Source organism: Streptomyces sp. NBC_01549, from assembly GCF_026339955.1.
GTDB lineage: Bacteria > Actinomycetota > Actinomycetes > Streptomycetales > Streptomycetaceae > Streptomyces.
Genome location: NZ_JAPEPW010000002.1, coordinates 1,599,580 through 1,822,410, shown reverse-complemented (window position 1 = coordinate 1,822,410; position 222,831 = coordinate 1,599,580). Strand labels below are relative to the sequence as shown.

Annotated in this window: 251 protein-coding genes, 2 tRNA genes and 5 pseudogenes; 172 read left to right on the top strand and 86 right to left on the bottom strand. The window is 69.5% G+C overall.

Annotated elements, in window-relative coordinates; genetic code table 11:
• Window positions 1-133: 133 nt before the first annotated feature.
• From OG819_RS43400 to tkt, 7 genes are all read right to left on the bottom strand, one after another.
• Window positions 134-739 carry a histidine phosphatase family protein gene (locus OG819_RS43400; RefSeq protein ID WP_266654854.1) on the bottom strand — a complete coding sequence of 202 codons (606 nt, stop codon included), beginning with the start codon at window positions 737-739 and terminating at the stop codon, window positions 134-136.
• A gap of 5 nt (window positions 740-744) precedes the next feature.
• Window positions 745-1,773: a phosphogluconate dehydrogenase (NAD(+)-dependent, decarboxylating) gene (gene gnd, locus OG819_RS43395; protein WP_266655560.1), complete on the bottom strand. Its 1,029-nt coding sequence runs from the start codon at window positions 1,771-1,773 to the stop codon at window positions 745-747.
• 29 nt (window positions 1,774-1,802) lie between these two features.
• Window positions 1,803-3,452, bottom strand: a complete 1,650-nt coding sequence (gene pgi / locus OG819_RS43390) for a glucose-6-phosphate isomerase (RefSeq protein WP_266654852.1) — start codon at window positions 3,450-3,452, stop codon at window positions 1,803-1,805.
• Complete coding sequence (opcA, locus tag OG819_RS43385) at window positions 3,445-4,380, bottom strand: glucose-6-phosphate dehydrogenase assembly protein OpcA (protein WP_266631231.1); 936 nt, start codon at window positions 4,378-4,380, stop codon at window positions 3,445-3,447. The genes pgi and opcA overlap by 8 nt, the downstream gene beginning before the upstream one ends.
• A complete protein-coding gene (gene zwf, locus OG819_RS43380) occupies window positions 4,377-5,939 on the bottom strand; it encodes a glucose-6-phosphate dehydrogenase (protein ID WP_266634878.1) in 1,563 nt (520 codons plus the stop codon). Before zwf ends, opcA begins: the two co-directional genes overlap by 4 nt.
• A 182-nt stretch (window positions 5,940-6,121) precedes the next feature.
• Complete coding sequence (gene tal / locus OG819_RS43375) at window positions 6,122-7,267, bottom strand: transaldolase (protein ID WP_266631238.1); 1,146 nt, start codon at window positions 7,265-7,267, stop codon at window positions 6,122-6,124.
• 19 nt (window positions 7,268-7,286) lie between these two features.
• On the bottom strand, window positions 7,287-9,362 hold the full coding sequence (gene tkt / locus OG819_RS43370) for a transketolase (RefSeq protein ID WP_266654850.1): 2,076 nt from the start codon (window positions 9,360-9,362) through the stop codon (window positions 7,287-7,289).
• 146 nt (window positions 9,363-9,508) lie between these two features.
• Between tkt and OG819_RS43365 the strand changes: the two genes are divergently transcribed.
• The gene (locus tag OG819_RS43365) at window positions 9,509-10,420 is read left to right on the top strand and encodes an AraC family transcriptional regulator (RefSeq protein ID WP_266654848.1); all 912 of its coding nucleotides are present in this window, start codon (window positions 9,509-9,511) and stop codon (window positions 10,418-10,420) included.
• Between the two features lie 96 nt (window positions 10,421-10,516).
• Here the strand turns inward: OG819_RS43365 and OG819_RS43360 are convergent, their stop codons facing one another.
• From OG819_RS43360 to OG819_RS43335, 6 genes are all read right to left on the bottom strand, one after another.
• The gene (locus tag OG819_RS43360; protein ID WP_266654846.1) at window positions 10,517-11,902 is read right to left on the bottom strand and encodes a glycoside hydrolase family 16 protein; all 1,386 of its coding nucleotides are present in this window, start codon (window positions 11,900-11,902) and stop codon (window positions 10,517-10,519) included.
• 345 nt (window positions 11,903-12,247) lie between these two features.
• Window positions 12,248-13,495 (bottom strand): Ig-like domain-containing protein, encoded by a 1,248-nt coding sequence (locus tag OG819_RS43355; RefSeq protein ID WP_266655558.1) that lies wholly within the window; start codon window positions 13,493-13,495, stop codon window positions 12,248-12,250.
• 66 nt (window positions 13,496-13,561) lie between these two features.
• Window positions 13,562-14,818, bottom strand: coding sequence for a transposase (locus OG819_RS43350; RefSeq protein WP_323139426.1), 1,257 nt, complete (start codon window positions 14,816-14,818; stop codon window positions 13,562-13,564).
• Between the two features lie 104 nt (window positions 14,819-14,922).
• The gene (locus OG819_RS43345; RefSeq protein WP_266654844.1) at window positions 14,923-15,102 is read right to left on the bottom strand and encodes a hypothetical protein; all 180 of its coding nucleotides are present in this window, start codon (window positions 15,100-15,102) and stop codon (window positions 14,923-14,925) included.
• A gap of 405 nt (window positions 15,103-15,507) precedes the next feature.
• Entirely contained in the window at window positions 15,508-16,308 is an 801-nt protein-coding gene (locus OG819_RS43340; RefSeq protein WP_266654842.1) for an IclR family transcriptional regulator, read from the bottom strand.
• Window positions 16,305-16,733: a MarR family winged helix-turn-helix transcriptional regulator gene (locus OG819_RS43335; protein ID WP_266631250.1), complete on the bottom strand. Its 429-nt coding sequence runs from the start codon at window positions 16,731-16,733 to the stop codon at window positions 16,305-16,307. The genes OG819_RS43340 and OG819_RS43335 overlap by 4 nt, the downstream gene beginning before the upstream one ends.
• Window positions 16,734-17,024: 291 nt before the next feature.
• Between OG819_RS43335 and OG819_RS43330 the strand changes: the two genes are divergently transcribed.
• From OG819_RS43330 to OG819_RS43315, 4 genes are read left to right on the top strand one after another with little or no spacing between them, the layout of a single operon-like run.
• The gene (locus OG819_RS43330; RefSeq protein WP_323139425.1) at window positions 17,025-17,942 is read left to right on the top strand and encodes an SDR family oxidoreductase; all 918 of its coding nucleotides are present in this window, start codon (window positions 17,025-17,027) and stop codon (window positions 17,940-17,942) included.
• The gene (locus OG819_RS43325; RefSeq protein ID WP_266631252.1) at window positions 17,942-18,814 is read left to right on the top strand and encodes an amidohydrolase family protein; all 873 of its coding nucleotides are present in this window, start codon (window positions 17,942-17,944) and stop codon (window positions 18,812-18,814) included. Before OG819_RS43330 ends, OG819_RS43325 begins: the two co-directional genes overlap by 1 nt.
• Before the next feature lie 10 nt (window positions 18,815-18,824).
• Window positions 18,825-20,333, top strand: a complete 1,509-nt coding sequence (menE, locus tag OG819_RS43320) for an o-succinylbenzoate--CoA ligase (RefSeq protein ID WP_266654840.1) — start codon at window positions 18,825-18,827, stop codon at window positions 20,331-20,333.
• Between the two features lie 14 nt (window positions 20,334-20,347).
• On the top strand, window positions 20,348-20,803 hold the full coding sequence (locus tag OG819_RS43315) for a MaoC family dehydratase (protein WP_266654838.1): 456 nt from the start codon (window positions 20,348-20,350) through the stop codon (window positions 20,801-20,803).
• Between the two features lie 32 nt (window positions 20,804-20,835).
• Here the strand turns inward: OG819_RS43315 and OG819_RS43310 are convergent, their stop codons facing one another.
• The 7 genes from OG819_RS43310 to OG819_RS43280 form a co-directional block, all read right to left on the bottom strand.
• Complete coding sequence (locus OG819_RS43310) at window positions 20,836-22,539, bottom strand: histidinol-phosphatase (protein ID WP_266654836.1); 1,704 nt, start codon at window positions 22,537-22,539, stop codon at window positions 20,836-20,838.
• A gap of 58 nt (window positions 22,540-22,597) precedes the next feature.
• Complete coding sequence (locus OG819_RS43305; RefSeq protein WP_266654834.1) at window positions 22,598-24,442, bottom strand: LamG-like jellyroll fold domain-containing protein; 1,845 nt, start codon at window positions 24,440-24,442, stop codon at window positions 22,598-22,600.
• 99 nt (window positions 24,443-24,541) lie between these two features.
• Window positions 24,542-27,499 (bottom strand): glycoside hydrolase family 2 TIM barrel-domain containing protein, encoded by a 2,958-nt coding sequence (locus OG819_RS43300; protein ID WP_266654831.1) that lies wholly within the window; start codon window positions 27,497-27,499, stop codon window positions 24,542-24,544.
• Entirely contained in the window at window positions 27,499-28,383 is an 885-nt protein-coding gene (locus OG819_RS43295; protein ID WP_266631262.1) for a carbohydrate ABC transporter permease, read from the bottom strand. Before OG819_RS43295 ends, OG819_RS43300 begins: the two co-directional genes overlap by 1 nt.
• Before the next feature lie 11 nt (window positions 28,384-28,394).
• Entirely contained in the window at window positions 28,395-29,357 is a 963-nt protein-coding gene (locus OG819_RS43290; RefSeq protein ID WP_266631264.1) for a carbohydrate ABC transporter permease, read from the bottom strand.
• Window positions 29,357-30,643 (bottom strand): ABC transporter substrate-binding protein, encoded by a 1,287-nt coding sequence (locus OG819_RS43285; protein WP_266427912.1) that lies wholly within the window; start codon window positions 30,641-30,643, stop codon window positions 29,357-29,359. Before OG819_RS43285 ends, OG819_RS43290 begins: the two co-directional genes overlap by 1 nt.
• 103 nt (window positions 30,644-30,746) lie before the next feature.
• Entirely contained in the window at window positions 30,747-31,784 is a 1,038-nt protein-coding gene (locus OG819_RS43280; RefSeq protein WP_266631266.1) for a carbohydrate kinase family protein, read from the bottom strand.
• Window positions 31,785-31,910: 126 nt separating this feature from the next.
• Between OG819_RS43280 and OG819_RS43275 the strand changes: the two genes are divergently transcribed.
• The 4 genes from OG819_RS43275 to OG819_RS43260 all read left to right on the top strand — a co-directional run bounded on the left by OG819_RS43275 (window position 31,911) and on the right by OG819_RS43260 (window position 38,131).
• Window positions 31,911-32,678 carry a DeoR/GlpR family DNA-binding transcription regulator gene (locus OG819_RS43275; RefSeq protein WP_266431815.1) on the top strand — a complete coding sequence of 256 codons (768 nt, stop codon included), beginning with the start codon at window positions 31,911-31,913 and terminating at the stop codon, window positions 32,676-32,678.
• The gene (locus OG819_RS43270) at window positions 32,675-34,012 is read left to right on the top strand and encodes a 6-phospho-beta-glucosidase (RefSeq protein ID WP_266631268.1); all 1,338 of its coding nucleotides are present in this window, start codon (window positions 32,675-32,677) and stop codon (window positions 34,010-34,012) included. Before OG819_RS43275 ends, OG819_RS43270 begins: the two co-directional genes overlap by 4 nt.
• A gap of 35 nt (window positions 34,013-34,047) precedes the next feature.
• A complete protein-coding gene (locus OG819_RS43265; protein ID WP_266654829.1) occupies window positions 34,048-37,095 on the top strand; it encodes a glycoside hydrolase family 38 C-terminal domain-containing protein in 3,048 nt (1,015 codons plus the stop codon).
• A 151-nt stretch (window positions 37,096-37,246) separates the two neighbouring features.
• Entirely contained in the window at window positions 37,247-38,131 is an 885-nt protein-coding gene (locus OG819_RS43260) for a sulfotransferase (protein ID WP_266654827.1), read from the top strand.
• Between the two features lie 28 nt (window positions 38,132-38,159).
• On the opposite strand, the gene OG819_RS43255 is transcribed toward OG819_RS43260, so the two are convergent.
• Window positions 38,160-39,860, bottom strand: coding sequence for a carbohydrate binding domain-containing protein (locus OG819_RS43255; protein ID WP_266654825.1), 1,701 nt, complete (start codon window positions 39,858-39,860; stop codon window positions 38,160-38,162).
• A 177-nt stretch (window positions 39,861-40,037) separates the two neighbouring features.
• Entirely contained in the window at window positions 40,038-41,192 is a 1,155-nt protein-coding gene (locus OG819_RS43250) for an ATP-grasp domain-containing protein (protein ID WP_266654823.1), read from the bottom strand.
• 288 nt (window positions 41,193-41,480) lie between these two features.
• Between OG819_RS43250 and OG819_RS43245 the strand changes: the two genes are divergently transcribed.
• Both OG819_RS43245 and OG819_RS43240 read left to right on the top strand, forming a co-directional pair.
• Entirely contained in the window at window positions 41,481-42,389 is a 909-nt protein-coding gene (locus OG819_RS43245) for a metallophosphoesterase (RefSeq protein WP_266631278.1), read from the top strand.
• Window positions 42,337-43,032 (top strand): 4'-phosphopantetheinyl transferase, encoded by a 696-nt coding sequence (locus tag OG819_RS43240; protein ID WP_266631280.1) that lies wholly within the window; start codon window positions 42,337-42,339, stop codon window positions 43,030-43,032. The genes OG819_RS43245 and OG819_RS43240 overlap by 53 nt, the downstream gene beginning before the upstream one ends.
• Here the strand turns inward: OG819_RS43240 and OG819_RS43235 are convergent.
• Complete coding sequence (locus OG819_RS43235; protein WP_266631282.1) at window positions 43,029-43,271, bottom strand: hypothetical protein; 243 nt, start codon at window positions 43,269-43,271, stop codon at window positions 43,029-43,031. The genes OG819_RS43240 and OG819_RS43235 overlap by 4 nt on opposite strands.
• A 216-nt stretch (window positions 43,272-43,487) precedes the next feature.
• On the opposite strand from OG819_RS43235, the gene OG819_RS43230 reads away from it, so the two are divergent.
• Complete coding sequence (locus tag OG819_RS43230) at window positions 43,488-44,531, top strand: alpha/beta fold hydrolase (RefSeq protein WP_266654821.1); 1,044 nt, start codon at window positions 43,488-43,490, stop codon at window positions 44,529-44,531.
• Window positions 44,532-44,594: 63 nt separating this feature from the next.
• Here the strand turns inward: OG819_RS43230 and OG819_RS43225 are convergent, their stop codons facing one another.
• From OG819_RS43225 to OG819_RS43210, 4 genes are read right to left on the bottom strand one after another with little or no spacing between them, the layout of a single operon-like run.
• The gene (locus tag OG819_RS43225; RefSeq protein WP_266654819.1) at window positions 44,595-46,043 is read right to left on the bottom strand and encodes an FAD-dependent monooxygenase; all 1,449 of its coding nucleotides are present in this window, start codon (window positions 46,041-46,043) and stop codon (window positions 44,595-44,597) included.
• Window positions 46,027-47,235, bottom strand: coding sequence for an MAB_1171c family putative transporter (locus OG819_RS43220; protein ID WP_266654817.1), 1,209 nt, complete (start codon window positions 47,233-47,235; stop codon window positions 46,027-46,029). Before OG819_RS43220 ends, OG819_RS43225 begins: the two co-directional genes overlap by 17 nt.
• Window positions 47,236-47,250: 15 nt before the next feature.
• Window positions 47,251-47,781 carry a toxin-antitoxin system, toxin component gene (locus OG819_RS43215; RefSeq protein ID WP_266634882.1) on the bottom strand — a complete coding sequence of 177 codons (531 nt, stop codon included), beginning with the start codon at window positions 47,779-47,781 and terminating at the stop codon, window positions 47,251-47,253.
• Window positions 47,782-47,813: 32 nt separating this feature from the next.
• Complete coding sequence (locus tag OG819_RS43210) at window positions 47,814-48,470, bottom strand: helix-turn-helix transcriptional regulator (protein ID WP_266427874.1); 657 nt, start codon at window positions 48,468-48,470, stop codon at window positions 47,814-47,816.
• Window positions 48,471-48,719: 249 nt separating this feature from the next.
• Here OG819_RS43210 and OG819_RS43205 point away from each other — a divergent pair, with 249 nt between their 5' ends.
• Window positions 48,720-49,367 (top strand): hypothetical protein, encoded by a 648-nt coding sequence (locus tag OG819_RS43205; RefSeq protein WP_266631289.1) that lies wholly within the window; start codon window positions 48,720-48,722, stop codon window positions 49,365-49,367.
• A 31-nt stretch (window positions 49,368-49,398) separates the two neighbouring features.
• Here the strand turns inward: OG819_RS43205 and OG819_RS43200 are convergent, their stop codons facing one another.
• Window positions 49,399-50,178: a cache domain-containing protein gene (locus tag OG819_RS43200; protein WP_266654815.1), complete on the bottom strand. Its 780-nt coding sequence runs from the start codon at window positions 50,176-50,178 to the stop codon at window positions 49,399-49,401.
• Complete coding sequence (locus OG819_RS43195) at window positions 50,135-50,962, bottom strand: GntR family transcriptional regulator (RefSeq protein ID WP_266654813.1); 828 nt, start codon at window positions 50,960-50,962, stop codon at window positions 50,135-50,137. The genes OG819_RS43200 and OG819_RS43195 overlap by 44 nt, the downstream gene beginning before the upstream one ends.
• Before the next feature lie 33 nt (window positions 50,963-50,995).
• On the opposite strand from OG819_RS43195, the pseudogene OG819_RS43190 reads away from it, so the two are divergent.
• The 9 genes and pseudogenes from OG819_RS43190 to OG819_RS43155 form a co-directional block, all read left to right on the top strand.
• Window positions 50,996-51,247: pseudogene (locus tag OG819_RS43190) on the top strand (ABC transporter permease); the annotation flags it as partial.
• Window positions 51,248-51,257: 10 nt separating this feature from the next.
• Window positions 51,258-52,073, top strand: coding sequence for an ABC transporter permease (locus OG819_RS43185; RefSeq protein WP_266631301.1), 816 nt, complete (start codon window positions 51,258-51,260; stop codon window positions 52,071-52,073).
• 85 nt (window positions 52,074-52,158) lie between these two features.
• A pseudogene (locus tag OG819_RS58815) lies at window positions 52,159-52,890 on the top strand (NAD(P)/FAD-dependent oxidoreductase); the annotation flags it as partial.
• Window positions 52,891-52,896: 6 nt separating this feature from the next.
• On the top strand, window positions 52,897-53,589 hold the full coding sequence (locus OG819_RS58810) for a GntR family transcriptional regulator (protein ID WP_323139442.1): 693 nt from the start codon (window positions 52,897-52,899) through the stop codon (window positions 53,587-53,589).
• 63 nt (window positions 53,590-53,652) lie between these two features.
• Entirely contained in the window at window positions 53,653-54,651 is a 999-nt protein-coding gene (locus OG819_RS43175) for a LacI family DNA-binding transcriptional regulator (RefSeq protein WP_266654811.1), read from the top strand.
• A 158-nt stretch (window positions 54,652-54,809) separates the two neighbouring features.
• Window positions 54,810-56,159 (top strand): sugar ABC transporter substrate-binding protein, encoded by a 1,350-nt coding sequence (locus tag OG819_RS43170; protein WP_266654809.1) that lies wholly within the window; start codon window positions 54,810-54,812, stop codon window positions 56,157-56,159.
• 8 nt (window positions 56,160-56,167) lie between these two features.
• Window positions 56,168-57,139, top strand: a complete 972-nt coding sequence (locus OG819_RS43165) for a carbohydrate ABC transporter permease (RefSeq protein ID WP_266631310.1) — start codon at window positions 56,168-56,170, stop codon at window positions 57,137-57,139.
• Window positions 57,136-58,017: a carbohydrate ABC transporter permease gene (locus tag OG819_RS43160; protein WP_266631312.1), complete on the top strand. Its 882-nt coding sequence runs from the start codon at window positions 57,136-57,138 to the stop codon at window positions 58,015-58,017. The genes OG819_RS43165 and OG819_RS43160 overlap by 4 nt, the downstream gene beginning before the upstream one ends.
• A gap of 30 nt (window positions 58,018-58,047) precedes the next feature.
• Window positions 58,048-59,640, top strand: coding sequence for a glycoside hydrolase family 13 protein (locus tag OG819_RS43155; RefSeq protein WP_266654807.1), 1,593 nt, complete (start codon window positions 58,048-58,050; stop codon window positions 59,638-59,640).
• A gap of 53 nt (window positions 59,641-59,693) precedes the next feature.
• Here OG819_RS43155 and OG819_RS43150 read toward each other — a convergent pair whose 3' ends face one another.
• The 7 genes from OG819_RS43150 to OG819_RS43120 all read right to left on the bottom strand — a co-directional run bounded on the left by OG819_RS43150 (window position 59,694) and on the right by OG819_RS43120 (window position 65,405).
• Complete coding sequence (locus OG819_RS43150; protein ID WP_266654805.1) at window positions 59,694-60,506, bottom strand: ABC transporter ATP-binding protein; 813 nt, start codon at window positions 60,504-60,506, stop codon at window positions 59,694-59,696.
• A gap of 20 nt (window positions 60,507-60,526) precedes the next feature.
• Complete coding sequence (locus tag OG819_RS43145) at window positions 60,527-61,306, bottom strand: ABC transporter permease subunit (protein ID WP_266654803.1); 780 nt, start codon at window positions 61,304-61,306, stop codon at window positions 60,527-60,529.
• Complete coding sequence (locus OG819_RS43140; RefSeq protein ID WP_266631320.1) at window positions 61,303-62,076, bottom strand: ABC transporter permease; 774 nt, start codon at window positions 62,074-62,076, stop codon at window positions 61,303-61,305. The genes OG819_RS43145 and OG819_RS43140 overlap by 4 nt, the downstream gene beginning before the upstream one ends.
• Entirely contained in the window at window positions 62,073-63,044 is a 972-nt protein-coding gene (locus tag OG819_RS43135; RefSeq protein ID WP_266631322.1) for an ABC transporter substrate-binding protein, read from the bottom strand. The genes OG819_RS43140 and OG819_RS43135 overlap by 4 nt, the downstream gene beginning before the upstream one ends.
• A gap of 155 nt (window positions 63,045-63,199) precedes the next feature.
• Window positions 63,200-64,135, bottom strand: coding sequence for a PDR/VanB family oxidoreductase (locus OG819_RS43130; RefSeq protein WP_266631323.1), 936 nt, complete (start codon window positions 64,133-64,135; stop codon window positions 63,200-63,202).
• Window positions 64,132-64,344, bottom strand: a complete 213-nt coding sequence (locus OG819_RS43125; protein ID WP_266631324.1) for a hypothetical protein — start codon at window positions 64,342-64,344, stop codon at window positions 64,132-64,134. Before OG819_RS43125 ends, OG819_RS43130 begins: the two co-directional genes overlap by 4 nt.
• A complete protein-coding gene (locus OG819_RS43120) occupies window positions 64,341-65,405 on the bottom strand; it encodes an aromatic ring-hydroxylating dioxygenase subunit alpha (RefSeq protein ID WP_266631325.1) in 1,065 nt (354 codons plus the stop codon). The genes OG819_RS43125 and OG819_RS43120 overlap by 4 nt, the downstream gene beginning before the upstream one ends.
• Window positions 65,406-66,139: 734 nt before the next feature.
• Between OG819_RS43120 and OG819_RS43115 the strand changes: the two are divergent.
• Window positions 66,140-66,850, top strand: a pseudogene (locus OG819_RS43115) (ROK family protein); the annotation flags it as partial.
• 997 nt (window positions 66,851-67,847) lie between these two features.
• Window positions 67,848-70,670, top strand: a complete 2,823-nt coding sequence (locus OG819_RS43110) for a trehalase family glycosidase (RefSeq protein ID WP_266654801.1) — start codon at window positions 67,848-67,850, stop codon at window positions 70,668-70,670.
• A gap of 55 nt (window positions 70,671-70,725) precedes the next feature.
• On the opposite strand, the gene OG819_RS43105 is transcribed toward OG819_RS43110, so the two are convergent.
• Window positions 70,726-71,061 (bottom strand): hypothetical protein, encoded by a 336-nt coding sequence (locus OG819_RS43105; RefSeq protein WP_266654799.1) that lies wholly within the window; start codon window positions 71,059-71,061, stop codon window positions 70,726-70,728.
• A gap of 200 nt (window positions 71,062-71,261) precedes the next feature.
• On the opposite strand from OG819_RS43105, the gene OG819_RS43100 reads away from it, so the two are divergent.
• On the top strand, window positions 71,262-71,900 hold the full coding sequence (locus OG819_RS43100; RefSeq protein ID WP_266655546.1) for a UTRA domain-containing protein: 639 nt from the start codon (window positions 71,262-71,264) through the stop codon (window positions 71,898-71,900).
• A gap of 110 nt (window positions 71,901-72,010) precedes the next feature.
• On the opposite strand, the gene OG819_RS43095 is transcribed toward OG819_RS43100, so the two are convergent.
• On the bottom strand, window positions 72,011-72,793 hold the full coding sequence (locus OG819_RS43095; protein ID WP_266655544.1) for an SDR family oxidoreductase: 783 nt from the start codon (window positions 72,791-72,793) through the stop codon (window positions 72,011-72,013).
• Window positions 72,794-72,908: 115 nt separating this feature from the next.
• Window positions 72,909-73,343: pseudogene (locus OG819_RS43090) on the bottom strand (helix-turn-helix domain-containing protein); the annotation flags it as partial.
• Between the two features lie 498 nt (window positions 73,344-73,841).
• Here OG819_RS43090 and OG819_RS43085 point away from each other — a divergent pair.
• From OG819_RS43085 to OG819_RS43055, 7 genes and pseudogenes are all read left to right on the top strand, one after another.
• Window positions 73,842-74,652: pseudogene (locus tag OG819_RS43085) on the top strand (helix-turn-helix transcriptional regulator).
• 302 nt (window positions 74,653-74,954) lie between these two features.
• The gene (locus OG819_RS43080; RefSeq protein ID WP_266631330.1) at window positions 74,955-75,959 is read left to right on the top strand and encodes a LacI family DNA-binding transcriptional regulator; all 1,005 of its coding nucleotides are present in this window, start codon (window positions 74,955-74,957) and stop codon (window positions 75,957-75,959) included.
• 301 nt (window positions 75,960-76,260) lie between these two features.
• Window positions 76,261-77,595 carry an extracellular solute-binding protein gene (locus tag OG819_RS43075; protein ID WP_266654797.1) on the top strand — a complete coding sequence of 445 codons (1,335 nt, stop codon included), beginning with the start codon at window positions 76,261-76,263 and terminating at the stop codon, window positions 77,593-77,595.
• 7 nt (window positions 77,596-77,602) lie between these two features.
• Window positions 77,603-78,559 (top strand): carbohydrate ABC transporter permease, encoded by a 957-nt coding sequence (locus OG819_RS43070; protein WP_266654795.1) that lies wholly within the window; start codon window positions 77,603-77,605, stop codon window positions 78,557-78,559.
• Complete coding sequence (locus OG819_RS43065; RefSeq protein ID WP_266588253.1) at window positions 78,556-79,413, top strand: carbohydrate ABC transporter permease; 858 nt, start codon at window positions 78,556-78,558, stop codon at window positions 79,411-79,413. The genes OG819_RS43070 and OG819_RS43065 overlap by 4 nt, the downstream gene beginning before the upstream one ends.
• A 35-nt stretch (window positions 79,414-79,448) precedes the next feature.
• Window positions 79,449-82,178 carry a glycoside hydrolase family 38 C-terminal domain-containing protein gene (locus OG819_RS43060; RefSeq protein WP_266631337.1) on the top strand — a complete coding sequence of 910 codons (2,730 nt, stop codon included), beginning with the start codon at window positions 79,449-79,451 and terminating at the stop codon, window positions 82,176-82,178.
• A gap of 24 nt (window positions 82,179-82,202) precedes the next feature.
• The gene (locus OG819_RS43055) at window positions 82,203-85,229 is read left to right on the top strand and encodes a glycoside hydrolase family 2 TIM barrel-domain containing protein (RefSeq protein WP_266654793.1); all 3,027 of its coding nucleotides are present in this window, start codon (window positions 82,203-82,205) and stop codon (window positions 85,227-85,229) included.
• A gap of 56 nt (window positions 85,230-85,285) precedes the next feature.
• On the opposite strand, the gene OG819_RS43050 is transcribed toward OG819_RS43055, so the two are convergent.
• Both OG819_RS43050 and OG819_RS43045 read right to left on the bottom strand, forming a co-directional pair.
• Window positions 85,286-85,870 carry a right-handed parallel beta-helix repeat-containing protein gene (locus tag OG819_RS43050; RefSeq protein ID WP_266654791.1) on the bottom strand — a complete coding sequence of 195 codons (585 nt, stop codon included), beginning with the start codon at window positions 85,868-85,870 and terminating at the stop codon, window positions 85,286-85,288.
• Window positions 85,867-86,097 carry a hypothetical protein gene (locus OG819_RS43045; RefSeq protein WP_266654789.1) on the bottom strand — a complete coding sequence of 77 codons (231 nt, stop codon included), beginning with the start codon at window positions 86,095-86,097 and terminating at the stop codon, window positions 85,867-85,869. The genes OG819_RS43050 and OG819_RS43045 overlap by 4 nt, the downstream gene beginning before the upstream one ends.
• Before the next feature lie 491 nt (window positions 86,098-86,588).
• On the opposite strand from OG819_RS43045, the gene OG819_RS43040 reads away from it, so the two are divergent.
• Window positions 86,589-88,640: a phosphocholine-specific phospholipase C gene (locus OG819_RS43040; protein WP_266654787.1), complete on the top strand. Its 2,052-nt coding sequence runs from the start codon at window positions 86,589-86,591 to the stop codon at window positions 88,638-88,640.
• A 52-nt stretch (window positions 88,641-88,692) separates the two neighbouring features.
• On the top strand, window positions 88,693-89,538 hold the full coding sequence (locus tag OG819_RS43035; RefSeq protein ID WP_266654785.1) for a phospholipid scramblase-related protein: 846 nt from the start codon (window positions 88,693-88,695) through the stop codon (window positions 89,536-89,538).
• A gap of 137 nt (window positions 89,539-89,675) precedes the next feature.
• Here OG819_RS43035 and OG819_RS43030 read toward each other — a convergent pair whose 3' ends face one another.
• Together OG819_RS43030 and OG819_RS43025 are read right to left on the bottom strand one after the other, a co-directional pair.
• Window positions 89,676-90,641: a DMT family transporter gene (locus OG819_RS43030; protein WP_266654783.1), complete on the bottom strand. Its 966-nt coding sequence runs from the start codon at window positions 90,639-90,641 to the stop codon at window positions 89,676-89,678.
• The gene (locus tag OG819_RS43025) at window positions 90,638-91,528 is read right to left on the bottom strand and encodes a phosphatase PAP2 family protein (protein WP_266654781.1); all 891 of its coding nucleotides are present in this window, start codon (window positions 91,526-91,528) and stop codon (window positions 90,638-90,640) included. Before OG819_RS43025 ends, OG819_RS43030 begins: the two co-directional genes overlap by 4 nt.
• 274 nt (window positions 91,529-91,802) lie before the next feature.
• On the opposite strand from OG819_RS43025, the gene OG819_RS43020 reads away from it, so the two are divergent.
• The gene (locus tag OG819_RS43020) at window positions 91,803-92,417 is read left to right on the top strand and encodes a TetR/AcrR family transcriptional regulator (protein ID WP_266654779.1); all 615 of its coding nucleotides are present in this window, start codon (window positions 91,803-91,805) and stop codon (window positions 92,415-92,417) included.
• Between the two features lie 284 nt (window positions 92,418-92,701).
• On the opposite strand, the gene OG819_RS43015 is transcribed toward OG819_RS43020, so the two are convergent.
• Both OG819_RS43015 and OG819_RS43010 read right to left on the bottom strand, forming a co-directional pair.
• Window positions 92,702-94,078 carry an integrase gene (locus OG819_RS43015; RefSeq protein ID WP_266654777.1) on the bottom strand — a complete coding sequence of 459 codons (1,377 nt, stop codon included), beginning with the start codon at window positions 94,076-94,078 and terminating at the stop codon, window positions 92,702-92,704.
• Between the two features lie 437 nt (window positions 94,079-94,515).
• On the bottom strand, window positions 94,516-94,932 hold the full coding sequence (locus OG819_RS43010) for a hypothetical protein (RefSeq protein WP_266654775.1): 417 nt from the start codon (window positions 94,930-94,932) through the stop codon (window positions 94,516-94,518).
• A gap of 198 nt (window positions 94,933-95,130) precedes the next feature.
• On the opposite strand from OG819_RS43010, the gene OG819_RS43005 reads away from it, so the two are divergent.
• From OG819_RS43005 to OG819_RS42895, 23 genes are all read left to right on the top strand, one after another.
• Entirely contained in the window at window positions 95,131-95,382 is a 252-nt protein-coding gene (locus OG819_RS43005) for a helix-turn-helix transcriptional regulator (RefSeq protein WP_266654773.1), read from the top strand.
• 1 nt (window position 95,383) lies between these two features.
• Window positions 95,384-95,731, top strand: a complete 348-nt coding sequence (locus OG819_RS43000; protein ID WP_266654771.1) for a hypothetical protein — start codon at window positions 95,384-95,386, stop codon at window positions 95,729-95,731.
• Window positions 95,732-95,838: 107 nt separating this feature from the next.
• Complete coding sequence (locus OG819_RS42995) at window positions 95,839-96,198, top strand: hypothetical protein (RefSeq protein ID WP_266654769.1); 360 nt, start codon at window positions 95,839-95,841, stop codon at window positions 96,196-96,198.
• Window positions 96,195-96,782, top strand: a complete 588-nt coding sequence (locus tag OG819_RS42990; protein ID WP_266654767.1) for a hypothetical protein — start codon at window positions 96,195-96,197, stop codon at window positions 96,780-96,782. The genes OG819_RS42995 and OG819_RS42990 overlap by 4 nt, the downstream gene beginning before the upstream one ends.
• Complete coding sequence (locus OG819_RS42985; protein WP_266654765.1) at window positions 96,779-97,042, top strand: hypothetical protein; 264 nt, start codon at window positions 96,779-96,781, stop codon at window positions 97,040-97,042. The genes OG819_RS42990 and OG819_RS42985 overlap by 4 nt, the downstream gene beginning before the upstream one ends.
• Window positions 97,039-97,293: a hypothetical protein gene (locus tag OG819_RS42980; RefSeq protein ID WP_266654763.1), complete on the top strand. Its 255-nt coding sequence runs from the start codon at window positions 97,039-97,041 to the stop codon at window positions 97,291-97,293. The genes OG819_RS42985 and OG819_RS42980 overlap by 4 nt, the downstream gene beginning before the upstream one ends.
• Window positions 97,290-97,511, top strand: a complete 222-nt coding sequence (locus OG819_RS42975; RefSeq protein WP_266654762.1) for a hypothetical protein — start codon at window positions 97,290-97,292, stop codon at window positions 97,509-97,511. Before OG819_RS42980 ends, OG819_RS42975 begins: the two co-directional genes overlap by 4 nt.
• Window positions 97,508-97,750: a phiSA1p31-related protein gene (locus OG819_RS42970; protein WP_266654760.1), complete on the top strand. Its 243-nt coding sequence runs from the start codon at window positions 97,508-97,510 to the stop codon at window positions 97,748-97,750. Before OG819_RS42975 ends, OG819_RS42970 begins: the two co-directional genes overlap by 4 nt.
• Entirely contained in the window at window positions 97,750-97,989 is a 240-nt protein-coding gene (locus OG819_RS42965; RefSeq protein WP_266654758.1) for a hypothetical protein, read from the top strand. Before OG819_RS42970 ends, OG819_RS42965 begins: the two co-directional genes overlap by 1 nt.
• The gene (locus tag OG819_RS42960) at window positions 97,986-98,171 is read left to right on the top strand and encodes a hypothetical protein (protein ID WP_266654756.1); all 186 of its coding nucleotides are present in this window, start codon (window positions 97,986-97,988) and stop codon (window positions 98,169-98,171) included. The genes OG819_RS42965 and OG819_RS42960 overlap by 4 nt, the downstream gene beginning before the upstream one ends.
• Window positions 98,168-98,524, top strand: a complete 357-nt coding sequence (locus OG819_RS42955) for a hypothetical protein (protein ID WP_266654754.1) — start codon at window positions 98,168-98,170, stop codon at window positions 98,522-98,524. The genes OG819_RS42960 and OG819_RS42955 overlap by 4 nt, the downstream gene beginning before the upstream one ends.
• Entirely contained in the window at window positions 98,521-99,033 is a 513-nt protein-coding gene (locus OG819_RS42950) for a hypothetical protein (RefSeq protein ID WP_266654752.1), read from the top strand. The genes OG819_RS42955 and OG819_RS42950 overlap by 4 nt, the downstream gene beginning before the upstream one ends.
• 246 nt (window positions 99,034-99,279) lie before the next feature.
• Window positions 99,280-99,774, top strand: a complete 495-nt coding sequence (locus OG819_RS42945; RefSeq protein ID WP_266654747.1) for a hypothetical protein — start codon at window positions 99,280-99,282, stop codon at window positions 99,772-99,774.
• A gap of 70 nt (window positions 99,775-99,844) precedes the next feature.
• Window positions 99,845-100,594 carry a methyltransferase gene (locus OG819_RS42940; protein ID WP_266654745.1) on the top strand — a complete coding sequence of 250 codons (750 nt, stop codon included), beginning with the start codon at window positions 99,845-99,847 and terminating at the stop codon, window positions 100,592-100,594.
• On the top strand, window positions 100,591-100,767 hold the full coding sequence (locus OG819_RS42935; protein ID WP_266654743.1) for a hypothetical protein: 177 nt from the start codon (window positions 100,591-100,593) through the stop codon (window positions 100,765-100,767). Before OG819_RS42940 ends, OG819_RS42935 begins: the two co-directional genes overlap by 4 nt.
• Window positions 100,768-101,586: 819 nt before the next feature.
• On the top strand, window positions 101,587-101,841 hold the full coding sequence (locus OG819_RS42930; protein WP_266654741.1) for a hypothetical protein: 255 nt from the start codon (window positions 101,587-101,589) through the stop codon (window positions 101,839-101,841).
• Window positions 101,838-102,818: a lambda-exonuclease family protein gene (locus OG819_RS42925; protein ID WP_266654740.1), complete on the top strand. Its 981-nt coding sequence runs from the start codon at window positions 101,838-101,840 to the stop codon at window positions 102,816-102,818. Before OG819_RS42930 ends, OG819_RS42925 begins: the two co-directional genes overlap by 4 nt.
• Window positions 102,815-103,618: a recombinase RecT gene (locus OG819_RS42920; RefSeq protein ID WP_266654734.1), complete on the top strand. Its 804-nt coding sequence runs from the start codon at window positions 102,815-102,817 to the stop codon at window positions 103,616-103,618. Before OG819_RS42925 ends, OG819_RS42920 begins: the two co-directional genes overlap by 4 nt.
• A gap of 61 nt (window positions 103,619-103,679) precedes the next feature.
• A complete protein-coding gene (locus OG819_RS42915; protein WP_266654732.1) occupies window positions 103,680-104,291 on the top strand; it encodes a hypothetical protein in 612 nt (203 codons plus the stop codon).
• Window positions 104,288-104,695 (top strand): hypothetical protein, encoded by a 408-nt coding sequence (locus OG819_RS42910; protein ID WP_266654730.1) that lies wholly within the window; start codon window positions 104,288-104,290, stop codon window positions 104,693-104,695. The genes OG819_RS42915 and OG819_RS42910 overlap by 4 nt, the downstream gene beginning before the upstream one ends.
• Window positions 104,696-104,792: 97 nt before the next feature.
• Window positions 104,793-105,026 carry a hypothetical protein gene (locus OG819_RS42905; RefSeq protein ID WP_266654728.1) on the top strand — a complete coding sequence of 78 codons (234 nt, stop codon included), beginning with the start codon at window positions 104,793-104,795 and terminating at the stop codon, window positions 105,024-105,026.
• On the top strand, window positions 105,023-105,910 hold the full coding sequence (locus OG819_RS42900) for a hypothetical protein (protein WP_266654726.1): 888 nt from the start codon (window positions 105,023-105,025) through the stop codon (window positions 105,908-105,910). The genes OG819_RS42905 and OG819_RS42900 overlap by 4 nt, the downstream gene beginning before the upstream one ends.
• Window positions 105,910-107,808: a DNA cytosine methyltransferase gene (locus OG819_RS42895; protein ID WP_266654724.1), complete on the top strand. Its 1,899-nt coding sequence runs from the start codon at window positions 105,910-105,912 to the stop codon at window positions 107,806-107,808. The genes OG819_RS42900 and OG819_RS42895 overlap by 1 nt, the downstream gene beginning before the upstream one ends.
• Before the next feature lie 59 nt (window positions 107,809-107,867).
• On the opposite strand, the gene OG819_RS42890 is transcribed toward OG819_RS42895, so the two are convergent.
• Window positions 107,868-108,083 (bottom strand): type II toxin-antitoxin system prevent-host-death family antitoxin, encoded by a 216-nt coding sequence (locus OG819_RS42890; protein ID WP_266654722.1) that lies wholly within the window; start codon window positions 108,081-108,083, stop codon window positions 107,868-107,870.
• Window positions 108,084-108,241: 158 nt separating this feature from the next.
• Between OG819_RS42890 and OG819_RS42885 the strand changes: the two genes are divergently transcribed.
• The 21 genes from OG819_RS42885 to OG819_RS42790 all read left to right on the top strand — a co-directional run bounded on the left by OG819_RS42885 (window position 108,242) and on the right by OG819_RS42790 (window position 120,557).
• Window positions 108,242-109,573, top strand: coding sequence for an HNH endonuclease (locus tag OG819_RS42885; protein WP_266654720.1), 1,332 nt, complete (start codon window positions 108,242-108,244; stop codon window positions 109,571-109,573).
• Complete coding sequence (locus tag OG819_RS42880) at window positions 109,573-110,655, top strand: hypothetical protein (protein ID WP_266654718.1); 1,083 nt, start codon at window positions 109,573-109,575, stop codon at window positions 110,653-110,655. Before OG819_RS42885 ends, OG819_RS42880 begins: the two co-directional genes overlap by 1 nt.
• The gene (locus tag OG819_RS42875) at window positions 110,652-111,407 is read left to right on the top strand and encodes a hypothetical protein (RefSeq protein ID WP_266654716.1); all 756 of its coding nucleotides are present in this window, start codon (window positions 110,652-110,654) and stop codon (window positions 111,405-111,407) included. Before OG819_RS42880 ends, OG819_RS42875 begins: the two co-directional genes overlap by 4 nt.
• The gene (locus tag OG819_RS42870; protein ID WP_266654714.1) at window positions 111,404-111,733 is read left to right on the top strand and encodes a hypothetical protein; all 330 of its coding nucleotides are present in this window, start codon (window positions 111,404-111,406) and stop codon (window positions 111,731-111,733) included. Before OG819_RS42875 ends, OG819_RS42870 begins: the two co-directional genes overlap by 4 nt.
• Window positions 111,730-112,035 carry a hypothetical protein gene (locus OG819_RS42865; protein WP_266654712.1) on the top strand — a complete coding sequence of 102 codons (306 nt, stop codon included), beginning with the start codon at window positions 111,730-111,732 and terminating at the stop codon, window positions 112,033-112,035. The genes OG819_RS42870 and OG819_RS42865 overlap by 4 nt, the downstream gene beginning before the upstream one ends.
• The gene (locus OG819_RS59230) at window positions 112,032-112,265 is read left to right on the top strand and encodes a DUF6011 domain-containing protein (RefSeq protein WP_353963261.1); all 234 of its coding nucleotides are present in this window, start codon (window positions 112,032-112,034) and stop codon (window positions 112,263-112,265) included. Before OG819_RS42865 ends, OG819_RS59230 begins: the two co-directional genes overlap by 4 nt.
• Entirely contained in the window at window positions 112,265-112,711 is a 447-nt protein-coding gene (locus tag OG819_RS42860) for a hypothetical protein (protein WP_266654710.1), read from the top strand. The genes OG819_RS59230 and OG819_RS42860 overlap by 1 nt, the downstream gene beginning before the upstream one ends.
• Window positions 112,708-112,974 carry a helix-turn-helix domain-containing protein gene (locus tag OG819_RS42855; protein ID WP_266654708.1) on the top strand — a complete coding sequence of 89 codons (267 nt, stop codon included), beginning with the start codon at window positions 112,708-112,710 and terminating at the stop codon, window positions 112,972-112,974. The genes OG819_RS42860 and OG819_RS42855 overlap by 4 nt, the downstream gene beginning before the upstream one ends.
• 39 nt (window positions 112,975-113,013) lie before the next feature.
• A complete protein-coding gene (locus OG819_RS42850; RefSeq protein WP_266654706.1) occupies window positions 113,014-114,015 on the top strand; it encodes a phage Gp37/Gp68 family protein in 1,002 nt (333 codons plus the stop codon).
• A 95-nt stretch (window positions 114,016-114,110) separates the two neighbouring features.
• Entirely contained in the window at window positions 114,111-114,971 is an 861-nt protein-coding gene (locus OG819_RS42845) for a hypothetical protein (protein ID WP_266654705.1), read from the top strand.
• A gap of 77 nt (window positions 114,972-115,048) precedes the next feature.
• A complete protein-coding gene (locus tag OG819_RS42840; RefSeq protein WP_266654703.1) occupies window positions 115,049-115,777 on the top strand; it encodes a hypothetical protein in 729 nt (242 codons plus the stop codon).
• A 1-nt stretch (window position 115,778) separates the two neighbouring features.
• Window positions 115,779-116,123, top strand: a complete 345-nt coding sequence (locus OG819_RS42835) for a hypothetical protein (RefSeq protein ID WP_266654701.1) — start codon at window positions 115,779-115,781, stop codon at window positions 116,121-116,123.
• Window positions 116,120-116,362 (top strand): hypothetical protein, encoded by a 243-nt coding sequence (locus tag OG819_RS42830; RefSeq protein ID WP_266654699.1) that lies wholly within the window; start codon window positions 116,120-116,122, stop codon window positions 116,360-116,362. Before OG819_RS42835 ends, OG819_RS42830 begins: the two co-directional genes overlap by 4 nt.
• Window positions 116,363-116,420: 58 nt before the next feature.
• A complete protein-coding gene (locus OG819_RS42825; protein WP_266654697.1) occupies window positions 116,421-116,837 on the top strand; it encodes a hypothetical protein in 417 nt (138 codons plus the stop codon).
• Complete coding sequence (locus tag OG819_RS42820) at window positions 116,834-117,034, top strand: hypothetical protein (protein WP_266654695.1); 201 nt, start codon at window positions 116,834-116,836, stop codon at window positions 117,032-117,034. The genes OG819_RS42825 and OG819_RS42820 overlap by 4 nt, the downstream gene beginning before the upstream one ends.
• On the top strand, window positions 117,031-117,396 hold the full coding sequence (locus tag OG819_RS42815; protein ID WP_266654693.1) for a helix-turn-helix transcriptional regulator: 366 nt from the start codon (window positions 117,031-117,033) through the stop codon (window positions 117,394-117,396). Before OG819_RS42820 ends, OG819_RS42815 begins: the two co-directional genes overlap by 4 nt.
• 128 nt (window positions 117,397-117,524) lie before the next feature.
• Window positions 117,525-117,752, top strand: coding sequence for a hypothetical protein (locus tag OG819_RS42810; RefSeq protein WP_266654691.1), 228 nt, complete (start codon window positions 117,525-117,527; stop codon window positions 117,750-117,752).
• Window positions 117,745-118,347 (top strand): hypothetical protein, encoded by a 603-nt coding sequence (locus tag OG819_RS42805; protein WP_266654689.1) that lies wholly within the window; start codon window positions 117,745-117,747, stop codon window positions 118,345-118,347. Before OG819_RS42810 ends, OG819_RS42805 begins: the two co-directional genes overlap by 8 nt.
• Window positions 118,344-118,610 (top strand): hypothetical protein, encoded by a 267-nt coding sequence (locus OG819_RS42800; protein ID WP_266654687.1) that lies wholly within the window; start codon window positions 118,344-118,346, stop codon window positions 118,608-118,610. The genes OG819_RS42805 and OG819_RS42800 overlap by 4 nt, the downstream gene beginning before the upstream one ends.
• Window positions 118,607-119,644 (top strand): hypothetical protein, encoded by a 1,038-nt coding sequence (locus tag OG819_RS42795; protein WP_266654685.1) that lies wholly within the window; start codon window positions 118,607-118,609, stop codon window positions 119,642-119,644. Before OG819_RS42800 ends, OG819_RS42795 begins: the two co-directional genes overlap by 4 nt.
• 100 nt (window positions 119,645-119,744) lie before the next feature.
• Complete coding sequence (locus OG819_RS42790; protein WP_266654683.1) at window positions 119,745-120,557, top strand: hypothetical protein; 813 nt, start codon at window positions 119,745-119,747, stop codon at window positions 120,555-120,557.
• A 52-nt stretch (window positions 120,558-120,609) separates the two neighbouring features.
• Here the strand turns inward: OG819_RS42790 and OG819_RS42785 are convergent, their stop codons facing one another.
• From OG819_RS42785 to OG819_RS42765, 5 genes are all read right to left on the bottom strand, one after another.
• Window positions 120,610-120,768, bottom strand: a complete 159-nt coding sequence (locus tag OG819_RS42785; RefSeq protein ID WP_266654681.1) for a hypothetical protein — start codon at window positions 120,766-120,768, stop codon at window positions 120,610-120,612.
• A 77-nt stretch (window positions 120,769-120,845) separates the two neighbouring features.
• Window positions 120,846-121,082 (bottom strand): hypothetical protein, encoded by a 237-nt coding sequence (locus tag OG819_RS42780; RefSeq protein ID WP_266654679.1) that lies wholly within the window; start codon window positions 121,080-121,082, stop codon window positions 120,846-120,848.
• A gap of 260 nt (window positions 121,083-121,342) precedes the next feature.
• Window positions 121,343-121,753, bottom strand: a complete 411-nt coding sequence (locus tag OG819_RS42775; RefSeq protein ID WP_266654677.1) for an NUDIX hydrolase — start codon at window positions 121,751-121,753, stop codon at window positions 121,343-121,345.
• A complete protein-coding gene (locus tag OG819_RS42770) occupies window positions 121,750-122,394 on the bottom strand; it encodes an NUDIX domain-containing protein (protein WP_266654675.1) in 645 nt (214 codons plus the stop codon). Before OG819_RS42770 ends, OG819_RS42775 begins: the two co-directional genes overlap by 4 nt.
• 72 nt (window positions 122,395-122,466) lie before the next feature.
• Entirely contained in the window at window positions 122,467-122,799 is a 333-nt protein-coding gene (locus OG819_RS42765) for a hypothetical protein (RefSeq protein ID WP_266654673.1), read from the bottom strand.
• Window positions 122,800-123,032: 233 nt separating this feature from the next.
• Between OG819_RS42765 and OG819_RS42760 the strand changes: the two genes are divergently transcribed.
• The 17 genes from OG819_RS42760 (at window position 123,033) to OG819_RS42680 (ending at window position 132,043) form a co-directional block, all read left to right on the top strand.
• Window positions 123,033-123,377, top strand: a complete 345-nt coding sequence (locus OG819_RS42760; protein WP_266654671.1) for a hypothetical protein — start codon at window positions 123,033-123,035, stop codon at window positions 123,375-123,377.
• Window positions 123,374-123,601 carry a hypothetical protein gene (locus tag OG819_RS42755; RefSeq protein WP_266654669.1) on the top strand — a complete coding sequence of 76 codons (228 nt, stop codon included), beginning with the start codon at window positions 123,374-123,376 and terminating at the stop codon, window positions 123,599-123,601. The genes OG819_RS42760 and OG819_RS42755 overlap by 4 nt, the downstream gene beginning before the upstream one ends.
• Window positions 123,601-123,771, top strand: a complete 171-nt coding sequence (locus OG819_RS42750; protein ID WP_266654667.1) for a hypothetical protein — start codon at window positions 123,601-123,603, stop codon at window positions 123,769-123,771. Before OG819_RS42755 ends, OG819_RS42750 begins: the two co-directional genes overlap by 1 nt.
• Before the next feature lie 189 nt (window positions 123,772-123,960).
• Window positions 123,961-124,245: a hypothetical protein gene (locus OG819_RS42745; protein ID WP_266654665.1), complete on the top strand. Its 285-nt coding sequence runs from the start codon at window positions 123,961-123,963 to the stop codon at window positions 124,243-124,245.
• Between the two features lie 141 nt (window positions 124,246-124,386).
• A complete protein-coding gene (locus tag OG819_RS42740) occupies window positions 124,387-124,575 on the top strand; it encodes a hypothetical protein (protein WP_266654663.1) in 189 nt (62 codons plus the stop codon).
• A gap of 42 nt (window positions 124,576-124,617) precedes the next feature.
• Window positions 124,618-124,824: a hypothetical protein gene (locus OG819_RS42735; RefSeq protein ID WP_266654661.1), complete on the top strand. Its 207-nt coding sequence runs from the start codon at window positions 124,618-124,620 to the stop codon at window positions 124,822-124,824.
• A 193-nt stretch (window positions 124,825-125,017) separates the two neighbouring features.
• A complete protein-coding gene (locus OG819_RS42730) occupies window positions 125,018-125,191 on the top strand; it encodes a hypothetical protein (RefSeq protein WP_266654659.1) in 174 nt (57 codons plus the stop codon).
• Window positions 125,192-125,246: 55 nt separating this feature from the next.
• A complete protein-coding gene (locus OG819_RS42725; protein WP_266654657.1) occupies window positions 125,247-126,644 on the top strand; it encodes a hypothetical protein in 1,398 nt (465 codons plus the stop codon).
• A 23-nt stretch (window positions 126,645-126,667) separates the two neighbouring features.
• A complete protein-coding gene (locus OG819_RS42720; RefSeq protein ID WP_266654655.1) occupies window positions 126,668-127,258 on the top strand; it encodes a hypothetical protein in 591 nt (196 codons plus the stop codon).
• 64 nt (window positions 127,259-127,322) lie between these two features.
• Window positions 127,323-129,578 (top strand): hypothetical protein, encoded by a 2,256-nt coding sequence (locus OG819_RS42715; protein ID WP_266654653.1) that lies wholly within the window; start codon window positions 127,323-127,325, stop codon window positions 129,576-129,578.
• Between the two features lie 221 nt (window positions 129,579-129,799).
• Window positions 129,800-129,985, top strand: coding sequence for a hypothetical protein (locus tag OG819_RS42710; RefSeq protein WP_266654651.1), 186 nt, complete (start codon window positions 129,800-129,802; stop codon window positions 129,983-129,985).
• 32 nt (window positions 129,986-130,017) lie between these two features.
• Window positions 130,018-130,419, top strand: a complete 402-nt coding sequence (locus tag OG819_RS42705; protein ID WP_266654649.1) for a hypothetical protein — start codon at window positions 130,018-130,020, stop codon at window positions 130,417-130,419.
• Between the two features lie 21 nt (window positions 130,420-130,440).
• The gene (locus tag OG819_RS42700; protein ID WP_266654647.1) at window positions 130,441-130,632 is read left to right on the top strand and encodes a hypothetical protein; all 192 of its coding nucleotides are present in this window, start codon (window positions 130,441-130,443) and stop codon (window positions 130,630-130,632) included.
• Window positions 130,633-130,721: 89 nt separating this feature from the next.
• The gene (locus tag OG819_RS42695; RefSeq protein WP_266654645.1) at window positions 130,722-131,231 is read left to right on the top strand and encodes a hypothetical protein; all 510 of its coding nucleotides are present in this window, start codon (window positions 130,722-130,724) and stop codon (window positions 131,229-131,231) included.
• A 15-nt stretch (window positions 131,232-131,246) separates the two neighbouring features.
• Window positions 131,247-131,549, top strand: coding sequence for a hypothetical protein (locus tag OG819_RS42690; RefSeq protein WP_266654643.1), 303 nt, complete (start codon window positions 131,247-131,249; stop codon window positions 131,547-131,549).
• Between the two features lie 2 nt (window positions 131,550-131,551).
• Window positions 131,552-131,785 carry a hypothetical protein gene (locus OG819_RS42685; protein ID WP_266654641.1) on the top strand — a complete coding sequence of 78 codons (234 nt, stop codon included), beginning with the start codon at window positions 131,552-131,554 and terminating at the stop codon, window positions 131,783-131,785.
• A gap of 78 nt (window positions 131,786-131,863) precedes the next feature.
• Window positions 131,864-132,043, top strand: a complete 180-nt coding sequence (locus OG819_RS42680; RefSeq protein WP_266654639.1) for a hypothetical protein — start codon at window positions 131,864-131,866, stop codon at window positions 132,041-132,043.
• A 1-nt stretch (window position 132,044) separates the two neighbouring features.
• Here the strand turns inward: OG819_RS42680 and OG819_RS42675 are convergent, their stop codons facing one another.
• A complete protein-coding gene (locus tag OG819_RS42675) occupies window positions 132,045-132,251 on the bottom strand; it encodes a hypothetical protein (protein ID WP_266654637.1) in 207 nt (68 codons plus the stop codon).
• Between the two features lie 54 nt (window positions 132,252-132,305).
• Complete coding sequence (locus OG819_RS42670) at window positions 132,306-132,554, bottom strand: MarR family transcriptional regulator (RefSeq protein ID WP_266654635.1); 249 nt, start codon at window positions 132,552-132,554, stop codon at window positions 132,306-132,308.
• A gap of 158 nt (window positions 132,555-132,712) precedes the next feature.
• Between OG819_RS42670 and OG819_RS42665 the strand changes: the two genes are divergently transcribed.
• The 10 genes from OG819_RS42665 (at window position 132,713) to OG819_RS42620 (ending at window position 137,821) form a co-directional block, all read left to right on the top strand.
• Window positions 132,713-133,348: a hypothetical protein gene (locus OG819_RS42665; RefSeq protein WP_266654633.1), complete on the top strand. Its 636-nt coding sequence runs from the start codon at window positions 132,713-132,715 to the stop codon at window positions 133,346-133,348.
• Window positions 133,349-133,427: 79 nt separating this feature from the next.
• A complete protein-coding gene (locus OG819_RS42660) occupies window positions 133,428-133,622 on the top strand; it encodes a hypothetical protein (protein ID WP_266654631.1) in 195 nt (64 codons plus the stop codon).
• A 75-nt stretch (window positions 133,623-133,697) separates the two neighbouring features.
• A complete protein-coding gene (locus OG819_RS42655) occupies window positions 133,698-133,949 on the top strand; it encodes a hypothetical protein (RefSeq protein WP_266654629.1) in 252 nt (83 codons plus the stop codon).
• Window positions 133,946-134,353, top strand: a complete 408-nt coding sequence (locus OG819_RS42650) for a hypothetical protein (protein ID WP_266654628.1) — start codon at window positions 133,946-133,948, stop codon at window positions 134,351-134,353. Before OG819_RS42655 ends, OG819_RS42650 begins: the two co-directional genes overlap by 4 nt.
• A gap of 41 nt (window positions 134,354-134,394) precedes the next feature.
• Window positions 134,395-134,751, top strand: coding sequence for a hypothetical protein (locus OG819_RS42645; RefSeq protein WP_266654626.1), 357 nt, complete (start codon window positions 134,395-134,397; stop codon window positions 134,749-134,751).
• A 105-nt stretch (window positions 134,752-134,856) separates the two neighbouring features.
• Entirely contained in the window at window positions 134,857-135,333 is a 477-nt protein-coding gene (locus OG819_RS42640) for a hypothetical protein (protein ID WP_266654624.1), read from the top strand.
• Window positions 135,334-135,474: 141 nt separating this feature from the next.
• Complete coding sequence (locus tag OG819_RS42635; RefSeq protein WP_266654622.1) at window positions 135,475-136,185, top strand: hypothetical protein; 711 nt, start codon at window positions 135,475-135,477, stop codon at window positions 136,183-136,185.
• A gap of 24 nt (window positions 136,186-136,209) precedes the next feature.
• A complete protein-coding gene (locus OG819_RS42630) occupies window positions 136,210-136,590 on the top strand; it encodes a hypothetical protein (RefSeq protein WP_266654620.1) in 381 nt (126 codons plus the stop codon).
• Window positions 136,591-136,774: 184 nt separating this feature from the next.
• Complete coding sequence (locus OG819_RS42625) at window positions 136,775-137,455, top strand: GIY-YIG nuclease family protein (RefSeq protein ID WP_266654618.1); 681 nt, start codon at window positions 136,775-136,777, stop codon at window positions 137,453-137,455.
• Window positions 137,456-137,581: 126 nt separating this feature from the next.
• Window positions 137,582-137,821: a DNA-binding protein gene (locus OG819_RS42620; RefSeq protein WP_266654616.1), complete on the top strand. Its 240-nt coding sequence runs from the start codon at window positions 137,582-137,584 to the stop codon at window positions 137,819-137,821.
• A gap of 146 nt (window positions 137,822-137,967) precedes the next feature.
• Here OG819_RS42620 and OG819_RS42615 read toward each other — a convergent pair whose 3' ends face one another.
• Window positions 137,968-138,333, bottom strand: a complete 366-nt coding sequence (locus OG819_RS42615) for a hypothetical protein (RefSeq protein ID WP_266654614.1) — start codon at window positions 138,331-138,333, stop codon at window positions 137,968-137,970.
• A gap of 32 nt (window positions 138,334-138,365) precedes the next feature.
• On the opposite strand from OG819_RS42615, the gene OG819_RS42610 reads away from it, so the two are divergent.
• From OG819_RS42610 to OG819_RS42600, 3 genes are read left to right on the top strand one after another with little or no spacing between them, the layout of a single operon-like run.
• Window positions 138,366-139,187: a glycoside hydrolase family 16 protein gene (locus OG819_RS42610; RefSeq protein ID WP_266654612.1), complete on the top strand. Its 822-nt coding sequence runs from the start codon at window positions 138,366-138,368 to the stop codon at window positions 139,185-139,187.
• A 25-nt stretch (window positions 139,188-139,212) separates the two neighbouring features.
• The gene (locus OG819_RS42605) at window positions 139,213-139,851 is read left to right on the top strand and encodes a hypothetical protein (protein WP_266654610.1); all 639 of its coding nucleotides are present in this window, start codon (window positions 139,213-139,215) and stop codon (window positions 139,849-139,851) included.
• Window positions 139,848-140,387, top strand: coding sequence for a hypothetical protein (locus tag OG819_RS42600; protein ID WP_266654608.1), 540 nt, complete (start codon window positions 139,848-139,850; stop codon window positions 140,385-140,387). Before OG819_RS42605 ends, OG819_RS42600 begins: the two co-directional genes overlap by 4 nt.
• Before the next feature lie 150 nt (window positions 140,388-140,537).
• On the opposite strand, the gene OG819_RS42595 is transcribed toward OG819_RS42600, so the two are convergent.
• The gene (locus OG819_RS42595; RefSeq protein WP_266654606.1) at window positions 140,538-141,032 is read right to left on the bottom strand and encodes a hypothetical protein; all 495 of its coding nucleotides are present in this window, start codon (window positions 141,030-141,032) and stop codon (window positions 140,538-140,540) included.
• Between the two features lie 84 nt (window positions 141,033-141,116).
• Between OG819_RS42595 and OG819_RS42590 the strand changes: the two genes are divergently transcribed.
• The 37 genes from OG819_RS42590 to OG819_RS42410 all read left to right on the top strand — a co-directional run bounded on the left by OG819_RS42590 (window position 141,117) and on the right by OG819_RS42410 (window position 174,348).
• Complete coding sequence (locus OG819_RS42590; protein ID WP_266654604.1) at window positions 141,117-144,065, top strand: right-handed parallel beta-helix repeat-containing protein; 2,949 nt, start codon at window positions 141,117-141,119, stop codon at window positions 144,063-144,065.
• 121 nt (window positions 144,066-144,186) lie between these two features.
• Entirely contained in the window at window positions 144,187-144,372 is a 186-nt protein-coding gene (locus OG819_RS42585; RefSeq protein WP_266654602.1) for a hypothetical protein, read from the top strand.
• 499 nt (window positions 144,373-144,871) lie between these two features.
• Window positions 144,872-145,396, top strand: coding sequence for an HNH endonuclease (locus tag OG819_RS42580; protein ID WP_266654601.1), 525 nt, complete (start codon window positions 144,872-144,874; stop codon window positions 145,394-145,396).
• 200 nt (window positions 145,397-145,596) lie between these two features.
• Window positions 145,597-146,052: a hypothetical protein gene (locus OG819_RS42575; protein WP_266654599.1), complete on the top strand. Its 456-nt coding sequence runs from the start codon at window positions 145,597-145,599 to the stop codon at window positions 146,050-146,052.
• Complete coding sequence (locus tag OG819_RS42570; protein WP_266654597.1) at window positions 146,033-147,652, top strand: terminase; 1,620 nt, start codon at window positions 146,033-146,035, stop codon at window positions 147,650-147,652. The genes OG819_RS42575 and OG819_RS42570 overlap by 20 nt, the downstream gene beginning before the upstream one ends.
• 16 nt (window positions 147,653-147,668) lie before the next feature.
• Window positions 147,669-149,051, top strand: coding sequence for a phage portal protein (locus OG819_RS42565; protein ID WP_266654595.1), 1,383 nt, complete (start codon window positions 147,669-147,671; stop codon window positions 149,049-149,051).
• 1 nt (window position 149,052) lies between these two features.
• Window positions 149,053-150,090 carry a hypothetical protein gene (locus OG819_RS42560; RefSeq protein ID WP_266654593.1) on the top strand — a complete coding sequence of 346 codons (1,038 nt, stop codon included), beginning with the start codon at window positions 149,053-149,055 and terminating at the stop codon, window positions 150,088-150,090.
• A 90-nt stretch (window positions 150,091-150,180) separates the two neighbouring features.
• Complete coding sequence (locus tag OG819_RS42555; RefSeq protein ID WP_266654591.1) at window positions 150,181-150,915, top strand: hypothetical protein; 735 nt, start codon at window positions 150,181-150,183, stop codon at window positions 150,913-150,915.
• Between the two features lies 1 nt (window position 150,916).
• On the top strand, window positions 150,917-151,114 hold the full coding sequence (locus OG819_RS42550; protein WP_266654589.1) for a ribosomal-processing cysteine protease Prp: 198 nt from the start codon (window positions 150,917-150,919) through the stop codon (window positions 151,112-151,114).
• Complete coding sequence (locus tag OG819_RS42545; RefSeq protein ID WP_266654587.1) at window positions 151,111-152,448, top strand: hypothetical protein; 1,338 nt, start codon at window positions 151,111-151,113, stop codon at window positions 152,446-152,448. Before OG819_RS42550 ends, OG819_RS42545 begins: the two co-directional genes overlap by 4 nt.
• Window positions 152,449-152,519: 71 nt before the next feature.
• Window positions 152,520-152,894 carry a hypothetical protein gene (locus tag OG819_RS42540; protein ID WP_266654585.1) on the top strand — a complete coding sequence of 125 codons (375 nt, stop codon included), beginning with the start codon at window positions 152,520-152,522 and terminating at the stop codon, window positions 152,892-152,894.
• Between the two features lie 11 nt (window positions 152,895-152,905).
• Entirely contained in the window at window positions 152,906-153,535 is a 630-nt protein-coding gene (locus OG819_RS42535; protein ID WP_266654583.1) for a hypothetical protein, read from the top strand.
• The gene (locus OG819_RS42530) at window positions 153,535-153,942 is read left to right on the top strand and encodes a DUF6093 family protein (RefSeq protein ID WP_266654581.1); all 408 of its coding nucleotides are present in this window, start codon (window positions 153,535-153,537) and stop codon (window positions 153,940-153,942) included. Before OG819_RS42535 ends, OG819_RS42530 begins: the two co-directional genes overlap by 1 nt.
• A gap of 13 nt (window positions 153,943-153,955) precedes the next feature.
• Window positions 153,956-154,366, top strand: coding sequence for a hypothetical protein (locus OG819_RS42525; RefSeq protein WP_266654579.1), 411 nt, complete (start codon window positions 153,956-153,958; stop codon window positions 154,364-154,366).
• Between the two features lie 10 nt (window positions 154,367-154,376).
• Entirely contained in the window at window positions 154,377-154,709 is a 333-nt protein-coding gene (locus tag OG819_RS42520; RefSeq protein WP_266654577.1) for a hypothetical protein, read from the top strand.
• 68 nt (window positions 154,710-154,777) lie between these two features.
• Complete coding sequence (locus OG819_RS42515) at window positions 154,778-155,257, top strand: hypothetical protein (protein ID WP_266654572.1); 480 nt, start codon at window positions 154,778-154,780, stop codon at window positions 155,255-155,257.
• Complete coding sequence (locus tag OG819_RS42510; RefSeq protein ID WP_266654570.1) at window positions 155,257-155,733, top strand: hypothetical protein; 477 nt, start codon at window positions 155,257-155,259, stop codon at window positions 155,731-155,733. Before OG819_RS42515 ends, OG819_RS42510 begins: the two co-directional genes overlap by 1 nt.
• A gap of 143 nt (window positions 155,734-155,876) precedes the next feature.
• Entirely contained in the window at window positions 155,877-156,086 is a 210-nt protein-coding gene (locus tag OG819_RS42505) for a hypothetical protein (RefSeq protein WP_266654568.1), read from the top strand.
• On the top strand, window positions 156,086-156,463 hold the full coding sequence (locus tag OG819_RS42500; protein WP_266654566.1) for a hypothetical protein: 378 nt from the start codon (window positions 156,086-156,088) through the stop codon (window positions 156,461-156,463). The genes OG819_RS42505 and OG819_RS42500 overlap by 1 nt, the downstream gene beginning before the upstream one ends.
• A gap of 24 nt (window positions 156,464-156,487) precedes the next feature.
• Window positions 156,488-157,090: a hypothetical protein gene (locus OG819_RS42495; RefSeq protein WP_266654564.1), complete on the top strand. Its 603-nt coding sequence runs from the start codon at window positions 156,488-156,490 to the stop codon at window positions 157,088-157,090.
• 39 nt (window positions 157,091-157,129) lie between these two features.
• Window positions 157,130-162,406 (top strand): phage tail tape measure protein, encoded by a 5,277-nt coding sequence (locus OG819_RS42490; RefSeq protein ID WP_266654562.1) that lies wholly within the window; start codon window positions 157,130-157,132, stop codon window positions 162,404-162,406.
• A 15-nt stretch (window positions 162,407-162,421) separates the two neighbouring features.
• A complete protein-coding gene (locus OG819_RS42485) occupies window positions 162,422-163,294 on the top strand; it encodes a phage tail domain-containing protein (RefSeq protein ID WP_266654560.1) in 873 nt (290 codons plus the stop codon).
• 10 nt (window positions 163,295-163,304) lie between these two features.
• A complete protein-coding gene (locus OG819_RS42480) occupies window positions 163,305-164,333 on the top strand; it encodes a hypothetical protein (RefSeq protein ID WP_266654558.1) in 1,029 nt (342 codons plus the stop codon).
• Window positions 164,333-165,418 carry a hypothetical protein gene (locus OG819_RS42475; RefSeq protein ID WP_266654556.1) on the top strand — a complete coding sequence of 362 codons (1,086 nt, stop codon included), beginning with the start codon at window positions 164,333-164,335 and terminating at the stop codon, window positions 165,416-165,418. The genes OG819_RS42480 and OG819_RS42475 overlap by 1 nt, the downstream gene beginning before the upstream one ends.
• Entirely contained in the window at window positions 165,419-166,156 is a 738-nt protein-coding gene (locus OG819_RS42470; protein WP_266654554.1) for a hypothetical protein, read from the top strand.
• Window positions 166,153-166,362, top strand: coding sequence for a hypothetical protein (locus tag OG819_RS42465; protein ID WP_266654552.1), 210 nt, complete (start codon window positions 166,153-166,155; stop codon window positions 166,360-166,362). Before OG819_RS42470 ends, OG819_RS42465 begins: the two co-directional genes overlap by 4 nt.
• Before the next feature lie 64 nt (window positions 166,363-166,426).
• A complete protein-coding gene (locus OG819_RS42460) occupies window positions 166,427-167,365 on the top strand; it encodes a hypothetical protein (RefSeq protein ID WP_266654550.1) in 939 nt (312 codons plus the stop codon).
• Between the two features lie 2 nt (window positions 167,366-167,367).
• Window positions 167,368-167,622, top strand: a complete 255-nt coding sequence (locus OG819_RS42455; protein WP_266654548.1) for a hypothetical protein — start codon at window positions 167,368-167,370, stop codon at window positions 167,620-167,622.
• Window positions 167,623-167,624: 2 nt separating this feature from the next.
• Window positions 167,625-168,512: an endolysin gene (locus OG819_RS42450; RefSeq protein WP_266654547.1), complete on the top strand. Its 888-nt coding sequence runs from the start codon at window positions 167,625-167,627 to the stop codon at window positions 168,510-168,512.
• Entirely contained in the window at window positions 168,509-169,063 is a 555-nt protein-coding gene (locus tag OG819_RS42445) for a 3'-5' exoribonuclease (protein WP_266654545.1), read from the top strand. The genes OG819_RS42450 and OG819_RS42445 overlap by 4 nt, the downstream gene beginning before the upstream one ends.
• Entirely contained in the window at window positions 169,060-169,443 is a 384-nt protein-coding gene (locus tag OG819_RS42440; protein ID WP_266654543.1) for a hypothetical protein, read from the top strand. Before OG819_RS42445 ends, OG819_RS42440 begins: the two co-directional genes overlap by 4 nt.
• 12 nt (window positions 169,444-169,455) lie before the next feature.
• Window positions 169,456-169,803, top strand: a complete 348-nt coding sequence (locus OG819_RS42435; RefSeq protein ID WP_266654541.1) for a hypothetical protein — start codon at window positions 169,456-169,458, stop codon at window positions 169,801-169,803.
• Complete coding sequence (locus OG819_RS42430) at window positions 169,800-170,450, top strand: collagen-like protein (protein ID WP_266654539.1); 651 nt, start codon at window positions 169,800-169,802, stop codon at window positions 170,448-170,450. Before OG819_RS42435 ends, OG819_RS42430 begins: the two co-directional genes overlap by 4 nt.
• Window positions 170,451-170,550: 100 nt before the next feature.
• A complete protein-coding gene (locus OG819_RS42425) occupies window positions 170,551-170,868 on the top strand; it encodes a hypothetical protein (protein ID WP_266654537.1) in 318 nt (105 codons plus the stop codon).
• A 399-nt stretch (window positions 170,869-171,267) separates the two neighbouring features.
• Window positions 171,268-172,896, top strand: a complete 1,629-nt coding sequence (locus OG819_RS42420; protein WP_266654535.1) for a TROVE domain-containing protein — start codon at window positions 171,268-171,270, stop codon at window positions 172,894-172,896.
• Window positions 172,897-173,149: 253 nt separating this feature from the next.
• Window positions 173,150-173,395, top strand: a complete 246-nt coding sequence (locus OG819_RS42415; protein WP_266654533.1) for a hypothetical protein — start codon at window positions 173,150-173,152, stop codon at window positions 173,393-173,395.
• The gene (locus OG819_RS42410) at window positions 173,392-174,348 is read left to right on the top strand and encodes a 3'-5' exonuclease (RefSeq protein WP_266654531.1); all 957 of its coding nucleotides are present in this window, start codon (window positions 173,392-173,394) and stop codon (window positions 174,346-174,348) included. The genes OG819_RS42415 and OG819_RS42410 overlap by 4 nt, the downstream gene beginning before the upstream one ends.
• A 62-nt stretch (window positions 174,349-174,410) precedes the next feature.
• Here the strand turns inward: OG819_RS42410 and OG819_RS42405 are convergent, their stop codons facing one another.
• Entirely contained in the window at window positions 174,411-174,698 is a 288-nt protein-coding gene (locus OG819_RS42405) for a helix-turn-helix domain-containing protein (RefSeq protein ID WP_266654529.1), read from the bottom strand.
• A 332-nt stretch (window positions 174,699-175,030) separates the two neighbouring features.
• Here OG819_RS42405 and OG819_RS42400 point away from each other — a divergent pair, with 332 nt between their 5' ends.
• The 4 genes from OG819_RS42400 to OG819_RS42385 all read left to right on the top strand — a co-directional run bounded on the left by OG819_RS42400 (window position 175,031) and on the right by OG819_RS42385 (window position 177,178).
• Entirely contained in the window at window positions 175,031-175,414 is a 384-nt protein-coding gene (locus tag OG819_RS42400; protein ID WP_266654527.1) for a hypothetical protein, read from the top strand.
• A gap of 11 nt (window positions 175,415-175,425) precedes the next feature.
• Complete coding sequence (locus OG819_RS42395) at window positions 175,426-175,698, top strand: hypothetical protein (protein ID WP_266654525.1); 273 nt, start codon at window positions 175,426-175,428, stop codon at window positions 175,696-175,698.
• A 79-nt stretch (window positions 175,699-175,777) separates the two neighbouring features.
• On the top strand, window positions 175,778-176,797 hold the full coding sequence (locus tag OG819_RS42390; protein ID WP_266654524.1) for a tyrosine-type recombinase/integrase: 1,020 nt from the start codon (window positions 175,778-175,780) through the stop codon (window positions 176,795-176,797).
• A gap of 45 nt (window positions 176,798-176,842) precedes the next feature.
• Complete coding sequence (locus OG819_RS42385) at window positions 176,843-177,178, top strand: hypothetical protein (protein ID WP_266654522.1); 336 nt, start codon at window positions 176,843-176,845, stop codon at window positions 177,176-177,178.
• Here the strand turns inward: OG819_RS42385 and OG819_RS42380 are convergent.
• From OG819_RS42380 to OG819_RS42370, 3 genes are all read right to left on the bottom strand, one after another.
• On the bottom strand, window positions 177,167-177,352 hold the full coding sequence (locus OG819_RS42380; RefSeq protein WP_266654520.1) for a hypothetical protein: 186 nt from the start codon (window positions 177,350-177,352) through the stop codon (window positions 177,167-177,169). The two genes, OG819_RS42385 and OG819_RS42380, sit on opposite strands and share 12 nt — an antisense overlap.
• Before the next feature lie 346 nt (window positions 177,353-177,698).
• Window positions 177,699-178,181, bottom strand: a complete 483-nt coding sequence (locus OG819_RS42375) for a DUF3761 domain-containing protein (protein WP_266654518.1) — start codon at window positions 178,179-178,181, stop codon at window positions 177,699-177,701.
• Window positions 178,182-178,774: 593 nt separating this feature from the next.
• The gene (locus tag OG819_RS42370; protein ID WP_266654516.1) at window positions 178,775-178,903 is read right to left on the bottom strand and encodes a hypothetical protein; all 129 of its coding nucleotides are present in this window, start codon (window positions 178,901-178,903) and stop codon (window positions 178,775-178,777) included.
• Here OG819_RS42370 and OG819_RS42365 point away from each other — a divergent pair.
• On the top strand, window positions 178,902-179,825 hold the full coding sequence (locus OG819_RS42365; RefSeq protein WP_266654511.1) for a helix-turn-helix domain-containing protein: 924 nt from the start codon (window positions 178,902-178,904) through the stop codon (window positions 179,823-179,825). The genes OG819_RS42370 and OG819_RS42365 overlap by 2 nt on opposite strands.
• Before the next feature lie 241 nt (window positions 179,826-180,066).
• Here OG819_RS42365 and OG819_RS42360 read toward each other — a convergent pair whose 3' ends face one another.
• Entirely contained in the window at window positions 180,067-180,375 is a 309-nt protein-coding gene (locus OG819_RS42360) for a hypothetical protein (RefSeq protein WP_266655542.1), read from the bottom strand.
• A 147-nt stretch (window positions 180,376-180,522) separates the two neighbouring features.
• Here OG819_RS42360 and OG819_RS42355 point away from each other — a divergent pair, with 147 nt between their 5' ends.
• The gene (locus tag OG819_RS42355) at window positions 180,523-181,428 is read left to right on the top strand and encodes a Ku protein (RefSeq protein WP_266654508.1); all 906 of its coding nucleotides are present in this window, start codon (window positions 180,523-180,525) and stop codon (window positions 181,426-181,428) included.
• Between the two features lie 2 nt (window positions 181,429-181,430).
• Here the strand turns inward: OG819_RS42355 and OG819_RS42350 are convergent, their stop codons facing one another.
• Window positions 181,431-181,766 carry a DUF6233 domain-containing protein gene (locus OG819_RS42350; protein WP_266654506.1) on the bottom strand — a complete coding sequence of 112 codons (336 nt, stop codon included), beginning with the start codon at window positions 181,764-181,766 and terminating at the stop codon, window positions 181,431-181,433.
• Window positions 181,767-181,811: 45 nt separating this feature from the next.
• Here OG819_RS42350 and OG819_RS42345 point away from each other — a divergent pair, with 45 nt between their 5' ends.
• Both OG819_RS42345 and OG819_RS42340 read left to right on the top strand, forming a co-directional pair.
• A complete protein-coding gene (locus OG819_RS42345; RefSeq protein ID WP_266654504.1) occupies window positions 181,812-182,036 on the top strand; it encodes a hypothetical protein in 225 nt (74 codons plus the stop codon).
• Entirely contained in the window at window positions 182,033-182,248 is a 216-nt protein-coding gene (locus OG819_RS42340) for a hypothetical protein (protein ID WP_266654502.1), read from the top strand. Before OG819_RS42345 ends, OG819_RS42340 begins: the two co-directional genes overlap by 4 nt.
• Window positions 182,249-182,394: 146 nt before the next feature.
• On the opposite strand, the gene OG819_RS42335 is transcribed toward OG819_RS42340, so the two are convergent.
• Genes OG819_RS42335 through OG819_RS42325 form a run of 3 tightly spaced genes read right to left on the bottom strand, consistent with a single transcriptional unit; the run spans window position 182,395 to window position 183,131 of the window.
• Window positions 182,395-182,595: a hypothetical protein gene (locus OG819_RS42335; RefSeq protein ID WP_266654500.1), complete on the bottom strand. Its 201-nt coding sequence runs from the start codon at window positions 182,593-182,595 to the stop codon at window positions 182,395-182,397.
• A gap of 9 nt (window positions 182,596-182,604) precedes the next feature.
• Window positions 182,605-182,799, bottom strand: a complete 195-nt coding sequence (locus tag OG819_RS42330; RefSeq protein ID WP_266654498.1) for a hypothetical protein — start codon at window positions 182,797-182,799, stop codon at window positions 182,605-182,607.
• A 53-nt stretch (window positions 182,800-182,852) separates the two neighbouring features.
• Window positions 182,853-183,131: a sigma-70 family RNA polymerase sigma factor gene (locus OG819_RS42325; protein ID WP_266654496.1), complete on the bottom strand. Its 279-nt coding sequence runs from the start codon at window positions 183,129-183,131 to the stop codon at window positions 182,853-182,855.
• Between the two features lie 115 nt (window positions 183,132-183,246).
• Here OG819_RS42325 and OG819_RS42320 point away from each other — a divergent pair, with 115 nt between their 5' ends.
• The 3 genes from OG819_RS42320 (at window position 183,247) to OG819_RS42310 (ending at window position 184,437) form a co-directional block, all read left to right on the top strand.
• The gene (locus tag OG819_RS42320; RefSeq protein WP_266654494.1) at window positions 183,247-183,513 is read left to right on the top strand and encodes a hypothetical protein; all 267 of its coding nucleotides are present in this window, start codon (window positions 183,247-183,249) and stop codon (window positions 183,511-183,513) included.
• Between the two features lie 94 nt (window positions 183,514-183,607).
• Window positions 183,608-184,036, top strand: coding sequence for a hypothetical protein (locus OG819_RS42315; protein ID WP_266654492.1), 429 nt, complete (start codon window positions 183,608-183,610; stop codon window positions 184,034-184,036).
• 5 nt (window positions 184,037-184,041) lie between these two features.
• Window positions 184,042-184,437, top strand: a complete 396-nt coding sequence (locus tag OG819_RS42310) for a hypothetical protein (protein WP_266654490.1) — start codon at window positions 184,042-184,044, stop codon at window positions 184,435-184,437.
• A gap of 94 nt (window positions 184,438-184,531) precedes the next feature.
• Here the strand turns inward: OG819_RS42310 and OG819_RS42305 are convergent, their stop codons facing one another.
• Window positions 184,532-184,780 (bottom strand): winged helix-turn-helix domain-containing protein, encoded by a 249-nt coding sequence (locus OG819_RS42305; protein WP_266654488.1) that lies wholly within the window; start codon window positions 184,778-184,780, stop codon window positions 184,532-184,534.
• 154 nt (window positions 184,781-184,934) lie between these two features.
• On the opposite strand from OG819_RS42305, the gene OG819_RS42300 reads away from it, so the two are divergent.
• Window positions 184,935-185,174, top strand: coding sequence for a hypothetical protein (locus OG819_RS42300; RefSeq protein ID WP_266654486.1), 240 nt, complete (start codon window positions 184,935-184,937; stop codon window positions 185,172-185,174).
• Window positions 185,175-185,364: 190 nt separating this feature from the next.
• On the opposite strand, the gene OG819_RS42295 is transcribed toward OG819_RS42300, so the two are convergent.
• The 4 genes from OG819_RS42295 to OG819_RS42280 all read right to left on the bottom strand — a co-directional run bounded on the left by OG819_RS42295 (window position 185,365) and on the right by OG819_RS42280 (window position 189,774).
• Complete coding sequence (locus OG819_RS42295) at window positions 185,365-185,571, bottom strand: helix-turn-helix transcriptional regulator (RefSeq protein ID WP_266654484.1); 207 nt, start codon at window positions 185,569-185,571, stop codon at window positions 185,365-185,367.
• Between the two features lie 619 nt (window positions 185,572-186,190).
• On the bottom strand, window positions 186,191-187,237 hold the full coding sequence (locus tag OG819_RS42290; protein ID WP_266654482.1) for a DUF2510 domain-containing protein: 1,047 nt from the start codon (window positions 187,235-187,237) through the stop codon (window positions 186,191-186,193).
• An 88-nt stretch (window positions 187,238-187,325) separates the two neighbouring features.
• Window positions 187,326-188,480, bottom strand: coding sequence for an anhydro-N-acetylmuramic acid kinase (locus OG819_RS42285; RefSeq protein WP_266654480.1), 1,155 nt, complete (start codon window positions 188,478-188,480; stop codon window positions 187,326-187,328).
• A gap of 4 nt (window positions 188,481-188,484) precedes the next feature.
• Entirely contained in the window at window positions 188,485-189,774 is a 1,290-nt protein-coding gene (locus OG819_RS42280; RefSeq protein ID WP_266654478.1) for an MFS transporter, read from the bottom strand.
• Between the two features lie 221 nt (window positions 189,775-189,995).
• On the opposite strand from OG819_RS42280, the gene OG819_RS42275 reads away from it, so the two are divergent.
• Entirely contained in the window at window positions 189,996-192,680 is a 2,685-nt protein-coding gene (locus OG819_RS42275) for an AAA family ATPase (protein WP_266654476.1), read from the top strand.
• Between the two features lie 48 nt (window positions 192,681-192,728).
• Here OG819_RS42275 and pcaD read toward each other — a convergent pair whose 3' ends face one another.
• Genes pcaD through OG819_RS42240 form a run of 7 tightly spaced genes read right to left on the bottom strand, consistent with a single transcriptional unit; the run spans window position 192,729 to window position 199,150 of the window.
• Window positions 192,729-193,865: a 3-oxoadipate enol-lactonase gene (pcaD, locus tag OG819_RS42270; RefSeq protein ID WP_266654474.1), complete on the bottom strand. Its 1,137-nt coding sequence runs from the start codon at window positions 193,863-193,865 to the stop codon at window positions 192,729-192,731.
• On the bottom strand, window positions 193,862-195,205 hold the full coding sequence (pcaB, locus tag OG819_RS42265; RefSeq protein WP_266654472.1) for a 3-carboxy-cis,cis-muconate cycloisomerase: 1,344 nt from the start codon (window positions 195,203-195,205) through the stop codon (window positions 193,862-193,864). Before pcaB ends, pcaD begins: the two co-directional genes overlap by 4 nt.
• On the bottom strand, window positions 195,202-195,765 hold the full coding sequence (pcaG, locus tag OG819_RS42260; RefSeq protein WP_266631365.1) for a protocatechuate 3,4-dioxygenase subunit alpha: 564 nt from the start codon (window positions 195,763-195,765) through the stop codon (window positions 195,202-195,204). The genes pcaB and pcaG overlap by 4 nt, the downstream gene beginning before the upstream one ends.
• Window positions 195,762-196,538 carry a protocatechuate 3,4-dioxygenase subunit beta gene (gene pcaH / locus OG819_RS42255; RefSeq protein WP_266588281.1) on the bottom strand — a complete coding sequence of 259 codons (777 nt, stop codon included), beginning with the start codon at window positions 196,536-196,538 and terminating at the stop codon, window positions 195,762-195,764. Before pcaH ends, pcaG begins: the two co-directional genes overlap by 4 nt.
• 10 nt (window positions 196,539-196,548) lie before the next feature.
• Entirely contained in the window at window positions 196,549-197,751 is a 1,203-nt protein-coding gene (locus OG819_RS42250) for a thiolase family protein (protein ID WP_266654470.1), read from the bottom strand.
• Window positions 197,748-198,395 carry a CoA transferase subunit B gene (locus tag OG819_RS42245; RefSeq protein ID WP_266631371.1) on the bottom strand — a complete coding sequence of 216 codons (648 nt, stop codon included), beginning with the start codon at window positions 198,393-198,395 and terminating at the stop codon, window positions 197,748-197,750. Before OG819_RS42245 ends, OG819_RS42250 begins: the two co-directional genes overlap by 4 nt.
• On the bottom strand, window positions 198,395-199,150 hold the full coding sequence (locus tag OG819_RS42240; RefSeq protein ID WP_266654468.1) for a CoA transferase subunit A: 756 nt from the start codon (window positions 199,148-199,150) through the stop codon (window positions 198,395-198,397). Before OG819_RS42240 ends, OG819_RS42245 begins: the two co-directional genes overlap by 1 nt.
• Window positions 199,151-199,371: 221 nt before the next feature.
• Between OG819_RS42240 and OG819_RS42235 the strand changes: the two genes are divergently transcribed.
• The 4 genes from OG819_RS42235 to OG819_RS42220 all read left to right on the top strand — a co-directional run bounded on the left by OG819_RS42235 (window position 199,372) and on the right by OG819_RS42220 (window position 204,091).
• Window positions 199,372-199,875, top strand: coding sequence for a MarR family winged helix-turn-helix transcriptional regulator (locus OG819_RS42235; RefSeq protein ID WP_266631375.1), 504 nt, complete (start codon window positions 199,372-199,374; stop codon window positions 199,873-199,875).
• Between the two features lie 89 nt (window positions 199,876-199,964).
• Complete coding sequence (locus tag OG819_RS42230; RefSeq protein WP_266654466.1) at window positions 199,965-201,452, top strand: hypothetical protein; 1,488 nt, start codon at window positions 199,965-199,967, stop codon at window positions 201,450-201,452.
• Window positions 201,453-201,587: 135 nt separating this feature from the next.
• Window positions 201,588-202,850 carry an AAA family ATPase gene (locus tag OG819_RS42225; protein WP_266631378.1) on the top strand — a complete coding sequence of 421 codons (1,263 nt, stop codon included), beginning with the start codon at window positions 201,588-201,590 and terminating at the stop codon, window positions 202,848-202,850.
• Window positions 202,847-204,091, top strand: coding sequence for a VWA-like domain-containing protein (locus OG819_RS42220; protein ID WP_266654464.1), 1,245 nt, complete (start codon window positions 202,847-202,849; stop codon window positions 204,089-204,091). Before OG819_RS42225 ends, OG819_RS42220 begins: the two co-directional genes overlap by 4 nt.
• A gap of 97 nt (window positions 204,092-204,188) precedes the next feature.
• On the opposite strand, the gene OG819_RS42215 is transcribed toward OG819_RS42220, so the two are convergent.
• Together OG819_RS42215 and OG819_RS42210 are read right to left on the bottom strand one after the other, a co-directional pair.
• Window positions 204,189-205,181, bottom strand: coding sequence for a DUF3048 domain-containing protein (locus OG819_RS42215; protein ID WP_266631960.1), 993 nt, complete (start codon window positions 205,179-205,181; stop codon window positions 204,189-204,191).
• A 166-nt stretch (window positions 205,182-205,347) separates the two neighbouring features.
• Window positions 205,348-206,418, bottom strand: coding sequence for an ATP-dependent DNA ligase (locus OG819_RS42210; protein WP_266654459.1), 1,071 nt, complete (start codon window positions 206,416-206,418; stop codon window positions 205,348-205,350).
• 74 nt (window positions 206,419-206,492) lie between these two features.
• On the opposite strand from OG819_RS42210, the gene ligD reads away from it, so the two are divergent.
• Entirely contained in the window at window positions 206,493-207,509 is a 1,017-nt protein-coding gene (gene ligD, locus OG819_RS42205; RefSeq protein ID WP_266631964.1) for a non-homologous end-joining DNA ligase, read from the top strand.
• Window positions 207,510-207,584: 75 nt separating this feature from the next.
• Here ligD and OG819_RS42200 read toward each other — a convergent pair whose 3' ends face one another.
• Together OG819_RS42200 and OG819_RS42195 are read right to left on the bottom strand one after the other, a co-directional pair.
• On the bottom strand, window positions 207,585-209,681 hold the full coding sequence (locus OG819_RS42200; RefSeq protein ID WP_266654457.1) for a HEAT repeat domain-containing protein: 2,097 nt from the start codon (window positions 209,679-209,681) through the stop codon (window positions 207,585-207,587).
• A gap of 95 nt (window positions 209,682-209,776) precedes the next feature.
• Window positions 209,777-210,667: a hypothetical protein gene (locus tag OG819_RS42195; protein WP_266631968.1), complete on the bottom strand. Its 891-nt coding sequence runs from the start codon at window positions 210,665-210,667 to the stop codon at window positions 209,777-209,779.
• 150 nt (window positions 210,668-210,817) lie between these two features.
• On the opposite strand from OG819_RS42195, the gene OG819_RS42190 reads away from it, so the two are divergent.
• Window positions 210,818-211,855 carry a LacI family DNA-binding transcriptional regulator gene (locus tag OG819_RS42190; protein ID WP_266631970.1) on the top strand — a complete coding sequence of 346 codons (1,038 nt, stop codon included), beginning with the start codon at window positions 210,818-210,820 and terminating at the stop codon, window positions 211,853-211,855.
• A 55-nt stretch (window positions 211,856-211,910) separates the two neighbouring features.
• Here the strand turns inward: OG819_RS42190 and OG819_RS42185 are convergent, their stop codons facing one another.
• Together OG819_RS42185 and OG819_RS42180 are read right to left on the bottom strand one after the other, a co-directional pair.
• Entirely contained in the window at window positions 211,911-212,564 is a 654-nt protein-coding gene (locus tag OG819_RS42185) for a TetR/AcrR family transcriptional regulator (RefSeq protein WP_266631972.1), read from the bottom strand.
• 218 nt (window positions 212,565-212,782) lie between these two features.
• Window positions 212,783-213,574 (bottom strand): VOC family protein, encoded by a 792-nt coding sequence (locus OG819_RS42180; protein ID WP_266631974.1) that lies wholly within the window; start codon window positions 213,572-213,574, stop codon window positions 212,783-212,785.
• A gap of 233 nt (window positions 213,575-213,807) precedes the next feature.
• Here OG819_RS42180 and OG819_RS42175 point away from each other — a divergent pair, with 233 nt between their 5' ends.
• The 5 genes from OG819_RS42175 (at window position 213,808) to OG819_RS42155 (ending at window position 216,607) form a co-directional block, all read left to right on the top strand.
• Complete coding sequence (locus OG819_RS42175; RefSeq protein WP_266634938.1) at window positions 213,808-214,056, top strand: WhiB family transcriptional regulator; 249 nt, start codon at window positions 213,808-213,810, stop codon at window positions 214,054-214,056.
• Between the two features lie 171 nt (window positions 214,057-214,227).
• A tRNA-Ala gene (locus OG819_RS42170) sits at window positions 214,228-214,299 on the top strand.
• 31 nt (window positions 214,300-214,330) lie between these two features.
• Window positions 214,331-214,402: transfer RNA gene (locus OG819_RS42165), tRNA-Glu, on the top strand.
• Window positions 214,403-214,430: 28 nt separating this feature from the next.
• A complete protein-coding gene (locus tag OG819_RS42160; RefSeq protein WP_266631977.1) occupies window positions 214,431-215,765 on the top strand; it encodes an SDR family NAD(P)-dependent oxidoreductase in 1,335 nt (444 codons plus the stop codon).
• Complete coding sequence (locus OG819_RS42155) at window positions 215,759-216,607, top strand: hypothetical protein (protein ID WP_266654455.1); 849 nt, start codon at window positions 215,759-215,761, stop codon at window positions 216,605-216,607. Before OG819_RS42160 ends, OG819_RS42155 begins: the two co-directional genes overlap by 7 nt.
• Here OG819_RS42155 and OG819_RS42150 read toward each other — a convergent pair.
• From OG819_RS42150 to OG819_RS42140, 3 genes are all read right to left on the bottom strand, one after another.
• Window positions 216,519-217,496 (bottom strand): acyl-ACP desaturase, encoded by a 978-nt coding sequence (locus OG819_RS42150; RefSeq protein ID WP_266654453.1) that lies wholly within the window; start codon window positions 217,494-217,496, stop codon window positions 216,519-216,521. The two genes, OG819_RS42155 and OG819_RS42150, sit on opposite strands and share 89 nt — an antisense overlap.
• A 176-nt stretch (window positions 217,497-217,672) precedes the next feature.
• Complete coding sequence (gene ddaH, locus OG819_RS42145) at window positions 217,673-218,449, bottom strand: dimethylargininase (RefSeq protein WP_266631981.1); 777 nt, start codon at window positions 218,447-218,449, stop codon at window positions 217,673-217,675.
• Window positions 218,450-218,603: 154 nt separating this feature from the next.
• Window positions 218,604-220,238 carry an ABC-F family ATP-binding cassette domain-containing protein gene (locus OG819_RS42140; RefSeq protein WP_266654451.1) on the bottom strand — a complete coding sequence of 545 codons (1,635 nt, stop codon included), beginning with the start codon at window positions 220,236-220,238 and terminating at the stop codon, window positions 218,604-218,606.
• A 345-nt stretch (window positions 220,239-220,583) separates the two neighbouring features.
• On the opposite strand from OG819_RS42140, the gene OG819_RS42135 reads away from it, so the two are divergent.
• On the top strand, window positions 220,584-221,264 hold the full coding sequence (locus OG819_RS42135; RefSeq protein WP_266654449.1) for a GPP34 family phosphoprotein: 681 nt from the start codon (window positions 220,584-220,586) through the stop codon (window positions 221,262-221,264).
• A gap of 123 nt (window positions 221,265-221,387) precedes the next feature.
• A complete protein-coding gene (locus OG819_RS42130; RefSeq protein ID WP_266654447.1) occupies window positions 221,388-222,245 on the top strand; it encodes an isocitrate lyase/phosphoenolpyruvate mutase family protein in 858 nt (285 codons plus the stop codon).
• Window positions 222,246-222,260: 15 nt separating this feature from the next.
• Here the strand turns inward: OG819_RS42130 and OG819_RS42125 are convergent, their stop codons facing one another.
• Complete coding sequence (locus tag OG819_RS42125) at window positions 222,261-222,677, bottom strand: SsgA family sporulation/cell division regulator (RefSeq protein ID WP_266631989.1); 417 nt, start codon at window positions 222,675-222,677, stop codon at window positions 222,261-222,263.
• Window positions 222,678-222,831: the final 154 nt, after the last annotated feature.

Here is a 222,831-nt window from a genome sequence, read left to right as displayed (position 1 = left end):
GGACCGGTGGGGAACCGACGCGGACTCCTTGATGCGGTCCCACAGGGCCATGAGAACTCCATACGTTGGGAGAGGCCCGGTCCGCCCCGGAGGGCGGACCATGACCTCTTCGATTTCTACAGCAATGTAGAAACTAGCGAACCGCCGCGGAAGTTCCGGTGGTGTTCCACTCGGCGATCACAGGATGCCCGTGCTCGGTGGACAACCGGCTGACGGTGCCCGTCGCGAGCTGGAACAGTCGCCCGTCCGCGGGGGACAGCCCGAGCCGACGGGCCGTCAGCACGCGCAGGAAGTGGCCGTGTGCCACGAGGATCACGTCGCCGTCGGCGAGCGCCGGCCCGACGCGGGACAGCACACGGTCGGCGCGCTCCGCCACCTCCGCCGGTGACTCGCCGGGACGGCCGTCGGGGCCGGGCGGCACGCCGTCGTTCCACAGGAACCAGTCGGGCCGGGTGCGGTGTATCTCGACGGTCGTGATGCCTTCGTACGCGCCGTAGTCCCACTCGTGCAGATCGGGGTCGGCCACGGCCCCGTACACGCCCGCGAGTTCTGCCGTGCGTACCGCGCGGCCGAGCGGGCTGGTCAGGGCCAGGGCGAAGGTCCGGCCGGCGAGCAGCGGTGCGAGGGACTTGGCCTGTTCCTCGCCGCGCTGGGTGAGGGGCAGGTCGGTCCAGCTGGTGTGCTGGCCCGACACGCTCCACTCGGTCTCACCGTGACGGACCAACAGGAGGTCGCCCATGGTCGTTACTTCGCCGACTCGACGGCGTGGCCGCCGAACTGGTTGCGCAGCGCCGCGATCATCTTCATCTGCGGGGAGTCGTCCTGACGGGAGGCGAACCGCGCGAAGAGGGAGGCGGTGATGGCGGGCAGCGGGACGGCGTTGTCGATGGCGGCCTCGACGGTCCAGCGGCCCTCGCCGGAGTCGTCCGCGTAGCCGCGCAGCTTCTCCAGGTGCTCGTCGTCGTCCAGCGCGTTGACGGCGAGGTCGAGCAGCCAGGAGCGGATGACGGTGCCTTCCTGCCAGGAGCGGAAGACCTCACGCACGTCGGTGACGGAGTGGACCTTCTCCAGGAGCTCCCAGCCCTCGGCGTAGGCCTGCATCATGGCGTACTCGATGCCGTTGTGGACCATCTTGGAGAAGTGGCCCGCGCCGACCTTGCCGGCGTGCACGAAGCCGGCGTCGCCCTCGGGCTTGAGGGCGTCGAAGATGGGCTGCACCTTCGCGATGTGCTCGGCGTCGCCGCCGACCATCAGCGCGTAGCCGTTCTTGAGGCCCCAGACGCCGCCGGAGACGCCCGCGTCGACGAAGCCGATGCCCTTGGCGGCCAGTTCCTCCGCGTGCTTCTCGTCGTCCGTCCAGCGGGAGTTGCCGCCGTCGACGACGGTGTCACCCGGCTCCAGCAGGTCGCCGAGCTCGTCGATGACCGACTGGGTCGGGGCGCCGGCGGGGACCATCACCCACACCACGCGCGGGCCTTCGAGCGCGCTCACGAGTTCGGTGAGGCTGCTCACGTCCGAGACCTCGGGGTTACGGTCGTAGCCGACGACCGTGTGGCCCGCGCGGCGGATCCGCTCGCGCATGTTGCCGCCCATCTTGCCGAGGCCGATGAGTCCGAGCTGCATGTTGTTCACTTCGCGGTGCTCCAGAGTGTGATGTAGATTACGTGCCTCAACATGCGAGAACTTGGCATGTTGCCGGGCAGGTTTCGACCCGGCTGGCGTTGATCGTGTAAGACCTGACGGAACGGTGTTCCGCTGGGCTGTGTGAGCCAGGAATCAACCCTGTTCGCAAGGGTGAGGATTCAATTCTTTCGGAGAGTGCGGTACGCGGCCACGAGGGCGGCGGTGGAGGGGTCGAGGCCCCTCACGTCGGCGCCCTCGGTCAGCGCTGGTTCCACCCGCTTGGCTAGGACCTTGCCCAGCTCGACTCCCCACTGGTCGAAGGAGTCGATGTTCCAGATCGCGCCCTGGACGAACACCTTGTGCTCGTAGAGGGCGATGAGCTGGCCGAGGACCGACGGCGTCAGCTCGCTCGCGAGGATCGTGGTCGTCGGGTGGTTGCCCTTGAACGTCTTGTGCGCCACCAGTTCCTCGGGCACGCCCTCGGCGCGCACCTCGTCCGGCGTCTTGCCGAAGGCGAGGGCCTGGGTCTGTGCGAAGAAGTTCGCCATCAACAGGTCGTGCTGGGCTGCGAGTTCGGGCTCCAGCTCGTCGACCGGGTTGGCGAAGCCGATGAAGTCGGCCGGGATCAGCTTCGTACCCTGGTGGATGAGCTGGTAGTACGCGTGCTGCCCGTTGGTGCCGGGCGTGCCCCACACCACCGGACCGGTCTGCCACTCCACCGGCTCGCCGTCGCGGTCCACCGACTTGCCGTTGGACTCCATGTCCAGCTGCTGCAGGTAGGCGGTGAACTTGGACAGATAGTGCGAGTACGGCAGCACGGCGTGCGACTGGGCGTCGAAGAAGTTGCCGTACCAGATGCCCAACAGGCCTAGCAGCAAAGGAGCGTTGGCCTCGGCAGGAGCCGTACGGAAGTGCTCGTCGACGATCCTGAACCCGTCGAGCAGCTCACGGAAGCGGTCCGGGCCGATCGCGATCATCAACGACAGGCCGATCGCCGAGTCGAAGGAGTAGCGTCCGCCGACCCAGTCCCAGAACCCGAACATGTTGGCCGTGTCGATACCGAAGTCCGCCACCTTGTCGGCGTTCGTCGACAGCGCCACGAAGTGCTTGGCGACGGCCTTCTCGTCGCCGTCGAACCTGTCCAGCAGCCAAGTCCGAGCCGAGGTGGCGTTGGTGATGGTCTCGATGGTGGTGAACGTCTTGGAGGCGACGATGAACAGCGTCTCGGCCGGGTCGAGGTCGCGGACGGCCTCGTGCAGATCGGCGCCGTCCACGTTCGACACGAACCGCACGGTCAGCGAACGGTCCGTGAAGGCGCGCAGCGCCTCGTAGGCCATCGCCGGACCGAGGTCGGAGCCGCCGATACCGATGTTGACGACATTGCGGAGAGGACGACCCGTGTGACCGGTCCACTCGCCGGCGCGGACCCGCTCGGCGAAGTCGGCCATCTTGTCGAGCACGGTGTGCACGCCGGGGACGACGTTCTCGCCGTCGACCTCGATCACGGCGTTCCGCGGGGCCCGCAGCGCGGTGTGCAGCACGGCCCGGTCCTCGGTGGCGTTGATCCTCTCGCCGCGGAACATCGCGTCCCGCAGCCCGAACACATCGGTGGCGGTGGCCAGTTCCTGGAGGAGGGCGAGGGTCTCGTCCGTGATCAGGTGCTTGGAGTAGTCGATCCGCAGATCGCCGACCCGTACGACATAGCGCTCCGCGCGGGCGGGATCGGCGGCGAACAGCTCACGCAGCCGCGGGTGGAGCAGACCGTCCGCGCGGTGGTCCTCCAGGGCCACCCACTCCGGACGCCGCGTGAGCTTGGGGGAGTCAGACATGACGGGGGGTCTCCTTGGTGGCCTCGCCCCGCAGGGCGACGGCGTACATCTCGTCCGCGTCGAGGCGGCGGAGCTCCTCGGCGATCAGCTCGGAAGTGCTGCGCACCTTCAGGGCGAGGGTGCGGGAGGGCTGCCCGGGCAGCGACAGCGTGGCCAGCGGGCCCTCGGGCCGGTCGATCACGATCTCGCCGTTCTCCGTGCCGAGCCGTACCGCGGTCACCACCGGGCCGGCGGTGACGACCCGCTCGACCGGGACTTCGAGCCGGGCGCCCAGCCAGCGGGCGAGCAGCTCGGCGCTCGGGTTGTCGGCCTCGCTCTCGACGGCGGCCGAGATCACCTTCGTACGGGCCTGGTCGAGTGCGGCGGCCAGCATGGAGCGCCACGGTGTCAGCCGGGTCCACGCCAGGTCGGTGTCGCCGGGCGCGTACGAGTTGACGCGGGCCTCCAGGGCCGTGAGCGGCGCCTCGACGGCGTACATGTCGGTGATCCTGCGCTGCGCGAGGGCGCCCAGCGGGTCCTTGGCGGGTACGTCGGGGGCGTTCACCGGCCACCAGACCACGACGGGCGCGTCCGGCAGCAGCAGCGGCAGGACCACGGAGTCGGCGTGGTCGGTCACCTCTCCGTAGGTCCGCAGCACGATGGTCTCACCGGCGCCGGAGTCGGTGCCCACCCGGACCTCGGCGTCGAGGCGCGAGGTGGTGCGGTCGCGCGGGGTGCGGGCGTGCCGCTTGATGACGACCAGGGTGCGCGAGGGGTGCTCGCGCGAGGCCTCCTCGGCGGCCTTGATCGAGTCGTACGCGTTCTCTTCGTCGGTGACGATGACCATCGTCAGGACCATGCCCACGGCGGGGGTGCCGATGGCACGGCGCCCCTGCACGAGCGCCTTGTTGATCTTGCTTGCCGTGGTGTCGGTCAGGTCGATCTTCATGGCCTGCGCCAGCTCCGTCCGTCTCGTGCGAGCATCTCGTCGGCTTCCTTCGGACCCCAGCTGCCCGAGGGGTACTGCGCGGGCTTGCCGTGGGTCTCCCAGAACTCCTCGATCGGGTCGAGGATCTTCCAGGACTCTTCCACCTCCTGGTGACGGGGGAAGAGATTGGCGTCGCCGAGCAGGACATCCAGGATCAGGCGTTCGTACGCCTCCGGGCTGGACTCGGTGAACGACTCGCCGTAGGCGAAGTCCATCGTGACGTCCCGGATCTCCATCGACGTACCCGGGACCTTCGATCCGAAGCGCACCGTCATGCCCTCGTCGGGCTGGACGCGGATGACGATCGCGTTCTGGCCGAGCTCCTCGGTGGCGGTCGAGTCGAACGGGGAGTGCGGGGCGCGCTGGAAGACCACCGCGATCTCCGTCACCCGCCGGCCCAGGCGCTTGCCGGTGCGCAGATAGAAGGGGACGCCCGCCCAGCGACGGTTGTCGACCTCCAGCTTGACGGCCGCGTAGGTGTCGGTCGTCGAGTGGGGGTCGATGCCCTCCTCCTGCAGATAGCCGGGCACCTTCTCGCCGCCCTGCCAGCTCGCCGCGTACTGGCCGCGGACGGTGTGCTCGCCCAGGCTCTCCGGCAGCTTCACCGACTTGAGGACCTTGAGCTTCTCGGTCAGCAGCGACTCGGCGTCGAAGGCGATCGGCTCCTCCATGGCGGTCAGCGCCATCAGCTGGAGCAGGTGGTTCTGGATGACGTCACGGGCCGAGCCGATGCCGTCGTAGTAGCCGGCCCGGCCGCCGATGCCGATGTCCTCGGCCATGGTGATCTGCACGTGGTCGACGTACGACCGGTTCCAGATCGGCTCGTACATCTGGTTGGCGAAGCGGAGCGCCAGGATGTTCTGGACGGTCTCCTTGCCGAGGTAGTGGTCGATGCGGAAGACCTGCTCCGGGTCGAACACGTCGTGCACCAGCGCGTTCAGCTCGCGCGCGCTCTCCAGGTCGTGGCCGAACGGCTTCTCGATGACCGCGCGCCGCCAGGAACCCTCCGGCGGGCTCGCGAGCCCGTGCTTCTTGAGCTGCCGGACGACCTTCGGGAAGAATTTCGGCGGTACGGAGAGGTAGAAGGCGTAGTTGCCGCTGGTGCCGCGGGCCGCGTCGAGCTCCTCGATGGCCGAGCGCAGCTGCTTGAACGCCGTGTCGTCGTCGAAGGTGCCCGGGACGAACCGCATGCCCTCGGCGAGCTGCTGCCAGACCTCCTCCCGGAACTCCGTCCGCGCGTGGTCACGGACCGAGTCGTGCACGATCTGGGCGAAGTCCTCGTCCTCCCAGTCGCGGCGGGCGAATCCGACGAGCGAGAAGCCCGGCGGCAGCAGACCACGGTTGGCGAGGTCGTAGACGGCCGGCATCAGCTTCTTGCGGGACAGGTCGCCGGTGACACCGAAGATGACGAGTCCTGAGGGACCCGCGATCAGGGGGAGGCGGCGGTCACGGCGGTCACGGAGCGGGTTGTCCCATTCCGTCACCGGAACGGGTCCGTCGCCCTTGGCCTCCGCCTTCACACCGACCGGTTCCACGGTCGTGTCACCAGGTCCCTCCGGCGCGGCGGCCGCATCCTGCGGGATACCGTCGGGAAGCGATTCACTGGAGTCCACCTCACGAGCACGCTCCGGCTGACTCGTCGGACCTGCTTTTTCGGCCGGGGGTCCGGGGGTTGCCCCCCGGGAAGGCACAGTACGCTTGGTCATTCCCCTTCAACTCCCTTGCCGCTCAGCGAGGTCGCGACCGCGTCGAGCAGGTCGCCCCAGGCCGCCTCGAACTTCGAGACACCCTCGTCCTCCAACAGGCCGACCACCTCGTCGTAGGAGATTCCGAGCTTCTCCACGGCGGCCAGGTCGGCGCGCGCCTGGGCGTAGCCGCCGGTCACCGCGTCGCCGTGGATGTCACCGTGGTCGGCGGTGGCGTTGAGCGTCGCCTCCGGCATGGTGTTGACCGTGCCCGGCGCGACCAGCTCGTCGACGTACAGCGTGTCCTTGTACGAGGGGTCCTTGACGCCCGTCGAGGCCCACAGGGGGCGCTGCTTGTTGGCGCCGGCCGGAGCGAGCGCGGTCCAGCGGCCGGAGGCGAACACCTCTTCGTACGCCTCGTAGGCGAGTCGCGCGTTGGCGAGCGCCGCCCTGCCCTTGAGGGCGAGGGCCTCGTCGGTGCCGACCTTCGTCAGCCGCTTGTCGATCTCGCTGTCGACGCGGGAGACGAAGAAGGAGGCGACGGAGTGGACGGTGGCGAGGTCGATGCCCGCCGCCTTGGCCTTCTCCAGGCCCGCCAGGTAGGCGTCCATCACCTCGCGGTAGCGCTCCAGGGAGAAGATCAGCGTGACGTTGACGCTGATGCCGAGGCCGATGACCTCGGTGATCGCCGGGAGGCCGGCCTTCGTCGCCGGGATCTTGATCATCACGTTCGGGCGGTCGACGAGCCAGGCGAGCTGCTTGGCCTCGGCGATGGTCGCGGTGGTGTTGTGGGCGAGGCGCGGGTCGACCTCGATGGAGACCCGGCCGTCACGGCCGGCGGTCGCGTCGTACACCGGGCGCAGGATGTCGGCCGCGGCGCGGACGTCGGCCGTGGTCATCATCCGGACGGCCTCGTCGACCGTCACGCCGCGCTCGGCCAGGTCGGCGAGCTGCTCCTCGTACCCCTCACCGGAGCCGATGGCGGCCTGGAAGATGGAGGGGTTGGTGGTGACGCCCACCACGTGCCTGGTCTCGACGAGTTCGGCGAGGTTGCCGGAGGCGATGCGCTTGCGGGAGAGGTCGTCCAGCCAGATGGAGACGCCTTCGTCGGAGAGGCGCTTGAGGGTTACCGCGGTCGCGGTTGCTTCGGTCACAGTGATCATCTTCTTTCGTGCGATCGGATCAACCGCGGGCGGCGGCGAGGGATTCCCGCGCGGCGGCGGCGACGTTCTCGGCGGTGAAACCGAATTCGGCGAACAGGGTGTTGGCGTCGGCGGAAGCGCCGAAGTGCTCGAGCGAAACGATGCGTCCCGCGTCACCGACGTACCGGTACCAGGTCAGGCCGATGCCCGCCTCGACCGCCACGCGGGCCTTCACGGACGGCGGAAGGACACTCGCCCGGTACTCCGGGGACTGCTCCTCGAACCACTCCACGGACGGCATCGACACGACCCGGGTGCCGATCCCCTCGGCCTCCAGCAGTTCGCGCGCCTCGACGGCGAGGTGCACCTCGGAGCCGGTGGCGATCAGGACCAGGTCGGGCGTCCCGGTGGAGGCGTCACGCAGGACGTAACCACCCTTGACAGCCTCGGAGTTGGCCTCGTAGGTGGGCACGCCCTGGCGGGTCAGGGCCAGGCCGTGGGGGGCGGGGTTGGTGGCGTGCCGCTTGAGGATCTCGGCCCAGGCGATCGCGGTCTCGTTGGCGTCGGCCGGGCGGACGATGTTCAGGCCGGGGATGGCGCGCAGCGAGGCGAGGTGTTCGACCGGCTGGTGGGTGGGGCCGTCCTCGCCCAGGCCGATGGAGTCGTGGGTCCAGACGTAGGTGACGGGCAGTTGCATCAGCGCCGACAGACGCACGGCGTTGCGCATGTAGTCGGAGAAGACCAGGAAGGTGCCGCCGTAGATACGGGTGTTGCCGTGCAGCGCGATGCCGTTCATCTCCGCGGCCATGGAGTGCTCGCGGATGCCGAAGTGGACGGTACGGCCGTACGGGTCGGCCTCCGGCAGAGGGTTGCCCTTCGGCAGGAAGGAGGACGTCTTGTCGATGGTGGTGTTGTTCGAGCCGGCCAGGTCGGCGGAGCCGCCCCACAGCTCGGGGATGACCGAGCCGAGCGCCTGCAGGACCTTGCCGGAGGCGGCGCGGGTCGCGACGGACGTGCCCGCCTCGAACGCCGGCAGCTTCTCCTCCCAGCCCTCGGGAAGCTGGCCGGCGACGATCCGGTCGAACAGCGTGGCCCGTTCGGGCTGCGCCGTGCGCCACTCGGCGATCCGCTTGTCCCAGGCGGCGTGCGCCTCGGCACCCCGGTCCAGGGCCGCACGGGCGTGGGCGAGGACCTCGCCCGCGACCTCGAAGGTCTGCTCCGGGTCGAAGCCCAGGATCCGCTTGGTGGCGGCGACCTCGTCCGCGCCGAGCGCGGAGCCGTGCGAGGCCTCGGTGTTCCGGGCGTTCGGCGCGGGCCAGGCGATGATCGTGCGCATCGCGATGATCGAGGGCCGTTCGGTCTCGGCCTGAGCCGCCTTCAGCGCCGTGTACAGCGCGCGGACGTCGATGTCGCCGTCGGCCGAGGGCTCGATGCGCTGCACGTGCCAGCCGTAGGCCTCGTAGCGCTTCAGCACGTCCTCGGAGAAGGCGGTGGCGGTGTCGCCCTCGATGGAGATGTGGTTGTCGTCGTAGACGAAGACCAGGTTGCCCAGCTTCTGGTGGCCCGCGAGCGAGGAGGCCTCGGCGGAGATGCCCTCCTCCAGGTCGCCGTCCGAGACGATGCCCCAGATGGTGTGGTCGAAGGGCGACTCGCCGTCCGGCGCCTCGGGGTCGAACAGACCGCGCTCGTAGCGGGCGGCCATCGCCATGCCCACCGCGTTCGCGACACCCTGCCCGAGCGGACCGGTCGTGGTCTCCACGCCCGCGGTGTGCCCGTACTCGGGGTGACCCGGCGTCTTCGAACCGTGCGTGCGGAACGCCTTCAGGTCGTCCAGTCCGAGCTCGTAGCCGGAGAGGAAGAGCTGGGTGTACAGGGTCAGCGAGGTGTGACCGGGGGAGAGGACGAACCGGTCGCGGCCGGTCCACTCCGGGTCGGCGGGGTCGTGTCGCATCACCTTCTGAAAGATCGTGTACGCCGCCGGGGCCAGGCTCATCGCGGTGCCCGGGTGGCCGTTTCCGACCTTCTGCACGGCGTCAGCAGCCAGGATGCGAGCGGTGTCGACGGCTCGGCGGTCGAGTTCGGTCCATTCGAAGCCGTCGGGGCTCTGCGTACTCATCTTCAAGAAGTCCTCACTGGATCTGGAATCGCTGGTGGAACGCCTTCAAACCTAAAAGTCTGACTTTTGCCGGGGAAGGTGCCCGTGTGTCAGCCTTCGGTGAAAGTGGGACACGGAGTGCTGGAGCGAGCCGACGCGAGAGGGACATGACAGACAGAACCACCCAAGGCGGTGTCCAGGGCGAAGACGGCACCCAGGACGGGATCAGGACCTTCCCCTTCCCGGTCGATCTGAGCCTGTCCGGCGTCGGTATGCAGGTCGGCGAGATGGGGACCGGGCGCGTCTGGCACGCGGACGCCCCGCTGGAACGGGTGCACCGCATCGACTTCCACATCGTGATGCTCTTTCACGAGGGCCCGGTGAGACACATGATCGACTTCGCCGAGTACGACGTGTCCGCCGGCGACATCCTGTGGATCCGCCCCGGCCAGGTGCACCGCTTCTCCCGCACCGACCGCTACCGCGGCACCGTCCTGATCATGCAGCCCGGCTTCCTCCCCCGGACCACCGTCGAGGCGACCGGTCTCTACCGCTACGACCAGCCCCCGCTGCTGCGCCCAGACGCCGCCCAGCTGGCCGCCCTGGAGCACTCGCTCGCCCAGCTGGAACGCGAGTACGTCGACACCACCACGCTGCCGCTCAGCCTGCACACCTCGGTGCTGCGGCACTCCCTCACCGCGTTCCTGCTGCGCCTCGCCCATCTCGCGGCCAGCTCGGCCGAGGCGGCCCGCGAGCAGACCGACACCACGTTCACGCGCTTCCGGGACGCGGTCGAGAAGGACTTCGCCACCAACCACAGCGTCAGCGCCTACGCCGACGCGCTCGGTTACTCCCGCCGCACCCTGGTGCGCGCGGTGCGCGCGGCCACCGGTGAGACCCCCAAGGGTTTCATCGACAAGCGGGTGGTCCTGGAGGCCAAGCGGCTGCTGGCCCACACGGAGATGCCCATCGGCCGCATCGGCGTCGCCGTGGGCTTCCCGGACTCGGCGAACTTCTCCAAGTTCTTCCACCAGCACACGGGGACGAGCCCGGTGGTGTTCCGGGCGGAGCTGCGCTGAGTCGGTGCCCAAGAAAAGGGTCCGTACCGAAGAAAAGGGGCGGGCCCGCGGGCCCGCCCCTTCACTCCTCGTACCGCTCGCCGAGGAACCTCCTCGTCAGTGGCCGAAGTCGAACCAGTTGACGTTCACGAAGTCGGCCGGCTGGCCGCTGGTGAAGGTCAGATAGACGTCATGGGTGCCGGTGACGCCGCTGATGTTGGCCGGGACCGTCCGCCAGCTCTGCCAGCCGCCGGTGTTGCCCACCGCGAAACTGCCGATGGGCGTGCTCGTACGGTTGTCGAGGCGCACCTCGACCAGGCCGCTGACGCCGCTCGCCGCACCGCTCGCCACGCGCCCGATGAACTGCGTGGCCGCCGTGGAGCCGAAATTGACGCCCTTGTACAGCGCCCAGTCCCCGTTGGCCAGTGAGCCGATGTCCTGGCCGCCGCCGGTGTCCGTGGTGGCCTCGGTGCTGGTGCCCGACTGGCTGTCGTACGACTCGGCCTGGATGGCGCTGTAGGCGTCACGGTTGCCGGTCGGAGGGGGCGTGGTACCGCTCCCACTGGCCTGCAGCACCTGGACGTAGTCCACGACCAGCGGGTGGCCGGGCTCGGTGCCGCTGTCCGGACCGCCGCCGAACGCGTCGGGGAAACCGCCGCCCATCGCCACGTTCAGGATGACGAAGTAGCCGTGGTTGGTGGCGTTCGCCCAGGTGGTCGCGTCGACCTGGTTCGCCTTGACCGTGTGGAAGTTGACGCCGTCGAGGTAGAAGCGGATCTCCTCGGGGCTCGTGGAGCGGTCCCACTCCATGGCGTAGGTGTGGAAGCCGGCCTGACAGGTGGTGCCGGCGCACGGGGTGTTGCCGCCGATACCGCTGGTCTCGTTGCACGGGCCGCCCGGGTTGGTGCCGCAGTGCATGGTGGCCCACTCGGTGTTGAGGCCCTGGACGTTCTCCATGATGTCCAGCTCGCCGACGCTCGGCCAGTTCTGGTAGTTGCCGCGGTAGGGCGCGCCCAGCGTCCAAAAGGCGGGCCAGTAGCCCTTGGCGGCAGCGCCGGTCACGTTCGGCATCTGCAGCCGCGCCTCGACGCGGAGTTTGCCGCCCGCGGGCGGCTGGAAGTCGGTGCGGGTGGTCTCGATACGGCCCGAGGTCCAGTTGCCGGAGGCGTCCCGGCGCGGGGTGATCAAAAGGTTGCCGTTGCCGTCGAGCGCCACGTTGTTGGTGCTGGAGGTCATCGTCTCGACCTCGCCGGTGCCCCAGTTGGCGGCGCCGCCCGGATAGCTGGTGCCCGTGTCGTACTGCCAGTTGGAGGTGTTGACGCCGGAGCCGGCCGCCCCGGTGAAGTCGTCGACGAAGACCTGGGACCAGCCGGCCGGGGCAGTGGGCGCGGACGCGTTCGCGGGGAGGACCGCGGCCACGGCCAGGGACAGCGTGCCGACGGCGGCCAGGATGACGCGCCGCAGGGGGCCACGTCTGACAGGTGTGCCGGAGGGTTCACTCATGAATGCCTCTTCGGTACGGAGTGGGGGTGCGCGGGTGCTGCTGAGAGCGCTCTCAAGCAAGGTGCGCGGCCAATGTGCTCTCTGCTACTCCGACCGTCAAGAGGTAAAGCCGAGAAACTCCTTTCCCTGTACGGGAGTTCAGGCATTGAAGCTGGGACGGCCGAGGCTGCGCCGACAGGGCCTAAGGGCTGTCCCGTAATCCCCGGTGGATCAGCGCGCGGCGTCAGATGCGGTGCATCGCAAGGCGGAGGGTCGTCCTCATACCGGGCGTATTCGGGCGATCCGGCAACGCGGCGAGGTGCCGTAGCTGTCGTCGTGCGCCCGCCGGGGATTACGGGACAGCCCTTAGAGGGCGCTCCCCGCCTTCCAGTCCGCCCAGGACAGGTTCCAGCCGTTGAGGCCGTTGGACGCCTCGACGGTCTTCTCGCCCGAGTTCTTGACGACGACGACATCGCCGAGCATCGAGGCGGCGTAGAACTTGTAGCCCGGTACGGAGCTGTCGTTCGCTCCCTTGGCGTCGTGCAGACCGACGCAGCCGTGGCTGGTGTTGGTGGAGCCGAAGACCGAGGTCGAGGCCCAGTAGTTGCCGTGGATGAAGGTGCCGGAGGTGGTCAGGCGCTGGGCGTGCGGGACGTCCGAGATGTCGTACTCGTCGCCGAGCCCGACGGTCGAGGACTCCATCCGGGTCTGCTTGAAGCGCTCGCTGATCACCATGATCCCGGACCAGGTGGTGTGGTCGGCGTCGCCGCCGCTCACCGGGTAGGAGGCGAGGGTGGAGCCGTCGCGCTCGACGGTCATGGTCTTCTTCGCCAGGTCGACCGTGCTGATCTGACGGCGGCCGATGTGGAAGGTGACGTCCTTGGACTGGGTGCCGTAGACGCCGGTCGTGCCCTCGACGTCCTTCAGGCGCAGGCTCAGCGTGATCTTCGTGCCCGCGGCCCAGTACTCCTCGGGCCGGAAGTCGAGCCGTGTGTCGCTGAACCAGTGGCCGACCACCTCGACCGAGGGCTCCGCCGTCACTGTGATCGCCTTTTCCACGGCGGCCCGGTCCTTCACGGCCTCGGTGAAGTTGATGGAGACGGGCATACCGACACCGGAGGTCGAATTCGCCTCGGGCGTGAAATAGCCCACGAACGTGTCCGAGGGCTGCTTCGTGACGAAGCTCGCGCTCTGCGCGGCGGCGCCCTTGGGCGTGGCCGTGACCGTGTATTTGGTGCCCGAGTAAGGGTTTTTCGTGGACGTCCATTTCGTACGGGCGTCATTGAAGGATCCCGCCAGGGTGGAGCCGTCGTTTCCGCTGACCTCGACGCTCGCGAGCGTGCCGTCGCTGACGGTGACCTCGACCGGGCTCGTGAAACCGGCCTTCTTCGTGCCGTCGGCCGGGGTGACGGTCACGGTCGGAGTCTTGACCTCGGCTTTTGTGCTCGCGCCCGCCTTCGCGTCCGTTCCCTCCGAGGCGTCCGCGGAGCCGCTGCAGCCTGTCAGTACAGCTGCCGGCACAGTACCGAGCACGGCCAGGACCCCACGACGCGACATTCGCCCAGGCCGTCTGTCGGCCCGCTCGGACCGGTTCGATATCTCAGAGACGCCCAGAGCATGCCTTCCTGTGTTGACCACCAGTGCGATCGCATGGTGCGCCTCTTTCCTGGGGTGATTCTGTCAACTACCTGTCAAGAAGTGACGGGCTTGCGCAACGGACATCGCTGGCTGTGATGCTACGTTCGCGTCCAGTCCCACGGAGGCGTGATCGCCAGTTGGGACAGGGGCCGTTGACTCGACCCCGCGTCGCCACAACTCCCACGCACGGGCGCGGATGTTGCGGGAGCCATTCCGATCTGCATGATCAACGAATCCGCAGGACCGGCACACGAAGCGGGCCTGTGAGACCCGGTTCGCCTTGGCTGCGTGCCCGCACTCGGCGCAGGTGCGGGACGTGTACGCCGGATCGACGTACACCACTGGCACCCCGGCTTTGCGAGCTTTGTACGCGATGAACGTCCCCAGCTGGGCGAAGGCCCAGCTGCAGTGGGTGGCCCGTTGGGGCTTGCGAAGCCGTACCCGCTCGCGGATGCCTGTGAGGTCTTCCAGGGCAATACCGCGACCGGTGCGTTCTGCCTCAGCCACCACGTGTTTCGCGATCTTGTGGTTGATGTCTTTCGCACGCCGTGCCTCCTTGTGCCGCCGCTTCTTCAGGCGTCGCTTGGAGGACGGGGTGCTCTTCTTCTGTAGTTTGGCCCGCAAGCCGCGTTCGCGCAGACGGGTGCGATTGAGTTCGCGTCCGGCCATGATCTCGCCGTCGCTGGTGGTGGCGATGTTCACAATGCCCAGGTCAATACCAAGAAAGTCCACCGGGGTGGTGTTCAGCTCGGCCTCGGGCACCTCGCAGGTGGCGTTGAGGAACCATGTGCCATCCCGGTACAGCAGATCCGACTCACCGCGACGGTGCAGCGCCAAGTGGGCAAGTTGCTCCGGCGAGGCGGTGAAGGACACGTTCTTGACCCGACCAGCCACGGTCCAGATGGATACCATTCGGTCGGGGATCTGCCATGACAGGCAGCGGTCGTCGAACGGCTGGGCCGCGCCCAACCGGAAGACGATCGGTTTGCCCGTCGCCTTCTCGTGCCGCTTCGAGCCGGGCCTGCCCAGGTTCCCGGCCTTCAGGTTCGCCCGAAGCGTGGCATACGCGTCCGCAACCTTCCGCAGCACATGCAGGGCGGGCTGTGCCGAGAGGCCGCGAGCCCGCAGGTCGGCATATGCGAAACCCTGCAGGGCCCTGCGGGAGGCCACCTCGCGCGTGAACGCTTGCTCCGACAGCCAGTTCGCTGCCTCATTGCAGACAGCAAGGGTTGCCTCAAGTGCCGCTGCCTGCACGGGCGTCGGCTCCAGCTTGACCTGCACCACCAGCTTCACGATCACCGAACGTACACACCTGCACGAGACGCCACCGCAGGTTCGAGATCGATCACTGGATCGGGTGACGGATCGATCGTGCGTCGCAAGTTCTCCAACCAGTCTGAAATTCAGGCCGGTTGGGTCATCGACACTCCGGACTCGACCAGGTCCTGAAGGCTCGGGCCGGAGCCGAGGACGCCTTCGGGCGCGCGGTCGCCCTCGACCCTGGCTTCGCGCCGGGGTACGCGGTGGCGGGCTGTGACGGGTTCGATGCCTAGGCGTCCAGGCCGGGCCGCGGTGCCGTCCACCGCGCGCACTTCTCCTGGCACAAGGCGCTGGACGACCCCGTCGCCGTACGAAAACGGTGGTCCGCGCAGCTCGTCCCGGGCGGGTGACCGGGGTGCGGGCCCCGGTCGACTCGGGGGCGCTGCAGCGGCGGGCCAGGCTGAGCACCAGCCGGAGCGGGAAGGTGCCCGCGGCGGACGCCATCGACACTGTCGCGCGAGGTCGTGGAGCGGCCCGCGGGCGCCGATCCCGTACAGCGCGAGGTCGTCGAGGAGTCGCTGCTGTAAGGCCCGGTGGCGGCAGGCTTGTGTGACGTGGCCAGGCGACTCCTGGACGCGCGCCTCGACAGCGCAGCGACGCCACGGGACCGACGGCTGCTGGCGGCGCTTTCCAGCTGACGGGTCCGGCTCGCGCGAGGCCCGGCTCGATCATCTGTCCATACGGGCCCGCCGCGGAGGATGGTCGGTGTCCAACTCGGCGCGTGCCTCCGGCTGCCAGCCGAGTGCCCGGGAGATTCCCCGCGCCGCCAGCCGTACCGCCGGAATCAACGCCGGTACCTGGGCATCGTGTTCGGGGACCACGACGGAGATCGCGGCTGCCACCGTGCCGACCGCGCCGCGCACCGGAGCGGCGACCGACAGGGCGTCGTCGGTGACCTGACGGCTGCTCACCGCGACGCCGGTGCGCCGGACTTCGGCGAGTGCGCGGCGCAGGCGGGCCCCGTCGGTGATGGTGTGCGGGGTGAATGCGGCCAGCGGCCTCGAACAGTAGGCCTCTTGGAACGCCGGGTCACCGTGGGCCAGCAGTGCGAGGCCCACGCCCGTCGCGTGCAGCGGCCAGCGGGCGCCCACCTGGATGCGTACGCCGACCGCGGAGCGTCCGGAGATCCACTCGATGTAGACGACCTCGGAGCCGTCGCGGACCGCCATCTGCACGTTCTCGTGCGTGGCCTCGTAGAGGTCTTCCAGGTACGGCAGCGCGATCTGACGGAGAGCGAGGCCGCGGGGTGCGAGGGCCGCGACCTCCCACAGGCGCAGGCCCACGTGGTAGACGCCGTCGGCATCCCGCTCCAGCGCGCCCCAGTCGGTGAGGGCGCCCACCAGCCGGTGCGCGGTGGTGAGGGACAGTCCGGCCCGGCGGCTGATTCCCGTCAGGGAGAGTGCCGGGTGCTCGTGGTCGAAGGAGGCGAGCACCGCGAGCAGACGGTCGGGCGCGGACAGTGTGGTCATGAGTTCAGTTCGGCTTCCGCGACCCGTTGCAGGAGCGTGTGCAGGACGGCCCGCTCGGCGGGGTCGAGCGGCTGGAGGAGGTCGTTCGTGACGCGCAGGCCCGCCTCGTCCGTGTCGCGCAAAAACGCCCGGCCGGCCTCCGTGAGGACCACGATCCGGCTGCGCCGGTCGTCCGGCGACGGGCGGCGCTCGGCGAAACCGAGTTTCTCCAGGTCGTCGACGAGTCCGACGATCGCGCTCGGGTCGTAGCCGAGCCGCGAGCTCAACTCCCGCTGGAGCGCGCCCTCGGAGGTGGCCAGGAAGCGCAGCAGCGCGTAGTGGCGCAACCGCAGCCCCGACTCCTCGAGGAAGGTGTTGAACAGTTGCCCGGAGCGAAGGCCCAGCCGGTACAGCAGATAGCCGGTGTCCGCGTGCAGTCCGCGCATCCACGGCTCCTGGGCGTCGATGGGGGCGGGACCGGTGGCCGGGCTGGTGGCGTGCTGCTGGCCTGCGATGACGGGCTCCCTGGGCCGGGCCCCGGGCGGGGCGGTTCTTTCGTGCCGGGCACGTGATGCCGTACCGCGTACAGCATCACGTCGTACTCCGCACAGCATGCCGCACGGACGAGACGGCAACAACTATTGACGTCAACAATTATTGTCCTTAGCTTCGATCCCGTAGCCGCAGCCCGGCGTCGCAAGCCGCGCTCTGGACCCTCAGCGTCGAAGGGACCTCTCGTGCCCAGCATCGATCTCACCGGCAAGGTGGCCGTCGTCACCGGCAGCGGCCGTGGCCTCGGCCTGGCCTACGCACGCGCCCTCGCGGCCGTCGGTGCCCGCGTGGTCGTCAACGACGTCGACGAGGCGGTGGCGGAGCAGGCCGTGAAGTCCATCACCGGGGCGGGCGGCAAGGCCGTGGCCGAGGTGGTCCCGGTCGGTACCACCGAGGCGGCCGACCGGCTCGTCGCCCGCGCGGTTCAGGAGTTCGGGCGGCTCGACATCCTGGTCACCAACGCGGGCATCCTGCGCGACAAGGTGCTGTGGAAGATGACCGACGAGGACTTCGACGCGGTGATCACCACCCATCTGAAGGGCACCTTCACCTGCGCCCGCGCCGCCGCCGTGCGCATGCGCGAGCAGGGCGAGGGCGGCAGCCTGATCCTGGTCGGCTCGCCGGCCGGACAGCGCGGCAACTTCGGCCAGACGAACTACGCCGCAGCGAAGGCCGGCATCGCCGCCATGGCCCGTACCTGGTCGATGGAGCTGGGCCGCGCGGGCATCACCGTCAACGCGATCGTGCCGGTCGCCGCCACCGCGATGACCGAGACCATCCCCGCCTTCGCCCCCTACGTCGAGGCCATGAGGAACGGCGAGCCGCTGCCCGACTTCCTGCGCAAGGGCGAGGGCTTCGGCTCCCCCGAGGACTGCGCCGCCCTCGTCCCGTTTCTCGCCTCCGACGCCGCCCGCGGGGTCACCGGCCAGGCCATCGGCATCGGCGGTGACAAGGTGACGCTCTGGTCGCACCCGCAGGAGATCAGGGCGGCGTACGCGGACGGCGGCTGGACCCCCGACACCCTGGCCGACGCCTGGGCCACGTCGGTCGGCGCCGAGCCGCAGACCGTCGGGATCCCCGCGCCGAAGCTCCCGGAGGCGTGATGGACCTGAACGAACTCGTCGCGATCGACGTCCACACCCACGCGGAGGTGTCCTCGCAGGGCCAGGCCTCGCTCGACGACGATCTGCACGCGGCCTCCAGCGCCTACTTCAAGGTCGAGGGCAAGCGGAAACCCACCCTGGAGGAGACAGCCGCGTACTACCGCGAGCGCAGGATGGCCGCTGTGATCTTCACGGTGGACGCCGAATCCGCCACCGGAACAGCGCCCGTCCCGAACGAGGAGGTCGCCGAGGCCGCCGCCGCCCACCCCGACGTGCTGATCCCCTTCGCCTCCATCGACCCCTTCCGCGGCAGAGCCGGCGTGAAGCGGGCCCGGCGGCTGGTCGAGGAGTACGGGGTGAAGGGCTTCAAGTTCCACCCCAGCATCCAGGGCTTCTTCCCCAACGACAGGTCGGTGGCGTACGAGCTGTACGAGGTGATCGAGGAGACCGGCACCATCGCCCTCTTCCACACCGGGCAGACGGGGATCGGGGCCGGGGTTCCGGGCGGCGGCGGTATCCGCCTGAAGTACTCCAACCCCCTGCACGTCGACGACGTCGCCGCCGACTTCCCGCACCTCAAGATCATCCTGGCGCACCCCTCCTTCCCCTGGCAGGACGAGGCGCTGGCCGTCGCCACCCACAAACCGGGTGTGCACATCGACCTGTCCGGCTGGTCACCCAAGTACTTCCCGCCCCAGCTCGTCCAGTACGCCAACACGCTGCTCAAGGACAAGGTGCTCTTCGGCTCCGACTACCCCGTGCTCACCCCCGACCGCTGGCTCGCCGACTTCGACAAGCTGACGATCAAGGACGAGGTCAAGCCGAAGATCCTCAAGGAGAACGCCGCCCGTCTGCTCGGGCTGACACCGTAAGGGGCCACAGATGCGCAACGAGGGACTGGGGTCGTGGCCCGCACGCCGGGCCCGCAAGACCCCGCACCGCACCGCCCTGATCCACCGCGACACCAGCGTCAGCTACGCCGAGCTGTACTCCCGCACCACCCGCCTCGCCCACGCGCTGCGCGCGCTCGGCCTGCGCCGTGGCGACCGCATCGCCTACCTCGGCCCCAACCATCCCTCCTACCTCGAAACCCTCTTCGCGGCGGGCACGCTCGGCGCGGTCTTCGTGCCGCTCAACCCCCGTCTCGCCGGACCCGAGATCGCCTACCAGCTCAGCGACTCGGGCGCCAAGGCCCTCGTGTACGCACCGTCGACGGCCGGGCTCGTGGCGGGGCTGCCGGGCAACGCGCACGTCCGGACGTTCGTCGAAGTCGGCTCCTGGTACGAGGAGTTGATCGACGGGGCCGCCCAGGAGCCGATCGACCAGCCCGTCACCGCCGACGACATGTGCATCATCATGTACACCTCGGGCACGACGGGCCGGCCCAAGGGCGCGGTGCTCACCCACGCCAACGTGACCTGGAACGCGGTCAACGTCCTCGTCGACCACGACCTGACCGCCGACGAACGCGCCCTGGTCTCGGCCCCGTTGTTCCACACGGCCGGGCTGAACATGCTGACCCTGCCGGTGCTGCTCAAGGGCGGCACCTGCGTCTTGGTCGAATCCTTCGACGCGGCGGCCACCCTCGACCTGATCGAACGGCACCGGATCACCTTCATGTTCGGGGTGCCGACCATGTTCGACCAGGTGGCCCGCCATGCCCGGTGGGCCGGCGCCGACCTGTCCTCGCTGCGCATCCTCACCTGCGGCGGCTCACCCGTACCGACCCCGCTCATCGCCGCCTATCAACAGCGCGGGCTCACCTTCCTCCAGGGCTACGGCATGACCGAGGCGTCGCCCGGCACCCTCTTCCTGGACGCGGAGCACGCGGTCGGCAAGGCGGGCTCGGCGGGCGTGCCGCACTTCTTCAGCGATGTACGGGTCGTACGCCCCGACCTCACGCCGGTCGACGTCGGGGAGAGGGGCGAGGTGATCGTCCGCGGGCCGCACGTCATGCCCGGGTACTGGGGGCTGCCCGACGAGACGGCCGCCGTGTTCGCCGACGGCTGGTTCCGCAGCGGGGACGCCGCCCGGGTCGACGAGGACGGCTATGTCTTCATCGTCGACCGCATCAAGGACGTGATCATCTCGGGCGGCGAGAACATCTATCCCGCCGAGATCGAGGACCTGCTCCTCGGCCACCCCGGCATCGTCGAGTGCGCCGTCATCGGCGTCGCCGACGACAAGTGGGGCGAGGTGCCGCGCGCGGTCGTCGTCCCCCGGGAGGGCGTCGAGCTCGACCCCGACGAGGTCCTCGCCTCGCTCGCCGGACGCCTCGCCAAGTACAAGATCCCGAAGTCGGTGGTCGTCGTGGACGAACTCCCGCGCACCGCCTCCGGAAAGCTCCTCAAGGCCCGTGTCCGTACGCGGTACGGCACCACCCACTCGTGAGCAGGGAAGTACGCATGAGCATCACCGTGAACGGTCTCGACGAACTGAAGAAGCTCGCCGGCGGCGACCTCGGCACCAGCGAGTGGATCGAGGTCACCCAGGAGCGGATCAACACCTTCGCCGACGCCACCGGCGACCACCAGTGGATCCACGTCGACCCTCAGAAGGCGGCCGAAGGCCCCTTCGGCGCGCCCGTCGCGCACGGCTATCTGACCCTCTCCCTCTTCATCCCGCTCTTCACCGAGCTGCTGGAGGTCGAGGGCGTGTCGACGAAGGTCAACTACGGTCTGAACAAGGTGCGTTTCCCGGCCCCGGTGAAGGTCGGCTCGCGCATCCGGCTGGTCGCGCGGCTCGCCTCGGTCGAGGACGTGCCGGGCGGGGTGCAGATCGCCGTCGACGGGACGGTGGAGATCGACGGCGGCGGGAAGCCCGCCGCCGTCCTCCAGAGCCTGTCGCGCTTCTACGCCTGACGGTTCATGCCGGACAGACCTTCCGCCGGCCCTTACCGGCCGCCCACCACATCGACGAACACGGGGTTCGCGTAGAACCACGTGTCGACCCACGGGTCACCGTTTCCGGGCACGTGCGGAATCGGGCCGTGCGGGTCGATCGAGGCACCCAGGTAGCCCGTGCCGTTGCGGTTGCCGTCGCTGCCGCGCAGCCGGACGTAGAAGGACTCGTCACCGGCGACCAGCGGGATGCGCAGGGTGTACGTGCCCTTGCGGCCGCTCACGTCCACCGTGCGGACGACCTTGGTGTCGGGCGCGCGCCAGTCGTCGCGGTCGGCGGCAGATCCGCGCACCGCGCCACGGATCACGTCGACGTGCGCCAACTCCGGCAGGATTCCGTGGGGGTTGGCGCGCGAGGCGGTCGTCACGGTGACCGACAGGGTGAGCTTCTCGCCCTTGCGGACGCGGATCCGGCCGCCCATGGTGACACCCGGGCCGTGGTCGCAGTCCCGCTTCACGCGGACGTCGAGCCCGTCGAGCAGATGTCCGTGGTCGAGCCAGACGCGGCCTGCCCGCAGGCCCGCCATCACGGCGCGGTAGCCGATGGGGGCACCTCCCACACTGTTTAGGTAGTGGGGGAGGGTCACGCCCACATGGGTGCGGCTGAACTGGCCGGGCCAGAAGTCGCCGCCCGGCTGCTGGGAGTCGGTGTTCACCGGGTCGGGGATGTGCCCGGTGTTGTCGAAGTTCTGCCCGGGTGCCCAGTCGCCGTTCTTCCAGGTGTCGAAGACGACGCGGTGCACATCGGAGTTGGTGGTGATGGTGAACAGCCTGCCCTCGGCGAGCATCGCGTCCCACATGCCGCCGACGGTCGCCGTCATCCAGTCGAAGCCGCCGTACAGGACGTACGCGTTCTCCGGGTACCCGGCGAAGGAGTTCTCGGACGGCTTGTTGGTGTACTCGCCGCGCTGCTGGCCCGAGCCGACCCAGCCGGGGATGCCGCCGCCCTGGGCGCCGGGCGCGCCCTCCATGCCGATCACGATCTCGGGCGCCGCGTCCCGCCAGTTGCGCATCTCGTGGGGGGAGTCGATGCCCAGGCGCGTGGGGTGGTTGGCGAGGACGAGCACGTCGTCGACGTAACCGGTGCGGCGCTGCTCCGCGAGCCACTTGATGGCCTTCACCGCGTGGGCCTCGTTGCGGGCCGTGTCGGGGCTGGTCGGGGAGCCCGCCGTGTAGCCCAACAGCTTGCCGTCGTAGGCGAGTTCGAACTTCGTGAGCAGATCCACCTCGTGGCGGCCGGGCGCCGCGAAGACCGTGGCGTGCTCGGCGCCCGGGATGTACCACTCCAGACCCTGGAAGATCAGCTGGCGCGGGTTCTCGGCGCGCGCCTTCAGGATCTCCTGGTGCTCCAGCTGGGCGCCGTAGTTCGCGTGCCCGAAGTTGGAGTGCTCGTTGAAGACCATCCAGTCCAGGCCGTACTTGGCGCTCGCCTGGGCCAGTTGGGAGAACGTGTACTTCGCGTCGTGGCTGTACACGGAGTGGATGTGGTGGTCGCCGACGAGATAGGCGAGGCGCGGGTCGTCGCCGCCGAGGCGCCGGGAGTCGGCCGTCGCGGGCGTGGCGAGGGAGCCCACCGCGAAGGCCGCCCCGAACAGACCGGCACTGCGCAGCAGCCCACGCCGTGACACGCCCTGCGGGTCCAGCGCGGCGGGGGAGACGGACGGATCGGCCCAGTCGGGCAGTTGCTGCTCGGACATGCGGAAGTTCTCCCTCGGGGAGTCGGAAGGTCTGGGGGTCACCGGTGGCCGGGACGGCTCAGTGGTTCATGAACTGCGAGACGGACAGCGCCCGTTCGACGACGCGCACGTCGCCGAGCCGTCCGTGCAGGATCTGGTCGATCCTGCCCGCGTACTCGTAGCCGCCGAGCAGCCAGGGCAGCCCGAGCGAGGTGAGGCCGACCGCGACGGTGTGCGGATTGCGGGCGACCGGGCAGCCCTGGACGTACATCGTGGTGTGCGAGCCGTCGTTGACGACGGCGACGTGCCACCACTGCTCGCGGGCCGTCTCGTCGCCCCAGTTGGTGACGATGCCCTGCTGGTTGAGCGGTCGGACGGCCCACTGCGGGCCGGGTCCGTCGGAGAGGGAGAGCGTGGCGAGCGGCTCGTCCGGGTCGTCGGCGGTCTTGCCCGCGCCACCGCCCGTACCGGTACGGCTGATCAGCGAGGCCCACGCGTGGTGCGAGGCGTCCCAGTCGGCGGGGACCTGGTAGAAGGCCTCGATGGTGTATCCGCGTTTGAACGTCGCGGAGTTGAGGGGAGCGCCGTCGACCGTACGCAGATACGCGCCCTTCAGCGGGGGCTTGCCGCCCTGGAAGACGAGGCTGCCGTGGCCGGGCTGGTCGGGGTGGTGGGCGGACGACCAAGTGAGTGCGCCGTCGCCGACCTTGACCACGGTCAGGTCGTTGCCGTGCCCGGACCGGTCACGGACCGTGCCCTCGGCCACCGTACCGTCCGCGTGCCCGTCGAAGCGCCAGTACGCGACCGTGCCCCGCACCAGCATCTCGGACACCGGCCGCGACGCGCGGGCGGGCACCGGAGCGAAGCCCGAGAAGCGCTTCTCGAAGTCGACGGCGACCGAGAACCGGTCGGCGTCGCCGCTGAGTTCGCTCTCCTGCCGCTCCAGCTCGTTGAGTCCTTTGGCCGCCCGGCCCAGGATCCACGGCGAGACGGTCTCGACGTCGATGGTGTCGCGGTCGAGGTCGAAGCGGTAGAGGCGGATCATCGCCGCGCCGCCGTAGTAACGGTTCTGATAGTTCGTCAGGTGCAGATGGACGTCGTTGCCGGCCGCGTTGGTGCGGGTGGCGCGGGCGGCGGGCCAGTAGTGCCCGTTCAGGGTCAGGAAGATCTGGTCGTGGTCGTGGATCAGCTGGTCCCAGAGCTGCTGCCCGTACGAGGACAGGGCGTCGTCCTCGACGACCAGCTCGTGCGTGGTGAGGATGACGGGCGTCTTCGGGTGCCGGGCGATGACGTCCTTCGCCCATGCGTAGCCCCGCGCCGACAGCCGCCAGTCCAGCGCGAGGACGAGCCACTGGATGCCCGCCGCCCGGAACAGGTGGAAGGTGTTGTAGCCGTCCGGCGAGGCGCCGCCGAAGGTGCGCTTGCTCTGGAAGCGCTGCGGGCCGAAGACGTCCAGGTACGGGCTCGCGCCCCGCTGGTCGTCCGTGGACGACCTGATGTCGTGGTTGCCCGCGAGCACGCTGTAGCCGACGCCGCGCCGGTCGAGCAGGTCGAACGCCTTGCCCGCCGCCTCGAATTCGGCCTGCGCGCCGTTCTGCGTGAGGTCGCCCAGGTGCGAGAGGAAGACGATGTTCTCGTCCTTGCCGTGCTCCAGGAGATAGCGCAGCGAGGCCTCGATCGGCGCGGGGTTGATGCTCGGTCCGTCGAAGAGGTACTGCGTGTCGGGCATGACGGCGAGCGTGAAGCGACGGCTGTCGGCGTCGGGCCGCCAGTTCGTCTCACGCGCCGCCGCCTGCGCCGTCACCGCGGGCAGGGCCACCGTGGTGGTGGCCGCCGCGCCGATCAGAGCCGTGGCCCGAAGGAAGTTGCGTCTTCCGGCGCCGGCCTGCTCGGCCTCCGTCGCCTGGTCATGCGAAGTACACACGTCTGCTCCATGAAGGTGCGCAAAGGTCAGTGAGGAGGTCGAGTCAGGTCGAGCGTCGAGTCAGGTGGGACAGGTGGGACGGTTGGGGCCGCGCGCGGGTCAGAGCACGCGCAGCGTCCAGGACCAGCGGTGGGTGCCGGCCGGGACGAGATAGCCGGGCGAGGTGTCGGGCCCGCACGAGGCCGTACCCACCCCCCGGTGCGCGGCGTCGAGGTGCACCACGCAGCCGGGCCGCGCCACCAGCTCGTCGTGATGGGCGGCGGCCGCCAGGTCCCCGGCCCGGTAGCGGGTCACGCTGACCTGGCGCGGTTCGTCGAGCGCGACCGCGAGGCCCGTGGCGTCCGGCGCCGAGAGCGTGAAGCGGCGTACACCGTGCCGCCCGCCGCTCTCCTGCGGACGCAGATAGGGGGTGAACAACTCGTCCACGGGAAGGGAGTGGTGGCCCACCGGCGCGCCCGCGCTGCGGTCCGGGTAGGACTCCCAGGGGCCCTGCCCGTACCACTCCAGGACATCGAGCCCGGCGACCGTCTCGAAGACCGAGCCCACCCGCGGTACGTCGTCGAGCGCGACCGGCAGCTGTGCCGTCTCCTCGATCCGCACGCCGCCCTCGACACGGGTGAACACCTGCTCGTGGCGTACGGGGCCGGCGAGGGTCGCGTACTCGGCGACCACGGTGACCCTCCCCCAGCCTCCGGCCGGGGGGACCCCCATCTCGCTCCGCTCGCTCTCACGGTGTACGTCCACGAGCTTGCGCTCCAGCGCGTCGAGCCCCCAGGCCCGCCAGCGCGCCGCCATGCCGCCGATCTCGTCGTTGTCGGTCGGCGTCCGCCACAGCGACAGCACGGGGGCCGCGGTGAGCAGCGGATGGACGAGCAGCCCGTCCTCGTCGACCTCGACGGGGGAGTCCGGCAGCGCGACGGGGACCATGGGGGTGGCCGCCCTGAGCCGCACCTGCGGCACACACACCTCCGCGCCGCGCGGCGCCCATGCCTCCTCGTCCGCCGTGGTCACCCGCAGCGTCAGCCAGGCCTCGCCGCCGTCCTGCGGCAGCGTGAACGGCATCGGCACGGCCACGGATTCGCCCGCTGTCATGTCGGGCAGTTCGGCCGGAGCCGTCAGCGTGCCGCCGTCCGCGAGCGACAGCTCCCATTCGGCGGTCAGCCACTCCAGGCCCCGGAAGTGCTGGTGGTTGGTGAGCCGCAGCTCGCCCCCGACATACGTGAAGCGCACCGGCGCCGCGATCTCCCGGTGCTCGTACATCACCGGCTTGGGCGTGCGGTCGGGGAAGACGACCCCGTCGGCGATGAAGGCGCCATCGTGGATCGTCTCGCCGAAGTCACCGCCGTAGGCCCAGCGGTGGCCCGGCGCGGTGACACCGTTGTCATACAGCCCGGCGCCACCGCGCCCGGCCGGTCTTCCGTCGTTCACGCGTTGAAGGATGCCGTGGTCCCAGAACTCCCAGATGAAACCGCCCTGAAGTCCCGGGGTTGACTCGATGGCTGCCCAGTGGTCGGCCAGCGTGCCGTTGCTGTTGCCCATGGCGTGCGAGTACTCGCACTGGATGAGCGGCTTGGTCTGCTCCCCGGAGAGGGCGTGCGCGACACAGTCCTCAAGGGGCGCGTACATGGGGCAGGCGATGTCGGAGGCGACCTTCGGGTCGGCCCAGCCGAGCTTGGCCGCGCCCTCGTACTGGAGCGGCCGGCTCGGGTCGTGACGGCGCACCCAGCCCGCGGCGGCGTCGTGGTTGGCGCCGTAGTCGGACTCGTTGCCCAGCGACCAGATGATCACCGAGGGGTGGTTCTTGTCGCGCAGGACCATACGGGAGACGCGGTCCACGAAGGCGCCGAGGTAGCGCGGGTCGTCGGCGATCTCGTGCGCGTGGTCGTGCGACTCGATGTTCGCCTCGTCCACGACGTAGAAGCCGAGCTCGTCGGCGAGGTCGAGCAGGGAGGGGTCATTGGGATAGTGGGCGGCACGGATCGCGTTGAAGCCGAAGCGCTTCAGCGCCACCAGATCCGCGCGCATGTCGTCGTACGACACCGTCCGGCCCGTCAACGGGTGGAAGTCGTGCCGGTTGACGCCCCGGATGTAGACCCTCTCGCCGTTGAGGAGCAGGTCCCGGCCGCGGATCTCCACCTCGCGGAAGCCGACGCGGTGGTGCGAGGTGTCGGCGACCGAGCCGTCGCCGCGGTGCAGCCGTACGGTCAGGTCGTACAGCTCGGGCGTCTCGGCGGTCCAGGTACGGACGCCCTCGACGACCGTGGTGAGGCGGGCCTCGCCGAGGAAGTCGGAGACCCGCTCGTCCTCCTCCTTGAACCGCTCGAACTCGGCGTCCTGGGTGAGCAGGTGGCCGTCCAGTTCCCCGGTGACGTACCAGCCCTCCGGCAGCGCGCCCCCGGCGTCCCGCACCTGGCAGTCGATCCGCAGCCCGCCGTCGCACCGTGTGTGCACGCCCACGTCGGCGAGCCGCAGCGGATCGGTCGCGTACAGCAGCACCGAGCGGGTGATTCCGGCGTGCCACCACTGGTCCTGGTCCTCGAGGTGCGAGGCGTCCGACCACTTGACGACGGTGAGCCGTAGCGAGGCGCGCTCTCCGGGACGTACGACGTCGGAGAGGTCGAACTCGGCCGCGAGGTGCGAGTCCTTGGACACGCCGACCGGCCGGCCGTCCACATGGACCAGCAGCACGCTCTCGGCGGCGCCGACCTGGAGCACGATCCGGCGCCCGGCCCACTCGGCGGGGACGTCGACCTCACGCTCGTACACGCCCGTCGGATTCGCCGCGGGGGAGGTGGGTGGGAACTCGCCCCAAGGCATCGTGAAGTTGGTGTACTGCGGCAGGTCGTCGGTGTCCTGGGTGGTCCAGGAGCCGGGTACCTGGAGCGAGGACCAGGCGAGACCGGGGGCCGAGGTGGGCGTGGGCAGCAACTGGAAGCGCCAGGAGCCGTCCAGCGAGAGGGCACCGGACCGGCGGTCGACGGCGTTCATGGGCAACCGCCCCCAGGAGGTCACCTCAGGTGACTCCCAGGGGCGGAGCGCGAGCAGGGGGTCCGTCATCAGCGGATGGCCCCCTTGCCGAGGTCCCCGATGATCTGCTTGGCGCCGATCGCGAAGACGATCAGCAGCGGTATGAGGGCGAGAAGTGCGCCGGTCATGACCATTCCGTAGTCGGTGGTGCCGTGGACACCGTTCAGCTGGGAGAGCGCGACCTGGAGGGTCACGTTGTGCGGGTTGGTGAGGGCGATCAGCGGCCAGGCGTAGTCGTTCCACTGGCCCATGAAGGTGAAGATGCCGAGGAAGGCGAGGCCCGGCCTGACCACCGGGAGCGCCACGTGCCAGTACTGGCGCAGGAAGCCGGCTCCGTCGAGCTTCGAGGCGTCGATCAGCTCGTCGTGGATCGCGGTCTTCATGTACTGGCGCATCCAGAAGATGCCGAACGCGTTGGCCGCCGCCGGAACGATCAGCGCGGTCATCGAGCCGATCCAGCCCAGCTTCGCCATGATCACGAACTGCGGGATCGCCTGGAGCTGGCCCGGGACCATGAAGATCCCCATCATCAGCGCGAACAGCAACCGGCGGCCCGGGAACTCGAACTTGGCGAACACGAACGCGGCCAGCGAGTCGAAGAACAGGACCAGGAAGGTCACCGAGCACGCGACCAGCAGCGAGTTGAACATCGACCCGAAGAAGTCGACGTTGTCGAAGAGATTCCGGACGTTCTCGAAGAAGTGCGAGCCGGGCAGCAGCTTCGGCGGGTAGGAGAAGATCTCGGTCGACGAGTGCGTCGACATGATCACGGCCCAGTAGAACGGGAAGACCGAGAGCAGCAGACCGAGGATCAGGGTGACGTGGAGGGCGATGCCCCGGCGCTGTGTCCCCTTGATGGACGACCTGCGCCGCGCCTGCTTCGTGGAGGCCGGTGAATCCTTGAGAATTGCCATGGTGGGGCCTCCTAGTCTTCGCCCCGGCGCTGCACCAGCCGCCAGTTGATGATCGAGAAGATGATGACGACGAGGAAGATGCCCCAGGCCACCGCGGCGCCGTAGCCGAAGTCGTTGTTGTCGAAGGTCTGCTGGAAGAAGTAGAGGACCATGGTCTGGCCGGAGTGGCCGGGACCGCCCGCGAACGACGAGTTGTTGTCCGTGGTCTGCAGCAGCACCTGTGGTTCGGAGAAGGTCTGCAGGCCCGTGACGGTCGAGATGATGAGCACGAACAGCAGCACCGGCCGCATCATCGGCAGGGTGATCCGGAAGAAGGTCTGGATGGGTCCGGCGCCGTCCATGCGCGCCGCCTCGTACAGCTCGCCGGGAATCGTCTGCAGGCCGGCGAGGAAGATGATCGCGTTGTAGCCGGTCCACTGCCAGGTCATCAGGACGGCGATGGCGACCTTGATGCCCCACGGTGTGTTCAGCCAGGCCACCTGGTCCAGGCCGATCGCCTGAAGGAAGGCGTTCGCCAGGCCGAAGTTGGTGGAGAAGACCGAGCCGAAGATGATCGCGACCGCGACGATCGAGGTGACGTTCGGCAGGAAGTAGGCGAAGCGGTAGATGTTCTTGAAGCGGACGGCCGAGTTGAGCATCACGGCCGTGACCATCGCCAGGAAGATCATCGGGAAGGTGGCCAGCGCCCAGATGATGAGCGTGTTCCCGATCGAGGTCCAGAACTGGGTGTCCGACAGCAGATAGCGGTACTGGGAGAGTCCCGCGAACTCCATCGAGCCGAGGCCGTCCCAGCGGTGGAACGACAGATAGAGCGAGAAGCCGACGGGGATCAGACCGAAGGCGAGGAAGAGCAGATAGAAGGGGGAGATCGCGGCGTACAGCCGCCAGTAGCTGCTTATGCCCTTCTTGGGGTGGGTCACGGGGGTCTCGGCGAGGGCCGCGGGGGGCGTGTCGACCACGGGTGCGGTAGCCATCAGTAACTCACCCCCAGGTGGTCCGCGATGCGCCGGCACTTGCTCATGGCGTCCCTCCAGGCCTTGTCCGGGTCCTTGCCGAGGACGGAGAAGTTCCGCAGCTCGTCGTTGATCGGGGTACTCAGCGCGATGTCGTACGGGCTGTTGAAGGCGACCGGGATGTTCTGCGCCGCCGGACCGAAGACGTCCATGGTGATCTGGTCGCCGAAGAACTCGTCGGGCTGACGCAGCTTCTTCATGTCGTACGACGCCGGGGTGGACGGGAAGAGCACCGAGTCGACGAAGCCCTGCGCCTGGTTGCCCGCGTCGAGCATCCAGGTGATCATCTCGAAGGCCTTCTCCGGCTCCCGGCACGCCTTGGTGATCGCCAGGAACGAACCGCCGATGTTCGAGGGCCCGCCCGGACAGGCGGCCACCCGCCACTTGCCCTTGGTCTTCGGTACGTTGAGCTTGATGTCACCGGCCGCCCAGGAGGCGTTCAGCTGGCTGGGCAGCAGACCCCGCTCGGTGGCCGAGGTGTTGTCGGCCGTACCGTTGATGATCTTCGAGACCAGTCCGCGACGGGTGGCCTCGACAGAACGGTCCCAGGCGGTGCGCACATGCTCCTGGTCACCGATGAAGTGCCGGTCCTTGTCGACGAACCGCTTCGTCGTCTGGTTGACCGAGATGCCGAAGACGCTGAGGGCGTCGGTCAGGATGAACGTGCCGGGGAGGCGCTTCTTCAGCTGCTCGCCGGCCGCGAAGAACTGGTCCCAGGTGGCCAGCTCCTTGGACACGTCCTCCGGCTCGTAGGCCAGTCCGGCCTTCTCGAAGACGGCGGGCTGGTAGTAGTGCGCGACCGGACCGCAGTCGATGGGGAAGCCCACCATCGAGCCGTCCTCGGCGATGCCCTGTTCCCACTTCCAGGGCAGGTACTGGTCCTTCAGTTTGTCGGCGCCGAGTGTGCGCAGGTCCACGAACTGGTCGGAGTTGGGCAGATACGAGGCCATGTCCTCGCCCTTGAGCCCGGCGATGTCCGGGATGTGGGCCCGTCCGGTCATCGTGGTCAGCAGCTTCGAGCGGTAGTAGCCGCCGATCTGGATGGCCTGCAGGTTCACCGCGCTGTCGTAGCGGGTCTTGGCGTCCTGGACGACCTTCGGGCTCAGCCCGCCGCTCCAGTACCACAGGACCATGTTCCGCCCGGTCGAGCCGGTCGGAACGCCGCAGCCGGTCGCCAGGCCGCCCAGCGCCGTGGCAGCCGTACCGGCCAGGCCAGCGCGCAGCAGGCCCCTTCGTGAGAGCCGCACTGCTCCCACCGCCTTTCGGATCTTTTCGGTCTTCGCGTACGAGGGGTGTTACGTGGGGTCATGAAAGAGGTGTTACGTGGGGTGCAAGGGGTGTTTCGTGGGGTCATCGGGGTGTGCCCGGCCGGCGACTGGCGTCGGGCGGGGTCACGGGGGCGGGGTGGACGGGCGGGCCCGGGTCCGCCGGGATGCGGTCGGCCAGGAAGCCGTACGCACGCCGCAGTTCACGGTCCTCGAGCGACTGCCACCAGCGGTGGACGCCGTACCAGCCGGGCGCGGCAAGGGCACCGCCGTGCTTCTGGACCGACAGGCCCGCGGCCAGCACCGCGAAGCGCAGCCGTTCCTCCAGCGGCCAGCCGCCGAGCGAGGCCGCGACGAAGCTCGCGCCGAAGACGTCTCCGGCGCCCGTCGCGTCGAGGACGTCGACGGGGAGGGCGGGGACCTCCGCGTACTCGCCCGTCGTCTGGTCCACCGCGACCGCTCCGTCGCCGCCCCGGGTGATCACGGCGACCGGCACCAGCTCGGTCAGCGAGCCCAGGGCCGCGACCGCGCTCTCGGTGCGCGTGTACGCCATCGCCTCGCCCTCGTTCGGGAGGAAGGCGTGGCACAGGGAAAGCTGGTCGAGGAGGTCCCGGGACCACCGTTGTGTGGGGTCCCAGCCGACGTCCGCGTAGATCTGGGTGCCGGCCGCGGCGGCCTTGGCGAGCCAGGCACGGGGTTCGGCCTCGATGTGCACCAGCGCCGTGCGCGCCTCGGGCGGGTCGCCCATCAGCTCGTCCTGCGAGTACGGCGGTTCCTGGCCGTGGGTGACCAGCGCCCGGTCGTTGCCGTGGGCCAGCGAGACGGTGACAGGAGTGTGCCAGCCGTCCGCGGTGCGGGACAGGGAGAGGTCGATGCGCTCCTGGTCGGCGAGGACCTCACGGCAGTACGCGCCGTAGTGGTCGTCGCCGAAGACCGTGGCCAGGGAGGTGCGCAGGCCGAAGCGCGAGGCCGCGACCGCCAGGTTGGCGATGCCGCCGGGGCTCACGCCCATGCCCTCGGTCCAGATCTCCTCACCGGCCGTCGGAGGCTTCCCCAGGCCGGTGAGGACGAGGTCGTAGAAGAGCAGCCCGGTCAGCAGTACATCGGGCCGTTCGTCACCCACGAGCACATCCTCTCGTCAAAACTCTGCAAGCGGTGCACAGGATCGTGCGCGCATCCAACGAATTTGGCAAGAGTTGAGCAGAGCTGAGCATGGAAATGATTGGGAATGACGAGTACTGTTCACAGGGTGCTGGCAGAGCGACGACATCAACTCATCCTGCGGGCCCTGCGCTCCGGCGGGCCCGCAGCCGTGACCGATCTCTCCGAACAGCTGGGTGTGAGCCCCGCCACGGTCCGCCGTGACCTGCTGAAACTGGAGGAGGAAGGCCTGCTCACGCGGGTGCACGGCGGGGCGGTCGTGGAGGAGGGCGACCAGCCCTTCGCCGAGGTCGCCGAGGTCCGCGTGCTCGAGAAGGACGCCATCGCGGCGCGCGCCGCCTCGATGGTCCAGGACGGCCAGTCCGTCCTGCTGGACATCGGCACCACCGCCTACCGGCTGGCCCGGCAGCTGCACGGCCGCCGGATCACCGTGATCACCAGCAACCTGGTGGTCTACGAGGAGCTGGTGGACGACGAGGGCATAGAGCTGGTGCTGCTCGGCGGGATGGTCCGCCGCGAGTACCGCTCCCTGGTCGGCTTCCTCACCGAGGACAACCTGCGACAACTGCATGCCGACTGGCTGTTCCTCGGTACCAGCGGGGTGCGGCCCGGCGGGCAGGTGATGGACACCACCGTCGTCGAGGTGCCGGTCAAGCGGGCGATGATCAAGGCGGGCGACAAGGTCGTCCTGCTCGCCGACCGCGCGAAGTTCCCGGGTACGGGGATGGCGCGGGTCTGCGGACCCGAGGAGCTGGACGTGGTGGTGACGAACGGTCCGCTGGACCCGGCGACGCGGTCGTCGTTGGAGGAAGCGGGCGTGCAAGTGGTCGTGACAGGAAAGGCGGAAACGGCGTGAAGCTGACGATTCTGGGTGGCGGCGGGTTCCGGGTGCCGCTCGTGTACGGGGCGCTCCTCGGGGACCGCGCCGAGGGCCGCGTCACCCATGTCGTGCTGCACGACGTGGACGCCGGCCGGCTGACGGCCGTCGCCCGGGTGCTGACGGAGCAGGCGAAGGACCTGCCGGACGCCCCCGAGGTGTCCTTCACCACCGACCTCGACGACGCCCTGCGCGGCGCCGACTTCATCTTCTCCGCGATCCGCGTCGGCGGCCTGGAGGGACGGGCCGACGACGAGCGGGTGGCGCTCGCCGAGGGCGTCCTCGGCCAGGAGACGGTCGGCGCCGGCGGCATCGCGTACGGACTGCGCACGGTCCCGGTGGCCGTGGACATCGCCCAGCGGGTGGCCCGGCTGGCCCCCGACGCCTGGGTCATCAACTTCACCAACCCGGCCGGACTGGTCACCGAGGCCATGTCCCGCCACCTCGGCGACCGGGTGATCGGCATCTGCGACTCGCCGGTCGGCCTCGGCCGCCGGATCGCCACCGTGCTGGGCGCCGACCCCCGCGAGGCCTGGATCGACTACGTCGGCCTCAACCACCTCGGGTGGGTGCGCGGGCTGCGCGTCCAGGGCCGCGACGAACTGCCGCGGCTGCTCGCCGACCCCGAACTGCTCGGCTCCTTCGAGGAGGGCAAGCTCTTCGGCGTCGACTGGCTGCAGTCCCTGGGCGCTGTTCCGAACGAGTACCTGCACTACTACTACTTCAACCGGGAGGCCGTCCGGGCCTACCAGCAGGCGGAGAAGACGCGCGGCGCGTTCCTGCGCGACCAGCAGGAGCAGTTCTACGCCGAGATGAAGCGCCCGGACACCGCCGCGCTGACCGCCTGGGACCGTACGCGGGCCGAGCGTGAGGCCACCTACATGGCGGAGAACCGGGACGCGGCGGGCGCGGGCGAGCGCGACGCCGACGACCTGTCCGGCGGCTACGAGAAGGTGGCGCTCGCCCTGATGCGGGCCATCGCCCGCGACGAGCGCACCACGCTCATCCTCAACGTCCGCAACCGCGGCACCCTGGGCGTGCTCGACACGGAGGCCGTCATCGAGGTGCCCTGCCTCGTCGACGCCAACGGCGCCCACCCGGTCGCCGTCGACCCGCTGCCCGACCACGCCAGTGGACTGGTCTGCGCGGTCAAGGCGGTGGAACGCGAGGTCCTGTCCGCCGCAGAGTCCGGCTCGCGCACGACCGCCGTCAAGGCCTTCGCCCTGCACCCGCTCGTCGACTCCGTGAACGTGGCCCGTCGTCTGGTCGAGGGGTACACGTCGGTCCATCCCGGCCTGGCGTACCTTAAGTAAGCGCTTTCCACCTTCTTGGCTCCAGGAGACCTCACATGCACGACGAACGCCGCCGGATCGAGGAGCGCGTCGCACGCGTCCACGACCAGCGCATCAAGCCCGCGATCCACGCCACCTCGGTGCCTTTCGAGGTCGAGGCCTGGCAGGCGCCCGGTGAGCCGGTCCCCTTCGAGGAGGCCGCCGCGGCGCCCTACAAGCCCTTCGTGATGGACACCCCCTGGGGTCCGCCGTGGGGCACCACCTGGTTCCGGATGCGCGGATCGGTCCCCGCGGACTGGGCGGGCAAGCGGGTCGAGGCCGTCTTCGACCTCGGCTTCGTGGGCGACTGGCCCGGCAATCAGGCCGAGGCGCTCGTGCACCTCCCGGACGGGGTGCCGCTGAAGGCGGTCAACCCGCAGAACCAGTACGTGCCGATCGCCAACCCGGCCACGGGCGGCGAGGAGATCCACTACCTGGTCGAGGCGGCCTCGAACCCCGACATCCTCGCCAACGACTTCGCGGCCCCGACCCCGCTCGGTGACCGCCTCACCGCCGGCGACAAGCCGCTCTACACGTTCAAGCGCGCCGACATCGCCGTCCTCGACGAGAACGTCTGGCACCTCGACCTCGACATCCAGGTGCTGCGCGAGCTGATGCTGGAGCTGGGCGAGCTCGACCCGCGCCGCCACGAGATCATGATCGCGCTGGACCAGGCGATGGACGCTCTCGACCTGGACGACATCTCGGGGACGGCCGCCGCCGCCCGCGCGGTGCTGGCCCCCACCCTGGCCAAGCCCGCGCACGCCAGCGCCCACACCCTCTCCGCCGCCGGCCACGCGCACATCGACTCCGCGTGGCTGTGGCCGATCCGCGAGACCAAGCGCAAGACCTCCCGTACCTTCTCGAACGTCACCGCGCTCGCCGAGGAGTACGAGGAGCTGGTCTTCGCCTGCTCGCAGGCCCAGCAGTACGAGTGGGTGCGCGACAACTACCCGCACGTCTGGGAGCGCATCAAGAAGGCCGTCGCCGACGGGAACTGGGCGCCGGTCGGCGGCATGTGGGTGGAGGCCGACGGCAACCTGCCCGGCGGCGAGGCGCTGGCCCGCCAGCTCATCCACGGCAAGCGGTTCTTCATCGAGCACTTCGGCATCGAGACCAAGGGCGTCTGGCTGCCGGACTCCTTCGGCTACAACGCGGCGTACCCGCAGCTCGCCAAGCTCGCCGGCAACGACTGGTTCCTGACCCAGAAGCTGTCCTGGAACCAGACCAACAAGCTGCCCCACCACAGCTTCTGGTGGGAGGGCCTTGACGGCACCCGCATCTTCACGCACTTCCCGCCCGTCGACACCTACAACGTCGAGTTCTCCGGCAAGGAGATGGCGCACGCCGTCCGCAACTTCCAGGACAAGGGCCGCGGTACGACCTCGCTGGCGCCCTTCGGCCACGGTGACGGCGGTGGTGGCCCCACCCGCGAGATGATGGAGCGCGCCCGCCGACTGGCGGACCTGGAGGGTTCGGCGAAGGTCCGTGTCGAGCACCCGGACGCCTTCTTCGCCACCGCCCGTGAGGAGATTCCCAAGGACCAGGTCTGGTCGGGTGAGCTGTACCTGGAGCTGCACCGCGCCACCTACACCTCGCAGGCCCGTACCAAGCAGGGGAACCGGCGCAGCGAACACCGCATGCGTGAGGCCGAGTTGTGGGCGACCACCGCAGCGCTGAACGCGCCGGGCTACTCCTACCCGTACGAGAAGCTCGACCGCCTGTGGAAGACGGTCCTGCTCCACCAGTTCCACGACATCCTGCCCGGTTCGTCCATCGCCTGGGTGCACCGGGAGGCCGAGGCGGAGTACGCGCGGGTGGCGAAGGAGGTCGAGGCGATCACGGCCGAGGCCGTGGCCGCGCTGGGCACGGGTCAGACCCGGGTGTTCAACACCAGCCCGGTCGACCGCGCCGAGGTGGTCCGCACCTCCGTCGGCATCCCGATGTACGCCGAGGTCCCCGCGAACGGCAGCGCGTTGCTCGACGCGGCGGAGCCCCCGCGGCCGGTGACCGTCGAAGGCCGCGTCCTCGACAACGGACTGGTCCGTGTCGAGCTGGCCGAGGACGGCACGCTGGCCTCCGTACGGGACCTGACGGCCGGCCGTGAGGTTCTCGCCGACAAGGGCAACCTGCTCCGTCTGCACAGCGACCTCCCGAACTACTGGGACGCCTGGGACATCGACAAGCACTACAAGAACCGCTACACCGACCTGCTCGACGCCGAGTCCGTCACGGTCGTCGAGGAGGGCCCGCTGCTCGGCGCGCTGAAGGTGGAGCGCGCCTTCGGCAAGGGCTCCCGGATCGTGCAGACGATCACCGTGCGGGCGGGCAGCCGCCGGATCGACGTCGAGACCGAGATCGACTGGCACGAGGCGGAGAAGATCCTCAAGGCGGCCTTCCCGGTCGACATTCGGGCCCCGCACTCCTCCGCGGAGATCCAGTTCGGGCATGTCCAGCGGCCCACGCACACGAACACCAGCTGGGAGTCGGCCCGTTTCGAGGTCTACGGCCACCGCTGGGTGCACATCGCCGAGCCCGGCTACGGCGTCGCGGTCATCAACGACTCGACCTACGGCCACGACGTCTCCCGCACGGTCCGCGAGGACGGCGGCACGACGACGACCGTCCGGCTGTCGCTGGTGCGCGCCCCGCGGGTGCCGGACCCCGAGGCCGACCAGGGCAAGCACCGCTTCACCTATGCGCTGCTGCCGGGGGCGAGCATCGAGGACGCGATCGCGGAGGGCTACGCGCTCAACCTGCCGCTGCGGGTGGCGGATTCGGCCGGTCCGGCCGAGCCCGTCGTCTCCGTCGACGGGGAGGGCGTGACCATCGAGGCGGTCAAGCTCGCCGACGACGCCTCGGGCGATGTCGTCGTACGCCTCTACGAGTCCCGCGGTGGCCGCGCCACCGGCACCCTGCGTACGGGCTTCCCGCTCGCGGGGGCCCAGGTGACCGACCTCCTGGAGCGTCCGCTGACGACGGTGGACACGGACGGGAACGCGGTCGCGGTGGCGCTGCGCCCCTTCGAGGTGCAGACGTTGCGGCTGGCCGTGGCGAAGGCGTGACCCCAGTTCCCGTGAAGTATTAAGGAAACGGTAAAAGGCCTGGTCGCGGCGGGTTTCGTGCCCGCCGTGACCACGGCGCTTCTTCTGCGTGACACCTGGAGTTCGCCCTTCCCCCTTGTGATGCGGGGACCTGCGAGAAAGAGGTGTCACGGTGCGAGATCCGCGTATGTCCGCGATCGGCAAGGGACTGAAGCGCCGGGGGAGGCTGATGGCGGAGGCGGTACGTCCGCCGCGGCGAACCCTCGACGGGATGCCGTCGCCCCGGAGTCCCGAGGGGCCCGACGCAGGGCCGTACGTCGCCCCGCCCGCCCCGCGGCTGGTGGACTCGCCCGTCTTCGTGCTCTCGTCCGTGCGCTCCGGCTCGACCCTGCTGCGGGTGCTGCTCAACAGTCACAGCCAGATCCGCGCCCCGCACGAGATGCATCTGCGCACCGTCCACGTGCACCTGTCCCGGGACTTCACCGCGGACGCCATGCGGGCCCTCGAACTCGACAAGGACGAGTTGGAGCACGCCCTGTGGGACCGGCTGCTGCCCCTCGAACTCACCCGCAGCGGCAAGCGGATCATCGTCGACAAGACCCCGCCGAACACCCTCGTCTGGCCCCGCCTGCACCGTTGTTGGCCCAGCGCCCGTTACATCGTGCTGCTGCGTCACCCCGGGGCGGTCATCGCCTCGCTGACGAACCGCCGCTCGGACCCCGGCCTCGAGGCCATCCACGAGGAGGTGCTCGGCTACAGCGAGAAGCTGGAGGAGGCCCGGCAGAACCTCGACGCGCACGTGATCACGTACGAGGAACTCACCGCCGATCCCGAGCGGACCACCCGGGGCCTGTGCGATTACCTCGGTGTCCCCTGGGAGAGCGGCATGCTCGACTACGGCCGTCAGGACCACGGAGCCTTCCGCCCCCAGCTCGGCGACTGGAGCGACACCATCAGGTCGGGCCGTATCCAGCCCGCCAAGGCCGCCGGATCTACTGTCGAACTCCCGCCCAGGCTGGCCGAGTTGGCGCGGGCGTGGGGGTACCCGACCGTCTGACGGCCGGATACCCCCACGCTCGGTGGTGTCAGCCGGTGAACCCGGCCGTGATGGAGGTGAACTGCCAGTTGTTCTGGCTGATGCCGGAGCAGTTGCTCACCACGCCGCCGCCGGGGCAGGGCCGGTCACGGTTGACCGCCCAGTAGGCGAGGCGGGCGATGTGGTGCGAGTTCGCCCAGTCGCGGATCTGGGTCCAGATCGCCGGGGTGGTGTTCTCCTGCTGGTCGGACAGACCGTTCATGCCGGAGATGCCGATGTGGGAGTAGGCCGTGGCGTCGCCCCAGCCGAAGGTGGACTTCAGCTTGGCCTTCAGCCCCTCGGCGGCGTTGACGGTGTTGCCGTACATGTCGGAGCCGCCGCCGAAGTCGAAGGGCATGATGGTGAAGACGTCGATGCCCGCGTTCAGCGACTGCGCCTGCTCGATGAGCCGGTTGCCGTAGTAGGTCGGGCCGGTTGTCGAGGTGCCGAAGGTGACGATCGTCTTCAGGCCCGGGTTGTTGGCCTTGACGGTCTTCAGCGCGGTCAGGATCTTGGCCTGGACGGCCTCGTTCTCGAACTCGTCCGTGTTCTCGATGTCCATGTCGATCGCCTTGAGGCCATAGGCGTCGATGACCTTCTGCAGCGCACCGGCGAGCGCGCTCGCCGAGGAGCAGTTGGCGCCGAGCTTGCTGCCCTGCCAGCCGCCGAACGACGGGACGATGTCACCGCCGGCCGAGCGGATCTGGTTGATGACGGTCTGGTCGTTGCCACCGGTGAGCGCCCTGCTGCCGTCCCAGGCGGGGTTGCAGCCGCCCGAGTCCAGCATGAACGCCATCGTGAACCACTTGACCCCGGTCGAGCTCATCACCGAGGTCGCGCTCGGCGGGTCGCCCCAGCCGAGGTAGAGGTACGGTGCCGCCTGCTTGAAGCCGGTGCCGCCGCCGCTGCCCGCGTCCGTGGTCACGGACACGGAGTTGGAGGCCCCGGAGGTGTTCCCGGCCGCGTCCCGTGCCTTCACCGTGAAGGTGTAGGCGGTGCTCGACGAGAGGCCGCTGACTGTCGCGCTCGTACCCGACACGCTCAGCACCTGGTTCGAGCCGCTGTAGATGTCGTACGCGGTGACGCCCACGTTGTCGCTCGACGCGCCCCACGACAGCGACACGCTGGAGGAGGTCTTGCCGGTGGAGGTCAGGTTCGTCGGCGCGGTCGGTGCCTGGGTGTCGGCGCCGCCTCCGCCGCCCGGACCGTCCAGGCTGACGTCGTCGGCGTAGTAGGTGCCCTGCGCGTACCAGCCGTGGACGTAGATCTTGGCGCTGGTCTGCGCGGCGCCGGTCGTGAAGGAGACGCTGAGCTGGCTGTACGCCGACGGGGACGACGTCCACGTCGAGGCACCGCCGTCCACGCCCAGGTAGACATAGCTGCCGCGCACCCAGCCCGAGAGGCTGTACGTGGTGTTCGGCTGGACCGAGACGGTCTGGCTGCACTGGGCGATGTCACTCGAACTCACCGCCCCCGCCAGGGCCTTGGAGCCGCCGTGTACGGGGCTGGAGACGACCGAGCCGAGGTTCCCGGTGCAGGACCAGGGGGAGAGGCTGCCCGACTCGAAGCCGGGGTTGGACAGGATGTTGGCCGCCTGGGCCGTGGTGGGTAGGGCGACCGCCCCGGCCAGGGCCAGGGCGGCGGTGCCGAGCAGTGCGAGGACGCGATGTCTGGAGCGCCTGAGGTCTGTTCTGAGGTCGGTGATGCGCACGCGATCTCCCTGAAGGAATGGGGATGTTCGGGAGTGCTTCGGGAGTGCTGAGAGGTGCGCATCCAAGTTGGTATGGACCAATCCCGGTGTCAAGGCATTGCGGGGAATTGGTCCAGACCGGTGAGTGGATGGTGGGGGTGTGACGTGAGGGGCGGGGCCGGGAGGTGGGTGCGGGGGTCAGGCGGGGGCGATGGCCGCCGTCGCCGCGTTGGAGGCCTTGGGCGCATGGGCGGGCACGGGCTCCGAAGCCGGGGCGGGCACGGCGGGCAGCGTGGACGCGGGAGTTTCGGTGCGCTGCTGCGGCAGCGATACCGGACGCACCGGACGCGGTCCCGCGAGCACGGTGTAGTCCTGTCCGAGCAGCGGCGGCACCATCTCGCCCGGCTCCTCACCGAGCGCCAACTGCACCGCAGCCCAGGGCGCGTTGATTCCGCACTGGGAGAGCTGGTGCAGGCCGCCCGCCGGGCGGGTGTTGACGTCCATGAGGACCGGATCGTCACCGAACATCCGGAACTGAATGTTCGTCAGATAGTGCAGTCCGAACGCCTCCGCGAGCAGCCGCGCGGGCTCGATGAACGAAGGGTGCAGCGTGAAACCGCGACGCCGTCCGTTCTTGGTGCGGCCCACCGCCATACGGACCCGGCCGTCCGGCGCCGTGAGGCAGTCGACGGACACCTCCGGCTGCCCCAGGAGCGGCATGACCAGCCAGTCGACGGGCTCGTCCGCCGTCCGCAGCGCCTCCACGACCAGATCGAGCGGCACGTACGGGCTCGGAAATCCGTTGAGGTGCGCGAGCGAGAAGGGGGCGCGCGTGATCACGCGGAAGCCCACTCCGCCCGCCCCTGCCGCCGGCTTGAAGCAGGCCTTGTGACCCTCGGCCTCCAGCGCCTCGACCGCGGCGACGAGCTCCTCCTCGGTGCGCACCCGCCACCACGGCGGCACCGGCACGCCGACCGCCTGCACCGCCTGGTACGCGGTGGCCTTGTCCTGGAAGACGGCCACGGCCTCGGAGGGCGGCGCCAGCAGGGCCGTGCCGAGCGCCGTGAACTCGGCGCGGTGCGCCACGATCGCCGCCTGGTGCAGGACCGGCACGAACACGTCGACGGAGTGGCGCGCGCACTGGTCCAGGGCGTACTCGACGTACGCGGCCGGGGAGAGACCCTCCGGCTCCATGGCTGCGGTGTCGGCGGCGGCCAGCACGGGGGAGTCGGGATCGCCGTGGGTGGCATGGATCTCGACCGGGCGCAGCTGCGGATTACTTCGCAGCTGGTCCATGAAGAACACGTTCTCCGCGTACGTGCGGTTGAGCCAGACGCGTACGCGAGAACCCATGCAGGCCGCCTTTCAGGGTTCCGGGCACGGCGGAGCAGGCCGTGCCCGGCCAGGGGAGAGGGAGGAACAGCAAACCGCCATACGTCGAGAAAGGTTCGTGGCGGTTGTGTTGGGGCGATCATAAGGGGCGCGAGGCCGGTGTGACGCTACGGGCGTGTTACGGATTTCCCGAGACCCCGAAAACACGCCCGACGCGCCGGGGCGCGGAGACCGGCGCGCGGGCCGTCCTTGTCCCGCGGAGGCGAATGTGTTCTTGTGTTTCCAGTCCTTTTCTCGGAGGTGGCGAGGGTGCGGTCGACGGCCGGCGGACACGGAAACCTGCTGGCCATCAGCGACCTGCACATCGGGTACGAGGAGAACCGCGCCCTGGTCGAGAAGATGCGCCCCCACACCGACGACGACTGGCTCCTCGTGGCCGGTGACGTCTCGGAGACCGTGGACGACATCCGCTGGGCCCTCGAAACCCTCAGCGGACGCTTCCGCAAGGTCGTCTGGGCGCCCGGCAACCACGAGCTGTGGACCCATCCCAAGGACTCCGTGCAACTGCGCGGTGTCGCCCGCTACGAGCATCTCGTTTCCCTGTGCCGGGAATTGGGCGTCACGACCCCCGAGGACCCCTACCCCGTCTGGGACGGACCGGGCGGCCCCGCGGTCGTCGCACCGCTCTTCCTGCTCTACGACTACTCGTTCCTGCCGCCGGGCTGTGCGACCAAGGACGAGGGCATGGCGTACGCCGAGGGGACCGGGGTGATCTGCACCGACGAACACATCCTGCACCCCGACCCCTACCCGAGCCGCGAGGCCTGGTGCCGGGCCCGGGTCGCCGAGACCGAGCGCAGACTCGCCGAACTGCCCGAGGACCTGCCCACCGTCCTGGTCAACCACTACCCGTTGGACCGCCACCCGACCGACGTCCTGCACTACCCCGAGTTCGCCATGTGGTGCGGCACCCGGCTGACCTCGGACTGGCACCGCCGCTTCCGCGTACAGGTCATGGTCTACGGTCATCTGCACATCCCGCGGACCACCCACCACGAGGGCGTCCGCTTCGAAGAGGTCTCGGTGGGATACCCCCGCGAGTGGCGCCCCCGCCCCGGCCCGCCGGACACCCTGCGCCGCATACTGCCGATGGAGGTCGGAACCGGTGATCGAGGAGCTGCTCCCGGATTCGGTCGTGACCGTGGAGACACACGGTGACGACCAGGACCGGGGCGCGCCGCTGTACCCCGGGGAGCAGCAGCTCGTGGCGAGGTCCGTGGAGAAGCGGCGCCATGAGTTCGCCGCCGTACGCGCCTGCGCCCGCCGGGCCATGGAGAAGCTCGGTGTGCCCGCGCAGGCCGTCCTGCGCGGCGAACACGGGGCGCCCGTCTGGCCCGCCGGACTGATCGGCAGCATGACGCACTGCGAGGGCTACTGCGCCGCCTCCCTCGCCCGCGCCACCGACCTGGCCTCCCTGGGCATCGACGCCGAACCCCACGAGGAGCTCCCGGACGACGTCATCGTCTCCGTGGCGCTGCCCACGGAGCACGACCGGCTGCGCGAGCTGGCGGAACGGGACGCCTCCGTGCACTGGGACCGGCTGCTGTTCAGCGCCAAGGAGTCCGTCTACAAGGCGTGGTACCCCCTCACCGGAAAGTGGCTGGACTTCTTCGAGGCGGACATCGAACTCCGCGCGGACGGCGGCTCCGCGCGCTCCGGCGCTCTGCGCGCCGAACTCCTGGTGCCGGGACCACTGGTGAACGGGCGACGCATCCAGTCCTTCGAAGGACGCTGGACCGTGCGACGAGGCCTGCTGGCCACGGCCGTCACCGTCCCGCACACCGAGGCCGACGGCGTCTAGCCAAGTCGCCCTCCGGGCTCCGGGCACCAGCTGTGCAGGAGATGGAAGAACTCCTCCTCGTTGCCCGCGAGCCCGGCCGCCGCCAGCGCCTGCTCCGCCTCGGCGAGCGCGGAGGGCGGCACGACGGGTGGTCGACTCCCGTCCGGCGGACCGTCGAACGCTGCTCGAACGGTCTGCAGGAGACGCAGATAGGCCTGCACGGCGGCGCGTTCGCGGTCGGTCAGTACGGCGGTCGGCATCGGACGGCTCTCCCCGGGTCGGCTGGTGGAAGCGGTACATGGCGGTACGTGCCTCCAGCTTGCCAACCGCCACTGACAATCCGGTTTCGATGCGCGGAGGTTCGCCCGCTTAGCCGAGGCGAAACATCACGGAAATCCCTTGTGGGACAGGGGCCCTACGCTGGTGAGAAGAGCCGGGAAGCGCCATCTCGGCGGCCCGGAACGGGAGGTGAGCCCATGGTCGACGTACCGCCTCGGCGTCCACGGCGCAACCTGCGGCTGCGCTCAGTCGGCGGCGCGGAGCCGCGCCTGCGGCACCGCGTCGTGCACGGCTACCGCCGTGCCTACCGCGTGGCCGGTGAGGGCCCCGCGCTCGTCCTGATCCACGGCATCGGCGACTCCTCGGCGACCTGGGCGGACCTGATCCCCGACCTCGCCCGCTCCCACACGGTGATCGCGCCCGACCTCCTAGGCCACGGCTCCTCCGACAAGCCGCGCGCCGACTACTCGGTGGCCGCGTACGCCAACGGGGTCCGTGATCTGCTCACCACGCTCGACATCGAGTCCGCCACCCTGGTCGGGCACTCGCTCGGCGGCGGTGTCGCCATGCAGTTCGCCTACCAGTTCCCGGAGCGCACCGAGCGGCTGATCCTGGTCAGCGCGGGCGGCGTCGGCGGCGAGGTCAACCCCGTACTGCGGGCTGTCTCGCTGCCGGGCGCCCACCTGATGCTCTCCTTGCTGCGACTGCCCGGCATGCGGCTCCAAGTCGGCCTGTTCCTGCGCATGATGAGACTCCTGGACACCGATCTGGGACAGGACGCGCCGGAGTTGCTCAACCTCGTCGACGCGCTGCCCGACGCGACCTCCCGCAGCGCGTTCATCCGCTCCCTGCGGGCGGTCGTCGACTGGCGCGGTCAGGCGGTGACCATGCTCGACCGCTGTTATCTGACCGAAGGCATGCCCACGATGCTGCTCTGGGGCGACCGGGACAGCGTGGTGCCGGTGCGGCACGCGTACGGCGCGCACCAGGCCATGCCGGGCAGCCGGCTGGAGATCTTCGGGGGCGCGGGCCACTTCCCCTTCCACAGTGACCCGGCCCGTTTCCTCGCCCTCGTCGAGGAGTTCACCAGCACCACCAGCCCGGCCGACTGGAGCCGTGAGCACTGGCGCGAACTGCTGCGCGCGGGCCGCCCCGGGACGACGGCCGGCCGACCGGACACGGCCCACAACCGGGCGGTGGAACGCGACCTGCGTGAGGCGAGCGAACGCAGCGCGACGTGACGCCTGCCGCCGACGCCTGTCTCCGCCGACGGTGGCCGGCGCCACTCGACGCCCGCCCTCGGCTCAGCCGGGTGTCGGTGCTCCCGACGCCTCCGGGGCGCCCAGTACCGTTTCCCGTTCCTCGGCCGTGAGGGGCGGCGCGGTCAGGGGAGGGCGGCGCGGGCCGCGCAGCACGGCGACGACGACCTCCGGCCTGAGCAGCGTGGTCAGGGGTGCGGAGAGGGTGGCAGCGGCCAGGAACGCCTGGGCGACCAGGGGGCGTCCCGCCGCCGTGCGCAGGAGCCGGTCGACATAGCGCCCCAGCAACTTCCTGGTGGCCCTGGGCTGCTCGCCGATCGCGCCCGGGTAGCGGATGTCCGTGCCCGTGGCCAGCTCCCAGGCGATGGTCACCGGAAGCGCCACCGCCCGCTGCACCCGCCGCGCGAGCCCCGGCGCCGCGATCCCGTGCTCGGCGAGCTGCCCGCGCAGCGCCAGCGCGCCCTGCGCGGCCACCGACATGCCGTGCCCGTAGACCGGGTTGTACGTGGCGACGGCGTCGCCGAGCGCGACGAACCCCTCCGGCCAGCCCTTGACCTTCTCGAAGAAGCGCCGCCGGTTGATCGTGCTGCGGCTGATGGCGACGTCCGTCAGCGGCTGCGCGTGCGCGATCAGCTCGCCCACCACGGGGTGCCGCAAGCCGCGCGCGAACGGCTCGAACTCCTCGGCGGAGTCCGTCGGCTGTCCCTCGCGGGTGCCCGACAGCGTCACCAGCCAGCGCCCGCCTTCGAGGGGCACGATCGTCGCGGACCGCCCCGGCACGGGCTGCGCCGGGTCGGGCTGCACACCGACGACGGGATAGTTCTCGGTGCCCGCCGGAGCCCGGAAGACGCGGCTGGCGTAGGTGAGTCCGGAGTCGACCTCGTCCAGCGGCGCCGGCGCGACGCCCAGCGCGTCGAGCCAGACGGAGGATCGTGAGCCGCGCCCCGAGGCGTCCACCACCAGGTCGGCCGGCAGCACCCGCTGCTCGCCGTCGCGCGTCCGTACGCGCACGCCCGTCACCCGGGAGGCGTCGCCCTCCAGACTGAGCAGCTCGGTGCCGTCCACGACGGTCACCCGGTCCTTCCCGGCGACCTGGTCGCGCAGCACCGAGTCGAGCAGATCACGGCTGCACGAGATCATGAACTCCATCTCGGGCCAGCGACGCAGCCAGCCCTGCGCCGTCAGTGAGACGAATCCGGTGGGCATCGGGATCCGGCGGGCGCCCGCGGCGAGCCAGGCGGCGGTCACCCCCGGCAGCAGCTCCTCCATCGCACGGGCGCCGCCGGACAGCAGCAGATGGGCGTGCCGGGCCTGCGGCAGACCCTTGCGCGGCACGGGCCCGTCCGGCAGGACGTCGCGTTCGACGACGGTGACCTCGGCGTACGGGTCCAGGGCTGCGGCGGCCAGCAGGCCGGCCGTCCCCGCGCCGATGACGACGGCCCGACGGGGGGCCGTACCTCTGTCGTCCGGTGCCGATCTAGCGGGATTGCTCATGGAAGTCGCTCTCTGACCTGGTCGCGGCCCGTCCTCGGACGGCCGCGACGACGGGTGACTGACGCAGGGCCATCGACATCCGTACGAGGTCGCGTGGACCCTCGGCGGAAGCGGCGCTGGCGGTGGCGGCCTCAGCGGCGCTGATGACCCTGCCCTCCGGGTCGGCCGCCCTGGCCCGCACCGCCGCCGTCACCATCGCCGCGTCGGCCTCGGCCTGCGCCTGGGCGGGCTCGGAGCCGGCCGTCACGGCCGCGTCGTAGGCGAGGGAGCGTACCTCGGAGTCGAAGTAGGGGTACAGGCTGAGCATGCCGTCGTGGATGTCGGACTCCCGCTGGGTGACCTGGAGTTCGGCGGAGGACCACCAGGAGATCGGCACCGCGTGGTCCGCGTGGGCCGAGACCGTCCTCAGCTCGCGCCACAGTGGTCCGAGCCGCCGGTACGTCGACCAGGTGGTCATACTGTCCCCGATACGCTGACCGGCCAGCGGGAGCAGGAAGCCGACCGCGCTGACCTGCGCTCCGACGGAGGCCAGGACGGGGGCCACGTCGGTGCTCAGACCGTCCAGGTTCGCGCCGTTCCAGCGGGCCGCCACGGCGATGAACTTGGCCGCCGCGTAGGGGACGTTGAAGAGGAAGCCGACCGCGATCGTCAGCAGCCCGGCGCGCAGCCAGCCGTCCACCTGCCGGGCCCAGCGCCAGCACATGACGTTCATCGCGACGCCCGCGACGGTCAGTGCGGCGAGGTAGAGGACGATCATCTCGCGGATGAACGGGGTGTTCGCGTAGTAGGTGTCGAGGTCCCGCAGGCGCTCCTCGGGGCAGTCCCCGAGCAGGTAGAGCACGACCAGCGCCACGCTGACGACGCCGTACCCGGTGATCCAGCGGCGGGAGAGCCGGCGGGTGACCTCGGGGGGTCCGCCGCGCCAGTGGATGATCAGCACCAGGCAGGACGCGCTGAAGACGCTCAACAGGCAGTAGACCAGGGGCGCCGAGACGTTGGGGATACCGGTGAGGTCGTTGACCTCGGCGATGGTGGGCGGGGCTGCGAAGAGGAACACCAGGCTGGCCAGCGCCAGCAGGACGCCCACCGATCGCAGCAGCGGGTCGCGCCAGCCGCGGATCAGGGTGGGCGCCTTGACGGCGAGGGCGGCGCCCATGGCGGCGGCTGGGACGTAGTAGCTGGGTCCGTCCATGTCCGGGAAGGCGCCTCAGCCCTGCGGTCCGCGGTACCCCAGGGACGCCTCGATGCGGCCGGCCAGACCGTCCCGGCTCACCGGCCCGCGCAGCGGCGAACCGGCCAGCCACGTACGGCACTTGCTGGCGAGCAGCAGACCGAAGCTCTCGGCCTCCTTCTCGTTCGCGAGGTCGAAACGGGTGCGTGCGGCGACCCTCAGGACGGTCGCCTGCAGATCGGCGGTGTCGCTGAGTAAACGGGCCGCGACGGCCGCGCCCTCGACATGGTGACTGCAGTGCCCGGCCTTCATGTGCCACAGCTCATGGCCGAGGATCACCAACTGGTGGTCGGGGGCGGTGCGTTCCTCGATGACGACGAGGTCCTGGTCGGCCATGTCGAGCCACAGTCCGCTGGCGGTGCCGGGCGGGAAGGCGGCCGTACGGAACTGGACGGGACGGCCGCGGCGTCTGCTCATGGCGTCACACAGGGCGGCGTACAGGGCGGCGGGTTCCGCCGGCGCCGGGAGCGACAGCTCCGCGACCAACTCGCCGCACAGGCGGCGCATGTCCTTTCCGATGCCCACAGTTCTCCCCCGGATCACGACTCGGGCCGCTTGACGCTCTCCAGGAGCATGTCCAGCCACTCGGCGACCTTGTCGCGGTGCTGGTCGGTGGGCAACTGCGCGGCACGCCAGGCGATTCCGCGGACGCCGTGGTCCTGCAGCAGCCGCTCCAGCGGGTCGCCGGCGGCCGCGGCCGCCTCGCGCTCGCGGCCGGCGAGCTGTTGCAGCAGCTCCTGCTCCGAGCGCTGCAGGGCGCCCACGAGTGCCTCGGAGTCCTCGGCCGTCAGGAACCCGGCGTGCACCCGGAAGAAGCGCTGGATGGCGTCGCAGTGCTCCATGGTGGGGCGCCGGTCGCCATTGATCAGGGCGCCCGCCTGTTGACGCGACATTCCGGCGCCGTCGGCGATCTCCTGTTGGGTGTATTTGCGCCCGTTGGGCTTGAGCCGGGTGCGGCGCAACAGATCCAGGCGCTGGAGGAAGCGGGCCTGCAGATCGGGTTCCCCGGCGGGGCGACCGCTCAGCAGGGCCCGCACCACGGGTTGGGGGACGCCGGACTCGGCCGACAGGCGCTGGACGTCGAAAACCTCGGACTGCTGCACATCGAGCCGGTCGGCGAGTGCGGTGACCCGGGCCACGACGGCCGGCAGTAGAACCGTCGCCGTGGCGCCCGGAACTTCGAAGCCATCCGTCACCGACTGATCTCCTACGTCTCTCTCAGTCTCGCTCAGGTCTCTCAGGTTTCTCAGGTCTCCCTCGCAAGGCTCAGGGACCAACTGGAGAGTAGCCGCTCGTTCGAACTCACATCCAGCTGTCGCCACAACTGTGGCGCGAATCAGCCGTCAACAAGCGCCAAATGCCACGATAGTTGACATGGCTGAGCTTCGGGCAGCAGGATCGGGGCGCCGCGTGAAGGCCGCAGAGGCAAGAGGGGTGACCTCCCGATGGCGTACCAGGCAGGATGGCAGCGGTCCCAGCCGCGACCTGTCCCCGAGAGTCTCGAGGCTCAGGCGTATCTCCAGGACTACGCCGCTCTTCTGGAGGCCGTCGCGTTCCCGTCGGTCGTCTTCGACCACCGCTGGGACGTCGTGTTGTCCAACGCCGCGTTCGAGACACTTTTCGGCGGGGTCGGCCCCCATCCGACCGCGATGCCGGGTGACAACTTCCTCCGGTTCGTCCTGTTTCACCCGGACGCGGCAACGGTCCTCGGTGAGCACGAGTCGCGCTGGTGCCTGCCGATGCTGGCCCACTTCGCCGCGGCCATGGAGCGCCACGGCCAGGACCGCGGGCTGCAGTCGATCCGCCGGGACATCGCCCAGGATCCGATCATGGAAGCCGCCTACCGGCAGGGCCTGCCGCACTGGATCCGCGCCGTCGGCCCGGACGCCGTCGAGCACGACGGCGCCGTACGGCCGCTGATGCACCCCGATCCCCGCTGGGGCCGAACGGACTGTCGGATCGTCGGCGAGACCCCCAAGACCCTTCAGGGCATGGGCTATACGCGGATGACCCTGGTCCTGCGCGAGGCGCGGCACATGACGGCCGGACCGCGCAGGACACGCAACGGCGCGGCGGAGCTGCGCGTGGTGTGAGCCCGCTCGGCGGTCCGGGGTGTGGGCCCGCTCAGGGGTCCACCACAACGAGCACGAGGGGCACTCCGTCGCACGGGATCAGCCGCATCCCGTCGTGGCGCGCGGTCCGCGCCCCTGCCAGTACGGCCCCGAAGTCCGGGCCCTTGGTGAGCGATCCGGCCAGATGCGCGGGATCGGCGGACGCGGCCACCCGCCCGCGCCCGTTGACCAAGTGGGCGGCCCCGGGCAGTTGTTGGAGCAGCGGAACGATCGCCGCCTCGAAGTGCCGCAGATAGACGTCGGCCGCGGCGACCCCCACGAACCGGCCCTCCACCTGCACGGGTGCGGACAGTGTCAGGCTGTACTCGTCGGAGCAGAGGTAGTCCACATAGGGCCCGGCGACCGCCCGCTGCCCGGTGTCACGGGGGAGGGTGAACCAGTCCCAGTGCGTGTAGTCGGAGTACGCGGAGTGCGCGGGGTCGAGGTCGAGCAGCAGCGGCCGTACGTCCCCGTCGGAGCCGGTCTGCCACCACTCCAGCCACGCCGGTACGTCACTCAGCAGTCCCGGCGCGGCGACGAACCCGACGCCCGACACCAACTCCTGCCGGGTGAGCCGGAGATGAAGCCCTGGGCGCAGCGCGGCCAGGTCGACGGTCGCGGGGCGACGGCCCTGCGCGGCGACCCCGGTGAGCCGGGCCGTGGTGTCGGCGCGGGTCTCGGCGACCGCCTCGAACACGGCCTCGAGGGTGGAGCGGACCTGGGCGGCGACGGCCGCCTCCGGTGTCGCGTCAAGCGTCGCCGTGGCGCCGGCCGGACCGGGGCTCCTGCTCATGGGTGCCCTCCAGCGGACGGGGACCGGACGTGGCGCGCGGCATCGCGAGGCGGAGGGCGATGAGCCGTGCCGTCGAGGCCTGGACGCACCGCTCGGCCAGCGCTCTGGCCGATGCGTGGGCTCCATCTTGCACGGCCGAGATTACGGAGCGGTGACGGTCTGCGACTTCTTCACGATATGCGTCGTCCCCGAACACGAGGCACAACAGTGCCCCCACCTCTGTCTGGAGCGCGACCTGCTCGCGGGTCAGCCGGGCGGACTGGGCCGCCGCGGCGAGCTCGACATGGAACCGGCCGTAGATCCGGCTGCGCGCCGCGGCGTCCTCGGCGGACGCCAACTCATGCAGGGTGCGGCGCAATTGCCGTAGGTCGCCCGGCTCCGTGCGCTCCGCGGCCAGCTGGGCGGCCGCGCCCGACAGGGCGGCCCAGTGGTCGCCCAGATCGCGCAGCTCCTCCGTGCTCCAGCCGGCCAGCCGCATCCTGAGCCGCTCCTCGCCGGGGACCTCGGGAAGGGAGACGAAGCTGCCGCCGCCGCGCCCCCTGCGGGTGGTGACCAGCCCTTGCTGGCGCAGCGCCATCAGCGCCTCGCGCAGGGTGACCGTGGACACGCCGAGCTGACCGGCCAGCTCCGTCTCACCGGGCAGCTGCTCCCCGTCGGCGAGCAGGCCGAGCTCGATGGCGTCGCTGAGCCTGCGGATGACCGTGTCCACCCGGGCGCGATTGTCCACGGGGGTGAAAACGGCTCTGCGGGCACCCTCGGCGTTGTTGTTCACGTACTGCTTCACGGCCACCACCTTGTGCGTTGACTCAACCTTTTCTTCCGCTCGGTCGTGGTATCGATGGTGCTGCCGTCCGTGGCGGCCGGCTCGGTCTTCACCTTCTCGCTCAGTCTGGGGGACTACATCACCGTGCAGATCGTCGGCGGCAAGACCCAGCTGATCGGCAATCTCGTCTACTCCAACATCGAACTGAACCTGCCCATGGCCGCCGCGCTCGGCACGGTCCCCGTCGTCGTCATCGTGCTCTACCTGCTCGCGATGCGCCGCACGGGCGCCCTGAGCAGTCTCTGAGGAGCCCGCCGTGCAACTCTCCCGTTCCGCGCGCATCGCGCTCCGCGTCGCCGCCGGGGTCGGCTTCGCGTTCATCTACGTCCCGCTCGCGCTGGTCCTGGTCAACTCCTTCAACCCGGACCGCAGCGCGAGCTGGCCACCGTCTGGACTCACCTTCCGCTGGTGGTCGGTCGCCTGGGAGAACGAGGGGGCCCGCGCGGCGCTCTGGGTCTCGGTGAAGGCGGGCCTCGGCGCCACGGGCATCGCCCTGGTGCTGGGCACGCTGATCGCCTTCGCCGTGGCCCGGCACCGGTTCTTCGGCCGCGGCGCCATCTCGTTCGTGGTCGTCCTGCCGATCGCGCTGCCCGGCATCGTCACGGGCATCGCGCTCAACTCGGCGTTCAGTACGGTGCTTGAGCCACTCGGCGTCGGTCTCGGCCTGTTCACCGTGATCGTCGGCCACGCCACCTTCTGCATCGTGGTCGTCTTCAACAACGTCGTCGCGAGGCTTCGGCGTACCTCGGGCTCGTACGAGGAAGCGGCGATGGATCTGGGCGCGGACACCTTCCGGGCCTTCGCCGACGTCACCTTCCCGCTGGTGCGCTCGGCCCTGCTGGCGGGCGGACTGCTCGCCTTCGCGCTCTCCTTCGACGAGATCGTGGTGACGACGTTCACGGCCGGGCCCGGCATCGAGACCCTGCCGATCTGGATCTTCAACAACATGACGCGGCCCCAGCAGGCACCGGTCGTGAACGTCGTGGCGGCGGTGCTCGTCCTGCTCTCCGTGCTCCCGATCTACGCGGCCCAGCGGCTGTCCGCCGACACGGCGTCCGGGAGCCGGGTGTGAACGGGAGCGGGATGCGGTGCGGGCCCGCCACCCGGCTGTCCCTGCCGTGCTTCCCGAGGAAAGAAGTGTGTGACATATTACTGATGTGAGCGTGCGGCTGACCTGTGATGTCGTGATCGTCGGAGCCGGAATGGTCGGCGCGGCCTGCGCGTTGTACATGGCCCGGGCGGGCCTCGACGTCGCTCTGCTGGACCGTGGCCCGGTGGCCGGCGGGACCACCGGCGCGGGTGAGGGCGATCTGCTCGTCTCCGACAAGGGACCCGGTCCCGAACTCGACCTCGCCCTGCTGTCGGGGCGCCTGTGGGCCGATCTCGGGGAGGAACTGGGCGAGGCCGTCGAGTACGAGGCCAAAGGGGGCGTCGTCGTGGCCGCCACGCCCGAGGGGCTCACCGCGCTGGAGACCTTCGCGGCGGGACAACGAGCCGCCGGGGTCGAGGCGGTGCCCGTCGCCGCCGATCAACTCCACTCCCTGGAACCCCATTTGGCGTCCGGCCTCGCGGGCGCCGTGCACTACCCCCAGGACACCCAGGTGATGCCGGCGCTCGCCGCGGCGCACCTGGTACGGGCCTCGGGGGCGCGGCTCCTGACAGGGCGGACCGTGACCGAGGTGCTGCGCGGGGCGGACGGGGCGGTACGCGGCGTCCGGACCGACCGGGGTGACGTCCACGCCCCGGCGGTCGTCAACGCGGCCGGCACCTGGGGTGCCGCCGTGGCCGGCCTCGCGGGCGTCTTCCTGCCCGTGCTGCCACGACGCGGCTTCGTGCTGGTGACCGAACCACTGCCGCGCCGGGTGCGGCACAAGGTGTACGCCGCGGACCGACCCATGCCCGCCACGCGCAGCAGCGCACCCTCCGCCGCTCCCGCCGCCCTGCCCAGTCTCGGCGGCAAGAAGCGCAGCTACCGTGAGCCCGTCGCCGACGCCCTGCGGGCCGCGCTGATCGCGGGCGAACTGCGGGCGGGCGAGGTGTACTCCGCGCCGACGCTCGCCGCCCGCTTCGGGGTCTCGGCGACACCGGTGCGCGAGGCCATGCTCGACCTCGCCAAGGAGGGCCTCGTCGACACGGTGCCCAACAAGGGATTCCGGGTCACCGCCGTCTCCGAGAAGCAGCTCGACGAGTACACCCACATCCGCTCGCTGATCGAGATCCCCACCACCGTGCAGCTGGCCACCACCGCGGATCCGGTCTCCCTGGAGGCGCTGCGTCCGGCCGCCCGCGAGATCGTGACCGCGGCGGCGGCCGGCGACCTCATCGCCTACGTCGAGGCGGACATCCGCTTCCATCTCGGTCTGCTCGCCCTCGCGGGCAACGCGCACCTGGTCGAGGTGGTCGGCGACCTCCGCAAGCGCTCGCGCCTCTACGGCCTCAACGCCCTGGTCGAGGCGGGCCGCCTCCAGGACTCGGCCGAGGAGCACCTCGAACTCCTCGACGCCCTCATGGACCGCGACCCCGAGGCCGTACGCAGGGTCATGACCCGGCACCTGGGCCATGTCCGAGGTCTGTGGGCGGCCCACTAGGTTCAACTGAGCCAAGTTGCTGTTACGCAAGCTGCTTGCATTTCTTGCGCTATTCTTGCGCGCATGACGCGACGACTTGCTCAGGTGGCGAAGAAGGTCGGGGTCAGTGAGGCCACGGTCAGCCGGGTGCTCAACGGAAAGCCCGGCGTCTCCGACTCCACCCGGCAGGCGGTGCTTTCCGCGCTGGACGTGCTCGGCTACGAGCGGCCCACCCAGCTGCGCGGTGAACGCGCGCGGCTCGTGGGGCTCGTCCTGCCCGAGCTGCAGAACCCGATCTTCCCGGCGTTCGCCGAAGTGATCGGCGGGGCGCTCGCACAGCTGGGGCTGACGCCGGTGCTCTGCACCCAGACCAAGGGCGGCGTCTCCGAGGCCGACTACGTGGAGCTGCTGCTCCAACAGCAGGTCTCCGGTGTGGTGTTCGCGGGCGGACTGTACGCGCAGGCCGACGCCCCGCACGAGCACTACAGGCAGCTCGCGGATCGCAACATCCCGGTGGTGCTGGTCAATGCGGCCATCGAGCACCTCGGCTTCCCGTGCGTCTCCTGCGACGACGCCGTGGCGGTCGAACAGGCCTGGCGCCACCTCGTCTCGCTCGGTCACGAGCGCATCGGTCTGGTGCTCGGGCCCGCCGACCACATGCCCTCGGCGCGGAAGCTGGCGGCGGTCCGCGCACTCGCCCCCGAGCTGCCCGACGCGCACATCGCGCGGGCCATGTTCTCGATCGAGGGCGGCCACGCGGCGGCCGCCCGGCTCATCGACCGCGGGGTCACCGGCTTCATCTGCGCCAGTGACCCGCTCGCCCTCGGTGTCGTGCGCGCCGCCCGTCGCAAGGGGCTCGGCGTGCCCTCACAGGTGTCCGTCGTCGGCTACGACGACTCCGCGCTGATGAACTGCACCGAGCCGCCCCTGACCACCGTCCGTCAGCCCATCGAGTCGATGGGCCGGGCCGCTGTCGAGCTGCTGAACGCCCAGATCGGCGGGAGCAGCGTCACCGCCGAAGAGCTGTTGTTCGAGCCGGAGCTGGTGGTCCGGGGGTCCACCGCGCAAGCGCCCCGCGATTGAGCTCCACACGACTGTCAAATAATTACAGACTCTGCGCGACATCTTGCGGACCCTTGTCGGCGGTGCTTGAGTGTGCGGCGCCAGCACACGACGGTGCGCCAGATCAAGGTGGCGCGCTGCCGTGGGCCTTCCTCGCTCCTGCCCAAAGGGGTCCACCGATGAGAAGTACCGGGTTCCGCCGTACCTTCGTCGTGTTCACGGCGTCCGCCCTCGCCCTCACCGCCGCCGCCTGCGGTGGCAGCGACGACGGCTCCGCGGGTGGCAAGACCCGCATCACGGTCAACTGCATGCCTCCGAAGAGCGCCAAGGTCGACCGCTCGTTCTTCGAGGCCGACATCAAGGCGTTCGAGAAGCAGAACCCGGACATCGACGTCGTCGCGCACGACGCGTTCCCCTGTCAGGACCCCAAGACGTTCGACGCCAAGCTCGCCGGCGCCCAGATGGAGGACGTCTTCTACACGTACTTCACCGACGCCAAACACGTCGTCGACATCAACCAGGCCGCCGACATCACGTCGTACGTCAAGGACCTCAAGAGCTACGGCACCATCCAGCAGCAACTGCGCGACATCTACACCGTCGACGGCAAGATCTACGGAGTGCCGCGCACCGGCTACTCGATGGGCCTCATCTACAACCGCAAGCTCTTCCAGAAGGCCGGTCTCGACCCCGACAAGCCCCCGGCGACCTGGGAGGAAGTGCGCGCGGACGCCAAGAAGATAGCGGCGCTCGGCGGCGGCACCGTCGGCTACGCCGACTACAGCGCCCAGAACCAGGGCGGCTGGCACTTCACCGCCGAGATGTACTCGCAGGGCGGCGACGTCGTCTCGTCGGACGGCAAGAAAGCCGCCGTCGACACCCCGGAGGGCAAGGCCGTCCTGCAGAACCTGCACGACATGCGCTGGACCGACAACTCCATGGGCAGCAAGCAGCTCCTCGTCATCAACGACGTCCAGCAGCTGATGGGCTCCGGCAAGCTCGGCATGTACCTCTCCGCGCCCGACAACATCCCGATCCTCGTCAAGGAGAAGGGCGGCAACTACAAGGACCTCGCCCTCGCGCCGATGCCCGGCGGCAAGGGGACGCTCATCGGCGGCGACGGCTACATGTTCAACAAGAAGGACAGCCCCGAGCAGATCAAGGCCGGCCTGAAGTGGCTGGACCACATGTTCCTCACGCCCGGCACGGGCTTCCTCGGCGACTACGCCCGCGCCAAGCAGAACGACGCCCCCGTCGGCCTGCCCGAGCCCCGGCTCTTCACGGGCGCCGCGGACGCCAAGGACCAGCAGGTCAAGAAGGCCAACGCCAATGTGCCCGTGGAGAACTACCAGGCCTTCCTGGACGGCAACCAGAGCCTGCAGATGAAGATCGAGCCGCCCCAGGCCCAGCAGATCTACTCGGTCCTCGACGGCGCCGTCTCCGCGGTCCTCACCAAGAAGGACGCGGACATCGACCAGCTCCTCAAGGACGCCTCCGGGAAGATCGACTCCATCCTGGCCCGGGGCTGACCACGCGTATGAAGACCGCATCGAAGCCCGTGGTGCTCCCTCCGGCCGCCGTCGGCGCGGCGGAGGTACCGCGGTCGGCCGGGCGCCGGGCGGGAGGCCCGTGGCGCCGGCGCCTGGCCGACCAGTCCCGCGCGTACGCCTTCCTCGTCGGCGGCCTGCTCTGCTTCGCGCTGTTCTCCTGGTACCCCGCGATCCGCGCGGTCGTGATCGCCTTCCAGAAGTACACGCCGGGCTCACCGCCCCAGTGGGTCGGCACCGCCAACTTCACCCGGGTCTTCCACGACCCGGAGTTCACCGCGGCCTGGCGCAACACGTTCACCTTCACACTCCTCGCCCTGCTCATCGGCTTCGCCGTCCCGTTCGTGATGGCCCTGGTGCTCAACGAACTCCGGCACGCGAAGGCCTTCTTCAGGGTCGTGGTGTATCTGCCGGTGATGATCCCGCCGGTGGTCAGCGCCTTGCTGTGGAAGTGGTTCTACGATCCCGGAGCGGGCCTCGCCAACGAGGCACTGCGCTTTCTGCACCTGCCCACCTCGAACTGGTCCAACGGCGCTGACACCGCGCTCGTCTCCCTGGTCATCGTGGCCACCTGGGCCAACATGGGCGGCACGGTCCTGATCTACCTGGCCGCGCTCCAGGGCATCCCGGGGGAGCTGTACGAGGCGGCGGAGCTGGACGGCGCGAACATCCTCCAGCGCATCCGGTATGTGACGATCCCGCAGACCCGGTTCATAGTCCTCATGCTGATGCTCCTTCAGATCATCGCCACGATGCAGGTCTTCACCGAGCCGTTCGTCATCACCGGCGGCGGCCCCGAGAACGCCACGGTCACCGTCCTCTACCTCATCTACAAGTACGCCTTCCTCTACAACGACTTCGGCGGCGCGTGCGCGCTGAGCGTCATGCTCCTCGTGCTGCTCGGCCTCTTCTCCGCGGTCTATCTGCGGCTGACCCGCTCGTCGGGGGAGGAGTACTCATGAGCAGCGGCACCCGCACCCTGGTCTCCCCGCTCACCCTCGCCCGCCCCCGCGGCAAGGCCGTCTACTGGACCGTCTTCACGGCCGTCGTCCTGCTCTTCGCGCTCGCCTTCCTGTTCCCGGTCTACTGGATGGTCACCGGCGCGATGAAGTCCCCGGACGAGGTGACGCGGACCCCGCCGACCCTCGTGCCCAAGGCCTGGCATCTCAGCGGCTACACCGACGCCTGGGACCTGATGGACCTGCCCACCCACCTGTGGAACACGGTGGTGCAGGCCGCCGGAGCCTGGCTGCTCCAGCTCGTGTTCTGTACGGCCGCCGCGTACGCCCTCTCCAAGCTGAAGCCCGCGTTCGGCAAGGTGATCCTCGGCGGCATCCTCGCCACCCTGATGGTCCCGGCGCAGGCGCTGGTCGTACCGAAGTACCTGACCGTCGCCGACCTTCCGCTGATCCACACCAGCCTGCTCAACGACCCGCTCGGCATCTGGCTGCCCGCCGTGGCCAACGCCTTCAACCTCTATCTCCTCAAGCGCTTCTTCGACCAGATCCCCCGCGATGTCCTGGAGGCCGCCGAGATCGACGGCGCCGGACGGCTGCGCACCCTCTGGTCCATCGTGCTGCCCATGTCCCGCCCCGTCCTCGGAGTCGTGTCGATCTTCGCCCTGGTCGCCGTCTGGCAGGACTTCCTCTGGCCGTTGATGGTCTTCTCCGACACCGACAAGCAGCCGATCAGCGTGGCCCTCGTCCAGTTGTCGCAGAACATCCAGCTGACCGTGCTCATCGCCGCGATGGTGATCGCCAGCATCCCCATGGTCGTGATGTTCCTCGTGTTCCAGCGGCACATCATCGCCGGGATCAGCGCGGGCAGCACGAAGGGCTGACACCGACCCCGCAACCGAAAGGCAGGCACCGTGGGACAGCCCACCCATGCCCAGAACTGGTGGCGTTCCGCCGTCATCTACCAGGTGTACGTCCGCAGCTTCGCGGACGGCGACGGCGACGGCACCGGAGACCTGGCGGGCGTCCGCGCCAGACTCCCGTATCTCGCCGAACTCGGCGTAAACGCGCTGTGGTTCAACCCCTGGTATCTGTCCCCGATGAAGGACGGCGGCTACGACGTCGCCGACTACCGGGTCATCGACCCGGTCTTCGGGACGCTCGCCGAGGCGGAGAAGCTCATCGCCGAGGCGAAGGAGCTGGGCATCCGCACGCTCGTCGACATCGTGCCCAACCATGTCTCCGACCAGCACCCGTGGTTCCAGGCCGCCCTGGCCGGGGGGCCCGAGCGTGAGCTCTTCCACTTCCGTCGCGGACGCGGCGCACACGGCGAACTCCCGCCCAACGACTGGCCGTCCCAGTTCGCCGGCTCAGCCGAACCCGTCTGGACCCGGCTGCCCGACGGCACCTGGTACCTCCACCTGTTCACCCCCGAGCAGCCCGACCTCAACTGGGCGCACCCCGCTGTCCGTCAGGAACACGAGGAGATCCTGCGGTTCTGGTTCGAGCGCGGCGTTGCGGGCGTCCGCATCGACTCGGCCGCCCTGCTGGCCAAGGACCCGGACCTCCCCGACTTCGTCGAGGGCCGCGACCCGCATCCGTACGTCGACCGCGACGAGCTCCATGACATCTACCGCTCCTGGCGCGCGGTCGCCGACGCCTACGACGGCATCTTCGTCGGCGAGGTCTGGCTCCCCGACACCGAGCGTTTCGCCCGCTATCTGCGCCCCGACGAACTGCACACCGCCTTCAACTTCTCCTTCCTGTCCTGCCCCTGGGACGCCGGACGCCTGCGGACGTCCATCGACGAGACCCTCGCCGAACACGCCCCGGTCGGCGCTCCCGCCACCTGGGTGCTGTGCAACCACGACGTGACCCGCACGGTCACCCGCTACGGCCGCACCGACACCGGCTTCGACTTCGCCACCAAGGCCTTCGGCACCCCGACCGACCTCGCCCTCGGCACCCGCCGCGCCCGCGCCGCCGCCCTGCTCTCGCTCGCGCTGCCCGGCGCCGTCTACCTCTACCAGGGCGAGGAACTGGGCCTGCCCGAGGCCGAGATACCCCGCGACCGCATCCAGGACCCGATGCACTTCCGCTCCGGCGGCACCGACCCGGGGCGGGACGGCTGCCGGGTCCCGCTCCCGTGGACGGGCGACGCGCCGTACGCGGGCTTCGGCGGCGAGCCCTGGCTGCCGCAGCCCAGCGGCTGGTCCGCGTACGCCGCCGACCTCCAGGCCGCCGACCCCGGCTCGATGCTCTCCCTCTACCGCGCGGCCCTGAAGATCAGGCCGGAGTTCGGCGACGGCCCGCTCACCTGGCTGCCCGCGCCCGAGGGCGTACTCGCCTTCGCCCGGCCCGGGCAGGAGGGGCGGCTGCTGTGCGTCGTGAACCTCGCCGACACCCCCACCGACCTCCCCGCCCACTCCCGACTCCTCCTCGGCAGCGGCCCCCTGGACCCACAGGGGCGACTGCCCAAGGACACGGCGGTCTGGCTGCGCGGCTGAGACCGCGTCGACAGCATCCCGCTATAGGCAGTTGACTGAGATGGAGGCGTGACTCAGGTGAGCGTCTTTTCGGGGGGACCGGTATCGGTTCCCCCGCGCTTCGCCGCCTGGATCTGCTCGTACACATGGGTCCGCAGCTCGGCGAAGCGCGGGGCGACCCGGGTGTGCAACTGGTCCCGCTCGTCCGGGAGATCGACCTTCAGCTGTTCCTGTACGACGGTGGGGGAGGCGGAGAGGATCAGGACCCGCTCGCCGAGGTGCACAGCCTCGTCGATGTCGTGGGTGACGAACAGGATCGTGATGCCGCGCTCCCGCCACAGGCCCCGCACCAGGTCCTCCAGATCGGCCCGGGTCTGCGCGTCGACCGCCGCGAACGGCTCGTCCATCAGCAGGACTTCGGGCTCGTACGCGAGCGCGCGGGCGATCGCGACGCGCTGTTGCATCCCGCCGGACAGCTGCCACGGGTAGGCCCCGGCGGCATCCGTGAGCCCGACCGACGCCAGCGCGTCGGCCACCAACTCCCGGCGTCGCTCCTTGCTCAACGGCTTCTGTTTCAAGGGCAGTTCGATGTTCTCTCGCACCCGCATCCAAGGGAACAGGCTGCGTCCGTACTCCTGGAACACGAACGCCATCCCCGGCGGCGGACCGCTCACCGGGCGGTCGCCCAGCCGTACTTCGCCCGCCGTCGGCGTCAGCAGCCCGCCCATGCACTTCAGAAGCGTGGTCTTGCCGCACCCTGACGGACCGACGAGACACACGAGTTCACCCGCCTCGACGGTGAAGGTGAGATCCCGCACCGCCTCCACCCGGCGGCCGGAACCCTCGTAGACCTTGTTCAGGCCGGATACGACAAGAGACGCGTGCATGGACCGCCCTTTCGCGAGCTTCACGGGGACCGCCGGGACACCGCGCGTAGACCGTGGTACCAGCCGAGCACCCGGCGCTCGACCACGTGGAAGACGACCGAGAGAAGGAAACCGAGCAGACCCAGGACGAGGATTCCGGTCCACATGTCGGGGATCGCGAAGCTCCGCTGGAACTGGACGATGGTGAAACCGAGCCCGTTGCTGGCCGCGAACATCTCGCTGATGACCATCAGGATGATCCCGATGGACAGGGCCTGGCGCAGACCCGCGAAGATCTGCGGGCTCGCCGCGCGCAGCACCACGCTGCGCAGCCGGGCGAGGCCCGTGATGCCGTACGAGCGTGCCGTCTCCGCCATCACCGAGTCGACCGCCCGTACCCCCTCGACCGTGTTGAGCAGGATCGGCCAGACACAGCCGCTCGCGATCACGGCGATCTTCATCGTGTCGCCGATGCCGGCGAACAGCATGATGACGGGGACCAGGACGGGCGGCGGCAGCGCGCGCAGGAACTCGAGGACCGGTTCGCACACGGCCCGCACCCGCCGGTACGAGCCGATGACCGTGCCCAGCGCCACGCCCACGACGGCCGCCGCCGCGTAACCGGTGAGCAGGCGCAGCACGCTGGGCACGAGGTCGGAGCGCAGCCGCTCGCTCGTCCAGATGTCCGGGAAGGTCCTGAGGATCGTGCGCAGCGGCGGCCAGTACACGTTCGTACTGCCGTCGGTCGCCAGCCACCAGCCCGCGACGAGCAGCGCGGGCAACGCGAAGACGAAGAGCAGCCGCGACAGGAACAGCCTCACACCATCACCTCCCCGCGCACCGACTGGTGCCAGGCCAGCGCCCGGCGCTCCACCGTGCGGGCGCCCACGTTGATGACGAGGCCGAGCAGACCGGTGACCACCACCAGCGCGTACATGTCGGGAACCGCCTGTGAGGACTCGGCGACCGCGATTCGCGCCCCCAACCCCGGGGCTCCGATGACGAGTTCGGCGGTCACGGCGAGGATGAGGGCCACCGCGGCGGCGAGCCGGACGCCGGTCATGACGTACGGCAGCGCCGTGGGCCACAGGACGTGCCGGACGCGTGCCCATGGGCCGAGACCGTACGAGCGTGCCGTCTCCTCGGCGACCGGGTCGACGTCCTGGACGCCGTACAGGACCTGGACGAGGACCTGCCAGAACGAGGCGTACACGACGAGGAGGAGGACGGAGCGCAGTTCGGTGCCGTAGAGCAGGACGGCGAGGGGGATCAGGGCGACGGAGGGGATCGGGCGCAGGAACTCGATCGTCGAGGCGGTGGCCTTGCGCAGATACGGCACGACCGAGACGACCAGCCCCACCACGACGCCCGCGCCGACCGCGATCGCCAGACCCAGCGCCCAGCCGGTGAGGGTGTCGCCGAGCGCCGTCCAGAAAGCGCGGTCGGTGACCTCCTGGCCGAGCGCGTCGGCGATGCGGCTGGTCGGCGGGAAGTACGCCTCCTTGACGAGACCGAGCCGCGGCACCGCCTCGCCCAGCGCGAGGAAGGCCGCGAGCCCGGCGGCGCCCAGGGCGGCGTTCGCACCCCTCACGGCAGCAGCTTGTCGAGGTCGGGCGCGGACTTGAAGAGCCCGTCCTGCTCGCCCAGCTTCTCCAGCGCCTCGATCGACGCGCGGTTCGGCTCGGCGGGCCACTTCGGAAGGGTGACCTGGGCCAGCGTCGCCGCCGGGATTTTCGTGTACGTGGTGACGACCTGGCGGACCTCGTCCGGGTGGGCGTCGGCGTAGGCGAGGGACTCCGCGGTCGCCTCCCGGAACCTCTTCACCACGTCGGGGTTCTTCTGCTCGTACTGCGTCGAGGTGAAGTACGTCGCCACGGTGAGGTCCTTGGCGACGTCGACCAGGGACGAGGCGATCTCCGTGGCGCCCTGGCTCTTGACGGTGGCGAGCGCGGGCTCGACCACCATCGCGGCGTCGATCTGACCGTTGTCGAGGGCGGCGGGCATCTGGTCGAAGGCCAGCTCGACGAACTTCACCTTGGACGGGTCACCGCCCGCCTTGCGCACCGACTCGCGCACCGCCGTCTCGTTGATGTTCTTCAGCGTGTTGACCGCGACCTTCTTCCCCTCGAGTTCCTTGGGGGACTTGATCGGGCTGCCCTTCTTCACGGTGATGGCGCCGAAGTCCTTGCCCGCCACGCCCGTCGAGGCGACCCCGTTGACGACGGCCTTCACGGGCACGTTCTGGCTCTGGGCGATCATCAGCGAGGTCATGTTGCTGAACCCGAACTGGAACTGGCCGCTGACCACTCCCGGCACGATCGCCGCGCCGCCCTGCGCGGTCGTCATGGACAGCTTGAGGCCTCGATTGCCGAAGAAGCCCTTCTGCTGGCCCAGGTAGAGCGGCGCGACATCGACGATGGGGATGACCCCGACCTTGACCGTGGTGGTACCGCCGGACGACGCGTTCTTGTCCGAGGCGTCACCGCCGCCGGACGAACCGCAGGCCGACGCGGCGACCAGAAAGGATCCGACCGCGAGACCGGCGAGCAGACGACGCATGGCTCCTCCTGTGCAGACGACATTGTTCCGACAGGCTGTGCGCACACCGCGAATTGGTGTTCAGCGGGAAGGTAGAGCCCCCGTACTGCGGGGGTCAATGCCTTTGGCTAACAATATTGTTGACAGTTGATGCTCGGCCCTCCGGACCCTGCGGCTCACAAGTCCAGCACGAGCCGCTTCCCGAGGCACCGGGAGACGCAGATGAGCATGGTCTCGCCCGCCTCCCGCTCCTCGTCCGTGAGCACCGAGTCCCGGTGGTCCGGGGTCCCTTCGAGGACATCCGTCTCGCAGGTCCCGCAGGTGCCCTCGGTACAGGAGAAGAGCACCTCGACGCCCGCGCCCCGCACGGTGTCGAGCACGGAGACGTCCGCGGGAACGGTCAGTGTCCGGCCGCTACGAGCGAGCTCCACCTCGAACTCGCCGTCACCGCCCCTCTCCTGGGCCTTTGGCTGGAAACGCTCGACGCGCAGCAGCCCGGCGGGGCAGCGCGCCTCCACCGCGTCCAGCAGCGGTCCGGGACCGCAGCAGTAGACGAGCGTACCCTCGGGGACCCCGGTGAGGACCGGGTCTAGGTCCAACAGCCCGCACTCGTCCTGGGGAGCGACCCTCACCCGATCCCCGTACCGCTCCAACTCCTTCGTGAAGGCCATGGAGTCGCGTGTCCGTCCGCCGTACAGCAGCGTCCACTCGGCGCCCGCCGCCTGTGCCGCGGCGAGCATCGGCAGGATCGGGGTGATGCCGATGCCGCCCGCGACGAAGCGGTAGCGGGGGGCGGGTGCGAGGGCGAAGTGGTTGCGCGGGCCGCGCACCCGGACCTGGTCGCCCACGCCCAACTGCCCATGCACGTAGGAGGATCCGCCGCGCCCGTCCGGCTCCCGCAGCACCGCGATCCGCCACGCCCTGCGGTCCGCCGGATCCCCGCACAGCGAGTACTGCCGCTCGAGGCCGGCCCCGAGCACGACGTCGACGTGGGCGCCGGGCTCCCAGGCGGGGAGTTCCTCGCCGAGCGGGTGGCGCAGCGTGAGAGCGAGCACGCCATCGGCGGCGAACTCCACCCGCTCGACGACGAGTTCGGATTCGTACGAGCTCATGATCCAAGTCCTCGTGACGCGTGTCCTGGTGGCTGGTGGCCTCGCGGTCGGTGTCCTTCGGGGTGGCCGAGCATCCACTCCCACATCGCGACCGGGTCCTGGGCGCTGTGCTCGGCCCCGCAGTGACAGGTGCCGTGCAGCACGTCGGTGCCCGGGATCCAGTCGACGCGGTAGATCTCGCGGGCCGCGAGGCGGGGAGGCGTGGTCACAGGACCTTCTCCATCGGCTTGTCGCCCTCCTCGACCAGCCGGGCGAGGATGCGGCGGGCCGCGAGACCGCCGGTGTCGATGTTGATGCTCAGCTCCTGGTAGCCCGTCCGCTCGGTGCCGAGCGTCTTCTGCAGCAGGTTGAGCGCGTCGACGTCCTGCATCACGACGGTGTGGTTGAAGTCCCGCAGGAACGTGGTGACTTCCTCGTCCTGCTTCGCGAAGTCCCGGGAGACCGCCCAGAAGTCGTAGACATGACCGTCGCTCGACGGAGTGATCGCGTAGGTGATCTCGGTGTGGAAACCGTTCGGGTCGCTGCCGTCCGCCTCGGGCAGCACCCCGACCGGGGCGATCCTGCTGTGCAGCAGATACAGGCACGGGGCGTGGTACTCGATGTCCTGCCAGCGGGTGATCCGGCCCTCGATGCCGGTCGAACGGGCGTAGAACGGCGGACACTCGGCGTCGTCCATGTGCCGGCTGACCCGCACGATGCCCGCGCCCTCGTCGACCTCGGTGCTGATCGGCGTCTCGGCCACCTCGGGGGTGCCGATGTAGCCGCCGTGCAGATACGTCTCGTGCGAGAGGTCGAGCAGGTTGTCGACCAGCAGCCCGTAGTCGGCGTCGATGGGCTCCATGCCGCTGACGGTGGTCCAGTCCGGCGAGTCCATGTGCCGGGCGCGGGGGATGGTCCCCGGGTCGGCGAGCGCCGGGTCGCCGATCCAGACCCAGACGAAGGAGTCCCGCTCGACCACCGGGTACGAGGCGACCCGGGCCGTGCGGGGAATGCGTTTCTGGCCCGGCACGTACACGCAGCTGCCGGTCGTGTCGTACGTGAACCCGTGGTACCCGCACACGATCCTGTCGCCGTCGAGCCGGCTCTCCGAGAGCGGGAAGCGGCGGTGCACACAGCGGTCCGCCAGGGCCACGGCCGTCCCGTCGTCCTCGCTCCGGTAGAAGACGAGCGGTTCACCGAGGATCGTCCGCCCGAGCAGTTCACGCCCGACCTCGTGCGAGTAGGCGGCTACGTACCACTGGTTCCTGGCGAAGGCGGTCATGTGAGGCATCTGGGTCCCGTCCCTGTCGGCGGGGCGTCGTCGCCCCGCGGTCGTGGTTGGAGTTAGCGTCCTGACGCTGGCGGTGGCTCCGCAAGGCGGCTTCTGCCAGACGGAAGAACTTCCGCAAAGAGGCTGGTCAGAGCGCTGTTGCGTCAACCCGTGGTCACCGGAGTGGAGGACTGAGTGGTGCTGCTGTTCGGTTCGCACCTGAGGTAGCCGCAGACGGCGACGGCGAGTGCGGCTACTCGCTGCGCGGCATTAATCGCCCTAATATGTCCACTTAGTTCCAGCTGTGGGATTCTTCTGTCGACGGATGTCCGGTACGGCGGCAAGAATCAGCATTACTGCAGGTCAACTACTGCTCTTTTTGGAGCCCGCGGCCCTCGGGTCGAATCCGGGTCGAATCCGTCCCCTTTAAGGCTGTTGAGGGTGTCGTCGCTGGTCAGAGTGGTGTGAAGCCATGTGCTGGTTCGCCTCGCGTAGGGGGGCGGCGCGACGAGCAGTCGGACCGATGAGCCGCTGAAGGCGCGCTGAGTTGCTATCGCCGGCGGCCAGGGGCAGGGAACTCGGCAGGAGATTCTTCGCAGCTGGTGGTGCACGCCTTTCGTGATCACGACCTGCGGAAGTACCTTCAGGCGGACAACTGGTGGACGAAGGCCCGGGAATGGCGGATCTTGGCCGGGAGCGACCTGGCGAGCATCAGAGGCCATACGGGGGATGAGCGGTGGGCCGGCTGCGTGGCCGCCGCCTCGCGCGGCGGCCGGCGCTCTCACGCCATCCGGTACAAGCCGGAACCGCGATTCCTCGGCGCCGACATCAGCACAACCTCGGTCGACGTCGCCGTCACCAACGCCGAACTGGATATCTCGGTCACCTCAACGAGTCCATGGACGTCCGCGAGGGCTCGTGCGCGGTGCTCGAGCAAGTCCTCCCCATGGCTACGAAGTTGAGGGAGTTCAGCATCCTCTGTGTCAAGACCGGCACCGGCACCGTCGGCGGCGGTGAGGTCCATCGCGGGGTGACGGACGCCCGTGCGCCTGCGGCAAACGGGGCTGCCTGGAAGCCCGCTTCAGCGGGGCGGCCCTCGCACGGGACGCCGTGGAGGCGGCCGAGCAGGGTCGGTCGGCGGAACTCGCCTCGCAGCTCGATGCGAACGACACCCTGACCGCCGCCGGCGACGCCATCGCGCTCGACCTGATCCGCGAGGGCGGCAACCGCACCGGCCAGGTCATCGTCGGCCTGGTCTGTTTCTTCAACCCGGGCCTGGTGGCGATCGGCGGCGGGGTGACCGGCCTCGGCACACCCTGCTCTTCGCGGTCCGCACCCAGCTCTACCGCCAGTGGCTGCCCCTCGCCACGGGCAACCTGCCCACCGTGCTGGGGGAGTTGGGGCCTACCGCGGGAGTCATCGGCGCGCCCCGCCTCATCAGCGACCACCTCTTCTCACCCGCGTAACCAGCCACTTCGGTACAGCTCACCGTGTTTGGCGCCCTGCTCCGCCGTGCCTCGAACCCGCCTGCCCGAAAGCACCCTGCAGCCGGCCCGCACGCCCGCCAAGGTCTACTGCCCATGCGACATACCCGGGCATTCCGGGTGTCAAATGTGGTCCAGTGCCGCTCTGTAGCAGACATCTCGGATTCTGATGCACTCGGAAGTACTTGTACGAGGCGTCCTCTTGCCGACCTGCTCTGGCTGAACTTGAGCACCGATGGTGCGTCCTCCAGCGAGCCGTGCCCGGGTCGGGGTAGGTGACACCGCTTCGAGACAAGCTGCCAATGGCGCCCTCTCGGGTGTCGCGGGACGCGCCGGACTGAACCCCCGTGTGGCGGTGAAGGCTGCCGTGAATGGACATGGGCGCTTGTGCGCGGCACGGACTTGGTGCGGCGGTGGTGGTCAGGCTCTCCCTATGCGACCGCGGAGACCTGCCCGTCTCTGCGCTGCCTTCGTTGTGGCATGGCTCCGAGGATGTGGCGCGCAGGCGTCGGTTTGCCTCCCGCCGCGTGGTCACCAGCCCGGCGGCCCGCATAGGTCGCAGCAGGTCCGTCGCGTCGGCATGCCCACATCACACGCCAGCCGGGCGTGGGCGAGGATGCGTATCGCGTGCGGATGCCGCTTCGCGCTGTGGCCGCGAACGAGGCCGGGTCGGGCGTCTGCGTGGGCGTTGGCGCGTTTGAGGTCAGGGCATTCCGCGGACCCTGCGAGACGTGGTCCGGCTCATGGGTTGACACCCGCTTTTCGGGCGCCCATCATCGGTGCGAACTTCGGCGAGTCATCTCGCACACCCGTTGCCGTTTCGACCCCAGGCCCCCACGGTCAATCATTTTGAATCGATTCAAGCGACTGGTCGTCGAGTCGAGCGGCTGGTTCCCCACCGATCCGGGAGGTACTCATGCGCCGTCGCCGGCCATCGCTGAACCGAAAACCCAGACCAGGGCGGCTAGTTGGGCTCACCATGGTGGTGGCCGCCGCGCTGGCCGCGACCCCCGCGCTGTCCGCCGTGGCGGCGCCGGTGACCGCGACGCCCGCACCCAGGGCGGCACTTGACGCCCTGAACTACTCGCCGACCTCCCGCACTCTCAAGCCGACCGCCGTCTACCGCACGTCCGGCAGCGTCGCGAACCCGCAGAACGTCCTCAGTGGACAGGCGACGCGGATCTCCGGCTCGCAGTCGGCCATCACCCTCGACTTCGGGAAAGAAGTCGGTGGCGTGACAACGTTGTCCTTCGGCAGTGCCAGCAGCAGCGGCCAACGGGTCGGCCTGGCCTTCAGTGAGTCGTCCCTGTACGTGGGCAACAACAGCGACCGCAGCAGCGGCCGCGACGGCGAGGACGGCGCCCTCTACGCCACGGCCTCCGCCAACGGCACCTACACGGTGCCCACCGCTCAACTGCGGGGCGGTTTCAGCTACTTGACCGTCTTCCTGGACAGCTCGGGCTGGGTGGACCTCAACGGCGTCAGCCTCACCTTCACCGCGGCACCGGGCAAGGCCAACCCGGCCGACTACGCCAACTACTTCTCCTCCAGCGACGACCTGCTGAACAGCATCTGGTACGCCGGGGCGTACACCGTGCAGCTCAACACGATCGCCTCCAACCAGGGCCGTGCCTGGCCCCCGCCCAGCTCGGCGTGGGACAACGGCGCCACCGTGGGCGTGGGTGACTCCGTCCTGGTCGACGGGGCCAAGCGCGACCGTACGGTGTGGCCCGGCGACCTGGGCATCGCCGTACCCACGCAGTACGCGTACTCGGGCGACCTCGCCTCGACCCGCAACGCGCTCACCACGATGTACAACGCGCAGTCCGCGGCGGGCGAAATCCCCTGGTCGGGCCCACCGTTCAACCTCACCGGCTCGGACACCTACCACACCTGGACGCTGCTGGGCACGTCCACGTACTACACCTACTCGGCCGACCGGACGTGGCTGGACTCCGAATGGGCCAACTACAAGCGCGGGATGGCCTTCATCACCAACAAGATCGACGGCAACAACCTCCTCAATGTGACCCGCACCCAGGACTGGGCCCGGGTCGGCCAGGGGGGCGAGAACATCTCCGCCAACGCGCTGCTGTACGGCGCGCTCAAGGGCGGCGCCACCCTGGCCACGGTCGAGGGCGACAGTGCGCTCGCCGCGAGCTGGAACAGCAAGGCGGCCGCCATCAAGACCGCCGCCAACTCCCTGCTGTGGGACGCCTCGAAGGGCATGTACAAGGACAACCCCACCAGCGGTCTGTACCCGCAGGACGGCAACTCCCTTGCCGTCTGGTACGGGTTGACCGACTCCACGGCCAAGTCGAAGAGCATTGCCGCGGGACTCGGGAAGAACTGGGGCATTTACGGCCCCACCACCCCCGAGTGGGGCGGCAACGTCTCCCCCTTCGCCGGCGGCATGGAGCTGAACGCCCGCTTCACCGCCAATGACGACTACACCGCCCTGGACCAGATCCGCCGTACCTGGGGCCACATGCTGACCAGCGACATCGGCACCAAGAGCACCTTCTGGGAGGGCGTCAAGGCCGACGGCGGTCTCGCCTACGGCGGCTCGTTCATGAGCCTGGCCCACGGCTGGTCCACCGCGCCCACCTCCACACTCACCTTCGACGTGCTGGGCACCGCACCGGAGTCGTCGACCGGCGCGTACCGCTTCGTCCCGCACCCCGGCGACCTGACCAGCGCCGAGGGCCGCATCACCATGTCCCAGGGCGCCATCAACGCGTCCTGGTCCCGCGACCCCGCCGCCGGCACCTACTCGGCGCACCTGACCAGCCCGTCCGGCACCACCGGCCGCATCGGCGTCCCGAAGTTCGGCGGCGGCAACATCTCGGTCTCCGTGAACGGCACCGTCGTATGGCGGAACGGAACCTTCACGCCCACCTCCGGCATCACCGGAGCGAGCCAGGACGACACCTACGTCTACCTGACCGGCGTCGCCCCGGGCAGCTACACCGTGACCGCCACCGGACTGGGCAATCCGGCGCCACCCGCCGACCCCGGAGCCGGCGCCCTGCGACCGGGCTTCACCCGGTGCGCGGGCGAGGGCGGCACCTGCTCCTTCAGCGGCACCCGCTCGGTGGCCTACGGCGCCGGGACGTACACGTACAAGACGGTGACCGGCAGCACCGCCTGCACCAACGACTCCTTCGGCGGCGACCCGGCGTCCAATCTCGTCAAGTCCTGCTACGTCGCCGACGCGGGCGGGCCGCCCGGATACACCGCCTGCGCGGCCGAGAACGGCACCTGCGCCGTACCCGGCTACAACCGGGACGTCGCCTACGGCGCCAACGGCAACTTCGTCCACCAGGTCACCAACGGCTCCGTCGCCTGCACCAACGCCCACTTCGGCGATCCCATCGACGGCGTCGCCAAGTCCTGCTACCTGCCGCCCGACGGAGCCCCGGCCGGCGGTTGGGCCAAGTGCGCTTCCCAGAACGGTACTTGCTCGGCCGCAGCGGGACAGCCGGTGATGGACGGCGCCTTCGGAGCCTTCACCACGGCCACCGCCACCGGCGACACCCCGTGCACCGACGCCACGTTCGGCGACCCGATCCCCGGCGAGTCGAAGGCCTGCTACACCGCGACCGGCGCCCCGGTCGGCTACGCCACCACCTGCTCCGCCGAAGGCGGCACCTGCTCCTTCAGCGGACAGCAGACCGTCGCCTACGGTGCCCGGGGCCGCTTCCTCTACAAGGCGTTCACCGGCGGCACCGGCTGCACGACGGCGGCGTTCGGCACCGATCCGCTGCCCGGCGTGAGCAAGTCCTGCTACCTCACGTCCTGAGCGGCGCGACGCCTCCGGCAGCCTCCGCCTCCCCGCGTGTTCGGGGGCTGCCGGATCACTCCGGATGCGCGACCGCCTCCTTCTGCAGTTGCACCGCCGCCAACAGGCTCAGTTTCGGTTCCGCCTGGCGCAGCGCCTTCACCGCCGCGACCGAGGTGATGTCCCCCGTGAAGCCGACGGCGGCCAGCCGGGAGCGGACCCAGCGGGCACGCAGCTGGGTCTCGGTGGCGGCGGCGGTGGACTCCACCAGCGCGGCGGCGCGTTCCAGGCCGGGGCGCTCCTGAGGCGAGGCCCCGGCCAGTGCCTGGCGCAGGGCCGCCGCGACGACGTCCGCGTCCCGGATGGCCAGCACGAAGTTGTTCTTCTTGCTCAGTCCCGTGATTCCTGTCATGCGGACCAGCCTGACGATCATGTTCGGCGCGCGCCAAGCGACTTGAGGAGATTCAGAGCTCGGCCACTCGTCGAAGTCGGTCCAGGCTCCGGTCGGCGGGGCGGCCGCGCACCCGGTGCGTGTCTGCGCGCCGACGTGCGCGGTCGCCCTCGCCCCCGTCATCGGGCGGGGATCAGCTGCTGGGGACGGTGTCCTCGAACGTGGTGCCCGCGCCGCGGTACGCCGCCACCTTCGCGGCGCTCGTCTCGGGCCAGCAGACCATGACGGTGCCTCAGGCCTCCGGGGCCTGGTCGAGTCGCCTGCTGGAGTTCACCACCATCCCGGCGGGCGCGCGCGTGGGCCGCAAGCTGCGCATCTCGCCCGCTGTCGAGATCGTGTATGTGGCACGGCTGCGCCTGGTGGACGGCGCCCCGATGGCCATCGAGCATCTGCACATCAGGGCCGATCTGGTCCCCACCCTGTCCGCCCAGGAACTGGAAACCGGCGACCTGTACGAGCACCTGCGCGAACAGCACGGCGTGCATGTCCAGGAAGCCGTACAGGCGATCGAGCCGACCGTCGTCACCCGGGCGGAGGCCGAGCTGCTCGACGTGCCCGAGCTGTCCCCGGCGCTGCTCTTCGAGCGGCTCACCTCGGACACCACGGGGCAGCCCGTCGAATACGTCCACTCGATCTACCGCGGCGACCGCTACCGCATCGTCTCCCGGCTCACCCTCGGCCCCTCGGCCGCGGTGCCGCCGGCCCGGCTCGGACACCACCCCGGCATCCCCCCGGGCGACTTCGCCCACCGCGACACCATCGCGTCCTCCACGCGGGGGGACATCCAGTCGGCCCCCTGATTTCGTTGGTCAATCAACAAAATATCCCCAATGTTGTCATGCCAACCAATGTGCAGGGCGGGGGAGGAACAGCCGAGCGCTGTTCCTCCCCCGCCATGACGGGAGGGACTTCAGATGGCCTGGGCGGTGGGCATGATGGTGATTTCGGTGAGGTTGACGTGGCGGGGGACGGCGGCCATGAAGGCGATGGTTTCGGCGATGTCGGCGTTCTGGAGGCAGTCGATGTCGTGGATGAGGTCGGCCATCAGCTTGGAGGCGTCGGGGTCGGTGACGTGGTCGGGCAGTTCGGTGTCGACCATGCCGGGTTCGATGGTGGCGACGCGGACCATCTTGGGGCCGAGTTCGACGCGGAGGAGCCTGGTGAGGTGGCTGATGTAGGCCTTGGTGCCGGAGTAGATCGAGAACTTCGCGAGGGTGCGGGTGGCCGCGATGGAGGAGGTGTTGATCAGGTCGGCGGGTTTGCCGTGGGTGGCGGAGTCGGTCAGGTGGGGGAGGAAGGCGGCGATGACGTTCATCAGGCCGCTGATGTTGAGGTCGATCTGGCGCTGCCAGTCGTCGACCTTGAGTTCCTCGATGCCGGAGATGAGCTGGACGCCGGCGTTGTTGAACACGAGGTCGGCCTTGCCGAAGTGCTCGGCGACCTGGTCGGCGGCGGTCTGGACGGCGGCGCGGTCGGTGACGTCGACGGCCAGGGCGAGTGCGGTTCCGCCGGAGGCCTCGATGCTTTTGACGACGTTCTCCAGTTTGTCCTTGCGCCGGGCGAGTACGACCACGGTGGCACCGAGTTCGGCGAGGCGTTCGGCGGTGACGGCACCCATGCCGCTGGAGGCGCCGGTGTGGTACACCTGCTTGACGTCGTAGGGCGGGACCCGGGTGTACTCGCGGGCCCACAGGGAGCGGAACTCGCCGCTGCGCACCGACAGTTCCCCGACGAGCTCCAGGACGCGGGGGATCCTCGGGGGTGCTTGCGGCGGTCTGCTGGAGGTCGGCGACCGCACGATGCCCGGCCTGCTCCGCGTTCCTGTAGAAGGTCTTCGCCGCGGGGTCCAGGAAGAGCATGCGCAGCACGTTGTCGTGCCGGGCGAAGTCGCGGTAGAGGGCGTCGGCCAAGGCGTTGGTGGCCAGCAGGTCCTGGGCGTGGCCGACGACGAAGGCCGGCGTCCTGGTCCAGCCGTCGATCAGTTGCCGCAGGTGTGGGCGGACACGCTCGACCCGGAAGGGCGACTTCGTGCGGCGGGTTGTCGGCCGGGCGAGCCGGAAGAGTTCCCGCTTGTCCTCGTCCCCGAGTCGCAGCACGCGGGCCAGGGCCTCCAGCACCTGGAGGGAGGGACTGAGTTCACGGCCCTGCTCGAGCCGGCTGTAGTAGCTCAGGCTGACACCTGCGAGCGTCGCGACCTCGTCGCGCCGCAAGCCGGGCACTCTTCGCCGGCCGGAGCCGGGCAGTCCCGCGTCCGCGGGGCTGAGGCATGCCCTGCGCGAGCGGAGGAACTGACCCAGCCCTTCAACCGAGTCAGGGCGGGTGTCGTTGTACTTGCTGCCGAGGCTAAGGGCTGTCCCGTAATCCCCGGCGGGCGCACGACGACAGCTACGGCACCTCGCCGCGTTGTCGGATCGCCCGAATACGCCCGGTATGAGGACGACCCTCCGCCTTGCGATGCACCGTGCACCGCATCTGACGCCGCGCGCTGGTCCACCGGGGATTACGGGACAGCCCTTAGGCGGAAAACGCCCGGCAGAGTTCCGCCGACGGTGGGTGCATTACACCCAGGATTGCGGCTGTGCGGGTGGCGCGGAGGCCTGACGGCCGGCGAGAAGACTCCGGGGGCCTGGAAAGTCCCAGAGATCTCGAGGGTAAATTACTCTGAGTGAGAGTAGCGCGACTTGGTGCCATATTACGAAACCCGCGCTTCTCATCGGCCGGAAAGCATCTAGTCTTGCCGCATGAGCAATGGGACACCTTTGGGTGATTTCCTCAGAGCCCGTCGAGAGGCATTGAAGCCACACGACGTCGGTCTGCCCGAACATGGGCGGCGTCGGGTGCAGGGACTGCGCAGAGAGGAAGTCGCGCTGCTCGCCGGAGTCAGTTCCGACTACTACGTCAGACTGGAACAAGGGCGCGAGAACAGTCCCTCCCCGCAGGTGCTCGAGGCCGTGGCGCAAGCGCTGAAACTGGATCCGGAGGCCATCGACCATCTCAACCGCCTCTGCCTCGATGGACAGATGGGAGCACACTCCGGCCTTCGTCATCGGCCCGGCCCTCGACATCATGGTGGGCAACTCCCTCGCCACGGCTCTCCACAGCGGGTTCGACCAGTTCGACAACCTCGCCCGTATGGTGTTCGTCGACCCGGCAGGACGCGAGTTCTACCAGGAATGGGAGCGAGCCGCGCACTCCTGTGTCGCCGAAATCAGGGCCGCCTACGGCCACGATCCCGAATCGGCGCGCATCGCCGAGGTCGTGGCGGAACTGTCCTCCCAAAGCGAGGATTTCGCCGAGATTTGGCAGATGCACGAGGTCAAGAGCAAATCCCAGGAAGGCAAGCATCTCAAGCACTCCCTGGTCGGGGATTTGCGCATCAAGTTCGCGGCCTTCACGGTCAATGGGGCACCGCATCAGCAGCTGGTGGTCTATCAGGCCGAACCGGCCAGCCCGACGGCGGCCGCCTTCGAGACGCTGAGGGCCATGGCCACCGAGCCGAAGCAGGCCCAGGCGGCTGTGCCCGTGCCCGACCTCGCCGTCACGGAGCGGTAGCGGCGAACGTGGGCGTGTGATCCCTGGGTGGCGGCTGGTCCTGCCACACCCAGGGACCGACGCGGCCTTCATGGCGGGGTGCCCATCTGCCCTCCTGTAGGCGAGCGCGAACCGACCCGCGGTACACAAGACGACATCGGTTGTTGGCGAGTCAACAAATGCCTGGGGTTCTCGCGCCACGGTGGCCGACGCGGAGCGGAGGTCACGCCCGCGAGGCGCCAAAGATCGCGCCGCCGCGCCCGGCACGGGCATACTCAGGCACTGCGGGCGCATCGGCACCCGCGAGCAGCGGGAGGTGCGCGATGGTGTCGTCGTCGGGGACGGAACCCCGGAAGATCACGATCAATGACGTCGCCAGGTCCGCCGGGGTGTCTCGGCAGACCGTGTCGCGGGCGCTCAACGACAAGGACGAGATCGACGGCTCCACCAAGCAGCGTGTGCTCGACGCGGCCCGCGAGCTCGGCTACCGGCCGAGCCGGTTCGCCCGCGGTCTGGTCCGGCAGGACACCACCACCATCGGGCTGGTGATCCCGGACCTGCTCAACCCGTTCTTCACCGAGGTCGCCGCGTCCGCGCTGGAGGCGGCCAGGGCCCTTGGCTGGCATGTCGTCGTATACGACACCGCGGACAGGCCCGACGAGGAACTCGGCACGCTGCAGGTGATCGCCTCGCAAGTCGACGCGGTCGTCGGCTACTTCAGCTGCTCCGAGGACGAACTCGAGCTGTTCACTCGTGGTCTTCCGGTGGTGCTCATCGGCCGCGAGCACCACAGCGCGCGGTTCAGCTCGATCCGGATCGACGGCGAGGAAGGCGTCCAGGCCGCGGTCGCGCACCTGGTCGCCGCGGGCCACGAACGCATCGGCATGCTCGACCACGACCGCCGTGCCGAGCCGAGCATCCGGCGCGAGTGGTTCACGACGGCCGCGGCGGCGTGCGGGATCGACGCCGGCATGGTGGTCGGCGCCGGCCAGTCGGCCGACGGCGGGGGAGCGGCGCTCAAGACCTTGCTCACCGCCCATCCCGATGTCACCGCGGTCTTCACCTTCAACGACATCATCGCGATCGGCGTCCTGCGCGAGGCGCGCCGGCTCGGCAGGAGCGTCCCGCGGGATCTCGCCGTGATCGGCTTCGACGGCCTGCAGTTCGGCACCCTCGTCGAGCCCCCGCTCACCAGCGTCGCCCTCGACACGCGAAAGCTCGGCGCGCTCGCCATCGACCAGGTCGCACGGCTGCTGACCGGGGCGAACCCGCTCGGGCCCGACGACCTCGTCGTCCGCGCCAAGCTGCGATCGGGCGGGTCCGCGTAACCTGCCGGACTCGTGCGCGACCTGAAAGTCTTGACACTCGACCGCACCGGAGCGCACACTTCCGAACAATTCGCAATGCCCCCATGAGCACTCCCGTGAGCGCTCCCGTGAACGTTCACGGGAGCGCTCACGGGAACGCTCACGGGAACAGGTTCGCAAGGTGGGCCAACCCCCGCCGCGGCGCTCGGTGCTTGCACCGACACCGCTGTGTCCTGTCGATTCCGACCAGAAGGCGTCCCGCCTGAGGTGTCAACGTCGACCCGTCCAGCGACGTCGCTGGACGTTCTCTGGCAAGGAAGATATGAGCCACACAGTCACGCGCATCCGCCTCGCCGTCATCGCCGCGGCAGCCGGCGTCGCCGTACTCGCCGGGTGCTCGTCGCCCGCTCCGTCGGGGAAGGCATCCGTAGCCTCCTGTGCGCCGGCGAAGGGCAAAGTCACCCTCCAGTACTGGAACACCGTTCCGGGTATGGATCAGGTCGTCGCCCTGTGGAACAAGAAGAACCCGAACATCCAGGTGACGACGAAGAACATCTCCAACGACCAGTACGGCACCCTCGGCAACGCCCTCAAGGCGGGCAAGGCGCCGGCCCTCGCTCAGGTCGGTTACGACGAGCTCCCCAACCTGCGCACCCAGAACGCCTTCGTGGACGCCTCGGCCTGCTCGGCGGCCACCGCGGCCAAGTCGAAGTTCGCGCCGTGGACCTGGTCGCAGACCAGCTTCGCCGGCACCGGCGTGTTCGCCTTCCCGCAGGACACCGGCCCGATGGCCCTCTATGTGCGCAGCGACATCTTCAAGCAGCACGGCCTCAAGATCCCGACGACCTGGGACGAGTACGCGGCGGACGCGCAGAAGTTGCACGACGCGGACGCCAACCTCAGCATGACGTTCTTCGACCCGAACAACGCCGAGTGGTTCAACGGACTCCTCTGGCAGAACAACGCCGAGATGTACGGCTACTCCGCCGACAAGTGGCACGTCACCGTCGCGTCCGACCAGAGCAAGCAGGTCGCCGAGTACTGGCAGAAGCTGATCGCCGCCAAGCTCGTCCGCACCGACCTCGCCAACGGTTCGACCCAGATGTACGCCGCGTACCAGAAGAACCAGATCGCCAGCTACGTCGGCGCCGCCTGGGGTTACAGCATGTTCCGCGACAACCTGCCCAAGCAGGCCGGCAAGTGGACGATCGTCCCGATGCCGACATGGGGCTCGAACGCCGCCTCCGGCGACTGGGGCGGATCCACCGTCGCGTTCATGAAGGGCAACACGCACCTGTACGAGTCGGTCAAGTTCAACTCCTGGCTGAACACCGACCCGGAAGCCCTCGCGCTGGAGAACAAGCTGGGCGGCCTCTACCCGGCAGCCACCGCCGGTTCGGAGCTTCCCGCACTCTCGCAGGGCGTCCCCTACTACAACAACGAGAAGATCTTCGACGTCTTCGCCGACTCGTCCAAGAACATCGACACCAGCTTCTCCTGGGGGCCCACCCAGAAGACGGTGAACCTGGCGCTGCAGGACGCGATGGCCAAGGCGGCAGCCGGCAGCGGCACGCTCACCGACGCGCTCTCCGCCGCCCAGGCGGCCGCACTGAAGTCGATGAAGGAACAGGCGATCCCGGCTGTAGCGGGCAAGTGACCGCAGCATGACTGACATCGCAACCCGAGCAACCCGCGCGACCCGCGTGGCGCCGTCGACGGGAGGCCGCCGTCGTCGCCACGGCGGCGGCCCCCGGGCGGGAACCATCGCCGCGTTCCTGATCCCGTTCTTCCTGCCGTTCGTGCTGTTCTACCTGGTGCCGGTCGGCTACGCGATCTGGCAGAGCTTCCTCGTCGTGCGCCGCACCGGCGGCCAGTACGGCACGTCGTACACGACCTTCGGGGGTTTCGAACAGTACGTGCAGGTGTTCCAGAACAACGAGTTCTGGAACAGCATCGGGCGCATCGCGCTGTTCGGCATCGTGCAGGTGCCGGTCATGCTCTTCGTCGCGCTGATCATGGCGCTGCTGCTCGACACGCCCCTGCTGAAGGCCAAGTCGTTCTTCCGCGTCGCGGCGTTCATGCCGTATGCCGTGCCCGGCGTCATCGCCGCGATCATGTGGTCGTACCTCTACTCGCCGCAGCTCAGCCCTCTCGTCGACCTGCTGAAAAGCATCGGCCTCCAGCCCGACTTCCTCGGCCCGGGCGCCGTGCTGTGGTCGGCGGCGAACGTCTCCACCTGGCTCTGGACCGGCTACAACATGCTGATCATGTTCTCGGCGCTGCAGTCGATCCCGCAGGAACTCTACGAAGCCGCCAAGCTCGACGGTGCGAGCAACTGGACCATCGCGTGGCAGATCAAGGTCCCGATCATCGCCCCGTCGATCATCCTCACGACGGTGTTCTCGATCATCGGTACGCTGCAGCTCTACGCCGAGCCGGCCGTGCTGCGCCAGATCTCCTCGAACATCTCGAGCACGTACACACCGAACATGCTCGCGTATGCGGTGGCCTCCGGAAACAACTACCAGCAGGCAGCGGCGATCTCCGTGGTCATCGCCGTCATCACCTTCGTCTTGAGCTTCGGGTTCATGCGACTGACCACGAAGAGGGCCGGACTGTGAGCAACCAGCCCCTGATCCGCGAAAGCCGCGTCAGCCGCACGGCCGCCATGGCTCTGATGTTCCTCCTGGCGATCTACTTCCTGCTGCCGATCTACTTTCTGATCGTCGCGGCGACGAAACCGCAGGGCGACCTCGCCTCCACCAACGGTCTGGCGGTCTCGCACTTCAACCTGTTCGACAACCTCGGCACCCTGTTCAGCCGCAGCGACGGCATCTTCGGGCGGTGGGCTCTGAACAGCGTGATCTACGCCGTGCTGGGCGCGGCCGTCGGAACCCTGATCTCCGCGCTGTGCGGCTACGCGCTCGCCAAGTTCCCTTTCCGGGGCCGCGAGTTCCTGTTCTCCGTCATCCTCGGCGGCGTCCTCGTTCCCACCACCGCGCTCGCGCTCCCGCTGTTCCTTCTGTTCTCGGCGACCGGGATCGTCAACACCTACCTCGCGGTGTTCCTCCCCAGCATCGTCAGTCCGTTCGGCGTCTACCTCGCCCGCATCTTCGCCTCCGCCGCCGTCCCCCAGGAGATCCTCGAGTCGGCGCGCCTGGACGGCGCCGGCGAGTTCCGCACGTTCTTCTCGGTGGCGTTCAGGCTGATGACGCCGTCGCTGGTGACCATCTTCCTCTTCCAGTTCGTCGCCATCTGGAACAACTTCTTCCTGCCGATGGTGATGCTGCAGAAGGAGTCGCTCTTCCCGATCACGCTCGGCCTCTACGAGTGGAACGGTCAGACCGCCCGCGCCCCGCTCCTTCAGGAATCCGTGATCACCGGCTCGCTGGTCTCGATCGTGCCCGTGATCATCGTGTTCATCCTCCTCCAGCGGTTCTGGCGCACCGGGCTCGCCTCAGGCTCCCTCAAGTGACTCCGTTCCCCCGCCGACAGAAAGTCGCTCTCCCGATGCAGAACTCCGCCGTCTTCGTACCCCATTTCCATTGGGACCGGGAATGGTACGAGCCTTTCCAGGTGTTCCGGCACCGCCTTGTCGCCGCTCTCGACACCGTGCTGGAGACGGCCGAGGCGAACCCGGACTTCCGGTTCACCGTCGACGGGCAGATGGCCGCGATCGAGGACTACCTGGAGATGCGACCGGAGAACCGCGATCGAGTCGTGGCCCTGGTCGCCGGCGGCCAACTCGCCATCGGACCCTGGCTCATCCTGCTCGACGAGTTCCTCTGCTCCGGCGAGACCATCGTGCGCAACCTGCAGATGGGATGGGCGGCCGCGGCGGACCTCGGCGGCTCGATGCCCATCGGCTACCTGCCGGACATGTTCGGCCACGTCGCGCAGATGCCACAGATCCTGACGCGCGCCGGAATCGAGCATGCGGCGCTGTGGCGCGGTGTTCCCGGCTCTGTCGACGGTCACGCCTTCCGCTGGCGCGCTCCCGACGGCTCCGAAGTGCGCACCGAGTTCCTCTTCGACGGCTACGACAACGGCCTCGACGTCCTGCTGGTGCCCGACCAGATCGGGCGCGCGCTCGGCGAGTACGCGGAGATGACGGCCGAGCGGTGGGGCGAGGACCCGGTGCTCGCGATGGCCGGCACCGACCACAACGCACCCGACCCGCACCTCGTGACCTGGCTGCGGCGCGCCTCCAGCGACGAGCGCGCCATCACCATCGCGACGCTCGACGAGTACATCCGCGAGCACGTGCGCGACGAGGTCTCCGCCGTCGTCACCGGTGAGCTGCGCAGCCACGTGCGCGGCAACATCCTCCCGGGCGTGCTCTCCGTGCGGCTCGCGCTCAAGCAGCGGATGGCCGTCGCCGAGCGCACCATCGACCACGCCGAGCGGATGAACGCGCTGTGGTCCCAGCGCGACGACTCGCCGTTCCTCTCACTCGCGTGGCACAAGATCATCGAGTCTTCCGCGCACGACTCGGTCGTCGGTTCCGGCACCGACGAGACCTGCGATCAGGTCGAAGCGCGCCTCGCCGAAGCCGCGCACACCGCGCGGGCGGTTCGGGACGCGGCCCTCGCCGAGCCCGCCGCCCTGGTGCCGAGCGACGGCTACCTGGTCGCCAACCCGCTGCCGTTCCCGCGCACGGCACTGGTCGAGGTGGATGTCGTGGCCCCGCCCGAGGGAACCGCTCTGGTCGCGACCGCCGCCGACGGCTCGGCGCATGCCGTTCAGCTGATCTCCACGGCCCCGACCGTGCTCAGCGACGAGCGCATGGACGCCTCGCAGCTCGAACGGGTGCTGCGCCGCATCCACCGCCGCGAGCTCTTCGGCCGTCTGATCGACCACTACGAACTCACCCCCGGGTCGCTGGTCTTCCACCTCGCCGAGGTGCCGGCCGACGGACCGTTCGACCTGTTGATCCTGCGCCGAGAGGTCGCTGCCGCGGCCGCCGCGCATCCCGGTGAGTGGAGGGTGCTGACGCTGGAGGAAGCCCGCGCGACCGCGCTGGTGGCCGTGGACGTCCCAGGCTCCGGGCTTGCGAGTTTCCGGGTCGAACCGAGCGACCGCCCCGCCGCGCCGTCGACGGCGTTCGCACCGGCGACGGCGACGGCCCGCGCGCTGTCCAACGGACTCGTCGAGGTCGCGATCGCCGCCGACGGCACCCTGGACGTGACCGGGGCCGACGGCACCGAACTGCACGGAGTCGGCCGACTCGTCGACGGTGGTGACCGCGGCGACAGTTACAACTACGCGCCGCCGGCGCGGGACGTGCTCGTGTCGGAGCCGACGGAGGTCGCCGTCGAACTCCTCGAGAACGGCCCGCTGCGTTCGAGGACGCGTGTCACCCGCGTCTACGAATGGCCCACCACGCTCTCCTCCGAGCGCGACCTGCGCAGCGGCCGGACCGTGCCGACCCCGGTGGAGACACTCGTGGAGGTACGCGCAGGCGAGCCGTTCGTGCGTATCTTCACGTCCTTCGTGAACCAGTCCGCCGACCACCGACTGCGCTTTCACGTGCCGCTGCCCGAGCCGGCCGCCGTGTCCGCGTCCGCCGGGCAGTTCGCCGTCACCGAGCGTGGGCTCACCGCCGAAGGTGGCTGGGGCGAATACCCGATCCCGACCTTCCCCGCGAGTTCGTTCGTGTCGGCCGGCGCCGCCAACGTCCTGCTCGACCACGCCACCGAGTACGAACTCGTCGGCGACGGCTCCGAACTCGCCCTCACTCTGCTGCGCGCGATCGGCTCGATCAGCGTCAACATCCATCCACTCCGTGACGAGCCCGCGGCGAGCGAGATCCCCACACCGGGCGCGCAAGATCTCGGTGTACGCATCGAGAACCGCTTGGCCGTCGTGCCCGCGGCGGCCGGCTGGCAGGGTGCGCACGCGGTCGCGCTCGCCGAAGACTTCCGCAACGACGTACTGGTCGCCCGTGGCACCGCGCCCGCCGCGGGTCAACTGCCCCCCGACACGACCGGCGTACAGGTCGACGGTGCGGACATCCTCGTCTCGAGCATCCGCCGCGTCGCCGACGACGATCGCGGTGCCGGCACCGAAGTGCGGCTGACCGCGATGAGCGACACGGGATCGACCGCCCGCGTGACGGGCGCGTTCACAGAAGCCACCACGGTCGACCTGCTCGGCCGGCCGCTCTCCACGGTGCCAGTCACGGACGGACTCGAACTCGCCCTCGGCCCGTGGGAGATCCGAACGTTCGTGGTCCGGTAGAGCGCCGATCGCTCGTGTCGGCGCATGCGGCCGGCATTCGGATCCCCTTTGTCAGCAAGAAAGAGTTGTGACCTCGTGCCCTCCCCATCTTCCGCGTATGTTTCGGACCCCACACCGTGGCGTGGCGCGCTGCGCGCCGCGCGCTCGTGGCTGCACTCCGACGCCCCTTCTCTTTCGCTGAACGGGCTTTGGAGTTTCCGTCTGTCGCAAACGGCGTCCGCGGCAGAGGATTTCGCGGCCGAAGGCTTCGACGACAGCGGCTGGGCCACCATCCCCGTGCCATCCCATTGGGTGCTCCAGGACGACGGAGCCCACGGCCGGCCGATCTACACGAACGTGCAGTTCCCGTTCCCGATCGACCCACCCCATGTCCCGGACGAGAACCCCACCGGCGACTATCGCCGCCACTTCGACATGCCCGCCGACTGGTCGGAGGCCGACCGCGTCGTGCTGCGGTTCGACGGGGTCGAGTCGCTCTTCAGGCTGTGGGTGAACGGCGACGAGATCGGCAGCGCCAGTGGCAGCCGGCTCGCCCACGAATTCGACGTGACATCGTCCGTACGCCCGGGCGACAACGTCATCGCTGTGCGAGTGCACCAGTGGTCGGCGGCCAGCTATCTCGAAGACCAGGACCAGTGGTGGCTGCCAGGCATCTTCCGCGATGTCACCGTGATCGCACGGCCGGCCGGAGGCATCGAGGACGTCTGGCTGCGCACCGGGTTCGACCATGGCCATGGACGGATCGAGCCGGAGGTCACCGCCGACGCGGCGGCGTTCCCGGTCACCCTTCGCCTGCCCGAACTCGGCATCGAGCGGGTCTGGGCGACAGCGGCCGACGTGGCCCCGCTCGATGTCGATGGCGTGGAGCCCTGGTCGGCCGAGCAGCCGCGCCTGTACAACGCCACCGTGTCGACGGCCGCCGAGAGCATCGCCGTACGGGTGGGTTTCCGCACGGTCGAGATCCGCGGCGACCAGTTCCTGGTCAACGGCCGTCGTGTCGTGTTCCACGGGATGAATCGCCACGAGACCCACCCCGAGCGCGGCCGCGTCTTCGACGAGGAGCACGCCCGCGAGGACCTGGCCCGCATGAAGCGGTTCAACGTGAACGCGATCCGCACCAGCCACTACCCGCCCCATCCACGGCTGCTCGACCTTGCCGACGAACTCGGATTCTGGGTCATCCTCGAATGCGACCTCGAGACGCACGGCTTCGACAAAATCGACTGGGTCGGGAATCCGAGCGACGACCCGACGTGGCGTGCGGCGTACCTCGACCGCATCCAGCGCACCGTCGAACGAGACAAGAACCATCCCAGTGTCGTGATCTGGTCGCTCGGCAACGAAGCGGGAACCGGCGGCAACCTCGCCGCGATGTCGGCGTGGGTCCACGCCCGTGACGCCGGACGACCTGTGCACTACGAAGGCGACCACGCCGGCGAATACACCGACGTCTACTCGCGTATGTACTCGTCGGTGCTCGAGACCGAGCAGATCGGAACCGACGGCTCACGCTCGCCGCTGCTGAACTGCACTCCCGCGCAGGGTGCCCGGCAGCGCACCAAGCCGTTCCTGCTCTGCGAGTACGCCCACGCGATGGGCAACGGGCCGGGAGCGCTCGACCAGTACGAGGCGCTCGTGCACGAACATCCGCGGCTGCACGGCGGCTTCGTCTGGGAATGGCGCGATCACGGCATCCTGACGACGACCCCGGACGGTACGCCCTACTACGCGTACGGTGGTGACTTCGGGGAGGTCGTACACGACGGCAATTTCGTGATGGACGGAATGCTGTTGAGCAACGACGTCCCGACTCCCAGCCTCCACGAGTACAAGGCGGTCGCGCAGCCCGTCCGTTTCACCTTCGACGGTGACGAACTCGCGATCATCAACCTGCGGCACTCGGCCGACACCTCCGACCTGCGCTTCCGCTGGCGCGTCGAGCACGACGGGACGCTCGCGGATTCCGGAGACCTGGAGGTCCCCGTCGTCGCGGCGGGCGCGTCGGCGCGGGTGCCGCTGCCACGGGTCCCGGTGTCGCGGGACTCGGAGACATGGCTCACCGTGAATGCCGTATTGGCTGCCGGGACCGCTTGGGCGCGCGAGGGGCATGTGATCGCGACCGCCCAGCTGGACCGCTCGACACGTCGTCCCGCGCCTGCTGTCCGACCCCGAACCGACTGGCGGCAGAGCGACGGAACGCTGACGCTCGGCATCGCCGAGTTCGTCGACGGGTCCCTCGTGCGCCTCGCCGGCCGCGCTGTGGCGGGTCCGCGGTTGGAACTGTTTCGTGCCCCGACCGACAACGACGAAGGCGCGTCCGAGGAAGTCGCGGAGAGCGACGCCGGCATCGCCGGGGTGTCCAACGCCGAACTGTGGCGTCGCGACGGTCTCGACCGGCTGACCGCGCGGCGAGTGTCCGTGGAGCGCACCGCGGAGGCCCTGCGCACGATCGACAAGGTCTCCGCGGCGAACTCCGCCGTGTCGGTGATGGTGGAGTCGATCTGGTCGATCGAGGGCGACCAGATCGAACTGCGTGTGGAGATCGAGCCCTCGCGCGGTTGGCTCACGGTGTGGCCGCGGATCGGGATTCGTTTCGATCTGCCCGATGGCGCGGCTCCCATCGATGGCGCCGAGTGGTTCGGCCTCGGCCCGCTCGAGTCCTACCCCGACAGTCTCCGCGCGGCCCGCACCGGCCGTTTCTCCTCCACCATCCGCGACCTCTCCGTCGACTACGCGCGACCCCAGGAGACGGGGCACCGCTCCCAGCTGCGACAGCTGGCGCTGACGAGTGCCGGCACCGAGGTGCTGCGCCTCGTGGCATTCCCGGACACCCGCGGACGGCGCCCCGGCTTCACGCTCAGCCGCCACACCCCACAGCAGATCGCGCAAGCCGACCACCCCTTCGAGCTTCCGGATTCGACGACGAGCCACCTGATCGTCGACGCGGCCCAGCACGGGCTCGGTTCACGGTCCTGTGGTCCGGATGTGTGGCCCGAGTTCGCGCTTCGCCCTGAATCCCGCACGATCAGGCTTCGTATAGCGGCTGGCTAGGGCCGCGTCTCCGCCGTGAGCGGCCGGACAGGTCCTGGGACCTGTCCGGACAGGACCTAGTCCGAGACCACGGCGGTGTTCAGGCCCCTGTCGTAGTGGTTGTGCGCGATTCGGATGCCTGAACTCCCGTGGAAGACGAACAGCGGGGAGGTGTACGGCGGGTGATCCGGCTCGTCCAGTCGTCGCACCGTGTTGCCGGCGAATCCGAACCCACCGACGCTCTTGGCGTTGACGACGGTGACGTCACCGATGTCGAACGTGTTGTGCTCGACCGAGATGTTGTGATGCACCGGGTTTGCCGGGGCGATCACCTGGTTGGTCGGCTCCACGAAGATGACCGGACCGGTGGGCCTGGTGAACGAGTTCCCACGGATCGTGAGATCGGCGACCGGTCCGGACTCGTACCACTGGTAGGCGTCGGCGGAGACGTAGATGCTGGCCATGGACATCCCGTCGAACCGGTTGCCCGTGATCAGGACAGGCCTCAGGGTGGTGACCAGCACGCCGCGGGTCGGTACGTCGCGGAACACGTTGCCGGAAATGACGACCGACGGCGTGGCCGTGATGTTCTCGACGACCGTGCCGCCGGTCTCGACGCCGGTGGGAACCGGCCGGTCGAAGGTGACGGTCATCGTGGTCAACGGCTTGTCGTGGACCATCCCGCTCGGCCCGTCGACCGCGCGGCCAGCAGGTCGTCGGTGGAGAAGACCGGCGCCTCTTCGCCGCCCTCGAACTGGCCGTTGACCCCGACGAACGGGATCCGGCGGGAGCGCAGGAGTTCGTACGCCTCCGGGTCCGCGCCCTCGATCGTGTTGCTGGCCGAGAGGAAGACGACGGCGGCGACGCCCCGGTCGGCGAGAGAGGTCACGAAGTCCAGCTCCTGCACTCCGCCGGGGAAGCACGGGCACGGGATCGTCTTGAGACCGTGGGGCGCGAGGGTGGACTCGATCCGCTCGCAGACGTCGGCGAAGAACGGGTTGGAGACGTACTCGGTGATGACCGCGATGAGCTGACCCCGCGTCTGCCGCTCGTACCAAGACGGTCGGCGGCGTGACGTACACGTACGCGACGCCGACGGTGCGGGCGGGGGCGACGGCGGTGGTGCAGGTGGCGGACTGACGCGAGCGCCGCTTCCTCGTCAGCCCTGAGCCGTTCGCGGGCGTTGTGCGGGTTGCCGGAGCCCTTTGCGACGACTGGCTGATGATCCGTCCGTCACCGTTCGCCTCACGTACCGCCGACTTTCACATCGGCGTCACAGGACCCTTCCCTGAGGTTTGGTGCTCTTGGAACACTCCAAACGCGCACGTTCCATCAGCACCCGGCCATCCCTGGCCCGTCAGGACAAGAGGTCACTCACCCATGCCTCAAGTGAACCGACGCCGCTTCCTCCAACTCGCGGGCGGCACCGCGGCGTTCACCGCGCTGTCCGACAGCATCGCCAAGGCCGCCTCGATCCCCGCGGGGCATCGAAGCGGCACGATCGACGACGTCGAGCACATAGTCGTGCTGATGCAGGAGAACCGGTCCTTCGACCACTATTTCGGCTCACTCAGAGGCGTCCGCGGCTTCGGTGACCCCCGCCCCTCCACGCTGCCCAGCGGCAAGTCGGTCTGGCACCAGTCGGACGGCACCAAGGACGTGCTGCCCTTCCGGCCCACCGCCGACGACCTGGGCCTGCAGTTCATCCAGGACCTCCCGCACGGCTGGAGCGACGGGCACACCGCGTTCAACGCGGGCAAGTACGACAAGTGGGTGCCCGCCAAGTCGTCGACGACGATGGCGTACCTGACGCGTGAGGACATCCCGTTCCACTACGCGCTCGCCGACGCGTTCACCATCTGCGACGCGTACCACTGCTCGTTCATCGGCTCCACCGACCCGAACCGCTACTACATGTGGACGGGATACACGGGCAACGACGGCAAGGGCGGCGGCCCGGTCCTCGGCAACGACGAGGCGGGCTACGACTGGACGACGTACCCGGAGCGGCTGGAGGCGGCCGGGGTCTCCTGGAAGATCTACCAGGACGTCGGTGACGGCCTCGACGCGAACGGCTCCTGGGGCTGGATCCCGGACGCCTACCGCGGCAACTACGGGGACAACTCGCTGCTGTACTTTAACCAGTACCGCAATGCCAAGCCCGGCGACCCGCTCTACGACAAGGCCCGCACCGGCACCGACGCCCGCAAGGGCGAGGGCTTCTTCGACCAGCTGAAGGCCGACGTCAAGGGCGGGAAGCTGCCCAAGATCTCGTGGATCGTCGCGCCCGAGGCCTTCACCGAGCACCCCAACTGGCCCGCGAACTACGGTGCTTGGTACATCGCTCAGGCCCTGGACGCGCTGACCTCCGACCCCAAGGTGTGGGCGAAGACGGCCCTGTTCATCACCTATGACGAGAACGACGGCTTCTTCGACCACCTCGTGCCGCCGTTCCCCCCGCAGTCCGCCGCGCAGGGCAAGTCCACCGTCGACGTCGGCCCGGACCTCCACAAGGGCGACGCGAGCCACGCCGCCGGCCCGTACGGGCTCGGCCAGCGGGTCCCGATGCTCGTCGTCTCGCCCTGGAGCAAGGGCGGTTTCGTCTGCTCCGAGACCCTCGACCACACCTCGATCATCCGGTTCATGGAGCGCCGCTTCGGCGTGCACGAACCCAACATCTCGCCCTGGCGGCGCGCGATCAGCGGCGACCTCACCGCCGCCTTCGACTTCTCGTGCAAGGACGCCAAGCCGGTCGCGCTGCCGGACACCGACGGCTACCAGCCGCCGGACCACGACCGGCACCCCGACTATGTGCCGACCCCGCCGGCGAACCCCGTCCTGCCCCGGCAGGAGCGCGGCTCGCGCCCGGCCCGCCCGCTCAAGTACGCGCCCCTCGTGGACGGTTCGGCGGACGCGGCGGCCGGGAAGTTCACGCTCACCTTCGGGTCGGGCGCCCAGGCCGGTGCCGCCTTCTTCGTCACCTCCGGCAACCGCACCGACGGCCCCTGGACGTACACGACCGAGGTCGGCAAGACCGTCTCGGACACCTGGAACTCGGCGTACTCCAGCGGCTCGTACGACCTGACGGTGCACGGCCCCAACGGCTTCCTGCGCGTCTTCAAGGGCCCCGGCAAGACCGCCGGACCCGAGGTCACCGCGCGCCACGTCGGCGGGAACGTGGAGCTGACCTTCACCAACAAGGGCTCCGCCACCGTCGAGCTCAAACTCACCAACGGCTACGGAGGGCGGCCGAGTTCCTTCAAGGTGCGGGCCGGCGCGACCGTGCGGCACACGGTGGACCTGCGCGCGAGCCGGCGCTGGTACGACCTGACCGTCGTGTCCACCGCGGACGCGGGGTTCTTGCGGCGGTTCGCCGGACATGTCGAGAACGGTCGACCGGGTGTGAGTGACCCGGCAATCGTCACCGTCTGATGGATATCTCGGCTCTGGTCAATTTCCAGCCAACTCACGGTAGTGTGCCCCGGTGACCACGCATTCGAACACTCCTGCAGGTTGGTACCCGGATCCGCACGGGGCGCCCCAGACGTTGCGTTACTGGGACGGCTCGCAGTGGACCGAGCACACCAACGGGGACCAGGCGGCCCCGGCCGGGCAGACGGTTCCGCAGCAGGGCCAGCAGCCGTACGGACAGCCGACGGCCGGTCCCGACCCTCGCGTGCAGAAGCAGGTGCAGCAGCAGGCGGGTGTCGCGGGTGGCGGTGCCGGTGGCGGCACCCTGTTCACCGAGCCGGTCCTGGTGGTGAACCAGAAGGCCAAGCTGATCGAGCTGACCAACGAGTACAAGGTCATGGACCAGCAGGGCAACCAGCTCGGCGCGGTCGTCGAGGTCGGTCAGAGTGGCCTGAAGAAGGTGCTCCGCTTCGTCTCCAGCCTCGACCAGTACATGACGCACAAGCTGGAGATCCGTGACGCCCACGGGCAGCCGGTACTGCGGCTCACGCGGCCCGCGAAGCTCATCAAGTCGCGGGTGATCGTGGAGCGTCCGGACGGACAGCTCGTCGGCGAGATCGTGCAGCAGAACATGATCGGGAAGATCAACTTCGCGATCAACGTCAACGGCCAGCAGGTCGGCGCGATCAAGGCGGAGAACTGGCGCGCCTGGAACTTCGCCATCGTCGACCACACGGACAACGAGGTCGCCCGGATCACCAAGACCTGGGAAGGTCTCGCCAAGACGATGTTCACCACGGCGGACAACTACGTCCTCCAGATCCACCGCCAGCTCCCCGAGCCCCTTCTGAGTCTCGTCGTCGCGACGGCGCTCACCGTCGACACGGCGCTCAAGCAGGACGCCCGCGGGCTGGGCTGAACCGGCGCACAACAAGGCTGAACCGCCGTAAGACAAGGCTGAACCGCCGTAAGACAAGGCTGAACCGCCGTAAGACAAGAAGGGCGGCCGCGGAGAGTTCCGCGGCCGCCCTTCTTGTCTTACGTTCTCCAGGAGACCTAGAGGGACGTGAGCTGACCCGAGCCGGACTGTTTCGGCAGCAACGACGGCTCGTACGCCGCCGATCCGGGCTCCAGCGCCAGCACCGCCGCGACGGGGTGCTCGTCCGTCGCGTCGACGTCGATCAGGGGTTCGGGCAGCGCCGGCTGAGGCACCGAACGCGACAGCGTCACCACACCCCACGACGCCACGCCCGCACCCACGGCCGCCAGCAGCAGGCCCGCCGCACCGCCCTGCAACTGCTCCCCGAGCAGGAAGAGGCCGATCGCCGCGGCGGCGACCGGATTGGCGAGCGTCACGACGGCGAGCGGAGCGCCCAGACCGCCTCGGTAGGCGGTCTGCGACAGGAGCAGTCCGCCCGTCGCGAACGCGGCGACGAGCAGGGCCACCACGATCACCTGGGCGCTGAGCAGGGAGCCGGAGCGATCCGTCACCGCCACCGTCACCGTCTGCGTGAGCGCGGAGGCGACACCCGAGGCGAACCCGGAGGCGGTCGCGTGCCGCAGTCCGGGCCGGGCGCCGGGCCGCGAGAGCATACCTATCAGGGCGGCCGTCGTGGCGGCCACGCCCAGCGCCTGCGGCACGCTCAGCTCATTGTCGGGCGCGGGCCCGGAGGCCGTGACCAGTACCGCGGACAGTCCGATCAGGGTGAGCGCGGTACCGCGCCACTCGACCGCGCTGACCCGCCGTCCGGCGACCCGCGCGCCGAGCGGCACCGCGGCCACCAGCGTGAGCGCGCCGAGCGGCTGCACGAGCGTGAGCGTGCCGTACTTCAGTGCGGCGACGTGCAGCAGCGCGGCGGAGCAGTTCAGCACGACGGTCCACCACCAGGCCCCGCTGCTCAGCAGCCGCAGCGTGCCCGAGTCGGTGGTCCGGGAGGCCAGTCGCTCCTGGGCCACGGCCGCGGCGGCGTATGCCACGGCTGAGAAGAGCGAGAGGACCACCGCGGCGAGAGTGGCGTTCATCGTCCTGCCCCCACGAGCTCCGGTAGAGATTCCTTTTCACCAGCCCCGCCGGCCCCGCTGGAATTCCCGGCTTCTCCGTCGGCTTCCCCGGAAACTTCATCGGCGGCGGCACGCCAGGGCGCCCAGGCCCCGTGCGGCAGACGGATCACGGCCAGTGCGAGGCCCAGCAGCGCGGTCGCCACGATCGCGTCGAGCCAGTAGTGGTTCGCCGTACCGACGATCACCAGCAGGGTGAGCAGCGGATGCAGCAGCCACAGCCAGCGCCCGCGGGAGCGGGTCGCGGCGATCAGGCCGATCGCCACCATCAGCGCCCAGCCGAAGTGCAGCGAGGGCATCGCCGCGAACTGGTTCGCCATCCTGTCGGTCGCCGGGTGTGCCCCGTACACGGTGGGCCCGTACACCTGTCCGGTGTCCACCAGGCCCGCAGCGGCCAGCAGCCGGGGCGGGGCGAGCGGGAAGGTGAGGTGCAGCGCGAGGGCGGCGGTGGTGACCGCGGCCAGGATCCGGCGGGCCCACACGTAGTGGACCGGGCGCCGCAGGTACATCCAGACCAGGAAGGCCACGGTGGCCGGGAAGTGCACGGTCGCGTAGTAGGTGTTCGCGAGGTGCACCAGGGTGTCGCCGTGCAGCAGTGCGTCCTGCACGGACCCTTCGCTCGGCAAGTGGAGCGTCCGCTCCCAGTCCCACACGTGGTTCGCGTTGCGGAAGGCCTCGGCGGTGTGGCCGTCGGCCAGTTGTCGGCCGACCTTGTATATGACGAAGAGCCCTACGACGAGCAGGAGCTCACGTATGAGAGGCGGCCGTGTCGCGGTGTTCGGCGGCGAGGGCCGCCGTATGGCCGCGGCCGGATCTGGTTCTGCTTCGGCAGGCTCGGTTCGGGATTCCATCCCCCGGCCCCTTTACTGACGGTGTTGCTTGGGGTGGTGCGCGGTGAGCCCAGGACAGAATCCACTCGGTCGCTCGAGACTCACTCGAGAGCGGAGTGGGTCCTGTCCAAGGCTCATCGATACGGAAGTGTACCGATACGGAAGTGTACCGATACGACGGTGTGCCGATACGCCACTGTACCGATACGGCGACGTACCGGTACAGTGGCGTATCGATTAGACTGTGTGAAGCGGAACACCCGGCGAGCCACCCACACGAGCGAGGAGATGAACCATGACGTCGCAGGCCGCGGACGAACCGGAGACGGTCGTCGCCTCGCGCCGCTCCAAGATCACGCCCGAGCGTGAGCAGGAGTTCTACGACGCCGTGCTCGAACAGATCCGCCAGTGCGGATATGACTCGCTCACCATGGAGGGTGTGGCCGCGAGCACCCGCTGCAGCAAGTCCACGCTGTATCGCCAGTGGAAGACGAAGCCGCAGTTCGTGGCGGCCGCGCTGCGCGCCAACAGCTGCCCGCGCTTCTCGGGCGTCGACACCGGCACACTCGCGGGGGACCTGCGCGCGATGGCGCAGGCGGCGGGGGACTGGTCGGGTCGCGACAGTCAGCTGCACCAGGCGCTCGGACACGCCGTGTTCCAGGACAAGGAACTGCAGGAGGCGCTGCGCGACGCGCTCATCGAGCCCGAGATCGGCGCGGTCAAGGAGATCCTCGCCCGCGGGGTCGCCCGGGGCGAGGTCGCCGCCGACCACCCGGCGCTGGAGTTCATCCCGGCGCAGCTGTTCGGTGTGGTGCGGGTACGTCCCGTGATGGAAGGACGGAACGCCGATGCGGCGTATCTCACACAATTCATCGAGGCCATCGTGATTCCGGCCCTCGGCCTGACCTGAGACTCAGGTCGCCGTCCGCGGGATGACCGGACGACGGCCTGCTGGCGCCGCACCGTGGGGACGGGGGCGGCGCACACCCCCGGCCGGGTGGGGTTCCTCTTGAGCGGAGGGGCGCCCCACCCGGCCGCATTCGTGTCCGGGGCTGCGTGGCTCAGGGCCTCGCGTCTCCGGGATGATCCGCCGGACAGGTCCTGGGTGTCCCCTGGACGTCCGGACCGCCTAGACGTTCTGCCCGTTGCCGCTCAGGCCGGACGCCACCTTGATGCCCTTGGTGATGTCGTCGATCACAACTCGCCTAGCACCGGCAACTCGCTGAACTGCGGCGGAACACCCCCGTCAGGAGCAGATGGGAGAGGAGTGGGAAACGGCGGAGTCCACAACCCCCGCGCCACAACATGCTTCTCCCAGACCGCCTGCAGGTACTCGACGATACGCATCTCCATGCCGATCGTCACCTTCGAGTAAACGCCCTCCATGCCGGCCACCTCGTGGCCCATACGGGCCTCCTTCGCCACGGTCGAGATGTCCGCCCCCGGCTCGTCCAGCAGCTCGCGATGCCAGTGCCGCAGCCGGTACACGTCCTGCCCGGCCATCTCCGGCACCGCCGGGATCTCGGGGCGCACGTGCCGCATGTACTGGGGGCGCGGCTTGCGCTCCTTTGCCCCGTCGCGGATCGGCCGCCAATAGTTCTGCGTGAACTCCGTCGTCAGCAGATGGCCGCCCGTCATCGCCGGGAACACCCACGGCGAGGCGTGCGACGCCAGCAGCGCCTCATGGATCTCATGAAGGAATGGAGGCATCACCAAGGTTCTATAGCTGTCGTACTTCGGCCCGGCCAGCGTCGGCACGTGGTCCACGTAGTACGACTGGTGCTGCACCCGTAGCGCGTGCATCCCCTTATACCGCTTCGCCGCCTCCCGGCCCCGCGCCGCAACAGGGTCTGCCGCGGGCCAGTTGGGCGACGCGAACCTGCGCTGCAGCCCCACCATTTCGCCGGGAGGACGCATCCCGGTAAAGGCGATGGTCCAGATGTAGGCCCAGCCGGTGAAACCCCACACGTGATAGGCGTTGACGGCGAGCTGGTGGACAGCCGCGAACGGCAGCTCCTGCTTGATCCGCCGGATCTGCCTCTTGGAATAGCGTCCACGCCTGCGCTGCTCGATGACCGGGGACTCGCCGCGCAGCTTGTACTTGATGACCGCGTCGTCCATGAGCATCTTGAACAGGCTGAGCAGGTTGCTCGAATAGTTGTCGGAGTACTGCGCCTTGATCTGGCGCTTCCATACGTCGTAGTCGACGGCAGTGATCTCACCGACCGTCCACCGCGCCCAGTACGGCACGATGACCGTCTTCAGCATGGACTTGTATCTGCGTTCGGAGTTGGGCCGCAGATCGGCCGCCTCGTGCCAGGTCCAGCAGTACTCACCCATCGGCGTCCGGCCGCCTGCCCGCGGTGTGTGCTTGCCGTGGCGAACCTCGTGCTCGCGGTCCAGGCCGAAGTCGTGGGCCTCGCCCTCGTCTTCGAAGGGCACGCCGGCTGAGGGACCGGAGGCGGACTCGTACTTCTTCTTCCGTGTCGGTCTGCCGTCGGCGTCGAGAATATATTCGCCGCCCCACCACTTCACGCGGATCGAGCTGCCGCGTACCTCCACGTAAGGCATGCCTGCCCCCTTGGGTGAATATCGGTCGCGGTAGTCCGGCAGGTACTCCTACCACCAGGACTTCCGCGTCCGTCCGCTCAGGTGCCGAGCCAGCAGTTCCGGCATCCTTCGCAATCTCCTCCTACACGCCTCACGATCTCTCGCATCGAGCGCTGCGCTTCCTCGCTCGTCTCGATCTCGGGAGGCGCTACACAGATCATTCTCCCATTGGTTGGACCGGCCCATCCGGTGAACTCGGGACCGATGGCGACTATGGACAGAGTGCTCTGCACAACTGGTTCCCCCTTCCGGGTACTAACGGGGAACCCCCAAGGTGTGACACCGAGTCTGCCACGTTCTGGGCTACTTGGGGCCGTGTGGGACCAAAGAGGGTAAGAGGAAGTTGAGTGACAACGCCTGGGTTGCAAATGGTTGTACGCAGATCGGCTGAACTTTGGTCAGACGACGCCCCGCTTACGCAGCTCCTCCAGTACGCGCTGGTTGAGGTCGAGGATCTGGTCGGCCGTCAAGTCTCCCTTGAAGCCGATCGCCGCACTGTTGACGGCGTCTCCCACCTGACGCTTCAGATCTTCCTTCGGGATGACCGCGATCCCGCTGCCGGTGCCGGCCGGGGAGGTCTCGGAGATGACGGGCTCACCGCCCTCGAGGACGCGCAGGCAGCTACCGGACGCCCATTGCAGTGCGCGCTCGATGCCGGTGTAGGAGGTCGCCCGGACATCCTCGCGGGCTGCCTCGACCTTTTTCCAGGTGTCCTTACTCATGCCGGCGAGCCGTGCGGCCGGTTCGATGCCCAGCTTGAGCTCCAGGCGACGCCCCCGCACGAGGTGCGCCAGACGTTCGAGGTCATTACCCATGGGACACATCCTGCCAGGACCCGCTAGGACCAGCTAGGAGCGGGGCAAGCGAGTCCGGAACGCGACGGGTCTGTTGCGCAAAGTGATCGGTCATTCGTCCGACCGTCAAGCCTTGGGGATGGCTTCACGCTGCGTCGAACCGCTAAAACACGCTAGTAGCCGCTAGACGTGGCCGCTAGAAGCCGCTAAATTAGCGGCATGGAACAACCCCCTCCCACCTACCAGGTGAAAGGGGCGGAAATCCGCAAGCTCCGCATGCAGGCAGGGCTGAGCACCGACGAGATGGCCCGAATAGCCCTCATCAGCAGGCGCTACCTCAACCACCTCGAAAACGGATACCGCACCCGCATGAGACCAGGTCCCTACCAGCGGCTCCGCACTGCGCTCGGCCTGTCGGCCGACTCCGAACAGATCATCCATCCCCCCGAAACCCCCTCAGAGAAGAGGTGACATGTCCTCCCGAAAGCCCGCCCCCACCCCGCAGGGCTACTACCGGGTCGAAGCGGCCGTCGTGCAGCTCGGACTCGCGAAGGACGAGAACGACACGACCGGCCGGCGGTGGCTCCGCGACGGCGCGAACCGCAAGCCGGGCGACAAGCGAGGCAAGGCCTTCCCCCACAGTCGACTGAACGGGCTGCTCGTCTTCAGCGACGCGGACCTCGCCGAGATCTACGCGATGCACCGCAATGCCCCGAACCACAGGGGCCGCCAGCGCGGCAGCCGCGTCATCGGGCGAACCGTCATCGCGCCGCAGGACACCGCAGACGCCGGACGCCACGAACTCCAGTCCGCCGCTTAACGCGGCAAGCCCCCACCGCCGGGCTTCCACACACCGGCAGCAGGGGCCTCGCGGCCCGAGAGCCGCGCGATCCACCACTCACCACTCCGAAGAGAAGAGGCAGATCGGTGCCTACATTCAAGCAGAACCGCCCTCCGGAGATCGTCCGGCAGACGCCGGTGACGACCGGCACGAAGAACCTTCTCGTCTCCACGGTCCGCATCGGCGGCGGCTACTACGACACGGTCATCTTCGACGAGAGCGACGACAAGCAGCACGCCGGGTTCTTCCTCGGTGGCTACGTCATCAACAGCTCTTCCAAGAAGGCGGGCAATCGCGAAGCCGCCATGGACGACCACCGCGAGGCCGTGCACGCCGCCCGCACCGACAAGCCCTTCCCGCCCAACGGCGGCCACGACTCGGGCTGCGCCTACGTCGGCGGCATCAGCTCCAACTGCACCTGCTCGCCCGAGGGTGGTGCGGCGTGAAGTGCGGCGAGCCGAAGCCCGGCGGTATCTACGAGGACTGCGACAAGGAACTCAGGCACGGGGGCGATCACAGCTACCTCGGTCGACGCTGGCCGCGCGTCACACCGGCCGAGGGCGACTGGGACGTCAACGAGCTCCTCGACAACCAGACACCCCGCGAAGCGTGGGGCGTGATGGAGCGCAGCTTCCCGATCATCGTCACCGAGACCACCACCCGCGTCATCTGGGTCGAGGCGGAAGACGAGGACCGGGCGCTCGCCTACTACGGCGACGACTGGTCTGAGGTTCCGCTGAAGAACGCGGAAGTCCTCTGTGCCGACCTGGAGTTCGAGCGCCCCGACCGGCACCAGCGCCAGGAAGCGATCACCGCCAGCGGCTACGGCAGGAAGATCGGCCCCCTGGTCTCGTGCCCCGGCTGCGGCGCGGAAGCCTTCCGCCGCGAGTGGATGCACAAGCCGCTGCGGAAGTGCCACGGCCCGATCGAATGGCGCGAGACCTCGAACACCAACCCGCAGTGGCGGTGGCGTCGCGAGTACCGGACGACGCCGGTGTACGGCAGCACCCCGGCGGCGGTGACGGCGTGACCATCATCAACCCGGCCCTGGCCGCCGCGATCGCCGCGAAGCGCGTCCCGCTGTCGGCGGACTACGCGCCGCAGCCCGCCCACCGCTGGCAGCAGCCCCGCACGGACCTGATCCGCACACTCCGCGACTACATGCCGGAGACGGCCGCGACCAAGGCAGTCGACAAGCTCGACGAGGTGATCGCCGAGGCGCTGCTGGAGGGCGCGAGGAAGCGCCCGACCGCGCTGCTCGGCTTCACCAACGAGGAGGCCGGGCGATGACGACGACCCCGCGCTCGATCCGCGACCTGGACGTGCCGCTGGAGACCGTGCAGGCCCTCGTCGCCCGGCAGAAAGTCCAGGCCCGCACCGAACGTCTGCGGGAAATCCTCGCCCACCCGGAGATCGCGGAGAAGCCCGGTACCCGCGGTGAGCTCGCCGAGTACCGGCACCTGCTGCTCGACGCCGACCCCGACTCCACCACCCGCCAGTTCGTCGACCTCGCCAAAGGCAAGCCCTGGAGGGCACTGTGAGCCAGACCCGCGTATCGCAGACGGCCATCTTCCTCGGTGACGAGGCCGACGACATCAGCCTCGACGTCCACGACGGCCACCTCACGATCGGCCTCGGCGCGGCTGCATCGATCGGCCTGGACCTGGCATCCGAGGCGGCATTGGCGAAGCTCGCCGAAGCCGCTCAGAACGCCCTGCACATCGTGCAGTTGCGGAACGCGCTGGCGGTCGCGTCATGACCGGCTTCCTCGACGGCATAGCGATCGACCTGGATCGGGTGCAGGTGGCTCTGGACGGCAGCCGCTGGCTGTGGACCTGCGACCACACCGAGTCTGGCGAGCCGCTGATGCTGCGCCTCGACCCGGCCGGCGCCGGAACGCTGCCCCTGCCGGTCGTGTACGCGGGCCACGGACCGCTCCTGGCCGAGACCCAGCCGACGACCGCCGCCATGTACCGGCAAGTCCTGGAGGCGGCCTGATGGGCATGGAGCTCGCCGACTACGGCCCGAAGCCGACCACCGCGAAGGCCGTCGAGCAGCGCAAGGCCGCGATCCGCATCGCCGACCAGATCGGCAAGGAACACCCGCACCCGCTCGACGACGAGGACCCGGCCCAAGCCGGACGGGAGCTGGCCAAAGACCCGGCGATCGCCGCCGGGGTCCTCGAACTCGCCGACCAGCTCGGCATCCGACCCGACCAGATCCGGAGGCCGGCATGACCGCCTACGACGCCTACCTGACCGCCCGCACGCTCGCCGCGAACGGCCGCCTCGACTCGGACGCGGTCACCCACGCCGACATCGACACCGCAGCCGACCTCGCCGGAGCCCAGCGCCCCGCCGGCTCCGACGACCGGCACACCGTCCGCCTCGCCCTCGACGCCATCGGGGAGACGCGATGACGACCACGACCACCGTGACCGAGATAGCGGACGTCCTCGACCAGGCCCGCGCCCACATTGTCCGCGTCGGGTTCTGCAAGAAGTACCTGTACAGCACGCCGCAGGCCCGGAACGGACTCCCGCTTGACCGCTGCGAAGTCGACCTGATCGGCGCGATCAACGTGGTCGTCCATGGAACGCCCCTCCACCCCGTTACGCCACTCACCACGGCCGTCGAGAAGGCGATCGAAGCCCGCATCGAAGCCCCTTCCCTGGCCACCTGGTGCGACTACAAGGGCAACGGCAAGCAGCAGGCCCTCGACCTGCTGCGGGAGACCGCAGACCGGCTCCGCAGGACGGAGGCGCCGGCATGAGCATCACCATCCCGTTCGTCAGCCGCCGCGAGAAGCCGCGCAAGGCGAACCGCGTCGAGGTGAAGCTGGCCCGCACCAGGGAGCAGCTCGCCGCCGTCCGGCAGGACAACGTCAAGCTCCTCAACCGGCAGGCCGAAGCCGACGACTTCTTCGCGCTCCTCATGAACGACGTCGTCACCACCAATGAGGCCTGGCAGCAGGAGAAGAAGGCGCGGACCCTGCTGGAGGACATCAACCGCAGCCTGCGCAGCGAAGTCGACGCCTGGCAGGAACTAGCCGACGACCTTCGCGCTCAACTGGCGCCGTTCCTGGCCGCCGAAGCCAACGCGAACCGCGTTGACGTGCCGCCGATGGTCCGCCCAATCGACGGCCCGGAGGACCAGGCGACAGGGCCGATCTACGTGAAGCCGCTCTGGGAAGCGCTCGGCGTCCACTACGCCGGACCCGGCGCCGCCAGCCCGGCACACGTCCCGGCGTGGGCCGTGGCCGACGAGCCCGCCGCCACCTGACCTGCCGGCCGGGCGGCGATCCGCTCCCGCCCGGTCGGCGGCCCAACGCAAGAACCCCCGAGCGCTCGGAAGGAGAGACGGATGTCCGCATGGAACTGCGAAGACTGCAGGCGTGAGGTGATCGGAAAGATCCGCCGCGGGCGCTGCCAGCCCTGCTATCGAAAGCACCTTGCGCAGCTACGCGAAAGCGGATCGGAAGCGCCAGCGCAGCCAAGGAAATACCGGCCCCGAAAGCCCCTACCTCGGTTGACTGTTGTAGATCGCATTTTCCGGCACACCACCCCCGGCTGGGGCGGCTGCGTCCTCTACACCGGCCACCTGAGCGCGCAGGGATACGGAGTCTCGACCGTCGCTGGGCAGCCCGCCGGAGCGCACCGCCTGGTCTACCTCAGCCTCGTCGGCGAGATACCTGACGGACTGATGCTCGACCACGTCTGCCACTCCAGCGACGCGGACTGCGTCGGTGGCCCGACCTGCATCCACCGGCGCTGCGTGAACCCGAACCACCTGGAGCCGGTGACTCCGGCCGAGAACAACATGCGCGGCCGGAGCCGAAGCGCCGAGAACTTCCTCAAGACGCACTGCATGCACGGCCACCCGTTCACGCCGGAGAACACGCAGCTGTTGAAGCGGCTTCGACACGACGGTCAGCCCCAACGGCGCTGCCGCGAGTGTCGCCGCATCGCCAACAGGAAGTGGGCTCGCGGCACCAGGAAGCAACGCCGGCGTCAAGGCGCATAGCCCAAAACACAAACGCCCCGCCGGGCGAATCGGCGGGGCATCCGACACCGATCATCCCACGGAGAAGAACATGAAGGTCCCCACCGACGTCATCGCGGTCCTCGGCCACGCCGAGACGGACGGTCCGCGGCTCATCCTCACCGGCGCCCTCGACCGGAAGCTGTACCTGGACACCGCCAAGGTCATCGAAGCGGCGGGCGGGAAGTGGAGCCGCAAGGAGCGCGTCCACCTGTTCGACGGCGACGCCATCGACGCCGTCGAGCAGGTCATCCTCACCGGTGAAGTCGTCAGCAAGAAGCAGCAGTTCGGCTATTTCCCCACCCCGCCGCTCGTCGTGAAGCGACTCATCGAGTTCGCCAAGCTGGAGCCTGGCATGGAGGTGCTGGAGCCGTCCGCAGGCCGTGGGGCGATCGCCGGGCCGATCGCTGAGCTCGGTTGCCACGTCGACTGCGTCGAACTGCAGCGGGAGAACGCGCTCGCCATCAGCGACGCGGGCATCGGACGCGATCTGGCGGTCGCCGACTTCCTGATGGTCGAGCCGTTCGAGTCCTACGACCGGGTGGTGATGAACCCGCCGTTCGCCCGGCAGGACGACATCCGGCACGTCATGCATGCGCACCGATTCCTGAAGGACGGGGGCTTGCTGGTCGCGGTCATGTCGAACGGTGTCACCTTCCGCAGCACGCCTTTGACGCGCGAGTTCCAGGCGATGCTCGCGGCCGAGGGCGGCGGGCTGCACGGCCTGCCGGAGGGCGCGTTCAAGGAGTCCGGCACCGGCGTGAACACGGTGATCGCCGTGATTCCCAAGGGCGCCGAGTGACACGCCGCAAGCCGGAGCCAGTCGACCCGGCGACGCTCCCGCCGCCCGCGGTCATCGCCCGGCAGATCGAAGCCGATCTCGCCAAGGCCTTGCATGAGATCCGGGCCGTCGCCCGAAGCCTCGAAGGCCCGCCGCCGGAGACGCCCGACGGGCAACTGGCCCTCGACCTCTGACCACAACTCATAGCCGCCGCGGTGTAGCGCCCCCCTCGCTCCCGCGGCACCCAGGGCCGCCGCCTCGCGGCACCCCCCAACCAACAGGCGGCGGCCCGCCCTTAGTGCACCCAGGAACCGGAGATATGCGATGGAAGAACGGATCTGCATCGACTGCGACAAGGAGGTCGAGGGGCCGTATACCCGCAACCGGTGTCGCCCCTGCTACCGCCGGCACATGCGAGCGCTCAAGGCTGCGACCCGCGTGTTCATCTCACGCGCAGAGCATCCCGGCAAACGAGCGCTGGCCAAGACGACCCCCGGACCTTCTGGTTGCGTGATCTACACGGGCACCGTCAATAAGGACGGATACGGAGAGATCCGCTCCGATCGCGCCCGCCGCTACAGGCCGATGCCTGCATACCGCGCTGCTTATGAACTGCTGATCGGCGAGGTACCGCAGGGGCTGGATCTGGACCACAGCTGCCACACGGAGGACAGCTCCTGTCCTGGGGGCGCCTCATGCCTCCACCGCAGGTGCGTGAACCCTCACCATCTCCAACCTGTCACCCGCGCCGAAAATCTTCGTCGGGCCCGGAACGCGTCCTGGCACAACCGCCAAAAGACGCACTGCAGCCGAGGTCATGAGTTCACGCCCGAGAACACGATCGCCCAGAAGGGCTCGCGCCCGGACGGCCCACCTCGTCGCCAATGCCGGGCGTGCCGCATAGCCACGAACCGCGCCTGGCGTGAGCGGAGCCGGCGTAAGGCCGACGCAGCCGAGTAGTTCACCGCACTCCAGGTCAACGCCTTCCATCAACACGCCCTTTGGAGAACCGCATGAGCACCAACAGCCCCACCATTCCGCCGGACATCGCCGCGCACGTCCTGTTCCACTACGGCCGCGAGGGCGGCTACCAGGCGGGCGGGTTCACCGAGAGCCTCGTCACGGCCATCGACCGGGCCGACCCGCCCAACCGTGACCGGCTAGCCCTCGGCTTCCCCGAGTACGTCGCCGCCGTCGTTGCCATCCAGTACGACCCCAACGGCGTCGAGCGGCTGCAGGCCATCGTCCGGGGCGAGGTCGCCGCGTGACTACCGCCCTCTCCTACCCGTCTGGCGCCGTCCTCGCCCTCAGCCCCGACGCGCCTCGAAACGAGTGGCACGCCGTCCGCAAGACCGGTATCGGCGGCTCCGACATCGCTGCGATCTGCGGCCTGAACAAGTGGACGTCTCCGCTCGAGATCTGGCTGAAGAAGACCGGCCAGAGCGTTCCTCGCCGCGACAACCCGGCGCTCGACGAGGCCGCAGAGATGGGTCACGAGCTCGAGCCCGTCACCGCCCGCCGCTTCACCAAGAAGACCGGCCTGCCGATCTACGACAACCCGGGCACCCTGCGCCTGCCCGACATCCCGTGGGCGATCGTCAACCTCGACCGCACCACCGAAGAGGCGGGCCTGCCCGGCGTCGTCGAGCTGAAGTCCCGCTCGAGCTATGCCCTCGCCGACTGGGAAGACGACACGCCCGTCGACGTGCAGGTACAGACCCAGTGGCAACTCCTGCTCACCGGCTGGTCCTTCGGCTACAGCGCCGCACTGATCGGCGGACAGCGCACCATCGTCCACCGCATCGAACGCGACGAGAAGCTCATCAACGACCTCCTCGCCATCGCCGCCGAATTCTGGGGCTGGGTCGAGACCGGAACGCAGCCGCCCCTCGACGGATCCCACGCCACCGGCGAACTCCTCGACCGGATCCACGCCAACCCGAATCGCATCGACACCACCGCCGACCCGGCTGAAGTCGAGAAGTGGCTGACCGCGCGACGCCTCGCCAAAGCCCAGCTCGAGGCCGCCGACAGCGCGCTCACCGAGGCCGACAACCACCTCAAGCAGATCGCCGGCGACGCCACCGACGTCTACATCCGCGGCGAACTCGCCTACACGTGGCGGCCCCGACGCGGCCAGATCAGCTGGAAGACCGCCGCCCTCGAGGCCAACCCGGACCTCGACCCCGAGCCCTATCGGGGCGAAGACACCCGCACCCTCAACGTCGTCATGGAGCAGCAGTGACCAACGATGCCCGCAATGCCGTCGCCCGCCGCGCCGAAAACGTCGGCCAGGTCCAGAAGAACGAAGCCGATCAGCAGCCGACCCTGGCCCAGCAGATCGAGCGGATGAAGCCCGAGATGGAACGCGCTCTGCCCAAGCACATGAGCGCCGACCGCATGGCGCGCATCGCGCTGACGCTGATCCGCAAGAACCCTGACCTGGCGAGCTGCACCACGCAGTCGTTCCTCGGTGCGCTCATGACCTGCTCGCAGCTCGGCTTCGAGCCCGGCTCCCCGACGCAGGAGGCGTACATCATCCCCCGCAAGGGGCAGGCCGAGTTCCAGCTCGGCTATCAGGGCATGGTCACGCTCTTCTACCAGCACCCGATGGCGTCGTCGGTGAAGGTCGAGACCGTCCGCGAGAACGACTACTTCGAGCACGAGGAAGGCCTCGAGGAGAAGCTCGTCCACCGCCCCTGCAGGACCGGGCCTCGAGGACGCGCCATCGCCTACTACTCCGTCGCCCAACTGGTCAACGGCGGGCGGACCTTCAAGGTCATGTACCCGGCCGAGGTTGAAGAGCGGCGCCAGAAGTCCTCCCACCCCAGCTCCAAGGCGTGGAAGGAGAACTACGACGAGATGGCCAAGAAGACCGTCCTGCGCAACCACTTCAAGGCCCTGCCGAAGAGCGCCGTACTGGCCCGCGCCATGGCCCACGACGGCACCGTCCGCACCGACCTTGCGGCCGACGCCATCGACGTTCCGCCCGAGTACCTGAGCGAGCCGCAGCGCCCTGAACTCGGCGCCGGCGGCACCGACTAGCCCGCACACGACGGGCCGCCCCGCGGGCATTGCGGGGCGGCCACCCCAAAGGAGATCACACATGACCACGTTCGAGACCCCGAAGACGCCCCGCGAGTTCGTCAAGACGATGCTCCGCTCGGCGATCGAAGCCGACCGTCTCGCCGACGAGAACATCAACGACCACTGCATCCGCGAAGCCCACATCCACGCTGCCGTCAACGGCCTCGTCGCCGCCATGGCCATGGAAATGCTCAGCCGCTTTGCCACCACCTCCGCCGAGTCCTCAGCCAACCAGCTTGACCAGATCCTCACCGCAGGCGACCTCGCCGGGCCGCTCTACCGCATGGCCCAGAACCTCGATTTCGACCCCAACCAGTGGATCGCCGACTTCAACGAGCGGGCCGCACGACGGGGCGCCAAGCCCGAGGCCGGACGCCGTGCCGCACACATCGCGCTAACCACCCTCGCCGACCGGTGGGAGCAGATGGCTGGTCCCGCCCCGGACCCGAGCGAGGGCCTGTTCGTCGACGAGGTCACGCCCGCCGAGTCCGCGCGGGTCGAGCGCGCCAACACCTACCGCACCGCGGCCTCCGATCTGCGGGACGTCCTGCGCACCGGCCGGATCCCGCACCCGCTCATGACCGACGCCGAGCTCGAGCAGCACGGCACGCCCGAGGAGGCAGCCTCATGAGCTACATCCAGCCCGCCTTCGACGGCTCCCACCTCGCCGCCGCGGCCCCCGCCGTCTCCCGCCGCATAGTCGACGACTACGAGGCGTGGATCGACGAGGTCACCCCCTACTACGTGGCCGCGGCCGACTCCCGCGAGCCGTTCACCATCGACGAGGTCGCCCGCAAGCACCAGCTGCCGGATCCGCCGAAGCCGAAGTCGATGTGGGGGAGCCTCCCGATCCGCCTCCAGAACGAGGGGATCATCCGCCACCACGGCGGCAGCACCAGCGCACGCGCCGGACACAGCATGGTCCACGAATGGATCGGCGTCCCCGCCCCGATGCGGGAGCTGGTCGCCGCACAGCGCCGCAAAGAACGCGCCGCACGACGAGCCGCCCGGGCAGCCGAGAGGCGGGCCGCGTGATGGCTCTCTTCCTCGCCTGCCTCGCACTCATGACGGGCATCGCTGCCCTCGCCTACCGGGCCATCACCCGGGCCGCATCCAAGACCGGGAGGCGGACGTGACTCCCGAGCAGATCGACGCCGTTGCCCACGCCTACGTGTGGATCGACGACAAGGTCCGCACCTACGGGCCCGGCCTCGCCGTCGCCAGCGGCCTCGGCGGCACCTGGTGGACCACCCGCCAGATCCGCATCCGCCTCACCATCTGGCGGCTCGAACGCCACGCCAACGGCCGCGGGATACGCGCCCTGCTCGACGAAATCAACAACCCGCCCCGAGAGGAGAAGCCATGACCACCGTCCGCCAGCCGCCCCAGCACGGTGAGCGCCGCTGCTACCTCCGCGGATGCCGACGCCCCGAATGCGTGCAAGCCAACCGCAGGTACTGCAAGCAGTACCGCATCGCCACCATCCGGCAACCCGTCCGGGTCGACGCCACCCCCGTAAGGCAGCGCGTCGAGGGATGGTCCAGCCAGGGCTACAGCCACGTACAGATCGCGCAGGCCGTCGGCGGCAACAGCGGCGACATCAGCAAACTCCTCAGCGGACAGCCCACGATCGCACCCCGAGTCGCCGCCCGATACCTCACCTCGCCCGGCCCTACCGGCATCCCCTTCCACGCCACCACGGACAGCACGGGAACGGTCCGCCGCGGCCGGGCACTGCACGCCATCGGATACCCGCTGTACGAGATCGCCCGCGGGCTACCCGTGAACAGCAACTACCTCGGCCGCATCCTCGACGGCCAGCACCCCACCATCCGCGCCGCCGTCGCCGAGGCCATGACCGCCCGATACCGGCAGCTGCAATGGAAGCCCGGCCCGTCCCACTTCGCCGTCCACGGTGCGGCCCGCCGTAACTGGCACGGCCCTCTCGCCTGGGACGACAACATCGACGACCCGCAGGCGCAGCCAGAAAAGACCAAGCCGTACAAGCCGGTCGCCAAGAACGGCCGCGACTCGATGCGCAAAGCCGAGATCGAACACCTCTACCTGCTCGGCGAATCCATCACCTCGATCGCCAAGCAGCTCGGCGGCAACGAGAAGTACATCACCGACCAGCTCGCAGCCGTCCTCCGCGACCGCGCACGCCGAGCCCAGCAGGAGAAGACCGCCTCGCGCGACCACATCCAGCAGGAACTCCTGGATCACCCCGACACCGAGAAAGCAGCCGCCTGATGGACCGCAACGACAACGTGCCCCACCTGTACGACATGTCCCCGCGGCAGGCTGAGGAGTTCCTTCGGCAAGCCGAAGACCGTCGACGGGCCGCAGGATGGACCACGGACGGCGACCTCACCGTCATGGACTGGTTCTGCGGCGCAGGCGGCTCCAGCCAGGGCATGCACTCCATCCCCGGCGTCCGGATGGCGAGGGCGGCAAACCACTGGGAGCGGGCGATCGAGTCGCACGCCGCGAATTTCCCGGAGGTCGACCACTACCGCGGCGACATCCGCGAAGCGCCCGTCGACAAGTGGCCCGTCACCGACATCTTCTGGGCTTCCCCGGAATGCCCGCAGTGGTCGAACGCCCGCGGCAAGAAGCGGGACTTCGACGCCAGCCTCCAGGGCGACCTCTTCGACGGCTTCGGTCCGTCCGAGGAAGTCGAGCGCTCCCGAGCGCTCATGGAGGAAGTCCCCATGTACCTGCGCGGCGTGCAGCAGCGCGGCGGCCTCGTCAAGGCGGGGGTCGTCGAGAACGTCGTCGACGTGAGGGCCTGGGACCAGTGGGACCGGTGGATCGGCGAGATCAAGAAACTCGGCTACCACACGCGGGTCATTGCCCTGAACTCAATGCACGCGGACCCGCGGACCGTCCACAAGGCGCCGCAGTCCCGGGACCGCCTGTACGTCGCCTATTGGCACAAGAGTTTGGGTCGGACGCCGGACTGGGACAAGTGGCTGCGACCGCGCGCCTGGTGCACCGGCTGCGAGACGTGGGTGCAGGCCGTACAGCGGTTCAAGCAGCCCGGCCGCGACATGGGCCGCTACCGCCAGCAGTACGTCTACCGCTGCCCCAACGCCACCTGCCGGAACCAGATCGTCGAACCCGAGACGCTGCCCGCCGCCGTCGCCATCGACTGGACGATCCCGGGTCAGCGCATCGGCGACCGGACGAAGCCGCTCGCGGATAAGACCCTCGCCCGCATTCAGGCCGGCCTCGACAAGTTCGCCCGCCCGATCACCCTCGAAGCCGCAGGCAACACCTTCGAGCGCAGGCCCGGCGTGCGGACCTGGCCCGTCGACGCACCGCTCACCACGCAGACCACGACGGCGACGAAGGCCATGGCCTACGAGCCGTTCATGGTTCCAGCCGGAGGAACCTGGCGCACCGATCCGTCGAGCGTTCTGGATCCCATGGCGTGCCGCACCACCCGCGAGAACGACGGCCTCGCCATCCCGCCCCTCCTCATCCCCGTCGAGGGCCGCGACGGCAAGGAGCCGCGCTCAGCGAACGATCCGCTCCGCACCCAGACCGCCCGCAACGAGACCGGTCTCGCCTGGCTCCCGTTCATGGTCACCATGCGCGGCGGCGGCGACCAACTCCGCGGCCGATCCATCGGCGAGCCCGTCGGCACTGTGTCCGCAAACGGCAACCACCACGGCCTCGTCACCCCGAACCTGCCCGCCATGGTCATGCGGAACAACGGCTCGAAGGGGAACGGCGGCGAGCACTGCACCAGTGCTGCCGAGTACCTCCGCACGATGACGACGGCCGGCCACCAGTCTCTCGTCAGCTGGGAGCACCTGCTCGTCCCCTACTACGGCAACGGCACAGCGAAGACGGTCCGTGAGCCCGTCGGCACGCTGTCGACCCGTGACCGGTACGCCCTCGTCCAGGGCGACGTCGACATCAACGACGTCCTCTTCCGGATGTTGGAGCCGCACGAGATCGGCCGCGCAATGTCCTTCGCCGACGCGTACATCGTCCTCGGCTCCAAGCGCGAGCGGGTCCGCCAGTACGGCAATGCCGTCACCCCCAACTGCGCCGAGGTCATCGTCTCCGCGCTCGTCGAAGCGATCACCGGCGAGGACATCGAGAGGCACGCAGAGCCCGAACTCGCCGTAGCCGCCTAGCCCGGACACGACAACGGCCCCGCCGTACAGGCGGGGCCGGAGAGGAGAGGGACGTGACGTCAGTCGGAGTCTGTGGCCGGCGCGAGGACGCGCTCCTCGCCGAGGGCTGCGAGCGCGCGCTCGTAAAAGTCCATGCCGACCAGGACGGCGACGCGCTTTCCACGGCTGGTCAGCACGGTCGTCTCGTCGAAGTAGCGAGCCTTCTCGATCGCGTCGGCGAGCGAGTTGCGGAACTCCGCGATCTTCTCCTGGTGCTCCTTCTTGGGCGCGGTCATGTCGGGAGTGTACCTCAGGATCATGGTGTACTTCACCGCGTTCACCGCTATGATGTACACGAAGCGCCACGAAGGTCGCCGCGAATTGCAAACCCGCCATGAGGCGCGCCGATTTCAATTCGCGCCCCGACCAATTCGAATCGTCCGAAAGAAGATCAATGGCCGTCTCCAAGCGCCTCCGGTACGAGATCCTCCGCAGGGATCAGCACACGTGCAGGTACTGCGGCGCGGGTGCGCCCGAGGTTCCGCTGCGCGTCGATCACGTCACCCCCGTGGCGCTCGGCGGCACCGACACACCCGACAACCTCGTCACCAGCTGCGAGCCCTGCAACAGCGGCAAGAGCAGCGCCACCGTCGACTCCGCGGTCGTCGCCAACGTCAGCGACGACGCACTCCGCTGGGCCGCGGCGATGACGCAGGCCGCCGCCAACCTCCAGGAACTGGAGAAGCCGAAGGACGAGTACCGCGACGCCTTCCTCACCGAGTGGAACCGCTGGACCGTCGGCAAGGAGGCAAAGCCCGTCGAGCTCCCCGTCGACTGGAAGCTGAGTGTCGAGCGGTTCCGCGTCGCTGGCATCCCCGCCTGGATGTGGGCAGACATCGTCGACATCGGCATGGCCAACCAGAAGGTCAAGCCGGAGAACACCTTCAAGTACTGCTGCGGCGTCGCCTGGAACAAGGTCGACGAACTGCACTCAGAAGCTGGCCGCATCGTCGGCGCAAAGCCGACGCCGGCGAACCTGGACGTTCGCGCATCCGTGCTCGACGCGGCTCACGCGATCTGGCACTGCGGCATGGTCGACAACGCGGAAGCGCCAACTGCCGAGCAGGAGGCGGAGTTCCGGAGCAGCCTCGCGAACCTCTCCGGCCTGGACCTTGAAGCGCCCGAGCGGATCATCGGCGCCGCTCTGCATGCCACCTACTTCGCGATGTGCGACATCGCGGAGGCGCTCCGCGACATGGACCGGGACACCGTCTGGACCGCATGGCATACGGCGTGGCCCACCGTCTACGTGCCGAGCGAGGACCCGAACGAGCCCTGGGGCGGCAAGGTACTCGGCGGCCCGACCGACGATCAGAACGAGTGGGTCAAGAAGCAGATCAACTCACTCCTCGACGCTGGCGTCTACGTTCGTCGACTCACGCGAGCAGCCAGCCACGCCGGGACTCACAAGTCCGCCCGCCTCTACCTCGGCCTGTCCGAGGACGAGCTCGCCATCACGCGTATCTCCCCCTGGCAGTCTCGGGCGTCGGAGATCTGGCGGGTCGCCTTTATGGCGTCGGGGATGACCGAGCCGACCACCGAAGAGCGGCAGGCGTTCTTCGCCAGCCTCTACCGAATCGGGATCGACGGGGACTTCATCCTCTCCGACGTGTACGAGGCGGCAGCGGCAGCCGGTAGCTACAAGGACCCCGACCTTTCCACGTGCCTTCCCCGCTATTTGTCAGCCATCAAGGCCGCGGCGGCGCCGCTGGGCGGTGAGAACTGATGGCTCGCATCCGCTCCATCAAGCCGGAGATGCGCACCTCGATCACGGTGTCGCTGTGGCCGCGCGAGGTCCGCTACTTCTTCATCCTCCTGTGGGGCTACCTCGACGACTACGGCCGCGGCGTCGACGACGAACTCCTCATCGCCTCCGACTGCTTCCCCCGGGACCGCGACGTCACCCCCGAGGTAATCGACGGCTGGCTGGAGACCATCGCGGAGGCTGGCCCGTTGTGCCGGTACGAGGTCGACGGCCGCACCTACCTGCACGCGCCGAACTGGCGTGAGCACCAGAAGCCGTCGCACCCGACCCGCTCGAAGATCCCGCCGTGCCCGGACGACGAGCCGGACGACTTCAAGCGGTGGCGCGACGTCAATCCTCAGCGTCTCCGGAATCGTTCGCGAAAGTCTCGCGAGGAGTTCGCGAAGATCCCCGAGACTCCCGCAGCACCCTCCGGAAGGGCTTCCGGAAGCCCTTCCGAGGGCCCCTTCGGTGTGCGTGTACATGGCGAACCGGCGACTGCCCCGGATGAGGTGGTCGAGCCAGACGAGGACGAAGAAACCGCAGCTCACGCCTGGTACGACGACGCTCCCGAATCTCTCCCGAATTCCTCCGGAGACGCTCCGGAGTATTTCGCCCCTGAGCAAGGGAGCAAGGGAGCAAGGGAGCAAGGGAGCAAGGGAGAGGGGGGTGTGGGGGGAAACGGCCGTCGCGAAGTCGAGCGGCAGTCGACTCCGCCCGCCTCCCGGTCTGACGACCGACCCCCTCTCCACGAGCTCCCCGAGAACTTCGCGCTCACCGACGCCATGCGCGGCTGGGCCCGCAACACCTACCCGCGCGTCGACGTCGACCACGAAACCGACAAGTTCATCTACCACCACCGCGACGAAGGGCGCCGCAAGCGCAATTGGTACGGCGCCTGGCAGAAGTGGATCGCCGGCGCCAATCAGCACCTGAACAAGCACGGCGTCACGCACTCGAACGTGATCGACCTCGCATCTGGCCAGCCGCTTCCCGGCACTGACTCAACGGTGTCCGGCTGGGGCGCTGTTGCCGCCGCTCTCGACACTGGAGATCCCGCATGAATCCGCGCGAAGCAGCCCACCTGTTGGGCCATTGCGCCGCCTTCGATAACCGAAAGCCCTCCCAGGCCGCCGCCATTGCTTGGGCCGCTGCCCTCCATGACGTCCCGCTGGACGACGACGCGAAGGCTGCTGTCGCCAGCTACTACACGACCCCGCCGAAGGATCCGGAAGCGAAGCTGTGGATCCTGCCCCACCACGTCCGCACCCTCCGCAGCAAGATCCGGTCCGCCCGGCTGGAGAACTTCCAGTACGAGCCGATCGCTGACGAGACGGTTCCCGAGTACCTGGCCCGCCTCCGCGGCCAGACGCAGGCCATCGCCTCCGGCCGAGTTCCGGCGCCCACTGGCCGGCTGGCGCTTGAGGGCGGTCCGTCGAAGCAGTTCGTCGCCGAGCTCGAGGCCCGCGGGTGGAGCGTCGGGCAGGACGTGCCCGACGAGAACACCGTCGAGGCGGAGTTGATCGACACGGTTCGCCGGTCTGGCCCGCTCGGCATCGAGTGCCCGTCCTGCCATGCGGCGATAGGCAAGCCGTGCAAGACCCCGGGCGGCGGCGACAAGCAGCCGCTGGGCAAGCCGCGCGCCAACCCCCACAGCGCCCGCCTGCGGGCCGCCAACGGTGAGGGCGAACTCACCGCCGAGCAGCGGGCCGCCGAAGAGCAGCGGGTCCGCGCCCGCACCGAGCAGTACTTCGCCCGCATCGAAGCCGGCGAGATCCCGGACGCCGTGATCGTCGACGAGGAGGCCGCGTCGTGAGCGACTTCGAGATCGACGGCGACGGCATCCAGATCGACGACGTGAAGGCCGTCCGCCGGGAGGGCCGCAGCGAACTGCGGGCCCTGATGCGGGCGCAGATCCAGATCGGCCAGGCCCGCCGTGAGCCGGCCGCCAAACCCGCGGCGCCGAAGCCGCCCGGTCACCGGCCCGGCGCCTGGCCCGTCGGTACGAGCCCGCCCGGCCCGCCCCCCGAGCGGCAGATCCCCAAGCACGTCTGGGATGCCGCCGTCCGGCACTACCGCAACACCGAGCACTTCCCCGACCAGCCGTGCGACTGCGGCAACTGCCCCGAGGAGACCCGATGACGATCCACGCTGGCGCCCCGATGCCCGAGTCCCTCCGTCACGGAATGCGTGCCAAGCAGCATCCGGCCCGCTCCGTGCCGTGCTCGCACTGTGGGGCCGCCGCTCATCGGCCGTGCGTCCTGCGCACCACCGGGCGGCAGTTGCCGCAGCCGCACCCGCAGCGGGTGTCCGACTGGGCGAAGACCACGGCCTGCTGCCCCGACTGCCAGGTCACGCCCGAGGTGCCCTGCCACGACGAGGGCCGCGCCCGCACCACCGTCCACGCCCGCCGCTACCAGGAAGCCGAGGCCACCGCAGCGTGAAGCCGACCGCGGGCCGCGACGCCGATGGCCCCGTCACGTGCGTGTGCGGGCGCCTCCTGCGCGATCCGGCGTCACGGGTCCGCGGCCTCGGCCCCGTCTGCGCCAGACGCCTACAGGGCCGCACAGCGCCCCGACCGTCAATCGCCAGCCCCACCAACCGGTCCGAACCCATCCCCGGCCAGACCGAACTCCCGCTCGTCGAACACCAACCCACCCTTTGGAGCATCTGATGCAACCCCGAACCAACACCCCCGACGAGATCACATACGGCGATGACGGCCAGTCCGTCACCCGCACCATCACGATGAAGCGCTGCTGCAACGGCTGCGGCGAGTACCTCGGCGACGTCGACAATCGGGACGTTGACGAGCACGGCAACCTCACCGACGTCCGCGGCGAGTGCTCGAACTGCGCCCCGCTCGTCGAGTTGGAGGCCGCGGGCTGCAAGACGTGGCAGCTCACCCCGCGCAGCTACGGGCTCATCGACTGGCAGCTCGACCGGGACGGCGTCTTCACGAAGCAGTTCACCGAGGTCGTTGACAAGAAGATCACGACGGTCGGCATGCGTATCGGCGTGAAGCCCGGCCACGTTGTCGCCCGCTTCGGGGACTGGATCATCCGCCACCCCGACGGCGGGTTCACCGTGCACAAGGCGCCCGAGGAGGTGGCCGCGTGAAGGTCCGTGCCGACATCGCCGCTCTGATCCGCGAGGGCCACACGAACGCGTCCATCGCCCGCCGCCTGTACTGCGACCCGCAGACAGTCGCCCGGGCCCGGAAGGCTCTCCGCTACCCGCCCGCGGGCGTCCTCGGCCGCCTGTACGCCGAAGCCGTCCCCACCGGCCGCGTCACCGCACCTGTCGGCCGGCTGCCGCTCAGCCCCGAACGGCAGGCCGCCAACCGGGCCGCACTCCTCGCCGCGCTCCGAGATGCCGCCTGACCACCCGCACCACCAACCCCGAGAAGGAGAAACCGCGTAATGGCCGACACCAGCAAGATCGAGTGGACTGACGCGACTTGGAACGTCGTCACCGGCTGCGAGAAGGTCTCGCCCGGCTGCGACAACTGCTACGCCGAGACCTTCGCCGAAAGGTGGCGGGGCATCCCCGGCCACCACTTCGAGACTGGCTTCGACGTCACCCTCCGCCCCGAGCGGCTGACGCTCCCGCTGAAGTGGCGGAAGCCGAAGCGAGTCTTCGTCAACTCGATGTCCGACCTGTTCCACAAGGACATCCCGGACGAGTTCATCGCCCGCACGTTCGCCGTCATGGCGCTGACCCCACAGCACACGTACCAGATCCTCACGAAGCGCCACGGGCGGATGCGATCCCTGCTCGGCGACCCGGAGTTCGAGAAGCAGGTCGACTACGAGCTGCTGCACTTCCCGCCGTTCGCTGACCCGAAGCTGATCCGCCGCTCGTGGCCGCTGCCCAAGCCGGGCTGGCCGCTGCCGAACGTCTGGCTGGGCGTCAGCGTCGAGGACCAGAAGCGCGCCGACCTCCGCATCCCCGCACTCGTCGACACCCCGGCCGCGGTGCGCTTCCTGTCCTGCGAGCCGCTCCTCGGGCCCGTCTGGATCAGCGACCACGTCTGGCAGGCCTGCGCCTGCTGTGAGGGCGAAGGACACGACGAAGCCTGCGCCAGGTGCGCCGACAGCCACTGCGAGAACGGCCACGTCCGAAAGCTCCACTGGGTCATCGTCGGCGGCGAGTCCGGCCGAGGCGCACGCCCCATGGCACCCCAGTGGGCCACCAGCCTCCGCGACCAGTGCAAGCAAGATCACGTGCCGTTCTTCTTCAAGCAGTACGGCGAGTACGCGCCCACCGGCTACCTCGTCATCGGAGCCACCAGCAAGGGCACGCTCCTCGCCGGCGACCCCGTCGACGACATGGGCCACCGCGTCGAACTCGCCCGCGTCGGCAAGAAGAACGCCGGCCGCGAACTGGACGGCCGCACGCACGACGCCTTCCCCGCCGCCTGACCCCGTCGCGCGTTGTTCCCCGCCCGACGTCGCCGACCGGCCCGAAACCGGCGGCGCACCCCACCCCACCACCCGAGATGCCATGGAGGCACCAGATGACCAGCCAGCCCGAACGCCCGCTCACCGAGCAGCAGCTCACCGAAATCGAGACCCGCGCCAACGCCGCCACCCCCGGCCCGTGGTGCACCGACAGCTGGGAGATCTACCAGGGCACCGAGTACGAGGCAGGCGCCGAGTGGATCGGTGAGACCTGCCGAGCCGGTGAGATGGACGACAGTCGCGCAGACGCCGAGTTCGTGGCCGCCGCCCGGACCGACGTACCGCTGCTGCTCGCCGAAGTCCGGCGCCTGACCGCCGCTCTCGACGAGATGACCCACTGCCGCGACAACGCCCTCCGCGCCCTCTACCGCGACGACGTCGACACCGACATCGACCTCGAAGAGACCATCGCGGCCCCGTTCTACGGGCCCGGCTGGGACTGGGACGAGAGCGACCTCCAGCGCGTCGTCCGTGAGGCCGCCGCTGCGGTGCGGCCCGCGTTCGGGAAGCTCACCCAGCAGCGAGACAAGGTCCGCGACCAGGTCGCCGATCTCGAAGGCGTGCTCACGCAGATCCGGCACCTGCACAAGGACTCCCCGATGGGCCCCTGCCCGGTCTGCATCGACGCTGACGCCATCGCGGCCGGCGGGGACGGGCTGATGTCGTACCCGTGCCCGACGGCCCGTCTGGCGGGGGCGACGGACTGCGAGCCGCCGCACGTGCGCGCTGCTGCTGCCGAGGAGCAGCCGGCCGTTGCGGCGTCCGAGGCGTGCGGCAAGTGCAAGCAGCCGTTCGTCCCCGCCGTCACCGGCTTCGAGGAGCAAGCCCAGTACGCGGCGTCCCCGTACTGCCGCGGCCGTGTCGACCGCTGCCACGACACGGAGATCGCGGATCACCGGTGCGTCATCTGCGCCTGACCACAGGGCCGGCCGCCCGCGTTGGAGCCGCGGGCGGCCGGCCCGTCCATCATCCCGCACCGATCAAGGAGCAGCACATGTCCACCGACCCGCGTATCGCCGTCCTCTCCGCACTCTCCAGCCCCGGCTGGCATCCCGTCCCTGAAGCGCACGGCATGCCGTGGGACGAGGCCGAGCAGCTGCTCACCGCCTATGACGCCTCCCGGGCTGCTGCCGCGCCCGCCGTGCCGTCTGCGCCCGCCGACCGGGCGTCGCTCGTTGAGGGCCCGCAGACCGTGACCCACAACGCCAACGAGCTGCTCAGGAAGCTGGCCACCGCCGAGCGCATCCGCGAGAACGCCGACTTCCACCTCGGGCAGGAGATGGCCCGCCGTCAGTTGGCCGAGAAGGAGGTTGCCCGCCTGACCACAGGCCGGGCCGCGGTCCTCAACGGTGCCGCGCAGCACCTGTACACGGCGCTCTTCCCTGCGGTCTACGACGACATGGGGCAGAAGGCAGCGGAGGGCGTCAACCGTGCCGTGTCCGAGCTGCGCCGCCTGGCCGACGAACCCGCGTCCACCCCGAGCCGTGTGGCTGGCGAGGCGCCCCAGCCCGAGACGCAGGTCACGCCGTGCAGTCAGCCGAACCCCTGCGAGGACGGCGGCGACCCGTGCGCGACCCACGAGCGGGAGCAGGCCCACGCCGAGGGGGACCACGGCCTCTGTGGACCCGACTGCACTGCCGACCGGTGCACGTGCGACAGCGAGGACCACACGCACGACGGCGGATGCCCCGCCGCCGTGTCCCAGCCCGGCAAGGAGGGCTGACATGGCCGACGTCTGGGAGACGCCCTGCACCAACGAGAGTTACCTCGCCCACTTCGGCCTTCAGGTCGACCCCTGGAACCTCGACCAGTGCACCGAGTGCGAGTTCTGCGGCAGCTGCGTGGCGCACATCTGCTACCGAAGCGACGCCGACACGCTGCTGCACCTCGACTGGTTCAAGGACTTCGCCAACCCGGGCGAGCCCGAGTGCGGGTCGATCGGCGGACCGAAGCACCTGCTGCCCGAGTACGAGCCTCGCCCCTGCAACCTTCCGCCCGGGCACGGCGCCAAGCATCGGGCGCGGATGGGCTGGTCGTGGCCGGTCGTCCGTGAGGGGCAGCCCTCGTGATCGCCGAGGCCATCCACACCGCGACCGCGATCGGCTGGGCCATCGTCGCGTGGATCGTCCTCACGTCGGCCGCAGCCTGCCTCGCCCTGTACGCGGTTGTGGTCACGGTCGCCACACCCATACGGGCCGCGTGCCGGGCGCTCACGGCCGCTCTCGCCGCCTGGCGCGCCCTCACCGCACTCGCCGAGCACCCCGACCGGTACAAGCCCCGACAGCGCCCGCTGTGGGCCGCCGCCTGACCCCCCGCCGCCCCCGTCCCGCCGCGGGGGCGGCATCCGCACCGCGAAAGGAACCACCGTGACCACACCCGCTGATGAACTCCGGACCGCCGCGCAGACGCTGCTCGACCTGGCCAAGGCCGCGACGCCCGGACCATGGCGCCAACACGACACCCACCTCGGCCAGTACGGCTACACCGCGACCGTCCTGTCAGGCGAAGGCAACGACACCGACCTGCGCGCCTGGCTGCCGTCGATGTCGCAGAAGCCGTGGGACGAGACCCGCAACGTGTGGCCCGACGCCGCGTACATTGCCGCCGTGCACCCCGGCGTCGGTCTCGCGCTCGCCGACCTTCTGCAAGCCGTCGCCAACGACCCCGACGACGAGACGCTGAACGAACCCGGCTCCGCCCGGCACGGCGGATGCGACCGCACCACATGCCCGGCCGCCGCCACCCTCGCCGTGGCCCGCGCGATCAACGGGACCGCGTCGTGAGCCCGGCCCGTGCCCCGCTGGTCATGGTCGACCCGCAGACGGCGGAGATCCTGTCCCGCTGCTACCGCGGCCAGATCCCGGGCGACGTGCTGGCCCGCGCGGTGCGGATGCTCGCCACCGCCGACGGTCACCTCGACGCGGCAGGGCGGATCAAACGCGGGGCTGGCGGGCGGAACGAAGTGCGGAGGCCGGCGTGAAGGCGCTGACGGCCCGGCAGCGGCAGGTGATGGTCCTCGTCGCCAACGGCAACACCAACGCGGCGATCGGCAGCCAGCTCGGGATCACCCGGGTCACCGTCGACCGGCATCTCGCCGACGCGTACAGCGCCTTGGGCGCCCGTGACCGGGCCAACGCTGTCGGGCTCGCCATCCGCTACGGGGAGATCGACGCCGACAGTGACATCCGGGTGCCGGGGGTCCCGCAGGCCCCTGAGGGGCGCCAGGAGGCGCCAGGCGGCCCTCAGGGCGCCCGGGAGGCCGCGAACGGCGCTCGGGACGTCCGGGGTACTCCCGGAGCCGCAGAGAGGCGCACAGGGCTTCGAGGGGAGGCGGCGGCGTGAGCGACTTCGTCCGTGCGACGTGCCACGGCTGCGGCCAACCCCGACAGGTCACTGTCGCTGGAGTCTTCCGCCGCCACCGCTGTGGCCAGATCACCTGTCCCGGCGCCGGGCAGCGCCCACGTGAATCCGTGACGTCACCCGCCTCTCAGCGCGGGCCGTCCGGCCTCACCGGACCGCCCGCGCCCGACGAGCCCGCCGACGGCCGCTCCTGCGACGCCGGGCACTGCGATCGGCCCTCCATCGGCTGGCGCCTGTTCCGTGGCCAGCGCGAATGGCTGCCCGTCTGCGGCCTCCACATGGAAGGCCCAGCCGGACGAACCCGCATCTACGACCCCGAGGAGACCGACCATGCATGACCCGCTGACCGTCGCGTTCGAGATCCGCCGCCCGTGGCCCCAGGTCGCCGACTGGCGCACCGATCAGGCCGCCCGCACGGGAGTCCGATGGAGGCTCAGCGCTCCCTACGTAGTGCTCGCCGGGCGCGGCCTGTACTTCCCGGGCTTGATCACGGTCTGGCATCGGGACCCGTCCGGCTACGACGACACCACCTGTCGCCGCACCCACTGGCGTCTTCACATCCACCACTGGAAACTCCAGATCCACCCGCTCCAGCATCTGCGCCGCCGCCTGCTCACCCGCTGCGCCTGGTGCGGAGGCCGCAGCGTCAAGGGCGACCGGGTCTGCGTATCCGACTCGTGGGACGGGCCACGCGAACGCTGGTGGCAAGGCGAACGAGGCCTGTTCCACGCCGACTGCTCATCGATCAAGCGAGCCCACTCCACCTGCGTCTGCGAGGTGCCCGTCCTCGAACACGGCAACTACGGACGCTGCGCCGCCTGTGACCGCTTCCGGCCCTGCGGCTTCACCGCCGCCAACCTCGCCCGAGTCCGCGACCTCCACTCGATTCCGCAGGGCGGACGCCGCGACAGCGCCAAGGAGACCGCCGCATGACCGACTTCGATCGTGATCCAGAAGCCCTCGCCTGGGCGCGCCGGAAGATCCAGAACGAGATCGACCGTGCCGACAAGTTCGTTGCCGACGCCAAGCAGGCCCGCAACGAGAAAGCCGAACTCACCTGGCGCGTCATCGGCAACCACCTCCGCCGCAGCTTCATCGGCGGCACCGGCTGCGTCATCGCCGCCTTCGACGAACGGCGGCCCGAGCACCTTGCCCGACTCGACACTGCCCGACCCGCCACCGAGGAGACCCCGTGACCGACCAGATCCGTGCCCCGTGGACGCCCGAGCAGGTGGCCGCCCTGAATCGCTTTCAGGCGAAGGGCGGCATGCACCCGTTCACCTGCGGCAACGACCACGCCACGGGCGCCCTGCACCTCGTCGCTCACGAGGACGGCTGGCACTGCTGGCTGCCCGACTGCGACTACCGACAGGACTGGGCGCACCGATTCATGGCCGACCCGAACGCGTGGCCGAAGCCGTTCGAGGATCTCCGGCAAGCGGCAGCGACCGAAGCGACCGAAACCGCCACCATCACCAACCCGGAATGGCTCCACCAGCAGTACGCCGCCGCCATCCAACCGCTGCTCATGGACAATCTGCCCAAGCCCATAGCCGCCGCCCGCGCACGGGAGATCGCCGACACGGTCCTCAACGTCCGGGACCGGCACCTCGTCCAACTTCGGCAGCGCCTCCAACTTGCCGACGCCGACCCCGGCCGCCTTCGCCGTCTCCGTGACCAGCTCGCCACCGAACACGCGAAAACGGTGGCCGCCGACCAGGCCGCCACCCAACGCGCCGACCTCCTCGTCAGCCCGCACAACGCGATGGCCGCCGGGCTGGAGATCGCGGTCGGGCTCGCCGAACACCACCTCCGGGAAGCCGGCGAGCAGGCCCGGACAACCCCGGACAACAGTGCGACCAGCGGGGGTGCGGCGGACAACTCGCTGCGGGAGCAGATCGCCGAGTCGCTGGCCGGTCACGCCGGATCGAAAGCGTTCCTCGCCGACGGCACCGAATGGGAGCACGCTCGCGCCGCCTGGTACGCGCACGCCGACGCCGTCCTGCCGATCGTCCAGGATGCCCTTCGCGACCAGCGCGACCGGCAGGTCACCCAGAGCGTCGTCCTCGTGCAGCGCAACGTCGATCTACAGATCACCCTCCGTGAAGTCCTCGATGCGTTCGAGGCGTACTGGGCGCGCGCCAGCTACTGCGGGCCCGGCGAGACCGCCGTCCAGCCCGAACACCTCCAGGGCTGGCGCGCTGTCCTCGACGGCAAGGAGCAGCAGTGACACGCGACCCCTTCAACACGCAACTGTCCGGTTCGCGACCTTGCCGCCGTCATGTCCCACCCCCACCCTGACCAGGTTGGTCGACAATCGAGGGGGGCTCGTGGCATTCGGCAACGGCGATCTGTTACGGCAGATCAGCAACCAGCTCGGGCAGGTCTTGACGGACCTTGCCGCGGTGAAACAGCAGCTCGCAGATCAGCAGCACGCCATCGATCAGATCCGGTTCGACACCACTGCGGCCATCAATACCGGGCTCACCGAGAACCGGGCCGTCATCCGCGACGGTCTCACCCGCGCCAACGAGACGATCAGCGACCCGCTCACCCAGATCGGCTCCGAACTCGTCGCCATCCGCGGCGGCATCGGGCAGCTCGACAACCAGATCAGGACGGCAGCAGCGCAGTCCGTCCAGCGGCCGGCGCCGGAGCCGGAGCCCGTGCCGGTCGAGGATCAGGCGTCCCCGTCGCCCGAGCCTGACCCTGTTCCCGAACCCGAGCCGGAGAAGTCGCAGTTGACCGACGACGACCTCAAGACCCTCCGTGCCGCGGCCGGCATCTCCGCCGCCACCCTCCACGCCCACCGCGACACCTGGGAGTTCCTGGTCAAGCACGCCGGACCCGACCGGCACTTCCACGTCCCCGGCGAAGTCCAAGACGCTGTCGGTACCGTCCTCGCCAAAATCTCCGGCCCGAGTCTCGTCGCCGTGCTCACCAGCCTCGGCAGCGTCAAAGACGATCCCGCCGCCGACCCCGGCACCCGGGCCATCGCCCACCACCTGCACGAACGCATCGGCAACATCGTTAACGAGATCGCCGCCGCACCCCACAGCGGAGGCGACGTCGAACCCGTAAAGATCGTGATCGATGACCGGCTCAAACCGGAAGACGACCAGCCTCCGGCCGACGAGGACTGACAGCACAACGCCCCCGCTCCAGTTCGGAGCGGGGGCGCCTTCGTGTGTGCGGCTACTCGCCCGGGATCTCCGCCCACACCTGCGCGGCGATCAGATCCGCCTCATCCTGCGACAGGCCGGGCTTCACTGCGGCGACCACCCGCGCGCCATCCGGCAGCGTCGCCTCCCGCATCTCCGTACCCAACGGGCCCGGCATCGGCTCCTCCGGCATCACGGCCTCCATCCATCGACTTCCGGACACGCTAGAGGGCCCCCACCTCGAAAGGCAGAGACCCTCAGCCGAATGGGCTACAGCTCGGTCAACTGGTAGGGCGGGGGAAGCTCCGGCATCGGCACCCTGAGCGCCGCACCCAGCATCGCGCGGGCCATCATTTCCCACTCGGCAGTCGGCCGTCCGGCAGGCTTCACGAACAGGAGACTGCCGTCGTCGCGGACATACGTGCCGCCCGTGAAGCCGGGGTCCGCCTCCAGGACCGAGACGTCCACGCGGAACTCGGCGAGGAGGTCGGGGAGTGGCGTGTCCAACAGGTGATCGGCGGTGATTGTGCATCGTGCGGCGGGCGCTAAGGCAGTAGCATTCACGCGGGCTCCTTTTGACGAGGCGAGCTTGAAGATCAGCGGACGGACATCCGCTGGTCGAACTGGCCGGGGTGTTGACGCACCTCGGCCGTTCGCGTTCCCGGGGCGCTACCTGCGCCCACTGATGAACCTAAGGCACGGGCGGGGAAATTCGGCCCGGCCCATTCGTCGATCTCATCCCTCTTTCGGGGGAGGCGGCCAACGCCTCAGTGAGGCAGGACGCCGTCGAGGTACTCCTGCACCGGCTCGAACAGGCCGTAGGGCACCAGGCCGGGGAGCTCCGAGTGGGCCGCCCACGTGATTGCGTCGAGCTCCTCGTCGTCCGCGACGTGCGCCTCGCCCGAGATCGGCTCGCACGCCGTGTACGACATCAGCCGGCCCGTCTTCGGATGGACGCGCTCCCCGAGCAGCCGTAGCGCCTTCACCGTCAGGCCCGTCTCCTCTGCCGTCTCCCGCACTGCGGCATCTTCGGCGCCCTCGCCCGCCTCGATGGCGCCCGCGGGGAACTGCCACATGAGCTCACCCTCGGAGATCCGGCGGCGGACCATGAGGACACGACCCTCGCTGACGATGATCGCGGCGGAAATGCCGGGCTTCTGGGTGATGGTCTCGGTCATGCAGCTGCCTCCAGTGCGTCCAGGATGGGCGGGAAGATCTGGTCCTGCGGAATGAAGCGGGTCAGTGCGGTGCGGGGCACCCAGGTGACGTCGACGTTCTCCAGCGAGTCCAAGTTCGACGCCTCGCCCGCGAGGTGGTCGGCGAGGTAGTACGAGGCGACGACACCGGTCACCGGGTGGACGCGTTCGCCGAGGTGCTCGCGGACGGTGCAGTGGACGCCCGTCTCCCCGTGCGTCTCCTGAACGGCCACGGTCTCCGCGGCTGCGCCCGGCTTGACCATGCCAGCCGGGAACTGCCAGCGGAGCGCACCGTCCCCGCGTCGACAGACGAGCAAGACATCGTCGCCGCGGACCACGATCGCGATCGCCACACGCAGAGACTGCGCCTGCGGCTGCCCGTGATCGGTGGGTGGCCGGATCAGGAGACCGAACCGTCGGTGCACCGCCTCACCTGCCCCTTCGTATGCCAGATCGAGGATCTGCTGAACTTCGGTTCGATGGATCAGTTCCGGGCTGGCATGCCACCGGGTGATCGTCCGGGCGGAGATTCCGAGGCGTTCCGCGAACGCGTCGTTCGTCATCCGCATGGCCTCCTGGAGGAGGCAAGCCGTTCGGCCCGTCCAGGTACCAACGACATCCACAATGAGGCTCCCGTGCTCGCTGCGCTCGGGTCTGGCTTGGCGGTGACTAGGCGATGTCACCGCCGTGTCTACCTACGGCTGATCTGGCGTGCTCGTGTCGGGAGAGTGGCCTTCTGCCGCGCCCGCGTGAGGCGTTGACTCGGCGTCATGACGAAGTGGCCCCCGCCCCTTGGCGATCTGTTCGGCGCGAGAGCCGGAGACGCCCAACAGTTCTCCGACCTCGCGCCAGGGTCGGTCCTTCTTGAGCTCGTTGACGACGGCCCGTTCCAGTGCCTTGCCGCCGCGGTCGCCATCCGCCAGGGCTTGCCGGAACTTGCGGACCGCATGGAAGCGCTCGACGAGGTCGGTGATCTCTGCGAGCCGACCCGTCTCGGACTCGATGGCGGAGGTGAGCGCTTCTGTCATGGACGTAGCGTATGGGCCATTTGCCGCCACTTCAAGACGCCCCTTGACAGTCGGGTCCGGCTCGCTACAGGATGTACCTCAGCGGCTACAAGGACCCCCTTGAAGGCGTCAGTCGTCCACTCCTACCGGACCCAGTCCGCGGACGGCACCCCACAAATGAAGACGGGCCGGACACCGCGACTCCTACATCGCAGGCCGGCCCTCACCACGAGGAATCTCTGAAGGGTCCCCTCATGGCTACGACAGATCTTATCGGTGCGCCCGTGCGCCCCGACCGCACCGTCCCCACCGCCCGCTCCCACTACGCGGCGATGCGCTACTACGAGACCGCTTCCCGGTCCCTGTCGGTGCAGCTGTCCGTCCGTGGCTTCATCGGCGGGTTCGCCGGTGAGATCTCGGACGACGAGATCGCCACGATGAAGGCGCAGCGGGACAGCTACCACCGTCTGGCCGTCGCCTACCGGAACGCTGGCCGGCGCCGGGAGCGCGCCGAGAAGCTGTGGGCGACCCGTCCGGGCACGATCCTTCGCATCACCCTCCGCGGCATCCGCAACGCGCGGGCGGCGGTGACGGCATGAGCACCACGACCCCGATGTCGCCGGCCGACCGCCTGGCCCATGACCTCGCGTCCTACGTCCGCCGCAGCTGCTCGGTGCGTACTGCCCGCGGTATGCGCACCCCGACCGGCGACTACATGACCTGCGCTGGCGGCCATTCGGCCGGCGACCCGCACGGCGCCCCGTTCGGCAAGTCCGGATGGTTCTCGTGGACCGACCAGCCGAGCGCGACGGCGGTGCAGTGATGGCACCCAAGATTCTCGCCGAGACGCAGGCTGGCCACCCCCGCGGTCAGTTCCCCGCAGAGGAGCAGGCGCAGGAGTTCCGCGACCAGGGCATTCCGGCGACCGTCGTGCAGGACTTGCCCGGCGACCGCTTCCTCGTCATCGCGGACGAGGCGGAGGGCCAGCGATGACCCGCCTCGACGACGCCGGCCACAAGGAGCTGTCGAAGAAGCTCGCCCAGGTCAACAAGCGCTCCGAGACCCGGCCCCGCTAGACCCAAGACCGCCGCGCTGGCGGGGAAGCCCAATCCCCCGCGGCCTCCGTCAGCGCGGCTTTCCACCCCATCCCCATTCCTGATTGACCACGTGAAGGGCACCCCCATGTCTCCGTTCATCTTCAGCGCCGATCTCCACGCCGTCTCCGACACCGTGCGGGAGATCCGTGCCGGTCTGTTCGTCGACCAGGTCGAGGCCTCCTGGGAGGAGGTGCGCGGCGACGAGTCCGCCGAGCTGACCCTCCGGGCGATCGCCGCCGACCGGGCCGGCGACGGCCGGGCGCTGGACGCCATCTTCGAGCGGGCCCGGGAGATCGACGCGGCGAACCCGTTCGGGGAGCGGCTCGTCGACCAGCTCGCCGCGCTCACCGACCGGGCCGCAGCGGCCTGACCCCTGATCGCCGTGGCGGTGGGATTCGTCCCCCGCGGCCCCGCCGCCACGGCCCAGCCCCGGCACCGGTCACCACGGACGTCGCCGCGAACGCATCCCGGGGCGCGCACCACCACCCGTCCACCGCATCGAGGGAGACCCATGGCGATTGAGAAGCGCACCCGGGTGACCGTCACGTCCAGCCCGGACGCGCCCGGCCTGGTCGGGCGGACCGGCGAGGCGTGGCCGACCGGCGACGGGCGGGTGGAGGTCGACGGCATCCGCGACCCGCACCTCGACCTGGCGCTCGGCACGCCGACGTTCACCGAAGACCAGCTCCGCAAAGCCTGACCGACCAACCCGACCACCCCCAACCCGAGAGGACTGATCCACATGCGCAGCAATCTGACCAAGGCCGAGAAGGACGCCCTGTACACGGCGGCTATCGGCCTCGAGATGAAGGCAGGCCGGGAGGCCGACAAGCGCCCGCTCGTCGGCTTCGAGCTGGCCGGCTTCAACGCCGACCAGGCCGCCGCCCGGCGTCTCGGTTTCACCGACGCCGACATTCGCGCCTACCAGCGCAGCCTCCCGGCGGCGTGATCGGGATGGGTCGCCCTATCGCCACTGTCGTTCCCGGTGATCGCCTGTCGCCGTCGGATCCGCCCGTCTGCTGCCGCCAGTCCATGACCTTCGCCGAGGGCATCCTCGGCCCGCTGTACGAGTGCCCGGTCTGCGAGGACGGGATCTACGTCACCGCAGACGGGCGCGTCCTCGACGTGATGAGGAGCGCCTGATGCCGACCTGGATCCTCACCGCGACCTCCCGTATCGGAGCGAAGGTCGACCCGGTCTCTGGCGCTTCGTTCGACTCGATCGCGGTCTACGACGAGGACGACCTGCAGCAGCGGATCGCAGCCGCGAGGACCGACCCGCGCGACCTGATCGTCACCGTCGACCGCATCGACTAGCCCCCATCGCAAGCCACCCCGTACCCCCACCAAGTCCAGGAAGGACACCAGCGCCATGACTGCCAGTCCGCCGAAGGTGAACGGCCACACCCGGCCGCCTGCCCCGCTTGTGATGGGGGACTGGCAGCCCATAGGGGCCACTCCCACCCAGGCCGAGAACATCGAACCGCCCACCGCTCAGCCAGCCGCCGTCGAGTCCGAGGTGGTTGCCCAGGCCAAGGCCGAGGCCATTCGTGCCGAGGCGTGGGCCAAGTCCGAAGAGCAGCGCATCGCCGCCGAAGCTGAAGCCGAGGAGCGCCGAATCAAGGCTGAGGCCGAAGCCGACGCCACCCGCATCAAGGCCGAGGAAGACGCCCGCAAGCAGCGGCTGCTCAACGACAAGGCTGAGCGCCGGGGCCGCGAGGAAGAAGCTGCCAGCGAGGCCCGGATCGCCGAGTCCAACCGCAAGCGCGACGAAGCCAACCGGGCGCGCGCCGAGGCCAACGAGGCGGCCACGGAGGGGAAGGCGGCCGAGCAGAAGGCCGCTCAGGAGATCGCCGAGGCCGATGACAAGTGGCGGTCCTACGCGATCCGCTTCGCCGTCGTCTGCGGCATCGTCTCCCTGCCCGTCCAGATGTCGTTCTTCTGGAACCCGCACGCGCCCTGGATGGCTGCCGCCCCGGTCATGCTCGAAGGTTCCGCCTGGGTCGTCCACCGCGGCGCCCGTGCTGCCGCCGTCAGCAAGCGGCCGGTCTGGCACTACCGGGCGATCGTCTGGCTGCTCGCCCTGATCGCCGCCGCGATCAACCTGTACCACGGCCTCCACAGCTTCGACCCCGGTACAGCCCTGGCGACCGCGTTCGCCTCGATCGCCGGCCCCGGCGTGTGGGACCTCCACGAGCACGGCCGCATCCGGCGACGGGACGGCGCTCTGACTCGTCGGGAGCGGAAGGCGGCCAAGAGGGAAGCCGAGCGGATCGCGGCCGAGAAGGCGGAATCGGAGAGGCGTGACGCCGAGCGTTTGGCCTACCGAGAGAAGGCCGCCCGGGAAGCCGCTGAAGAGCTCGACCGGCAGCGCGCCGAGGAGTTCCCGAAGGTCCACCAGCACGCCAGGAGGCTTGCCGCAGACCTCGGCGAGACGACCATCACCGAGGCGATCTGGAAGCGCGCCAAGCTCGACGTCGATGGGGCGCTCCCGGGCGAGTCTGCAGAGGTCTTCCGGATGCGGAACGCCGCCGAGATGAGGGTCGAAGCAGCCCGCCTGAAGAGGCCCGTCAGCACCCTCAGCAAGACCACGAACGCGCAGCGTGTTCCACATCTACCCCCCGGCTTTGGAAGGGGCTCGAAGACCGGGCCCAAGGTGCGCGGCGTGCGCCGATCTGGAGACGCTCCGAAGTTCTCTGACGTCGCCCGCAAGCAGGCCCGCATCGAGCGGACCGAGACCGCCAAGAACGACCGCCCGAGCGACAACTAACCCACCCCTCAGGAGAGATCGTCATGAACACCACCATCCGCCGGATCGCCGTCTCGGGCAGCGCGGCCGTAGCCCTCCTCGGGGGCGCCGCCGCCATCACCACCGTGACCGCGCCGTCAGCGTCCGCCGCCGACATGCAGGCCGCCATCACCCGGGCCACCGGAGCGCCGGTGAACATGCCGGACGGCCGGGTCGTCCACGTCCGCGGGCTGGACGCCGCCGCCTACAAGGCCAGCCCCGAGCACACGTCGACGGTCGTTCTCGCCGCCGCGAAGTCGGACACCACCGACCCGGCCGGTATCACCACCGGCCTCACCACCGACGGCGGGCAGGGCGCCGCCATCCAGAACCCCGTCACCGGCCAGCAGACCGGCTACAACCAGCAGATCACCACGCAGGCAGGCGGCGGGACCATCAGCCTCACCGTCGCCATGGGCGTCGGCCTCCTGATCGTCGTGATCGTCATGGTCCGCAAGGGGCACGTCAAGTTCGTCCAGGCTGCAGCCTGCGTCGCCCTCGGCGTCTACCTCGCCCCCACCTTCTTCGGTCCGCTCGTCCAGCAGCTCGGCGGATCCGTCGGCAGCAGCCTCGGCAACGTCTGGTCCGGCCTCTAAACCACTAGCCCACGGGGCCCGCACGCCGCGGGCCCCGCCCCAACCCACGGAAGGAACCCGGCCAGTGGCCACCGAAGCGCAGCCCGAGCCGACCGAAGAGCAGCCCACCGAGAAGGTCGCCGAGCCCGAAGAGCCCACCCTCGTGGACCGGATGAAGGCCGGATTCGCCGTGCAGCGAGGCCACCTGGTCGCCCGCGTGAAGGACTGGATGGCCACCGGCGACCTCGACCACGTCGACGTCATCCAGGGTGCCACCGAAGCGAAGACCCGTAAGCACGCGGAGAAGATCTCCCGCCAGCAGCAGCGTGTTGCCGAAGCGCACGCCCACTTCGCCGTCGCCAAGACCCGCGCCGACCAGGACGAGAACGGCGGCAACGCCAACACCCTCGCAGCGCTCGCCGGCCGCGTCGCAGCCGAGGAGGGCAAGCTCGCCGAGCTGCAGGCCATCCCGGTCATGCCCCCCACCGAGCGAGAGATCGCCAACTTCCGGCACGGCAAGAGGGCTGGCCGGTCGGCACTCGTCATAGGCGGTGGAGTCGCCACCGTGCCCGCCTTCGGCATGGCGGCGACTCAGGCCGCGACGGGGCAGCCCGCCCTCCTCGTCGTCGTGCTCGGCGCCGGGGGATGGGCGTACCACGTCCTGTCCCGCCCGTTCACCGCCCGGAGCGTGGAGGGCCAGGCCCCTTTCCCTCTGGCCCCGGTCAGCCTGCCCGCCACGTTCCAGGCGGATCCGACCGGGGGAGCGACGCCGATCGTCGGCGGGAACGTCGTCATGTCCGTCGAGCAGCTGCCCGAAGGCGCCAAGCCGTTCCCGCTCAGGAGCGCGCGCACCCCTGACCAGCTCGCCCAGTGCGTGCTGCTGGCGGCGCGAGCGGAGGGCGTGCCGATCGTCGAGGTGTCGGACGTGCAGCGGCAGCCGTGGGGCTGGCAGTGCATCGTCCGCGTCGGCGAAGGAACCCCCGAGGCAATCATCGAGAAGAGCGGCGATCTGGAGACCAGGTTCGATCTACCCACGAACGGAGTCAAGCCGCAGCCCATCAAGGCGAGGCGGGCCTGCGCGTTCCTCCGTCTCGTCGAGGGCGATCCGTTCGCCACCGCCCCCGGCCTGCCCTATCGCGCCCCCAAGTCCATGTCGATCACTGACAAGTTCCGCATCGGGACCTCGGTTGGCGGCGACCCGCTGGAACTGTCCCTGGCCGGCGTGATGGGCCTGTGGGTGGCCGCGTCCGGTGGCGGCAAGACCGGCATTCTCCAGGCCCTCGCCGAGGGTACGACTGCCTGCTACGACAACATCACCATCGACTGTGATCCGCACGGTGACGGCCTCGAAGACCTTGGTGACGCGGTCCGGATCACCGCACGCACCACCGAGCAGATCGAAGCCGTCCTGCTGTTCTTCCTGGTCATGTCGAAGGCGCGCGCCCGGCTGCGGGCCAAGCTCGGCATGGGCAAGAAGTGGAAGGCCAGCGCCTCCCACCCCGCCTTCACGATCTTCATTGACGAGTTCCCGAAGCTGTCCAACCTCGCCAAGCTGCTCTCCTTCGACCTGCTTCTCGTAGGTCGCAAGGAACTCATCCAGGTGGAATACGCCTCCCAGGGCGGCACCAGCCGGTACCTCGGCGAGAACATCGCCCAGATGATGGCGCTCAAGGCCGTCGGACCGTGCAAGGTCGGCGACACCCGCGCAGTTTTCGGTGACGGCTCCGTCAAGGAGGGCTACCTGCCGCACAAGCTGTCCCCGGCCACCGACACCGACCCGAAGGACGCTGGCCACATCTTCATCCAGGGCGTGCCTGGCATGGCGGACGAGCCGATCGAGTACGCGATTCACGAAGCGGACTCGGCCGCGCTACGGAAACTCGCCCAAGAGCGCGCCGAAGCCGGGCTGCTCGAGCCCGACCAGGACAGCCTCGACGGCATGCGCAACGTAGACCTGCCCGAGTACGTCGAGGCGACCTACGACAACGACGGCAACATCAAGAAGGATGCCCCGGTCGAGCTCCTCACCTGGGACCAGCTGCTGCGCCTGTGTGGCGCCCAGCCCGTTGAGCGCGGCCCGCTCGAGGACGGGGCTCCGCGGCGGGCGGTCGAGGACTCGGTCGCGGTCATGGAGAAGGCGGACGTCGACCGGATGAAGACCGAGACGCTCCTCGCTGCCGTGCAGGACTACGAGCCTGACGTCTATGGCCAGATGACGGCCGAGGAGTTCAAGGCGCTGATGAAGAAGGCCGGCGCCGGTGCTCCGATCACGCTCGGTCCGATCGGCGAGGAGAAGAGTCCGCGCGGCTTCAAGCGTGATCGACTCCGCCACCTGCTGTGACCGTTACGCGAAGTATGTACCCCTGATTAGGGCCTGCTCAGGCCTGCTCACGCCACAAAGCCGCAGGTCACAGCTGCTCAGCCTGCTGCTCAGGGCCTGCTCAACCTCTGCTCTGAGCAGCACGTGAGCAGGCCCGTGAGCAGCCCTGACCTGCACGTTTGCCCGCTGAGCAGGCCTGAGCAGCAAGAATAAACCACAACAAACCGGAACGGAGTCCCTGCGTGGACCAGAACCTGCACAACCAGATCATCAGCGCCTACGAGCGCACCGTCCAGCCCCACATGGCCCGCGGCAACAACAAGGCAGCCGCCGCCGGGATCCAGGCCCTCGTCAACCGCTTCGGCGGCCCCGCGGTCGAGACCGCCATCGAAGACCTGGTCCTCCAATACGAGCTCAACGGCCACTGACCCCAACCCCGCCACCCCTAAGGAGATCCGCTATGCCCAAGACCTGGAGCCCCGGTCAGGCGAAGAAGTTCGCCAAGGAAGCCCGGCTCAACACCCGCTACTACACGGTCAACAAGCACGCCCGGAACCTCGGCCCCTACGAGGACACCCACACCTACAGCGAGCACGTCTTCGACGCCCGGCGTCCGATCACCGGCACCCCGTGCTCCGGCTCGGTCGACGCCGTCACCCTGTGCCAGCGGTTCGGCCCCGTCTATGAGCAGCCGCCCGCAGGGCTCCGCAACCTGGATGGGCCTGCCCCGCAGGTCGCCGGACCGCTCGGAGGCAACTACGAGGGCGTTCTCGACGAGGCCGAACTCCGTGGTCTGGAGAAGCACGCCGCGCAGGGTTCCGACCCCCGCAAGCGCCGCCCGCTCGGGTCCTGGCGCGTCTGACACCAATCGAGGAGGAACCCGATGTCTGACCTGAAGATCACCCATCAGTCCGTGCACGACTACATCGCCGCGAAGCGCCGCGGCGACCGCAAGACCACCGACCGGATCATCGCCGAGGTGAATGCCCGCTTCGCCACCCGAACCACCGACGGCAGCGAGGCCGCCCAGCTGCTCCACGCCACCATGCACGTCCGCTTCGGCGAAGACCTTTAGCTCAGCCGGGGCGCCCCTCGAATGCCTGGAAGCGACCAGGGGCGCCCCTTCTACCCAGCGCACGCGAACGCGCAGAAGGGCACCAGGAGATGACCACGCGAACCCTACCCAAAGCAAGCCCGAAGGCCGCAGCCCCGGCCGAACTCGACCTCGACGCCCGGATGGCGCTGCGCCTGGCCGAGATGGACGGACGGTGCCGCACCGCCGTCCTCGCCGTCGACATCAACAGCGCCCACATCCCCATCGACACCCTCGAGATCGCGGCGCCCCTGCCGCTCACCCCCACCCTGGCGCCCAACCCCTACAGCACGCCGATCGCCGGCCTGCTCCACCGGGCGCGCAACCGGATCGTTGTCGACGGATGGTGCCGCGACGCCCTGCACGACGACCAGGGCGCCATCTGCCCGATCCGGGCGATCCGCCTCGAAGCCGCCAGCCGGGATGCGGCCGATGACGCCTGCGTACTCCTCCTTGAATCCATTCAGCGCCACTGGCAGGCGGCGACGATCCCGTCCTGGAACAAGCAGCAGACCAGCGCCGCGCCCGTACTGCTCGCCTTCGACCGGGCCGCCGAACTCGCCCACAACCGCAGCCTCTAACCCGAAAGGACCCGCATGGGAATCAGCATCAGTCACGGCGTCCCCTCCACCCGATCCGCCCTCACCATCAGCAACCTCGGCCAGCACCTCGCCCACACCCTCACCAGCAGCGAATGGCGGGAGCTCGCCCACCTCTTCGACGGCCGCCTCTACACCCCGGTGTACACGCCGCCCGCCGAAGCCGGACGCATCGGCGACCTCCTCCACAAGGCCGCCGCGCACCGAGCCATGGAGCCTGGCTGGGGGGACCTCGCAATCCTCCTCGGAGACGCCGCCAACCGGGCAGCCCGCGCAGGCCAGACCTGGGAGTGGAGCTGACCGTGGACATCTACGACCCCGCGCAGCCCGACGGGCAGCCGAAGAACGTCATCCGTGGCCGCGAACCCAGTCGCGGCAGTCAGATCTGCGGCTATCAGTTCCCCGGCACGCACTCCTACTGCGGTGAGCGCAAAGTTGTGGGCCTGTACTGGTGCCAGCCGCATCATGACTGGCTGGTGCTCGACGAGCCCGACGGGATCATCCGCATGGCCCCCGGCAACGCCATCGGACGATGACCGCCATACCGTTCCACAGCAGCACTCGCGGCGTGTGGGCCAAAACCAACAACCGGCAGTAGGAGGACACTCGGATCTATGAGCATCGACGAGCGTTACGTTGCCGAAGCCGACCACGACGAGGACGAACAGCGGGCGTGCGGGGAGTCCGGCTGCCTCTGCTACGGCGTCGGCCCGGAGCACGCCGACTGCGCGTGCGGCTGCGACTGCCCCCGCTGTGACGACTGTCAGCAGAAGGAAGAGAACTGCGACTGCTGACCTACCCCGAAACGCCAGGGCCCCGACCGCCATCCGCGGTCGGGGCCTTCGTCGTGCGGGCGGGGACAGCGCGGGCGACCCAGTCGCGTCCGGCTGCGTCCGTCGGGCTCGTCACCGGTACCGCCCCCATGCGCTCGCAGATCAGGTCCAGTTCCCGCTGGCAGGAGGCCTCGCTCTTCGCCCGCACCATGTAGACGACGTCGCTCATACCCGCAGTGTGCCCGGGGTGGTGGGGGAGACGGGGCGGAATCCGGGAAGCGGGCTACTCGGCAGGGGGCGGGTCCTCTGTCGATTTGGCTTCGTCGCGCAGATCGGTGCGTGCGCCTTGACCGGGGCGAACGAAGTTGATGATCGTTACTGGCCTCCAGAGCGGGGTGCGTCCGTAGACGCGGTCGGGGTCGGGCAGTTCGCCGCGCTTGCGTGAGCGGTAGCTGCGCACCGTCTGCTCTTTGACGCCCCAGTACTCGGCGATTTCAGCGACGGTCCAGTACTCGGCGTTCGGGTCGGCCACCCATGCTCCCTTGTCATCTTGACGTCGACAAAGTCTAGCGGCCCACCACTCTTCCAACTTCACTGCGTTCATATTGACAAGGTTCCTCCGTGGCGCCTAACCTTGTCAATGTCAACGAGGCGAAGTTATCGCCAGGGAGACCAGCAGGGGAGACGGCAATGGCCACCACCGACATCACCATCAGCGCCGAGGACCTCGTCAAGGGCGACGAGATCGTGGCCTACACCGCCTGGAACTTCGACCACGGAACCCAGGCCATCACCGGGTCCTGGGTCGTCGACTCCGTCCACTGGATGGCCTCCGACCGACTCGCCGACGTCTACACCAACCGCGGCCTCCTCGGATTCCGGCGCGGCGGCAAAGTGACCGTCCGCCGGGAGACCGCATCCGAGCCGCAGGCCGAGACGGTCGAACAGCCGACCAAGGGCCAGCAGTTCGCGAAGACCATGCGGTACTTCCTCTCCATCGGCACCCGCACCCGCCGCGACCGCAACGGCCACGACCTCCACCGCGAAATCGCCGAATGGACCGTCACAGCCGCCATGCATCGCGGAACCTTCCCGCCCGCCGAGGAAGCCGTCTTCGCCGCAGCCTTCGACGCCGCTTCCACCTGGGCCAAGGACATCAAGAACGGACGCGGCTCCTGGATCGTGATCGAGCACATCGACCAGATGAGCCCCTGGCAGTTCTGCAAGCTCCTCGGCGACATGGTCGACGCCGGAGTCAACACCACCAGCGCAGGCGCCCAGTACTTCGCACGGATGCGCACCCAGCTCCTCGCACAAGCTGCCTGAGCCACCCCGCCCGGCCTTTCGGGGCCGGGCTTCACCACCGAACCACCGCCGCCCGCCTCAAGGCGCAAGGAGAACCGTCATGCCGTTCCACCCCGGACAGCGCGTCCGAACCACCGTTGACGACAGCCGAGCCCCCGCCGGTTCCCCCGGGACCGTCATCCACCCCCTCGACAAGTGGGGGGACTACGGAGTCCTCGTCGACGACGGCAAGTCCGAGGTGATGCGCGCCTACGGCGAAGACGAACTCGCCCTGATCGCCGACATCCCGGACTGAATGCAAGACCTGATCTAACGGCACAAGCCCGACAGCTTTGCCCGCCCACCGAACCACCGCACCAAGGGGGACCCGATGGACACCACGCTCACTCCCGCCGGGCAGGCGATCTACCTGTCTGAGCTGCCCACCGGGTCTCTCGTCACCCCACACGACGCGCAGGCGATGCGCAAAGCGGCGGTCGACGAGTACGGCTTCGACGGCCTGCGCCGCGCTCAACTCATCGCGGCATTCCGCAACGCGACGCTGATGCCCGACGGGCACGGCGACCGCCACCAGTGGGCGCGCACCGCCGCCCTGTTCGCCGACCCGGAAGGCCTGCTGTGACCGCCCCCGCATACCCCGACTCGGCGGTGCCCGCAGCCTTCGACCGTGGCCACCTCTACAGCCCCACCCTCACCCAGACCCGTTGGGCCCTCAACCCCGGCTACGCCTACGACTACCGGCCCGGCAACGACTTCGAGCCCATGCCCGACAGCCCGCGCGGCGACGGCAAGGCCTGGGGCTGGTGGCGCAGGAACGTCGCCATGATCCCCACCGCCGACTTCCTCGGCCTGCGCGCCGGTGACGAGATCACCATTCACCACGTCAGCGGACCCCCCAGTCCCGCCACCGTGCTGGCCACCTACCGGCATCACGCCGTCATCCGCTACCCGATGCCCGAGGGTGCCAGCGAGCCCTACGCCGAGAGCTGGGTCAACACCCGCAACGCCGACGGCCACTGGTACTGAGCCGCCGCAGTCCGCCGTCACCACCCCGTAAGGAGCCTGTTGTGTCCAACCCCGAAGCCCACCCGTTCACCCTGGACGTCAACTCCGCCCGGCTCGGCCGCTACGCCACCGCCGAAGAGGCCTACAAGACGGCCCGCTCGTACCTGGAAGCGGCGGAGGCAGGCGCCCCTGTCGCGTTCACCGACGAGTTCGGGCACGCCCGATCCTTCACCCGCATCTCAATCATCGAGATCTTCCGCTGGAACCCGATCCTCGGCGAACGTGTCCGGCATGCGCGCAGCTGGCGGCGCACCTGGCCGGCGCCCTGCTCCGCCGACGCCGAGCCCCTCGCACCGCTGCCCGCGGACTGGCACCTGTGCGAGCTGCCCGCCGACTGGTACGACGGGGCCCCGCAGTGATCACCCGCCGGCGCGCCAAGCGCAGCGAGCGCAACAGCTGGAAGCGTGCCACCCGCCGCACCGTCTGACCTGCCGCCTCACCGGCCCGAACCGAAGGAGCCAGCCGTGGACTTCCGCGACGCCCTCAACACCGTCACCGCCGAACTCACCCCCCAGCCCTGGGACTACACCACCCCCGACGGGGCGACGCTCACCGTCATCCCCGCCGGCCTGCGTGAGGACCCGGGCTGCGCCGAGGTGTACCTCCGCGTCACCAGGGACAAGGCCCACGCCGCGCAGGCCGCCATCACCACCACCGACCTCCCGGCCCTGCTCACCGTCCTCGGCGAGCCCGTCACATCGCACTGGGAGCACGAGCCGCACTACACGGACGGCACGGCGAAGGGCCGTATCGGGACCTGGCTCGGCGACGACAGCGGACTCGCGCTCAACCCGATGGCGGACGCATTCACGCTCACCGCGATCGAGGACACCGACACTGGCACCGTGGCCGCGTCCGTGACCCTGCCGGAAGCCCAGCGTCTCCCGCTCGCGTCCGCGCTGCGCCGGGCGCTGGACGTCGCCCGCGGCTGGGAGGGGTGAAGGGCCGACCAGCACGCGCAAGGCCCGCCCTGAGTTCGGGGCGGGCCTCCGCTATGACATCGACCCGCGGTGTCAACCCCATGGGGCAATATTGGCTCAGTAGTGCCCCCGCTTCCCGTACCACCGCCGAGGAGCAGCAGCATGCACGACCACACCCCCGACGACGACGGCTACAACTGGCCGGTCTGCAACCCCTGCGGACGCGAACTCTGGACTGACGAGCTCGACCGGCAAGCCTGCCGGCCCTGCGAAGACCGGACGGCCACCCGCATAGCCGAACTCCCCGTCCTCTTCCGGCAGCTGAACACGACTGCGGCCCTCATGCGTGGCGCACGGCGCCCCGGCGGCGGCTCGTCCGGCTCGAAGACTCCGCCGATACCGCCCCGGCTCGAAGTCCTCGCGCTCGTCGGGCCTGGCGGTGCAGCCGCCCGGCTGCGGGATATTGAGGACTCGTGGCGGAAGGCGCTCGGATGGACCGTCGCCCCCTGGCGCGGCTCCCCAACACAAGCCGTCCCCGAGCACGTCACGTTCCTCGCCAACAACCTGCCGTGGGCGTGCGACGCCTACGAGTCGGTGGGCCAGGACATCGACGACCTGCGCCGCCTGCACGGCGAATGCACCGCCATAGTCAACGACGAGCGCAAGCCGGGCCGTGTCCAGATCGGCGCCTGCCCCGGACGGCTCGAAGCAGGCCTGTGCGGGCAGCCATTGACCGCCTCGGCCGCCAGCCACCGGGTTCGTTGCGGGGCGTGCGGCAGCCGGTGGGAGACGCTGGGGGAGTGGCGGGAGTTGCGGGCCGCGCAGGAGGCTGTGGCTGCCGAGCAGATTCAGCAGACGGGTGCGGCAGCGTAGTGGCCGACGACCGAGGACGGAGCTATGCCGAAGCATCGCACTGAGGACCAGGTAGAGGTCTCGGACCTCGTTGGATCGCGCGTGAAGACCGTCCGCGAAGGAAGAAGCTGGAGCCGGAAGCGACTGGCCAGCGAATGCATTTCTCGTGGGTACGCCTGGCTCAACTACTTGACCTTGACCCAGATCGAGCGGAACGCCAGGCCCGAAGGGCTTCGCAGGAACCTGACCGTGGACGAACTCTCCATCATCGCCGCAGTGTTGGAAGTCGACGCGATGGAGTTCATGCGCCCCCGCATGGAAGAGCCGTTCGAGCGTCATCACTTTTTCGAAGCCGGGTACCGGCTACGCATGCGGGAGCGGCGGGAAGCGGCATCCATCCTGACCTGCGCGAACCCCGACGAATAGATCGAAAAGCCGGTAGAATTGGGGTAGTTGAGACCCCGGCGATCGTGCGACCGATCCCGGGGCGTGGCCGACGCTACGAAGGAGCGCCGACATGATTCAGAGTAGCCGCAAGATCCCTCTCGCCAGGCCCTACGGGATGGTCCGTGAAGGGTCGTCTGGGGTCCGCCCCGGCGTCCAGGTCCTGGTGGACGCAGTCGATCAGGACGAACCCGCCTTCGTGCTCATCGCTGCCGAGCTCCAACGGATACGACGCACGGGCGGAGACCTCGACGCCGAGACGATCAACCAGGCAATCGCCGATGGTCGACGGAAGTACGCGCAGCACCTTCAGGACGAAGAAGATCGCCGCCCCGGGCGCATCCCCTCCTCGATCGTGTACTACGCGCGGCGAGGGAAGCTCGTGAAGATCGGCTACACCTCGAAGCCGCACAAGCGATTCGGTGGATTCCTGCCTGACGAAATCCTCGCCTGGGAACCCGGCGGGCGAGCAGAGGAAGCTGAGAGGCACCAGCAGTTCCGCGCCCTCCGGCTCAGTAACGCCGCAGAGTACTTCCGCCGCGACGACGCGCTCGAAGCGCACATCGCAAGCGTCCGCGAGGAGCACGGCGCGCCAAACCCGACATGGCCAACGCTTCAGAACCTCTCACGGCGCCCCAGTCGCGCTCGACTTCCTGAACTGCCCGTCACCACGCATCTGGTCACCCTGGAAGCCGGGACCCGCCAACTCGGCATTCGATTGGGAACGGCGCGCGTGTGGGTCCACCGCAAGAAGCTGCACCACGTCCTCCACGACGAGAACGGCATCCAGTTGTACTTCCTGTCAGATCTGAAGTCCCTCGCGAATCGAGGGCGCAAGGCGGCGTAAGCGTTGGTTGTGGCCAACGATGTTGACAAACGCCGATAACCGAAGCGATCATCTGCTTAGATCGCACGACTTTCGCGCTAAGGCCACCCGCCACCCGGGTGGCCTTCGTCGTATCTGGAGGTGGACGTGCCCTCCATCGCGCTCGCCACTGCGGCCGACGTCGCCTACTGGACCGGACGCCCGATCGGCACGATCTGGCGCTGGGCATCCGAAGGACGGATCACCGTCTACGGCACGGGCAAGAACGCTCGGTACGACCTCATGGAGATCGACCCAGCCGAGCGCGACAGGGAGACCCGAGAGGTCACCACGCCGACCCCGCCACCAAAGGTCAAGGGGCGCGTCCGCATCGCCCACGCCGCCTGAAAGCCCCTGCGTCGGTGGTGGCGCAGGCTCGGGCCTCGCAGCGCCCAGCGCTCGGCTCACCGTCCGCCCGGCCCTATGGGGGGCCGGGCGGACGCAAAACCCCCAGCCGGGTCCTGCCGCTCATCAGGCCCCGACGTCCCGCCGCCTCACATTCCCCCCGTCGGGCGGCGGGACAGCCAAACGTCCGCCGCCTGGCGATGAGGCCCAAGAAGCCTCCGTCCGGAAGCCTGCCGGTGCACCGCGACGAGCGCAGCGCCCAGGCGGCGGACCCGCAACCCGAGGAGACCCGTGCGCCGCCCTGTCATCACCGCCCTGTTCGTCGCCGCGTTCCTCGTCGGACCCGTCGCCTGCACCCACGACAGCCCGAGCCCGGCGCCAAGCAGCACGACGGCCACGCCGAGCAAGCCGCCGAGCAGGACGCCCAGCACGGCGCCATCCGCGACACCCGAGCCGACGCCGTCCGTGACCGCCACGCCCACTCCGACGACCACGCCCAGCGTGTCGGACCCCACGCCCAGCGGCACCGCATAGACCTGGGGGTGCCATGCGCCGCATCCTCACAGCCGCCGCACTCGCCGCCGGCCTCCTACTCGCCGGGCTCACCGCACCCACCGCGGAAGCAGCCCCCACCTGGCACCTGCGCTACGCCGACGGATTCAACACGGCAGTGACCAAAGGCCGCTTCACCGACTGCAACCACAACGCGGACACCAAGGCGGCGTACTGCGGCGGCCTCACCGGCTCGGTGCGCGCCAGCTGGTGGGCGTACCCGGCAGGCTGGCCCGACACGGCCACCCAGTGGCACTACCCGGTCGGCGGCTACTACGACCCGGCCACCACGCTGTGGATCTCCGGCGGGCAACTGCACATCCGCATGTGGCGAGGGGCTACCGGCAACATCCACTCCGCGACCATCGTCCCCAAGGCGATGATGGGCCAGCGGTACGGACGGTACGAGGAACGCTTCCGCGTCAGCAAAGTCGCCACCGGCTACAAGTCGGCGCACCTTCTGTGGCCCGTCAACGATGCGGGCTGCCCGAACTGCGAGGTTGACTTCCCCGAGTTGGAGTGGAACGGGAAGATCGCCGCGTTCGCGCACCACAAGAACAGCATCGGCGGCGACCAGGACGGCTACGACACCGGCAAGACGTGGGGCGCCTGGCGAACCTCCGTCATCGAGTGGCGGCCCGGTGACGTCCGCTTCTACCTCGACGGCAAGCTCGTCGGCCACAGCACCACCGCCGTGCCCGACAAGCCGATGAGCTGGGACATCCAAAACGAGTCCGCGCTCAACGGCGACAAGGCCGCACCGAACACCAGCGCCCAGATGGACATCGAATACGTGCGCGGCTGGTCCTGGAGCTGACCACCCCACCCCATACACCTGCGGCTTGATCACCGCAGGAAGGAAGCCCCGAGTCCTCCTGGCTCGGGGCTTCCGCACACCCAGGAGGAAGCATGGAATTCCGGATCATCATCACTGGCACTGCCGAACTGCTGATGCCAGCGCCCGGCTGGCCAACCCGCTCGACCCGATGGCCAAAGCTATGAAGGCGGTCAGTTCCAAGCGGACCAAGACCGACGAGGACTACGAGAAGCTGGCGCGGCTGGAGCACGCTGGAGGGCTCTACATCGACCCCGATGTCGGCCCGTTCATCCCCGGCGAGAACATCCAGCGCTGCCTGATCGATGCAGCGAAGGTCACGCGCGCTGGAGTGAAGGTGACACGCGGCGTGTTCATCTCCACGGACGTGAACCCGCTCGGCTACCAGGGTCCGCGAGACGTAGACGGGCTGTGGGCGGACGAGAACTTCCGGCATATGAAGTCCGTGAAGGTTCAGACGAACCGGGTCATGCGCTGCCGCCCCAGGTTCCGCCAGTGGACCGTAGAGGCAGACGGAACGCTGGATACGGCGCTGCTGTCGCTGGAGGAGTTCAAGGACATCGCGGACACGGCAGGCTCGATGATCGGCCTCGGCGACTACCGGCCGCGCTTCGGCCGCTTCACCGCGCAGGTGGTGAAGCTGTGACCGCGCCGTTCGAAGCGGTCGGCGACCTGGCTCGCTGGCGCACGATCTACGACGCGCTCAAGCCGCTCAACGTGGACGACGTACTCACCTACGAGCAGGCAGCTGAAGTGCTGGAACTCAACGCGGTCACGGACCGGTCCACGATCCAAGCGGCCGTGCGACGAGCCGCTCGCACTTTCGAGACTGTGGACAAGCACGCACTCGTCGCCGTTCCGAACGTCGGCTACCGCGTCGTCCGCGCAGACGAGCACGTGGTCCTTGCTCGCGGGCAGCAGCGCAGGTCGAGCCGGGCTCTCACGCGTGGGCATTCGAAGGTCGTGAACATCGACCTCAACGGCCTCTCGCCCGAAGTGCGGGCCTTGACCGAGGCCACGGCGCGGGCCCTGTCGCTCCAGATGGACTTCAACCGCAGATTCGATGTCCGGCAACAGCGGCTGGAGTCGGTCGTTAGTGAGGTCTCGGAACGGACTGAGCGCAGCGAAGCGGAGATCGCCGAACTGAAGGCACGGCTCGCCCGGCTGGAGCAGGCGGGATAGTCTCCACACAGCAAGGATCGGCTCGGCCGGGTTCGGCATGACCGGGCTTGGCAAGGCTCGGCTCGGCTAGGCGAGGCAACGCTCGGCGAGGTCGGGCTTGGCGGGGCAAGGCTATTCATGGGGGCCGCCTCTACGGGGGCGGCCCACCCCCTAGCCCAGCGACGCGGCGAACCTGCCAGCCTTGGCTTCCGCCGAAGACACGGTGATCTTCCCGCGGTGGGAGACCTCGACCTGGTAGAACTTCGAACCCTCCGGCACGCCAGCCACCGAGACCGGGAACACGCACGCCGCCGACTTCGGCTTGCCCGTACCGAGCGAGCCCGTCGCCACGACCTTCCCCGCCGAGTCGTACACCGTCACCCCGGCACCCTTGGCAATGTCGTCAAAGCCGCTGTAGCCCGTGCAGTCCTCGCTCGTCTCCCCAGACGGCACGTTGTCGCCCGTCAGGGTCATCGCCCCGCTCAGCGTGAACGTCTTCGGCGCGCTCGACCCGCTACTGGACAGACCCCATGCCAGGCCAACGGCGCCCGCCCCAACGACGAGACCGACAAGCCCGGTCATCAGCGGGTGCGGCCAACGCCTCCCCGCAGCAGGCGGATTCTCCGGCATCGGCGGCACGGCAGGCGCATCGGTCGTGTCAGACATGCGCCGAATGATGACAGGCCGCACACGCCGCGTACACGGCAACGACCAGATCGATACCGACGCAGGTGACGGGAGGTGCTTCCCTTGACCTTCCCGACCGGCGCCACAACGATCACGGTCACCATCAACCGGCCCGTCCCGGCAGGCGGCGCAGGCAACAGCGGACGCATCATCTTCACCCCGTCCACCGTCCTCGTCGACGCCACCCACAAAGCGATCTACAGCGGCTCCGGGCCCGCCACCCTCGACACCAACGGCGCGGCCAGCATCGACCTCCTCACCACCGACGCCCCTGGAGTCCTCCCCACCGGATGGCGCTGGCACGTCGACGAGCAACTCCCCGGCGCCCGCCGCACCTACTACATCGGCCTGCCGTCCACCCTCGGCGCCACCATCGACCTGTCCGCGCTCTCACCCATCTCCGCCCCCGACAGTCGCGGCCAGAGCATCCCCCCGAGCGGACCAGCAGGCGGAGCACTCGCCGGCACCTACCCCAACCCGCAACTCTCGACGGCGACCATCGCCTCCTTCGACGCGGCTGGGGCCGCTTCCGCCGCGCTGGCCTCTGCCGTGGTGTACGCCGACGGCAAACTCGCCAAGACGGCGAACCTGTCCGACCTCGGCAGCGCCAACACGGCCCGCACAAACCTCGGCCTCGGCAACGCCGCCACCCGCAACATCGGCACTACTACCGGCACCGTGGCAGCAGGCGACGACGCCCGGATCACCGGAGCCCTCCAAACGGGAACCGCGGCAGGAGGCGACCTCGGCGGCACGCTCCCCAACCCGCAGGTCGTCACCACCCACCTGGCCGCACCGCTGCCTGTCGCCCAAGGCGGAACCGGATCGGCCACGCAGCCGTTCGTCGACCTCACCGCGGACCAGACGGTCGCCGGGAACAAGACGTTCAGCTACTACACGACGCTGCAGACCGGCCAAGTCAACGGCCCGTTCAACCTGCTCGGCACCGTCGGCTTCTACGGCGCCGCCGCCACAGGCCAGCAGACCATTGCGGGCAGCCGATCCGACGGCACCGCACTGGCCAGCCTCCTCGCCGCACTCAACCTCCAGGGCCTGGTAGCCGACACCTCCACCGCCGGACCCGGCACGATGACCGTCCTCGGCGGAACCACCCAGCTCACCCCCACCGGCAACCCGACAACCGACGCTGCCGCGATCAACACGGCGATCCTCACCGTGTCGCAGCGCGGCGGAGGCCGCGTCCTGCTGTCCGGGGATACCTGGACGGTATCGTCGTCGATCACCCCCCGGTCGAACGTCACCCTCGCCGGCGTCCCCGGCACGGTGATCACCCACACCGGCAACAGCAACATCATCTACGGCAGCACGATCACCTTCACCGACTTCACCCTCGAAGGAATCACCTTCCTCGGGCCCGTCAACGAGTTCCCGGCAGCACCCAAGCGAGCCCGCACCACGTCCGGCGCAGGCGCGCAGACTGCGGTGTTCCTCAGCGGCGACCTCGACACCACCGGCTCCGGCCAGGCGCAGCTCACGAACTTCACCATGCGGAACTGCGCGGTACGCAACATGTCCGCCCTGCCCATCCGTATCGGCGGCGTCCGCGGCAAGGTATCCGTCACCGGCTGCGAGTTCACGAACAATCAGGACTGCGGCTTCCTCTTCTGCCAAGAAGTGATCTACAACGGCAACCATGTGATGCAGGGCGCCGACAACGGCGTCAGCCTCTCCCGCGGCTGCCAAAAGATCACCTGCACGGGCAACACGATCGAGAACGTCGCCTACAACGGCATCTGGGTCGCAGGCTTCGGCACCGACAAGGGCCCCACCAGCTTTGCCGTGACCGGCAACGTCGTAAAAAACGTCGGCCTCAACGGCGTGTACATCGACTACGCGGCCAAGCACGGCGCCGTCGTCGGCAACGAGATCGACTGCGGTCTCTTCCGAGGGCCGAGCGACCAGCCCAGCGATGCCAACGGGGCAGGCGTCTACATCGGCGGCTTCCCGACCACGGACCGCGCCAACCCGACCGACTGGGCAACCGGCATCACCGTCGTCGGCAACCACATCCGACAGGCCGCCCGCGCTGGCGTCTATCTCAACGGCGCCAGGCGTGTTCAGGTCACCGGCAACGTGATCGTTGACATCGGCACGCAGTTCCTCGCCGACGGCACCACCGCCATCTCCAGCGCGGACGCCACCCAGAACGTCGGCATCCTCATGGAGAACGCGTCAACATCGGCGAACGTGACCGTCGCCCTCAACGATGTCATCGACAGTCGAGGCACCGCATACTGCAACTTCGGCCTCGTCCCGCAGAACACGGCGGGAATCAACGCCTACCTCAACACAATGATCGGCACCCGGCAGGCATCCAACCTGCTGGAAACCGGACCCGCCCGCACCTGGCAGAGCACACAGATCTTCAACCAGGACATCAAGGCCACAGCTGGCGTCACATCCGGATCGAACGCAGGCTCCGGCACGATCGAGGGCGCGCGCGTCAACGGTGCCTCCGGCAGCGTCCGCGCCTTCGTCTGGCAAACCGCAGGCGTCAAGCGGTGGTACATGCGCGCCAACGGCACCGCAGAGGGCGGCTCCAATGCGGGCTCCGACTGGGAACTCAACTCCTACGACGACTCCGGCAACCTGCTCGCGACTCCGATCCGAGTGACCCGTTCCAGTGGGCAGGTCGCAGTCAACGGGACCCTCGCACAGAACGCCCACCGCGTATCCGGAGCCAGCGCGGCAACCATCGCGGCAGGAGCCCAGTCCGCGAGCGCCACCGCGGCCAGCAACGGAGCCAACGACTCCTCCGGGACCGTCAACACCACGGCGGTCGCCTCACCAGCAGCGGGAACGATCGCGACCGTCACCTACGCGTCGGCATACGCGGCCGTCCCCAAGGTGACGCTCACGCCTCGCAATGCGGCCACCGCATCGGCAGGCCTGTACGCCACGGCAGAAGGAACCGGCGGCTTCAGCGTGGCAACCGCCAACGCCCCCGGTGCCAGCGCATCTCTGTCGTTCACGTACCACGTGGAGGGGTGATGCCCAGACATACACACACGGAAGGCGACTACCGCGTCTACGTGTCCTTCGACCCACCCGGATCCGAGAACATCGTGCGGCTGTCCGGCTACCTCGGCATCACGTGACGGGAAGGCACCGCATGGAACCCCGTCGATACGCAGGCGAGGCCATCCTGTTCGACAAGCCCTACCGCTGGATGAAGGACGCCGACGGCAAGCTCACGCTGCGACCGGCTCCGAGACTCAGCAAGGCACGAACGCCCGACGCCCCCTTCACCTGGGATCACGCCAAGGCCGCTGTCCGCCGTCTCGCCACCCGAAGCTGAACGGGAGGCCGCCATGCCCAGACGTACAGGCTGGCGAGTCTGCTCCGTGCCCGGCTGCCCCGAGTTCAGCGATCGCGGCAGCAAGTGCGACGACCATCGACGTGAAGCGGAACAACGGCGCGGCACAGCGAGACAGCGCGGGTACGGACGAGAACACGAGACCCGCTTCCGGCCGGCAGTCCTGGCCCGCGATCCCATCTGCGTCTGCCCCGGCTGCCCCAAGTGCAGCGACCCGGACTCCGCATGCGCCCGACCAAGCGAGCACGCAGACCACTGGCCGCTGAGCAAGCGCGACCTCATCGAACGAGGGCTCGACCACAACGACCCCACGCGCGGGCGCGGACTCTGCGGTCTCTGCCACGCCAGCAGCACGGCGCGAGAGCAGCCCGGCACCTTCGGCCTGCACTGACCAACCCACCAGCACTCGCCTCTGATCCCGGCGAGTAGAAGCCCCCGACCCATCCGGGTGTCGGGGGCTTCGCCATACCCGGAGACCGACATGCCAACGCTCACCCCCGCGCGCGCCAAGACCTGCACCGAACCTGGATGCCCGAACAAGCACCGTGCTCTCGGCCTGTGCTCCACGCACTACAACCGCAAGCACCAGCCCAACAGACACGCCCCTGTGTCGACCGCGTGCACCGCGTGCGGTACCTCGATCCGGCGCCCGTACAAGGCAGACCGCAGGCCCACCTGCTCCATAGCGTGCCGTCGCATCGTGCAGTTCGGACCAGTAGCCGCACACACGGGCAGCTACGACTGGAGCACCGACGCGATGAAGCGGGCAGAGCTTGCCGGCGCGACGGTCATCGACCGGTTCGACCGGCTCCAGGTCTTCGAGCGTGACGGCTGGGTCTGCTACCGCTGCGAGCGGCCGACCGACCCGGATGCCTCACCGTTCGATCCGATCAGCCCGACCGTCGACCACGTGGTTCCGCTGTCGAGGGGCGGCGACCACACCCTGGCCAACGTCCGCTGCTGCTGCCTGGGCTGCAACAGCTCCAAGCAGGATCACGCTGCGTGACTTCGCGCGCCCCGACCCAGGGGGCGAAGGGTCATTGGATCATGAGATCCGGACCTACGGGGAGGGCTACCGGGTCCCATACGGGTCACAGGATTTCGGGCCCCGGAAATCGATCTTCGCGACGTAACCCTGTGTAGCTAACGGCGTGCCGCAATGGCCGCCGGTTTGATGCCGCAACGGCACCAACAGAGGTGATCACAATGCCTGGAAACGGACCCCTGCCGAAGGATGCGTCTCAGCGGCGCCGGCGCAACGCCGACGCGGTCACGACGACAATCCTCCCGGCTGACGGACCCGACGGACCTACGCCGGAACTTCCCGGCGGACACGACTACGACAGCCGCACACTCGCCTGGTACGAGACATGGCGCAGCAGCCCGCAGGCGGCGACGTTCCTGCCGACGGACTGGCAGCGCCTGCACATGCTCGCCGAACTCGTGCAGGAGTACTGGAGTGAGCCGAGGAAGGATCTGCTGGCGGAGATCCGGCTGAACGAGGCGTCTCTCGGCGGCACGGCGGCGGACCGGGTACGGCTGCGCTGGACGGTGGCCGAGCCGGACATCGAGCCTGCGGCCCGGCGTTCAGCAAGCCCCCGCGGTGGAACCTCGCGCAGGGACCGCGTTCTGAAGGTCGTCGATGGCCAGGCGGATAGCTGACCCGGACCGCTTCGTCTCCCTCGGCTTCGAGGCCATCGACTGGATCGAGCACTACCTGTGCCACGGGCCGGGCGATGTCCAGGGCGAGCCTCTGATCATCGACGACGAGATGGCCGCGTTCATCGTCAAGGCGTACCAACTCGACCCGGTGACGGGACGGCGGAAGGTCAACCGTGCGTTTCTGTCCCGGCCGAAGGGCAGGGCGAAGAGCGAGCTCGCGGGCGCGCTGGTGTGCTTCGAGGCGTTGGGCCCGTGCCGGTTCGACGGCTGGGACGCCGCCGGTGACCCGGTAGGCCGCACACAGGTGTACCCGTTCATTCGCTGCCTGGCGACGGAGGAAAACCAGTCCGGCAACACCTACGACAACGTCACGGCAATGCTCGAGCACCTCGTCGAGTACTCCGGTGACGAGTTCCCGGGGATCGACCTGGGGCGTTCGGCGCAGACGTCGAGCCGCATCTTCCTCGAAGGTGGCGGCGAGATCGTCCCGTCGACGTCGTCCGGTGCTGCGAAGGATGGTGGCAAGGAGACGTTCAGCGTCTTCGACGAGACGCACCTGTACGTGCTGCCCGAGCTGCGGGCGATGCACAAGACGGTGCGCCGCAACCTGGTGAAGCGGCGGGCTGCTGAACCGTGGTCGCTGGAGACGTCGACGATGTACGCGGTCGGCGAGAACTCGGTGGCCGAGGCGACGCACGAGTACCACAAGGCGGTCGTCTCGGGCCGGGTGCGTGACGGCGGCCTGCTCTTCGATCATCGTGAGGCCCCGCACGTCGAGGACTTGCACGATGACGATCAGCTGCTTCCCGCGCTGGAGTTCGTGTATGGCGATGCAGCTCAGTGGATGGATCTGGAGCGGATCGCCAGCGACATGCGGGAGCCGGACACCGATCCGGCAGACGCCCGACGCTACTTCCTGAACCAGCCCGGCACCGCCTCAGCGAAGGCGTTCGACCCGGGCCGCTGGCGCGAGCTGGCGGACTCGAGCTTCGTCGTTCCGGACAAGGAAGCGATCGCGATCGGCTTCGACGGTTCGAAGTGGAGCGACTCAACAGGCTTCGTAGCGACCCATCTCGACACGGGACACCAATGGGTGCTCGGCGTGTGGGAGTCGCCAGCGAACAAGCAAGAAGCCGAGGCCTGGGAAGTCCCCGAGGCCGAGGTGAACGCCGTCCTGGACGAGGCGATGCGGACGTGGCGGGTAGTACGCCTCTACGCGGACCCGGCCTACTGGGAAGAGACCATCGCCGCCTGGGCCGGCAAGTACGGCCCCAAGGTCGTCACCGAGTGGTGGACGCACCGGCGCCGCCAGATGGCGTTCGCCCTACGCGCCTACAAGACGGCAATGACGGGCGGCGAGCTGTCGCACGACGGCAGCGATGCCTTTGCCCGGCACATCGCGAACGCGGTGAAGCGCAACGCCGGCGTGAAGGACGACGAGGGCAAGCCGATGTGGGTGATCCAGAAGGACCGCCACGACTCGCCCCGAAAGATCGACCTTTCCATGGCGGGCTGCCTGTCCTGGGAAGCCCGGCGGGACGCGATCAAGGCGGGCGGCAACGAGCCGCCGCGCTCCCGGAAAACGACCGTAATGCGATGAGGAACGGGGGTGGCTTGTGGCCCTCGACCTCGAACCGGATGCGTGGCTGAAGCGGCTGATCCAGTGCCATGACCGGGATCTGCCTGAGTTGCGGTTGATGGACAGCTACTACGAGGGCACGCAGCCGATCAGCTATCTGGCGCCGGAGCTTCAGTCGGAGTTGTCGGACCGGATGCGGCAGTTGGTCATCAACTGGCCGCAGCTCGTCGTGGATGCGCTCGATGAGCGGCTGGACGTTGAGGGTTTCCGGTACGCGGACAGTGAGACGACTGCGGAGGATCTGTGGTCGGTGTGGCAGGCCTCCGACATGGACGAGGGCAGCCAGCAGGCTCACGTCGACGCGTTGGCGCTGAAGCGCTCGTATGTGATCGTCGGCGCGAATGAGGGCGACGAGTCGATGCCGATCGTCACCGCAGAGAGCGCCCTGGAGGTGTTCGCGGAGCGGGATCCCCGCACCCGTCAGGTGACGGCAGCCGTCAAGCGGTGGGACGAGCCGTCCGCGGGGGCTGCCCCGGTGAAGTGGGCGACGCTGTATCTGCCTTCGATGCGGTGCACGTTTGAGCAGCAGAAGGGTTCCTGGGTCGAGGTTGACCGGGACGAGCACAAGCTGGGCCAGGTGCTGGTGGTTCCGCTGGCGAACCGGCCGCGGCTTCGCCACCTGGACGGCACATCTGAGCTGCGTTCGGTGATTCCGATCTCGGATGCGGCATGCAAGATCGCCTCGGACATGATGGTCAGCGCCGAGTTCCATGCAATGCCGCGCCGTTGGGCGACGGGCATGAGCAGGGACGACTTCGCCGACGAGAACGGGCAGCCGTTGGGTGCCATGTCGTCGCTGGCGGGCCGTCTATGGGCGAACGAGAGTTCCGAGGTGAAGTTCGGTCAGTTCCAAGAGGCGCAGCTGTCGAACTTCCACGAGACGATCAACGTGCTGGCGCGCCTGGTGGCAGCCCTGACTGGTCTGCCGCCTGCGTTCCTCGGTTTGGCCACGGACCAGCCCCCGTCGGCGGATGCGATCCGCGCGAGCGAGGCCCGACTGGTGAAGCGTGCGGAGCGCAGGCAGAGGGCGTTCGGCGAGGCGTGGGAGCGCGTGATGAGGCTCGTCCTGCTGGTGCGGGACGGCGACCTGGACCCGCGGACCCGCAAGTTGGAGACCGTCTGGCGGGATCCGGCGACCCCGACCTACGCACAGAAGGCTGACGCGGTCGTCAAGCTGCACGCCAGCGGCATCCTGCCGACGGAGCAGGCGTGGGAAGACCTCGGCTACTCAGCGGTGCAGCGGGACCGGATGCGGGGCATGCAGGACGAGGCTCTGACCCGCATGACGGCCATGGATCTGCACCAGCTGAGCACCGCCCAGCCGGAGCCGCAGCCCGTCGAGGCGCCTGCGGGAGGCTGACGTGGCCGTTGTGACGCAAGCTCACGCGGCCATCGTCGACGCCTACGGCCGGTCTCAGCAGCGGGCCGTCATCCAGACGACGGTCACGATGGAGAGGCTGTGGAAGCGGCTCGCCGCAGCAGACCTGTCCGCGTCGTGGCTGCAAGGCCTGGGCGCGGCGATGGTCCGGGCCGTATCCGCCGGCCAGTTGGTCGCGGCGTCCACGGGCCAGCCGTACATCGAGGCGATGGTCCGCATGGACGGCCTGAGTAACGACTACCTGGAGCAGGCGGCGCGTGTTGATGCCCGCTCGTTCTCGGGTGTCGCGGCGGATGGCCGGACGCTGGACAGCCTGCTGTATCTGCCGGTGATCCGCACGAAGACGCTGATCGGCGGCGGCCTGACGCTGCAGGAGGCGATGCTCTCCGGCCAGGCGCAGTTGCTGCGGATGGCGACGTCGGAAGTGGCCGATGCGGGCCGCGGCGCGGCCGGTGTGGCGATGGTCGCGAACCGTTCGGTGACGGGCTACGTGCGGCAAGTCCGGGCGGGGGCGTGTGCGCGTTGTGCGATCCTCGCGGGCCGCTGGTACCGCTGGAACGCCGACTTCCAACGGCATAAGCGCTGCCAGTGCTATGGCGTCCCTGCGACGGAAGCCCGCCCTGGGCGCCATACGAATCCGATGTCCTTCTTCAACGGCCTGTCCCGCGCGGAGCAGGATCGGCGGTTCACGATCGGTGGCGCGGAGGCGATCCGGAACGGCGCCGACATCTACAAGGTCGTCAACGCAGGCCGGTCCACGATGACGCTGGACGCCTACGGCAAGAAGGTCGTGTCGACGCTCGAGGGCACGACGCGCCGCGGAGAGTTCTACCAGCAGATGCGTCGCGAGGCTGAGCAGAAGACCGGACAGCGGTTCGCCCGCACCGGCGCTGACGTCGAGCAGGGCCTGCCCCGGTTTCACCTGAAGACGCCGCGGCTCACGCCGGGCGAGATCCTCCGACTGTCCGAGGACCGCGACGAGCTGATCAGGATGCTCAAGCGCTTCGGCTATCTGTCCTAGCTGCTTTCAGTAGGGCCGACCGTCGACCAACACCGAGGGGTCCCGCAATGGGGCCCCTTCCGCATGTCCACAACTGAAGGGGCGGACGCAATGTCCACCGAGATCACGAAGGTTCCGGCAACCGGAGCCGCATGGTTCAACCTGTCCCGACACGACGACCCCGAGCCTGACCCGGAGCCCGCTCCGGACCCGGCGGACGACCCCGCAGACCCCGAGCCCGAGCCGGATCCGGTAGACGATCCGGCAGACCCCGAGCCTGAGCCGGAGCCCGACGACGCGAGCGCCCTCGGCGAGGCCGGCAAGAAGGCTCTCGACCGCATGAAGGCCGAGAAGGCTGCGGCGAAGAAGGAAGCCGCGGCTGCGAAGAAGCAGCTCGCTGAGCTCACCCGCAAAGTCGAGGCCTTCGAGGACCGCGACAAGTCCGAGCTGGAGAAGGCATCCAACCAGGCGGAGCGAGCCCAGAAGCAGGCAGCGAAGGCCGTGGCGCGCGCTGTGTCGTCGGAAGTGAAGGTGCTCGCCGTCGGACAGTTCGCCGATCCGTCGGATGCCGTGGACGTGCTGATGCGCGACCCCAGCAAGTACGTCGACGCTGACGGCGAGATCGACACCGACGCGATCGAAGCCGATCTCACAGATCTGCTGGAGCGGAAGCCGCACTGGGGCAGGCCCGAGCCTGTGGCGGCCGAGCCCGAGAAGAAGTCGAAGCCGAAGCCCGATCCGGGCCAAGGCAGTCGCGGGGCCCCCGTCAAGGTCGATTTCCGTAACGCCTCGGATGAAGAGGTTGCCGCGGAGATGGCCAGGTACGGCGTGCGGAAGCGCTACTGAAGTGATCGTCGTCCGTGCCCGGTTGGGCGACGGGCGCACCTCGATCGAGGTGGCCGGTCACGAAGAGCGTCATGCCGCTGGGGGTCGCGCCTGCGCTGCCGTGTCGGCCATTACCCAAACCGCGCTGCTGGGCCTGGAACAGGTCGCGCAGCAATACCCGGACCTTGTGTCCGTAGAGATCATCGAGGAGACAACGTGACCTCCACCATGTCCGCGGCCCGCCCGCGGCTCAACCGCACGCCGCGGTCGTGGTTCCGCATCGACCGGCACGCCATCGGTGTCCGCGGGAACCTGCCCGCGCAGATCCAGGCGATGCTGCAGAACGGTCTGCTGGACCGGACGTTCAAGGACGCTCTCGTCCCGCAGTTCCTCTTCCCTCAGGTCGCGGACTCCGAGCCGTGGATGGGCGGCCTGGGTGACACCAAGACCTTCACGAGGAAGGGCTTGCTCGCTCCGGCCACCGCGCCGGTGACCGGCAACGACCCGTCCGCGTCGACCTACAGCCTCGAGCAGTGGTCCGTGACGATGGACCAGTACGGCAACTCGATGGACACGAACATGCTCGGCAGCGCGATGGCGCTGGCCAGCAAGTTCCTCGCCGACTCGGCCACGCTCGGCATCAACGCGGGCCAGTCCATCAACCAGGTGGCCCGCAACAAGCTGTTCAAGGCGTATGCGGGCGGCCGGTCCTGGTGCACCACGGCCGGTTCGTCGGACACTGCGATGATCGTGCAGTCGACGAACGGCTTCGAGTACAACTCGGTCAACGGTGTGCCGGTGGCCGTGTCCGGCGCGAACCCTCTCAACGTCACGATCGCGGGCGTCGCGAACACCGTCGTCGGTGTCACCCCGGGCACCCCGGGCACGCTGACCCTGGGCACGGCCCGCGTGGACGTCGCTGGCGACTACGTGGTGGCGGCGAATGCCCCCGTGTCGATCCGGGCGACCGGCAACTCGGCCTACGACCTGTCGTCGTCGAACGTCGTCACGTTCGCCAACTTCCGTTCCGCGGTGGCGCGTCTGCGGAAGATGAACGTTCCGACGCTGCCGGGCGGCTACTACGCCGCGCACATCGACGCGGACACCGAGGCGCAACTGTTCAACGACACGCAGTTCCTGCAGGCCCTGCAGGGCCGCGTCGACTCCCCGATCTTCCGCGACCTCAGCATCGGCCGGTTCGGCGGTATCGACTGGGTCAGGAACATCGAGGCCCCGACAGTCCTGGGTGGCTCGGCGGGCAACCTGACGGTGCACCGCCCGGTCGTGCTGGGTGCGAACGCCCTGGTCAACGCGCCGTTCGACGGATCGGCCAGTCTCCTGACGGGCACCGGCGTGGAAGAGGTCCCGGAGATCCGCACCATCAACGCGGCTCCCGGCGTGGACGTCGAGCTGATCGTCCGCCCGCCCCAGGACCGCTTCCAGCAGGTGCTGGCCACGACCTGGTCGTGGGTCGGCGACTTCGGTGTCCCGTCCGACGCAGGCTCTGGCGACGCGGCGCTGTACAAGCGCGCCGTCGTCATCGAGCACGCCTGACACCGTCTCCCGTCGGCGCGGACGCATCCCTGTCCGTCCGCGCCGACGGGCCTTCAAGGAGGAGATGAGTCATGCGCGTGCGCGTGCTCAAGCAGTTCACGGCGTACTGGAACTATGCCGTCACACAGTTCAACGAGGGTGCTGAGCTGGACGGCGATCAGGCCCGCCACTTCGCCGACAATGCCCCCGAGGGGTCGGTGAAGATTCTGGAGGCCGACCCGGAGCCCGAACCCGTCCGGGAGCCGGAGTCCCCGGCTGAGCCTGCGCAGCAGAGCGAGGACGACGGGCCGCCCGTGGACGGCACGATCGACGCCCTGATGGCGTGGGTCGGCGACGACAAGGACCGGGCCGTCCAAGCCCTTGAGGCGGAGCAGGCCAAGGACAAGCCGCGCAGCACCGTGGTGAAGCGGCTCACCTCCATGGCTGAAGCCGACACCGAGGAGTAGAGGGGGCCCGCATGTCCCCGACCCCTCTGGCCACGCAGGCGGACCTCGAGGCCGCGCTGCAGCGGTCGTTGGATCCGGCGCAGGCGGCGATGGCGATCCGCCGCGCCTCTGCGCGGGTCCGGAAGTACTGCCGCCAGCAGTTCACGCTGGTGGAGAACGAGACGGTCACCCTGCCCGGGAACGGGCGGATCCTGCGACTGCCGCAGCGTCCCGTCGTCGTCGACGACACGCACCCACTGACGGTCGTTGAACTCTTCGGGATCTCTGATCAGGAGTACACGGCCGTGGAGGGCCGGGACTTCACGCGGATCGGCACCGAGCTGACCCGCGGCGAGCAGTGGTGGGCGCCGACCCGCCTGATGGGCTGGCCGTTCATGCGGCCTCAGGGGATTTGGGCCCAGCGGGTCCGGGTGACCTACAGCCACGGCTACGCGGAGGTCCCGGACGACGTCGTGGACGTCGTGCTCGATCTGGCCCAGATGTCGATGACGAATCCGCAGGGCCTCAGGAGCGAGTCGATCGACGACTACTCCCGCACGTTCGCGGCGGAGACGATCGGCGGGGCGCAGCTCATGCCTGAGCACAAGGAAGCGCTGCGGCAGTACCGCGGCGGATCGTTCTCTGTGGCGCCGGTGACGTGATGAACGCGATCGACATTCAGCCGCTGCTCGCGGCGGGCCGCGCCGCCCACGACCAGCTGCTGGTGGACACCTGCACGATCAGCCGGCCCGGGGCGTCGACCCTGGACCGCTCTACGAGCGTCCTCACACCAGGGACGCCGACGGTTCTCTATTCGGGTGCGTGCCGCCTGAAACCGCAGCGCGTGCCTCGCAATGAGGAAGCGGGAGAGCGGCTGACGATCGTGGCCCGCTACGAGCTGGCGCTGCCGTTCGCATCGCTGGCATCGGACGAGCTACAGGTCGGTGACGCGGTCGTCATCACGGCTTCCGGTGACACCAGGCTCGTCGACCAGCCGTTCGCGGTGATGGCCGTCGATTTCAGCAGCACGGCGACCGCCTGGCGGATCACCGTCGAAGGCGCCACGTGAGGGGAGGGCGGCGATGACGGCCCCCGCGGTCCTTCCTCACGTCGACGCGGTCACGACGGCCCTCACCGGGGCCGGGCTGACCGTCTACCTCGGCGGGGTGCCCTCGGGCGTCTCGCCAACACCCGCCGCACCGTATGTGGTGCTCTACCCCGACCCGGGCCGGGCGGAGACTGCGTCTCTCGCCGACGACCGGGTCAACTTCTCCGGCGTCATCCAACTGACCTGCGTGGGATTGACGGCAGAGCAGGCCATGTCTGTATCTGACCGGGCCATGGCCGCCCTCTCCGTGGTCCTGACGGTCGCCGGACGTGCGTCCTGGAAGCCGGAGTCCCTCGACGGGCAGCCGGTACAGCGCGACGACGATGTCGTCCCGCCCTGTTTCTACGCAGCAAGCCGCTACCGGCTGCGCTCCGTCCCCCAGTAAGGAGAACCCCATGGCAGTCCTGAGCCTTCAGTCGATCACGGCGGCTGGTCTGGCCGCGACCTACTCGACGGCCGCGGGCGGCGGCGACAAGATCCCGCTCGGCGCGTCCAACATCTTCCTGCACGTGAAGAACGGCGGCGCGTCCCCCGTGACCGTCACCATCACGACGCAGGCCAACAGCTACAAGGGCCTGACGGTGCCCGACCGGACCGTCACCGTCGCGAACGCCACCGACAAGTTCATCGGCCCGATCGACTCCAGCCTGCACGCGGACATCAACCAGCAGGCGTCGGTGGGCTACTCCGCCGTCACGTCGGTGACCGTCGCCGCGCTGCGCATCTGACCCTGCCCGCCCCCAGTCTCGCCCCGCCCCGCTGACCGGGGCTTTTTTCATGCCCCCGAGGAGGGTTCATGTCTGACCTGATCAGCGATGGCAACACGAAGGTCGCGTTCGCGACCAGCATCGCGAACCTGAGCGCACCGACGGTCGCGGAGCTGACCGCCGCGAACGACTGGACGACCCGGTTGACCCCGGACGGCCTCAAGGCCGACCCGGCGACGGCGGACGTCGACACGTCGTCGCTGGCCAGCACGTTCACCACCAACCAGCCCGGCCGACGCTCCTACACGGTCGAGCTGACGTTCAAGCGCGGCAGTACCCCGACCGAGGACCAGCCGTACACCACGCTGACGTATGGGGCGACGGGCTACGTCATCGTGCGCCGCGGCGTGGCCTACGCGACCGCGTTCGCCACCGGCGACAAGGTCGAGGTGTACCCGGTCGCGGCGGGCGAGGCGCAGAACATCGCCCCGGCGGCCAACGAGGTCTCCAAGTTCATGGCGCCGCTGAAGGTCACGTCGGACCCGGCAACGAGGGCTGTCGTCGCCTGATGCCGGACATCTCGGAGCTGCTGGCAGGGGCGTCGCCTCGCGAGGTCACCATTCCGGTGTGTCTCGCGGGCGGCGCGGGCGCCGAGCTGGAGGCCCTCGAGGCCGAGCTGGGCCAACTGGGGGAGTGGCAGCCGACATCGCTCGCCGAGACGAACCCGGCGTTCGAACTCCAGGAGCGCATCGCCGCAGCCCGGGAGCGAGTGCGGGAGACAGCGGTCGACTTCCGCTTCCGAGCGCTCGGGCACCGCGCCTACAGCAACCTGCTCGCCGCCCACCCCGCACCGAAGGACTCGAAAGAGCCCTACGACGCGGGGACGTTCCTGCCCGCGGTTCTCGCCGCCTGCTGTGTCGAGCCGTCGCTGACGCCGGCGCAGGTCGACAGGCTGCTGGACGTGGTGAACGACGGGACGGCCAGGACGCTGTTCGCTGCCGCCCTGGCGGTGAACGAGGAGCCGTCGCCGATCCCTTTCTCGTAGCCCGCCTGCGGGATCACCGGCTCCCGTACCGGCGGGAAGTAGAGGCGGCACGGGCGTGGAGCATCCCGCGCAGCATCCTCCTCGGGAGGCCGCAGCCCGCCCCTGGTGAGCCGCTGTGGCTGCCGGAAGACCGCTGGTGGGCGATGGCGCTGATGGAGGCCGAATCGGGGCTGTGCGGGGACTGCGGGCATGCGCTGTCCGAGACCACGCAGGCCGAGGCCGAGTTCGCCTACGACGCGTCGATCACCAAATGCCACGCCTGCCTGGCCGGGGCGCGGCGCGTGGCGGCGCACCAGGAGAAAAACGGCAAGACCGAGGGCCTGAAGGTCAGCGTGTTCCGGAGGGAGTCGTAATGGCGGGTATCGACGTGATCGGCCTCACCGTGGTGGTGGACGACCTGGGCACTTTCGCTGAGCGGCTGCGGGTGAACGCGGCGAAGGCCGTGAAGGTCACCTCGCAGAAGGTCCGGGACGACGCCCGCAACCGGATCAAGGGCCACAAGTACTTGCCCGCCTACCCGTATTCGATCACCTACGACGTCAAGGTCACCGCCGAAGGCATCGAGGGCGAGATCGGCCCCGACAAGGGCAGGGCGCAGGGGCCGCTCGGCAACATCGTCGAGTACGGCACCAGCAAGAACGCCCCCCTCCCACACCTCGGCCCCGCGCTGGACGCGAACGCCGAAGACCTGGTCGCCGGGCTTGAGATCGCCGTCCGCCAGGCCATGTAACAGCACGTCAAGGACAGGGAACCCATGACCACTACGAGCAGGAAGCCGCCCGCACGCCGGGCCGCGAAGCCCCCGACGACGTTTGCCGACATCCGCGCGAAGATCCAGCGCCCCCGGCACATCGTCGACATGGTGCTGGACGCCGAAGCGTCCGCCGAGATCGACAACCTTGAGCGGCTACTCGAGCGCGCACAACGTCACGACGACGCCAACGGCACAGAGACCGCCCGGGACGTCGCCAAGCACCTCCAGGAGGTCGAGGCGCAGGCCGAGGCGTCGCGGGTGCGGTTCACCCTCGAGGCCATCACGCACCGCGCCTACCAGAAGCTCCGGGCGGACCATCCGCCGACGAAGGAGCAGATCGAGGCGGCGGCGGCCCGCGGCGGCAGCGAGGAACCGGCGTTCGACGCGGACGCCTTCGCTCCGGCGCTCGTCGAGGCCCAGCTGATCGAACCGAAGCCCGAGACGCCGGAGGAATTCGCGGCGTTCTGGGACGACCTGTCGGACGGCCAGCTCAGCCAGTTGTGGGGCGCCGCCATCCAAATCCAGTTCCAGACCGGCGAGCTCGGCCCGCCCTCGCAGGCCGCGGCTGACATCCTCCGCTCCTTCGGGATGGCCACCAGCTGACCTGCCCCTATGCGCAACAACTGAAGATCGGGGGCTGCCGTGGCCGACCGTACCGTGCGCGTCCGCGTCATTGCCGAGATGCCGGGCTTCGGCACCATCGTGCGCACCGGCACTGGCGAACTGCTGGCCCTCGGCGAGGCCTCCCTTGTCGCCGGGCGCGGGATCCGCGCGCTCGGTGCGGACGGAGCGGTAGCCCGCACCGGCCTCATGGCCATGGGCACGGGTGCGCGCGGCGGCGCGGCGGGAGTTCGGGAGGGCGAGGCTGCCGCACTGGCTGCAGGTCGTGGTGCCCGCACTCTGCGGAACGAAGCCGCCCTGACGTCGCCCGCTTTCGGACGGATGGGGGCTGCGGCCCGCACCGGCATGGGCTCGGTCCGGTCCGGCGTCGAGTCGGTCCTCGGCCCGGTGAAGCACCTCGGCGCCCTACTGGCGGGCGGGGCGATCATCTTCGGCCTGCACGACATCGTCCACTCGGGCAACGAGTACACCGACGCGATGAACAAGTTCCTCGAGGTCACACGCGCCTCGGGGGCGCAGATGGCGGCGGCCGGCCGGGAGGCGCAGGCCCTCGGCGCGGACATGAAGCTGCCGTCGGCGAACGCGGCGGAGGCCGCGGACGCGATGGTGGAGCTGTCGAAGGCGGGCCTGTCTGCACAGGACGCGATCAGGGCTGCTCGGGGCACGATCCAGCTGTCGGCTGCTGCTCGAACTGACGTCGCAACCGCGGCGAAGATCGAGGGCGACATCATGGACCAGTTCGCCCTCAAGAGCACTGAGGCGACGCACGTTGCGGACGTCCTCGCGAATACGTCCAACAGCGCCTCGGGCGAGCTGATGGACATCTACTACGCCATGAAATACGTGGGTCCGATCGCCCACACCATGGGCGTCTCCATCAAGGACACGGCCACCGCCGTCGGCCTGCTCGGCAAGTCCGGCATCATCGGTGAGACCGCCGGTACTGCGCTGCGGTCCGCCCTGGTCAACATGGCCAAGCCGACGAAGCTCGCGTCGAAGGGCCTGCACGAACTCGGCATCGAAGCCTTCGACAACAACGGCAAGTTCAAGGGCCTCCAGTACGTCATCGAGAAACTCGGCACGGCCAGCGAGCACCTCACCACCCAGCAGTTCACCGCCGCCGCGGCGATGGCGTTCGGCAAGCCCGCCCTTGCGGGCATGGTGGCCCTGGCGCACCAGGGCGGTACGGCCTTCGAGCAGTTCGGCGTACAGGTCGGCCGCGTGGGCGGTGCCGCGGCGCTGGCGGCCGCCGAGTCGAAGGGGCTGGGCGGCGCGATGCGCGGCCTCGGCAAGCAGATCTCTTCCGCGTTCCTGCAGATCTACCTGGGTATCGCCCCGGGCTTGGAGGGAATCACGCGGTCGATGACGAAGGGCGTCTCGGACGCCATCCCGTACATCAAGTCGGGCATCCGCATCGCCGGAGACCTGTGGGACATCTACGGGCCGTCCGTCGAGGCGAAACTCCGCGCCGCGACAAGCGGCATTGGCCGGGCCGCGTCGAGCCTCGCCGCCCCGCTGAAGGCTGCGATCACGTCGGCGGCGGTCGCCTCCGTGCCGCTGGCCATCACCTCCGTACACTCCCTCGGCCAGGCTTTTGACAACGCAGGGGCAGCCGCTCAGCCGCTGCTGGGCGGCCTGCACGACATGTTCTCGTCCGTCTCCTCGGGGGCGGGCGCCCTTGGCGTGCTCACGGGCCGCCTCCAGGTCGGCGTCAGCCTCATGGGCAGCATGACCGGGGTTCTGCGCCCGCTCGGCGCACTGGTAGGCGGCATCGCGCACGCATTCGCCGGACTTCCCGGCCCGATCCAGCTGTCGGTCCTCGCCATGCTCGCCATGCGGCCGTTCCGCGGCCAGATCCAGGGCATGCAGGCCGCAGTCGCCGGCTACGGCCGGTCGGCGGTCGCGTCGTTCAATGGCGTGCGCGGCGCCATGCAGACGCAGACGATCCTTGCCAGCCGGGCCGGGGTGTCTCTCGGTCGCTGGGGTTCCGGGCTCGCCGCACTCGAGGCCCGCTCCCCGACGATCGCCGCGATGGGTACCAGCTTCCGTACCGCCTCTACTGGCATCCAGGAGGCCGGCGGGCGGCTGGTCGGCTTCCGGTCGGCGGCCGGTGGCGCGCTGGCCGCGATCGGCACGGGTGCCGGCCGTGGCCTGATGGGCGCTGCCCGCGGGCTGTACGGGTTCCTCGGTGGACCGTGGGGTGTTGCGATCGGCGCCGCCATGATCGGCCTTGACCTGCTGGCCAAGAAGCAGCAGGAAGCAGCAGCCGCGGCGGCCGCCCACCAGCAGCGGATCTCCGGCCTCACCCAGGCTTTGCAGCAGTCCGCCGGTGTGGCGGACGGCAGTGTTCGCGCTGCCGCCGTGCAGACCCTCGCGGACGCGAAGCTGAAGGACGGCAAGACGGCCCTGCTGGACGTCATGCAGCGGGCGCACATCGGCACCACCGAGCTGACCGACGCCTACCTCGGGCAGGGCACGAGCATCGACGCGCTGCGCAAGCGGCTGTCTGCTGCCGCCGAGGACAACACCCGGTTCGTCACCGCGGGCCGCACGGCCGGCAAGGTGTACACGCCGCAGGGGCAGATCTACAAGAACGCCGCTGACGCCCTCGGATCGCTCTCTGGCGAGTTTGAGTCGGCCAGCAAGCGGCAGAAGGATCTCGCTGCTGCCACGAAGGGCTCCGGAGCGGCCGCGCTGGACGCCACCGACCCGACGGGCCGACTGCAGGGTGCGATCAAGACGCTCGGCGATTCGGCGAGCGACGCAGACACGAAGGCGCGTGCGCTGCACACGGCTTTGGATCTGCTGTCGGGCGGCGAGCTGGACGTACAGGCGGCGGTCGCCAACCAGAACCAGGCGCTGCTCGACCTCAACAACAGCTATAAGGACGGCACCGATCACGCGAAGGGTTACGGCAAGGCGCTCCTTCAGGTCGACGGCAGTCTGAACACGACGTCGGAGAACGGACAGAGCCTCTGGACCAAGTTGCAGGGCCTCAACGAGCAGACGGCCAGTGCGGCACAGGCCACCTACGATTTCGCGCGGGCGAACAAGACAGGGGTAGTCCCGGCCTTGCAGCAGGCCGAGGCCCGCATGGAGTCATCGTGGAAGGCCGCGGTCACGGCCGGCCAGAAGTTCGGACTCACGGCGGACCAGGCCAAAGTCCTCGCCAACCAGATGGGTTTCATCCCGTCGTCGCTGGCCATCACCATGTCCACGCCGGGCCTGTCGGACACCCAGAAGCAGCTGCTGTACGTGCAGGGTCTCGCTGGTCACATGCCGAAGGGCTCCACGATCCGGGTGTCGGCGCTAACTGCCGATGCCAAGAAAGCCATCGAGGACGTCGGCTTCAAAGTGAAGACGCTGCCGGGCGGCCGGCAGATGGAGATCACCGCCCCGACTGGCAAAGCGGCTGCCGCCCTGGATGCGCTGATCGCGAAGAGGCTGCCCGGCAAGACTGTGGGCGTCAACGCCCTCACGGCGTCGGCGATCGCGGAACTGAACGGGGTGCAGGCGAAGGTCCGCGCGACCAAGGGCAAGTCGATCACGGTCAGCGCCCTGACCGGGGCCGCCCAGAGCGCCCTGCGCACCCTCGGTTTCAAGGTGCAGACGCTCCCCAACCATCAGATCCGGGTGACCCTTCCGACCGGGAGCGCGGCTGCGGCTGCGAGCGCCATCCAGGGCTACGTCAACAACCTCCACGGTAAGACTGTCGCGATCAACGTCGTCACCACACACACGGACCATGGCACGGTCGCGCACGAGGGCGGCAAGTACGCGCGCGGCGGCCTCATCCGGGGCTACGCAGACGGCGGCGCCATCCAGTACATGCCGTTCGGCGGCCGGGTCGTCGGCCCCGGCACGGGCACCTCGGACAGCATCCCGGCGCTCGTCTCCAACGGCGAGTACGTCATCAAGGCAGACGCCGTCCGCAAGTACGGCACCCACATGTTCGACCGGCTCAACGCCAAGCGGTTCGCTGGCGGAGGGCTCGCCGGCTTCACCTACACGCCGACCGGGCAGGCGGTGCTTGGCGGCCCGTCGGATCCGAAGAGCCGGTACGACAAGGCCGTGCAGGATCTGAAGGACGCGTGGGACAAGCTAAACAGCGCCCTGAAGGAGGCCAAGAAGAAGGCTGATGACCTGGGCAATGCAGAGAAGAACTTGTCTCGGGTGCGTCATGGTCACCACACGGCAACCCAGCTGCGGGCTGCCGAGTCGCGGGTCGACAAGGCGCGGTCTGCGAAGAAGTCCGCCGACAAGACGGTCAGCGCTGACCGTCAGGGCGTCTACAAGGCGGATGCGGCCCTCGGGGTGAAGAAGGGCGCCAAGGCACCCACCGGATTCGACCTCAAGGCCTATGAGGCGCAGCTCAACAAGAGCGTCGCGGCGACAGACAAGTGGCGCGGCAACCTCGCGAAGATCTCCAAGCGGGGTGGCGCCGAAGTCGAATCGCTGCTCGAAGGCATGGGCGAGGACGGCTACGCCCTCGTCAACTCGCTGGCCGGAGCCTCGAACAAGCAGTTCAACGACATCGTCAAGAAGCTCCAGAAGACCGGCGACGTCGCGAAGGCCACGCTCGCCGACTTCACCAAGCAGCTCGGCGCCGCGACGACTACGAACCAGCAGTTCGCCAAGGATCTCCAGACGCTGGCCTCGCAAGGGTTCGGGGATCTGGCGTCCGCGCTCGCCGCGCAGGGCGACTCCAACGCTCAGGTGCTCGCCCATCAGGCGGTCGGCAGCAAAACGCAGGCGGCGAAAGCCAACCAGGCAGTCGGCAAGGCTGAGGGCACGCTCACCGGCGACGACCTCACCAACAGCCTCATCCTGCTGTCCACGCTGCGGGGCGGCACGGGGCGAGGCTACGCCGACCTCATCGCCGCAGGTCTGGGCACCGACGTCATCAAGGCCCTCGTGCCGAAGATGACCGGGGCGATCGGCGCGCTACCGGCACCGAACAAGGACGTCTTCGTCCGACAGTGGGTGTCCCAAGGCGGAAAGGCCATGGCGCTCGGCGGGATCCTCAGCCGGGCCACACCGGTTCTGGCCGGGGAGGCGGGGCCGGAGGCGTTCATCCCGCTCACCGCGACCGCCCGCAGCCGTGCTCTTCTGGCGGCTTCTGCCGCGGCTCTCGGCTACCACCTGGTCCCGGCCAGCCGGTACGCGAGCAGCGGCTACGGCACCCCTTGGGGCGGAGGGGGCGGCGACCGCATTACCAACATCACCCTGAACGGCGCCAAGCAGTCCAGCGCCGAGCAGGCCGCCGACATCGCCCGCCACATGAACTTCGTGGGCTGACGGGGAGGGGGAGGGGTGCCGTTCACTACAGGGCAAGACCTCGGCGGGGTGTGGGCGGACCTCGGGGCCATCCCGCTCGGCCGGGTCGACTCCAACGGGGTCGCCTGGGCGTTGCAGGATCTCCAGGGCTGGGACGGCTCCGAGGTTCGCTCCGAATACACCGACCGGGAAGCCGACCATGGGTCGTGGGCCAGCCCCGCCTACCTGGGTTCACGGCCCATCACGCTGGGCGGCAAGGTCACGGCGCCGGACCGCACCACCCTTGAGGGCGCACTGGAGCAGCTGCGATCTGCGGCTGCTCTGACCGACACCACGTTGGTGGTGTACGAGCTGACGGGTTCGAAGCAGGCGACGGTGCGCCGCTCAGGGAAGCCGCTGTTCGGCTACGAAACGGACCGGATCGCGACCTATAGCGTGCTCGTCACGGCAGGGGATCCGCGCCGCTACAGCACCACCCTGCAGACCGGAACGACCGGGCTACCCTCCACGACCGGCGGCCTGGCCTTCCCGATCACCTTCCCAATCACCTGGTCGGCGACGACCGTGTCCGGACAGATCAACGCCGTCAACTCCGGCTCCATGGACACCCGACCGGTCCTGACGATCACGGGCCCCGTGGTGGCGCCCACCGTGTCCGCCCTCTACCCGGACGGCACAGTGCGGCAGCTCGTCTACTCGCTGGACCTGGCATCCGGCGACGTCCTGACCATCGACACCGACGCCCACACCGTCCTCCTCAACGGCGGAGTGAGCAGGCGCCGATTCATGACCGTCTCCTCCGGATGGCCCACCATCCCGGCGAACTCGTCGGTCAACTACCAGTTCCAGAGCTCGACCTACAACGCGACCGCGACGCTGACCGCCACCTGGCGCTCCGCCTGGATGTGAGGAGGCCGCCGTGCCCGTAGACCCGTGGGCAATCGACACGCTGGTGTTCTCCGGTCTCGAAGCCCGCAACAACGACTCCATGTTCATCATGGGCAACGGCAGCGCCCTGGGCGCGACTTCGGGCGTCCGCCCCGGCGACCCGGGCCTGACCGTCACCCTGGCCGGCACCACCATCAACTGTTCGGCTGGCGTCGCCGCGGTCGCCTACAGCGGGCAGGGCGTATACCGGGCCGCGTTCCCGTCGTCGGTGTCACCGGGCACCTATACGGCTGCGCACGCCACCCTGAACCGCATCGACCTCGTCTACCTGCGTGTCTGGGACAACTCGGTCGACGCGTCCGGCCTGAACAAGGCGGACATCGTCTACCTGGCGGGCACCCCGTCGGCGTCCCCGGTCGCCCCGACCCCGGCGGGCACACAGATCTACATGCCGCTGGCCACGATCAGCGTCCTATCCGTGGCGAACGGCGGCACCGCATCGGTGAGCACTGCGGTCCGACCGTCGACGGTCGCGCCGGGCGGCATCTTGCCGTCGCCAACCGCCCCGTCCAGCCCGTACACGGGACAGTTCTACGACAACGGCACCGACCTGCTGCGATGGAACGGCGCCTCCTGGGACACCTACTACAAGGTGCCGGGCGCCTGGACGTCGTACACGCCGACATGGACGGCGACCACCACCAACCCCGTCGTCAACAACGGCACCCTCGTCGGCCGCTACAGCAAGATCGGGCGGCAGGTGACCGTCCACATCAACCTGGTGCCCGGCTCCACCACGACCTACGGCAGCGGCAACTACAACTGGGCGCTGCCGTTCGCCGCCGCCAACAACGGCTGCAGCTACATCCTTCAGGCGCATCTCCTCGGCAGTGACCGCTGGATGGGCCAGATGGTCATCTCGCCGGGCGCGTCCACCACCAGCGCATTCTTCAACCTGTCAACGACAAACACGCGTATCGACTTCATGACCCCGGCCCGGCCCGAGACGTTCGCCAACGGATCCCAGCTTCGCATCACCGGCACCTACGAGTCCGTCTGATGACAGAGACGGCCTACCAACTCGCCTGGTACGGCTGCGACCTGGGCTCGGGCGGCATCGTCGAAGACCTCACCTCTCTTAAGCCGACCGGATCGCTCACACGGAAACTCGGCGACTCGACGACACTCCAGTTCGAGCTCGCCCTGCCCGGCGCTCCGGGCGGTTGGACCGAGGCGACTACACCAGGCCAGTCCGCGATCGTGGCCGTCGACACGGCCACCGACACGCCACTCTGGGCGGGCGCGGTACTGACCCGCGGCGGCGGAAGCTCGCAGACGCTGCCCCTTGGGGCCATCACCCTCGAGGCCTACCTCGACGCCCGGTTCCCCGGCGACCAGACCCTCATCGGTGTCGACCAGGCCGCCGTCGTATCCGCGCTCGTCACCCCGGCCCTCACGAACGGGCCGCCGATCGTCATCGACGCACCGAACACCGGCGTCACCATGACCTACCTGACGCAGGACGGCGACGACAAAACGATCCTGTCCTGCCTCAAAGAGATCATGAGCTTGGACGGCGGCCCCGAGTGGGCGATCGACGTCACTTGGAACGCCAGCCACAGCGGCTTCCAGTTCCCGCTGCGCGTCCGCCCGGCCATCGGCGTCCAGGCGGCGACACCCGAGGCCACATTCGACTTTCCGGGCTGCGTCTCCTCGTACACCCTCGCCGAGTCCTACGAGCAGGGCAAAGGCGCCACCGTCGTCCTCGCCCGCGGTGAGGGTGAAGGCTCGTCCCGGCTCACTTCCAGCCCGCACGAGGCGACCGCGCTCATCGCCGCCGGCTGGCCGCGCTGGGAGTACCGCTACACCCCGGCGACCGGCGTCACCGACCCGGACCAGCTGAACGCCCACGCCGCACAGTCGCTGACGCTCATGCAGCAAGGCGCCCAGGTGTGGTCCATCGAAGCCGTCGCCTCCCGCGCCCCACGCCTCAATCGCGACTGGGCGCTCGGCGACACCGTCCGCATGGCCGTCGAACGCTCACCGCGGCACCCCCAAGGCGCCAACGTCGTCGCCCGCTGCTGGTCCTGGGAGCTCGACCCGGACGCCGACCGCGTCCGGCCCATCCTGGTAGAGGAGAGCTGAATGCCCCGCCAGATCGACCAACTCCCGCCGGACGCCACCTCGCTGGCCCGCCGCCTGGCCGCTCTCGAACGCGAGGTACGGGAGATGCGGGCCGCACGCCGCATGACGGCCGCGTCCGTCGGAACCCTCCGCGTGTACGCAGACGACGGCACGACCCTGCTGGCAGAACTGGGCCCGGACGCCGGCAACGGCGGGGGCGGGCTGTGGACGCGCGGCATGCAGGACCCGATCAACATGAGCGGGTACCTGAGCAGCGGGCAGCTGCAGTTCCGGCCTGTGGAAAACAACCTGGTCGCGGATCCTGCGAGCATCTACTACGACAGCGATGCCTTCCAGTACAGCGACCTCGTCCTCACCTCGGGAGCCGTCAACCCGAGTGACCACCGGGCGCTGCTCATCCTGGAGTCCCTGTTCGACGGCACGGCACACGCGTCCATCCAGGGCGAGGACTCCTCCCCGTGCACGTTCGACGTCCTCGGGATCCTGACAGCCTCGAACATCGCCTACGGCACGATCAACATCACCCCGGTCGCGAACACGCCGACTTCGTTCACCATCAACGGCCTGAACTTGATGGGCACCACGTTCACCGCGTTCGCCACGGCACAGACGACGCTGCCCGGCACCCAGGTCACCGGCGTCGGCGTCACCAGCGTCAGCGCAACAGGCCTCACGGTGTGGCTGACCCGCACCAACACGACCTCGACCGGAATCAGCTGGATGGTGATGGGGATATGAGCACGCCCGTTTTCGAACCCGGCCTGTACTACGCCATCACCGTCCGCGACAACAACGAGGCGTGCCGCAACTTCGGGGAGACCTTCGACGTCAACCCGTTCTATTCCAATGACGGCGTGCACTGCTACGTGCAGTGCGGTATCTGCGGCCAGCTGATGGAGATCCTCACCGCAACGCTGCTGGACCCGCAGCCCGAATTCTCCTGACCCAGCCCGCCACGTCGACGCCCGCGCCCTCCGGCCGGGCTTTTTTCATGCCCTGGAGGGCTCGTTGACCAGCACCATCCGCAAGTACGGCCGCCGCGCCCCGAAGCAGGTCCCGGCCCTCAAGTTCGCCCGGCTCTTCACCGGCAAGGTCCCCGCGCACCCGGCCGCAGCCGACTACCTTGCGCGGCTCGCCGCCTGGGAGATGCGCGGCAACGACGTCGCCGGTGACTGTGTCGCGGTCACGTGGGCCAACGTCCGCCGCCTGCTCACCTTCATCCTCGGCGCCGAGTACTACCCGACGCAGGACGAGGTCTGGGCCGTCTACAAGACGCAAAACCCGGGCTTCGACCCGAACGGCACCGCCGAGACCAACGGGCCGGGCTCGTCGCACGACAACGGCATGGACATCCAGACCCTGCTTGAGTACCTCGTCAAGCACGGCGGCCCGGACGGGAAGAAGGCGGTCGCGTTCGCCAAGGTCGACCCGTCCAGCCCGGACGAGGTCAAGGCCGCCATAGCGGTCTTCGGATTCGTGTGGACCGGCATCGTCGTCCAGGACGCCAACATGACCGACTTCGACAACGGAAAGCCCTGGGACTATCACCGCGCCAGCCCGGACGACGGCGGCCACTCCGTCATCACCGGCGGATACGGCGCAGCCGGCCCGGGCCCCCTCGGTGGCGACGAACGGTTCATCACCTGGGCCGAAGAGACGTCGTTCACCGACGCCTACTGGCGGCGCAAGGTCGAAGAGGCCTGGGTCGTCATCTTCCCTGAGCACCTCCAGCACCCCGCGTTCCTGGCGGGCGTCGACCTGGCGGCGCTCGCCGCGGACTACACCGCTCTCACCGGCAAGCCGTTCCCGGCCATCGTGCCGCCCGCGCCAACGCCGGTGCCTACCCCTCCTCCGTCGCCCACCCCTGCTCCAGTTGATCCTCGCCTGGCTCAGGCGCTGGATCTGATGACGGCGTGGGCGCACGACAACCACGTGAACGGAGCCTGACCATGGCCAAGCCCACCGTCGGACGCATCGTGCACTACACCAGCCGCGCAACGGGTGAGCCCGTGTGCCGAGCGGCCATTATCACCGAGGTGGGCGCGTACCCGCCGGGCATCTCGGATGGCGACAAGGCGAACATCGCCGTCCCGGTCAGCGTGACCGTCTTCCTGCCGGATACGACGTTCCACGACTGCGTCATGCAGAGCGAGATCGGCCGCGAGGGCGGTACCTGGCACTGGCCCGAGCGTGAGGAGTCCTGACCATGGTTGACCTGTGGATGCCCGGCGCGGCCCGGCACGCCCTCGGCAACGAGGGAGCGATGAACGGCGGTCCCGCACGCGCCGTCTGGCACATCACCAGCAACGCCACCGACTGGACGTTCGCCCGCGAGCTGGGCTGGTTCACCGGCGGCGGCGCAGACGTTGCGCCGCACCTGCTGTGGGACCCGTGGACTGGGGAGATAGCCCAGTTCTTCCCCGCGGACAGCCGTAGCCTCTCGCTGCAGAACGCGGGCGACGTCCGCACCAACCGGACCGGCAAGTACTGCGTGCAGATCGAGATCGTCTTCACCGCGAACGAGACCGTCGGCGGCAAGCGGTACGCCACTGTCCGGGACACGCCCTGCAAGGGCCTCGACGGCATCATGACGTGGCTGCGGAGCCTCGGCATCCCCGACGTGTGGCCCGGCGGCGCCCCGACGGGCTTCGTCCGCGACACCGTCTCCCTCGACGCCTGGACGAAACTCGGCGGGCACTACGGGCACAACCAGATCCCTGCCAACAGCCATGTCGACCCCGGACCGATGCCGGATCTCTTCGCGCACGCCCCGGTCACCCCGCCGAAGCCGCCCACCCCGGCAAAGCCGAAGGTCAGCCTCGCGCACGTCATATACGCCGCGAAGCACGACCCGGCGGCAGCGCAGGGCCACACCAGCTACAAGGGCGAGGTGCTGCTCGTCGAGAAGGCGCTCCATGCTGAGGGCCTCCTTGACGGCCAGTACGTCGACGGGTCCTTCGGTTCGAAGAGCGTCGACGCCTACAAGGCGTGGCAGCGGCATCTCGGCTACAGCGGATCCGGCGCCGACGGCATCCCCGGCCAGACGTCCCTCGCGAAGCTGGGCGCCAAGCACGGCTTCCAGGTCATCACATGACCGCGCTGGACTACGATCTGGAATTTCTGGAGGACGGCCGCACCATCGAGCTGATCTCCATCGGCATGGTGTGCGACGACGGCCGCGAGTACTACGCCGTCAACCGGGATATGTCAGTGCGGCGCATCCGCAAGCACAAGTGGCTGATGGAAAACGTCGTCCCGCACCTCCCCAAGGGGCACGGTGACGCCAAGATTCACATGCCGAAGCGATGGCTGTTCCACTACGCCGACCCGGCAGTGAAACACCGGGAGCGGATCGCCAACGAGGTCATGGACTTCATCCGCGCCGCCGGACCCGACGTCCAGCTCTGGGCGAACTATGGCGCCTACGACCACGTGGCGCTCGCCCAACTCTGGGGTCGGATGATCGACCTCCCCGAGGGCGTGCCGATGTTCACGCACGACATCCAGCAGGAGCGAGCCCGCCTCGGTCTCGCCTGGGACGACCTTCCCCAGCAGGAGTCCGGCGAACACAACGCGCTCGCTGACGCCCGCCACAACCAAACCGTCCGGCGCTGGCTCGCCGAACAGGAAGCGAGAACACCGTGAAGATCTTCGGCCGCGAACCGGTCTACATCCTTGGCTTCATCGCCGCGCTCCTCCAGGCCCTGTCCGCGTTCGGCGTCGACATCTCCGACGGCACCCAGACCGCGATCAACGCCGTCTCCGCCGCCGCCGTCGGCGTCATCACCGCGATCGTCCTCAAGAACGGCGCGCTCGCCGCAATGATCGTCCAGTTCGCTCAGGCCGTCATGGCCCTGTGCGTCGGCCTCGGCCTCGACTGGTCCGCCGACCACCAGAGCAAGGTCATGGCCGCGATCGCCGCACTCGTCACCCTGTGGCTGCGCGAACGGGTCACCGCACCCGTGCCGTCCGTGCGGCTGGAGCAGTCCAGCCCGGTCGAGCCTGCCGCACCGCAGGGCGCCTGATCGGAGCAGCACGTGGCGGATGAGCCGACGCTCGGGGAGGTCGTCAGACGCCTGGAGGCCATTCACGCCGACCTCAAGGAAGACCTCCGCGAGTACGGGGCCCGGCTCGACAAAAAGGTTTCCGTCGAACGGTACGAGCTCGAGCGCCGCGCCGCCGATGACGTACACCGACAGGTGATCGAGCGGGTGGCGGCGATCGAAGCAGAACGCGTACAGGAGAAACGGGAGGCGGAGGCGGAGCGGCGGAAGCGGGAGGACGAACGGCGCGCCGACCGGCGGCTGGTGTTCTCCTGCCTGGTCGCGCCAGTCCTCCTCCTCATCCTGCAAGCCTATTTGGCGGCGAGAGGGGCGGGCGCGTGAGGGCACACAACTCCCGGGCGAAGGATCGGCGGCGCGGCGACGTATGGTTCGCCCTCGCCGCCACCCTCGGCGTAGCCGTACTCGCCTGGGTGTTCATCACCATGCAGCAGCTCAGCCACGACCTGCACACCGCCAACGAAGCACGCGACCAACTGGCCCGCCAAGTGCAGCAACTCGGGCACAAGCCCGTTGCTGGACCTCCCGGAAGCCGGGGCGCAGCCGGCCAGTCCATCACTGGGCCCCGCGGACCACAGGGCAGCCCGGGGCCGACAGGTCCACCGGGCTTGATCGGGCCAGTCGGCCCATCGGGATCGCCCGGCAAGAACGGCATCAACGGCACCGACGGCAGCAACGGCGTCGGCCAGACCGGAGCGCCAGGAGCCGCAGGCAGCAACGGCGTAGCCGGACCGACCGGACCCCAGGGCGAACCAGGCCCTGCCGGACCGTCGGGACCGCCCGGCGCCGACGGCAAGGACGGGACTAACGGCCGTGACGGGCAGACCTGCCCGGACGGCTACTCCATGCAGGCCCCGGCCTACGACCCGGACGCACTCGTGTGCCGGAAAGACGGCGCACCGCAGCCGTCGCAGAAGCAGGGCGGCCTGCTGTCGATGGGCTTGGACCCCGGCCGCCGCCAGTACGAGTAGGAGGATTCATGGCCGACGACGAAGACCCGCCGCCGTTCTGGCTGTCACCTCGACCATTCCGCGAGCCTCAACTGCCGCCGGTCGACGACACGGAGCCCGCATGACGACGGCCAGGGAGCTGGTCGTCGTCGACGGCCGAGTGCTGCTACGGGCCTGCTCCCTATATAAGGGGCACGCCTGCGCGGTCATCGAGCAGCACCACCTGGCGCCCAAATCCTGGTGGCTAGCCGCGGGCAAGGCGATCGACACACCGCTCGTCGGGATCTGCCCCAACTGTCATTACGGGGCCCACGCTGCCCTGGATGGGTTGATCGCAGGCCGGGACGTGTCCGCGCTCCCGCCCCGCGTGGTTGCCCTCGCACGGCAAGGCCTCGCCATCGCCGCCGCCCACGGGCTCACACCAGCACCCACCCTGTGACCATGAAGCCCCCGCTGTCGCCCCTTCCTGGGGTGGTGGCGGGGGCGTTCTGACGTGTCGGGCCGGGTAGTTGCGGTATCCGGTGGACGAGTTACCGTCTGATGCAGCTATGGTGGTAACACAACTTCATGCACCTCCCGGTGCGCAGGGCAACCTCGGCTACTTCTTCTGGTGAATCACGCCGAACCGCCCACCTTGATCTCGGGAGGCACAGCATCGGGGGTGCCCGGTGCGCAGGCAGCGGATACTTCACTGCTAATCCATAGGTCGCGGGTTCGAGTCCCGCCCGGCGCCTGACGTCGGTAGCTCAGTTGGTAGAGCACTGGAACAAGGACCGCAGCCGACCTTGATCTCGGGCACCCCACTGCTGGACCTCCCCTCCACGTGAGGGGCTTTTTCATGGCCAGGTTCAACCAGCGCAACGTCCGTCCCGCCGTCAGCTCGCCCGTGACCACGACCGGGGAGAAGACCGTCACCCACGAAGGCGCCACCGGGTATCTCCGGGACGCGAAGTCCGAGCTCTTCCTGCTGTCGGTCTCCAACTTCGTTGGCCAGGACGCGTTCTACGAGAAGGGCGGCGACCGCGACGACCGGTACACGCAGCTCGTCCGGCAGCTCGCGGTCGAAGACCCGGCATGGACTGCGGGCCTGCTCGGCTGGCTCCGCGGCGAGGGCAACATGCGCACCGCGGCGCTCGTCGGCGCGGCCGAGTTCACTGCCGAACGGCTACTCCACGAGGCGCCCGGCTACTCCCGGCAGGTCATCGACTCCGTCCTCCAGCGCCCGGATGAGCCGGGGGAGATGCTCGGCTACTGGACCAGCAAGTACGGACGCCGCCTGCCGAAGCCGGTGAAGCGCGGCATCGCCGACGCCGTCCAGCGGCTGTACACGGAGCGGTCGCTCCTCAAGTACGACACGGCCTCCAAGGGCTACCGCTTCGGCGACGTACTCAACCTCGTCCACGCCAGCCCCGCCGACGACGAGCCCTGGCAGGGCGACCTGTTCAAGCACGCCCTCGACCGACGGCACGGCAGCGACGAGGACATCCCGGCCAGGCTGTCGACTCTGCTGGCCCGCGAGCAGCTGATGGCGACGCCCGTCGACCAGCGGCGCCAGGTGCTCGCCGACCACACCGACCTGCTGCACCGCGCCGGAATGACGTGGGAGGCGCTGGCCGGCTGGCTGCAGGGCCCGATGGACAAGCCGGCCTGGGAAGCGATCATCCCGTCCATGGGCGTGATGGCGATCGCCCGGAATCTTCGCAACTTCGACGAGGCGGGAGTCTCCGATGCGGTGGCCGCGCAGATCTGCGCCCGGTTCGCCGATGCCGACGAGGTGCGGCGCTCCCGCATGTTCCCGTTCCGCTGGTGGGCCGCCTACAAGCACGCCCCGTCCCTGCGATGGGCTCACGCCCTCGAGCAGGCGCTCGGGCACTCCCTCACCAACGTGCCACGCCTGTCCGGCAGCACGCTGATCCTGGTGGACCGGTCGCCGTCGATGTTCCCCGGCTACCACTTCTCCACCCCGAACAGCTCGGACATCACGCTCGCCGAGCAGGCCGCGGTCTTCGGCTCCGCCCTCGCGCTGCGGGCCGAGGCGCCGACGCTCGTCGAGTTCGGCGGCAGCTCCAAGCAGCTGGCCGTACCGAAGGGCGGCAGCATCCTGAAGCTCATCGAGCAGTACGGGCAGGACGACGGCACCGACATCCCGTCCGCCATCAAGAAGCACTTCGACCTTCTCCGCCACAACCGGATCATCATCGTCACCGACGAACAGACGCGGCCCGGATGGCTCCCCTCCAACATGGACCGCTACGGCGGCATGCAGGAAACCCAGATCGACGACCTTGTACCGAAGCACGTGCCGGTCTACATGTGGAACATGGCCGGCTACAAGCCGGGCGCCATGCCGTCCGGGGCTGCGGGCCGACACACGCTCGGCGGCCTCACCGATCACGCCTTCCGGATGGTGCCGCTCCTGGAAGCCGGGCGCGACTGCGACTGGCCATGGATGCAGACGACCGCCTGAGCCGCACGACGACGCCCCCGTTCCCTTGCTGCCTCACGACGGCGGGGGAGCGGGGGCGGTTCGGTGCTTCCTGGCTCAGGAGCGCCCGCCGACTCTTTAGCAACCCGTTACCGAGCCTCGGAGGGCCACTAGATCCCCGCATGCGCACGCGTCCCTATAGGGGTGAGTTCGCATGACTTGCTGGGGATTGCGAGCAACGCGAGGAACCGGGCAGCATCATGCCAACCCGCTTCGCACGCCGAGGAGTTCACCCATGACTCGCGCCCCCGCCCGCCGCACACCCCGACCCCGAACCGAGAACCCGCCGACCAGCCCAGGCTCACCGGTCGAGATCCGGCTCGTCGGCCACAAGGCGGACGTGCGCCGCCTGGTCGCCGCCATACAGGGAGCCGCAGACGGATCCGCTGGCCCGGTGTCGTACCGGCTCAGCCGGTACACCGAGGGCGCGCTCCGCGCCTACCTCACCGTCGTCATCCCGCCCGCCGAGGAGCAGCTGTGACCGTCATCTACCAGGAACTTCCCGTCTACAGCACCGGCTCCGCACCCGCGGAACTCCTGACCCGCGCCCAACTCGGCGCCGCACGCCGCCGACTGCGCCCCGGGCAGAAGAGCCGGCCCCGGGCGTGGCTGTACTGCATGCCCCGGCATCACCACGCCCCGCTGTACGCGCTCGAGCAGACGACGGCACAGCCTGAGCCGACCTCGGCGCAACTCGCCGCGCTCACCGCAGGACGGCAGTCGTGGTGGAAGCAACGCGCCTGCGCGCACTGCGATGAGATCCACAAGGGCTGGTGCGATCAGGAGATGTTCGCGATGCTGCGCCAGGACCGCGAGGCCGCATCCGAGTGGGCGCGCCGGGTCATCGGCGATCCGACTAGCGTCGTCCTAGACACGGAGACCACTGGCCTCCACGATGGTGCGCGCATTGTCGAGATCGCCGTTCTTGGCGTTGACGGCGAGGTTCTCCTCGACAGCCTCGTCAACCCGGGCGTGCCTATCCCCGCCGAGGCCACCCGCATCCACGGCATCACCGACCATATGGTCCAGGCGGCGCCAAACTTCAGCGATCTCCTCGTCCCGCTCACGGAAGCTCTCCACGGCCGCAAGGTCGTCATCTACAACCAGCAGTTCGACAAGCGCCGTCTGGCGGTCGAACTCCACCGCCACTACCGCACACGCTTCGTCAACCTGGAGAAGCCGCGCTGCGGTCGTCGGCGCATCCATCCTGCAGCCCGGGCGTGGCTGGCCGCCCAAAGCTGGGAGGCGTGCGCGATGGAGAGTTACGCCGAATGGTGCGGCGACTGGACGTGGGACTACGAGGCGCGAGACGACGAACCGCTGTACCGACAGGGCGACTACAAGTGGCAGCCTCTGCCCAGCGCCGGCCACCGTGCAGCCGACGACTGCCGGGCAGTGATCCACGTACTCAAGGAGATGACGGGTAGCGCATAACGTTCCCTGAAGCGCGCCCGGTTGGGAGGCGGCACTCTCGATAACATGCCATATCGCGGGCGTCATTTGGGGCGATTGTCCGACTCTCCATCGGCTCGCTTACCCGTCGTGCGCCCCTCGGCGATCTGCTGGGCACGCGCCCTGCTGATGCCAAGCTCGGCGGCAACCTGGGCGTGGCTGAGTCCGTCGTCGCGCATCTCAAGAACGGCGTCGTGTCGGATCTCGCGCAGCCACTTTTGCAAGTCGGGGATGGCTTGCAGCGCCGCGCCCACATCCTTGGCGCGCTGGGTGGCGGCGCCCTGCTCAGCGAGGTGCTTCAGGTTCTCGAAGGGGCTCGGCGGGTTCGTCATGGATTCAGTGTAAGGGGTGGGTTGACATCCGTAAGGGGTCCCCTTACATTGGATGTGTCGGGGGAACCCGGCAACAACTCCACAGGGAGCGGACACTCCGAGGAGCAGCTACGGAGGGGAACGGGCCGGGGCAACCCGGTACATGACCTCCAACCGAAAACCGCGTCAGGCGGAATAAGGGCTGCGAACGCGTTGGGCTTAGACCTATCGACGGGGCCAGACCCCGGCTGTAAACGGCGAAGTACCCGAAGCCTTCCCGCGAGGATGGACGGACGACTCGGTACCCCCGCTCTCTGTGGAATCACCACGACAGATCAGCCGAGGGGGGCACGATGGCCACGACGTACACCATCAAGTGCCGCCGGTGCAGCGGAACCGGCGTCTACACCGGATGGACTGTCGCCGGTCGCGGCGGCGAGTGCTTCGGCTGCGACGGCACGGGATCCAAGCTGATCACGCGCTACACGGCAGCCGAGAAGGCCGCCATCCAGGAGCGCACGCAGCGTCGGTCCCGCTCCCTGAAGCTCATCAGCTCCCGTGGCCGCGAGTTGGGCACTGCCGCCAAGGACGCCGAGCTGATGTGGGACGCAGAGTACGGCTTCGCCGCCCTCGAAGACCGCGAGCCGGACCGGTTCGCCGTGATGCTCGACGCCGTCGAAGCAGGCCGCCTGGACGCCGTCATCCACGCGCTAGTTGCGTACTACCGAAACCCCTAGGAGAGCTGACCATGACCACCCGCATTCCCCGGAACGCCAAGAGGGTCTACTACGCGACCGAGACCGTGGTCCGGGACGGCAGCCGTTTCGCTGGTCGTGAGCAGAAGTCCACGACGTTCCGCGAGGCCCGCACCTTCCTTGACGAGCTGAACGCCCCTGGCGGCGTGGCCGTCTGGAACGAAGGGAGCAGGAACGGCAATCACGACGCTGTGGCACGCCGCCACGAGGATGGATCCTGGACCCGGCTCGACAGGTTCACGGGCAACTGGGAGCCCATGGAGTGACAGCAACCCACGCAACACGATGCCCCGGCTGAGGAAAGCAGCCGGGGCGCCGCCCGTACCGTACCCGAACGGAGAGCCCATGACCGACCTCGTCCCGCGTCAGCCGGACGCCACCCCGGCCGCCTATGACGCTGCGACGCTCGCCGTCCTGGCCGCCATGGAAGAGGCCGCCGAGAAGCATCTCGACGCCATCCGGCCCCACAACACCAAACGCGGCTACGCCAACGACTGGGCGCTCTGGGAAGAGTTCCACGGATGGCTGGCCGAACGTACCGGCCAGCCGCTGCCGCTGACCGCCGTCACCAAAGGCACGCTCGTCGGGTTCGTCGTCTGGCTCGACACCATCAAGCTCGCTGCACCCAACTCGATCGACCGCAGGATCACCGGGGTCACCGTCACCGCCCGGAGCGAGCACGGCATCGAGGTACCCAAGGCCGCGACGGTCGCCGCGCGGCAGGCGCTGAAGCCGCTAAAGAACGACCCCGAGCGGCAGGCGCGCGGACGGGGCAAGGCGGCAGCCGTCACCCCCGAGCAACTCCGGCAGATGAACGCCGCCGTCGCCGACGGACTCACCGGACTCCGCGACCGCGCCCTCTGGCTCATGGCGTTCGGGATCGCCGGGCGGTCCGCCGAGGTCGCCGCGCTCCGATCCGACTCGATCGTCCACGTCAGCCAGGGCCTGGAAGTCCACGTGCCCGCCGTGAAGGGCCGCCCACCCCGAGACGTCGTCGTCAGCTATGGCAAGAACGTCGACACCTGCCCCGTCCGCGCCTGGCTCACCTGGCGAGCCGCCGCAGGCATCACTGCAGGACCAGCCTTCCTGCCCATCACCGTCTGGGGCCAGGTCGGCGACCGCACCCTCTCCCCGGAAGCCGTCCGCGAGATCATTGCCCGCAACGCCGAACGCGCAGGCGTCGCGGTCCGCCTCACCGGACACTCGATGCGTGCCGGATTCATCACCACGTCGCGCCGAGCAGGCAAGCGCGAAGAGAAGATCCGCGCCCAGTCCGGCCACGCCGAGAACAGCCCCGCCTTCTGGGGCTACATTCGGGAGGCCGACAAGTGGACCGATGCCGCCTCAGAGGACATCGGCTTGTGAGTATCCGCCCCCACGCTGGGCGACTGCCGACGAAAGTAGCCCCTGATGACAGATGATGACCGCTTCGAAAACGAGATCCTCTCCATGACAACCGCCCTGCCGGGCTGGGTAGTCCGCGTACAGATCAAGGCTCACAAGCCGGGAACCAGTGAGCGTTGGGTGGAGGAGGAAAACGTGTTTCCCGTGGTGGGGTGGGCTGTTGTCGCCTGCCGCTACCGGGACGGAGGTGTCAGCAACAAGGTCGAGCCCGTCTTCGTGACGAGCACTGGTGGGCTGGAGCACGAGTCGCTGTACAGGTGGCAGTACTCCGAGCTGGAGCCCAAGGCGGGCGAGCCGAGGATCACGGTCTCCTTTGAGATCCTCGCGCCCTCAGCTGCGTAGCTCGGCACTGGAGGCTGGGCCTTCCAGGAGCTTTCTCAGCCGCGCGGCAGCCGCTGCGAGACCGTCGGTCGCATCAAGGGCGGGGAGGGCGTGGCCGGCTTCCGTGGTGGTGAGGTAGAGGGTATAGATGCCCTCGCCCTCGGCGATCCGGTGTTCCGCTTCGGTGAAGTCCACGCGACCCCAACGCGGGACGTCCAGGCCCGTTACGGCTCCTCCGCCAACTAGGCGACGCACGAACGCCCCCGCAGCCGAAGCTGCGGGGGCATTCTGCTGTGAGGGCTCATCCCCAGGCGGTGTCGCTCATGTCCCCTCCTACGTCAGGTGCGGCCACGGTAGGAGAAGTCCGCCCCGCCTGTCAGCCCCTCGTGCCAGACTGGCTGCGGCAGTGCGGCCCCCTGGGGCCGTCCGATCGGCTGCCGCTGCTGGCGTCATGAACCAGCGTCCAGCCTTGCGCCCCGCCCTCCATGGTTGAGGACGGGGCGCTCGTGCGTCCGGCGTCGGGATGCCCGCGCGGCCCGGCCTACTTGTAGAAGACGGCCACGCCTCCGTGGTGCGAGCAAGCCCCCTGGTGATGCGCGGCGAAGGAGTAGGTGCCGTCATTGCAGAGAGCGGTAGCGCCGTTTCCGGCAGCGCTGGAGCCGCCGCTCCCGGATGACCCGCCGGATGTTCCGCCGGACGAACTGCCGCCGCTGCTGCTGGAGCCGCTGCCCGCCGCGGAGGCCGCCTCCGCGGTGACGGTCACCTTCACCTTGGCCGTCTGCGTCTCGGTGACGGTTGGCGCCGGCTCGGGGGCGGCGGTCGCAGTGGCTGTCGCTGTAGCCGTGACCGTCACCTTCGGGGCCGGGTTCGCGGCAGCTGCATCCTTGCCAGACTGCGTGCCCCACATGACGCCGAGGGTGAAGATGGCCAGGCCGCCAACCCAGACTCGCTTGCGCTTGTGCAGCTTGCGAGAGTCGGCAGCTGGAGCGGCGGATGGTTGGGGCGTGGTGTACGGGTTGGCCATGCGTCCCCCCAGGGATAATTCGAGTGGGGTGACGGTAGCGCCGCGGAGCTGGCGGTGTGTAGTGGTCCCGCAGGGTTACCGGGACACGGAGCGGCCCCGGCCGGGGATGATCCGGCCGGGGCCTCGTCATGCTAGGCGCCGCTGTGCGTCAGGGGCCTGGATAGTCCGGGTCGTCTTCGGCTCGCGGAAGAACGGTGGACCCCTGCGACCAGTGATTGACCCAGCCGCAGAGCCCGCAGGCGTAGCGCCCGTTCAGGCCGTGCACCTCTGCACCGCACTCACGGCATTCCGTCGCTGTGATCTCGGAGCTGCCCGGGGCTGCGGCCGTGTCAGTGGGCGGCACGGCTTCCGGTGGCCATTCCTGCTTCATGCACCGAGACTACCTGCGGGGCAGGCGCGCACCCTGTCTGCCATCCGCAGTTACCGCACGACCAGCCTCCGTTGGGCCCCTGCGAGGTTGCTGCACCACAGTTCGGACAGTTCATAGCTGCCTCCTAATCCCGGGCTGAACCCGGTTTCCCAACCGCAATGGTTGGAGCAGATCCATCGGCCTCGGTTGTCCTGATAGGTCCAAGCCCCGCAGTTCGGGCAGTTCATCGACGCGCCTTCCGCGTGAGCTGGTACAGGCCGCGGACTTGCTGCTCGGACAGGCCGGTCAGGGACGGGAGCGCCAGGACGTCGACCACTGGGGGCGATGGGTGGTGGGCTGTACCTTGCTGCATGTCGACTCCTGCTAGTCGGCCACGCCCCGGGGCCGTTCACGCGGTCGCCGGGGTCTGTCTTGAAAAGAGTCGGCTGACGTGCGGGACGTATCTGCCCACCGTGCAGGGACAGTTCGCCCCTCTGGGCGCTACCGTGGAAAAGGCCCAAACGTCCGCTGGGGGACCCTTGAATACAGCGCTCAGAACAGCTATGGATGCGGCCGGACTGTCACCCCGGCAACTCGCCGTGCGTACCGGCGTGACGAGCAAGACTGTTGAGCGATGGCTCGCGGACGCCGAACTCACCCCGCACGCGCGGAACCGCGATGACGCCTGCCGGGCGCTTGGAGTTGACGAAGACATGCTGTGGCCGAAAGTCGTGAAGGACCGCATCAAGAGCGGTGGGGACCTGGAGATCACGCAGACGTACCCGTACCGGTCCGCGGCCCCATCGGCACTGTGGGCAGACCTGACGGAAGACGCCACACAAGACATTCTGCTCGCTGGCTACACGGGGTACTTCTTGTGGTCGCAGGTCCCGCGGTTCTCGGAGGTGCTGAGCCGCAAGGTCCAGTCGGGGTGCCGGGTCCGGTTTCTCATCGGCGACCCCGAAGGCGAGGTGACGCGGCAGCGTGAGGTCGTCGAGGCGACAGCGCTGTCGGTCTCCACTCGCATCCGCATCACTCTTGAGCACCTCGCCCGCCTCGCCCCGCTGGAAGGGCTTGAGGCGCGGTACAGCGCCCCAGAGGACGCCGTGAACCACGTCAGTCTGTCGGTGTTCCGATTCGACGACGACGCCCTGGTGACACCCCACCTCGCGCGCCTGGTCGGCCACGACTCCCCGCTCTTGCATCTGCGCCGCCGCAGCGAGGGCGGAATGTTCGACCGCTTCGCAGAACACGCTGAAGAGCTGTGGGGCCGAGGCCTGCCCATCGGCAACTGATCCGCGCCCTCGGCGCCCGGACGGCGCTCGCACTTGCGGCCCGGTGGATATTTCAGGTCACGCATCTATCCCGCTGGCTGGTTTGTGGTGCATCGTTGATCGCGCGGGTCCTCCACCCCCAGGTGGGAACCCCTATCGGGCCCCGCCGCGTGCTGCGCGCTGGCGGGGCCCGCCGCTCCTCCCGGCTCCCCACGGGAGGCCATGCGGCTGTCCTGGTGACACCCCCGTCTTTGCCGGTTCCTCACAGGTTGCTGGCGTCCGCAACGGGCGGTTGCGCGGTAGCGGCCTTGTGCTGTTCCCGGATTTCGTGGACGGTGGCGTTGAGGGTGCCGTCCTGCTGTTCGTAGTGGGAGAGGGCAAGGCCGAGGCCGAAGAAGGTGGGCGCCCATTCGCCGACGAAGAGTCCCCACCGGTCGGCGCGGTCGAGGCCGAGGCCCGGTTCGACGCTGAGCGAGGTGGCCCAGGCGGCGACGCTGAGGCCGATGGATGCCATGCCGGCGAGGTAGGCGTGTTCGCTGCGGATGCCCATGTCGTGCATTGATTTGATGATCACGGCGCGCTCCGTTCGATTCGATGGATGGCTTTCCCTGGACGGAGTTCCCAGACTGGGGCGCCCTATTCGGGCATTTAGTCGTGTATGCCGTTTTCTGTACAGGCTCGTAGGCTGGTCTTCTCGGGGCTGTCGCGGAGGTCTGCCATGCCCCGAACTATTTGGAGCGGCGCCATCAGCTTTGGCCTGGTCTCGGTGCCGATCCATGTCGTGAGCGCCACCGAGGATCACAGCGTCCGCTTTCACCAGGTGCACCTCGACGACATGGCCCGCGTGCGCGTCCGGAAGTACTGCGAGATCGAGGACCGTCAGGTCACCCAGGGCGAAATCGGGAAGGGCTATGAGCTGTCCAAGGACACCGTGATCCCGGTACTCGACGAGGAGCTGCAGCAGATGCCGCTGCCGACGGCGAAGGCGATCGAGCTGGTGGCGTTCATGCCGGCGGAGAGCATCGACCCGATCCGCGTGGGGGACGGCTACTACCTGCAGCCGGATGGCCAGGTCGCGGCGAAGCCGTACAAGCTCTTGGCGCAGGCCCTCGAGCGGAGCAGCAAGGTGGCGGTGGCGAAGTTCGCCTGGTCCGGCCGCGAGCGCCTCGGCCTGCTGCGGGTTCGCGACGGCGTGATCGTGCTGCATGCGATGCGCTGGGATGACGAGATCCGCGACCCGTCCGAGCTGGCGCTGGACGCGGTGGAGCTCACCGACGAGGAGATCGTCGAAGCGGAGCTCCTGATCGACCGCCTCACGCGTGACGAACTCAAGGGCCCCGAGTTCACCGACCGGTACACGGAGGCGGTGGAGCAGCTCATCGAGGCGAAGCGCGAGGGCAAGGAGCCAGCGGCGGGCGTGGAGGGAGAGGCCCCGGCCGGGAAGGTCGTGGACCTGATGGCCGCACTCCAGGAGTCCGTCGCCAAGGCCCGGACTGCGCGCGGCGAGGACGCCACCGTCCACGACATGCCGAAGAAGACCGCGGCCAAGAAGACGGCGAAGAAGCAGCCCGCCAAGAAGGCGGCGGCGAAGAAGACGACCAAGGCGCGGAGGTCGAGCGCCTGACGTCAGCCGTCGATGAACCCAAGCTCGCTGTCCGGCCGGCAGTGCGTACAGGCATCCACCCCTTCGGCGAGTGCCCGCAGTGCCTGGTCCCGCGCCACGCCTCGACTGCGCTTCCCCGCCATATGGCAGCCGCCGACGTGCACGTACACGGCGTCACGTCCGCTGAGCCCCTGCTCGACAACCCAGTCCGGCTGCGGCGGCCGGGCCTGCTCGCCGTACCGGCGCTCGGCTTCCCGCTGCTCGACTGCCGCGATCTGCTGCCGAACCCGGTCGAGGGTGTGGGCGAGCCAGGTCTCCAGGGTGCGGAGTCTGGGCAGGTCGGGCGGCAGGTCTTGCATCCCTCCAGCTTGCACCATAATTCGAACACGCGCTCTAATCGCTGTATGGCCAGACATCGCGTCGACTACCTCACCGACACCCAGGAGCGGATCCTCCGCTGCATCCGCCAGGCCATCGTCGACGGCGGCGAAGCTCCAACCGTGCAGGAGATCGGGGACCGGGTCGGCATGCGCAGCCGTGCGTCCGTCCACTACCAGCTGGGGGAGCTGGAGACGAAGGGCGCGATCGTGCGGGAACGCGGCCGCCGGCGCGGGATCAGGCTCGCATGATGGACGACCAGCGCTATCACCTCACCCTGTCGACCGGCGGTCGGCCAGTCATGCACGGCTGGTGGGCCGACCTGGCGACGGCGGAGCGGAAGCTCTCCGGGTGGATCGGCGAGCACGGTTCCGTCACCGGCGCCCGCATCACCCTCGTCGACGAGCAGGAGCAGCGGGTCCTCGAGTCCTGGCCCGACGAGGCGGACCGCCTGCCAGACTGATCCTGCCTCTCGTCGCAATCCCCCGTCGGCGGGAGGCGCCTCGTTGTCAGTGGCCGCCCGTAAAGTGGACGTCAACATCCCAACGATCTAGTCGGGTTGTTGCTGATGCCCTGCCCGGAGTGATGCCCGGGCAGGGCTCGCTGCTGTCAGGCCGCCGTCTCGTACCGCACGAGTGTCTTGAGCCCGAGCTCGACGTCCATCCGTCGCAGCCCGGCCTGTTCGGCGAACGCGGCCACGGCCTCGTGCACCTTGCGGGCGGTCGCCACGGTCAGCTCGCCGCGCTGAATCTGCGCCCAGGCGGAACGTTCCAGCTCGATCAGATCTTCAGGAAATTCGATGGATGCCACCGGGAGATCCTAAGCGGCCTTCACGACGTCCCCGCGCATCCGCTCTGCCGCGACCGCGACCGTCCACTCGGCGACGAGCACTTCGTACCGCCGCCGCGTCTCCCCGTACAGCCAGCCGCCTGCCCGCACGACCAGGGCGCGGATCTCCTCATTCACCACGGCAGACGGGCGCACGGGGCCGCGGTCCGGGGGAGTGGGAGGCATAGATCAAAGCCTAGCCGCCCGGTCTGACAGCGGTCAGCCCTCTGCCGCGGTGGCTACTCGTCGCCAGCCTTCTTGCGTGGCGTCCTGCTGTGTCCGCGCGCGATGCCGCTGACACGCTCGGGCTTGACGCCGAGGGCGGGCGCCATGTCGGTGTAGCTGATGCCGTCGCGTTCATGGAGGGTGCGGACGACGTGCTGCCGCTGCTCCCGTAGCCACTTCTGCAAGTCGGGGATGGCGGCCAGCGCGGCGGTGAGGGCGACGGCTTGGGCGAGGGTCTCTTTGCTGGCGACGAGGTCTGCAAGCTGCTCGAAGGGCACGGGTGGCTTGTCCATGCGGTGAGGGTAGTGGGTACCCGCTAAAGAATCTAGGGGGTACCCACTTGTGGAATTGATGGGTACCCACTAAATTGGACTCATCGAGGACAATCAGCAGGCAGGGGAGACGGCAATGACCGGCACCGTTCGTCAGGTTCAGCACCGCGTCAGCATCGACCTCGACGCGCCGCAGGAGTTCACCGACCTCGTCGGCCGCACCCGCAAGGTCTACGCCGTCCGCATCGAATACGGGCTCAGCTCCATCGCCGACCGCGTCGACGTCGTCGTCGAGTACGCCGACTCCGCCGCCCTTGTACCCCCGGTCGCTGACAGGCCGGACTGGATGCAGGCGCTCATCGCCGAACACAAGCCCGCTGGACCCACCTACCGCCTCACCTGATCACCTCGTGCTCCGCCGTCGCGCGAGGACAGCGCCATGCCTGGTTCCGCGAGAGCCTGGAAACCGCCCCAACAGCCCAACGGAGGCCATCGAGATGACACGGCACGCCGCCACCCTCGCCATCACCGTCACCGCACCCACCGCCGAGAACGCCGACGCCTGGGCGGAAACCCTCTACGACCACCTACACGCCGAATACGGCGGCACCATGCGCCTCGACATCACTGTCAACCCGCCCACCCTGCCGAGCAGCGGCGACTGGAAGGTCACCCGCGGAGGCGTCACCGTGCACACGGCAGCCACCCAGGCGGAAGCACAAGCGGTCGGCACCTACGCGATCCGGCAGGAGACCGATCCGAACGCACGCGTTGAGTGGATCTGCCCAGCCTGTTACGGCGATGACCAGGAGTGTCAGGACTGCTCGGACGGCACGCAGTGGTATTTCGCCGCGTCCGGGGTGTGGACGGAAGCCGATTACGCCATCCAGCGAGCCCCCGCAGCCCCGGCCGAGACGGGCAAGTGACCGCCATGATCCGCGAGACCAAGTTCCTCATCAGCCGCAAGCCGTTCGCCATCAACCTCGCCACCGTCACCGTGGAAGCCAGCGAGCACGACGGCGCGTACTGGCTGAACGGAGACTGCCAAGCCGTCTGGTATCGGCGCAAGAACGGCGTCACCTACGCCTGCCTCGGGCGCCTACACCTGTGGGCGCAGTGGCGCCGCGAGAAGCCCGACCTGTCCAGCCCCGAGGCCATGCTAGGCAACGACCTGGACAGCCGCTACGGAGGCGACCCGGACGGCCGCTGGGACGGCACCGGCTACTGGGGCTCCGAGGTCCCGGACGTCCAGGAACGACACCTCGCGGTCCTGCGGCCGATGCTCGCCAATTGCCCGGCGATCCCCGACGGCTGGTGGCGGTTTTGAAGCTGCCCGACAGATACGGCACCCCGGCCGTCTACGACGCTGTGACGCTCGCCGTCTAGAACCGAGGCCCCGCCGCGTGCGGGGCTTCGGCACGTCAGCCCTCGGCGGGCGGCTGCGGCAGCTCGGTGACGAACGTCCCGATCCCCGGCTGCATGTACGCCAGCCCTGCCTTCCGCAGCTCCGTCAACACGCGCTTCGCGGTCACCGGGCTGATATCGAACTCGTCGCAGATCGCCATCCCCGAGGGGAGCCTGCCGCCGGGCTCGTAGGTGCCGTCAACGATCCGCTCCGTCATCACGGCGTACACCTGCCGCCACCTCGGCACTTCCGGCTCCCACTTCATGATCCGGACGGTAGGTGGACCTACCCCGACATGCGAGACCAGTCGACCTATACGGCCTATACCACCTATCCCACGGCGGTAGCCTGCAATTGCAAGAGCCCCCGAGGCCACGCCCCACGCAGCCCCGGAGGCAGCCGACGAACGGAGCGTCGACGTGGACGAGCGTAGAGAACCCCCACCACAACCCGTAACCCGCCCGCCGGTCATAACCTCGGCCGCGGGGAAACTCTCCCCGCTCCAGCAGGCCTACAGCCGCTACGTCACCCACACCACGAACTGCGACGTCTGCCGAGACATCGACCGCGGGCGATGCGAAGACTCCGAGCGGCTGTGGAACGCCTACCGGGCGCAGGGGGACGAGGCGTACCGGCGGCTGTCCGAAGAGGCTCCGTAACCGCGCCCGGTCTGGACCTTGCCTGTTACCCGGGGGAACGTTTGGCCATTGCCTGACCTGCGGTTACAGAAACGTGCGGGGTGCACAGAAAGCGCAAAAATATCTGTAATCCTCATCTTCCCTTGAGGTACCGGACTGTTGTTGAATCTGGTTCAAGCCGCAACGGAACAGCACCTTCCGGCGGGTACCCCTAGCCGTGAAGGAGGTCGGTCACGTGCACCCTCAACGCGTGAGCGATCAGCAGCAGATCCGAAAACTGCGGATCCCGCACGGCGTTCTCGTAACGCTGGATGCTCCGCCGCTCCATGCCGGCGAGGTGGGCGAGCTGCTCCTGCGATAGCTCGGCCTGCCGCCGCAGGTCGGCTATGCGGTGGCCGAGGGCGATGCGTCGTTGCATGACCCAGTCGGGTCGGGGATTGCGGCGGGCTGGCACCCGGGACACGTTTCGGCGTCAGTGATCTTGTGTCAGTACCCAAGTGGTCGCCACTCGAGAAAGTTCGGAACTGATACGACGGACCATCAGCCTCCCGCCGTAGAGCAGGAGTAGGAGCCGCTCCACGGAGGCGGCACCTCAGCTACACAACGTGCGAGCCCTGCGACGCACTGGCATATGCCGCAGGGCTCCAGGTGGTGTTCTCGAATCGAACGTGCGTTCGGAAGACAGCTGAACAGTGAAGCTTCGGCGCTACGGGGTTCAGGTCCCCGAGGCGCCGATGGGCTCACCGCGTGGCCCTGTACCCCTTTGGCGGCCATGCGGCGAGTCGCCCCGCACCCGGCAGCGCCTGCCGGGTAACCGATCGAACGAGTGAACGAACGCCCGTGATTGATGCACCGGACACTCGTTGCACAGAAGCCGGAGCCGGAGTCGGTCCCTCACCCCCAAGGTGTGCAAGACGACTCCGGCTCCGGTCTTTCCATTACGGCCACTACGCGCCGAACACTCAAGGGTGTGCGCCGAAAACGCGGGAATGGGAGACGGATGGGAAATGATCAACGCGAGCAAACGCAAGATTTCGCTAGAACGCGCTAGAACCCGCCATGTCATGACTAGGCTTCCGCAGGTCAATCCGCTGGCCAGCAGCTCCAGACCCCGCCACCTTGATGCCCTTGGTGATGTCGTCGATCACGGACTCCTTGGGCGCCTTGGAGCTGATGTCGATGCCGAAGCGGACGACGATCAGTGACTTGGAGTCGGCGGGGGACGGGAAGACCAGAGACTCGACGTAGCCGTCGTCACCCTTGCTGGTGACGACCTTCCAGCGGACGAGATAGCCCTTCTCGCCGGCCACGGTGACCGCCTTGGAAGCGAGCTCCGTGTGCGAGGTGATCGTGCCGTAGCCCTTGCCGTACGACTCGGTGGCGTTCTTGGAGATGTCCTCCTTGGCCGCCGCCTCCGCCGTGGTGGACTTCAGTTTCTGTTCTGCGGCGGTTGCCGAGTACGCCCCGCCCCGCTGACAGTCCTGCGCGGTATCGCCGGGGCACTTGTAGGTGTCCTTGGTCGACAGCACGGCGCCCGTGGTGGTGCTTCCGCCGGTCCAGTTGTCGGGCACCGGCATGCTGATGCCACTGATCAGGTCGGTGGCGTAGCCGTCCTCGAGCTGCGGCTGCGCGGACTGGCCCGGTGCCGGGGTCTGGCCCCCGGAACCGCCCGAGCCGCCGGGAGCGCCGCCCGGTCCGCCCTCGAGGCCGCCGTTGCCGCCGCCCTGGCCGCCGAATCCGCCCTGGCCGCCGTTCTGCCCGCCGGGGCCCTGGGACGTGGCGCTGCTCCCGCCGTTGCCGTCGCTCTTGGTCAGGGCGTACACCCCGCCTCCGACACCCGCGAGGACCGCGATCGCGGCGGCGACGGCTATGCCGGTGCGCAGTCCGCGCCGCGGGGCGCCCGGAGCGAGTGTCGGATACGGGCCGGCGGCCGGAGGGTGCGTCGGGGGACCCCATGCGGCGGCGGACCCGACGGGGCGGGTCTGGTCCGTCCATGTCTTGCCGTCCCACCAGCGTTCGGTGGCGGGACTGTCACTTGTCTGCCCGGGGTCGGGATACCAGCCGGGAGGAGTCACCTGCGTCATGGACCTACCGTATGAGCCGTGGGTGAAAGGCGGATGAGAGGGATCCGGAAGATTCGTTTCGGGAACGCCCCAAAAGCGCCACCGAGTGTCATGTCACCACCAGTCGCACCGGCGCCGCTCCCGCTCTCGGCGGCAGCCGCAGCCCGCCACGTCCCGGCGTGATCGAGCCGAGCACACTCGGATGCCGGGCCCCGGTGCTCACCGGATCGGTGCCCGCGAGACCGTGCAGGGTCAGGAAACCCAGCACGGCGAAGGCGTACGCCTCCTTGGCGGCCGCGGGCAGGCCCAGCGCGTCGGAGGTGCGCAGGGCCACTCCCGGCAACTCCGCGTCCAGCATCGCCATCAGCGCCGGATTGCGGGTGCCGCCGCCGGACGCGATCACCTCCGTGGCACCCACCGAGCGCACCGCGTCGGCGACCGTACGGGCGGTGAGCCGGGTGAGGGTCGCGATGACGTCCTCGGCGGTGAGCGTGCCGAAGCCGGTCAGCGCGTCGCGCAGATGACCGAGGTGGAAGAGCTCCTTGCCGGTGGTCTTGGGCGCGGGCAGCGCGTAGTACGGCTCCGTGAGCAGGCGCTTCAGCAACGGCTCGTGCACGGTCCCGCGGACGGCGAGGGCGCCGTCCGCGTCATAGCGCAGACGGCCGCCGGTCAGCCCCTGCACGGCCGCGTCGACGAGGGCGCACCCGGGCCCGGTGTCGAAGGCGGTGCCGTCCGGCGCGGTGAGGTTGGCGATGCCGCCGAGGTTCAGCGCCACCGGTGTCCCCGCCCTGCCGCGCAGCCACAGCAGGTCGACCAGGCTCACCAGGGGCGCGCCCTGACCGCCGGCGGCGATGTCCCGGGGACGGAAGTCGGCGACCACCGGCAGCCCGGTCGCCTCGGCGATCCACGCGGGCTGCCCGAGCTGGAGCGTGCCGTGCACCCGGCCGTCCTCGGCCCAGTGGTAGACGGTCTGCCCGTGCGAGGCGACCAACTCGGCTCTGCCGTCGCACAGTTCACGGTCGGCCCGGACCGCGGTCGCCGCGAACGCCCGCCCGATCAGGGTGTCCAGGCGGCACACCTCGGCCAGTGTGGTGGCCGCCGGGGGCAGCGCCGCCGCGAGCGCCTCGCGAAGTTCGCCGTCGTACGCCTCGCCGACCAGCCCGAGCGGCCGCAGGGCGAGGTCCTCGCCCTCGAGGGTCAGCTCGGCCGCCGCCGCGTCGATCGCGTCGTACGACGTCCCGGACATCAGGCCGATCACCCGCACGTGCTCAACTCCCTCGGTTGTCGGGCAGCGTGGCCAGGGCGAGCGCACTGACGGCGCACGTCGCCGCCGCGTAGTACGCGGGGATGTCCACGCTTCCGGTTCGTTTCATCGTCTCGGTGATGATGAGCCCGGCGCAGCCCGAGAACACGGCATTGGACAGGGCGTAGGCGAGTCCCAGGCCGGATTGGCGGACGCTCGTGGGAAACATCTCGGAGAGCATGGCGGGCCCCGGCCCCGCCATCAGCCCGACGACGGCACCCGCCCCGAACACGGCGGCGCCCTTCACCGCGTTTGAACTACCCGTGTCCTGAAGGAGGTTGAACAGCGGAACGGCCAGGACCACGACCAGGCCCGCGCCGGTGAGCAGCACGGGGCGCCGCCCGATCCGGTCGCTGAGCAGACCCGCCGGGACGATCGTGGCCGCGAAGCCGAGGTCGGCGAGGACCGTGGCGAGCAGCGCCTGCCGGAAGCCCGTGTGCAGGGCGCTCTGGAGGTACGAGGGGAGCACGACCAGGAAGGTGTATCCGGCCGCCGACCAGCCCATCACGCGCCCCGCCCCGAGGGTGACGGCCCGGGCGACCTCGCGTCCGGGCGGGCGCTCCCACGTTCTCTCGTGCCGGAAGACCGGCGTCTCGTCCAGCCGCAGCCGCAACCACAGCGCGACCAGCCCCAGCGGCAGTGTCAGCAGGAACGGCAACCGCCAGCCCCAGTCGCCCAACTGCCCCTCGCTCAGCACCGTCGCCAACAGCGCCGCGACACCCGCACCACCGAGCAGCCCCAGAGCCACGGTGAACGACTGCCACGACCCGTACAGCCCCCGCCTGCCCGGCGGCGCGAACTCCGTCATGACCGAGACCGCGCCCCCGAACTCCCCACCCGCGGAAAGACCTTGGACCGCCCGGAGGAAGGTCAGCAGCCACGGCGCGAGGGCGCCGGCCGTGGCGTAGGTCGGCAGCGCGCCGATGAGCGTCGTGGCGGCCGTCATCAGCGAGATCACCAGGATCAGCACCGGGCGGCGCCCGATCCGGTCGCCCAGCCGTCCGAACAGCGCGGCGCCCACCGGCCGGAAGAAGAACGCCAGAGCGAAGGACGCGTACGTCCGCACCAGCCCCTCGGCATCGCTGCCGCCCTCAGGGGTGAAGAACCGCGCCGCGATCACGGTCGCGAAGTAGCCGTAGACCCCGAACTCGTACCACTCGATCAAGTTGCCGACCGAGCCGGCCAGCAAGGCCCCACGCCTCGGGCGCGGCGGATGGGCGGCGCGCGGGACGGAGTCGTGGACGCGGGCACTCATGGGTTTCTCCTGCTCGCTCATCCTTGGAAAATTAGCGCCATTTTCATCGCTTTTGACTGTCCGCAACTTTCACCACGGCCGGTCGGCGCCCCACCGCGTCGCCCGCGCACACCTTCCGTCACCCGTCCCGGCAACAGGTGAGCGACCCGCCTCCGCATCGGCTTCCGGACGGCTAGGCTCGACGTCTGTACGTCGTACGGGCGACCTGGGGAGGTAGCGGCATGCCGGAGGCACGGCCGGGACCGGCCGCCTCGTCCTCCCTGTGGGAGCGCGACACGGAGATCGCGGATGTCGTGGAGGCGGTCAAGGTCCTGCGCGCGGACTCCTCGTCCTCCGGCAGTCTGCTGGTGTTCAGCGGCGAGGCCGGCATCGGCAAGACCGCGCTGCTCGCCGAGGCACGCCGGATCGCGGAGGCCCACGGCTGCACGGTGTGGTCGGCCCGCGGCGGCGAGACCGTCACCTCCGTTCCCTTCCACGTCATACGGCAACTCCTGCAGCCCGCCATCGTCTCGCTGATGCCCGAAGAGGCCCGCGAATACCTGGGCGACTGGTACGACATCGCGGGACCCGCGCTCGGCATCGCCGAACCGGGCGACCGCCAGGCCGACCCGCAGGGCGTGTGCGACGGACTGGTCGCGGCGGTACGACGGCTGGCCAAGCGCGAGTGGCCTCTCGTCCTGATCGTCGACGACGCGCACTGGGCCGACCAGGAGACCCTGCAGTGGCTGGCCGCGTTCGCCGAGCGCCTCGACGACCTGCCCGTCCTCGTCGTGGTCGCCCGCAGGCCGGGTGACGTCAGCGGCGAACGCGCCCGGCAGCTCGAGGCCGTCGCCGCCGGGGCCCGCCCGGTCGTCACACTCAGCGCGCTGACCCCCGACGCCACCGCCGGACTGACCCGCGCCACGCTCGGGGAGCACGCGGACGCCCCGTTCTGCCGCGAGGTGTGGGCGGTCACCGGCGGCAACCCGTACGAGACCGTCGAACTCCTCGCCAAGGTGCAGGACAGCGAGCTGGAACCGGTCGAGAACGCGGCCGCCGAGCTGCGCGCCCTGAACCGCTCGGCACGCGGCCGTGGACTCGTCGCCCGCCTCGAAGGGCTCGGCATCGACGCCACCCGCTTCGCCTGGGCGGCCGCGATCCTCGGCACCGGCATCGGCCTCGACCTCGCCGCCCAACTCGCGGGGATGCAGCACGACGAGGCCGTGCACTGCGCCGAACTGCTCGGCGCGGCCCGCATCCTCACCACGACCGGACCGGCGAGCCGTGAACTGAGCGGCGGCGGGGACCTGGAGTTCGTACACCCCCTCATCGCCAGTGCCGTCTACCGCTCGATCCCCGACGCGCTGCGCACCGCGATGCACGGCCAGGCCGCCTGGGCGGTCACCGAATCGGGGCGCGGAGCCGCTGCCGCCTCCCGCCACCTCCTCGAAGTACACCCGGACGACGACCCCGAACTCGTCGACCAGATGCGCGACGCCGCCCGCGAACACCTCGCCGTCGGCGCGCCCGCCGCGGCCAGGCGCTGCCTGGAGCGCGCCCTCGCGGAACCCCCGCTTCCGGAGGTCCACGCGCGCGTGCTCTACGAACTGGGCTGCGCCACCCTCCTGACCGCTCCCGCCACCACGATCAACCATCTGCGCACCGCGCTCGACCAGTCCGGCCTCGACGGCGATCTGCGCGTGGACGCCGTCTTCCGCCTCTCCCAGGCCCTGGTCCACAACGACCAGCTGGACGAGGCCGTCCGCACGGTCGACACCGAGACCGCCCGCCTCGACCCGGGCCCCGCCCGGATGCGACTGCAGGCCGTCCACTACATGTGGGAGGGCATCCACGCGGGCGAGAACCACGTCCCGGGACGCTCCAGGAGCCTCGCCGAACTCGTCAAGACCTGTACCGGACGCGACAACTCCGAGCGCGCTCTGCTGATACTGCGCGGCTTCGACGCGATGACCCGGGGCGAGAGCGCCGAGGAGGTCGTGGAACTCTGCGACCGCGCCCTCGTCAACGGCCGCCTCGCGCCCGGACTCGGCTGGACCGACACCGAGTGGGGCATCGAACTCCTCATGATGCTGGGCAGTTCGTACGCCTACGCGGACCGGCTCGACCGGGCCGAGAGTCTCTTCTCCGAGGCGCTGCGCTCATACACGAGCGCCGGATGGAGCGGCGGCCACCTCGCCCTGGCACACGCCTTCCTCGGTCTCGCCCACCGCAGGCGGGGCCGCCTCAGGGACGCCGAGACCGCCCTGCGCGAGTCGCTGCGCATCGCCGAGCGGGTCGGGCGTGGGCTGCCCCTCTACTGGTCGGCCACCTGCGGCCTCGTCGACACGCTGCTCGCCCGCGGCGATGTCCAGGAGGCCTGGGCGATCGCCGAGCAGTACGACTTCGAACCGCCGTACCCGTCCACCATCGTGCTGCCCGACACCCGTTCCGTACGCGGCCGGCTGCTGCTCGCCGTCGGCCGCGTCAAGGACGGCATCAACGAACTCGAGGCAGCCGAGAAGGCCGCCGCCGCGCGCGGCCACCACAACACGGTGATGGCGCCCTGGGCGTTCGACCTCGCCCGCGCGCTCGCCTCGGACGACCCGGCCCGCGCCGCCGCGCTGGCCACCGACGCCCGCCGCCAGGCGGAGCGCTTCGGCACGGACACGGCGATCGGCGAGGCCCTGCGCTGCGCGGCGGCCCTCGAATCGGGCCAGCGCGCGGTGCGCCTGGCCGCCCAGGCCGTCACCTACCTGGAGGCCTCGCCCTGCCAGTACGAACACGCGGCGGCCCGCGTCGAGTACGGCATCGCGGCGCGCTCGGTCTCGGAGCTGGGCAAGGGCCTGACGCTGGCGCGCTCGTGCGGGGCGGACGGACTGGTGGCGAGGGCGGAGGAGGTCCTGGCGACGGGGAGAGGGCTGAGGTAGTCGCCAGGCCGGGCGCGAGGACGAGGTGTCCGCGGCGGACGGGCAGGCTCAGCCTGTGGCACCGTCGTCTCCTTCCTCCTCGGCGAGCACCCGCTGAGCCGTCGCGAACGCCGAGTTCGCCGCTGGGACACCGCAGTACACGGCCGTCTGCAGCAGTACGGCGCCGATCTCCTCCGGCGTCAGCCCGCCTCGCCGCGCGGCCCGGACGTGCATGGCCAGCTCGTCGTAGTGACCGTGCGCGACCAGCGCGGTCAGGGTGATCATGCTGCGTTCGCGGCGTGAGAGCGTCGGGTCGGTCCAGATCTCGCCCCAGGCGTAGCGCGAGATGAAGTCCTGGAAGCGGGCGGTGAAGGGGGTCTGCCGGGCCTGCGCCCGGTCCACGTGGGCATCGCCCAGCACCTCGCGGCGCACCTCCATGCCCCGCTTGGCGCCCCCGCCGAAGTGGGCCCGCAGTGCGGTCAGGACCGCCGCCGGACACTGGGCGGGCGCGAGGTGCGAGGCTCCCGGGAGCTCGACGAGCGTGGCGCTCGCCACCGCGTCCGCGATCTCCCGCAGATGGGCGGGCGGCGTCGCCGGGTCCTGGCGGCCCGCGATCAGCAGGGTGGGCGCGGAGATCTCGGGGAGCCGGTCGCGGAGGTCGAAGGCGGCGAGCGCGTCACAGCAGGCGGCGTACGCCTCCGGGTCCGCGTTCCGGTGGTCCTCGACCAACCGCGGCACGGTGAAACCCGCCGTGAACCAACGGGAGTTCGCGTTCTCGGCGAGCGCGGTAAGCCCCTCCCGGCGTACCAGCTGCGCACGCTCCTGCCACGGCTTGGAGCCGTTGAAGTGCGCCGAGGAGCAGATCACGGCGAGGGACGACACACGCTCCGGGTGGTGGACGGCGAGGTACAGACCGACCGCGCCGCCGAGCGAGACGCCCGCACAGGCGAAACGGTCGATGCCGAGCGAGTCGGCGAGGTCGAGGACCAGGGCGGCGAGGTCGCCGACGGTGGCCCCCGGTCCGATCAGGTCCGGCGCCGACCCCCCGTGCCCGGGCAGATCCCAGCGAACCACCCGGTGGGTGACGGACAGCTCGGGCGCGACCTGGTCCCACAGGGCGTAGGACGTACCGAGCGAGGGTCCCAGGAGCAGGGCGGGAGCGGTCCCGGGGCCCTCGACGAGGTGGTTGAGCAGTTTGCGGGTCACGTTCGCTCCAGAGCACGGTCGGTGAGGGCTCCCGCGGAGCCCGTGTAGCGGGTGGGGTCGGTGAGGTCCACGAGGTCGAGATCCTTGAGCTCCGGCTCCTCGCCGAGTACGTCCACGAGGGGCCGGTTCTCGGTGACGGCCCGCTCGGCGGCCCGGGTCAGCAACTCCTTGGCGCGGGCCCGCCCGAGCACCGGAGCGAGTTCGACGGCCAGGCGCTCGGAGATGATCAACCCATGGGTGAGACCGAGGTGTTCGCGCATGGCGTCCGCGTTCACCCGGAGCCCTTCGACCAACTCGACGGCGTGGTGGGCGGTGCCTCCGACCAGCCGCAGCAGCTCGCGCAATGGCTCCCACTCGGCGTGCCAGGCACCGGCCGGCCGCTCGTCCTCGGCGACCATCGACGCGTAGAGCGTGGCGGCGAGCCCCGGCGCGCGCCGGGCGGAGGCGGCGATCACGGTGGCCGCCACCGGGTTGGCCTTGTGCGGCATGGCGGACGACCCGCCACCGCTCCCCTCCGAGACCTCGGCGATCTCCGTGCGGGAGAGAGTGAGCGCGTCGGCCGCCATCTTGCCGAGGGCCCCGGCCGTGAAGGCCAGTCCACCGGCCAGGTCGGCGATCGGTGTCCGCAGGGTGTGCCAGGGCAACATCGGTTTCGGGAGCCCGAGTTCACCGGCGTACGCCGCCACGAGCGCGCCCGGATCCTCGGTGCCGAACGCCGTGAAGGCGGCCAACGTCCCGGCGGCGCCGCCCAGTTGGGCGGGGAGGCGGAGATCGTCGAGCCGGTCCCGCGCGTCCAGCACGAGCGACCGCCACCCCGCCGCCTTCAGCCCGAAGGTCGTCGGCACGGCGTGCTGCGTGAGGGTCCGGCCCGGCATCACCGTGTCCCGGTGCGCGGCGGCGAGCCGGCCCAGCGCTCGCGCCGTCCGCTCCAGGTCCGCCAGGACCAGCTCCAGTGTGCGGCGGGCGACCAGCATCAGCGCCGTGTCCAGGATGTCCTGGCTGGTCGCGCCCCGGTGGACATACGGCCCGTACTCCTCGCCGACCGCCGCCGTCAGATCCGCGACCAGCGGAATCACCGGATTGCCGCCCCCTCGGGAGCGCAGCGCGATCGACCGGATGTCGAGGTCCGTCGCGGCGACGGCGGACACCGCCGACGCCGCCGCGGCCGGGGCGAGCCCGAGTCCCGCCTGAGCACGGGCCAGCGCCGTCTCGGCGTCGAGGAGCGCCCCCAGAAACGCGCCGTCCGAGGTCGCCGACGCCGCGGGGGAGCCCGCCCACCCGGGGGCGAGCAGCCCGGCGTCCGCGTCGGACTCGGGACGGACCGGGTCGGCAGCTGTCACTGGAACTCCAGGAAGACCGTTTCGCCTTCGCCCTGAAGGCGGATGTCGAAACGGTACGTCCGGTTCGTGCCCTCGGCCGCGATCAGCGTGGCGCGCCGGTCGGCCGGGAGCGAGTCGAGCAGCGGGTCGGCACCGTCGGTGAGGTACGCGCGGGTGAAGAGGTGATGCACCAGACCGCGCGCGAACACACACACGCTGATGTACGGAAGCCCGGCATTGCCGGGCGGCAGGGTGCGCAGCGCGTACTGGCCGTCGGCGTCCGTGGCGACCCGGCCGAAGCCCGTGAAGTCGACGCCGTTACGGCCGAGGAAACCGCCCGTCGACGGGTCGCGGCGCATCGAACCGGGGGCACCGTTGAGGGAGCCGTCGGGCGCGGCCTGCCAGAAGTCCAGGAGGGCGTCCGGGATCACGTTGCCCGCGCCGTCGAACACGTACCCGTGCAGGGTGATCGCCTCGGAGTGCCCCTGCGGCGCGACCTCGCCGCCGCCGGGAAAGGGCAGCGCGTGGCCGTAGAAGGGGCCGATGGTGTGGGAGGGGGTGGGGAGCAGTCGCTCGCTCATGCGGGGCGGCCTTCCTCGATCCAGGTGGCGGAGGGACCGTCGAGGACGATGTCCCACTCGTACCCCATGGAGAACTCGGGCTGGGAGAGATCGTGCTGGTAGGTGGCTATCAGACGGTCGCGGGCCGCCTGGTCCGTCACGGACTGCAGGATCGGGTCGTAGCGGAACAGCGGGTCGCTCGGGAAGTACATCTGCGTGATCAGCCGCTGGGTGAACGCCGTACCGAAGACCGAGAAGTGGATGTGTGCGGGCCGCCACGCGTTCATGTGGTTGCCCCACGGGTACGGGCCCGGCTTGATCGTGGTGAATCTGTACCGGCCCTGATCATCCGTCAGAGTCCGGCCGACACCGGTGAAGTTGGGGTCCAGCGGCGCCGGGTGCTGCTCGCGCAGATGGGCGTACCGACCGGCGGCGTTGGCCTGCCAGATCTCGATGAGCTGACCGCGTACGGGACGTCCGTCGCGGTCGAGCAGCCGGCCCGAGACGGTCATGCGCTCGCCGATCGGCTCGCCCCGGTGCTGGATGGTCAGGTCGCTGTCGTGCTCGGTGATGTCGGTGACGCCGAACACCGGACCCGACAGCTCGACCGTCTCCGGGTCGCCGCCGTCGACGGCGACCAGCGGCTGCTTGGGGTGGCGCAGCAGGGAACTGCGGTACGGGGGGTAGTCGCGTGACGGGTGGTTTCGAACCGGCGCTCCGCCGGCGACCGCCTTGTCGTACGCGTCCCGGAGATCCTTGATCTCGACGTCGATGTCCGACTGAGTGAGGGCCATGGTCGACTTCCTATCGTTCGAGGACGAGGGCGAGGCCCTGGCCGACGCCGATGCAGAGGGTGGCGATGCCGACTCCGCTGCCCTTGCGGGCGAGTTGGTGGGCGACGGTGCCGGCGAGGCGGGCGCCGGAGGCGCCCAGGGGGTGACCGAGGGCGATCGCGCCGCCCCGCGGGTTGAGGATCGCGGGGTCGAACTCGGGCCATTCGGCGAGGCAGCCGAGGACCTGCGCGGCGAAAGCCTCGTTCAGCTCCAGGACGGACAGGTCGTCGAAGCTCTTGCCCGCCTTGGCGAGGGCCCGGTTGACGGCCTCTACGGGGGCGAGACCGAAGTACTGCGGGTCGATCGCGGAGACACCGGTGGCCGAGACGCGGGCGAGCGGCTCGCGGCCGGTGGCCTTGAGGCCTTCCTCGTCGGTGAGGAGGAGGGCGGCGGCGCCGTCGTTCAACGGCGACGCGTTGCCCGCGGTCACGGTGCCGTTCTCGGTACGGAAGGACGGCTTGAGTCTGGCCATGGCGGTGGGGGAGGTGTCGGGGCGGACGGATTCGTCGGCGGTGAAGAGCACCGGGTCGCCCTTGCGCTGCGGGACCGGCACGGGGGTGATCTCGGCGTCGAACAGGCCGTCGTTGTGTGCCTGGGCGGCCTTTTGGTGGCTGCTGAGGGCGAACTCGTCCTGCTGTTCGCGGCTGATCTTGTGCTTGTCGGCGATGAGTTCGGCGGACTCGCCGAGCGGGATGGTCCACTGGGGGTCCATCTTCGGGTTGACCATGCGCCAGCCGAGGGTGGTGGAGTACAGCTCGGTGTGTCCGGCGGGGAAGGGCCGGTCGTTCTTGGGCAGGACGTAGGGGGCGCGGGTCATCGACTCGACGCCGCCGGCCAGGGCGATGTGGGCGTCGCCGACGGCGATGGCGCGGGCGGCCTGGATGACGGCTTCGAGTCCAGAGGCACAGAGCCGGTTGACGCTCACCCCGGGTACGGAGGTGGGCAGACCGGCGAGCAGGGCCGCCATGCGGGCGACGTTGCGGTTCTCCTCACCGGCGCCGTTGGCGTTGCCGAGGTAGACGTCCTCGATCCGGGCGGGGTCCAGGTCCGGGGTACGGGCGAGGAGTTCGCGGATCGCGTGCGCGGCGAGGTCGTCCGGGCGGACGGAGGCCAGCGCCCCGTTGTAGCGGCCGATCGGGGTGCGGACCGCATCGACGACATAGACGTCCTTCACGGCTGGATCTCCTCCGGGATGCGGATCTTGGCTGCGGTCTTGGCGACGATCTCCCCGACCGTGACGCCGGGCGCGCACTCGACCAGTTCCAGTCCATCGTCGGTGATGTCGAGGACGCCGAGGTCGGTGATGATCCGGTTGACGCACGCTTTGCCGGTGAGCGGCAGCGCGCAGTCCTGGAGGATCTTCGCCGCGCCGTCCTTGGCGGTGTGGGTCATGACGACGATGACGGTGCGGGCGCCGTGCACGAGGTCCATCGCCCCGCCGATCCCGGTGATCATCTTCCCGGGGATGGCCCAGTTGGCCAGGTCACCGCCCGCGGAGACCTGCATGGCGCCGAGCACGGCCACATCGATGTGGCCGCCGCGGATCATCGAGAACGACAGCGCCGAGTCGAAGAAGGAGGCACCCGGCAGGACCGTCACGGTCTCCTTGCCGGCGTTGATGAGGTCCGGGTCGACCTGCTCCTCGGTGGGATACGGGCCGGTGCCCAGGATCCCGTTCTCGGATTCGAGGATCACCTCGACGCCGGGCGGCAGGTAGTTGGGGATCAGGGTCGGCAGCCCGATGCCGAGATTGACGTACTGCCCGTCCTGGAGTTCGCGGGCCGCACGGGCCGCCATCTCCTCACGCGTCCACGCCATCAGCTGCTCACCGTCCGCTGCTCGATCCGCTTGTCTGCTGCCTGTTCCGGCGTGAGAGCCACCACCCGCTGCACGAAGATCCCCGGCAGATGCACCGCGTCCGGATCGATCGCGCCGGGCTCGACCAGCTCCTCCACCTCGGCGATCGTCACCCGCCCGGCCATCGCGGCGAGGGGGTTGAAGTTCCGGGTCGACTTGTTGAAGACGAGGTTGCCGTGCCGGTCGCCCTTCGCGGCCCGCACCAGCGCGAAGTCGGTGCGGATGCTGCGCTCCAGCACGTACTCGGTGCCGTCGAAGTCGCGTACCTCCTTCGGCGGTGACGCGAGCGCGACCCCGCCGGAGCCGTCGTAGCGCCAGGGCAGCCCGCCGTCCGCGACCTGGGTGCCCACCCCCGCCGGGGTGTAGAACGCCGGGATCCCGGCGCCGCCCGCCCGCAACCGCTCCGCGAGCGTGCCCTGCGGGATCAGCTCCACCTCCAGCTCACCGGCCAGATACTGCCGCGCGAACTCCTTGTTCGCCCCGATGTAGGAGCCGGTCACCCGCCCGATCCGCCCGGCGGACAGCAGCACCGCGAGTCCGGACTCCATCGCCCCGCAGTTGTTGGACACCACGCCCAGACCGCCGACCCCGCGCTCGTACAGCGCCTCGATCAGTACGTTCGGCACACCGCTCAGCCCGAAACCACCGACCGCGAGGGTCGCGCCGTCCGGCACATCGGCCACCGCCTCCAGGGCTGTGGCGACCACCTTGTCCATCCGTGAAGCCCCATCTCTTCCAAGCGTCCAGACCCTCAATTACTCAGGGCACTGATTATTTCTGCGAGGTCTCCCTCACGCTGCCACCAGCGGCCAGGGCCGTCAAGCCCTCCGATGAAACCGCAGATGGGCGGCCTGGAGTGGATGGGTACGCATTCCGGCGCTGCGCGGTATTGTTCAGTGCACAAACGAAATGACGAACTCATCCAGGGGGAGCGCACATGGCCGCGGTGGACCTCACCACCCACCCCGGGCACCTCGCCCGGCGACTCCAGCAGGCGCACTATCTGCTGTGGAACACGATGGTCTCCGAGGAGATCACCTCGCCGCAGTTCGCGGTCCTGAACGCGCTGGTCGCGGAGCCGGGACTGGATCAGCGCACGGTGGGGGAGCGGGTGGGCCTGGACCGGTCGACCATCGCCGAGGTCATCAGCCGGCTCAGTCGCCGGGGCCTGCTCGACAAGGTGCGCGACCCGCAGGACGGCCGCCGCTTCCTGCTGCGCCTCACCGACGAGGGGATGCGTACGCACCGCAAGCTGACCGTGCGCACGGCGCGGATGAACCAGGTCTTCCTGGCCCCGCTCTCCGCCGAGGAGCGGACCGTCTTCTTCGACCTCATCCAGCGTGTCTCGGACGCCGCGGAGGGGCTGCGCAACCCGACGGAACCCCTCACCACGCAACGCCAGGCGTCCCTTCAGGAGACGACGCCAGGCGAAAACATCTGACAGATCACGGTCAGGAGCGCTAGGCTCCGCGCGATGATGACTCACTCTGTCGGCAGAATGGGGGTCCCGTCCGCGCAAGGTGAGTGCTGATGCTCACTCAGACCGCGAATGGGGATTCCCGCCTTTCCTTCTGGCTGCCCGTGCGAGAGTTCGCCGTGCCGCCCTCCATGATCGAGACTGCGACCGCCCGCCGCCTTGCCGGGGACTGGGCGGGGGCGTGCGCCGCCGCAGGCATCGACGTCGATCTCAACCTGCGTTCCGTGGCGCGTACTTACGGCCACGACCTCGCCGCTCGAGTCCGGGCCGATCTCCGCCATCTGGCTCCCGACCTGCTGCGCTGGCACATGCCGAGGATCGCTCCGCACGGGCTGCTGCGCCCGGGTCTGACCATCGCCCTGGCTCGGTACGACGCCCAAGGGCGTGACGACGTAGGCCCGGTGCACCTCGTGGTCCGCACTCCTCCGGCCTGGGCGGACGGCGGCCAGCGGATCAGCCTCGCCCTGTGGGCCGGACCGCACGATGGACTCCGCGACGGATCTCACGACCGCTTTCACGACCCCTCCCCCTTCGGGGCCGGTGTCCGCCGGTATCCGCACCCCCGTCCCAGCCGTCGGTTCCGCCTCGACCTGCACCGCCATCTGTGGGACGCGCGCAGGACCGATGAGCTGCGGCCGCGGTCCGGGGCCGGTCGGCTGGCCGCCGACGGCCGCCCCGAGAATCCGGATCCGCTGGGGATCGTGCCGCGAGGGCGCGGATGTGCCGTGGACCGTTGGGCGGCCGAGGCGGGGATTCTGCTCCGCGCCGAGGGGCGGACGACCGGTACCGTCGCCGTGCGGCTCGGGGCCCGGGACCGGCTGGTGCTGGACGTGGTCGTGGAAAGGGACGGCGTCGGGCCACCGGGTGTGCGGGTCGCGGCGGCGCCCACGGACGGCAGCGTCTCCGCGCTGCCCGTCCTGCCCGACGCGGCCACCTGGCGGCTGCCCGACCTGGAACTGATCCGCACCGGTTCGATCGAGGTCGATCGGCTGCATCCGCTGGTCGCCTCGGCGCTGGTGCCGGATCATTCGCCGACCGATTCCTCCCGGGGGCCGGAGCATGTCCCGACCGGTGCCTCCCGGACACCGGACCGGGCCGGGCAGCCGCACCTCGTGGAGTGCCGGGGAGCCCAGCACCGTATCGGCCTGGTCGACGGGGTACTGGCGCCGCTGGACCACGACCCGGCCGAGATCCACCGGGAGGAACTGCTGGTCGCACTGACCGGTACGCCGCTTCCCTGCCTGCGGGCCATCGATGAGGCCCACCGGCGTCCGGACTGCCTCACCGGTGTCCGCGAACGGCTGATCCACGGGGACACCGCCGGTGCGCTGGACGTCGTCGAGGGCCTGCTGGGTCCCGGCGCGGTGCTGCGCGGCGGCCCTCTACGGGACGAACTGGAGGCGGCCGCGCTGCGGCGGATCACCTACGGACTGTTCAGGGCGGGCATGACCGGCCCAGGCCCGCGATCCGGCCGACTGCGCCCAGGTACCGACCGCCCCCGAGGGCACCGCTCGCACCCGCGCCACACGACCGGCCGCTGACCCGGAGACCTCCGACTCCACGCCCGCCCGGCCGACCCCCGCGCCCACCCGGCCCTCATGCACCCATCAAGTACCCCTTGAGCACCCACCAAGCCCTCACTCACTCGTTCCACCACGACCCAAAGGTGATGAAATATGCCCACATGTACCCCGTTCGTCGTGACCGACACCCCTTCCGACCCGGTCCACGCCTCTCAGATGGACGTCGCCGGCGCGTTGCTGGCGCTGCTGCGTGACGCCACCACCGAACCGCGCCCCGACATTCAGCTGGAGGCACTGACACTGGCCGTGGCCGCCGACCTGCCCGTGCTGCTGTGGGGTGAGCCGGGGATCGGCAAGACCGCGGCCCTGACACAGCTCGCCGCGGCCCTGGACCTTCCGCTGACCACCGTCATCGCCAGCGTGCACGAGCCGTCCGACTTCTCGGGACTGCCCATCGTCGGAGACGATCCCGCGCAGCAGGGCGTCCCGATGGCTCCGCCGGACTGGGCCGTGCGACTGGTACGGGCGGGCCGGGGGCTGCTGTTCCTGGACGAGCTGTCCACCGCCCCACCGGCCGTCCAAGCCGCCCTGCTCCGCCTCGTCCTGGAGCGGCGCATCGGCGCCCTGCGGCTGCCGCCCGAGGTCCGGATCGTGGCTGCCGCCAATCCGCGGTCCTCGGCCGCCGACGGCTGGGAGCTGAGCCCGCCGCTCGCCAACCGGTTCGTCCATCTTCAGTGGACCCACGACCACGAGGTCGTGGTACGCGGCCTCGGCGGAACATGGCCGCGGGCGACACTGCCCCGGCTCGACCCGGAGCGGTTGCCGCAGGCCGTGGACTTCGCACGCCGCGCGGTGTGCGGGCTGCTCTCCGCCCGCCCTGGGCTCGTGCACCGGCTGCCCAGCAACGAGACGCGCCGGGGCGGTCCCTGGCCGTCGCCCCGAAGCTGGGAGATGACCTTGGGCCTCGTCGCCTTCGCCACTGCGGCCGGCTCCTCCCGGGAAGTGCTTTCCCTGCTGGTCAGGGGCACAGTGGGGGACGGTCCTGGGCTGGAACTGCTGGCAAGCCTGGACCGGATGGACCTCCCGGACCCCGAGACGCTTCTCGCCGACCCGGCGGGTGCCGAGCTGCCCGAGCGAGGGGACCTCCGGCAAGCAGTGCTCGACGGTGTGGTGGCCGCGGTCCGCGGGCGCCCGGAGAAGTCCCGCTGGGACGCGGCATGGGCGCTCCTGGTGCGGGCGCTGGAGACCGGAGCCCCGGACCTGGTGGTCGTCCCCGCGACCACACTCGCCTCGCTGCGCCAGGAGGACTGGGATGTTCCGGCGGCGATCGAGCGGCTCGCCGGAGCGGTGTCCCTGTCCCGGCGGGCGGACCAGGCGGCGGCTCGGACCGCGGCCGCGGTGAAGGCTGGCCGATGACGGCGCCCGCGTCCGCACCGGGGACGCTGGACCGCGACAAGCTCTTCGCCGCCCGACTGCACGCCGCCCGGGTCCGGCCCTACCTGGCCACGGCGCTGTTCGCCCTGCACACCGTGGAGTCGCGGCGTGTACCGACGATGGCCGTCGACCGGCACTGGCGCTGCTACGTCTCGCCGGCTTTCGTGGACCGGACCCTGGTGGAGGAACTGGCCGGGGTGTGGGTGCACGAGGTGTCGCACCTTCTGCGCGACCATCACGGGCGCGGCGACAGGGTCGCGCGGGAGCGCGGACTGACCGGCCCGGGGGAACGGCTGCGGATGAACATCGCCGCGGACTGCGAGATCAACGACGACGCGTTCGGCGACGGACTGCTCCGGCCCGAAGGCGTCGTCACGCCAGGGTTCTTGAAGCTGCCGGAGGGACAGCTCATGGAGGACTACCTGCGCCAGTTCCGCCTCGGGGCGCTCACCCAGAGCCTGGCCTGGCTGGACTGCGGAAGCGGCGCCGACGGACTCGAACGGGAGTGGGACCTCGGCCCGGACGGCGCGCACGGCCTCAGCCCACAGGAACGGGACGCGGTCCGGTTCCGGGTGGCGCAGGGCATCACGGCCCGTCCGGGGGACACTCCGAACGGGTGGCGGCGGTGGGCGGAGGACGCGTTCCATCCGCCACAGCCGTGGCGCGAGTTGCTGGGCGCGGCGGTTCGCTCGGCGGCCTCGGCCTCCGGCGTGGGGGAGGACTACACGTACGGCCGGCCGTCGCGGCGCTCGGCCGGGGTGCCCGGCACCGTGCTGCCGAGCCTGCGGCGAAGGCCGCCGCGGGTCTGCGTGGTCATCGACACCTCCGGGTCGGTCAGTGACGCCGAACTGGGCAGCGCACTCCTCGAGGTCACCGCCATCTCCCGCGCCGTAGGCGGCCGCCGCGACCTGGTCACCGTGGTGCCCTGCGACGCGGCGGCCCCGATCGCGCACCCGCTGTGCCGTGCCGAGGGGATACCGCTGATGGGCGGTGGGGGTACGGATCTGCGCACGGGCTTCGCCAAGGCGCTCCGAGCGCAGCCCCGACCGGACGTCGTCGTGGTCCTGACGGACGGGCAGACGCCCTGGCCCGACCGACCACCGTGCCGGACGGTGGTCGGTCTGTTCCCCCGGGAGCGGGCGGCCGGGGCGCAGGACGAGGACGACCCCGACTACGTACCGGACTCGCCGCCCGCGTGGGCACGAGTGGTGGTCATCGGGTAGTCCCCGCCGCCCGATGAGCCCGACAGCTCCCGTTCGCCCGCCGCGGTCATGGCTTCGTCGGCAGGACCGTCACGGCTTCGTCATCACGGTCACGTCGTCATGCCTTGGCGAAGACCACCCACACCTGCCCCTTCGCGAAGTTCATCGGCGAACCGTCGGCAGTCGTGAAGTCCGTGCCGTCGGTGGCGGTCGGGCGCTTCCAGTCGACGTCGAAGACCTTGCCGTCGCGCAGTACCTTCGCCGTCCCCGAGCCCACCGTCTCCGTGTACGGCGTGTTGTTGCCGAGGACGTCGTGGTACTTGGAGTCGCGCACCTTCACGTACTGCACGACGACGGTCGCGGGCGCCACCCGTTTCCCGTCCGTCGTCACCGTCGGCGTCCCGTCCATCGACACCAGCCAGCGGTGCTTGCTCGCCGACCAGGTGAAGGTGAAGCGGGCCGCGGGGAAGCGCACCGTGCGGGAGGTCTCCGGGCTGCCGCCCGCCGGGGCGGCACCGAAGTGGAACCCGGTGGTGAGGGCGGCGGCTCCCGGCGCGGAGCGCATGAGCTGCTTCGGGTGCACAAAGAGGTTGTGGGGGGCGACCTTGGAGGCACTGCGGTAGTACGCGCTGGAGCCCTGATCGGCCGACACCGCGTGCAGGGGTGCCTTGTCGATGACCGGCAGCAGCTTGTGCTGGGCACCCGAGAAGGCGAGCGTCGGCTCGTCGAACTGGCGCAGCAGCTCCAGGTCCGACTCGCGCGCACTGCGCACCGGCCCGACGGCCTTGGGCAGCTCGCTCGCGTAGATGGCCATCAGTCGGCTCAGACCGCCCTCGACCTGTTCCGCGTAGACGACGTCCGCCGCGTCGAGACCCGTCTGAGGGCGCGCCGCACCCACGTTGTCGATCTTCACAGCAAGCACGGGACCGGCGTGAGCGGTACTGGAGGGGCTCTGGGCCGGACCCGTCTCCTTCACTTGGCTGCGGCTCGGCGCCGGGGGGCGTCCGTCGTCGCCGACGCTCCTGCCCGAGGAACAGCCCGTCATCAGAGAGCCCGCCGCGGCGACGGTCAGCAGCGCCGCCGTCATCGCGCCGCACCGCGTTCGCGCCATCTGTCGCATACTCAACGTGCCACCCTGTTCCGTGCCATCGATTGTGCGCTCATAGGTTCATCGGTGGCCATACCCGCCCACTTCTGTTCGCGCGCGCGTCCAGTTGGGCCGATCAGCCCACTTATTGGATCGATCGGACCGCGGGTCGGTTGTGCGGGTGACGGTGTCAGTTCTGCGGGCCGAGGATCTCCGCGAGGTCGTACCCGACGGGCTCGTCCAACTGGCTGTACGTACAGCTCTCCGCGGTCCGGTCCGGGCGCCAGCGGCGGAAGCGGGCCGTGTGACGGAACCGCACGCCGTTCTCCATGTGGTCGTACGCCACCTCCGCCACTCGCTCGGGCCGCAGCGGTACCCAGGAGAAGTCCTTCTTCGTCGACCACCGGCTGGGCGCTCCCGGCAGCCGCGCGGACTCGTGCGCCGACTCCTGCGACCAGGCCGCCCAGGGATGCCGCCCGACGTCCTCCAGGCGCAGCGGCTCCAACTCCTCCACCAGCTCCGCCCGCCGCTTCATCGGGAAGGCCGCGCTCACCCCCACGTGCTGGAGGGTGCCCCCGTCGTCGTACAGACCGAGCAGCAGGGAACCGACGACGGGCCCGCTCTTGTGGAGGCGGTACCCCGCGACGACGACGTCCGCGGTGCGCTCGTGCTTGATCTTGAACATGGCCCGCTCGTCCTGCCGGTAGCGCAGGTTGAGCGGTTTGGCGATGACCCCGTCGAGGCCGGCGCCCTCGTACTGCTCGAACCACCGCTCCGCCACCTCGCGGTCCGTGGTCGCCGGTGCCAGGTGAACCGGAGCCGTCACCTCGGACAGTGCCATCGTCAGCAGGGCGCGCCGGTCGCCGAGGGATACGTCGAGCAGCGACTCGTCGGCCAGCGCCAGCAGATCGAAGGCCACGAAGGAGGCGGGAGTCTTCTCCGCCAGCATCCGCACCCGGGAGTCCGCGGGGTGGATGCGCTCGGTGAGCGCGTCGAAGTCGAGCCGGCCCTCCCTGGCGATCACGATCTCGCCGTCCATCACACAGCGCTCCGGCAGCCGCTCCCGCAACGCCTCCACCAGCTCGGGGAAGTACCTGGTCAACGTCTTGCCGGTGCGACTGCCGAGCTCGACCTCGTCGCCGTCGCGGAACACGATCGCGCGGAACCCGTCCCACTTCGCCTCGTACTGCATGTCCGGCGGGATCTTCGCCACGGACTTGGCGAGCATCGGCTTCACGGGCGGCATCAGCGGCAGATCCATGCTTCGATTCTGCGGCGACACGATGCCTTTCGCCCGGTGTGCGAGCTGTGCGCGCTACGCCTACCGTGGCTCGCATGGCCGATGCGGTGGAACTCGACGCAGCCGGGAGGACCGTACGTCTGTCCAGCCCGGGCAAGATCTTCTTTCCGGAGCGCGGCTTCACGAAGCTGGACCTCGCCCAGTACTACCTGTCCGTCGGCGAAGGCGTCCTCCGTGCCCTGCGCAACCGCCCCACCACCCTGGAGCGGTACCCGGAGGGCGTCACGGGCGAGAGTTTCTTCCAGAAGCGGGCGCCCAAGAACATGCCCGACTGGATCCCGACCGCGCACATCACCTTTCCCAGCGGGCGCACGGCCGACGAGATGTGCCCCACCGAGGTCGCGGCCGTGGTGTGGGCCGCGCAGTTCGGCACCCTCACCTTCCACCCGTGGCCGGTGCGCCGCGACGACGTCGACCACCCCGACGAACTCCGCATCGACCTCGACCCACAGCCCGGCACGGACTACGACGACGCGGTGCGCGCCGCCCATGAGCTGCGCGAGGTCCTGCACGAGTACGGCGATCTGCGCGGCTGGCCCAAGACCTCCGGCGGACGCGGGCTGCACGTGTTCGTCCCGATCGCCCCGCGCTGGACCTTCACCCAGGTCCGCCGGGCCGCGATCGCCGCAGGGCGCGAACTCGAACGCCGGATGCCCGACCAGGTGACCACCGCCTGGTGGAAGGAGGAACGCGGCGAGAAGATATTCGTCGATTACAACCAGGCCGCGAGGGACCGCACGATCGCCTCCGCCTATTCGGTACGGCCCGGCCCGCACGCTCCCGTCTCCGCGCCCCTGCGCTGGGACGAGGTCGGCGAAGCACACCCCCGGGACTTCGACCTGGCGACCATGCCCAAGCGCTTCGCCGAACTCGGCGATGTGCACGCGGACATGGACGACCACGCCTTCTCCCTCGAAGCGCTCCTGGAGCTGGCCAGCCGCGACGAACACGACCACGGCCTCGGGGACCTGCCGTATCCCCCCGAGTACCCGAAGATGCCGGGCGAGCCCAAACGGGTACAGCCGAGCCGAGCCAAGCGCGAGGACGGCTAGGGCACGGCTAGAGCCTGTCCGGCGGATCGGCACCCGTGCCGGGGGCGGTCGATGGCTGGGCGTGGTGGCGCCGTGTCACCCGTCGAGCGCCGCCACCAGCCGGCGGCAGTCCCTCAGCAGGGCCTCGTCGGAGGCGACGTCGTAGCGCATGTTCCCTTGGGAGTTGTCGTTGCGGTGGCGGCGCGGCGATGCCAACTCCCGGCGTATGAGGGGCAGTGCCGGTGCCGCGGCCGGACCCATCTCGACCAGGCAGGCCGCCGTTTCCGGGCGGCCGGCAGGGGTCGCCGTCCATGCCTCGATCAGCACCGGTAGCACTTCGTCGGCGTCGCCGGTCACTCTCCACAGGGCGACGGCCGCAGGGGCACCGCCGGCAGCGGCTGTCATCAGCTCCCGCAAGCGCGGCGCCAGCGGGGCGGCCGCCGGGCCGAGCGCGGCAATGATCCGCAACGCCGCGGACCTCCCGGACCACCAGTCCAAGTCGAGTCCCTCGCGTACGACGGGCAGCACGGGTCCGGATTCGCCGCTCACCGCCCAGAGCGCCTCCGCCGCGTCCAGCCGGGCGTCGGCCGAGAGAGCGCCGTCGGTCACCAACTCCCGTATGCGCGGAATCGCTCCGTCAGCCGACCGTCCGTACCGCGCGAGAACACGGAGAGCTCGCCAGTGTGTCGTGCGGCCCGACTCCTCTTCCAGCATTCCGAGGAAGAGCGGCAACGCCTCGGGCGGCGCGAGCACACGGAGCGCGTCGATCAGGCGGTCCTTCTCACGGCTCCACTCACCGGGCGGCAGAGCGGACAGCCTGCGGTGCAGCACCGGCCCCAGTGCTGCCGCCGTGTCGGAACCGATCGCCTCGATCCATCCGGCCAGATACTCCGGGACGTCGCCGCCCTCCTCCAGCACCTCGACCAGCGCCGGAACCGCCCGCGCATCCCCCTGCCGGGCCAGTGCCTCGCGCGTCCTGCCGAAGAGCGTCCACTGCCACCCCACGGGCTCCCACTCGTCGGCCCACACCTCTGCGCACGCCGCGAGCATGTCCCCGACGACCTGGGCGATCGGCGCCACGTACCCCAGCTCGCTCAGCGCGCTCTGCGAGAGGCGGTCGTCCTCCTCGATGAGCTGGCGCGCGAGCAGGAACACCGGAAGATCGTTCGGCGCGCGCCAGCCCGTCAGCAGCATTCCGCCCATCCGGACGGCCGCCATGCGCTGGCCCCAGTCCTGGCTGCACAACTGCTTGTTGAGCAGCTCGAAGCGTGTCTCCGTGCGGTCGCCGAGTGCCCGGTGCAGGTCCTCCAGGAGATCGTCGGCGACATCGGCGTCGATGCTCTCGCGATGCTCGGCCTCCAGCTCCCGCAGATACGACACCATCGTGTCCGTACGCGGCCGCTCCGGCTCCGTCTCCGTTTCCGCGTCCCCGTCGGGGCCGTGCTTGGCCTCGCAGGCCAGCCGCATCACCTCCAACGCCAGCTCCGTGGTGTTCCGCGGCAGCGAGTCCGGTGCGCAGAGCGCCAGTTGGGCCAAGGCGGTCAGGCGCAGCTCGGGATCGGACGTGCGGTCTACGAGGTCCCGCAGCACCGGTCCCGCCTCGGCGCCGAGCGTCCTCGCGTGATCGACGGACAGTCTGCCGAGCGCGCGAGCCAGGCAGCGAACGGCCTCGGGGTCCTCCTCGACGGGCAGCCGCCCGCGCAGCGCCGCGAACACCCGCACCGGGTCGGAGTGCATATGCGCCAGCGCGCCCGGAAGCGCCGCACGCAACTGGGGACCGGGGTCGTCCAGCAGTTCGAGGAAGGAACCGGCGCGCCCGCGGATCAGCTCCGACGCCCCGATGAAGGGCCGGATCCACGCGGCGTCCTCCTCCTCGTCCTCGAAGACGCCGCCCAACTCCTCCGGGTCCGGCTCCTTCTCTCCCGCGATGCTGCGCAGCAGTCCGACGATCGAGCCCCGGTCGGCCACCGTCGGTGTGGCGACCAGCTCGAAGAGGAACGGCACGCACGCGACCGTGCTGTCGTACACATCCCCCTGGTGGTGGACCGCCCCGTACATCCCGTCCAGCGCGATGTCCCGCCGGGCAGGGTCGTCCGAGGCGAGACCCCACAGCAGCTCCGGGACGTCCGTCGCCGAGTCCGTATAGGCGTGTCCCATCGACGCCCAGTCGACATCCTCGATCCCCGTGAACACATGAACCTCCCCCGTGGTCAGTGGCGTACGGCTGCCACTGATCACAGCATGCCGCACGCCACTGACAACGGGTCCCGCGGAGCCGGGAGGGCGCTTCAGATGACGTTGATGTCCAGCACCGCCCAGTCGCTGGAGGACTCGTTCCGCACGTAGAGACGCGGGCCCCGGCAGACGATCCGGTGGTGGCTGCCGAGGTCACCGCCGTCAGGGCGGAGCAGGCGGCCGTGTGCGACCTGTTCCACCGTCTTCTCGGTCAGACGACAGTCGACGATCCGGTCGGGTTCGCCGTACGGGCCGAGGAACACCACGCGGTCGGCATGGACGGCGAACGCGTGCGCGCCCCGCACCGGGTTCGCGCGGGCGCGCACCACGTGGTTGTCGCGGATCTCCAGGAGAGGGAAGTCGGTGTAGGGACAGGCCCAGACGGCCCGGGTGCCGACGTTCAGGGCGTAGCAGTCGCAGATCTCGTCGTGGTCGGGACCGGGCTTGTACGCCCAGAGCGGTTCGCCGGCGCTGCTCCAGCGTCGCAGGCCCGGCCGGCTCAACTCGTCGTCACCGAAGACGCCTTCGTCGAAGTAGCCGACCCAGATGTCTCCGGCCTCGTCGACCAGGAGATCCTCGATGGCGTCACCCACGCGGAAGGTGTGCGAAGTGCGTCCCAGGACGTCGAACACCTGGACATGCTCCTCGCCACGCCGGCTGCGGGCGTTCGCGAGGACGAAGCCGCCGTCCGGCAGCGCGTCGAACCGGGCGAACCGTGCTCGTACCGCACTGAGTTGTGTCTCGTACGGCCGCCCGCCCTCCTCGACCGTGACGACGAGCGCGTCGTACGGATTCTCGCGGAGGGGGTCGGGCGGTCGCTCGGTGAGCAGCCAGTGGACGCGTCCGTAGGCGTCGACCGTGCTGTGCAGGACATGCCGGTCCCGGTAGACACGCGGGAGACGGGCGTACGGAGCCAGGCGGGTGGCCGGCCGGTCAGGCGACATGGGCCTTTCTCATGGTCATGGCGTGATCCTCGCCCGGGGGAGCTGCCCGCGCAACGGACTTTCGGCGGGGTGGACGTCGGTCGGGGAGCGCTCTCATCGCGTGCGGCCTGGGGCTATCCTTCTCGGCAACCGCCGAGGAGGAGCCCTGAGGTGACCGAGACAGTGTCGCGCCCCACGCTGGAGGCCGTGGCCGCGCGGGCCGGGGTCTCACGGGCCACCGCCTCGCGCGTGGTCAACGGCGGCGACGGGGTGCGCGAACCGCTCGTCGAGCGGGTCAGGCGGGCCGTCGAGGAGCTCGGTTACGTCCCGAACCAGGCCGCCCGCAGCCTGGTCACCCGCCGCCACGACGCCGTCGCCGTCGTCATCGCCGAACCGGAGACCAGGGTCTTCGCCGACCCCTTCTTCGCCCTCCAGCTCCGCGGCATCAGCAAGGAGCTGACCGCGCACGACTCGCAGCTCGTCCTGCTGCTCACCGAGGGCCGCGACGACCACACGCGCGTCGGCCGTTATCTGGCCGGCGGCCACGTCGACGGCGCACTCGTCTTCTCGCTGCACCTCGACGACCCGCTGCCGGAGCTGATCCACGGCGCGGGCGTGCCGACCGTGTTCGGCGGGCGACCCGGCTGGGGCGACGGCGCGCGGCCGGCCGTCTACGTCGACAGTGACAACCGGGGTGGTGCCCGCGAGGCCGTACGCCATCTCGTCGGACTCGGCCGTACGCGTATCGCGCACATCACCGGCGCCCTCGACCAGACGTCCGCGGTCGACCGGCTCGACGGCTTCCGGGACGTCATGGGCGAGGCCGATCCACGGCTCGTCGTCGAGGGAGACTTCACGCCCGCGGGCGGCGAGCGCGCTATGAGGGAGCTGCTGGAGCGCTGCCCGGACGTCGACGCGGTGTTCGCGGCGAACGACCTGACGGCCTCGGGAGTCCTTCGGGTGCTGCGCGAGCGGGGGCGGCGGGTGCCGGACGACGTCGCTGTGATCGGGTTCGACGACATGCTGCCGGTCGCCGAACAGACCGACCCACCGCTCACGACGGTCCGTCAGGACATAGAGGAAATGGGCCGGTTGATGGCCCGTCTGCTGCTGCGCGACCTCGATCGCCGGACGGGCAAGCAGGGGCTGGACGGCGGCCCCGCCGGCGTCGTGCTGCCGACGACGTTGGTACGGCGGGCTTCCGCGTAGGACCGCTGCCCTCGCGGCGCGCCCACGCGCTTCCGTTCGCGCCCGCTTGCTTCCGTCAGTCCCGGTGTGGTCCCAAGTTGCCCAGGAACGCTCCGAGTTGGATCGGCGTGAGCGACGGCTCGGGCAGCGGGGTGACGGTGGGGGAGGCGCGCAGGCCGCTCAGGAGGAGGGCGAGCGGGCGGCGCCAGGCGTCCGGGGCCGTGCTGGTGAGGGCCGGGACGGCGCGGCCGAGTACTGCCAGCGCGACGAGGAGGTCCTCGGTGGTGAGATCGTCGCGGATCGTGCCCTGTTCCCGGCCGCGGCGCAGGAGTACCTCCAGCGTCTCCCGGTTGTGGGCGTGCACGGAGTCGAGGGAGTGGACGCCCTCCAGGTGGGTGGTCATCAGATCGTTGGCACCGCGGTCCGCGGCGAGACCCTCGAAAACCTCTTCGACGTATCCCAGCAGACCCGCCCAGGCGTCCTCGGAGGTCCGGGCCCGGTCCCCGGCATCCATGGTCTGCGTGAGCGAGTCGCGGAAGACCTCGTCGACCAGTGCGGCGCGGCTGGGGAAGTGCCGGTAGAGCGTGGCGTTTCCGACACCGGCGCGGCGTGCGATCACATCGAGCGGCGCGTCCAGGCCCTGCGCGGCGAAGACCTCGCGAGCCGCCTCGACCAGCAGCTCGCGGTTGCGCCGCGCGTCGCGCCGCCGCACCGGATCGGGTCTGTTCACGTCGACCGTCATCATGTCGCCTCTCGGAAGTACCGGGGAGCACTCCCCGGAACTGATGATATCGCCGAATCGGGAACTGGGGAGTGTTCCCCGTTTTCCGGGAGGCGGGGAGGGCTGGGAGGGGCAGGGAGGGGTGTGACGGACGGAGGCCCGGCGTCTCCGGTCCTGAGGAGGTCGGTGGGGTCCATGCGCGGGGCCCCACCGAATCGGTCCGTATTTCAGCTCTGCGGCGTCGCGCTCTTGATCACCGCGAAGCGCGCCCCGTACGGATCGGCGAGCTTCGCCATGCGGCCGACGCCCTCCAGGTCCGTGGCGGGCATGCGGACCGTGCCGCCGAGCTCCTGGGCCTTACTGACGGCGGCGTCCGCGTCGGTGACCTCGAAGTACGGCAGCCAGTACGCGCCCGACCGGGCCTCGGTCGGGTCGTCGGCCAGCGGGACGACGCCGCCGAACATGTCCGACTCCTCCGCCCCGGCGGGGTTGATGCAGGTGTACGTGCCTCCGGGGAACGCAACGGCCGAGGTCTCCCAGCCGAACACGGAGTTGTAGAACGCGGCGGCCGCCGGCTCGTCCGGGGTGTAGAGCTCGACCCAGCACAGCGAACCCGGGTCCCCCGCCACGTCGATGCCCTTGGTCAGGGCCGGTTGCCAGATACCGAAGGGCACACCCGCCTCGTCCCCGAGAATCGCCATGTGACCCTGGCCCATGACATCCATGGGCTGGACGATCACACTGCCGCCGGCCTGCTCGGCCGCCTTGGCCGTGGCCTGCGCGTCGGGGCTCTGGAAGTACACCGTCCAGGAGGGTGGGCCCTGCTCCTCGGTGGTCTGCATACCGCCCGCGGCGGTCTTTCCGGCGAGCTGGAAGAAACCGTAGCCGCCGGCGTCGGGGCCTGCCGACTGGAACTGCCAGCCGAAAAGGCCGCCATAGAAGGATGACGCGCCTTCGATGTCCGGGGTGCCGACATCGAGCCAGTTCGGAGCGCCGGTGACAAAGCGGGTGGTGAGCATGTTGTGCCCTCCTTTGAGGGGTCCCGTTGCCTGTACTGCCGAGTCTGGCACCGCCCACTGACAATCGCTGCCAGGACTCCCACCACCGGCAGGAGAGACCATGGTGATTACCCTGGGTGATCGGTTATGTTTGTTTTGTTTTCATACTTTGCGGCGAGCCGCCTGGCGCCTCGGAACGTGGCGTTGATCCCGCGTTGATCGAACGTTTTTCGCCGCGCGGCACGATCGTCGTCATGCACACCGACACCATCACCCCGGCCGACTCCGCCTGGCAGGAGCAGGCGTTGTGCGCGCAGACCGGGGCCGATTTCTTCTTTCCCGAGCCGGGCAGCTCGGTGCGTGAGGCCAAGCGCATCTGCGCGATGTGCGAGATGCGCTCCGTCTGCCTCGAGTACGCGCTGAACAACGACGAACGCTTCGGAGTCTGGGGCGGCCTGTCCGAGAAGGAACGGCTCAGCCTCCGGCGCTCGGACCAGAACTGACCCCTACGACGCCGAACTGCCCCCTACGGCGCAGGGCCTCGCGCCGGACGCCGTGAACAGCCGCGTCCGGGCGGTACCTTGCCCCGGTCCGGTGCCCTGTCGTGATGCGGTGCCCTGCCGTAATTCGGTGGGGCCATCCGGCGTGCGGTGGTTACGATCCCCGTGGCGCACCCGGGCGTAGAGCAGAGGCAGACTCGCCGCCTTGGCAAGGCGGATACGCCGGTTCGAATCCGGTCGTCCGGGCTGCGTCCGGCCGGACGGACCGGGACAGCAGGGTCCTGTAGAGCAGAGGCAGACTCGCCGCCCTCTCAAGGCGGATACGCCGGTTCGAATCCGGTCAGGACCACGGCGGCGCACACGCGGGGCGGGGACACATGGGTGACGGCGGCGCGATCACGCAGGACGAACTGGCGGCATTCCATCGTACGGTCGGCAAGCTGCGGGCGCTGCCCGTCGACGACCCGGTGAGGCTGCGCGCCGAACAGGTCGCCGCGTCCTTCGCGCGGGACGGGCGGGTGCGCAGGCGCAAGGTGCGCGGCGCCGAACTCTCCGCCGCCGACGCGGCCGTGATGGCCGCGACCGCGACGGGAGCGCTCGACCGGCGGGAGGATGCACCGCTCGACCGTCCCGGGGGCGGCGGTGTCTTCGTGAAGCCCCGTTCCTGCTATGTCTGCAAGACGCCCTATCGACAGGTCGACGCCTTCTACCACCGGCTGTGCCCGGACTGCGCCTCGGACAACACCGCCCGGCGTGCGCTCGCCACCGACCTGAGCGGCCGTCGCGCGCTGCTCACCGGAGGCCGGGTCAAGATCGGCTTCCAGCTGGCCCTGATGATGCTGCGCGACGGCGCCGAACTCCTGGTCACCAGCCGCTTCCCGCACGACACCATGCGTCGCTTCCGCGTCGAACCGGGCAGCGCGAAGTGGCTGGACCGGCTGACGGTGCTGGCGGTGGACCTCCGTGATCCTCGTCAGGTACTGGGGATCTGCGAGCAGCTGAGGCAGGAGGGTGAGCCCCTCGACATCCTGGTCAACAACGCCGCGCAGACGGTGCGGCGGCCCGCCGAGTCGTACGCGCTGCTGGCCGGTGGGGAGCGCGCCGGGCTGCCCGAAGGGGCTCGGGAGGCGCCGGGGTTCACGCCGATGCGGGCGCTGGCGAGTGGTTCCTCGGCGCTCCCCGCGGCGTTGCGGGAGGCCGACGAGGCCGGGCTGCTGCCCGATCCCTCCCCGGAGAACTCCTGGTCGGCGCGGCTGGGCGAACTCGACCCGGCCGAGGTCCTGGAGACCCAGTTGGTCAACGCGCTCGCCCCGGCACTGCTCTGCGACCGGCTGCTGCCCCTGCTGCTCGCCTCGTCCCACCCGCGTCGATATGTCGTCAACGTGACCGCCGTCGAGGGCCGCTTCGCCGTACGGAACAAGACGGCGGGCCATCCGCACACCAACATGGCCAAGGCCGCCCTCAACATGCTCACGCGCACCAGCGCCACCGAACTTGCCGAGCAGGGCGTGCACATGTGTGCCGTCGACACCGGCTGGATCACCGACGAGAACCCCGCCCCCAAGAAGGAGCGGATGGCGGGCGCGGGGTTCCGCACCCCCCTCGACATCGTGGACGGAGCGGCCCGGGTGTACGACCCGATCGTGCGGGGCGAGGCGGGCGCACCCGTGTCCGGGGTGTTCCTCAAGGACTACCAGGAGGCGGAATGGTGAGCGAGCCGGAGTGGAAGCCGGACCCGCGGTTCGCGGGCGTACCGGCGGTCGTACCGCGCCCTTTGACCGAACTCGCCCCGTTGCTCGACTGGTTGCGCGACGGCCGCCCGGCCGGCGAGCGGCTGGACTTCACGGGCGGTACGGCGCTGCCCGACGGGCGCCTCGACCTGTGCAAGCAGGGACTCGGAGCGCGGGGCGCGGCGCTGGTCGCCGAGGCCCTCTCCGAGATGTCCACTGTCTCGGACGGACCCTCTCCCGTACGGCACTTGCTGCTCGGCACCGACGCGCTCGGCGACGAGGGCGCCGCCGCGTTCGCCGCGCGTGCCGAGGTCGAGACGCTGTACCTCGGCTGCAACGGGATCACCGCGGGCGGCGCCTGCCGCATCGCCGACAACCTCCGCGCCTCACCGCGGGTCGTCACGGGCGTCTGGCTCAAACGCAACCCGCTCGGCAGCGGGGGAGGGCGTGCCGCACGGACGGCCCGGGAGCTCGGGGAGCGGCTGCGGCGGCAGGCGCACGAGGGGGATCCCGACGTCCTGCTGGCCGTGGTGCGGCGGCTGGGTGCGCACGGCGGACACGGCGAGGGACTGCTCGCGGCGGCCGTGACCGGGGCGATCGGCGCCCGCACGGGCTGGGCCGCGCCCTGGCGGGAGCGGCTGAGAGCCACTGCGCCGCCACCCGGTGGCCGACGTGTGGGACGTGGCGCTGGACCAGGTGACGGCGTACGAGTGAAGCGGCTTCGGCCGGAGAGGGTCAGCCGGCGGCGCGCGCGGCCATCCGCGCCTTGCGGGCCGCGAGCTTCTCGTCGAACTTCGAGGCCTCCGCGTTCAGGCCGCCCATGAAGAAGCCGAGCTCCTCCTGGGCCTGCAGGCCCTCGGGGCCGAGGCCGTCCATCTCCAGGACCTTCAGGTGACGCAGCACCGGCTGCAGCACGTCGTCGTGGTGGATGCGCATGTTGTAGACCTCGCCGATGGCCATCTGCGCGGCGGCGCGCTCGAAGCCGGGCATACCGTGTCCGGGCATCCGGAAGTCGACGACGACGTCGCGCACGGACTGCATGGTCAGGTCGGGGGCCAGCTCGAACGCGGCCTTGAGCAGGTTCCGGTAGAAGACCATGTGCAGGTTCTCGTCGGTCGCGATGCGCGCCAGCATGCGGTCGCAGACCGGGTCGCCCGACTGGTGACCGGTGTTGCGGTGCGAGACGCGGGTCGCGAGCTCCTGGAAGGCGACGTACGCGACCGTGTGCAGCATCGAGTGGCGGTTGTCCGACTCGAAGCCCTCGTTCATGTGCGCCATACGGAACGCCTCGAGCTTGTCGGGGTCGACGGCGCGCGAGGCGAGCAGGTAGTCGCGCATCACGATGCCGTGCCGGCCCTCCTCCGCGGTCCAGCGGTGCACCCAGGTGCCCCAGGCGCCGTCACGGCCGAAGAGCGCGGCGATCTCGTGATGGTAGCTCGGCAGGTTGTCCTCGGTGAGCAGGTTGACGACCAGCGCGATCCGGCCGATCTCCGTGACCTTGGACTGCTCCTTGTCCCAGGCCTCGCCGTCCTCGAAGAAGCCGGGGAAGTTGCGGGCGTCGCTGAACGGCACGTACTCGTGCGGCATCCAGTCCTTGGCCACCTTGAGGTGGCGGTTGAGCTCGGTCTCGACCACTTCTTCCAGCGCGTAGAGCAGCCGAGCGTCGGTCCAGGCGGCGGGCGGGCTGCCAAGGTGGGGAGAAGTGATCGTCACGGGTGCTCCAGGGGGACGTGAAAAGCGAGTTGCTGAGCGGGTTACTCGGCTGGTTTCCGAGCGGAATCGAAACCTACGGCATCGTAGGCTACGTATCCGTAGGTTACGAAACCGTAGGTTAAGTTCGCTGTAAAGAGCGCCTGATCAGTGGGGGTCTCGGCGGGGAGCGGGCACATTCAGAGGTACAGCTCCCGGAGTCGTACTGAGAGGCAGGTCACGCAGCCCTCGAGCTTCTCGAACTCGCTGATGTCCACGAGCACGGGCTCGTGACCGAGGCCCGCGAGCAGCTCCGCCGTCCTCGGGGCGCTCGCCGCCATCAGCAGCTTTTCGCCGCCGAGCAGCACGACATGCGCCCCGGACTCCTCCGGCACCGGCAGGAAGCGTGGGAACAGCGAGGCCGTGTCCACCAGCGGCTCATGGCCGATCACGGTCCCGTCGGGCAGCGCGGTGACCGCCGACTTCAGATGCAGCACCTTGCTCACGGGTACGGCCACGACTCGCGCCCCGAGCGGTTCGAGGGCCGCCCGCAGCTGCTGGACCCCGGCCGCGTTGGTGCGCCCGCCGCGGCCCACGTACACCGTGTCGCCGACCTTCAGGACGTCACCGCCGTCGAGGGTGCCCGGCTCCCAGATCCAGTTCACCGAGCAGCCCAGCCGGGCCACTGCCTCCTCGACCCCGGCGGTCTCGGCACGCCGGGACTCGGCGCCGGGGCGGGAGATCAGCGCGACATTGCGGAAGACGACCACGGCGTCCTCGACGAAGACGGAGTCGGGGCAGTCGTCCGCCGGATCGACCTCGACGGTCTCCCAGCCGTGTGTGCGCAGCGCCTCCGCATACGCCTCCCACTGCTCTACGGCCAGGTCGACGTCCACCTTCTCGCGCTCGATGTGCGTCACCAGCCCCTCGGCGAGACGGGGACTGGGCCTGCGGATGAGGGCTTTCTGGCTGGGCACGGTGCGGTCTCCGAATCGGCAGGGTGCGTCGGCGCACATCATGCAGCGCCGTTCGCGCGCACAACAGCCCCCGAATCGGCGCGGGCGGCTCCCGGGCCTCGGCAGCGGAGTGCCGACGCCCGAGAGTGACGTTAGTCAGCCTCCGGGACCGGCGCTATGTCGGATACCCGACAGGTTCCTGCGTCGTTTCTTTCAGTTCTCCTCCTTCCAGCAGCAGCCGGCGTGTGATTCCGATCGACTCCAGGAACGGCAGGTCATGGCTGGCGACGATCAGCGCGCCCTCGTAGGACTCGAGCGCCGTGGTGAGCTGGCGGACGCTCGCCAGATCGAGGTTGTTCGTCGGCTCGTCGAGCATCAGAAGCTGCGGTGCGGGCTCGGCGAGCATCAGCGCGGCGAGCGCCGCCCGAAAGCGTTCGCCGCCGGAGAGCGTCGCCGCCCGCTGGTCGGCCTTCGCCCCCTTGAACAGGAAGCGGGCGAGTCGCGCCCGGATCCGGTTGTTGGTGGCGGAAGGCGCGAACCGGACCACGTTCTCGACCACGGTCCTCTCCCCGTCGAGCACATCGAGCCGCTGGGGCAGAAACCGCAGCGGCACATGGACCCGCGCCAGACCGGACACGGCCTCCAGCTCTCCGGCGATCGTCCGCAGCAGCGTCGTCTTGCCCGCGCCGTTGCGCCCGATCAGCGCCACCCGCTCGGGCCCGCGCAGATCGAACACACCGTCCACGCGCGTGCCGTACCGCAGCACCAGGTTCTCCAGCGTGAGGACGGTACGGCCCGGCGGCACGGCCGTGTACGGCAGGTCGACACGGATCTCGTCGTCGTCCCGTACGGCCTCCACCGCGTCGTCGAGCCGTTCCTTCGCCTCGGCGAGCTTCTCCTCGTGCATGACGCGGTGCTTGCCCGCGGACTCCTGGGCGGCCCGCTTGCGCGCACCCATGACGATCTTCGGCTCGCGCTTCTGGTCGAACATCTTCTGGCCGTAGCGCCCTCGACGGGCGAGCTTGACCTGCGCGTCGACCAGTTCGCGCCTCTGCTTCTTCAGGTCGGCCTCGGCGACGCGCACCATGCGTTCCGCCGCCTCCTGTTCGCCGGCGAGGACCTCTTCGTACGCGGAGAAGTTGCCCCCGTACCAGGTGACCTCTCCCGAGCGCAGATCGGCGATCTGGTCGACCAGGTCCAGCAGTTCACGGTCGTGGCTGACCACGACCATGACCCCGGACCAGGCCTCGACGGCCGCGTACAGCCGCCTGCGCGCGTACAGGTCGAGGTTGTTCGTGGGTTCGTCCAGCAGCAGGACGTCCGGGCGGCGCAGCAGCAGCGCGGCCAGGCGCAGCAGTACCGACTCGCCGCCCGAGACCTCGCCGATGGTGCGGTCCAACTCGACGTGTCCGAGCCCGAGTTCACCGAGCATCGCGAGTGCCCGCTCCTCGACGTCCCAGTCGTCGCCGACGACCTCGAAGTGCTCCTCGGCCGTGTCGCCCCTCTCGATGGCGTGCAGCGCGGCACGCGTGGCGGCGATGCCGAGCGCCTCGTCGACCCGCAGGGCGGTGTCGAGCGTGACGTTCTGCGGCAGGTACCCGACCTCGCCGTTGACGCGGATCGTGCCCTCGTCCGGGGTGAGTTCGCCCGCGATCAGCTTCAGCAGGGTCGACTTCCCTGATCCGTTGACGCCGACGAGCCCGGTCCTGCCGGGGCCGAAGGAGATCTGGAGGTCGTCGAAGACGGCGGTCCCGTCGGGCCAGGCGAAGGAGAGGGAGGTACAGCTGAGGGAGGTGGGGAAAGTAGACATGAAGGCCTCGCGGTTACTGGGTGCGGTCAGGGGCACGCGTTCGGGACACCGCGAGGTGACGACGATCCGGTCGGGAGGGCGGAAACAAGGCCCCGCACCGGAGGACGGCTCATACGCCGAGGTCGCACGCTACGCACACGGGGGTGGAAAGAACCCACCGTGTGACGCGGTGTCTCAGACCTCAGACGAGCAACGTCCTTCTCCGATCGACGACAACAGGACCGCTGTACACCGTAGGAACGGCCCTGAACGCTGTCAACGCATTAACGTGGCCCCGACCTCGACCCCGCGTGGCCCCGATCTCGACCCCGCGTGGCCCCGGCCTCGACCCCGAAGGAGACGCCCGTGCCCAACGGCTCGCTGTCGCTGCCCGCCCGGCTCTATCTGCTGGCCTGGGACACCACGAGGCTCAAGGTCACCGGCGCGACCCATCTCCACCACCTGGTGCGCGCCGGCGCCCTCACGGAGCTCGCCCAGCGAGGGCTGCTCGCCGACGTGGACGGCATCGCCACGCCGGTCGACGCCGACGCCCGTACAGGGGACCTGGTCCTCGACGGGCTGCTGGAGCTGGTGGAGGAGTCCCGGCCCCGGAAGTGGAAGGCGTGGGTGACCCTGCGGGCGCGCGTCACCCTGGACGCGGTCCGCGCGCAGCTCGCCGCCGAGGGGTACCTGCGGGCCGAGAAGAAGCGGGTGCTCGGACTCTTCCCGTCCGTGGAGTACGAACTGGATCGGGTGTCCGCGGCGGTGGCGCTCCAGGAGGAGGCACGGACCGTGCTGCAAGGGCCCCTGCCCGTCGTGGAAGTCTCCGACCGCGACGCGGCCCTCGTCGCTCTCGCCGCCGCGGCCGAGCTGCGCACCCTGGCGTCCGGGAAGGACCGCAAGCTGTACAAGCAGCGCATCGAGGAGCTGACCGACCGGAGCGGAGCGGCGGCCCCGGCGCTGAAGAAGGTCATCCAGGAGGTCCGCACCGCGATCGTCGTCGCGGCCACGGCGGCATCGACCTCGGGGGCGGCAACGGGGGGATGAAGCGTCCGGCAAGGGGCGCGGGGAACCGCGCGCCGGCCGCCCCCGGCTACGCTTCCCGGTTCCGCACGCACATGTCGCATTCCTGCCAGCCTCCACCCCGCCCCCGGTGATGGGATCGTCCCCATGACGAACCAGAACCCCACCCACGAAGCCGCCCTCGCCTTCCGCGCCCTGCACACCCCCGGCCGCCCCCTGATCGTCCCGAACGCCTGGGACACGGCGAGCGCGCTCCTGGTCGAGGAGGCAGGAGCGGCCGCCGTCGCGACGACCAGCGCGGGGCTCGCCTGGGACCTGGGAACGGCCGACGGGGACCGGCTGGATCGGGACCGGGCCCTCGGCGCGGTCGCACGCATCGCCGCCGCGGTCCGGGTCCCGGTGAGCGCGGACATCGAGAGCGGCTACGCGAAGGACGCCACGGGCGTCGGGGACACGATCCGCGCGGCGCTCGCGGCCGGCGCCGTGGGCGTGAACCTCGAGGACGCGCTGTACGACGGCGAGGGTGACGACGTCGGCGGCGGCCGTGGCCCGCTGCGCCCGGTCGCCGAGCAGGCGGAACGTATCGCCGCGGCCCGCGCCGCAGCCGATGCGGCGGGCGTTCCGCTGTTCATCAACGCCCGCATCGACACTGTTCTGAGGGGCGCCGGAGGGGTCGAGGAGACCCTGGAGCGAGCCGCGGCCTTCCTCGCCGCCGGAGCCGACGGGATCTTCGTCCCCGGGGCCGTCGACCCGGAGACGGTGAAGTCGCTCGTGGCGGGTGTCGAGGGCCCGCTCAACGTGCTGGTCGGCCCTGGTGCGCCGTCCGTCGCCGAGCTGGCCGCGCTCGGGGTCGCCCGGATCAGCGCGGGCTCGAGCATCGCGCAGGCCGCGCACGCCGTGGTCCGCCGTGCCGCGCGGGAGCTGCTGAGCGCGGGGACCTACGACTCGCTGACCGGTGGACTCGACTACGCCGAGCTCAACACCGTGCTGGGCGGCGGTCGCTGAGGACGGGGGCGCCGCTCAGCAGGTGCCCCGCATCAGCTCCGCCAGGTCGTGGTCCAGGTCGACCTGGAGATGCTCGAGCCCGACGGGCACCAGCTCGGTCGTGCGCTGCAGGAACGTCCGCATCTCGCCCGAGCGCACATGCACCACGGCGGTGCCCTCGGGGGCGTGGAACTCCAGAACGGTGCGGTCGTAGCCGTACGGCCGCACCCGTACGTCGCCGTACCCCACCGAGTCCTCCATGCCGGACGTGAGCAGCTCGCGTGCGAACGTCCAGCAGACCTCCACGCCTTCCAGCGTGGCCGGGGCGGGGAAGGTCATACGGACGGCGAAGGGGTCGCTCCGGTCGTAGTGGAGTGTGGCGGGAATGCTCGGCATCCGCGGGGCGGCGGCGACGAGACGGGCCTCTACGGGCTGCTCGATGACGGTGGACAACGCCTTGCTCCCTTGTGACGGCTGGACGAACTCCGGGCGGATGAGGCCAGGCAATGTAGGAGACGACGGAATGAGCCATTCAGTGCACCTGAAACCCAGTGACCTCTGTCACCGAGTTCATTCACCTCGGTGACACGTAGTGATCCGTTTCTCG

Bases quoted from the DNA above. Each gene is read 5' to 3' on its own strand.
- OG819_RS42840 (WP_266654703.1), top strand. From the start codon at position 115,049: ATGTCCACCGACCCGCGTATCGCCGTCCTCTCCGCACTCTCCAGCCCC.
- OG819_RS43400 (WP_266654854.1), bottom strand. From the start codon at position 739: ATGGGCGACCTCCTGTTGGTCCGTCACGGTGAGACCGAGTGGAGCGTG.
- OG819_RS43360 (WP_266654846.1), bottom strand. From the start codon at position 11,902: ATGAGTGAACCCTCCGGCACACCTGTCAGACGTGGCCCCCTGCGGCGC.
- OG819_RS42310 (WP_266654490.1), top strand. From the start codon at position 184,042: ATGATCCGCGAGACCAAGTTCCTCATCAGCCGCAAGCCGTTCGCCATC.
- OG819_RS42915 (WP_266654732.1), top strand. From the start codon at position 103,680: ATGACCACGTTCGAGACCCCGAAGACGCCCCGCGAGTTCGTCAAGACG.
- OG819_RS42245 (WP_266631371.1), bottom strand. From the start codon at position 198,395: ATGGCGTGGACGCGTGAGGAGATGGCGGCCCGTGCGGCCCGCGAACTC.
- OG819_RS42765 (WP_266654673.1), bottom strand. From the start codon at position 122,799: ATGACAGAAGCGCTCACCTCCGCCATCGAGTCCGAGACGGGTCGGCTC.
- OG819_RS42330 (WP_266654498.1), bottom strand. From the start codon at position 182,799: ATGCCTCCCACTCCCCCGGACCGCGGCCCCGTGCGCCCGTCTGCCGTG.
- OG819_RS42610 (WP_266654612.1), top strand. From the start codon at position 138,366: ATGCGCCGCATCCTCACAGCCGCCGCACTCGCCGCCGGCCTCCTACTC.
- OG819_RS42405 (WP_266654529.1), bottom strand. From the start codon at position 174,698: ATGACGAACCCGCCGAGCCCCTTCGAGAACCTGAAGCACCTCGCTGAG.
- OG819_RS42955 (WP_266654754.1), top strand. From the start codon at position 98,168: ATGACGACCACGACCACCGTGACCGAGATAGCGGACGTCCTCGACCAG.
- OG819_RS42495 (WP_266654564.1), top strand. From the start codon at position 156,488: ATGACCACTACGAGCAGGAAGCCGCCCGCACGCCGGGCCGCGAAGCCC.
- OG819_RS42355 (WP_266654508.1), top strand. From the start codon at position 180,523: ATGCCCCGAACTATTTGGAGCGGCGCCATCAGCTTTGGCCTGGTCTCG.
- OG819_RS42890 (WP_266654722.1), bottom strand. From the start codon at position 108,083: ATGACCGCGCCCAAGAAGGAGCACCAGGAGAAGATCGCGGAGTTCCGC.
- OG819_RS43020 (WP_266654779.1), top strand. From the start codon at position 91,803: ATGACGTCGCAGGCCGCGGACGAACCGGAGACGGTCGTCGCCTCGCGC.
- OG819_RS42515 (WP_266654572.1), top strand. From the start codon at position 154,778: ATGTCTGACCTGATCAGCGATGGCAACACGAAGGTCGCGTTCGCGACC.
- OG819_RS43200 (WP_266654815.1), bottom strand. From the start codon at position 50,178: ATGAGCAGGAGCCCCGGTCCGGCCGGCGCCACGGCGACGCTTGACGCG.
- OG819_RS43170 (WP_266654809.1), top strand. From the start codon at position 54,810: ATGAGAAGTACCGGGTTCCGCCGTACCTTCGTCGTGTTCACGGCGTCC.
- OG819_RS42295 (WP_266654484.1), bottom strand. From the start codon at position 185,571: ATGCAACGACGCATCGCCCTCGGCCACCGCATAGCCGACCTGCGGCGG.
- OG819_RS42740 (WP_266654663.1), top strand. From the start codon at position 124,387: ATGGCGATTGAGAAGCGCACCCGGGTGACCGTCACGTCCAGCCCGGAC.
- OG819_RS42455 (WP_266654548.1), top strand. From the start codon at position 167,368: ATGGCCAAGCCCACCGTCGGACGCATCGTGCACTACACCAGCCGCGCA.
- OG819_RS43325 (WP_266631252.1), top strand. From the start codon at position 17,942: ATGGACCTGAACGAACTCGTCGCGATCGACGTCCACACCCACGCGGAG.
- OG819_RS43205 (WP_266631289.1), top strand. From the start codon at position 48,720: ATGGCGTACCAGGCAGGATGGCAGCGGTCCCAGCCGCGACCTGTCCCC.
- OG819_RS42210 (WP_266654459.1), bottom strand. From the start codon at position 206,418: ATGGATCTGCCGCTGATGCCGCCCGTGAAGCCGATGCTCGCCAAGTCC.
- OG819_RS42445 (WP_266654545.1), top strand. From the start codon at position 168,509: ATGACCGCGCTGGACTACGATCTGGAATTTCTGGAGGACGGCCGCACC.
- OG819_RS42320 (WP_266654494.1), top strand. From the start codon at position 183,247: ATGACCGGCACCGTTCGTCAGGTTCAGCACCGCGTCAGCATCGACCTC.
- OG819_RS42695 (WP_266654645.1), top strand. From the start codon at position 130,722: ATGACCACGCGAACCCTACCCAAAGCAAGCCCGAAGGCCGCAGCCCCG.
- tal (WP_266631238.1), bottom strand. From the start codon at position 7,267: ATGATCACTGTGACCGAAGCAACCGCGACCGCGGTAACCCTCAAGCGC.
- OG819_RS43105 (WP_266654799.1), bottom strand. From the start codon at position 71,061: ATGACAGGAATCACGGGACTGAGCAAGAAGAACAACTTCGTGCTGGCC.
- OG819_RS43265 (WP_266654829.1), top strand. From the start codon at position 34,048: ATGCACGACGAACGCCGCCGGATCGAGGAGCGCGTCGCACGCGTCCAC.
- OG819_RS42595 (WP_266654606.1), bottom strand. From the start codon at position 141,032: ATGTCTGACACGACCGATGCGCCTGCCGTGCCGCCGATGCCGGAGAAT.
- OG819_RS42155 (WP_266654455.1), top strand. From the start codon at position 215,759: ATGGTGAGCGAGCCGGAGTGGAAGCCGGACCCGCGGTTCGCGGGCGTA.
- OG819_RS42400 (WP_266654527.1), top strand. From the start codon at position 175,031: ATGGCCACGACGTACACCATCAAGTGCCGCCGGTGCAGCGGAACCGGC.
- OG819_RS42745 (WP_266654665.1), top strand. From the start codon at position 123,961: ATGTCTCCGTTCATCTTCAGCGCCGATCTCCACGCCGTCTCCGACACC.
- OG819_RS42225 (WP_266631378.1), top strand. From the start codon at position 201,588: ATGCCCACATGTACCCCGTTCGTCGTGACCGACACCCCTTCCGACCCG.
- OG819_RS42585 (WP_266654602.1), top strand. From the start codon at position 144,187: ATGGAACCCCGTCGATACGCAGGCGAGGCCATCCTGTTCGACAAGCCC.
- OG819_RS42655 (WP_266654629.1), top strand. From the start codon at position 133,698: ATGGACACCACGCTCACTCCCGCCGGGCAGGCGATCTACCTGTCTGAG.
- OG819_RS42450 (WP_266654547.1), top strand. From the start codon at position 167,625: ATGGTTGACCTGTGGATGCCCGGCGCGGCCCGGCACGCCCTCGGCAAC.
- OG819_RS42280 (WP_266654478.1), bottom strand. From the start codon at position 189,774: ATGAGTGCCCGCGTCCACGACTCCGTCCCGCGCGCCGCCCATCCGCCG.
- OG819_RS43010 (WP_266654775.1), bottom strand. From the start codon at position 94,932: ATGGGTAATGACCTCGAACGTCTGGCGCACCTCGTGCGGGGGCGTCGC.
- OG819_RS42465 (WP_266654552.1), top strand. From the start codon at position 166,153: ATGAGCACGCCCGTTTTCGAACCCGGCCTGTACTACGCCATCACCGTC.
- OG819_RS42555 (WP_266654591.1), top strand. From the start codon at position 150,181: ATGTCCACCGAGATCACGAAGGTTCCGGCAACCGGAGCCGCATGGTTC.
- OG819_RS43130 (WP_266631323.1), bottom strand. From the start codon at position 64,135: ATGAGCTCGTACGAATCCGAACTCGTCGTCGAGCGGGTGGAGTTCGCC.
- OG819_RS42690 (WP_266654643.1), top strand. From the start codon at position 131,247: ATGGGAATCAGCATCAGTCACGGCGTCCCCTCCACCCGATCCGCCCTC.
- OG819_RS42900 (WP_266654726.1), top strand. From the start codon at position 105,023: ATGACCACCGTCCGCCAGCCGCCCCAGCACGGTGAGCGCCGCTGCTAC.
- OG819_RS43220 (WP_266654817.1), bottom strand. From the start codon at position 47,235: ATGGACGGACCCAGCTACTACGTCCCAGCCGCCGCCATGGGCGCCGCC.
- OG819_RS42675 (WP_266654637.1), bottom strand. From the start codon at position 132,251: ATGAGCGACGTCGTCTACATGGTGCGGGCGAAGAGCGAGGCCTCCTGC.
- OG819_RS42390 (WP_266654524.1), top strand. From the start codon at position 175,778: ATGACCGACCTCGTCCCGCGTCAGCCGGACGCCACCCCGGCCGCCTAT.
- OG819_RS42305 (WP_266654488.1), bottom strand. From the start codon at position 184,780: ATGAAGTGGGAGCCGGAAGTGCCGAGGTGGCGGCAGGTGTACGCCGTG.
- OG819_RS42960 (WP_266654756.1), top strand. From the start codon at position 97,986: ATGACCGCCTACGACGCCTACCTGACCGCCCGCACGCTCGCCGCGAAC.
- OG819_RS43060 (WP_266631337.1), top strand. From the start codon at position 79,449: ATGCAGAACTCCGCCGTCTTCGTACCCCATTTCCATTGGGACCGGGAA.
- OG819_RS42475 (WP_266654556.1), top strand. From the start codon at position 164,333: ATGACAGAGACGGCCTACCAACTCGCCTGGTACGGCTGCGACCTGGGC.
- OG819_RS42500 (WP_266654566.1), top strand. From the start codon at position 156,086: ATGGCGGGTATCGACGTGATCGGCCTCACCGTGGTGGTGGACGACCTG.
- OG819_RS43000 (WP_266654771.1), top strand. From the start codon at position 95,384: ATGTCCTCCCGAAAGCCCGCCCCCACCCCGCAGGGCTACTACCGGGTC.
- OG819_RS42950 (WP_266654752.1), top strand. From the start codon at position 98,521: ATGAGCATCACCATCCCGTTCGTCAGCCGCCGCGAGAAGCCGCGCAAG.
- OG819_RS43250 (WP_266654823.1), bottom strand. From the start codon at position 41,192: ATGGGTTCTCGCGTACGCGTCTGGCTCAACCGCACGTACGCGGAGAAC.
- OG819_RS42725 (WP_266654657.1), top strand. From the start codon at position 125,247: ATGACTGCCAGTCCGCCGAAGGTGAACGGCCACACCCGGCCGCCTGCC.
- OG819_RS42575 (WP_266654599.1), top strand. From the start codon at position 145,597: ATGCCTGGAAACGGACCCCTGCCGAAGGATGCGTCTCAGCGGCGCCGG.
- OG819_RS42980 (WP_266654763.1), top strand. From the start codon at position 97,039: ATGACGACGACCCCGCGCTCGATCCGCGACCTGGACGTGCCGCTGGAG.
- OG819_RS58810 (WP_323139442.1), top strand. From the start codon at position 52,897: ATGCCCGCCACGCGCAGCAGCGCACCCTCCGCCGCTCCCGCCGCCCTG.
- OG819_RS42230 (WP_266654466.1), top strand. From the start codon at position 199,965: ATGCTCACTCAGACCGCGAATGGGGATTCCCGCCTTTCCTTCTGGCTG.
- OG819_RS42760 (WP_266654671.1), top strand. From the start codon at position 123,033: ATGGCTACGACAGATCTTATCGGTGCGCCCGTGCGCCCCGACCGCACC.
- OG819_RS42470 (WP_266654554.1), top strand. From the start codon at position 165,419: ATGCCCCGCCAGATCGACCAACTCCCGCCGGACGCCACCTCGCTGGCC.
- OG819_RS42680 (WP_266654639.1), top strand. From the start codon at position 131,864: ATGAGCATCGACGAGCGTTACGTTGCCGAAGCCGACCACGACGAGGAC.
- OG819_RS42860 (WP_266654710.1), top strand. From the start codon at position 112,265: ATGCAACCCCGAACCAACACCCCCGACGAGATCACATACGGCGATGAC.
- OG819_RS42660 (WP_266654631.1), top strand. From the start codon at position 133,428: ATGCCGTTCCACCCCGGACAGCGCGTCCGAACCACCGTTGACGACAGC.
- OG819_RS42800 (WP_266654687.1), top strand. From the start codon at position 118,344: ATGACCGACTTCGATCGTGATCCAGAAGCCCTCGCCTGGGCGCGCCGG.
- OG819_RS42895 (WP_266654724.1), top strand. From the start codon at position 105,910: ATGGACCGCAACGACAACGTGCCCCACCTGTACGACATGTCCCCGCGG.
- OG819_RS42350 (WP_266654506.1), bottom strand. From the start codon at position 181,766: ATGCAAGACCTGCCGCCCGACCTGCCCAGACTCCGCACCCTGGAGACC.
- OG819_RS42140 (WP_266654451.1), bottom strand. From the start codon at position 220,238: ATGTCTACTTTCCCCACCTCCCTCAGCTGTACCTCCCTCTCCTTCGCC.
- OG819_RS43235 (WP_266631282.1), bottom strand. From the start codon at position 43,271: ATGCCGACCGCCGTACTGACCGACCGCGAACGCGCCGCCGTGCAGGCC.
- OG819_RS42720 (WP_266654655.1), top strand. From the start codon at position 126,668: ATGAACACCACCATCCGCCGGATCGCCGTCTCGGGCAGCGCGGCCGTA.
- OG819_RS43080 (WP_266631330.1), top strand. From the start codon at position 74,955: ATGGTGTCGTCGTCGGGGACGGAACCCCGGAAGATCACGATCAATGAC.
- OG819_RS43290 (WP_266631264.1), bottom strand. From the start codon at position 29,357: ATGGCTACCGCACCCGTGGTCGACACGCCCCCCGCGGCCCTCGCCGAG.
- OG819_RS43030 (WP_266654783.1), bottom strand. From the start codon at position 90,641: ATGAACGCCACTCTCGCCGCGGTGGTCCTCTCGCTCTTCTCAGCCGTG.
- OG819_RS42835 (WP_266654701.1), top strand. From the start codon at position 115,779: ATGGCCGACGTCTGGGAGACGCCCTGCACCAACGAGAGTTACCTCGCC.
- OG819_RS43005 (WP_266654773.1), top strand. From the start codon at position 95,131: ATGGAACAACCCCCTCCCACCTACCAGGTGAAAGGGGCGGAAATCCGC.
- OG819_RS42805 (WP_266654689.1), top strand. From the start codon at position 117,745: ATGCATGACCCGCTGACCGTCGCGTTCGAGATCCGCCGCCCGTGGCCC.
- OG819_RS43120 (WP_266631325.1), bottom strand. From the start codon at position 65,405: ATGCCTCACATGACCGCCTTCGCCAGGAACCAGTGGTACGTAGCCGCC.
- OG819_RS42630 (WP_266654620.1), top strand. From the start codon at position 136,210: ATGCCGAAGCATCGCACTGAGGACCAGGTAGAGGTCTCGGACCTCGTT.
- OG819_RS42970 (WP_266654760.1), top strand. From the start codon at position 97,508: ATGACCGGCTTCCTCGACGGCATAGCGATCGACCTGGATCGGGTGCAG.
- OG819_RS42425 (WP_266654537.1), top strand. From the start codon at position 170,551: ATGACGACGGCCAGGGAGCTGGTCGTCGTCGACGGCCGAGTGCTGCTA.
- OG819_RS43055 (WP_266654793.1), top strand. From the start codon at position 82,203: ATGCGGCCGGCATTCGGATCCCCTTTGTCAGCAAGAAAGAGTTGTGAC.
- OG819_RS42965 (WP_266654758.1), top strand. From the start codon at position 97,750: ATGGGCATGGAGCTCGCCGACTACGGCCCGAAGCCGACCACCGCGAAG.
- OG819_RS43175 (WP_266654811.1), top strand. From the start codon at position 53,653: ATGACGCGACGACTTGCTCAGGTGGCGAAGAAGGTCGGGGTCAGTGAG.
- opcA (WP_266631231.1), bottom strand. From the start codon at position 4,380: ATGAAGATCGACCTGACCGACACCACGGCAAGCAAGATCAACAAGGCG.
- OG819_RS43070 (WP_266654795.1), top strand. From the start codon at position 77,603: ATGACTGACATCGCAACCCGAGCAACCCGCGCGACCCGCGTGGCGCCG.
- OG819_RS42525 (WP_266654579.1), top strand. From the start codon at position 153,956: ATGACGGCCCCCGCGGTCCTTCCTCACGTCGACGCGGTCACGACGGCC.
- OG819_RS42910 (WP_266654730.1), top strand. From the start codon at position 104,288: ATGAGCTACATCCAGCCCGCCTTCGACGGCTCCCACCTCGCCGCCGCG.
- OG819_RS42130 (WP_266654447.1), top strand. From the start codon at position 221,388: ATGACGAACCAGAACCCCACCCACGAAGCCGCCCTCGCCTTCCGCGCC.
- OG819_RS43315 (WP_266654838.1), top strand. From the start codon at position 20,348: ATGAGCATCACCGTGAACGGTCTCGACGAACTGAAGAAGCTCGCCGGC.
- OG819_RS42705 (WP_266654649.1), top strand. From the start codon at position 130,018: ATGCCCAAGACCTGGAGCCCCGGTCAGGCGAAGAAGTTCGCCAAGGAA.
- OG819_RS42195 (WP_266631968.1), bottom strand. From the start codon at position 210,667: ATGTCGCCTGACCGGCCGGCCACCCGCCTGGCTCCGTACGCCCGTCTC.
- OG819_RS42775 (WP_266654677.1), bottom strand. From the start codon at position 121,753: ATGACCGAGACCATCACCCAGAAGCCCGGCATTTCCGCCGCGATCATC.
- OG819_RS42700 (WP_266654647.1), top strand. From the start codon at position 130,441: ATGTCTGACCTGAAGATCACCCATCAGTCCGTGCACGACTACATCGCC.
- OG819_RS42340 (WP_266654502.1), top strand. From the start codon at position 182,033: ATGATGGACGACCAGCGCTATCACCTCACCCTGTCGACCGGCGGTCGG.
- OG819_RS42875 (WP_266654716.1), top strand. From the start codon at position 110,652: ATGAATCCGCGCGAAGCAGCCCACCTGTTGGGCCATTGCGCCGCCTTC.
- OG819_RS42275 (WP_266654476.1), top strand. From the start codon at position 189,996: ATGCCGGAGGCACGGCCGGGACCGGCCGCCTCGTCCTCCCTGTGGGAG.
- OG819_RS42345 (WP_266654504.1), top strand. From the start codon at position 181,812: ATGGCCAGACATCGCGTCGACTACCTCACCGACACCCAGGAGCGGATC.
- OG819_RS42215 (WP_266631960.1), bottom strand. From the start codon at position 205,181: ATGGCGCGAACGCGGTGCGGCGCGATGACGGCGGCGCTGCTGACCGTC.
- OG819_RS42940 (WP_266654745.1), top strand. From the start codon at position 99,845: ATGAAGGTCCCCACCGACGTCATCGCGGTCCTCGGCCACGCCGAGACG.
- OG819_RS43015 (WP_266654777.1), bottom strand. From the start codon at position 94,078: ATGCCTTACGTGGAGGTACGCGGCAGCTCGATCCGCGTGAAGTGGTGG.
- OG819_RS42505 (WP_266654568.1), top strand. From the start codon at position 155,877: ATGGCGCTGATGGAGGCCGAATCGGGGCTGTGCGGGGACTGCGGGCAT.
- OG819_RS42220 (WP_266654464.1), top strand. From the start codon at position 202,847: ATGACGGCGCCCGCGTCCGCACCGGGGACGCTGGACCGCGACAAGCTC.
- pgi (WP_266654852.1), bottom strand. From the start codon at position 3,452: ATGTCTGACTCCCCCAAGCTCACGCGGCGTCCGGAGTGGGTGGCCCTG.
- pcaG (WP_266631365.1), bottom strand. From the start codon at position 195,765: ATGAGCGAGCGACTGCTCCCCACCCCCTCCCACACCATCGGCCCCTTC.
- OG819_RS42730 (WP_266654659.1), top strand. From the start codon at position 125,018: ATGCCGACCTGGATCCTCACCGCGACCTCCCGTATCGGAGCGAAGGTC.
- OG819_RS43075 (WP_266654797.1), top strand. From the start codon at position 76,261: ATGAGCCACACAGTCACGCGCATCCGCCTCGCCGTCATCGCCGCGGCA.
- OG819_RS43230 (WP_266654821.1), top strand. From the start codon at position 43,488: ATGGTCGACGTACCGCCTCGGCGTCCACGGCGCAACCTGCGGCTGCGC.
- OG819_RS42530 (WP_266654581.1), top strand. From the start codon at position 153,535: ATGAACGCGATCGACATTCAGCCGCTGCTCGCGGCGGGCCGCGCCGCC.
- OG819_RS42290 (WP_266654482.1), bottom strand. From the start codon at position 187,237: ATGACGCAGGTGACTCCTCCCGGCTGGTATCCCGACCCCGGGCAGACA.
- ligD (WP_266631964.1), top strand. From the start codon at position 206,493: ATGGCCGATGCGGTGGAACTCGACGCAGCCGGGAGGACCGTACGTCTG.
- OG819_RS42510 (WP_266654570.1), top strand. From the start codon at position 155,257: ATGCCGGACATCTCGGAGCTGCTGGCAGGGGCGTCGCCTCGCGAGGTC.
- OG819_RS42420 (WP_266654535.1), top strand. From the start codon at position 171,268: ATGGCCAGGTTCAACCAGCGCAACGTCCGTCCCGCCGTCAGCTCGCCC.
- OG819_RS42520 (WP_266654577.1), top strand. From the start codon at position 154,377: ATGGCAGTCCTGAGCCTTCAGTCGATCACGGCGGCTGGTCTGGCCGCG.
- OG819_RS43150 (WP_266654805.1), bottom strand. From the start codon at position 60,506: ATGCACGCGTCTCTTGTCGTATCCGGCCTGAACAAGGTCTACGAGGGT.
- OG819_RS43300 (WP_266654831.1), bottom strand. From the start codon at position 27,499: ATGACGGACCCCCTGCTCGCGCTCCGCCCCTGGGAGTCACCTGAGGTG.
- OG819_RS42315 (WP_266654492.1), top strand. From the start codon at position 183,608: ATGACACGGCACGCCGCCACCCTCGCCATCACCGTCACCGCACCCACC.
- menE (WP_266654840.1), top strand. From the start codon at position 18,825: ATGCGCAACGAGGGACTGGGGTCGTGGCCCGCACGCCGGGCCCGCAAG.
- OG819_RS42325 (WP_266654496.1), bottom strand. From the start codon at position 183,131: ATGGACAAGCCACCCGTGCCCTTCGAGCAGCTTGCAGACCTCGTCGCC.
- OG819_RS42375 (WP_266654518.1), bottom strand. From the start codon at position 178,181: ATGGCCAACCCGTACACCACGCCCCAACCATCCGCCGCTCCAGCTGCC.
- OG819_RS42845 (WP_266654705.1), top strand. From the start codon at position 114,111: ATGACCAGCCAGCCCGAACGCCCGCTCACCGAGCAGCAGCTCACCGAA.
- pcaH (WP_266588281.1), bottom strand. From the start codon at position 196,538: ATGGCCCTCACTCAGTCGGACATCGACGTCGAGATCAAGGATCTCCGG.
- OG819_RS43335 (WP_266631250.1), bottom strand. From the start codon at position 16,733: ATGCGCGGACTGCACGCGGACACCGGCTATCTGCTGTACCGGCTGGGC.
- OG819_RS42415 (WP_266654533.1), top strand. From the start codon at position 173,150: ATGACTCGCGCCCCCGCCCGCCGCACACCCCGACCCCGAACCGAGAAC.
- OG819_RS42665 (WP_266654633.1), top strand. From the start codon at position 132,713: ATGGCCACCACCGACATCACCATCAGCGCCGAGGACCTCGTCAAGGGC.
- OG819_RS43225 (WP_266654819.1), bottom strand. From the start codon at position 46,043: ATGAGCAATCCCGCTAGATCGGCACCGGACGACAGAGGTACGGCCCCC.
- OG819_RS42570 (WP_266654597.1), top strand. From the start codon at position 146,033: ATGGCCAGGCGGATAGCTGACCCGGACCGCTTCGTCTCCCTCGGCTTC.
- tkt (WP_266654850.1), bottom strand. From the start codon at position 9,362: ATGAGTACGCAGAGCCCCGACGGCTTCGAATGGACCGAACTCGACCGC.
- OG819_RS43160 (WP_266631312.1), top strand. From the start codon at position 57,136: ATGAGCAGCGGCACCCGCACCCTGGTCTCCCCGCTCACCCTCGCCCGC.
- OG819_RS42365 (WP_266654511.1), top strand. From the start codon at position 178,902: ATGTCGACTCCTGCTAGTCGGCCACGCCCCGGGGCCGTTCACGCGGTC.
- OG819_RS42385 (WP_266654522.1), top strand. From the start codon at position 176,843: ATGACAGATGATGACCGCTTCGAAAACGAGATCCTCTCCATGACAACC.
- OG819_RS42930 (WP_266654741.1), top strand. From the start codon at position 101,587: ATGAGCACCAACAGCCCCACCATTCCGCCGGACATCGCCGCGCACGTC.
- OG819_RS42850 (WP_266654706.1), top strand. From the start codon at position 113,014: ATGGCCGACACCAGCAAGATCGAGTGGACTGACGCGACTTGGAACGTC.
- OG819_RS43365 (WP_266654848.1), top strand. From the start codon at position 9,509: ATGACAGACAGAACCACCCAAGGCGGTGTCCAGGGCGAAGACGGCACC.
- OG819_RS42885 (WP_266654720.1), top strand. From the start codon at position 108,242: ATGGCCGTCTCCAAGCGCCTCCGGTACGAGATCCTCCGCAGGGATCAG.
- OG819_RS42535 (WP_266654583.1), top strand. From the start codon at position 152,906: ATGTCCCCGACCCCTCTGGCCACGCAGGCGGACCTCGAGGCCGCGCTG.
- OG819_RS42395 (WP_266654525.1), top strand. From the start codon at position 175,426: ATGACCACCCGCATTCCCCGGAACGCCAAGAGGGTCTACTACGCGACC.
- OG819_RS43215 (WP_266634882.1), bottom strand. From the start codon at position 47,781: ATGCGCCGCCTGTGCGGCGAGTTGGTCGCGGAGCTGTCGCTCCCGGCG.
- OG819_RS42235 (WP_266631375.1), top strand. From the start codon at position 199,372: ATGGCCGCGGTGGACCTCACCACCCACCCCGGGCACCTCGCCCGGCGA.
- OG819_RS42540 (WP_266654585.1), top strand. From the start codon at position 152,520: ATGCGCGTGCGCGTGCTCAAGCAGTTCACGGCGTACTGGAACTATGCC.
- OG819_RS42180 (WP_266631974.1), bottom strand. From the start codon at position 213,574: ATGCTCACCACCCGCTTTGTCACCGGCGCTCCGAACTGGCTCGATGTC.
- OG819_RS43025 (WP_266654781.1), bottom strand. From the start codon at position 91,528: ATGGAATCCCGAACCGAGCCTGCCGAAGCAGAACCAGATCCGGCCGCG.
- OG819_RS42160 (WP_266631977.1), top strand. From the start codon at position 214,431: ATGGGTGACGGCGGCGCGATCACGCAGGACGAACTGGCGGCATTCCAT.
- OG819_RS42175 (WP_266634938.1), top strand. From the start codon at position 213,808: ATGCACACCGACACCATCACCCCGGCCGACTCCGCCTGGCAGGAGCAG.
- OG819_RS42370 (WP_266654516.1), bottom strand. From the start codon at position 178,903: ATGCAGCAAGGTACAGCCCACCACCCATCGCCCCCAGTGGTCGACGTC.
- OG819_RS42785 (WP_266654681.1), bottom strand. From the start codon at position 120,768: ATGCCGGAGGAGCCGATGCCGGGCCCGTTGGGTACGGAGATGCGGGAG.
- OG819_RS43295 (WP_266631262.1), bottom strand. From the start codon at position 28,383: ATGGCAATTCTCAAGGATTCACCGGCCTCCACGAAGCAGGCGCGGCGC.
- OG819_RS43110 (WP_266654801.1), top strand. From the start codon at position 67,848: ATGGTGGTGGCCGCCGCGCTGGCCGCGACCCCCGCGCTGTCCGCCGTG.
- OG819_RS43040 (WP_266654787.1), top strand. From the start codon at position 86,589: ATGCCTCAAGTGAACCGACGCCGCTTCCTCCAACTCGCGGGCGGCACC.
- OG819_RS42735 (WP_266654661.1), top strand. From the start codon at position 124,618: ATGCGCAGCAATCTGACCAAGGCCGAGAAGGACGCCCTGTACACGGCG.
- OG819_RS42635 (WP_266654622.1), top strand. From the start codon at position 135,475: ATGCACGACCACACCCCCGACGACGACGGCTACAACTGGCCGGTCTGC.
- OG819_RS43310 (WP_266654836.1), bottom strand. From the start codon at position 22,539: ATGTCCGAGCAGCAACTGCCCGACTGGGCCGATCCGTCCGTCTCCCCC.
- OG819_RS43340 (WP_266654842.1), bottom strand. From the start codon at position 16,308: ATGACCACACTGTCCGCGCCCGACCGTCTGCTCGCGGTGCTCGCCTCC.
- OG819_RS42580 (WP_266654601.1), top strand. From the start codon at position 144,872: ATGCCAACGCTCACCCCCGCGCGCGCCAAGACCTGCACCGAACCTGGA.
- OG819_RS43135 (WP_266631322.1), bottom strand. From the start codon at position 63,044: ATGCGTCGTCTGCTCGCCGGTCTCGCGGTCGGATCCTTTCTGGTCGCC.
- OG819_RS42755 (WP_266654669.1), top strand. From the start codon at position 123,374: ATGAGCACCACGACCCCGATGTCGCCGGCCGACCGCCTGGCCCATGAC.
- OG819_RS42240 (WP_266654468.1), bottom strand. From the start codon at position 199,150: ATGGACAAGGTGGTCGCCACAGCCCTGGAGGCGGTGGCCGATGTGCCG.
- OG819_RS43165 (WP_266631310.1), top strand. From the start codon at position 56,168: ATGAAGACCGCATCGAAGCCCGTGGTGCTCCCTCCGGCCGCCGTCGGC.
- OG819_RS42880 (WP_266654718.1), top strand. From the start codon at position 109,573: ATGGCTCGCATCCGCTCCATCAAGCCGGAGATGCGCACCTCGATCACG.
- OG819_RS42750 (WP_266654667.1), top strand. From the start codon at position 123,601: ATGGCACCCAAGATTCTCGCCGAGACGCAGGCTGGCCACCCCCGCGGT.
- OG819_RS42865 (WP_266654712.1), top strand. From the start codon at position 111,730: ATGACGATCCACGCTGGCGCCCCGATGCCCGAGTCCCTCCGTCACGGA.